The 209,534-nt window shown below is 67.8% G+C and carries 209 protein-coding genes, 2 tRNA genes, 3 rRNA genes and 1 pseudogene; 63 read left to right on the top strand and 152 right to left on the bottom strand.

All coding sequences use genetic code 11. The annotated features are described in order from the left end of the window. Window positions 1–72: 72 nt before the first annotated feature. Window positions 73–1,269 (top strand): IS481 family transposase, encoded by a 1,197-nt coding sequence (locus tag KL788_RS00605; protein WP_293172456.1) that lies wholly within the window; start codon window positions 73–75, stop codon window positions 1,267–1,269. Window positions 1,270–1,460: 191 nt separating this feature from the next. On the opposite strand, the gene KL788_RS00610 is transcribed toward KL788_RS00605, so the two are convergent. From KL788_RS00610 to KL788_RS00630, 5 genes are all read right to left on the bottom strand, one after another. Beyond that, window positions 1,461–1,537 (bottom strand) — tRNA-Pro (locus tag KL788_RS00610). A 61-nt stretch (window positions 1,538–1,598) separates the two neighbouring features. Continuing rightward, window positions 1,599–2,444 carry an N-acyl homoserine lactonase family protein gene (locus tag KL788_RS00615; protein ID WP_293167552.1) on the bottom strand — a complete coding sequence of 282 codons (846 nt, stop codon included), beginning with the start codon at window positions 2,442–2,444 and terminating at the stop codon, window positions 1,599–1,601. 24 nt (window positions 2,445–2,468) lie between these two features. Further along, window positions 2,469–2,930 (bottom strand): HEPN domain-containing protein, encoded by a 462-nt coding sequence (locus KL788_RS00620; RefSeq protein ID WP_293167554.1) that lies wholly within the window; start codon window positions 2,928–2,930, stop codon window positions 2,469–2,471. Then, a complete protein-coding gene (locus KL788_RS00625) occupies window positions 2,878–3,567 on the bottom strand; it encodes a hypothetical protein (protein ID WP_293167556.1) in 690 nt (229 codons plus the stop codon). The genes KL788_RS00620 and KL788_RS00625 overlap by 53 nt, the downstream gene beginning before the upstream one ends. Then, window positions 3,548–5,083 (bottom strand): MFS transporter, encoded by a 1,536-nt coding sequence (locus KL788_RS00630; RefSeq protein WP_293167558.1) that lies wholly within the window; start codon window positions 5,081–5,083, stop codon window positions 3,548–3,550. The genes KL788_RS00625 and KL788_RS00630 overlap by 20 nt, the downstream gene beginning before the upstream one ends. Window positions 5,084–5,133: 50 nt before the next feature. Here KL788_RS00630 and KL788_RS00635 point away from each other — a divergent pair, with 50 nt between their 5' ends. The 7 genes and pseudogenes from KL788_RS00635 (at window position 5,134) to KL788_RS00660 (ending at window position 11,284) form a co-directional block, all read left to right on the top strand. Continuing rightward, window positions 5,134–5,481 (top strand): hypothetical protein, encoded by a 348-nt coding sequence (locus KL788_RS00635; protein WP_293167560.1) that lies wholly within the window; start codon window positions 5,134–5,136, stop codon window positions 5,479–5,481. Between the two features lie 186 nt (window positions 5,482–5,667). Further along, window positions 5,668–6,885, top strand: a pseudogene (locus KL788_RS00640) (DUF222 domain-containing protein); the annotation flags it as partial. 124 nt (window positions 6,886–7,009) lie between these two features. Continuing rightward, window positions 7,010–7,291 (top strand): transposase, encoded by a 282-nt coding sequence (locus KL788_RS14085; RefSeq protein ID WP_293171584.1) that lies wholly within the window; start codon window positions 7,010–7,012, stop codon window positions 7,289–7,291. 2 nt (window positions 7,292–7,293) lie between these two features. After that, window positions 7,294–8,145 (top strand): IS3 family transposase, encoded by an 852-nt coding sequence (locus KL788_RS00645; RefSeq protein WP_293167911.1) that lies wholly within the window; start codon window positions 7,294–7,296, stop codon window positions 8,143–8,145. Window positions 8,146–8,520: 375 nt separating this feature from the next. Further along, the gene (gene pcp / locus KL788_RS00650) at window positions 8,521–9,153 is read left to right on the top strand and encodes a pyroglutamyl-peptidase I (protein ID WP_293167564.1); all 633 of its coding nucleotides are present in this window, start codon (window positions 8,521–8,523) and stop codon (window positions 9,151–9,153) included. After that, entirely contained in the window at window positions 9,150–9,608 is a 459-nt protein-coding gene (locus KL788_RS00655) for an NUDIX hydrolase (protein WP_293167566.1), read from the top strand. The genes pcp and KL788_RS00655 overlap by 4 nt, the downstream gene beginning before the upstream one ends. A gap of 5 nt (window positions 9,609–9,613) precedes the next feature. Continuing rightward, window positions 9,614–11,284, top strand: coding sequence for a cation:proton antiporter (locus tag KL788_RS00660; RefSeq protein ID WP_293167568.1), 1,671 nt, complete (start codon window positions 9,614–9,616; stop codon window positions 11,282–11,284). 9 nt (window positions 11,285–11,293) lie between these two features. Here KL788_RS00660 and KL788_RS00665 read toward each other — a convergent pair whose 3' ends face one another. After that, window positions 11,294–12,310, bottom strand: a complete 1,017-nt coding sequence (locus KL788_RS00665; RefSeq protein WP_293167570.1) for a sodium:calcium antiporter — start codon at window positions 12,308–12,310, stop codon at window positions 11,294–11,296. Window positions 12,311–12,314: 4 nt separating this feature from the next. Further along, complete coding sequence (locus KL788_RS00670; protein WP_293167572.1) at window positions 12,315–12,821, bottom strand: NUDIX domain-containing protein; 507 nt, start codon at window positions 12,819–12,821, stop codon at window positions 12,315–12,317. A gap of 33 nt (window positions 12,822–12,854) precedes the next feature. Here KL788_RS00670 and KL788_RS00675 point away from each other — a divergent pair, with 33 nt between their 5' ends. Beyond that, entirely contained in the window at window positions 12,855–13,604 is a 750-nt protein-coding gene (locus tag KL788_RS00675) for a YqjF family protein (RefSeq protein ID WP_293167574.1), read from the top strand. Here the strand turns inward: KL788_RS00675 and der are convergent. From der to KL788_RS00710, 7 genes are all read right to left on the bottom strand, one after another. Continuing rightward, window positions 13,601–15,154 carry a ribosome biogenesis GTPase Der gene (gene der, locus KL788_RS00680; protein ID WP_293167576.1) on the bottom strand — a complete coding sequence of 518 codons (1,554 nt, stop codon included), beginning with the start codon at window positions 15,152–15,154 and terminating at the stop codon, window positions 13,601–13,603. The genes KL788_RS00675 and der overlap by 4 nt on opposite strands. A gap of 59 nt (window positions 15,155–15,213) precedes the next feature. Continuing rightward, a complete protein-coding gene (cmk, locus tag KL788_RS00685; protein WP_293167578.1) occupies window positions 15,214–15,876 on the bottom strand; it encodes a (d)CMP kinase in 663 nt (220 codons plus the stop codon). Window positions 15,877–15,891: 15 nt separating this feature from the next. Next, window positions 15,892–16,980 carry a prephenate dehydrogenase gene (locus KL788_RS00690; RefSeq protein ID WP_293167580.1) on the bottom strand — a complete coding sequence of 363 codons (1,089 nt, stop codon included), beginning with the start codon at window positions 16,978–16,980 and terminating at the stop codon, window positions 15,892–15,894. Then, entirely contained in the window at window positions 16,977–17,798 is an 822-nt protein-coding gene (locus KL788_RS00695; protein WP_293167913.1) for a pseudouridine synthase, read from the bottom strand. The genes KL788_RS00690 and KL788_RS00695 overlap by 4 nt, the downstream gene beginning before the upstream one ends. A 91-nt stretch (window positions 17,799–17,889) precedes the next feature. Then, complete coding sequence (scpB, locus tag KL788_RS00700) at window positions 17,890–18,522, bottom strand: SMC-Scp complex subunit ScpB (RefSeq protein WP_293167581.1); 633 nt, start codon at window positions 18,520–18,522, stop codon at window positions 17,890–17,892. Next, window positions 18,512–19,363, bottom strand: a complete 852-nt coding sequence (locus KL788_RS00705) for a segregation and condensation protein A (protein ID WP_428846099.1) — start codon at window positions 19,361–19,363, stop codon at window positions 18,512–18,514. The genes scpB and KL788_RS00705 overlap by 11 nt, the downstream gene beginning before the upstream one ends. A gap of 25 nt (window positions 19,364–19,388) precedes the next feature. After that, window positions 19,389–20,276: a ParA family protein gene (locus KL788_RS00710; RefSeq protein WP_293167583.1), complete on the bottom strand. Its 888-nt coding sequence runs from the start codon at window positions 20,274–20,276 to the stop codon at window positions 19,389–19,391. An 86-nt stretch (window positions 20,277–20,362) separates the two neighbouring features. On the opposite strand from KL788_RS00710, the gene KL788_RS00715 reads away from it, so the two are divergent. From KL788_RS00715 to KL788_RS00735, 5 genes are all read left to right on the top strand, one after another. After that, on the top strand, window positions 20,363–21,004 hold the full coding sequence (locus tag KL788_RS00715; RefSeq protein ID WP_293167585.1) for a hypothetical protein: 642 nt from the start codon (window positions 20,363–20,365) through the stop codon (window positions 21,002–21,004). A 27-nt stretch (window positions 21,005–21,031) separates the two neighbouring features. Next, window positions 21,032–22,144: a hypothetical protein gene (locus KL788_RS00720; RefSeq protein ID WP_293167587.1), complete on the top strand. Its 1,113-nt coding sequence runs from the start codon at window positions 21,032–21,034 to the stop codon at window positions 22,142–22,144. A 38-nt stretch (window positions 22,145–22,182) separates the two neighbouring features. Beyond that, complete coding sequence (locus tag KL788_RS00725) at window positions 22,183–23,355, top strand: hypothetical protein (RefSeq protein WP_293167589.1); 1,173 nt, start codon at window positions 22,183–22,185, stop codon at window positions 23,353–23,355. Window positions 23,356–23,418: 63 nt separating this feature from the next. Beyond that, window positions 23,419–24,570: a hypothetical protein gene (locus tag KL788_RS00730; protein ID WP_293167591.1), complete on the top strand. Its 1,152-nt coding sequence runs from the start codon at window positions 23,419–23,421 to the stop codon at window positions 24,568–24,570. Window positions 24,571–24,604: 34 nt separating this feature from the next. Then, window positions 24,605–25,750 (top strand): hypothetical protein, encoded by a 1,146-nt coding sequence (locus KL788_RS00735; RefSeq protein ID WP_293167593.1) that lies wholly within the window; start codon window positions 24,605–24,607, stop codon window positions 25,748–25,750. Here KL788_RS00735 and xerD read toward each other — a convergent pair. The 3 genes from xerD to KL788_RS00750 are packed head-to-tail and all read right to left on the bottom strand — an operon-like array spanning window position 25,747 to window position 29,144. Continuing rightward, window positions 25,747–26,742: a site-specific tyrosine recombinase XerD gene (xerD, locus tag KL788_RS00740; RefSeq protein ID WP_428846100.1), complete on the bottom strand. Its 996-nt coding sequence runs from the start codon at window positions 26,740–26,742 to the stop codon at window positions 25,747–25,749. The two genes, KL788_RS00735 and xerD, sit on opposite strands and share 4 nt — an antisense overlap. A gap of 60 nt (window positions 26,743–26,802) precedes the next feature. Continuing rightward, window positions 26,803–27,441, bottom strand: a complete 639-nt coding sequence (locus KL788_RS00745) for an NUDIX domain-containing protein (RefSeq protein WP_293167597.1) — start codon at window positions 27,439–27,441, stop codon at window positions 26,803–26,805. Next, window positions 27,438–29,144 (bottom strand): CTP synthase, encoded by a 1,707-nt coding sequence (locus KL788_RS00750; RefSeq protein WP_293167917.1) that lies wholly within the window; start codon window positions 29,142–29,144, stop codon window positions 27,438–27,440. The genes KL788_RS00745 and KL788_RS00750 overlap by 4 nt, the downstream gene beginning before the upstream one ends. A gap of 145 nt (window positions 29,145–29,289) precedes the next feature. On the opposite strand from KL788_RS00750, the gene KL788_RS00755 reads away from it, so the two are divergent. Together KL788_RS00755 and KL788_RS00760 are read left to right on the top strand one after the other, a co-directional pair. Then, window positions 29,290–29,772 (top strand): hypothetical protein, encoded by a 483-nt coding sequence (locus tag KL788_RS00755; RefSeq protein WP_293167599.1) that lies wholly within the window; start codon window positions 29,290–29,292, stop codon window positions 29,770–29,772. A 118-nt stretch (window positions 29,773–29,890) separates the two neighbouring features. Beyond that, the gene (locus KL788_RS00760) at window positions 29,891–30,313 is read left to right on the top strand and encodes a hypothetical protein (protein ID WP_293167601.1); all 423 of its coding nucleotides are present in this window, start codon (window positions 29,891–29,893) and stop codon (window positions 30,311–30,313) included. Between the two features lie 39 nt (window positions 30,314–30,352). On the opposite strand, the gene recN is transcribed toward KL788_RS00760, so the two are convergent. The 10 genes from recN to tyrS form a co-directional block, all read right to left on the bottom strand. After that, window positions 30,353–32,050: a DNA repair protein RecN gene (gene recN, locus KL788_RS00765; protein WP_293167602.1), complete on the bottom strand. Its 1,698-nt coding sequence runs from the start codon at window positions 32,048–32,050 to the stop codon at window positions 30,353–30,355. After that, window positions 32,047–32,970 (bottom strand): NAD kinase, encoded by a 924-nt coding sequence (locus tag KL788_RS00770; RefSeq protein ID WP_293167919.1) that lies wholly within the window; start codon window positions 32,968–32,970, stop codon window positions 32,047–32,049. The genes recN and KL788_RS00770 overlap by 4 nt, the downstream gene beginning before the upstream one ends. Next, window positions 32,964–33,842 (bottom strand): TlyA family RNA methyltransferase, encoded by an 879-nt coding sequence (locus KL788_RS00775; RefSeq protein WP_428846101.1) that lies wholly within the window; start codon window positions 33,840–33,842, stop codon window positions 32,964–32,966. The genes KL788_RS00770 and KL788_RS00775 overlap by 7 nt, the downstream gene beginning before the upstream one ends. Window positions 33,843–33,887: 45 nt before the next feature. After that, on the bottom strand, window positions 33,888–34,064 hold the full coding sequence (locus KL788_RS00780; protein WP_293167605.1) for a hypothetical protein: 177 nt from the start codon (window positions 34,062–34,064) through the stop codon (window positions 33,888–33,890). 2 nt (window positions 34,065–34,066) lie between these two features. Continuing rightward, window positions 34,067–35,089, bottom strand: coding sequence for an HAD-IIA family hydrolase (locus tag KL788_RS00785; protein WP_293167607.1), 1,023 nt, complete (start codon window positions 35,087–35,089; stop codon window positions 34,067–34,069). Then, complete coding sequence (locus tag KL788_RS00790; RefSeq protein WP_293167610.1) at window positions 35,079–36,077, bottom strand: hypothetical protein; 999 nt, start codon at window positions 36,075–36,077, stop codon at window positions 35,079–35,081. Before KL788_RS00790 ends, KL788_RS00785 begins: the two co-directional genes overlap by 11 nt. A gap of 77 nt (window positions 36,078–36,154) precedes the next feature. Further along, window positions 36,155–36,271: ribosomal RNA gene (rrf, locus tag KL788_RS00795) — 5S ribosomal RNA — on the bottom strand. 147 nt (window positions 36,272–36,418) lie between these two features. Further along, window positions 36,419–39,532 (bottom strand): 23S ribosomal RNA (locus KL788_RS00800). 461 nt (window positions 39,533–39,993) lie between these two features. Then, a 16S ribosomal RNA gene (locus KL788_RS00805) occupies window positions 39,994–41,516 on the bottom strand. The 16S, 23S and 5S rRNA genes sit together here, the layout of an rRNA operon. 551 nt (window positions 41,517–42,067) lie before the next feature. Next, window positions 42,068–43,315, bottom strand: a complete 1,248-nt coding sequence (gene tyrS, locus KL788_RS00810; RefSeq protein WP_293167921.1) for a tyrosine--tRNA ligase — start codon at window positions 43,313–43,315, stop codon at window positions 42,068–42,070. Window positions 43,316–43,470: 155 nt separating this feature from the next. Between tyrS and KL788_RS00815 the strand changes: the two genes are divergently transcribed. Both KL788_RS00815 and KL788_RS00820 read left to right on the top strand, forming a co-directional pair. Further along, entirely contained in the window at window positions 43,471–44,154 is a 684-nt protein-coding gene (locus KL788_RS00815; protein WP_293167612.1) for a DNA-binding protein, read from the top strand. After that, the gene (locus tag KL788_RS00820; RefSeq protein WP_293167614.1) at window positions 44,151–44,753 is read left to right on the top strand and encodes a hypothetical protein; all 603 of its coding nucleotides are present in this window, start codon (window positions 44,151–44,153) and stop codon (window positions 44,751–44,753) included. The genes KL788_RS00815 and KL788_RS00820 overlap by 4 nt, the downstream gene beginning before the upstream one ends. A 16-nt stretch (window positions 44,754–44,769) precedes the next feature. Here KL788_RS00820 and KL788_RS00825 read toward each other — a convergent pair whose 3' ends face one another. The 7 genes from KL788_RS00825 to argC are packed head-to-tail and all read right to left on the bottom strand — an operon-like array spanning window position 44,770 to window position 52,093. Continuing rightward, window positions 44,770–45,408, bottom strand: a complete 639-nt coding sequence (locus KL788_RS00825; protein ID WP_293167616.1) for a DNA-3-methyladenine glycosylase — start codon at window positions 45,406–45,408, stop codon at window positions 44,770–44,772. After that, on the bottom strand, window positions 45,405–46,808 hold the full coding sequence (gene argH, locus KL788_RS00830) for an argininosuccinate lyase (RefSeq protein ID WP_293167618.1): 1,404 nt from the start codon (window positions 46,806–46,808) through the stop codon (window positions 45,405–45,407). Before argH ends, KL788_RS00825 begins: the two co-directional genes overlap by 4 nt. Further along, window positions 46,805–47,752, bottom strand: coding sequence for an ornithine carbamoyltransferase (argF, locus tag KL788_RS00835; protein WP_293167620.1), 948 nt, complete (start codon window positions 47,750–47,752; stop codon window positions 46,805–46,807). The genes argH and argF overlap by 4 nt, the downstream gene beginning before the upstream one ends. Then, the gene (locus KL788_RS00840; protein WP_293167622.1) at window positions 47,749–48,981 is read right to left on the bottom strand and encodes an acetylornithine transaminase; all 1,233 of its coding nucleotides are present in this window, start codon (window positions 48,979–48,981) and stop codon (window positions 47,749–47,751) included. The genes argF and KL788_RS00840 overlap by 4 nt, the downstream gene beginning before the upstream one ends. Then, entirely contained in the window at window positions 48,978–49,880 is a 903-nt protein-coding gene (argB, locus tag KL788_RS00845) for an acetylglutamate kinase (RefSeq protein ID WP_293167923.1), read from the bottom strand. Before argB ends, KL788_RS00840 begins: the two co-directional genes overlap by 4 nt. A 15-nt stretch (window positions 49,881–49,895) precedes the next feature. After that, the gene (argJ, locus tag KL788_RS00850; protein WP_293167624.1) at window positions 49,896–51,050 is read right to left on the bottom strand and encodes a bifunctional glutamate N-acetyltransferase/amino-acid acetyltransferase ArgJ; all 1,155 of its coding nucleotides are present in this window, start codon (window positions 51,048–51,050) and stop codon (window positions 49,896–49,898) included. Continuing rightward, window positions 51,047–52,093 (bottom strand): N-acetyl-gamma-glutamyl-phosphate reductase, encoded by a 1,047-nt coding sequence (gene argC / locus KL788_RS00855; RefSeq protein ID WP_293167626.1) that lies wholly within the window; start codon window positions 52,091–52,093, stop codon window positions 51,047–51,049. Before argC ends, argJ begins: the two co-directional genes overlap by 4 nt. 84 nt (window positions 52,094–52,177) lie before the next feature. Here argC and KL788_RS00860 point away from each other — a divergent pair, with 84 nt between their 5' ends. Continuing rightward, on the top strand, window positions 52,178–52,747 hold the full coding sequence (locus KL788_RS00860) for a DUF937 domain-containing protein (protein WP_293167627.1): 570 nt from the start codon (window positions 52,178–52,180) through the stop codon (window positions 52,745–52,747). 113 nt (window positions 52,748–52,860) lie between these two features. Here the strand turns inward: KL788_RS00860 and pheT are convergent, their stop codons facing one another. The 13 genes from pheT to infC all read right to left on the bottom strand — a co-directional run bounded on the left by pheT (window position 52,861) and on the right by infC (window position 65,494). After that, window positions 52,861–55,356, bottom strand: a complete 2,496-nt coding sequence (pheT, locus tag KL788_RS00865; RefSeq protein ID WP_293167629.1) for a phenylalanine--tRNA ligase subunit beta — start codon at window positions 55,354–55,356, stop codon at window positions 52,861–52,863. Further along, complete coding sequence (pheS, locus tag KL788_RS00870) at window positions 55,356–56,396, bottom strand: phenylalanine--tRNA ligase subunit alpha (protein ID WP_293167631.1); 1,041 nt, start codon at window positions 56,394–56,396, stop codon at window positions 55,356–55,358. The genes pheT and pheS overlap by 1 nt, the downstream gene beginning before the upstream one ends. A gap of 11 nt (window positions 56,397–56,407) precedes the next feature. Further along, window positions 56,408–57,334 carry an amino acid ABC transporter permease gene (locus KL788_RS00875; protein ID WP_293167632.1) on the bottom strand — a complete coding sequence of 309 codons (927 nt, stop codon included), beginning with the start codon at window positions 57,332–57,334 and terminating at the stop codon, window positions 56,408–56,410. Beyond that, a complete protein-coding gene (locus tag KL788_RS00880; RefSeq protein ID WP_293167925.1) occupies window positions 57,331–57,996 on the bottom strand; it encodes an amino acid ABC transporter permease in 666 nt (221 codons plus the stop codon). Before KL788_RS00880 ends, KL788_RS00875 begins: the two co-directional genes overlap by 4 nt. 86 nt (window positions 57,997–58,082) lie before the next feature. Next, window positions 58,083–58,949, bottom strand: coding sequence for a glutamate ABC transporter substrate-binding protein (locus tag KL788_RS00885; RefSeq protein WP_293167634.1), 867 nt, complete (start codon window positions 58,947–58,949; stop codon window positions 58,083–58,085). Between the two features lie 36 nt (window positions 58,950–58,985). Continuing rightward, the gene (locus KL788_RS00890) at window positions 58,986–59,726 is read right to left on the bottom strand and encodes an amino acid ABC transporter ATP-binding protein (RefSeq protein WP_428846095.1); all 741 of its coding nucleotides are present in this window, start codon (window positions 59,724–59,726) and stop codon (window positions 58,986–58,988) included. 197 nt (window positions 59,727–59,923) lie between these two features. Continuing rightward, window positions 59,924–60,880, bottom strand: a complete 957-nt coding sequence (locus KL788_RS00895; RefSeq protein WP_293167636.1) for a TAXI family TRAP transporter solute-binding subunit — start codon at window positions 60,878–60,880, stop codon at window positions 59,924–59,926. Continuing rightward, window positions 60,877–62,253, bottom strand: a complete 1,377-nt coding sequence (locus KL788_RS00900; protein WP_293167637.1) for a sensor histidine kinase — start codon at window positions 62,251–62,253, stop codon at window positions 60,877–60,879. Before KL788_RS00900 ends, KL788_RS00895 begins: the two co-directional genes overlap by 4 nt. Window positions 62,254–62,255: 2 nt before the next feature. Then, a complete protein-coding gene (locus KL788_RS00905) occupies window positions 62,256–62,927 on the bottom strand; it encodes a response regulator transcription factor (protein ID WP_293167638.1) in 672 nt (223 codons plus the stop codon). Between the two features lie 184 nt (window positions 62,928–63,111). Beyond that, a complete protein-coding gene (locus KL788_RS00910) occupies window positions 63,112–63,912 on the bottom strand; it encodes a TrmH family RNA methyltransferase (protein ID WP_293167639.1) in 801 nt (266 codons plus the stop codon). A 132-nt stretch (window positions 63,913–64,044) separates the two neighbouring features. Continuing rightward, complete coding sequence (gene rplT / locus KL788_RS00915; RefSeq protein WP_293167641.1) at window positions 64,045–64,434, bottom strand: 50S ribosomal protein L20; 390 nt, start codon at window positions 64,432–64,434, stop codon at window positions 64,045–64,047. Between the two features lie 32 nt (window positions 64,435–64,466). Then, window positions 64,467–64,664, bottom strand: a complete 198-nt coding sequence (gene rpmI / locus KL788_RS00920) for a 50S ribosomal protein L35 (RefSeq protein WP_293167643.1) — start codon at window positions 64,662–64,664, stop codon at window positions 64,467–64,469. 23 nt (window positions 64,665–64,687) lie between these two features. Beyond that, window positions 64,688–65,494, bottom strand: a complete 807-nt coding sequence (gene infC / locus KL788_RS00925; protein WP_428846096.1) for a translation initiation factor IF-3 — start codon at window positions 65,492–65,494, stop codon at window positions 64,688–64,690. Between the two features lie 313 nt (window positions 65,495–65,807). Between infC and KL788_RS00930 the strand changes: the two genes are divergently transcribed. Further along, complete coding sequence (locus KL788_RS00930) at window positions 65,808–66,149, top strand: DUF1844 domain-containing protein (RefSeq protein WP_293167645.1); 342 nt, start codon at window positions 65,808–65,810, stop codon at window positions 66,147–66,149. On the opposite strand, the gene KL788_RS00935 is transcribed toward KL788_RS00930, so the two are convergent. The 6 genes from KL788_RS00935 to KL788_RS00960 all read right to left on the bottom strand — a co-directional run bounded on the left by KL788_RS00935 (window position 66,146) and on the right by KL788_RS00960 (window position 70,513). Continuing rightward, a complete protein-coding gene (locus KL788_RS00935) occupies window positions 66,146–66,913 on the bottom strand; it encodes an SseB family protein (RefSeq protein WP_293167647.1) in 768 nt (255 codons plus the stop codon). The two genes, KL788_RS00930 and KL788_RS00935, sit on opposite strands and share 4 nt — an antisense overlap. Beyond that, entirely contained in the window at window positions 66,897–67,646 is a 750-nt protein-coding gene (priA, locus tag KL788_RS00940) for a bifunctional 1-(5-phosphoribosyl)-5-((5-phosphoribosylamino)methylideneamino)imidazole-4-carboxamide isomerase/phosphoribosylanthranilate isomerase PriA (RefSeq protein ID WP_293167649.1), read from the bottom strand. The genes KL788_RS00935 and priA overlap by 17 nt, the downstream gene beginning before the upstream one ends. A 100-nt stretch (window positions 67,647–67,746) precedes the next feature. Then, a complete protein-coding gene (hisH, locus tag KL788_RS00945; protein ID WP_293167651.1) occupies window positions 67,747–68,379 on the bottom strand; it encodes an imidazole glycerol phosphate synthase subunit HisH in 633 nt (210 codons plus the stop codon). A gap of 2 nt (window positions 68,380–68,381) precedes the next feature. Then, a complete protein-coding gene (gene hisB, locus KL788_RS00950) occupies window positions 68,382–68,987 on the bottom strand; it encodes an imidazoleglycerol-phosphate dehydratase HisB (RefSeq protein WP_293167653.1) in 606 nt (201 codons plus the stop codon). Beyond that, window positions 68,984–70,060 (bottom strand): histidinol-phosphate transaminase, encoded by a 1,077-nt coding sequence (locus KL788_RS00955; protein ID WP_293167654.1) that lies wholly within the window; start codon window positions 70,058–70,060, stop codon window positions 68,984–68,986. Before KL788_RS00955 ends, hisB begins: the two co-directional genes overlap by 4 nt. A gap of 75 nt (window positions 70,061–70,135) precedes the next feature. After that, complete coding sequence (locus KL788_RS00960; protein WP_293167656.1) at window positions 70,136–70,513, bottom strand: LysM peptidoglycan-binding domain-containing protein; 378 nt, start codon at window positions 70,511–70,513, stop codon at window positions 70,136–70,138. 333 nt (window positions 70,514–70,846) lie between these two features. Here KL788_RS00960 and lexA point away from each other — a divergent pair, with 333 nt between their 5' ends. Continuing rightward, window positions 70,847–71,569, top strand: coding sequence for a transcriptional repressor LexA (gene lexA, locus KL788_RS00965; RefSeq protein WP_293167658.1), 723 nt, complete (start codon window positions 70,847–70,849; stop codon window positions 71,567–71,569). Between the two features lie 27 nt (window positions 71,570–71,596). Here lexA and hflX read toward each other — a convergent pair whose 3' ends face one another. After that, the gene (hflX, locus tag KL788_RS00970; protein WP_293167659.1) at window positions 71,597–73,150 is read right to left on the bottom strand and encodes a GTPase HflX; all 1,554 of its coding nucleotides are present in this window, start codon (window positions 73,148–73,150) and stop codon (window positions 71,597–71,599) included. 41 nt (window positions 73,151–73,191) lie between these two features. Between hflX and KL788_RS00975 the strand changes: the two genes are divergently transcribed. Then, complete coding sequence (locus KL788_RS00975) at window positions 73,192–73,848, top strand: class I SAM-dependent methyltransferase (RefSeq protein ID WP_293167661.1); 657 nt, start codon at window positions 73,192–73,194, stop codon at window positions 73,846–73,848. Here the strand turns inward: KL788_RS00975 and dapF are convergent. The 15 genes from dapF to thyX form a co-directional block, all read right to left on the bottom strand. Next, complete coding sequence (gene dapF / locus KL788_RS00980) at window positions 73,845–74,720, bottom strand: diaminopimelate epimerase (protein ID WP_293167663.1); 876 nt, start codon at window positions 74,718–74,720, stop codon at window positions 73,845–73,847. The genes KL788_RS00975 and dapF overlap by 4 nt on opposite strands. After that, window positions 74,717–75,652, bottom strand: coding sequence for a tRNA (adenosine(37)-N6)-dimethylallyltransferase MiaA (gene miaA, locus KL788_RS00985; protein WP_293167664.1), 936 nt, complete (start codon window positions 75,650–75,652; stop codon window positions 74,717–74,719). Before miaA ends, dapF begins: the two co-directional genes overlap by 4 nt. Before the next feature lie 33 nt (window positions 75,653–75,685). Next, complete coding sequence (gene miaB / locus KL788_RS00990) at window positions 75,686–77,197, bottom strand: tRNA (N6-isopentenyl adenosine(37)-C2)-methylthiotransferase MiaB (protein WP_293167666.1); 1,512 nt, start codon at window positions 77,195–77,197, stop codon at window positions 75,686–75,688. A gap of 25 nt (window positions 77,198–77,222) precedes the next feature. After that, the gene (locus KL788_RS00995; RefSeq protein WP_293167668.1) at window positions 77,223–77,918 is read right to left on the bottom strand and encodes a regulatory protein RecX; all 696 of its coding nucleotides are present in this window, start codon (window positions 77,916–77,918) and stop codon (window positions 77,223–77,225) included. Then, window positions 77,918–79,072 (bottom strand): recombinase RecA, encoded by a 1,155-nt coding sequence (gene recA, locus KL788_RS01000; protein ID WP_293167670.1) that lies wholly within the window; start codon window positions 79,070–79,072, stop codon window positions 77,918–77,920. Before recA ends, KL788_RS00995 begins: the two co-directional genes overlap by 1 nt. A gap of 264 nt (window positions 79,073–79,336) precedes the next feature. After that, window positions 79,337–79,564 (bottom strand): DUF3046 domain-containing protein, encoded by a 228-nt coding sequence (locus tag KL788_RS01005; RefSeq protein WP_293167931.1) that lies wholly within the window; start codon window positions 79,562–79,564, stop codon window positions 79,337–79,339. Window positions 79,565–79,590: 26 nt separating this feature from the next. Continuing rightward, window positions 79,591–79,899, bottom strand: coding sequence for a helix-turn-helix domain-containing protein (locus KL788_RS01010; RefSeq protein ID WP_293167672.1), 309 nt, complete (start codon window positions 79,897–79,899; stop codon window positions 79,591–79,593). Window positions 79,900–80,067: 168 nt separating this feature from the next. Then, window positions 80,068–80,565: a CinA family protein gene (locus KL788_RS01015; protein WP_428846097.1), complete on the bottom strand. Its 498-nt coding sequence runs from the start codon at window positions 80,563–80,565 to the stop codon at window positions 80,068–80,070. Beyond that, the gene (gene pgsA / locus KL788_RS01020; protein ID WP_293167933.1) at window positions 80,562–81,161 is read right to left on the bottom strand and encodes a CDP-diacylglycerol--glycerol-3-phosphate 3-phosphatidyltransferase; all 600 of its coding nucleotides are present in this window, start codon (window positions 81,159–81,161) and stop codon (window positions 80,562–80,564) included. The genes KL788_RS01015 and pgsA overlap by 4 nt, the downstream gene beginning before the upstream one ends. A 70-nt stretch (window positions 81,162–81,231) precedes the next feature. Continuing rightward, complete coding sequence (locus KL788_RS01025; protein WP_293167676.1) at window positions 81,232–83,901, bottom strand: FtsK/SpoIIIE family DNA translocase; 2,670 nt, start codon at window positions 83,899–83,901, stop codon at window positions 81,232–81,234. A 65-nt stretch (window positions 83,902–83,966) separates the two neighbouring features. Next, on the bottom strand, window positions 83,967–84,719 hold the full coding sequence (locus KL788_RS01030; RefSeq protein ID WP_293167678.1) for a hypothetical protein: 753 nt from the start codon (window positions 84,717–84,719) through the stop codon (window positions 83,967–83,969). Between the two features lie 127 nt (window positions 84,720–84,846). Beyond that, complete coding sequence (locus KL788_RS01035; RefSeq protein ID WP_293167680.1) at window positions 84,847–86,523, bottom strand: ribonuclease J; 1,677 nt, start codon at window positions 86,521–86,523, stop codon at window positions 84,847–84,849. A gap of 54 nt (window positions 86,524–86,577) precedes the next feature. Further along, window positions 86,578–87,552 (bottom strand): 4-hydroxy-tetrahydrodipicolinate synthase, encoded by a 975-nt coding sequence (gene dapA, locus KL788_RS01040; protein ID WP_293167682.1) that lies wholly within the window; start codon window positions 87,550–87,552, stop codon window positions 86,578–86,580. Window positions 87,553–87,690: 138 nt separating this feature from the next. Then, complete coding sequence (locus KL788_RS01045; RefSeq protein ID WP_293167684.1) at window positions 87,691–88,416, bottom strand: endonuclease domain-containing protein; 726 nt, start codon at window positions 88,414–88,416, stop codon at window positions 87,691–87,693. Between the two features lie 437 nt (window positions 88,417–88,853). Further along, window positions 88,854–89,588, bottom strand: a complete 735-nt coding sequence (thyX, locus tag KL788_RS01050; protein ID WP_428846098.1) for an FAD-dependent thymidylate synthase — start codon at window positions 89,586–89,588, stop codon at window positions 88,854–88,856. 84 nt (window positions 89,589–89,672) lie between these two features. On the opposite strand from thyX, the gene KL788_RS01055 reads away from it, so the two are divergent. From KL788_RS01055 to KL788_RS01070, 4 genes are read left to right on the top strand one after another with little or no spacing between them, the layout of a single operon-like run. After that, window positions 89,673–90,095, top strand: a complete 423-nt coding sequence (locus KL788_RS01055) for a thioredoxin family protein (RefSeq protein WP_293167688.1) — start codon at window positions 89,673–89,675, stop codon at window positions 90,093–90,095. Then, complete coding sequence (locus KL788_RS01060; protein ID WP_293167690.1) at window positions 90,092–90,604, top strand: DUF4395 domain-containing protein; 513 nt, start codon at window positions 90,092–90,094, stop codon at window positions 90,602–90,604. The genes KL788_RS01055 and KL788_RS01060 overlap by 4 nt, the downstream gene beginning before the upstream one ends. A 42-nt stretch (window positions 90,605–90,646) precedes the next feature. Next, window positions 90,647–91,072, top strand: a complete 426-nt coding sequence (locus KL788_RS01065) for an OsmC family peroxiredoxin (RefSeq protein WP_293167692.1) — start codon at window positions 90,647–90,649, stop codon at window positions 91,070–91,072. Beyond that, window positions 91,072–92,022, top strand: coding sequence for a TIGR01777 family oxidoreductase (locus tag KL788_RS01070; protein WP_293167694.1), 951 nt, complete (start codon window positions 91,072–91,074; stop codon window positions 92,020–92,022). The genes KL788_RS01065 and KL788_RS01070 overlap by 1 nt, the downstream gene beginning before the upstream one ends. On the opposite strand, the gene KL788_RS01075 is transcribed toward KL788_RS01070, so the two are convergent. Next, window positions 91,967–92,440: a hypothetical protein gene (locus KL788_RS01075; protein WP_293167696.1), complete on the bottom strand. Its 474-nt coding sequence runs from the start codon at window positions 92,438–92,440 to the stop codon at window positions 91,967–91,969. The genes KL788_RS01070 and KL788_RS01075 overlap by 56 nt on opposite strands. Next, window positions 92,437–93,198, bottom strand: coding sequence for a 4-hydroxy-tetrahydrodipicolinate reductase (gene dapB / locus KL788_RS01080; protein ID WP_293167698.1), 762 nt, complete (start codon window positions 93,196–93,198; stop codon window positions 92,437–92,439). Before dapB ends, KL788_RS01075 begins: the two co-directional genes overlap by 4 nt. A 42-nt stretch (window positions 93,199–93,240) precedes the next feature. Between dapB and KL788_RS01085 the strand changes: the two genes are divergently transcribed. Beyond that, window positions 93,241–93,726: a GNAT family N-acetyltransferase gene (locus KL788_RS01085; RefSeq protein ID WP_293167699.1), complete on the top strand. Its 486-nt coding sequence runs from the start codon at window positions 93,241–93,243 to the stop codon at window positions 93,724–93,726. A gap of 46 nt (window positions 93,727–93,772) precedes the next feature. On the opposite strand, the gene KL788_RS01090 is transcribed toward KL788_RS01085, so the two are convergent. Genes KL788_RS01090 through KL788_RS01100 form a run of 3 tightly spaced genes read right to left on the bottom strand, consistent with a single transcriptional unit; the run spans window position 93,773 to window position 96,037 of the window. After that, window positions 93,773–94,036: a metal-sensitive transcriptional regulator gene (locus KL788_RS01090; protein ID WP_293167701.1), complete on the bottom strand. Its 264-nt coding sequence runs from the start codon at window positions 94,034–94,036 to the stop codon at window positions 93,773–93,775. Beyond that, complete coding sequence (locus KL788_RS01095; RefSeq protein WP_293167703.1) at window positions 94,033–94,350, bottom strand: rhodanese-like domain-containing protein; 318 nt, start codon at window positions 94,348–94,350, stop codon at window positions 94,033–94,035. Before KL788_RS01095 ends, KL788_RS01090 begins: the two co-directional genes overlap by 4 nt. Before the next feature lie 37 nt (window positions 94,351–94,387). Further along, a complete protein-coding gene (locus tag KL788_RS01100; protein WP_293167705.1) occupies window positions 94,388–96,037 on the bottom strand; it encodes an FAD-dependent oxidoreductase in 1,650 nt (549 codons plus the stop codon). A 125-nt stretch (window positions 96,038–96,162) separates the two neighbouring features. Here KL788_RS01100 and KL788_RS01105 point away from each other — a divergent pair, with 125 nt between their 5' ends. Next, complete coding sequence (locus tag KL788_RS01105; protein WP_293167706.1) at window positions 96,163–97,092, top strand: oxygenase MpaB family protein; 930 nt, start codon at window positions 96,163–96,165, stop codon at window positions 97,090–97,092. On the opposite strand, the gene KL788_RS01110 is transcribed toward KL788_RS01105, so the two are convergent. Continuing rightward, complete coding sequence (locus KL788_RS01110) at window positions 97,080–97,682, bottom strand: histidine phosphatase family protein (protein ID WP_293167708.1); 603 nt, start codon at window positions 97,680–97,682, stop codon at window positions 97,080–97,082. The two genes, KL788_RS01105 and KL788_RS01110, sit on opposite strands and share 13 nt — an antisense overlap. 185 nt (window positions 97,683–97,867) lie before the next feature. Between KL788_RS01110 and KL788_RS01115 the strand changes: the two genes are divergently transcribed. Next, entirely contained in the window at window positions 97,868–98,473 is a 606-nt protein-coding gene (locus tag KL788_RS01115) for a TetR/AcrR family transcriptional regulator (RefSeq protein WP_293167710.1), read from the top strand. Window positions 98,474–98,500: 27 nt separating this feature from the next. On the opposite strand, the gene KL788_RS01120 is transcribed toward KL788_RS01115, so the two are convergent. Both KL788_RS01120 and KL788_RS01125 read right to left on the bottom strand, forming a co-directional pair. Beyond that, window positions 98,501–99,481 carry an aldo/keto reductase gene (locus KL788_RS01120; RefSeq protein ID WP_367120401.1) on the bottom strand — a complete coding sequence of 327 codons (981 nt, stop codon included), beginning with the start codon at window positions 99,479–99,481 and terminating at the stop codon, window positions 98,501–98,503. Between the two features lie 204 nt (window positions 99,482–99,685). Further along, on the bottom strand, window positions 99,686–100,468 hold the full coding sequence (locus KL788_RS01125; RefSeq protein ID WP_367120403.1) for a bacteriorhodopsin: 783 nt from the start codon (window positions 100,466–100,468) through the stop codon (window positions 99,686–99,688). Between the two features lie 212 nt (window positions 100,469–100,680). Here KL788_RS01125 and KL788_RS01130 point away from each other — a divergent pair, with 212 nt between their 5' ends. From KL788_RS01130 to KL788_RS01140, 3 genes are read left to right on the top strand one after another with little or no spacing between them, the layout of a single operon-like run. After that, window positions 100,681–101,403 (top strand): TetR/AcrR family transcriptional regulator, encoded by a 723-nt coding sequence (locus KL788_RS01130; RefSeq protein ID WP_293167714.1) that lies wholly within the window; start codon window positions 100,681–100,683, stop codon window positions 101,401–101,403. Window positions 101,404–101,445: 42 nt separating this feature from the next. Continuing rightward, the gene (locus KL788_RS01135) at window positions 101,446–102,375 is read left to right on the top strand and encodes an ABC transporter ATP-binding protein (RefSeq protein WP_293167716.1); all 930 of its coding nucleotides are present in this window, start codon (window positions 101,446–101,448) and stop codon (window positions 102,373–102,375) included. Continuing rightward, the gene (locus KL788_RS01140; protein WP_293167718.1) at window positions 102,372–103,205 is read left to right on the top strand and encodes an ABC transporter permease subunit; all 834 of its coding nucleotides are present in this window, start codon (window positions 102,372–102,374) and stop codon (window positions 103,203–103,205) included. Before KL788_RS01135 ends, KL788_RS01140 begins: the two co-directional genes overlap by 4 nt. Window positions 103,206–103,294: 89 nt before the next feature. Here the strand turns inward: KL788_RS01140 and KL788_RS01145 are convergent, their stop codons facing one another. The 6 genes from KL788_RS01145 to KL788_RS01170 form a co-directional block, all read right to left on the bottom strand. Beyond that, entirely contained in the window at window positions 103,295–105,562 is a 2,268-nt protein-coding gene (locus KL788_RS01145; RefSeq protein WP_293167720.1) for a polyribonucleotide nucleotidyltransferase, read from the bottom strand. Between the two features lie 270 nt (window positions 105,563–105,832). Further along, on the bottom strand, window positions 105,833–106,351 hold the full coding sequence (locus KL788_RS01150) for a hypothetical protein (RefSeq protein WP_293167722.1): 519 nt from the start codon (window positions 106,349–106,351) through the stop codon (window positions 105,833–105,835). Next, on the bottom strand, window positions 106,348–106,947 hold the full coding sequence (locus tag KL788_RS01155; RefSeq protein ID WP_293167723.1) for a hypothetical protein: 600 nt from the start codon (window positions 106,945–106,947) through the stop codon (window positions 106,348–106,350). Before KL788_RS01155 ends, KL788_RS01150 begins: the two co-directional genes overlap by 4 nt. Next, window positions 106,944–107,630: a hypothetical protein gene (locus KL788_RS01160; protein WP_293167725.1), complete on the bottom strand. Its 687-nt coding sequence runs from the start codon at window positions 107,628–107,630 to the stop codon at window positions 106,944–106,946. The genes KL788_RS01155 and KL788_RS01160 overlap by 4 nt, the downstream gene beginning before the upstream one ends. Continuing rightward, the gene (locus KL788_RS01165) at window positions 107,627–108,295 is read right to left on the bottom strand and encodes a hypothetical protein (protein WP_293167726.1); all 669 of its coding nucleotides are present in this window, start codon (window positions 108,293–108,295) and stop codon (window positions 107,627–107,629) included. Before KL788_RS01165 ends, KL788_RS01160 begins: the two co-directional genes overlap by 4 nt. After that, the gene (locus tag KL788_RS01170; protein ID WP_293167728.1) at window positions 108,292–108,990 is read right to left on the bottom strand and encodes a hypothetical protein; all 699 of its coding nucleotides are present in this window, start codon (window positions 108,988–108,990) and stop codon (window positions 108,292–108,294) included. The genes KL788_RS01165 and KL788_RS01170 overlap by 4 nt, the downstream gene beginning before the upstream one ends. Window positions 108,991–109,123: 133 nt before the next feature. On the opposite strand from KL788_RS01170, the gene KL788_RS01175 reads away from it, so the two are divergent. Beyond that, the gene (locus KL788_RS01175; RefSeq protein WP_293167729.1) at window positions 109,124–110,836 is read left to right on the top strand and encodes a hypothetical protein; all 1,713 of its coding nucleotides are present in this window, start codon (window positions 109,124–109,126) and stop codon (window positions 110,834–110,836) included. Window positions 110,837–110,929: 93 nt separating this feature from the next. Here KL788_RS01175 and KL788_RS01180 read toward each other — a convergent pair whose 3' ends face one another. Beyond that, window positions 110,930–112,522, bottom strand: coding sequence for a cell wall-binding repeat-containing protein (locus KL788_RS01180; RefSeq protein ID WP_293167731.1), 1,593 nt, complete (start codon window positions 112,520–112,522; stop codon window positions 110,930–110,932). A gap of 284 nt (window positions 112,523–112,806) precedes the next feature. Continuing rightward, complete coding sequence (rpsO, locus tag KL788_RS01185; RefSeq protein WP_293167733.1) at window positions 112,807–113,076, bottom strand: 30S ribosomal protein S15; 270 nt, start codon at window positions 113,074–113,076, stop codon at window positions 112,807–112,809. Between the two features lie 189 nt (window positions 113,077–113,265). On the opposite strand from rpsO, the gene KL788_RS01190 reads away from it, so the two are divergent. Continuing rightward, the gene (locus KL788_RS01190) at window positions 113,266–113,658 is read left to right on the top strand and encodes an HsmA family protein (RefSeq protein WP_293167735.1); all 393 of its coding nucleotides are present in this window, start codon (window positions 113,266–113,268) and stop codon (window positions 113,656–113,658) included. Between the two features lie 5 nt (window positions 113,659–113,663). Continuing rightward, complete coding sequence (locus KL788_RS01195) at window positions 113,664–114,092, top strand: OsmC family protein (RefSeq protein ID WP_293167737.1); 429 nt, start codon at window positions 113,664–113,666, stop codon at window positions 114,090–114,092. Here the strand turns inward: KL788_RS01195 and KL788_RS01200 are convergent, their stop codons facing one another. Beyond that, window positions 114,093–115,016, bottom strand: a complete 924-nt coding sequence (locus KL788_RS01200; RefSeq protein ID WP_293167738.1) for an NADP-dependent oxidoreductase — start codon at window positions 115,014–115,016, stop codon at window positions 114,093–114,095. An 80-nt stretch (window positions 115,017–115,096) separates the two neighbouring features. On the opposite strand from KL788_RS01200, the gene KL788_RS01205 reads away from it, so the two are divergent. Then, window positions 115,097–115,561 (top strand): pyridoxamine 5'-phosphate oxidase family protein, encoded by a 465-nt coding sequence (locus KL788_RS01205; RefSeq protein ID WP_293167739.1) that lies wholly within the window; start codon window positions 115,097–115,099, stop codon window positions 115,559–115,561. A gap of 58 nt (window positions 115,562–115,619) precedes the next feature. Beyond that, window positions 115,620–116,201 carry an HdeD family acid-resistance protein gene (locus KL788_RS01210; protein ID WP_293167740.1) on the top strand — a complete coding sequence of 194 codons (582 nt, stop codon included), beginning with the start codon at window positions 115,620–115,622 and terminating at the stop codon, window positions 116,199–116,201. Between the two features lie 15 nt (window positions 116,202–116,216). Here the strand turns inward: KL788_RS01210 and KL788_RS01215 are convergent, their stop codons facing one another. From KL788_RS01215 to KL788_RS01235, 5 genes are all read right to left on the bottom strand, one after another. Further along, the gene (locus tag KL788_RS01215; RefSeq protein ID WP_293167741.1) at window positions 116,217–117,005 is read right to left on the bottom strand and encodes an anti-sigma factor; all 789 of its coding nucleotides are present in this window, start codon (window positions 117,003–117,005) and stop codon (window positions 116,217–116,219) included. Then, the gene (locus KL788_RS01220) at window positions 116,989–117,549 is read right to left on the bottom strand and encodes an RNA polymerase sigma factor (protein WP_293167743.1); all 561 of its coding nucleotides are present in this window, start codon (window positions 117,547–117,549) and stop codon (window positions 116,989–116,991) included. Before KL788_RS01220 ends, KL788_RS01215 begins: the two co-directional genes overlap by 17 nt. A 77-nt stretch (window positions 117,550–117,626) precedes the next feature. After that, entirely contained in the window at window positions 117,627–118,253 is a 627-nt protein-coding gene (locus tag KL788_RS01225) for a class F sortase (RefSeq protein ID WP_293167745.1), read from the bottom strand. A gap of 25 nt (window positions 118,254–118,278) precedes the next feature. Then, complete coding sequence (locus tag KL788_RS01230) at window positions 118,279–119,115, bottom strand: DUF4397 domain-containing protein (protein WP_293167747.1); 837 nt, start codon at window positions 119,113–119,115, stop codon at window positions 118,279–118,281. Between the two features lie 152 nt (window positions 119,116–119,267). Beyond that, window positions 119,268–119,765 (bottom strand): hypothetical protein, encoded by a 498-nt coding sequence (locus KL788_RS01235; protein ID WP_293167749.1) that lies wholly within the window; start codon window positions 119,763–119,765, stop codon window positions 119,268–119,270. 363 nt (window positions 119,766–120,128) lie between these two features. Here KL788_RS01235 and KL788_RS01240 point away from each other — a divergent pair, with 363 nt between their 5' ends. After that, window positions 120,129–121,193 (top strand): hypothetical protein, encoded by a 1,065-nt coding sequence (locus KL788_RS01240; protein ID WP_293167751.1) that lies wholly within the window; start codon window positions 120,129–120,131, stop codon window positions 121,191–121,193. 19 nt (window positions 121,194–121,212) lie between these two features. Here KL788_RS01240 and KL788_RS01245 read toward each other — a convergent pair whose 3' ends face one another. Continuing rightward, a complete protein-coding gene (locus tag KL788_RS01245) occupies window positions 121,213–122,460 on the bottom strand; it encodes a PrsW family intramembrane metalloprotease (protein WP_293167753.1) in 1,248 nt (415 codons plus the stop codon). Between the two features lie 95 nt (window positions 122,461–122,555). On the opposite strand from KL788_RS01245, the gene KL788_RS01250 reads away from it, so the two are divergent. Then, window positions 122,556–124,100 (top strand): AlkA N-terminal domain-containing protein, encoded by a 1,545-nt coding sequence (locus KL788_RS01250; protein ID WP_293167755.1) that lies wholly within the window; start codon window positions 122,556–122,558, stop codon window positions 124,098–124,100. Here the strand turns inward: KL788_RS01250 and KL788_RS01255 are convergent. The 5 genes from KL788_RS01255 to KL788_RS01275 form a co-directional block, all read right to left on the bottom strand. After that, a complete protein-coding gene (locus tag KL788_RS01255) occupies window positions 124,039–125,472 on the bottom strand; it encodes an aspartate ammonia-lyase (RefSeq protein WP_428846102.1) in 1,434 nt (477 codons plus the stop codon). The genes KL788_RS01250 and KL788_RS01255 overlap by 62 nt on opposite strands. A gap of 180 nt (window positions 125,473–125,652) precedes the next feature. Beyond that, on the bottom strand, window positions 125,653–127,353 hold the full coding sequence (gene cydC, locus KL788_RS01260) for a thiol reductant ABC exporter subunit CydC (protein WP_293167757.1): 1,701 nt from the start codon (window positions 127,351–127,353) through the stop codon (window positions 125,653–125,655). Continuing rightward, window positions 127,350–129,044 (bottom strand): thiol reductant ABC exporter subunit CydD, encoded by a 1,695-nt coding sequence (gene cydD, locus KL788_RS01265; RefSeq protein ID WP_293167759.1) that lies wholly within the window; start codon window positions 129,042–129,044, stop codon window positions 127,350–127,352. The genes cydC and cydD overlap by 4 nt, the downstream gene beginning before the upstream one ends. 17 nt (window positions 129,045–129,061) lie before the next feature. Beyond that, on the bottom strand, window positions 129,062–130,081 hold the full coding sequence (cydB, locus tag KL788_RS01270; RefSeq protein WP_293167761.1) for a cytochrome d ubiquinol oxidase subunit II: 1,020 nt from the start codon (window positions 130,079–130,081) through the stop codon (window positions 129,062–129,064). A gap of 22 nt (window positions 130,082–130,103) precedes the next feature. Beyond that, window positions 130,104–131,531, bottom strand: a complete 1,428-nt coding sequence (locus KL788_RS01275; protein WP_293167763.1) for a cytochrome ubiquinol oxidase subunit I — start codon at window positions 131,529–131,531, stop codon at window positions 130,104–130,106. Between the two features lie 167 nt (window positions 131,532–131,698). On the opposite strand from KL788_RS01275, the gene KL788_RS01280 reads away from it, so the two are divergent. After that, on the top strand, window positions 131,699–132,370 hold the full coding sequence (locus tag KL788_RS01280; protein ID WP_293167765.1) for a DedA family protein: 672 nt from the start codon (window positions 131,699–131,701) through the stop codon (window positions 132,368–132,370). 70 nt (window positions 132,371–132,440) lie between these two features. Here the strand turns inward: KL788_RS01280 and KL788_RS01285 are convergent, their stop codons facing one another. The 5 genes from KL788_RS01285 to KL788_RS01305 all read right to left on the bottom strand — a co-directional run bounded on the left by KL788_RS01285 (window position 132,441) and on the right by KL788_RS01305 (window position 136,450). After that, window positions 132,441–133,352: an ABC transporter substrate-binding protein gene (locus tag KL788_RS01285; protein WP_293167767.1), complete on the bottom strand. Its 912-nt coding sequence runs from the start codon at window positions 133,350–133,352 to the stop codon at window positions 132,441–132,443. Window positions 133,353–133,369: 17 nt separating this feature from the next. Beyond that, entirely contained in the window at window positions 133,370–134,107 is a 738-nt protein-coding gene (locus KL788_RS01290; RefSeq protein WP_293167769.1) for an ABC transporter permease, read from the bottom strand. Continuing rightward, window positions 134,104–134,829 (bottom strand): ABC transporter permease, encoded by a 726-nt coding sequence (locus KL788_RS01295; protein WP_293167771.1) that lies wholly within the window; start codon window positions 134,827–134,829, stop codon window positions 134,104–134,106. Before KL788_RS01295 ends, KL788_RS01290 begins: the two co-directional genes overlap by 4 nt. Next, on the bottom strand, window positions 134,826–135,650 hold the full coding sequence (locus KL788_RS01300) for an ABC transporter ATP-binding protein (RefSeq protein WP_293167773.1): 825 nt from the start codon (window positions 135,648–135,650) through the stop codon (window positions 134,826–134,828). Before KL788_RS01300 ends, KL788_RS01295 begins: the two co-directional genes overlap by 4 nt. A 158-nt stretch (window positions 135,651–135,808) precedes the next feature. Next, the gene (locus tag KL788_RS01305; RefSeq protein ID WP_293167775.1) at window positions 135,809–136,450 is read right to left on the bottom strand and encodes a TetR family transcriptional regulator; all 642 of its coding nucleotides are present in this window, start codon (window positions 136,448–136,450) and stop codon (window positions 135,809–135,811) included. A gap of 101 nt (window positions 136,451–136,551) precedes the next feature. Between KL788_RS01305 and KL788_RS01310 the strand changes: the two genes are divergently transcribed. The 4 genes from KL788_RS01310 (at window position 136,552) to KL788_RS01325 (ending at window position 140,366) form a co-directional block, all read left to right on the top strand. Further along, window positions 136,552–137,616, top strand: coding sequence for an App1 family protein (locus tag KL788_RS01310; RefSeq protein WP_293167777.1), 1,065 nt, complete (start codon window positions 136,552–136,554; stop codon window positions 137,614–137,616). Between the two features lie 72 nt (window positions 137,617–137,688). After that, window positions 137,689–138,129 carry a hypothetical protein gene (locus tag KL788_RS01315; protein WP_293167779.1) on the top strand — a complete coding sequence of 147 codons (441 nt, stop codon included), beginning with the start codon at window positions 137,689–137,691 and terminating at the stop codon, window positions 138,127–138,129. Between the two features lie 51 nt (window positions 138,130–138,180). Then, complete coding sequence (locus KL788_RS01320) at window positions 138,181–139,707, top strand: sensor histidine kinase (RefSeq protein ID WP_293167781.1); 1,527 nt, start codon at window positions 138,181–138,183, stop codon at window positions 139,705–139,707. Then, the gene (locus KL788_RS01325) at window positions 139,704–140,366 is read left to right on the top strand and encodes a response regulator transcription factor (RefSeq protein ID WP_293167783.1); all 663 of its coding nucleotides are present in this window, start codon (window positions 139,704–139,706) and stop codon (window positions 140,364–140,366) included. Before KL788_RS01320 ends, KL788_RS01325 begins: the two co-directional genes overlap by 4 nt. Before the next feature lie 36 nt (window positions 140,367–140,402). Here KL788_RS01325 and KL788_RS01330 read toward each other — a convergent pair whose 3' ends face one another. The 3 genes from KL788_RS01330 to KL788_RS01340 all read right to left on the bottom strand — a co-directional run bounded on the left by KL788_RS01330 (window position 140,403) and on the right by KL788_RS01340 (window position 142,583). After that, the gene (locus tag KL788_RS01330) at window positions 140,403–140,762 is read right to left on the bottom strand and encodes a hypothetical protein (protein ID WP_293167785.1); all 360 of its coding nucleotides are present in this window, start codon (window positions 140,760–140,762) and stop codon (window positions 140,403–140,405) included. Between the two features lie 101 nt (window positions 140,763–140,863). Then, window positions 140,864–141,283: a hypothetical protein gene (locus tag KL788_RS01335; protein WP_293167786.1), complete on the bottom strand. Its 420-nt coding sequence runs from the start codon at window positions 141,281–141,283 to the stop codon at window positions 140,864–140,866. Window positions 141,284–141,350: 67 nt separating this feature from the next. Continuing rightward, window positions 141,351–142,583, bottom strand: a complete 1,233-nt coding sequence (locus KL788_RS01340; RefSeq protein ID WP_293167788.1) for a phosphotransferase family protein — start codon at window positions 142,581–142,583, stop codon at window positions 141,351–141,353. 138 nt (window positions 142,584–142,721) lie between these two features. Between KL788_RS01340 and KL788_RS01345 the strand changes: the two genes are divergently transcribed. Both KL788_RS01345 and KL788_RS01350 read left to right on the top strand, forming a co-directional pair. Next, complete coding sequence (locus tag KL788_RS01345) at window positions 142,722–142,886, top strand: hypothetical protein (protein ID WP_293167789.1); 165 nt, start codon at window positions 142,722–142,724, stop codon at window positions 142,884–142,886. 160 nt (window positions 142,887–143,046) lie between these two features. Continuing rightward, entirely contained in the window at window positions 143,047–143,298 is a 252-nt protein-coding gene (locus tag KL788_RS01350) for a hypothetical protein (RefSeq protein ID WP_293167791.1), read from the top strand. Here the strand turns inward: KL788_RS01350 and KL788_RS01355 are convergent. Further along, entirely contained in the window at window positions 143,295–144,566 is a 1,272-nt protein-coding gene (locus tag KL788_RS01355) for a glycoside hydrolase family 3 N-terminal domain-containing protein (RefSeq protein WP_293167793.1), read from the bottom strand. The two genes, KL788_RS01350 and KL788_RS01355, sit on opposite strands and share 4 nt — an antisense overlap. Window positions 144,567–144,603: 37 nt before the next feature. Between KL788_RS01355 and KL788_RS01360 the strand changes: the two genes are divergently transcribed. Beyond that, window positions 144,604–145,440 (top strand): UbiA family prenyltransferase, encoded by an 837-nt coding sequence (locus tag KL788_RS01360; RefSeq protein WP_293167795.1) that lies wholly within the window; start codon window positions 144,604–144,606, stop codon window positions 145,438–145,440. A 3-nt stretch (window positions 145,441–145,443) separates the two neighbouring features. Here KL788_RS01360 and KL788_RS01365 read toward each other — a convergent pair whose 3' ends face one another. Then, a complete protein-coding gene (locus KL788_RS01365) occupies window positions 145,444–146,820 on the bottom strand; it encodes an MFS transporter (protein ID WP_293167797.1) in 1,377 nt (458 codons plus the stop codon). Between the two features lie 56 nt (window positions 146,821–146,876). Between KL788_RS01365 and KL788_RS01370 the strand changes: the two genes are divergently transcribed. Both KL788_RS01370 and KL788_RS01375 read left to right on the top strand, forming a co-directional pair. Further along, complete coding sequence (locus KL788_RS01370) at window positions 146,877–149,543, top strand: cation-translocating P-type ATPase (RefSeq protein WP_293167799.1); 2,667 nt, start codon at window positions 146,877–146,879, stop codon at window positions 149,541–149,543. A 35-nt stretch (window positions 149,544–149,578) separates the two neighbouring features. Beyond that, a complete protein-coding gene (locus KL788_RS01375) occupies window positions 149,579–149,947 on the top strand; it encodes a rhodanese-like domain-containing protein (RefSeq protein WP_293167801.1) in 369 nt (122 codons plus the stop codon). A 25-nt stretch (window positions 149,948–149,972) separates the two neighbouring features. Here KL788_RS01375 and KL788_RS01380 read toward each other — a convergent pair whose 3' ends face one another. The 15 genes from KL788_RS01380 to rplU all read right to left on the bottom strand — a co-directional run bounded on the left by KL788_RS01380 (window position 149,973) and on the right by rplU (window position 164,061). Then, a complete protein-coding gene (locus KL788_RS01380) occupies window positions 149,973–151,040 on the bottom strand; it encodes an LLM class flavin-dependent oxidoreductase (protein WP_293167803.1) in 1,068 nt (355 codons plus the stop codon). Between the two features lie 89 nt (window positions 151,041–151,129). Then, window positions 151,130–151,801: a pyridoxamine 5'-phosphate oxidase gene (gene pdxH, locus KL788_RS01385; protein ID WP_293167805.1), complete on the bottom strand. Its 672-nt coding sequence runs from the start codon at window positions 151,799–151,801 to the stop codon at window positions 151,130–151,132. After that, complete coding sequence (locus KL788_RS01390) at window positions 151,798–153,480, bottom strand: hypothetical protein (protein ID WP_293167807.1); 1,683 nt, start codon at window positions 153,478–153,480, stop codon at window positions 151,798–151,800. Before KL788_RS01390 ends, pdxH begins: the two co-directional genes overlap by 4 nt. A gap of 116 nt (window positions 153,481–153,596) precedes the next feature. Then, on the bottom strand, window positions 153,597–155,462 hold the full coding sequence (locus KL788_RS01395; protein WP_293167809.1) for a PQQ-binding-like beta-propeller repeat protein: 1,866 nt from the start codon (window positions 155,460–155,462) through the stop codon (window positions 153,597–153,599). A 33-nt stretch (window positions 155,463–155,495) separates the two neighbouring features. After that, a complete protein-coding gene (locus tag KL788_RS01400; protein ID WP_293167811.1) occupies window positions 155,496–156,899 on the bottom strand; it encodes a pyridoxal phosphate-dependent decarboxylase family protein in 1,404 nt (467 codons plus the stop codon). Window positions 156,900–157,020: 121 nt separating this feature from the next. Then, window positions 157,021–157,096: transfer RNA gene (locus KL788_RS01405), tRNA-Ala, on the bottom strand. An 85-nt stretch (window positions 157,097–157,181) separates the two neighbouring features. Beyond that, window positions 157,182–157,571, bottom strand: a complete 390-nt coding sequence (gene rsfS, locus KL788_RS01410) for a ribosome silencing factor (RefSeq protein ID WP_293167813.1) — start codon at window positions 157,569–157,571, stop codon at window positions 157,182–157,184. Between the two features lie 34 nt (window positions 157,572–157,605). Further along, window positions 157,606–158,847 (bottom strand): hypothetical protein, encoded by a 1,242-nt coding sequence (locus KL788_RS01415; protein ID WP_293167815.1) that lies wholly within the window; start codon window positions 158,845–158,847, stop codon window positions 157,606–157,608. Beyond that, window positions 158,844–159,479 (bottom strand): nicotinate-nucleotide adenylyltransferase, encoded by a 636-nt coding sequence (gene nadD, locus KL788_RS01420; RefSeq protein WP_293167817.1) that lies wholly within the window; start codon window positions 159,477–159,479, stop codon window positions 158,844–158,846. Before nadD ends, KL788_RS01415 begins: the two co-directional genes overlap by 4 nt. Before the next feature lie 17 nt (window positions 159,480–159,496). Then, entirely contained in the window at window positions 159,497–159,694 is a 198-nt protein-coding gene (locus tag KL788_RS01425) for a hypothetical protein (RefSeq protein ID WP_293167819.1), read from the bottom strand. Between the two features lie 49 nt (window positions 159,695–159,743). After that, window positions 159,744–161,045, bottom strand: a complete 1,302-nt coding sequence (locus tag KL788_RS01430; RefSeq protein ID WP_293167821.1) for a glutamate-5-semialdehyde dehydrogenase — start codon at window positions 161,043–161,045, stop codon at window positions 159,744–159,746. Between the two features lie 4 nt (window positions 161,046–161,049). Next, a complete protein-coding gene (gene proB, locus KL788_RS01435) occupies window positions 161,050–161,856 on the bottom strand; it encodes a glutamate 5-kinase (protein ID WP_293167823.1) in 807 nt (268 codons plus the stop codon). Beyond that, window positions 161,846–163,357, bottom strand: a complete 1,512-nt coding sequence (gene obgE / locus KL788_RS01440) for a GTPase ObgE (protein ID WP_293167825.1) — start codon at window positions 163,355–163,357, stop codon at window positions 161,846–161,848. Before obgE ends, proB begins: the two co-directional genes overlap by 11 nt. A gap of 125 nt (window positions 163,358–163,482) precedes the next feature. Beyond that, the gene (gene rpmA / locus KL788_RS01445) at window positions 163,483–163,734 is read right to left on the bottom strand and encodes a 50S ribosomal protein L27 (protein ID WP_293167827.1); all 252 of its coding nucleotides are present in this window, start codon (window positions 163,732–163,734) and stop codon (window positions 163,483–163,485) included. Between the two features lie 18 nt (window positions 163,735–163,752). Then, a complete protein-coding gene (rplU, locus tag KL788_RS01450) occupies window positions 163,753–164,061 on the bottom strand; it encodes a 50S ribosomal protein L21 (protein WP_293167829.1) in 309 nt (102 codons plus the stop codon). 210 nt (window positions 164,062–164,271) lie between these two features. Between rplU and KL788_RS01455 the strand changes: the two genes are divergently transcribed. Then, window positions 164,272–164,544 carry a DUF4031 domain-containing protein gene (locus KL788_RS01455; RefSeq protein WP_293167831.1) on the top strand — a complete coding sequence of 91 codons (273 nt, stop codon included), beginning with the start codon at window positions 164,272–164,274 and terminating at the stop codon, window positions 164,542–164,544. A 62-nt stretch (window positions 164,545–164,606) separates the two neighbouring features. Here the strand turns inward: KL788_RS01455 and KL788_RS01460 are convergent, their stop codons facing one another. The 5 genes from KL788_RS01460 to KL788_RS01480 all read right to left on the bottom strand — a co-directional run bounded on the left by KL788_RS01460 (window position 164,607) and on the right by KL788_RS01480 (window position 168,688). Then, the gene (locus KL788_RS01460; RefSeq protein ID WP_293167832.1) at window positions 164,607–166,094 is read right to left on the bottom strand and encodes a hypothetical protein; all 1,488 of its coding nucleotides are present in this window, start codon (window positions 166,092–166,094) and stop codon (window positions 164,607–164,609) included. Next, window positions 166,075–166,815, bottom strand: a complete 741-nt coding sequence (locus tag KL788_RS01465; RefSeq protein WP_293167834.1) for a TIGR03943 family putative permease subunit — start codon at window positions 166,813–166,815, stop codon at window positions 166,075–166,077. The genes KL788_RS01460 and KL788_RS01465 overlap by 20 nt, the downstream gene beginning before the upstream one ends. Window positions 166,816–166,831: 16 nt before the next feature. Further along, window positions 166,832–167,902, bottom strand: a complete 1,071-nt coding sequence (locus KL788_RS01470) for a permease (RefSeq protein ID WP_293167836.1) — start codon at window positions 167,900–167,902, stop codon at window positions 166,832–166,834. A 10-nt stretch (window positions 167,903–167,912) separates the two neighbouring features. Then, complete coding sequence (locus KL788_RS01475) at window positions 167,913–168,278, bottom strand: hypothetical protein (protein WP_293167838.1); 366 nt, start codon at window positions 168,276–168,278, stop codon at window positions 167,913–167,915. An 80-nt stretch (window positions 168,279–168,358) separates the two neighbouring features. Further along, on the bottom strand, window positions 168,359–168,688 hold the full coding sequence (locus KL788_RS01480) for a nucleotidyltransferase family protein (protein WP_293167840.1): 330 nt from the start codon (window positions 168,686–168,688) through the stop codon (window positions 168,359–168,361). 122 nt (window positions 168,689–168,810) lie between these two features. On the opposite strand from KL788_RS01480, the gene KL788_RS01485 reads away from it, so the two are divergent. Further along, window positions 168,811–169,032 carry an addiction module protein gene (locus tag KL788_RS01485; protein WP_293167841.1) on the top strand — a complete coding sequence of 74 codons (222 nt, stop codon included), beginning with the start codon at window positions 168,811–168,813 and terminating at the stop codon, window positions 169,030–169,032. Next, window positions 169,029–169,334, top strand: a complete 306-nt coding sequence (locus KL788_RS01490) for a type II toxin-antitoxin system RelE/ParE family toxin (protein WP_293167843.1) — start codon at window positions 169,029–169,031, stop codon at window positions 169,332–169,334. The genes KL788_RS01485 and KL788_RS01490 overlap by 4 nt, the downstream gene beginning before the upstream one ends. 35 nt (window positions 169,335–169,369) lie before the next feature. Here KL788_RS01490 and KL788_RS01495 read toward each other — a convergent pair whose 3' ends face one another. Continuing rightward, window positions 169,370–171,880: an Rne/Rng family ribonuclease gene (locus KL788_RS01495; RefSeq protein WP_293167845.1), complete on the bottom strand. Its 2,511-nt coding sequence runs from the start codon at window positions 171,878–171,880 to the stop codon at window positions 169,370–169,372. Between the two features lie 372 nt (window positions 171,881–172,252). Between KL788_RS01495 and KL788_RS01500 the strand changes: the two genes are divergently transcribed. Then, window positions 172,253–172,885, top strand: coding sequence for a vitamin K epoxide reductase family protein (locus KL788_RS01500; protein ID WP_293167846.1), 633 nt, complete (start codon window positions 172,253–172,255; stop codon window positions 172,883–172,885). Between the two features lie 22 nt (window positions 172,886–172,907). On the opposite strand, the gene ndk is transcribed toward KL788_RS01500, so the two are convergent. Genes ndk through ileS form a run of 4 tightly spaced genes read right to left on the bottom strand, consistent with a single transcriptional unit; the run spans window position 172,908 to window position 178,319 of the window. Further along, a complete protein-coding gene (gene ndk / locus KL788_RS01505; protein WP_293167847.1) occupies window positions 172,908–173,330 on the bottom strand; it encodes a nucleoside-diphosphate kinase in 423 nt (140 codons plus the stop codon). Then, on the bottom strand, window positions 173,327–173,749 hold the full coding sequence (locus KL788_RS01510; RefSeq protein WP_293167849.1) for a DUF4233 domain-containing protein: 423 nt from the start codon (window positions 173,747–173,749) through the stop codon (window positions 173,327–173,329). Before KL788_RS01510 ends, ndk begins: the two co-directional genes overlap by 4 nt. Then, window positions 173,746–175,107 carry a bifunctional folylpolyglutamate synthase/dihydrofolate synthase gene (locus tag KL788_RS01515; protein WP_293167851.1) on the bottom strand — a complete coding sequence of 454 codons (1,362 nt, stop codon included), beginning with the start codon at window positions 175,105–175,107 and terminating at the stop codon, window positions 173,746–173,748. The genes KL788_RS01510 and KL788_RS01515 overlap by 4 nt, the downstream gene beginning before the upstream one ends. Continuing rightward, complete coding sequence (gene ileS, locus KL788_RS01520; protein ID WP_293167853.1) at window positions 175,104–178,319, bottom strand: isoleucine--tRNA ligase; 3,216 nt, start codon at window positions 178,317–178,319, stop codon at window positions 175,104–175,106. The genes KL788_RS01515 and ileS overlap by 4 nt, the downstream gene beginning before the upstream one ends. A 298-nt stretch (window positions 178,320–178,617) precedes the next feature. Here ileS and KL788_RS01525 point away from each other — a divergent pair, with 298 nt between their 5' ends. Together KL788_RS01525 and KL788_RS01530 are read left to right on the top strand one after the other, a co-directional pair. Then, complete coding sequence (locus tag KL788_RS01525; RefSeq protein ID WP_293167855.1) at window positions 178,618–179,979, top strand: MFS transporter; 1,362 nt, start codon at window positions 178,618–178,620, stop codon at window positions 179,977–179,979. A 58-nt stretch (window positions 179,980–180,037) separates the two neighbouring features. Further along, window positions 180,038–180,670, top strand: a complete 633-nt coding sequence (locus KL788_RS01530; protein WP_293167857.1) for a hypothetical protein — start codon at window positions 180,038–180,040, stop codon at window positions 180,668–180,670. Here the strand turns inward: KL788_RS01530 and KL788_RS01535 are convergent. Next, window positions 180,667–181,398, bottom strand: a complete 732-nt coding sequence (locus tag KL788_RS01535) for a flavodoxin family protein (RefSeq protein WP_293167859.1) — start codon at window positions 181,396–181,398, stop codon at window positions 180,667–180,669. The genes KL788_RS01530 and KL788_RS01535 overlap by 4 nt on opposite strands. 108 nt (window positions 181,399–181,506) lie before the next feature. Here KL788_RS01535 and valS point away from each other — a divergent pair, with 108 nt between their 5' ends. From valS to KL788_RS01550, 3 genes are all read left to right on the top strand, one after another. After that, the gene (gene valS, locus KL788_RS01540) at window positions 181,507–184,095 is read left to right on the top strand and encodes a valine--tRNA ligase (RefSeq protein ID WP_293167861.1); all 2,589 of its coding nucleotides are present in this window, start codon (window positions 181,507–181,509) and stop codon (window positions 184,093–184,095) included. 212 nt (window positions 184,096–184,307) lie between these two features. Next, window positions 184,308–184,760 (top strand): GNAT family N-acetyltransferase, encoded by a 453-nt coding sequence (locus tag KL788_RS01545; RefSeq protein WP_293167863.1) that lies wholly within the window; start codon window positions 184,308–184,310, stop codon window positions 184,758–184,760. Window positions 184,761–184,763: 3 nt separating this feature from the next. Continuing rightward, window positions 184,764–184,997 carry a hypothetical protein gene (locus tag KL788_RS01550; protein ID WP_293167865.1) on the top strand — a complete coding sequence of 78 codons (234 nt, stop codon included), beginning with the start codon at window positions 184,764–184,766 and terminating at the stop codon, window positions 184,995–184,997. 155 nt (window positions 184,998–185,152) lie between these two features. Here KL788_RS01550 and KL788_RS01555 read toward each other — a convergent pair whose 3' ends face one another. Both KL788_RS01555 and KL788_RS01560 read right to left on the bottom strand, forming a co-directional pair. Beyond that, window positions 185,153–185,374, bottom strand: coding sequence for a hypothetical protein (locus KL788_RS01555; protein WP_293167867.1), 222 nt, complete (start codon window positions 185,372–185,374; stop codon window positions 185,153–185,155). A 5-nt stretch (window positions 185,375–185,379) separates the two neighbouring features. Next, window positions 185,380–186,045 (bottom strand): ArsR/SmtB family transcription factor, encoded by a 666-nt coding sequence (locus KL788_RS01560; protein WP_293167869.1) that lies wholly within the window; start codon window positions 186,043–186,045, stop codon window positions 185,380–185,382. A gap of 113 nt (window positions 186,046–186,158) precedes the next feature. Between KL788_RS01560 and KL788_RS01565 the strand changes: the two genes are divergently transcribed. Continuing rightward, window positions 186,159–188,189, top strand: a complete 2,031-nt coding sequence (locus KL788_RS01565) for a M3 family metallopeptidase (RefSeq protein WP_293167871.1) — start codon at window positions 186,159–186,161, stop codon at window positions 188,187–188,189. 6 nt (window positions 188,190–188,195) lie between these two features. On the opposite strand, the gene KL788_RS01570 is transcribed toward KL788_RS01565, so the two are convergent. After that, window positions 188,196–188,780, bottom strand: a complete 585-nt coding sequence (locus KL788_RS01570; RefSeq protein WP_293167873.1) for a dihydrofolate reductase family protein — start codon at window positions 188,778–188,780, stop codon at window positions 188,196–188,198. Between the two features lie 71 nt (window positions 188,781–188,851). Between KL788_RS01570 and KL788_RS01575 the strand changes: the two genes are divergently transcribed. Next, entirely contained in the window at window positions 188,852–189,442 is a 591-nt protein-coding gene (locus KL788_RS01575) for a TetR/AcrR family transcriptional regulator (protein ID WP_293167875.1), read from the top strand. 10 nt (window positions 189,443–189,452) lie between these two features. Here the strand turns inward: KL788_RS01575 and KL788_RS01580 are convergent, their stop codons facing one another. From KL788_RS01580 to KL788_RS01620, 9 genes are all read right to left on the bottom strand, one after another. Further along, window positions 189,453–190,775 (bottom strand): GNAT family N-acetyltransferase, encoded by a 1,323-nt coding sequence (locus KL788_RS01580; RefSeq protein WP_293167877.1) that lies wholly within the window; start codon window positions 190,773–190,775, stop codon window positions 189,453–189,455. Between the two features lie 22 nt (window positions 190,776–190,797). Continuing rightward, window positions 190,798–191,619, bottom strand: coding sequence for a hypothetical protein (locus tag KL788_RS01585; protein WP_293167879.1), 822 nt, complete (start codon window positions 191,617–191,619; stop codon window positions 190,798–190,800). Then, complete coding sequence (locus tag KL788_RS01590) at window positions 191,616–192,806, bottom strand: benzoate/H(+) symporter BenE family transporter (protein WP_293167881.1); 1,191 nt, start codon at window positions 192,804–192,806, stop codon at window positions 191,616–191,618. Before KL788_RS01590 ends, KL788_RS01585 begins: the two co-directional genes overlap by 4 nt. Window positions 192,807–192,897: 91 nt before the next feature. After that, window positions 192,898–195,132, bottom strand: coding sequence for a TIM-barrel domain-containing protein (locus KL788_RS01595; RefSeq protein ID WP_293167883.1), 2,235 nt, complete (start codon window positions 195,130–195,132; stop codon window positions 192,898–192,900). Continuing rightward, window positions 195,129–196,277 (bottom strand): glycoside hydrolase family 15 protein, encoded by a 1,149-nt coding sequence (locus tag KL788_RS01600; RefSeq protein WP_293167885.1) that lies wholly within the window; start codon window positions 196,275–196,277, stop codon window positions 195,129–195,131. The genes KL788_RS01595 and KL788_RS01600 overlap by 4 nt, the downstream gene beginning before the upstream one ends. Before the next feature lie 86 nt (window positions 196,278–196,363). Beyond that, the gene (locus KL788_RS01605) at window positions 196,364–197,608 is read right to left on the bottom strand and encodes an ABC transporter substrate-binding protein (RefSeq protein ID WP_293167887.1); all 1,245 of its coding nucleotides are present in this window, start codon (window positions 197,606–197,608) and stop codon (window positions 196,364–196,366) included. 69 nt (window positions 197,609–197,677) lie between these two features. Further along, window positions 197,678–198,505, bottom strand: coding sequence for a carbohydrate ABC transporter permease (locus KL788_RS01610; protein ID WP_293167889.1), 828 nt, complete (start codon window positions 198,503–198,505; stop codon window positions 197,678–197,680). After that, window positions 198,498–199,451, bottom strand: coding sequence for a carbohydrate ABC transporter permease (locus KL788_RS01615; protein WP_293167891.1), 954 nt, complete (start codon window positions 199,449–199,451; stop codon window positions 198,498–198,500). The genes KL788_RS01610 and KL788_RS01615 overlap by 8 nt, the downstream gene beginning before the upstream one ends. Then, a complete protein-coding gene (locus KL788_RS01620) occupies window positions 199,448–200,653 on the bottom strand; it encodes an ROK family transcriptional regulator (RefSeq protein WP_293167893.1) in 1,206 nt (401 codons plus the stop codon). The genes KL788_RS01615 and KL788_RS01620 overlap by 4 nt, the downstream gene beginning before the upstream one ends. Window positions 200,654–200,751: 98 nt before the next feature. Here KL788_RS01620 and KL788_RS01625 point away from each other — a divergent pair, with 98 nt between their 5' ends. Next, window positions 200,752–201,531, top strand: a complete 780-nt coding sequence (locus tag KL788_RS01625; protein WP_293167895.1) for a hypothetical protein — start codon at window positions 200,752–200,754, stop codon at window positions 201,529–201,531. A 2-nt stretch (window positions 201,532–201,533) separates the two neighbouring features. Here KL788_RS01625 and KL788_RS01630 read toward each other — a convergent pair whose 3' ends face one another. Genes KL788_RS01630 through clpX form a run of 3 tightly spaced genes read right to left on the bottom strand, consistent with a single transcriptional unit; the run spans window position 201,534 to window position 204,469 of the window. Continuing rightward, a complete protein-coding gene (locus KL788_RS01630) occupies window positions 201,534–202,058 on the bottom strand; it encodes a pyridoxamine 5'-phosphate oxidase family protein (protein ID WP_293167897.1) in 525 nt (174 codons plus the stop codon). A gap of 9 nt (window positions 202,059–202,067) precedes the next feature. Beyond that, entirely contained in the window at window positions 202,068–203,165 is a 1,098-nt protein-coding gene (locus tag KL788_RS01635) for an ATP-binding protein (RefSeq protein WP_293167899.1), read from the bottom strand. Between the two features lie 23 nt (window positions 203,166–203,188). Continuing rightward, window positions 203,189–204,469: an ATP-dependent Clp protease ATP-binding subunit ClpX gene (gene clpX, locus KL788_RS01640; RefSeq protein WP_293167901.1), complete on the bottom strand. Its 1,281-nt coding sequence runs from the start codon at window positions 204,467–204,469 to the stop codon at window positions 203,189–203,191. 185 nt (window positions 204,470–204,654) lie between these two features. On the opposite strand from clpX, the gene KL788_RS01645 reads away from it, so the two are divergent. After that, window positions 204,655–205,347, top strand: coding sequence for a copper resistance CopC family protein (locus KL788_RS01645; protein ID WP_293167902.1), 693 nt, complete (start codon window positions 204,655–204,657; stop codon window positions 205,345–205,347). A 67-nt stretch (window positions 205,348–205,414) separates the two neighbouring features. On the opposite strand, the gene KL788_RS01650 is transcribed toward KL788_RS01645, so the two are convergent. The 3 genes from KL788_RS01650 to KL788_RS01660 all read right to left on the bottom strand — a co-directional run bounded on the left by KL788_RS01650 (window position 205,415) and on the right by KL788_RS01660 (window position 207,386). Then, window positions 205,415–206,077 (bottom strand): ATP-dependent Clp protease proteolytic subunit, encoded by a 663-nt coding sequence (locus tag KL788_RS01650; RefSeq protein WP_293167903.1) that lies wholly within the window; start codon window positions 206,075–206,077, stop codon window positions 205,415–205,417. A gap of 27 nt (window positions 206,078–206,104) precedes the next feature. After that, window positions 206,105–206,695, bottom strand: coding sequence for an ATP-dependent Clp protease proteolytic subunit (locus tag KL788_RS01655; RefSeq protein ID WP_293167905.1), 591 nt, complete (start codon window positions 206,693–206,695; stop codon window positions 206,105–206,107). Between the two features lie 124 nt (window positions 206,696–206,819). Beyond that, window positions 206,820–207,386 carry a hypothetical protein gene (locus KL788_RS01660; RefSeq protein WP_293167907.1) on the bottom strand — a complete coding sequence of 189 codons (567 nt, stop codon included), beginning with the start codon at window positions 207,384–207,386 and terminating at the stop codon, window positions 206,820–206,822. A 69-nt stretch (window positions 207,387–207,455) separates the two neighbouring features. Here KL788_RS01660 and KL788_RS01665 point away from each other — a divergent pair, with 69 nt between their 5' ends. Then, complete coding sequence (locus KL788_RS01665; RefSeq protein WP_293167909.1) at window positions 207,456–208,055, top strand: GNAT family N-acetyltransferase; 600 nt, start codon at window positions 207,456–207,458, stop codon at window positions 208,053–208,055. Between the two features lie 57 nt (window positions 208,056–208,112). Here KL788_RS01665 and tig read toward each other — a convergent pair whose 3' ends face one another. Continuing rightward, a complete protein-coding gene (tig, locus tag KL788_RS01670; RefSeq protein WP_367120402.1) occupies window positions 208,113–209,486 on the bottom strand; it encodes a trigger factor in 1,374 nt (457 codons plus the stop codon). Window positions 209,487–209,534: the final 48 nt, after the last annotated feature.

The raw sequence follows: 209,534 nt of genomic DNA on the forward strand, positions 1-209,534 counted from the left end.
GTGTTGAGTCTCATGACTTAAGCAACGGATGTCTCACGACATAGGCAACACTCTTCTGCGGCAGGCTCGCGAGTGTCTCGAGCCCACCTCATCGTCACCGCGATCACCGTCCAAGGCCTCACTCAAGCCCAAGCAGCCCGCACCTACGGCTTGTCTCCGAGCCGCGTCAGCCGCATCATGGCCCGCTGGCGCCGAGAGGGCGAGGCCGGACTCGAACAACGATCGCGACGGCCGAAGACCTCTCCCAACGCCACCCCTGCCGCCACGGTCGAGGTGATCGTGAACCTACGAGCGAACCTACAAACTCGAGGCCTGGATCACGGCCCCGCGACGATCGCCTGGCACCTTCAGCACCACCACGGCATCACCGTTTCCCGGGCCACCATCGCGCGCATCCTCAGCCGCGAAGGTCTCGTGACTCCCGAACCAAAGAAACGACCGAAGTCCTCCTACATTCGCTTCCAAGCCGACCTGCCCAACGAGTGCTGGCAATCCGACTTCACCCACTTTTCTCTCGCCGACGGCACCGGCACGGAGATCCTCACCTTCCTCGACGACTGCACACGACTGGCCATCTCAGTCACCGCCCACACTCGCGTGACCACACCCCACGTGCTGGCTGCCTTCCGGGCCGCGATCACCGAGCACGGCCCTCCGCAGGCAACCTTGACCGATAACGGCATGGTCTTCACCGTCCGCCTGGCCGGCTGGGGGCGCCAGGGAGGCCGCAACGCTTTCGAAGCAGAACTCCACAGTCGCGGCATCGAGCAGCGCAACGGCTCCCCCTCGCACCCGCAAACGCAAGGCAAAGTCGAGCGGTTTCAGCAGACGCTGAAGAAATGGCTTCGAGCTCAACCGCCAGCCGAAACGCTGCAGCAGCTGCAAGAGCAACTCGATGAGTTCGTCAGCTACTACAACCAGCACCGCCCTCACCGATCGCTCCCGCACCACTCAACCCCAGCAGCCCGCTACCGGGCACTACCGAAGGCGACACCCCGAGGAGCACAGCACCGGGTAGCTGACTCGCACGACCGCATCCGACATGACCGCGTCGACAAGAACGGCACCGTTTGCTTACGCGTACACAGCGGCATGCGACACATCAGCCTGGGCCGACCGCACGTCGGCACCCGCGTGCTGATCCTCGCCCAAGACCTCAACGTCACCGTCATCAACGCCACCACAGGAGAAGTGATCCGCGAGCTCGTGATCGACCTCGAACGGAACTATCAGCCCCTAGAAAAGGCCAACGGCCGAACCCAAAAATAGGTTCGGCCGTTGCAGATGTCTTGAGACATCACAGCGAGTGGCAAGTTGGGATTTGTCCCTGGTGCTCCCCCAGACGCGGCGGAGCCGCGACTGGGGCCCCTCGCGCCGGGGGCCCACCTGCTCGCAGGTGCAACCTTGATTAGCCCGAGGAAATGTGAAAAGGCCGTCCTATTGGACGGCCTTTTCACATTTGGTCGGGCTGACAGGATTTGAACCTGCGACCCCTTGACCCCCAGTCAAGTGCGCTACCAAGCTGCGCCACAGCCCGTGGCTGGCCCGGTCGTGCGTGGGCCGTAGGAGAGTCTAGTGCAGGTAGAGGGGAGCAGCGGTCAAGGCTGGGTGAGCAGGGTGAGAGCGCTGGGGTCATGGGCCGCGAGTACGCGCAGCGTCGGCTCGCTTGACGTCAGCTCGGTGATGCGGCGCGCCGTCTCGAGCTGGTCGGCACGGTCTCCGACGTCGGGCACGATGCCGCGCGACAGCAGCTCGGGGTCGTAGGTGACGTCGCCGACGAGCAGCAGGGGCGCAGCATCCGCTCGGCGAATCAGCAGACTCATCGAACCGGGGCTGTGCCCGGGGGTCGGCATAAGCACGAGGCTGCCGTCGTCGAAGAGGTCGAACTCGTCAGCGTCGGTGAAGGGCACCGGCGTGAGGGTGACGCCGGGGGGCGGGATGCGCGCGGCGAGCACCCCGTGCAGCTCGGGCGTCTTCTGCTCGAGCAGGGCGAGCTCGGCGGGGGCCACGTAGACGGGCACGTTGGTGAACGGCGCGAGGTTGCCGGCGTGGTCTTGGTGCAGGTGCGAAAGAGCCACGTGGGTGATGTCGCCGGCGGTGAAGCCGAGCGCGGCCAGCTGGGCGGTCAAGGTCTGCTCGGCGGGCACGCGAAAGCGGGCTTGGCGGCGGTAGACCCAGCCGAGCATCCCGCCCGGATAGTAGCCAGGGTCGGTGAGCGAGTCGGGGCTCTGCCCGGTGTCGAAGAGCACCGTGCCGCGCTCGTGCTCGATGACGAAGGCGAGCACGGGCAGCCAGGGGCTCCAGGTGCGGGCGGTGAGGGTCCACCACAGCATCGGAGTGCCCGTGCCCTCAATGTTCTTCGGGCGCACCTGCACCTCGCCGAGGGTGATGGCGTGCACGGCGCGCACGGGGCCGTGCGTCGTGGTCGAGGTGGCGCGGGTCATCGGGCCAGTCTGCCCGAATGCGATTCAGAAAGGAGAGAGGTGCGGCAGCACGAGCTGCGCTGCTTGCACGGCGTCTCGTGCTACTGCGATCGCGTCGGCGGCGTTCTCCATCGACGCTTGTGGGGCGCCAGCATCGGGGTACTCGTTGTCGTTGCGCAAGCGCCGAATGCGATCGACCTGGCGGCCGATTCGGTTTGGCGGGTCAAGTTGGGCACTCGCTGCGTCCGTGACCGCGATGTGACCGCCTCGATGGGTGGGTCTCAGCCCCTGCGCGAGCAAGAGGGCCACGAGGGCTTTGCGAGCCGCGTCGTAAGCGACGGCCACCGCCGCCACAGGGTCGCTCGACAGCGACGACTGCGCCGTCGCGATGTGGGTGTCGCACAGGTCGAGCGAGGCGAGCGCGAATTCGGGGTTCGGGGTGACCCTCTCGAGTTCACCTCGGTTCAGAAGCTGGTCTATGACTGCCGTGCCTTGCTGCCACGTCATGTGCGCCCCTCGTGTCGACGGCCAAGTCGACCCATGGTCGCGCACGCACCGTCTCGACGAAGGGGTCATCCACAGCAGCCCAACGGTCCGGCGTCATCGTGGTGACGTTAACCTCGCGACGAAGGGCCTGCTCGACGCGGCGCGCAGCGTCGTATACCTCATCGAGGTCGGGTTCACCGACAACGAGCACGTCGATGTCTCGAGGGGGCGGCCCGGGTTCGCCGCTGCGTCGCGCAGCCCATGAACCGAAGATCGCGGCATAATCGATGCCCGGCACAGTCGCTAGCTCGCGAGCGATGACCGGTTGCGGCCCGTAGGTAAAAAGCGCAATCTCACGAAGGGCATCGCTCAACGGATGCGCGGGGTTCGGTCGATAGACAGCTCGCCGGCCCACCGACTCCGCGACGAGAAGCTCGGCGTCGGCCAATCGTGAGAGTTCGCGCGTCACCGTCGGCAGGCTTGTGCCGACCAACCGCGCGAGGTCACTGGCCGTTTCGCCGCGCTCGCTCAGTTCAAGCGCGGCAAGGATCTGCCCCTGTGTGTCGGAGCGCAGGAGCGGAAACAGCGCAGACGGCTTTACTTTCATAAAATGCATGCTAGCAAACGTTTTATGAAAGCTACTTGTTGGCCACCCCACGTGAGCGCCTCGGCCCGAACGTCGCCGTGATCGCCGCGGTCAGCGCGAGCACGACTGCCGCCACGAGTAGGGCCGTCGTCACACCGTCGAGGAAGGCCTGCTTGGCGGCGGCGATGACGGGCTCGGCGGCGGCTCCGAACTCGGCGACCCGGTCTGATTGAGCGAAAGCGATCGACGATTCGACGGCGGCGCCGATCGCGGGCGGCAGGCCCGCGATCGCATCCTGAACCCCCGATTTGTACGTGGCCGTCAAGATGCTGCCGAGCACCGCGATGCCAAGCGCGCTGCCGAATTCGCGGGCCGTGTCGTTGACGGCCGACGCCACGCCCTGCTTGCCCGGCGGCAGCGACTGGGTGATCGCCGTCGTCGACGGAGCCCCCGAGAGTGCCATGCCGATCGCGAAGAGCACGATTCCAGACCCGAAGACCGCGTAGTTCAGCTCGACCTCGAGCTGTGCGAAGACGACGAACGCGGCCGCGATGAGGATGAGGCCGACGGGGGCGACGCGACGATAGCCGAAGCGTTCGGCCAGGCGCGGCGAGAAGCGCGCGAGCGGAATCAGGATGAACGGCATCGGCAGCAGGCACGCCGCCGCCCACAGCGGGCTCAGCCCGGCCACGAACTGCAGGTACTGCAGCGCCGCGAAGAAGAAGCCAAAGGCGGCGAAGAACTGCACGGCGAGCGAGAGGCTGCCCATGCCGAAGCCGCGCACGGCGAACAGACGCGGGTCGAGCAGCGGGGCTGGGCTGCGCCACTCCCAGGCGACGAAGGCGGCAAGGGCGGCGAGCCCCGCTGCGAGCACGCCGAGGGCGAGCGGGTCGTCTCCCCCGCGCTCCGGAATCTCGATGATGCCGAACACGATTCCCCCGACGGCGAGCAGGCTCAGCACCGCGCCGAACCCGTCGAAGCGGGGTGGATGCTCGTCTCGCCCTCGGGGAACCACCAGTACGGTGCCCACGAAGCCTGTCGCCGCGAGCGCGACGTTGAGCCAGAAGAACGACGGCCACTCGAACCACTGCAGCAGCAGCGCGGCCACGAACACGCCGATCGCGGCTCCACCGCCCGCGACGCCCACCCAGACGCCGACGGCCTTGCCGCGCTGCTCGAGCGGAAACGTCGTCGTGATGACCGAGAGGGTCGTCGGCATGATCGCGGCCGCGCCGATGCCCATGACGGCGCGCAGGACGATGAGTGTGCTGGGGGTCTCAGCGAACGCCGCCGCGCCGGCCGCGACGCCGAAGATCGCGAGGCCCACGAGCAGAATGCCCTTGCGGCCCAGCCTGTCGCCGATCGCGCCCGAAGCGAGCAGCAGGCCGGCGAAGATGACGGTGTAGGCGTCGACGATCCAGGTGAGCTCGGTCTGGCTCGCGCCCGTCGCGCGGGCGAGGCTCGGCAGGGCGACGTTGAGTCCGCTGACCGCGGAGACGACCGTCATGAGCGAGATGCTCACGACGAGCAGTACGAGGCGCGTGCGGTGGGGGCTCAGCAGTGCGGGCTCGGGTGAGGTGGAGGTCACGGTCGTGATGCTACGCCCGCAGCGGCGGCGCGGCGCATATCGTAGAGGGCATGAGCGAGCATCCCTCTGACGAATCGCCTCGTGACCGCAGCGGGTCGGCCGGCGCGCGCGGAGCCTGGATGGCGAGTGGGCTCACGTTCTTCGTCGTCGGCGTCGCCTTCAGCCTGACGATGCCCGACAATTTCGCCATCGGCATCACCTTCTTAGCGCTCGGCGTCGTGTTCTTCTCGCTGTCGGCGACGCAGCGCGCGCCGGGTGAGGGGGCTGGCGGCGAGGGTGCTGAGGATGCTCCGCCTGAGGCGCCGGGGTCGGCAGGGTCGGCGGGGTCAGCGGGGTCGGCGGGGTCGGCGGGGTCACCGGAGTCGCCCGAGCCGCCGTCGGAGCCTTCGCCGCGCTAGCGACTCCTCCACACTCGACCGGCTCTTCTTCTTCTCCGCCTTCTGGGCTGCTCGCGCCCGAATGTCGGTGGTCGAACGTATGTTCTATGCATCAGAACCGGCTCGCGAGACTCAGGAGGGGTGGCGACCATGACGTTGCTCAACGCTGCCCCAGCGGCGACGCCGACTACCGCCCTGCCATCGTCCATGGCGCGGGTGGCGCTGTCGATCGCACTGCCCGCCGCGCCGGCCGCCACGCCGGCTGCGGTGCTGTCTGCGGCTCTCTCTGCGGCGGTGGATGCTCTCGCCCTCGTTCCCCGCGAGCCCGACTCTTTCCGTCCCCTCGGTGACGACGTCTTGCTCGAGCTCACCCGTCTGGCCGCTGACGAAGTGCGCCTCGCGCAACTGCATGTGTCGCTTCTGGCGGGCGAGATCGCGCGGCGCTCGGCTCCTGAACTGGGGTCGCTCGGGTTGGCCCAGCGCACTGGGCACCGCACGCCCGATGAACTCGTGCGCGTCACGACCGGCACCCGCGTCGCGGATGCTCGCACCGCCGTGCGGGTCGGCTCAGCGCTCAGCGCACCAGTGGGCGGGTCTGGCGACGAAGCGAGTGACTCGCCCTCGCCGGTTGCAGTCGCGGTGCTTGAGGGGCGTGTGAGCGTCGCCGTCGCTGACGCCATCACGACCGGGCTCGGTTCGCCCTCACCCGCAGTGTCTGACGCCGTGCTCCACGAGGCCGCAGCGCGACTGCTCCCCCGCATCGACGGTCTCGACGCCGATCGGGCAGCTCGCGAAGCCCGGGCCGAGCGCGACCAGCTCGATGTCGACGGCATCGCCGAGCGCGAAAAGACGCGGCGCGAGCAGCGGTCGTTCCGCATCGGGCGGCGCGCCGACGGCATGGGCTACGCGCACTGGGTGCTCGACCCCGAGACGTTCGCGATCGTGAGCGAGGTCTATGACCGCGTCACGTCGCCGAAGCGCGCTGTGCCGAGTTTCGACGGCGACGACAGTGACGATGGCACGCGAGCTGACTCTCATGCTGACGATCGACGTTCTGGGTCGACGTCTGCCGACCAGCGCGCGACCGATGCACGAGCGACAGATCAGCGATCGACCGAGCAACGCGCGAGCGACACGTTCGCCGAGTTACTGCGCCAGGGCGTCGCCGCCGACACCTCGCAGCTGCTGGGTGACGGGCCGGTCGGCGTGCGCGTCATCGTGGCTGGCCGCGCGCTCGACGAGCGAGGCGGGCGGGGCTACCTCGAAGGGCAGCCCGACGCCGTGTCGATTGAGACCGTCGAACGGCACGCCTGCAGCACCGGAACCGTGATCCTGACGGTCGACGGCGACCCCGAGAACGCGGGCCAGCCGCTCAATCTTGGTCGTGAGCGTCGACTCTTCAGTCGGAGCCAACGACTGGCCCTCGCCGCCCGCGACGGCGGATGCCGACGGCCCGGGTGCGAGAGACCACCCTCCTGGTGTGAGGTGGGCTTGCCCGGGTTTGACGGACATCGTGACAGCGACCTATTGGTCGCGGGAAGGTGTTCTCATGGCTCGGGAGTTTTCGCAGGAGTTCAAGGATCAAGTCGTCGAGCTCTACCGGCGCGGTCGAACGTTCAAGGACCTCGCGAGGGAGTTCGACCTGTCGGCCACGACCATCTCGAACTGGGTGAGAGTGGCCGACAAGAAATCTGCGCAGCCGCCACCCGGGGAGCCGCCGGAATCGGATAAGGCCAAAGTTGCCCGGCTCGAGCGGGAGCTCGCAGAACGCAATGAGGAGTTAGAGGTTCTGGGAAAAGCATTGGCCTTCTTCGCCAGGCGACACCGATAGAGATCTATCGGTGGATCGCGGCGGAGAAGGCAAGAGCTCCTTCTCGACGCGTCACGATGCTGTGTCGCGTGCTCGGGGTCTCCCGTTCGGGCTACTACGACTGGATCTCTCGCGGCCCGAGTCGGCATGATCTCGAGGATGCCGCCGCGCTGGAGAAGATCGAGGCGATTCACGCCGACTTTCCCTATTACGGAGCTCCGCGCATGCATCAAGCTTTGCTGTTGCAGGGGATGCGGATCGGCCGGCATCGGGTGGCGAGATTGCTCCGTGAGAACGGCCTGCACGCGCGTCGCGGGCGCATCGGAACCCGCAAACGCTCTGTTCCAACGGTGAGACGGGTCGAGATCATCGACGTCGTGCAACGCCACTTCGTTGCCGCAGCAGCGAACCGGTTGTGGTTCACCGACCTCACGATGATTCGCACCGGGGAAGGGTGGCTGCACGCCGCCGTCGTGCTCGATGCGTTCAATCGGGAAGTGATCTCTTGGGCCACGGATTCGAAGGAGGCTCCCGGGACGGTCATGACCGCCTTGCGAGAGGCAATCAAGATCCGCCAACCATCGCCGGGATGCGTCATCCACTCGGACCGCGGATACCAGTTCACATCCCACGACTGGATCAACCTCGCTGCTGAACACTCGATGACAGTCTCGATCGGGGAGCGAAAGGATCCACGCGACAACGCCGTGATGGAATCCTGGTTCGCTTCAATGAAGAACGAAGAGCTCTATCCCGTCGGGCAGCCCGCTACGCGGGCCAATGCGAGGGCGAGGCTATTCGGCTATATCTGGTCCTACAACAACCACAGGTTGCATTCCAGCCTTGGTTACAAGTCGCCGATCCACTACAACTGAAGCTGCAAACGGCAACCGTCCGTCAAACCCGGGCAAGCCCAAGGCGCACCACATCGAGCATTGGCAGCGAGATCGCGGCCGTACCGACATTGCTGAAGGAATCTTGTTGTGCCGACATCACCACTTGCTCGCGCACCACAACGGGTGGGAGATCACGCGGGCGGGGCCGCGCTACCTGCTGGTGCCGCCCGAAGCCGGGCTCGACGAGGCCCTCGACATGCCCAGCGCGAGTCGAGCACTCCACGACGCGCTGAGTGCGTGAGCCGGTGCGCGTGGCAAGGTGAGTGCGCGAGTAGGTGCGTGCGTGAGCGTGAGCGTCAGCGTGACCGTGCGAGTTCTCCCGCGAGGGCCGAGGTCTCGTGACAGGCTGAGCGTATGACCCCCGCCGCGCTTTCCACCGTGCTCGTCACCGGATTCGAGCCCTTCGACGGCGCAGCCCACAACCCCAGCGGCGACATCGCACGACGGCTGGCTGAGCTTGGGCATCCCGACTGCCAGCTCGTCGGCGAAGTGCTGCCCGTCTCGTTCGCGCACGCACCGGGCCTTCTCGCCGCGGCCATCGACGCCCACCGCCCCGACGTCGTCATCATGCTCGGGCTCGCCGAGAACCGCCGCGCCATCACGCCCGAACGCGTCGCGATCAACCTGGCCGACGCCCGCATCCCCGACAACGACGGCGACCAGCCCACGGATGCTCCCCTCGAGCCCCACGGACCCGCCGCCCGCTTCGCCCTCCTGCCCATCAAGCACATCGCCCTCGCGATCGCCGACGCGGGTATTCCGGCCGAGGTCTCGCTGTCGGCCGGCAGCTACGTGTGCAACGCCGTCATGTACGCCGCACTCGGCATCGCCGAGCAGCGCGAGGGCTCAGGTGGAACACCGATGCGGGCCGGGTTCATCCACGTGCCAGCGACCCCGCAACTGGGCGGCGACCCGCACTTCACACTCGACGAGCTCGAGCGGGGAATCCGCATCGCCATCACGACGATCCTCGACCACCGCGCGTGAGCGGCGACGGCGGCGCGAGTGTTGGGGGCGAACAGCCGGTGATCAGGGTGTCGGCGGTGCTGGCCGTCGACGACGCCGGGCGACTGCTCGTCGTGCGCAAGCGCGGCACCCAGGTGTGGATGCAGCCCGGCGGCAAACCCGAACCCGGCGAGACGCCCGCCGAGACTCTCGCGCGCGAACTGCACGAAGAGCTCGGCGTGCACCTCGACTCCGTAGATCTCGAGTCCCTCGGCACCTTCACGACCGCCGCCGCCAACGAGGCGCGCACGACGCTCGTGGCCGATGTCTTCCGCGCCACGATCGAACATCCGGTCGTCGCCGATGCCGAAATTGACGCCGTCATGTGGATGCACCCCGACGAGTTCGCGCACCACCAGATGGCCCCGCTCATCACGCAGCACATGCGCGCCCTGATGCCCGGGGGCGAAGACGACGCACAGCCCTTGCTACCGTGAATGCTGTGGAAATCGAGCTCGACACGTTCGGCCTGACGGCTGCCATTCTCGCGATCGCGGGGGTCGTCGCCTTCCTCGCCCACCGAGCCAAGCAACCGCTCATCATCGCTTTCATCCTCGTCGGCATCATCGTCGGGCCGAATGTGCTCGGCATCATCGACGAAGCCGAACCACTCGAGCTACTCGCCGAGATCGGTATCGCGATTCTGCTGTTTCTCGTCGGCCTGAAGCTCGACATCACCCTCGTGCGGTCGATCGGCAAGGTGGCTCTACTGACCGGACTCGGGCAGGTCGTGTTCACCGCCCTCATCGGCTGGGTCATCGCCCTCGCCTTCGGCATCGACCTCGTGCCTGCAATCTACGTCGCCGTGGCACTGACCTTCTCGTCGACGATCATCATCGTCAAGCTGCTCACCGATAAGCGCGAGCTCGACGAGCTGCACGGCCGCATCGCTCTCGGCTTCTTGATCGTGCAAGACGTCGTCGTCATCGTCGCCATGATCGCGCTCACGAGCTTCGGCGGCGGTCGCGAAGGATCGATCGGCGAGCAAGTGCTGTTCCTCGTCGTCAGCGCCGTCGGCCTGCTCGGCGGCGTGTACGTCGTCGCTCGCTGGGTGCTGCCGCCGCTGCTCAAGCTGCTCGCCAGCAATCAAGAGCTGCTCATCGTCTGGAGCGTCGCCTGGGCCGTCGCCCTCGCCGCACTCACCGATGTGCTCGGCTTCTCGATCGAAGTCGGGGCGTTCCTCGCCGGGTTCGCGCTCGCGTCCACTCGCTATCGCGAGACCATCGCGGCCAGCTTGAGCGGTCTGCGCGACTTCTTGCTGCTGTTTTTCTTCATCACACTCGGCGCTCAGCTCGACTTCAGCGCCATCGGTGAGCAGATTCCGGCCGCGATCGTGTTCTCGATCTTCGTGCTCATCGGCAACCCGCTCATCGTGCTCATCATCATGGGGCTCATGGGCTACCCGAGCCGGGTCGGGTTTCTCGCCGGACTCGCCGTGGCGCAGATCAGCGAGTTCAGCCTGATTCTCATCGCACTCGGTCGCGACCTCGACCAAGTCGGAGACGACATGGTCGGCTTGGTGACTCTCGTCGGGCTCATCACGATCACCGGTTCGACCTACCTGATTCTCTACTCGAAGCAGATCTACTCGTGGCTCGAGCCCGCCCTGCGCGTCTTCGAGCGCAAGAAGACCATCGTCGACGACGACTACGAGCCCGAGAAGCACGACGCGATCGTGTTCGGGTACGGCCGGTTCGGCAAGCAGCTCGTGACCGAACTCGTCGAAGAGGGATGCTCGGTGCTCGTCGTCGAATGGGACCCGTTCGCGCAAGTGCAGGTCGACAACGACGACCTCGCCGAACAGGTGACCGTGGTGTTCGGCGACGCGAGCAGCCCCGAGTTTCCCGATGCGCTGCCCATTCGTCACGCGCGCTGGATCATCAGCACCGTGCCTGACGCCGACACGAGCGTGGTGCTTGCCACCGCCCTGCGCCAGCACGGTGCGACGTGCCCGATCGCGGTCACCGCACACACCGATGCGGCCGGCGCCCGCTACGCCGATGCTGTCGCCGACGGCACCATCTCGGTCGTGCTGCACCCGTTCCGCGATGCGGCCGACGATGCGCTCGATGCACTCAAACGCCTCGAAGCACACGAACGCGACGACAACTAGTCGTCGAGCTCAACTGACGAGCACCGCGCCGGCGACGGTCGCGAGGTAGGTGACAGGCAGGGCGAAACCTTCGAAGCCTATGCCCCGTGTCTCGCGCACGAGAAGACCGGCGGCGAGCACCGCTGTGATGAACAGCGTGCCGCCCAGTAGCACGAGGCTCGCAGGCCCGACCTGGCTGTAAAGCGTGCCCTCGAGGGTGAAGGCGTCGGCGACGGCGATCATGAGCGTGTCGAAGACGTTGCCCCCGATGATGCCGCCGACACCGAGCGTCAGCGCGCCGATGCGAATCGCGGCGAGCAGGGTGATCAACTCAGGCAACGACGAGATCGCCGTCGTGATGGTGAAGCCCGTAACAGCGCTCGGCCATCCGGTCGCCGCAATGAGGCCGAGCCCCGACTGGCCGATGACCCACCCGGTCACGCCGACGATGATGGCGAGCACGGCGAGCGTGGTCCACAGCCGCAGCGTCGATTCGGTGCTGGTGTCTTCACCGTCGTCGGTGCGCGTCTCGCGCGTACGGCGCGGCTGCCACATGGGAGCATCGCGCACGCCGCGCAGAAGTCGCAGCCCGTAGAGGTAGAGCACCGGAATCAGCAGCGTGACGGGGTGAACCCACCCGATAGCGAGCTGCGGTGTCGCATAGGCGATGACGGGCAGTGACAGCAGTGCCATGAGCAGCACCGCCTGCAGCATGTTGTCGAGCGAGGCCGCCGCGTGCTCGAGATTCGCGCGACGGTAGACGAGGTCGGCGATCGCGAGCCACACCGTCTGGATCGCGACCCCGCCGATCGGGTTGGCGAGGGCGAACTCCGCGTCGCCTTCCAACGCGCCGGTGATGGTGGTGAGGATGCCCGGCAGCGAGGTCACCGCTCCCAGGAGCAGAGCTCCGGCCAGTGCTTCGCCCAGCCCCGTGCGGTCGGCGAGGGCGTCGGCGGTGCGGGCGAGGCGGGTGCCGAAGATCACCAGCACGGCGATCGATGCGGCGAGCCCCAGCAGGCTCGGAACGAGGGGCCAGGTGGCATCCATCGATCTAGCCTGTCACGAGCCTCGCCTTCAGCGCAGGCCACGAGTTCGAGAATCCGGGGTGCAGGGGCAGAGCATCCACTTCGTCGATCGGCACCCAGCGCAGCGCGACGCTTTCGGCATCGGCAACGATCGGGGCGAACAGCCGCTCGACCTTCACGGCGACGGTCGTGTACGACCAGAAGCCCAGATCGAGCTCGCTCTCGAACAGCGGCGTGACGTCGTCAGCGGGCACGCCAGCCTCTTCGTAGGCCTCACGCAGGGCGGCATCGTGCGCCGACTCGTGCTGCTTGCGGGCACCGCCGGGCAGCCCCCACGTGCCGCCGTGGTGCGACCAGACGGCGCGATGCTGCAGCAGGATGCCCGCCTCGGGGTGCCACGCCAGCAGGCCCGCCGCGCCGAAGCGGCCCCAGTAGCGCTGCCCGTTCGGGCCCTCGACCCACGCGTCGCCCGGGTCGCGCGCGGCGCCGGTAGGCAGCGGCGGCGGGGTGCTCGAGAGCGGATCGTGCGTCATGGTGAGTTCAGGCTAAGCGAGGATGATGGGAGCATGCCCGCAGCGCCCGACCGACCCGCGCTTGACCCGTACGCTCCCCCGCTGCCGGGCCGCGCGGTGATTCGCCAGCGCTGGAGCGACTTCGTGTTTCTGCACTGGCGCGTCGCCCCCGAGGTCGTCGCACCGTTCCTGCCGGCCGGCACTCGCCCCGACGTCTTCGACGGCAGCGCGTGGGTCGGGCTCATTCCGTTCGTGTTGAGCGACCACGCCTTTCTGCCGCTGCCACCCGTGCCAGGCCTCGGCACGTTCATCGAGATCAACGTGCGCACGTACTCGATCGACGAGGCCGGGCGCCGCGGCGTGGTCTTTCGCTCTCTCGACGCGGAACAACTGCCGTCGGTGCTCGCGGCCCGCGCACTCTTCGGGCTTCCGTATGAGTGGATGCACGCCGGCAAGCGAATCTCCGACGACACTGTCGAGTACCGCTCGCGCCGCCGCACGGGCTCTCGTCCGACCACGCGCATCCACGCCAGGGTCGGCACCGAGCCCGTCGATTCCAAGATCAGCCGCTTTCTCACCGCCCGCTGGGGGTTTCACGAACGGCACCTCGGGCGCACGATCTACGCGCGCAACACGCACGAGCCGTGGAGTCTTGTCGGCGCCGAGCTGCAGCACCTCGACGACCAGCTGCTCGCGGCCGCCGGATTTCCCGACCTCGCTGCGCGCGCACCCGACTCAGTACTGGCGACGCCGGCCGGGCATCCCGGAGTGATGACCGAGTTTGCGGCGGCGCGACGGGTCTAGCGCTGGCGCTTCTCTCGCACTCGCATGTTCACCTGAATCGGGGTGCCCTCAAAGCCCCAGACCTCGCGCAGTCGCCGCGTGATGAAGCGGCGGTACTGGGGGTCGAGGAACCCGGTCGTGAAGAGCACGAACGTCGGCGGACGCGTCGAGGCCTGCGTCGCGAACAGAATGCGCGGCTGCTTGCCGCTGCGCACCGGGTGCGGATGCGCGGCCGTCAGCTCGGCGACGAACGCGTTGAGCTTGCCGGTCGCGATGCGGGTATCCCACGACTCGAGCGCGACCTCGAGGGCCGGCACGAGCTTCTCGAGGTGACGACCCGTGCGCGCCGAGATGTTGACCCGCGGCGCCCACGCCACGTGGTGCAGGTCTTGCTCGATCTCGCGCTCGAGGTAGCGGCGGCGCTCGTCATCGAGCAGATCCCACTTATTGAACGCCAAGACCAGCGCTCGACCCGACTCGAGCACCAGATCAATGATGCGCACATCCTGCTCGCTGAGCGGCTCGGTCACGTCGATGAGCACGACCGCGACCTCCGCCTTCTCGAGAGCGGCCGCCGTGCGCAGCGAGGCGTAGAAGTCGGCGCCCTGCTGCAGGTGCACGCGGCGACGAATACCGGCCGTGTCGACGAAGCGCCACACCTTGCCGCCAAGCTCGATCTGCTCGTCGATGGGGTCGCGCGTGGTGCCGGCGAGCTCGTTGACGACAACGCGCTCTTCGCGCGCCGCCTTGTTGAGCAGGCTCGACTTGCCGACGTTCGGGCGGCCGAGCAAGGCCACACGGCGCGGGCCGCCGAACTCCTGCTTCGCCACGGCCGAGACCTCGGGCAGCACGGTGAGCACGTGGTCGAGCAGGTCGGCGACGCCGCGGCCGTGCAGGGCCGACACGGGCCACGGTTGACCTAGCCCGAGCGCCCACAGTGATGCGGCCTCGGCCTCTTGCCGCGCGTCGTCGACCTTGTTGCCAGCGACGATGACCGGCTTGTTCGAGCGCCGCAGCATCGACACGACGAACTCGTCGGTCGCCGTGACACCCGTGATGGCGTCGACGACGAACAGCACGGCGTCGGCAAGCTCGACCGCGACCTCGGCCTGTGCGGCGACTGAGGCGTTGATGCCCTTCGCGTCGGGCTCCCAGCCGCCGGTGTCGACGAGGGTGAAGCGGCGGGTGTTCCACTCGGCCTTGTAGGTCACGCGGTCGCGGGTCACACCCGGAGTGTCTTCGACGACAGCCTCACGACGGCCGATGATGCGGTTGACGAGCGCGCTCTTGCCGACGTTGGGGCGGCCGACGATCGCGAGCACCGGCAGGGCCGGCATCGTGATGATGCCGTCGACGCCGAGCTCGGCGCCTTCGAGCAGCTCAAGGTCGTCGTCGTCGAGGTCGTAGTCGACGAGGCCGGCGCGCAGAGCATCCGCCCGCTTCGATGCCAGGTCGTCGTCGAGCTCGGCGAGTCGCGCGGCGACGGCCTCGGCCGCCTCGGCGCCTTCGAACTCGGGCTCGACGAACTCGGCGTCGCCAGTGGTCTCAGGGTGAACAGGGTTCTCAGTCATGGGATCCTCCCATTTGTTCCACCGCCCGCAGACGGCGTGTGTTTCGCACGAGAACCCGGTCAGGCCCCCGCACGCACGATGGTGATGAGCGCATCCACCGTCTGCTCGAAGTCGAGGTCGGTGGAATCGAGAGTGGTGACTCCCTCAGCGGCGTTCATGAAGTCGACCACGCGAGAGTCTTGGGCATCCCGCGAGGCCAGCTGCTGCGCGGTCGCCTCGGTCGACACGGCGCTCAGCTCGGCCGACCTTCTCGCTATTCTAGCCTCTGGCGAGGCCGTCAGCAGTACACGCACGGCAGCCTCGGGCGCGACGACCGTCGTGATGTCGCGGCCCTCGATGATGACGCCCGCCGACGGATGCTCTGCCGCCAGCTCGCGGAACATCGCCGTCAGCGCGCTCCGCACCTCCGGCACCCGCGCGACCGCGCTCACGGCAGCGCTCACTCGGGGCTCACGAATGTCGGTCGTGATGTCTTCGCCTCCGACGCGCACGAAGTAGCGGTCGGGGTTCAGGCCCGTCGCGTAGTCGAAGTCGGCGACCTGCGCGGCGACGGCCACCGAGTCGTCGAGGTCGACGCCTTCGTCGAGGCAGTGCCAGGCGAGCGCCCGATAGGCCGCCCCCGTGTCGAGGTAGCCGAAGTCGAGGCGTCGGGCGGCCTCGCGGCTCACGCTCGACTTGCCGCTGCCGGCGGGGCCGTCGACGGCCACGATGATGTCGCTCATGAGGTGGTTCTCCTTCTAGCTCGCGCCGGCGATGCGCCAGCCGCGTGATTGCAGTGCCTCGATGAGCGAGGCTTCAGCTTCGGGCACGACCGACACCTCGGCAAAGCCGATGGGCGCGCCCGGCGAGTGCTCGAGCCGCAGGTCTTCCATGTTGACGCCGAGCTCGCCGATCTCGGTGAGCAGCCGCGCCAACTGGCCCGGAGCGTCGTCAATCATGACGACGAGCTGCGCGAACCGGCGGTCGTCGCCGTGCTTACCCGGAATGCGCGCAACCCCCGCGTTGCCCGCGCCGATGAGGTCGGCGATGGCGCGACGCGCGCCCAGTGCTTCGGGGTCGGCGAGGGCGGCGAGCATCGCATCGAGATCGTCACGCATCGCGCTCAGGATGCTCGCGACCGGCGCGGCGTTCGCACTGAGAATCTGCACCCACAGCCCGGGGTCGCTCGACGCGATGCGGGTGAGGTCGCGCACGCCCTGCCCGGCGAGACCGATGGCCTTGTTCGAGCCGTCGGTGAGCCGCGCCGCCATGGCGCTCGCGACCAGCTGCGGAACATGGCTGATGAGCGCGACCGAGCGATCGTGCTCGTCGACGGTCATCTCGATCGGCACGCCGCCGACATCGAGAATCAGATCTTCGATCGCGCCAGCACGGCGGTAGTTGATGGCGTCGTGGCCCGCGAGCACCCAGGGGCGTCCGACGAAGAGATCGGCGCGCGCCGAGATGGGCCCGCCGCGCTCGCGCCCGGCCATGGGGTGCGTGCCGAGGTAGCGGCTCACGTCGGCGCCGAGTTCGTGCAGCTCGGCGAGCACGCTGCCTTTGACGCTCGCGACGTCGGTGACGAGGGCATCCGGATGCTCTCCGAGCGCCCGCACGACCGACTCCGCCGTGACGTCCGGTGGTACCGCGACCACGATCAGCCCGGGTTCATCGCCGGGCTTCAGCGGGCGACCCGCGCCGTAGTCGACGGCGAGGCGCACGGCAGTCGGCGAGACATCGGCGAGCGTGGCCTCGGCACCCTTCTCGGCGAGGGCGAGGCCGATACTCGTGCCGAGGAGCCCGGCGCCGATGATGTGCACGTGCTCGGTGAGGCGGCGGTCGCTCATGCGCGGGGCTTCCGGGGCGGGGCGGCAGACCGGACAGTGGGCGCAGGCCCATCAGTGTCGGGTGCTTCGCTGTGCTGCCGGGCGATCGTGAGCAGAGCGCCGCGTTCGGCATCCGTCAGTTCACGGGTCTGGCCGAGCGCGAGGCCGCCCAGATGCAGCGGACCGAACTGTCGGCGCACGAGCTCGACGACCGGGTGACCCACCTCGGCGAGCATGCGGCGCACGATTCGGTTGCGGCCCGAGTGCAGGGTCAGCTCGACCATCGAGTGGCCCTGGCTCGGCGCGCCGAGCAGCCGCGCCGCATCGGCGTTGATGGGGCCGTCGTCGAGCTCGATGCCCTCTTTCAGCTTGCGCAGCGTCTGCTGGTTCACCGAGCCGCGCACCTTCGCGATGTAGGTCTTCTCGACCCCGTAGCGCGGGTGCGAGAGCACGTTCGCGAGCGGGCCGTCGTTGGTGAGCAGCAGCAGTCCGCTCGTCTCGGCGTCGAGGCGGCCGACGTTGAACAGGCGCTCGTCGAACTGCGCGGCGACGGTGCTGAGGTCGGGCTTGCCGCCCTCGTCGGCCATCGAGCTGACGACTCCGGTCGGCTTGTTGAACATGATGTAGCGCTTCGTCGGGTCGAGCTGAATCGCGACGCCGTCGACGGCCACGAGATCGCTTTCGGGCTCGACGCGACTGCCCAGCTCGCTGACGACTTCGCCGTTGACGGTCACGCGCCCGGCGGCGATCAACTGCTCGCTGACGCGCCGGCTCGCGACGCCCGCTGCCGCGAGCACCTTCTGCAGCCGCTCGCTCGTCGGCGAGTCGCCCGCGCGCATGTATTTTGAAGACTCAGCGCTGGCGGGGTCAGACCAGTCGATGACCACGTCGGGCACGAGGTCATGATCTTTGCGCCTATCTGATCTACCGCTACCGGACATCGTCGAACCCTTCGCTGCCGTCGTCGAGCAGCGGCGAGATCTTCGGCAGCTCGTCGAGCGTGTTGATGCCGAGCTGCACGAGCAGCAGGTCGGTCGTCTCGTAGTGGATCGCTCCGGTCTCGCTGTCGGTGAACGCTTCAGTGATGAGTCCGCGGCCGAGCAACGTGCGCACGACCGAGTCGACGTTGACGGCGCGAATCGACGCGATCGCTCCCCTGCTGATCGGCTGCTTGTACGCGATGACGGCGAGCGTCTCGAGCGCCGCCTGCGAGAGCTTTGACGGATTCTGCGTGTGCACGAAGTCGCGCACCACCTCGTCGAGGTCGCTGCGCACGTAGATTCGCCAGCCTCCGCCGACCTCGCGCAGCTCGAAGCCGCGCTGGGGTCCACCGTTCTCACCGTCGAAGTCGGCGACGAGCTCGGCGATCGCTGCCCGCACCTCTTTGACGGGACGCCCGACGGCGCTCGCGAGCCCGACGACACTCTGGGGCTCGTCAACGACCATGAAGATCGCTTCGAGCGCGCGCGTCACCTCGACGTGGTCGGGGATGCCCCGCGCCTCTCTATCAGCAGTCACTGCGCTTACGGCCGCCGACTCTTCGGTCGGCGTGCTACTGGCCATAGTCGGCTCCCAGGTTCACGAGGTTCTCGTCGTTCCAATTCTCGGCGGTCCAGCGCACGGTGAGCTCGCCGAGCGGCTCGAGCTGCTCGAAGCCCACGGCCGCGTTGCGATACAGCTCGAGCAGCGCGAGAAAGCGCGCGACGATGACGCCCTTGATCTCGGCTCCGGCGATGAGCTGGCGAAAGGTGAGCGGTTCGCCCTGCCGCAGCAGGGCGACGACGTGCGCGGCCTGTTCGCGGATCGAGACGAGCGGAGCGTGCAAGTGATCGAGGCCGACTGTCGGAATCTCGCGCGGCGTGAGAGCGAGCAGCGCCAGAGCCGCGAAGTCGTCGAGGCTCAGCGTCCACTTCAGTTCAGGTGTCGTCTCGCGGAACTGATCTTCGAGCCGCACCGAGCGCACGTGCCGCCGCCCCTCGGCCTCAATGCCGCTCGCGAACCAGGCCGAGACCTCTTTGAACGCCCGGTACTGCAGCAGTCGAGCGAACAGTAGGTCGCGCGCTTCGAGCAGTGCGACGTCTTCGGCATCGACGAGCTCGCCCTGCGGCAGCAGACTCGCGATCTTGAGATCGAGCAGCGTCACAGCGACGACGAGAAACTCACTCGCCTGATCGAGGCCGTCGCTGTCGTACCCGTCACCCGTGTCGAGAGCGCGCAGGTAGGAGAGGAACTCGTCGGTGACGGCGCTCAAGCTCACTTCGGTGATGTCGAGCTCACGCTTGGTGATGAGGCTGAGCAGCAGGTCGAACGGGCCGTCGAAGTCGTCGAGGGTGACGCGGAACCCTGCGGGAGCATCCGTCGGCACGTCGCTCGGCACGCTCGCGGGCGACAGCGTCGACGTCACGCCCGCTGCCCCACCCGCCGACCGCTCAGGCGACCTGGCCACGGGCGATCAGTTCTCGGGCGAGCTGGCGATAGGCGGCGGCCGCGGGGTGGTCGGGCGCAAACGTCGTGATGGGTGCGCCCGCGACCGTCGCGTCGGGAAACTTCACGGTGCGGCCGATGACCGTCTCGAGCACCTGCTCGCCAAAGGTCTCGACGACGCGCTCGAGCACCTCGCGCGAGTGCAGCGTGCGCGCGTCGTACATCGTGGCGAGAATGCCGTCGAGCTGAATGGCCGGGTTCAGGCGGTCGCGCACCTTGTCGATCGTCTCGACGAGCAGGGCGACTCCGCGCAGGGCGAAGTACTCGCACTCGAGCGGAATGAGCACGCCGTGCGCCGCCGTGAGCGCGTTGACCGTGAGCAGGCCGAGGCTCGGCTGGCAGTCAATGAGAATGACGTCGTAGTCGGGCACGACCGGCGCAAGCACGCGGGCCAGAATCTGCTCACGCGCGACCTCGTTGACGAGGTGCACCTCAGCCGCGCTCAGGTCGATGTTGGCGGGAATGAGGTGCAGGTTCTTCGTCGCCGTCTGCTGCACCGCGCGGCGCGCATCTTTCTCGCGGCCGAGCAGCAGATCGTAGATCGTGATGACGTCGTGGCTCGGCATGCCGAGACCCGCCGACAGCGCGCCCTGCGGGTCGAAGTCGATGACCAGCACCTTGCGGCCGTACTCGGCGAGCGCCGCACCCAGACTGATGGTGGTCGTCGTCTTGCCGACGCCGCCCTTCTGGTTGCACAGGGCGATGATGCGGGCCGGGCCGTGGCCTTTCAGCGGGGCCGGTTCGGGAAAGTCGCGCAAGGGGCGACCGGTCGGGCCGGGCATGAGCGCGTCGAAACCCGCGAGCTCTGCTCCGTCACCCCGATCGCCTGCCATAGCGCCTCAGTCTAGTGACCGTCGTGGCCTGCGCCGGGGCGCCTCGCGGGGCCCGGTGATGACTGCTGCCGTGGTTGACTGCTGACATGCGCGACCCCCTGTCGATGGCCGACGAGCGGCAGCTCGCCGAGTGGGCGTTCGGCCGCGCTCGCGATGCCGCAGATCGCGAGCGGGCCGAGGCCGCCCTGCGCGAACTCGCCCGACGGGCCGAGCCGGATCGCGCCGAGGGTCACGACGCCTCCCCCGAGCCCGACTCTGCCCCCCGCCACCGGGTGCTGCGCCTGGTGGTCGCCGTTGCCGGAGTCATGACGCTTGCCGCCATCGGCGTGATTTCCCTCGTGCTCTCGACCTCGAGCCCCGATGATTCACTCTCGATCTTCGCCCGCGATCCGAGCCCGCTGGAGCTCGACATGAGTGAGTTGGTGAGGCAGGGCGGACTCGGCGACGACGCGGAGGCGCGGATTCTCACGGACGGCGAGTTCGGCACCGTGATTGCCGTGCGGTACAGCGCCCTCTCGTCGCACTCTTCGGGCACGGTGTGCGTGGCCATCGTCGAGTTCGCGGCCGTGAGCGACGCATCGTGCAAGCCGGTGCACCAGTTCACGCTCAGCGGACTCACCGCGACTCTAGACGGCGTCACTGGGCTGATCTCCGTCGACTGGGGTCCGCAAGGCGACGCGCAGATCAGGGGGCCGGGCGACTTCGACGTGGGGCCTTCCGGCGGCTGATCGACGCGCTCGTGGTTGACTGCCCTGGTGAGTGACGATCTCTCGGCAGTCGACGACGCGCAACTCGAGCGCTGGGCGTATGGTCGCGCGGGTGGAGACGACAACCGCGCGCAGGCCGCCCAGCTCGAACTCGCGCGACGCGCGGAGGCCACCCGCGCCGCGCAGGCCGAGGCTGAGCGCATCGAGGCTGAACGTGCGGAGGCTGCCCGACGCGCGGCAGAGCTGTCGGGCGACGACAAGACAGCGTCCGCGCATCCGCCCCTCACCGACAACGAACGTCGACACCGCAGACGGATGCTCGCCACCGGCTGGGCCGGAGTCGCCGCCGCCGCGCTCGCGCTCGTCGGAGGCGTTGCCGTGCTGAGCCAGCCCGATCCTGACCCCCTCGCGATCTTCGAGCGGCCCGCAACCGAGCGCGACCTCCTGTGGGCGGAGCGGCTGCCAGCGAACGGTCTCGCGGGCGTCACGCTCGGCCCGCGTGTCGTCGACCTCGAGAACGGCATGATCGCGATCGCCTTCCGCGCGGCAGCCGTGGCCGACGGCACGAGCACCGAGTGGGACCCGTACTGCCTGGTTGTCAGTGATCCAAAGAGACCGGACGAACTCTGGACAGTGGGAGGAGCATGCGTCTCTCCCGAGCAGTTCGCACGCCAAGGCCTCATCGCACCGTTGTCGGCGTCGGCGTCGGACGGCACGATCGGTCCCGACTCCGCTCGCTGGGGTCCGATCGGGGCGCCTCGACTCGAGCAGGGAGTCGCGGTCGACTTCGCTGACCTCGTAGGCACCAGCGTCATCGATCGCATGGTCTACACGGATCCGGAACCCGACACGAGCATCGTTGACGACCCGTCGCGCCTGCTGCTCGGGCCGACCACTCTGCTCGCAGGCGAAACTGCCGACTCGAACAGCTACGTCTTGGCATCGACCTACCTGCTGCGCAGCGAGACCGAGGGCGGCCAGCCCACATTCTGCGTGCGCGTCGGTGCCGACGACGGCACCTCGTCGACCGCGTGCGCCCTGCTCAGCGCGGTGCGACAGGCTGGCATCGACGTGCCGATCAGCGCCGGGGGCAATACCTGGAACATTCGCATCGACCCCGACGGCCCGAACCGGCAAGACACGCTCGAACTGCTCAATTGACCGTGCACTCCTCTGCGGGGAGTGCTTGACTGTGCGTCATGAGCGAGGATCCCTCGACCGCTGACCTTGCGGTGGTCGACGACGCGCAGCTCGCGGCGTGGGCCTACGGGCGCGCTTCGTCGGCCGACGAGATCGATCGCGCGCACCGCGCAGCGCTCGAGCTCGCTCGACGGGCTGAGCTCGCGGTTTCCAGCGCCGCCGCGCAGACCGCAGGCGCCCCGCGCGCCGCCGCTCGTGCTGCGGCCCCTCACGAAACCGGCACACGCACCAACGCAGAGCCGATCGAGCATGAGGACGAGCCCGAAGCCGGCATCAGCATCCGCGGGCGCATCGCGATCGGCGCGGGAGTCGCGGTGCTGCTGATCGGCGCCGTCATCGCCAGTCAGGCGCTGCTCGCCCCGCGCCCGTCGACGGCGACCTCGCTCGAGATCTTCGACCGAGCGGAGACCGCCGACGAGCGCGCACTCATTGGACTCTTCGAACGTGCGGGCGAACGGGTCAGCCTCGGGCCGCGCGAACTGGGTGACGTCGGCTTCGGCACGATCGTCGCGTACCGCTCGCTCGTCAACTCTTCGGGCGTGCAAGAGCCGACGCTCGATCTCGTCTGCGTCGCCGCCGCCGAGTTCACGCAGCGCACGCAGAACACGACGATCTCGAACCCGACGTGCGTAGCGCGCGCGGTGTTCGAGCAGCGGGGCATCACGACGACCCTCTATGGCATCGGCGGACAGTATGACGTCGAGTGGGGGCCGCAAGGCAGCGCCGAGCTCGACGTACTCATCTCTGAGTCGCAGCGACTCGTCATGGAGCCGGGCTACGAGGCGATCTTCATCGATCGGCCGGCGTCCGAGCTCGATGAGCAGTACGTCGCCGAGCAGCTGCTGCTCGAGAGCGCCGGAGTGAACATCACACAGTTCAGAACGCTCAATCCCGTCGAAGCCTTCCTCGTCGACAACCCCGATTCGCGCAACGAGGTGCCACCCGACGCCGAATGGCTCGCCGCGTACACGGGCGAAGCACTCGACGGCTCGAACAAGCGTGCATGCCTGGCGATCGTCGCCGCCGGCGAGCAACTCGAGAACAGCTGCCGTCCGATCGAGGAGATGGCCTCGGGAACGATCACGCTGCAGTTTGAGCGCGGTGATTGGCGCATGCTCACCTCGTGGGATCCCAGCGGCGACATCTCTACGTTTGCCTCAAATTCGGAGTGAGTCGAGCCTGGTGGAGTGGGTGACCCCTGGCCCTTTCGGGTCGGTGAGGGTTGACTGGCGGCTATGACATCGCCGTCCGAACCGGATGCTGAGCTCGACCATGTCGTCAGAAACCTGTTCGACGTCGAGCTCGAGCGCCTGGCGTTCGGCCGCGCTGAGACCGACGACGAGCAGCGGTGGGCGACCGCGGCGGCCGCCGAACTCGCGCGGCGCGAGGCCGATGGGCCCGCTCGCCGTGGCGACGCGGTCGAGATTGAGCCCCCTCGACCGGCACGAGTGCGCGACCAGCGTGCTTCGCGGGCGCGCGCGACGCCAACGGCCGCGGCTCGGTCGAGCAGCGAGCGCTCCCGCATCGACCGCGAGCGTGACGCCCGACCCTGGTGGCGGCAGTCGTGGGCGGTGATCGCCGCGAGCGTGCTAGCCATCATCGCCGCCACGAGCATCGCGCCCGCGCTGACGGAGACCCCGGTCGGAGCATCCTCTCTCGAGGTCTTCGCCCGCGAGGCGACCGCGCAGGAGCGCAACCTCGCCGCCCAGCTGCAGCGCGAGGGCCTGCGCCTGAGCGTGACGCCGCGCATCATCGCCGAGCGCGACGGCGACCAGGTGCTGGCCTACCGGTTCATCGTGACTTCGCCCGGCGAGCGCGCGCGCAACGAGGTCTGCGTGCTGCTGCTCGACGAGCGCGCGCTGGGGCTGCCGACCTGCGTCGACCGCCTGAGTTTCGTGAGCGACGGGATGCTCGCGACGCTCTCAGGGCAGCAAAGGCTGTTCGTCGTGCAGTGGGGGCCGACCGGCGGGCCCAGCGTCTCGGTGCTACCGCCCGACGACCCGGCGCCGCGCTACCCCGAGTCGGATGCGGCCGAGGCCTTCTTCGCGGGCGAGCAGAGCGAGGCCGATCTCGCGTACTCCGAGGCGCTGCGGGCGCTGCACCCCGACGACCGGCTCATCGTGCGCGTGCTCGCGACCACTCCGACGTGGGATGCCGTCGGCGCCCTCGTCGCCTGGGCCGACACGGGGCTCTGGTCGTACTGCGTGCACCTTTTTCAGCCTGATCTCGAGCTCGCGCCGCAGGTCGGCGCGAGCGTCACGTGCGCCGGTCTCGACGCCTTCGAGCGCGATGGCCTCGTCGCGCAAGCGCGCACGTCTGACGGCAGCCTGCTCATCGAGTGGCAACCCGACGACACCGTCATGGTGCAAGAGCTCGGCGGGCCCTGAGCACGCGCACGCGCGCCCGTGATTGACTGACCGCGTGAGCGAGCATCTCTCGGGGGTCGATGACGCGCAGCTCGAGCGCTGGGCCTACGGGCGCGCAACGACTCCCGACGAGCAGTCGCGCGCCGCGTTCGCCGCCGCCGAGCTGCAGCGCAGAACTGGTGCCGAACGAGAGCGGGCGAAACTCGCCGAGGCCGAGCACGCCGCCGCCGACGCCCACGCCCGCGCCGTCGCGAACGGTGACGTGGACGACACCGCGAGCGAGCATCCAGAATTCCCGCTGACCGACGACGAACGCCGCCACCGGCGACGGATGCTCGCCACGGGTTGGGCCGGTGTCACCGCAGCCGCGCTCGCGCTCGTCGGAGGAGTCGCCGTGCTCAGCCAGGCCGACCCCGACCCGATGGCCATCTTCGAGCGCTCGGAGACGCAGCTCGACCGAAACTGGACGCAGAGGCTCGAGAGCTGGGGTTACGGGCCCCTCACGGCGGGCCCGCGCACGATCGAGGTAGGCGACGAGTACGTCGTCATCGCGACGCGCATCTCGACCGTTCCCGATGGTCGCAGCACAGCGTGGGACTCGTACTGTCTCCACGTCGCATCACCTGCATCGACCAACGACGGCTCATGGGGGCTCAGCACGGTGTGCTCCTACCCAGAGAAGTTCGAACGCGAAGGCCTCACACTGCCCGACCGCCCCTCCCGCACTGGGGGCGGCTTCGACACCGCTTTCTGGGGCCCCGGCGGCGAACCGCGCTTCTCTCGGAATGAGCCACTCTACGAAGAGACCGGCCTCGTCAGCAGCGTGCTCGATTGGATGTCGCTGCCCATGAGCGTCGACCCCGAGTCGCCCGGTGAGAACTTCATCGACGATCCAGAGCGACTACTGATGGGGCCCGCGGTCGTGCCCGTCATGTTCGAGGGTGACGCCGCCAGAGTGTTTCGCGACGTCGAGCTCGTGACGTCGGTTTTGCTGATCAGTGGTGAGCGGCCGGCCGACGGCCCCCTGCTGTGCGTGCATGTGGCGGTGGGCGACAGCGATCCGCGCATGCCCTGCACTGATCTCACCACTGCTCGCCGCGAGGGAGTCGAGGTTCCTTTCACGGTCGATGGCCGCACCCTGGTCGTCGCCATTGCGCCAGACGGGCGCGACCGCAGTGACGCCGTGCGCCTGATCGGCTAGAGCGCGCGCGGGTGGGCGGTCGCCCAGGCCTCGCGCACGGCATCGGCCGTCACGAGCGTGTAGAGCTGGGTCGTCGCGACCGACGCGTGGCCGAGAAGCTCTTGCACGACGCGCACGTCGGCTCCGCCCTCGAGCAGGTGAGTGGCGAACGAGTGGCGCAGCGTGTGAGGCGAGAGCTCGGTGGTCAGGGATGCTCGGTGCGCAGCATCCCGAATCACCAACCACACGCTCTGCCGCGACAGGCGGGCGCCGCGCGCGCCTAAGAACAGTGCGGGAGTCGCCCGGCCCCGCGGTGAGAGCAGCGGACGCGAGCGCACGAGGTAGGCGTCGAGCGCCTCGCGGGCGTAGCGGCCGAGCGGCACGATGCGCTGCTTGCGGCCCTTACCGAAGAGCCGCACGGCATCGGCTGTCGCGCCGCCCTCGCCCATGATGTCGTCGACGTTGAGGTCGACCGCCTCGCTCACCCGCGCGCCCGTCGCGTAGAGCAGTTCGAGCAGGGCCCGGTCGCGCAGGGCGATCGGGTCGTCGCCGCTGCAGGCGTCGAGCAGGCGCTCGACCTGGTCGATCGTGATGGCCTTCGGCAGGCGCTTCGGCTGCTTCGGCGGGCGCTGCTCGGCCGAGACGTCGCGCGGCGCCAGGCCCTCCTCGGCGAGAAACCGGTGCCAGCCGCGCACGCTCGACAGCATGCGCGCGGCGCTCGACGCACTGACACCGGCGCGGCCGTCGTCGGGCTCGCGCACCGCTGCGACGAAGGCCGAGACATCTGCCTCAGTGATGCTCGCCGGGTCATCGATGTCGCGCGCGGCCAGGTGCGCGAGGTAGCGCGCGAGGTCGCGGCGGTAGGCCGAGACGGTGTGCGGCGAGCGTCCGCGCTCGAGCTGCACGTGCCGGAGGTACCGTTCGGCGGCCCCCGAGAGCGCGACAGGTACCTCGCGCTCGACCTCGTCGTTCGTTCTCGATGTCGCAACGCCCCGGTCGACGAGCCTGCCCACCGGCGTGTCGCGGCTCACCACCGGCGTGTCGCCGTCATCACCGGGGTGGGGCGACACGGCTCAGCCCCGCGAGCGCCGGGCGTGCTCGGCCAGCACCGCGGCCATGAAGATGCCATTGTGCACGCGGCCGGCGAGCACAGCATCCACCGCCTCGTCGAGCGCGACCCAGAGCAGCACGATGTCAGCTTCTTCGCCGTAGCGGTCGAAGACTGCGGGCGCGGCCGACAGCCCCGTCGCGCGAAAGACCTGAATGACCTCGTCAGACCCACCGGGCGAGGTGTGCATGGTGATGAGCGGCTGCCAGTCGGCCGCAACGAGGTCGGCCTCTTCGGCCAGCTCACGCTGCGCTGCCTCGAGCGGCGGCTCGTTGTCGACGTCGAGCAGGCCCGCGGGCAGCTCCCAGTTGCGCATCTGGATCGGGTGCCGATACTGCTGGATGCTCAACACGCGATCGTCGTCATCCACGGCCAGCACGGCCACGGCGCCCGGGTGCTCGAGAAACTCGCGGGTCAGCGTGCCGTCGCCGTAGGCGAAGTTCTCGCGGCGGATATCCCAGACAACGCCCGCGAAGGCGACGTCGCTCTGCAGCACCTCGACACCGTGGGCTTCGTCGCGCAGCGACGACTGAGCAGCCTTATCGCGCAGCGACGGCCTGTCACCATAGTCGGCGAGAGTCTCGCCGGCAGGCGTCTCGCTCACGCGCTCGCGTTCTGCACGGCGTCAGTCACCGAGACAGCCACCGTTTCGACCTCGCCAGTCTCGTCGTCGAATAGCTTCGAGGCCTGCTGGCGATCGATGGCCGCATCGATGAGCCCGCGGAACAGCGGGTGAGCGTTGGTCGGCCTCGACCGCAGCTCGGGGTGGGCCTGGGTCGCGACGTAGAACGGGTGCACGTCGCGCGGCAGTTCGACGTATTCGACGAGCGTGCCGTCGGGGCTCGTGCCCGAGAACACCAGGCCGGCCTCCGCGATCTGCTCGCGATAGGCATTGTTCACCTCGTAGCGGTGGCGGTGCCGCTCGTGCGAGACGGGCGCACCGTAGAGCTCTTCGACGATCGAACCGGGCGCGAGCGCGGCCTCATACAGCCCGAGGCGCATCGTGCCGCCCAGGTCTCCCCCGGCGATGATGTCGACCTGCTCAGCCATCGTCGCGATGACCGGAAACTCGGTCTCAGGGTCGAATTCAGTGCTGGATGCACCCGGCAGGTCGGCGACCGACCGCGCGTACTCGATCACCATGCACTGCAGCCCGAGGCAGAGCCCGAGCACGGGGATGCGGTTCTCGCGCGCGAAGCGCAGGGCACCGAGCTTGCCCTCGATGCCGCGCACGCCGAAGCCGCCGGGTACGCAGATGCCGTCGAGATCGGCCAGGTTCTTGGCGGCGCCTTCAGGGGTCTCGCACTCGTCACTGGCGATCCAGCGGATGCTCACCTTGGCCTGGTGCGCGAAGCCTCCGGCGCGCAGCGCCTCTGTGACGCTCAAGTACGCGTCCGGCAGGTCGATGTACTTGCCGACCAGGCCGATCGTGACCTCGCGCTTGGGCTCGTGCACGGCCGTGAGCAGGTCTTTCCAGCGATCCCATTGCACCTCGCCGGCGCGCAGATCGAGCTGGTCCATGATGTACGCGTCGAGGCCCTGGCTGTGCAGCATCGAGGGGATGTCGTAGATCGAGAGAACATCCACGGCATTGACGACGGCCGGCTCGTCGACGTCGCACATCAGAGCGATCTTGCGGCGGTTGGCGCTCGAGACGGGCCGGTCGCTGCGCAGCACGAGTGCATCGGGCTGGATGCCGATCGAGCGCAACATCGCGACGGAGTGCTGCGTCGGCTTGGTCTTCTGCTCGCCGCTCGCGCCCATGAACGGCACGAGCGACACGTGCACGAAGAAGACGTTGCGGCGGCCGAGCTCGTGACGCACCTGCCGTGCCGACTCGATGAACGGCTGCGACTCGATGTCGCCGACCGTGCCGCCGATCTCGGTGATGATGACATCGGGCTGAGGCTCGTCGTGCGACTGCAGACGCATGCGCCGCTTGATCTCGTCGGTGATGTGCGGAATCACCTGCACCGTGTCGCCGAGGTACTCGCCGCGACGCTCGCGTGCGATCACCGTCGAGTAGATCTGGCCGGTGGTGACGTTCGCGGCCTCGCTCAGGTTGATGTCGAGAAAGCGCTCGTAGTGGCCGATGTCGAGGTCGGTCTCGGTGCCGTCGTCGGTCACGAAGACCTCGCCGTGCTGGAACGGGTTCATCGTGCCCGGGTCGACGTTCAGATAGGGGTCGAGCTTCTGCATGACGACGCGCAGGCCGCGCGCGGTGAGCAGATTGCCGAGGCTCGCTGCCGTCAGCCCCTTGCCCAGTGACGAGACGACGCCTCCGGTGACGAAGATGTGTTTGGTGATGCGGCCGTTGCCACTGCTGCGATCATCAAGAACGCTGCGCCCGTCAGAACCTGTCTCAGAAGAGTCCGCCACGGGGTTCAAGAGTATCTCACTGCGCCGCGGCTGCCTCTCGACGCGCTGATCAGGCGGGCGTACGCTGACCGCCATGCCGACCCTGCGCAGGCCTTTTGTCGCTCGAGCAGCCTGTATCGCCCTCGTCGTGGCCACTCTCGCGACCGTGTCGGGATGCGTGAGCGGCCCACCTGTGTCGGTCGCCCTCTCGGAAGAGCAAGGAATACCCCTCGACGCGCCGGTCACCGAGCCGTGGAACGACCCCGAGTGGAGCGGCGAGCCGCTCGGCTGGGTCTCTGACGGCGGCGACACTCTGACCGTCATCACGTTCGGCAGCTCGTCGTGCCCCTACATCGCCGTCCGTATCGAGGTGCTCACCGTGAGGCAACTCGCCATCGACTTCGAGAAGGCGCCGGCCGAGGCCTGCACCGACGACCTTGCCCCTCGCACGCACGTGTTCGCGGTGCCGGAGGGGCTCGATTCGTCGTCGAACGGACTCGAAGCCGAGGTGTCTCTCGTCGACACCGCCTTCGGCCCCGCCGAGCCGAAGGTCGTGAGCATGCCGTTTGTGCAGTGAGTGACCGCATGTGCGGTGCACTCCGCCCGAGACGATGCTCTCGACGCGACGAACGAGCAGGCGTACGCTGACCGGCATGAGCAGTCTTCGCGGTTCATTCCCTCGTCGGCGCGGTGTGATGAGCGCCCTTCTCGCGGGCGCTGCTGCGCTCGTTCTGGTCGGATGCTCGTCCGCCGCCTCCATCGCCACCGAGACCGTGCGCGGCGTGCCCTCGGGCGTCACCCTGACGGACGATGAGCAGGGGGGCGAGCAGCCCGTCGCCGTCTGGACCGACAACCGCGAGACCCTCACGGTCGTCACCTGGGGTTCGTCCGGATGCCCGCCTGTACCGACCGAGCTCGAACTCGAGTCGGCCATGCTGCTGAACCTGCGCTTCGCTCCGCCGACGGCGGAGGTGTGCACCGCCGACTTCGCGCCGACGAGCCACGTCTTCGCGACGCCCGACGGCATCAGCTTCAGCGCCGTGCAGCTCGCGATGGTGTTCGAGCAGCGCGAGGGCGACCCCGTCGAGGTGACGGTGCCGATTCGCGACAACGAGTAGGCGATCGGGCGACAACGCGGCGCGTGCCGGGTTGACGCTCTAGCCGACGAGCTCGCGCGCCGTCTCGATCAGTTCACGCGCGTGCGTGAGACCGGTCTCGCTGTCGGGCAGACCGCTCAGCAGACGGGCCATCTCGGCGACGCGGTCGTCGCCGTCGAGCTGCCGAACGCTCGACGCCGTGACGGCACCGTCGCTGTCTTTCACGACGCTCAAGTGGTTGGTGGCGAACGCCGCGACCTGCGCGAGATGCGTGACGACGATGACCTGCGCCGTCTGGGCGAGCCGTGCGAGTCGACGACCGATCTCGATCGCGCTCGCCCCGCCGACTCCGGCATCCACCTCGTCGAAGACGAACGTCGGCACAGGGTCTGTCGCCGCGATGACGACCTCGAGCGCGAGCATGACGCGCGACAGCTCACCGCCCGAGGCACCGCGGCCGAGCGGGCGCGGCTCGGCGCCCGCGTGCGGCTGCAGCAGAATCGACACAACATCGCGGCCGCTCGCGGTGTACTCGTCGCGCTGCGCGACCTCGACCGTGATGCGCGCCGCCCCCATCGCCAACGCGGCCAGCTCGCCCGTGACTCGCTCAGAGAGACGGATGCCCGCCACGCGCCGCAGATCGCTCAGCCGCTCGGCGAGGGCCATGACTCGGCCGCGGTCGGCGTCGACCTCGGCGCGTAGCGCGTCGATGCGGTCGCTGTCGTGGTCGAGCTCGAGCAGCCGCGTGCTGCCCGAGTCGAGATAGTCGATGACCTCGTCGAGCGTCGGGCCGTACTTGCGCATGAGCACGCTCAGCTCTGCTCGGCGCTGCTGCACGGTCTCGAGCTCGCGACCGCCGTCGCTGTCGAGCGAGGCCAGGTACGACGACAGCTGCGTGGCGACCTCGCCCACGACGAAGCCAGCGTTGGCGAGGGCGTCGACAACCGGCTGCAGTTCGGCGTCGTGCGACGCAACCCTGTCGACGGCCCGGCGAGCGCTTTCGATGAGCGCGAGGGCGTCGCGGGCCTCGTCGAGGCTCTCGCTCGAGATCAGCTCGTGGGCCTGAGCCGCCGCGAGTCGCAGATCTTCGATGTTGGTCAGCCGATCGGCGCGCTCGGTGAGCTCGACGTCTTCGCCCGGACGCGGCGCCGCCGCCTCGATCTCGGTCATGGCGAGCCGCAGTTCGTCGGCCTCGCGGGCACGACGGTCGCGGTCGGCGACGAGCACGTCGAGCTCGCTCTGCGCGTCGTTGTAGCGCTGGAAGATCTCGCGGTAGTCGCCGAGCACCTGCTGCAGCTCGGGCCCGGCGAAGCGGTCGAGCGCCTCGCGCTGGGCCGTGGCCGATTTGAGCCGCACTTGGTCGCTCTGACCGTGCACCACGACGAGCTGCTGCCCGATCTCGTTGAGCACGCCGATGGGCGTCGAGCGGCCGCCGACGACCGCGCGTGAGCGACCCTCTTGAGAGATCGACCGGCTGAGGATGAGGGCTCCGCCGTCGAGGTCTCCCCCGGCGTCGCGCACGCGGTCGGCGACGGGGCCACTCTCATCGACGTGCCAGTGACCCTCGACGAGCGCCTGGCCCGAGCCGGAGCGGATCGCCCCGGTGTCGGCGCGGTCGCCGAGCAGCAGACCGAGGGCCGTGACGACCATGGTCTTTCCGGCGCCGGTCTCACCCGTGAGCGCCGTGAAGCCCGGGCCGAGCGGCAGACGCGCTTCGCCGATGACGCCGAGATTGCGAATGGAGATCTCTTCGATCACGTGCCGCGAGCCTCCTCGTCGATCGGACCCCGCCAGCCGTGCACGGGCAGCGCGAACTTGTTCACCAGACGGTCGGTGAAGGGGCCGGGGTGCAGTCGCGCGAGGCGAACGGGGGTTGACGAACGCCGCGCGACGACACGTGCACCCGTCGGCAGATCGAAGGCCCGACGACCGTCGCACCACAGCACGCCGACGCCCTGCGTGCGGTCAAGCACCTCGACGGCGAGCGAACTGCCCGGACCGACGACGATCGGGCGGGCGAAGAGTGCGTGAGCACTGAGCGGAACCAGCAGCAGAGCATCCAGACTCGGCCACACGACCGGCCCGCCCGCCGAGAAGGCGTACGCGGTCGATCCAGTCGGCGTCGACATCACGACACCGTCGCAGCCGAAGCTCGACAGTGGCCGGCCATCGACCTCGATGACGACCTCGAGCATGCGCTCGCGGCTGGCCTTCTCGACCGTGGCCTCGTTGAGCGCCCAGGTCTCATAGATCACCTCGGTGCCGAGCTTGACCCGCACCGAGAGCGTCATGCGCTCTTCGACCAGATAGTCGCGATCGAGGGCGCGGGCGACGGCCGAAGACAGGTCGTCGCGCTCACTCTCGGCGAGAAAGCCCACGTGGCCGAGGTTGACGCCGAGCAAGGGCGCCGAGCACCCGCGCGCGAGTTCGGCGGCACGCAGAATCGTGCCGTCTCCGCCGAGCACGATGACAAGCTCGAGATCGCCGACCCCGATGTCGCGGCCGAGCACGAGCAGTGCGCCATCACCCGCGGCAGCGCGCAAGTCGTCGAGCGACTCGGCATCGACGACCGGCACGACACCCGCTGCCCGCAGCAGGTTGACGACCTCGACGGCGGCCGCGAGCGACTCGTCGCGGCCCGTATGGGCGACGACGAGAAAGTGCCGTTCGGTCACGATGGATCCTCCTGGCTGCGGTCGATCGGGCGGGTGTCGTCGGCGGGTGCACCGGGCAGCGCGCTCGCAAGCGCGGTCGCACGGCCCCTCCATTCTGTCGGATGCACCCCGGCACCTGGCCGGAAGACGGCCAGATACTCATGATTGCCCGCACCGCCGACGATCGGGGAGGAGAGGAGCTCGCTCGCGTGCATCCCCAGATCAGAGGCTGCCCACAGCACCGCCATGATCGCATCGTCGCGCAGGGCCGCGTCGCGCACGATTCCTTCGCGGATGCCCTTCCGGCCGGCCTCGAACTGCGGCTTGATCAGCACGACGAGCGGCACCTCGGTGCCGACAGTGGCGACGATGGCCGGCAGAACGAGCGTGAGCGAGATGAAGCTCAGGTCGGCGACCACGAGGTCGATCGGCTCGGCGGCCGATACTGCTCCCCCGCTCACCTCGGCAAGCCTTTCTGCCGTCAGCGCTCGAGCGTTCTCGCCCTCGACGACGATCACGCGCGGGTCGGCCCGCAGCGCAGGATCGAGTTGCCCGTGCCCGACATCGAGCGCGATCACGCGCCGCGCGCCGCGCTCGAGCAGCACTTGCGTGAAGCCGCCCGTCGAAGCGCCGAGGTCGAGTGCGTGAGCGCCAGCGACATCGAGCCCGGCCGCATCAAGTGCAGCCGCGAGCTTGAGGGCCGCCCGGCTGACGTAGCGGTCATCTCCGTCGACCTCTAGGCGAGCATCCGGTCGCACCGCATGCGAGGGCTTCACGACCGCTCGCCCGTCGACCGACACGCGCCCTTGCTCGATGGCCGTACGTGCTGCAGTGCGCGAACGGGCGAGGCCGCGCTCGACCAGGGCGAGATCGAGCCGCTGCGTGCCGCTCACCAGACCGTCGCCGTCATCAGCGCATCGCCGCGAGCGTCGTCGCGTCGATCACGCTGAGCGGGCGGCGTCGGCGTCGGTCGCCTCGAGGCGCGTACGCAGCTCGTCGTGCAGCTGCCGGTAGGCCTCGCTGCGCTCGGTGAGCGGACGCTCGTCGATGAGAGCCAGGCGCGAGAGCAGAGCCTCGTCGACCTCGGCGTGCACCGCCTCAGGGGCGTCATCGGTCATGGTCACGACACTACCGCGAGGTGCATGAGCTGCTCATCGACGTCGAGCCCGTAGATCTGCAGCCCCGAGGCGTAGATCGCGGCGGCACCCGCGCGCAGCAGATCGAGCTCGTCTGAGCCGGCGCGGGCCACGCGCACGACGTGCTGCTTCATGCGCACGACCGCCTTGCCGACCTCGACCGTGCGAACCCCATCGGCATCCACGGTGCTCGTGACGGCCGGGTAGGGGGTGAAGAGCTCGCGCAGGTCGCCGAGAATGTAGTCGGGCTGCATCGTGGCCGGCGCCGCGAGCACCTGCTTCGCGCGGTCGATGCCCGTGAGTACCAGTGCCGTCTCGAGCCCTGCGCGCTTGCCGCCCATGATGTCAGTGTCGAGGCGATCGCCCACCACGAGGGGGTTCGTCGCTCCGAAGCGCTCAGTCGCGACCTCGAAGATCGCAGCCTCGGGCTTGCCCGCGAAGACAGGTAGTCGGCCGACGGCGAGGTGCACGGCCGACACGAGCGTGCCGTTGCCCGGCGCGATGCCGCGGGCCACGGGAATAGTCCAGTCGGTATTCGTCGCGACCCACGGAATGCCCGTGTGCAGCGCGAACGACGCCTCGGCCAGGTGCTCCCACCCGACATGCGGGGCGAAACCCTGAATCACGGCCGCGGGGTGGTCGTCGGCCGAGCGCGTGATGGCGAAACCTGCATTCTCGAGCTCGTCGACGAGCCCGTCTCCGCCGACGACCAGGATGCGCGCTCCGGGCTCGACGAGCGTGGCGAGCACGCGCACTGCGGCCTGGGGGCTCGTGACGACATCGGCCGCATCGACCGTCAGGCCGAGCTCGCGCAAGTGCTGCGCAACCTGCTCGTCGGTGCGCGAGGCGTTGTTGGTGATGTAGCCGACGCGCAGGTCGTTCGCCGCGCGCGTGATGCTCTCGACCGCGTGGTCGATCGCGCCCGGTCCGGTGTAGACGACACCGTCGAGGTCGAGCAGCAGAGCGTCTCGGCCGGTCAACGGCGTCGGGCGCGACCTACCGAGCATCGGCGTTTCCCGAGTCGCCGCCCTCAGAGTCACTCGACTCCGCGCGATCGAGCACCTCGTCGTCGTCGAGCTCGACGATCTCGATTGTCTCGTCGCCGTCGACCGCGTCAACTGCGGCCAGTGCATCCGCGGCGAGATCGGCGCGGCGGCCCCACTCGGCTGCCTCGTCGGCGCGTCCGAGCTCGTCGAGCACGACGGCATAGGCATCGAACAGGGCGGGGCTGTAGCTGAAGGCCTTCGACGGGTCGAGCTGCGGAATCTCGAGCTCGTCGAGTGCCGCCTGCGTCTGACCGAGGTCGAGGCGCGCGCCCGACATCGCGATCGCGAGTTCAACTCTCGTGGGAACGGTGAGCTCGCGTCGATCGACCGACCGACCCAGCTCGAGTGCCTTTTCGGGGCGCCCGAGGCCGCGTTCGCAGTCGACCATCATGGGCAGCTGCTCGTTCGAGCCGGAGATGCGTCGGTAGGTGCGAAGCTCGCGCAGAGCGAGCGCGAAATCGCCGACGGCATACGCGGTGATGGCCAACGACTCGCGGGTCACCGCAATGCGGCCGGCCCGTCGCGCGGCAGCCTGAGCGTGACGATGCGCGAGCGGCGTGTCGGTGTCGATGAGTGATGCCGCCATCACGAGGTGCTGCGCCACCCGATCGGCGTTCTCCTTCGCCAGCGTGCGCAGCTCGTTGCGCGCGATGCGGTCGAGCTCTTTGCCGGTGATCTCTTCGGGAATCGGCGGGTCGTCGTGACGAGGACGATCGTTGTCACCCTCGGGCCGGTTCGGACGATCGGGTCGGGATGCGCCCGCCGGCCGTGCACCGCGGTACCCCGCGCCGGCACCCTGGGGCTTACCGGATCGCTGGGGCTGCCCGTCGCGCCGCGGCGCGCCATCACGCTTCGGGGCACCGTCGCGCTTCGGCGCACCATCACGTCTCGGGGCACCCTCACGGCGCGGGCGATCGTCGCCGGTCGAGCGATGCGGGCGATCAGCCATGGTGTGCTCCTCGAGCTCAAGAATCGTTCGTTAACGCGAAATGGCCACCCATTGCTGGGTGGCCATCTCACAAAGAAGTCCGGCGGTGTCCTACTCTCCCACGAGGTCACCCTCGCAGTACCATCGGCGCAGAAGGTCTTAGCTTCCGGGTTCGGAATGTAACCGGGCGTTTCCCCTTCGCTATGGCCGCCGAAACACTATTGATTTATCAGTAGTTTACGGACAGTCATGCATAAGCACTGTGGATACAGTGATGCAGTTCTGTGCGTAGTTCTCGACCGTAAATCGAGAACCACAAAGTGGACGCGAGCAACAAACTCAGTTCTCTCAAAGAGAGGGGTGTTGTCAAGTTATCGGCTTATTAGTACAGGTCAGCTGCAAGGGTCTTTAGTCCCCTCTTCCACATCCTGCCTATCAACCCAGTAATCTGGCTGGGAGCCTCTCACCCGAAGGTATGGAAGTCTCATCTTGAGGCCGGCTTCCCGCTTAGATGCTTTCAGCGGTTATCCATCCCGAACGTAGCTAATCAGCGGTGCTCCTGGCGGAACAACTGACACACCAGAGGTTCGTCCAACCCGGTCCTCTCGTACTAGGGTCAGATCCTCTCAAACTTCCTACGCGCGCAGCGGATAGGGACCGAACTGTCTCACGACGTTCTAAACCCAGCTCGCGTACCGCTTTAATGGGCGAACAGCCCAACCCTTGGGACCTACTCCAGCCCCAGGATGCGACGAGCCGACATCGAGGTGCCAAACCATGCCGTCGATATGGACTCTTGGGCAAGATCAGCCTGTTATCCCCGAGGTACCTTTTATCCGTTGAGCGACAGCGCTTCCACAAGCCACTGCCGGATCACTAGTCCCGACTTTCGTCCCTGCTCGACCTGTCAGTCTCACAGTCAAGCTCCCTTGTGCACTTACACTCGACACCTGATTGCCAACCAGGTTGAGGGAACCTTTGGGCGCCTCCGTTACTTTTTGGGAGGCAACCGCCCCAGTTAAACTACCCACCAGGCACTGTCCCTGAACCGGATTACGGTTCGAAGTTAGATATCCAGAGTGACCAGAGTGGTATTTCAACAACGACTCCACCGACACTAGCGTGCCAGCTTCACAGTCTCCCACCTATCCTACACAAGCCACACCGAACACCAATACCAAGCTGTAGTAAAGGTCACGGGGTCTTTCCGTCCTGCTGCGCGTAACGAGCATCTTTACTCGTAGTGCAATTTCGCCGAGTTCGCGGTTGAGACAGCTGGGAAGTCGTTACGCCATTCGTGCAGGTCGGAACTTACCCGACAAGGAATTTCGCTACCTTAGGATGGTTATAGTTACCACCGCCGTTTACTGGGGCTTAAATTCGCAGCTTCGCTTACGCTAACCGCTCCTCTTAACCTTCCAGCACCGGGCAGGCGTCAGTCCGTATACATCGTCTTGCGACTTAGCACGGACCTGTGTTTTTAGTAAACAGTCGCTTCCCACTGGTCTCTGCGGCCTTCATCGCTCCAGGAGTAAATCCCTTCACGAGTCCGGCCCCCCTTCTCCCGAAGTTACGGGGGCATTTTGCCGAGTTCCTTAACCACGATTCTCTCGATCTCCTTGGTATTCTCTACCTGACCACCTGAGTCGGTTTGGGGTACGGGTGACTAAAACCTCGCGTCGATGCTTTTCTTGGCAGCATAGGATCACTGATTTCCCCCGTGAGGGGTACGCATCGGATCTCAGGCTTTGTGAGAGACGGATTTGCCTATCTCTCGCCCTACATCCTTACACCGGGACAACCATCGCCCGGCTCAGCTACCTTCCTGCGTCACACCTGTTAATACGCTAACCGCACCAGCATAGGGTCGAGTGCTAGCCCCGGAGCTCCTCCCCGAAGGGATCGGTCACCGGTATTCGGACTCTTAGCATTACTGGATTAGCTTGGGCGGTTTTTCGTCAGTACGGGAATATCAACCCGTTGTCCATCGACTACGCCTGTCGGCCTCGCCTTAGGTCCCGACTTACCCAGGGCGGATTAACCTGGCCCTGGAACCCTTGGTCTTTCGGAGGACGGGTTTCTCACCCGTCTTTCGCTACTCATGCCTGCATTCTCACTCGTGTGGCCTCCACGGCTGGTTCACACCGCCGCTTCGCTGGCCACACGACGCTCTCCTACCGATCCGTACGGCTGGACCACGAAGGCCTACCAAATATACGAATCCTACGACTTCGGTGGCGTGCTTGAGCCCCGTTACATTGTCGGCGCGGAATCACTTGACCAGTGAGCTATTACGCACTCTTTCAAGGGTGGCTGCTTCTAAGCCAACCTCCTGGTTGTCTGTGCAACTCCACATCCTTTCCCACTTAGCACGCGCTTAGGGACCTTAGTCGGTAGTCTGGGTTGTTTCCCTCTCGACGATGAAGCTTATCCCCCACCGTCTCACTGCTGCGCTCTCACTTACCGGCATTCGGAGTTTGGCTGACGTCAGTAACCTTTTGGGGCCCATCGGCCATCCAGTAGCTCTACCTCCGGCAAGAAACACGCAACGCTGCACCTAAATGCATTTCGGAGAGAACCAGCTATCACGAAGTTTGATTGGCCTTTCACCCCTATCCACAGCTCATCCCCTCAGTTTTCAACCTAAGTGGGTTCGGTCCTCCACGACGTCTTACCGTCGCTTCAACCTGGCCATGGATAGATCACTTCGCTTCGGGTCTAGGACATGCGACTGAATCGCCCTATTCAGACTCGCTTTCGCTACGGCTACCCCTCTCGGGTTAACCTCGCCACATATCGCTAACTCGCAGGCTCATTCTTCAAAAGGCACGCCGTCACAGCTGCTAGGGCTGCTCCGACGGTTTGTAAGCAAACGGTTTCAGGTACTATTTCACTCCCCTCCCGGGGTACTTTTCACCTTTCCCTCACGGTACTTGTCCGCTATCGGTCATCTGGGAGTATTTAGGCTTATCAGGTGGTCCTGACAGATTCACACGGGATTTCTCGGGCCCCGTGCTACTTGGGATACTCTCCGGGCCATTACGACATTTCGACTACGGGGTTGGCACCCTCTGTGACTGGCCTTTCAAGACCATTCGTCTATATCGCGCTGTAACCCTTGTAGATCGGCAGATCTACGGGAAAGTCCCGCAACCCCGACCATGCAACGCCTGCCGGCTATCACACATGATCGGTTTAGCCTCTTCCGGGTTCGCTCGCCACTACTACCGGAATCACGGTTGTTTTCTCTTCCTGTGGGTACTGAGATGTTTCACTTCCCCACGTTCCCTCTACCCGCCCTATATATTCAGGCGGGAGTCACTAGGTCGCACAAGTACGCCCAGCGGGGTTTCCCCATTCGGAAATCCTCGGCTCAAAGCTCGCTTATCAGCTCCCCGAGGCTTATCGCAGATTGCTACGTCCTTCTTCGGCTCCAGATGCCAAGGCATCCACCGTTTGCTCTTAGAAACTTGACTACATGAGTTTGAATCGATCGTGCGCCTGCAGCCCGAAAGCTGCCGACGCGTGACCAATGATCTATATCTCTTTCGAGATGTTTGATCGTAGAAATGAGATCTTGCGATCTCAGTTCTAAGATGCTCGCGTCCACTGTGTAGTTCTCAACATACGGTCGGTACCGCTCCTGACGACGACCCCGAAGGGTGCTTTCTAGTCGATCAGACCGCGGTCCGAGGAATCGATACCCGCACCCTCTCCCAGTGGAGAGCTGTGCGAGGCCCGGTCCCTCAGGACCCAACAGCGTGCATGTGGTCAGTTCGAAGTCAGCAGCCGTTCCATCCCCGAAGGGAGTACTGAGCTGCCGGCTCTCGCCGACCACCAAAGTCAATGTTCCACCCATGAGCTACCAGCTGAAGACAGAGCTTCAGATCTGGCTTCTGGCTGCACTCACCGAAGTGAGGCAGCAGATGCTCCTTAGAAAGGAGGTGATCCAGCCGCACCTTCCGGTACGGCTACCTTGTTACGACTTAGTCCTAATCACCGATCCCACCTTCGACAGCTCCCTCCTTGCGGTTGGGCCACTGGCTTCGGGTGTTACCGACTTTCATGACTTGACGGGCGGTGTGTACAAGGCCCGGGAACGTATTCACCGTGGCGTTGCTGATCCACGATTACTAGCGACTCCAACTTCATGAGGTCGAGTTGCAGACCTCAATCCGAACTGAGACCGGCTTTTTGGGATTCGCTCCACCTTACGGTATTGCAGCCCTTTGTACCGGCCATTGTAGCATGCGTGAAGCCCAAGACATAAGGGGCATGATGATTTGACGTCATCCCCACCTTCCTCCGAGTTGACCCCGGCAGTCTCCCATGAGTTCCCACCATTACGTGCTGGCAACATAGGACGAGGGTTGCGCTCGTTGCGGGACTTAACCCAACATCTCACGACACGAGCTGACGACAACCATGCACCACCTGTTTACGAGTGTCCAAAGAGTTGACTATTTCTAGCCCGTTCTCGTATATGTCAAGCCTTGGTAAGGTTCTTCGCGTTGCATCGAATTAATCCGCATGCTCCGCCGCTTGTGCGGGCCCCCGTCAATTCCTTTGAGTTTTAGTCTTGCGACCGTACTCCCCAGGCGGGGAACTTAATGCGTTAGCTGCGACACGGAGACCGTGGAATGGTCCCCACATCTAGTTCCCAACGTTTACGGCATGGACTACCAGGGTATCTAATCCTGTTCGCTCCCCATGCTTTCGCTCCTCAGCGTCAGTTACGGCCCAGAGATCTGCCTTCGCCATTGGTGTTCCTCCTGATATCTGCGCATTCCACCGCTACACCAGGAATTCCAATCTCCCCTACCGCACTCTAGTTTGCCCGTACCCACTGCAGGCGCGAGGTTGAGCCTCGCGTTTTCACAGCAGACGCGACAAACCGCCTACGAGCTCTTTACGCCCAATAATTCCGGACAACGCTTGCACCCTACGTATTACCGCGGCTGCTGGCACGTAGTTAGCCGGTGCTTTTTCTGCAGGTACCGTCACTTTCGCTTCTTCCCTGCTAAAAGAGGTTTACAACCCGAAGGCCGTCGTCCCTCACGCGGCGTTGCTGCATCAGGCTTGCGCCCATTGTGCAATATTCCCCACTGCTGCCTCCCGTAGGAGTCTGGGCCGTGTCTCAGTCCCAGTGTGGCCGGTCACCCTCTCAGGCCGGCTACCCGTCGTCGTCTTGGTGAGCCGTTACCTCACCAACTAACTGATAGGCCGCGAGTCCATCCTTGACCGAAATTCTTTCCAGCTGATGACCATGCGGTCTCAGCTCGTATCCGGTATTAGACGTCGTTTCCAACGCTTATCCCAGAGTCAAGGGCAGGTTACTCACGTGTTACTCACCCGTTCGCCACTAATCCACCAGAGCAAGCTCCGGCTTCATCGTTCGACTTGCATGTGTTAAGCACGCCGCCAGCGTTCGTCCTGAGCCAGGATCAAACTCTCCGTAAATGTTTGATTGCACGACGGCCCGAAGGCTGCCGGCACATCTAGTGTCACCACCGGACCGAGGTCTGAGTGGCGACGAGTTTGTCTGACTGAAGTTCGAATATCTACTGACATTCTTGTTTCAATCCAAAGGAATCTCATACGGTTGGTCGAAACCAACCGTCGAGGTTGTTTGGCATTGACTTAGTGCACGCTGTTGAGTTCTCAAGGATCGGGCGCTCCAGACCTTCGGCTTCTCAGCCGTCGCAACTGGGCAACTTCGCTAAACTATCTGCCCGCAGGTGCCGATGCAAATCGGTGACCTCAGAGAACTGAGCCCGATCTGGGTGATCGACACTGGAGGGCAGAGTGTCATCCTACTTGGCGATGAGCGCACCAGCAAGTGGCTGCTCTGTCTTGGAGGATGTGTCCCGCTTGAGGTTGCGCCCCGCCTCTCGGCTGGCGGCACCTTTGGGGTGACGAGTTAGAACATTACGGTTCGTTCGGGTGCAGGGCAACTTTGACCGAATCCCGGGCGTGTCGCGCTGAAAACCGCGCCTCCGATCACGCTCGACTCACCGCAGAATCAGGCCGGCGAGGGTCTTCTTTCCGCGGCGCAGCACGGCCGCACGGCCCGCGAGCGCCGCGCCCTCGAGGGTCTGGTCGTCGGTCGACACCGCGACGTTGTTGAGCGAGACCCCGCCCTGCGCGATCGCGCGCCGCGCTTCGCCTGCGCTCGCGCAGAGCCCTGTGGCGACGAGAGCATGCACGACGGTGTCAGACTCGCCCAGTTCGGCCCGGGGCAGCTCGGCGATGACCGCGGCGAGGGTCTCAGCATCCAGTGCCGTGAGATCTCCCTGCCCGAAAAGGGCCTGCGATGCCGCGATCGCGGCGTCGACCGAAGCCGCGCCGTGCACGAAGCCCGTGACCTCGAGCGCCAGGCGCTTCTGCGCCGCGCGACGGAAGGGTTCGTCGCGCACGAGTTCGGCGTAGCGCTCGATCTCGGTCCGTGGCAGGAACGTGAAGACCTTGAGCCGGTCGATCACGTCGGCATCGTCGGTGTTGAGCCAGAACTGGTACATCGCGTAGGGGCTCGTCATCGCAGGGTCGAGCCAGATGGCATTGCCCTCGCTCTTGCCGAACTTGCGCCCATCGGCGTTCGTGACGAGCGGGGTGCCGATCGCGTGCACGGTCGCCCCCTCGGCTTTGCGCACGAGGTCGACGCCGCTCGTGAGATTGCCCCATTGGTCGCTGCCGCCGGTCTGCAGCACGCAGCCGTAGTCGAGGTGCAGGCGCCGAAAGTCGAGGCCCTGCAAGATCTGGTAGCTGAACTCGGTGTAGCTGATGCCCTCGTCGCTGTTGAGGCGCGCGCTCACGGCGTCTTTCTTGAGCATCGTGCCGACGCGGTAGTGCTTGCCGATGTCGCGCAAGAACTCGATCGCGCTCATCGGCGCCGTCCAGTCGAGGTTGTTGACGAGCTGCGCGGCATTCGACCCCTCGAAGGAGAGGAAGCGCGACACTTGGCGCTGCAGGTAGCCCACCCATTCCGCGACCACGGCCTCGTCGTTCAGGGTGCGCTCTGAGGTGGGCTTGGGGTCGCCGATGAGCCCGGTCGATCCGCCGACGAGCCCGAGGGGCCGATGCCCTGCGAGCTGCAGGCGGCGCATGAGCAGCAGCTGCACCAGGTTTCCGAGGTGCAGGCTCGGGGCGGTCGGGTCGAAACCGCAGTAGTAGGTGATCGGCGGGCCGTCGAGCAGCTCACGCAGAGCATCCGCGTCGGTCGAGACGTGCACGAGTCCGCGCCAGACGATCTCGTCCCACATGCTCGCGAACGACGGGTCGTTCTGCGGGGGCGTGAGAGTCGCGGTGGCAGGGGTCTCGGTGTCAGAAGCGGGGCCGGCGGTCACCGCGCCAGCGTATCAGCGGCGCGACTGCCGCTTCGCCGAATCAGCCTTGTATGCTTGATGAGGTAGGAATCATGCTGAGGGGGTTGATGGTGCAGACGATGTACGTGCTCATTGCCGACCAGGTCGGCAGCCGAGGCGACGTCGACCGGGTCGCCGGTGCACTCGACGAGTTGACCGAGAGATTCGGCACCACCTACGCTCTCGCGCCCGAGCGCACCGCCGGCGACGAGCTGCAAGCGCTCACCAATGATGCGGCGTGCGCCCTCGAATCTGCCCTGCACCTGCTGCGTTCGCCGCACTGGCGAGTGGGCATCGGAGCGGGGCTTGTGCGGCTGCCCCTGCCGACGAGCGTGCGCGAGGCGAGCGGACCCGCGTTCACCTCGGCTCGAGCGGCGGTCGAACGCGCAACGACGCGCTCGACACGGTTCGCCGCCGTCGGCGCCGAACGCCTCGCGGACCCCGTGCACGACTGGGCGTCGCTCGTCGACCTGCTGCTCGCCCAGCGGACGCGTTGGAGCGCGCAGGGGTGGGAGCTGCATGACCTGCTCGAGCAGGGTCTGACGCAAGCCGAAGCGGCGACCCGACTCGGCATCACTCCGCAGGCCGCCAGCAAACGAGCGCGCGCGGCCGGACTTCGCATCGACGCGGATGCTCGCCGCGCGCTCCCCCGCCTCGTGACCGTGGTCGGCGGTACGGTGGAAGGCCCGGCGGCGACCGCTGCCACCGGGACCACGATCGACGAAGGAGCGTCATGAGCCTGCTGCCACCGCTGCTGAACGACCTCATCGCGATGGCGTCGTGGAGCGCCGTGGCCGCGTTGCTGCTGCTCGTCGCGGTGCTCGCCCTGCTCGCCACGGCCACCGAGCGATCGTCGCTCGTTCTTCCGGCGATCGTCGTCGTCGGTATCGGCGCCTACGCCCTGCTGCTCGGGTTCGAGCCGACACCGCCCGGCGCTCTCGGGCCGCTCATCGCGCTCGGCCTCGCCCTCATCGGCATCGTCGCGGGCGGCCCGCTCGCGACCCTCGTGCTCGCGGCCGCCACTCGTGGTGGTGCCCCCGACGGCGACCACGGCGGCATCATCGTGCCCGTGGCCACCGGAGGCACCGCCCGCACCAAGCCCTCGACGCGCGAGGTGCTGCGCGGCGGCCTCACGATCGGCTATCTCGAGCGCGTCATCGTCGTCGCGGCCGTGCTCGTCGGCCGGTGGGAGCTGCTCGCCGGCCTCATCGCGATCAAGGGTCTCGGGCGGTTTCGCGACCTCGACGCCGGCGCAGCCACCGAGCGCTTTATCATCGGCACGCTCGTGAGCCTCACGTGGGCGGGGCTCTGCGGTGCACTCATCGTGTTGGCGTGACCCGCGGGCGCATGACCTAGCGCTTTGAGATCGCAGCGCGGTAGGTCGAGACCGTGGGCTCCCCGACGAGCCAGTAGCGCCAGGGGTACTCAGCACTGCCGCCGAGGCCACTGACGCCCACGCGCGGGCCCGAGGCGATGCGCTCGGGCCGCACGAGCGGCCCCGGCTCGAGGGCGATGCCCTCGACAGACAGCGGGCCTGCGGCGAGCATCCCGCCGCTGTCGGTCAGGTCGATGCCGAGAGCCGTCGCGAGGCGGGCAGGGCCCCGAGCGAGATCGCGCGGGGCGATGAGGCGGGATGCGCACTCCCCGGCGCGACGCGGTGCCGCGGCCGCCCGGCGCTTCGCCGCGAGCTCGGCGCCCTCGACCACCTCGCCCGCACGCAGCAGCACTGCTCCGGCCTCACCGGCGGCACCGCAGACCAGGTTGAGGCACCGGTGCATGCCGTAACTCAGGTAGACGTAGAGAGTGCCCGCCGGCCCGAACATGGGCTCTGTGCGGGGCGTACGGCCGCGGAAGGCGTGCGAACCGGGGTCGGCACCCTCGCCGCGGTAGGCCTCGACCTCGGTGAGCCGCACGCTCACGCCGCGCCCGTGCAGCACTGCGTCGAGCAGGCGCGGCGCGACCTCGACAGGGTCGCCCTCGAGCAGTCTCACTGCAGCGCGGCGAGCCGCTCGGTGAGGTGAGCGCGTTGAGCGGCGACCGCCGAGGGGGCCGTGCCGCCCGCGCCCGACCGCGAGGCGATGGAGCCGTCGACCGAGAGCACCTCGCGCACGGCGGGCAGCAGCCGCGGGTCAATTGAGGCGTACTCGTCGTCGCTCGGCTCGTGCAGCTCGAGGTCATGGCGCTCGCAGTGCGCCACGAGGGCGCCGGAGATCTCGTGCGCCTCGCGGAACGGCACACCCTGCCGCACGAGCCAGTCGGCGACGTCTGTCGCCAACGAGAAGCCCTGGGGGGCGAGAGCGGCCATGCGCTCAGTGTCGAAGCGCAGGGTCGCCACCATGCCGGTGAAGGCCGGCAGCAGCACTTCGAGCGTCTCGACGGCGTCGAACACGGGCTCTTTGTCTTCTTGCAGGTCGCGGTTGTACGCGAGGGGCAGTCCCTTGAGTGTCGTCAGCAGGCCCGTGAGGTCGCCAATGAGTCGCCCCGCCTTGCCGCGCGCGAGCTCGGCGATGTCGGGGTTCTTCTTCTGCGGCATGATCGACGAGCCCGTCGAGAAGCCGTCGTGCAGGGTCACGTAGCCGAACTCGCGGGTGTTCCAGAGGATGATCTCTTCTGCCAGCCGCGACAGGTCAATGCCGAGCTGCGCCGCGATGTAGGCGAACTCGGCGACGAGGTCGCGTGCGGCCGTCGCGTCGATCGAGTTCTCGGTCGGGCCGCTGAATCCGAGCTCGGTCGCGACGAGGGCCGGATCGAGGCCCAGGCTCGAGCCAGCCAGAGCCCCAGCGCCGTAGGGCGAGCGGTCGCTTCGCGCCGCCCAGTCGCGCAGGCGCTCGAGGTCGCGCACGAGCGGCCACGCGTGGGCGAGCAGGTGGTGGGCCAGCAGCACCGGCTGTGCGTGCTGCAGGTGGGTGCGGCCGGGCATGACGGCATCGGGATGCGCGTCGGCCTGCGCCGCGAGGGCCTCAATGAGCGAGCGCACCTCGCGCGCGATCACGGCCCCGTGGTCGCGCAGGTAGAGCCGCACGAGGGTGGCGATCTGGTCGTTGCGGCTGCGTCCCGCGCGCAAGCGACCGCCGAGCTCGGCGCCCACCGCCTCGACCAGCGCCGCCTCGAGGGCACCATGCACGTCTTCATCGTCGGGCCGGGGTTGCAGGCTGCCGTCTGCCCAGCGGGATTCGACTCGCAAGAGCCCCTCGAGCATCCGCACCAGTTCGTCGTCGGTGAGGTAGCCCGCCGCAGCGAGGGCGCGAGCGTGGGCCCGCGAGCCTCGGATGTCGTAGCCGCCGAGCTGCCAGTCAAAGTGCGTCGAGCGGCTGAGCCGCTGCAGTTCAGGCGAGGGGCCGTCGCTGAAGCGCCCGCCCCACAGCGAGCCCTCGTTCGTAGCACCGCTCATTGCGCACCGCCCGACTGCGCCAAAAGCCACACCAGGAGCGCCTTCTGCGCGTGCAGACGGTTCTCGGCCTCGTCCCAGATGACCGACTGCGGGCCGTCGATGACGTCAGCGGTGACCTCGTAGCCGCGGTCGGCGGGCAAGCAGTGCAGGAAGAGCGCGTCGGCCTTCGCGTGCGCCATCATGGCCGGGTCGACGCGGTAGGCGCCGAAGGTCGCGACGCGATGCGCCTTCTCGTCTTCTTTGCCCATCGAGACCCAGGTATCGGTGACGACGACGTCGGCCCCCGTGACGGCCGCGACCGGGTCGGTCGTGACCGTGATCGAGCCGCCCGTCTCGGCCGCGCGGCGCTCGGCATCGGCGACCACCGCGGCACTCGGCGCGAACGACGCGGGGGCAGCGACGCGCACGTGCATGCCCGCCGTGGCCCCGGCAAGCAGGTACGACTGCGCCATGTTGCTCGCTCCGTCGCCGAGGAACGCGACCGTGAGCCCCTCGAGATCACCGCGATGCTCGCGGATAGTCAACAGGTCGGCGAGCAGCTGGCACGGGTGGAAGTCGTCACTCAGAGCGTTGACGACGGGCACGGTCGTACCGGCCGCCATTTCTTCGAGCCCCGATTGTGCATAGGTGCGCCACACGATCGCGGCCACCATGCGCTCGAGCACGCGCGCGGTGTCGCTCGGCGTCTCTTTGCCGCCGAGCTGGCTGCTGGCGGTCGAGATGATGAGCGGCACCCCGCCGAGGTCGGCGATGCCGACCGCGAAGCTCACGCGCGTGCGGGTCGACGACTTGTCGAAGATGACCGCGACGGTCTGCGGGCCGGCGAGCGGCGTGCGGGCCCAGCGGTCGGCCTTGATGGCGACGGCCAGGTCGAGAATCTCGGCCTGCTCGGCGGGCGTGAGGTCGTCGTCGCGCAAGAAGTGGCGGGCAGCGGGTGCGGTCATGGCGTGGTGGCCTCCGGTCGAGCGGCGGACAGTGCTGTGGCGAAGAGTCCGAGAAAGCGGTCGATCTCAGCATCGCCGATGATGAGCGGCGGCGCGAGGCGGATGCTCTCGTCGTTCGCCGCGTTGATGATGAGGCCGCGGTGCAGCGCCTCGGCGACGACTCGCGGCGCGACGGCGGCGGTGAGCCCCACGCCGAGCAGCAGGCCGCGACCTCGCACCTCGGCGACGAGGGGCGAACCGAGAGCCAGGATGCCCTGCCGCAGCTGGTCGCCGCGTCGAGCCGCGTTGCTCACGAGGTCGGCCCTTTCGATCTCAGTGAGCACAGCATCGGCGACTCCGGTCGCAAGCGGATTGCCCCCGAAGGTCGAGCCGTGCTGGCCGAGCGTGAAGAGGTCGCTCGCAGCGCCCCGGGTGACGAGCGCGCCGATCGGCACTCCCCCGCCGATGCCCTTGGCGAGAACGACCGCGTCTGGCAGGTCGTCGGCGTCTGTCAGGTCGTGCTGGAAGGCAAACCAGTCGCCCGTGCGGCCCGCGCCGGTCTGGATCTCGTCGACGATGAGCAGGGCGCCGTGCCCGCGCGTCAGCCGACGCGCCTCGAGCAGAAACTCGGGCGGCAGCGGCACGACGCCGGCTTCGCCCTTGATGGGCTCGAGCACGACGGCCGCGACATCGTCACCGAGGGCCGCCTCGAGCGCGGCGAGGTCGGTCGGCAGGTGCTCGACGCCCGGCAGCCCCGGCTCGAAGGGCTCGCGCAGGGCCGCCTTGCCGGTCAGCGCGAGGGCGCCCATGGTGCGGCCGTGAAACCCTCCCTCGAAGGCGAGGATGCGCGGCCTGCCCGTGCGACGAGCGAGCTTGACCGCCGCCTCGATGGCCTCAGCACCCGAGTTGGCCGGGTACACCCGACCGGTCTCGCCGAACCCGGTCAGCCGCACGAGGCGTTCGGCGAACGCGACCGCCTGAGGGGTCGTGAAGTAGTTGCTGACGTGCATCGCGCGAGCGGCCTGCGCCGCGATCGCCTCGACGACGACCGGATGCGCGTGACCCAGGGCGTTGACGGCGATGCCGGCGAGGAAGTCGAGGTACTCAGTGCCGTCGACATCCCACACGAGAGCGCCGCGGCCATGATCGAGCACGGCCATCGGGCTCGGCGCCGAGCGCATCGCGACACGGGCGAATCGCTCGCGCAGAGCATCCGTCTGCTCGCCCGCGACCAGCGGCGCGGTAGTCACGCGACGACCTCGGTACCGATGCCGGCCTGCGTGAAGATCTCGAGCAAAATCGAGTGTGGAATGCGGCCGTCAATGATCGCCGCCTTGCCGACACCGCCCTCGACCGCGTCGAGGCAGGCTGTCATTTTCGGGATCATGCCCGACTCGAGGCTCGGCAGCAGGGCTCGCAGCTCGTCGGCCTCGATGCTCGACACGAGTGACGCGGTATCGGGCCAGTCGCGGTAGAGCCCGGCGACATCGGTGAGAATCACGAGCTTCTCGGCGCCGAGCGCCACGGCGAGCGCCGCGGCGGCCGAGTCGGCGTTCACGTTGAGGCTCTGGCCCGGGCTGTCGCCGTCGGGCGCGATCGACGAGACGACGGGGATGCGCCCCGCGTCGAGCTGCGCGAGCACGGCGGCGGGGTCGACCCCCACGACATCACCCACGAGCCCCAGGTCGACCTCGACCCCGTCGATCACGACTCCCCGGCGGCGACCGCGGAAGAGCCCCGCGTCCTCCCCCGAGATCGCCGCGGCGAACGGCCCGTGCTCATTGATGAGACTCACGAGCGAGCGGCTGATCTGGCCCGTGAGCACCATGCGCACGACATCCATCGCTTCGGGGCTCGTGACACGGTAGCCGCCGCGAAACTCGCTCTCGATACCAAACTTCTCGAGCATCGCCGAGATCTGCGGGCCCCCGCCGTGCACGACCACGGGGCGCAGACCGACCGTTCGCAGGTAGACCATGTCTTCGGCGAAGGCCCGCTGCAACTCATCGCTGACCATCGCGTTGCCACCGAACTTGATGACAACGACGCGGTCACGAAAGCGTTGCAGCCAGGGCAACGACTCGATGAGCGTTGCTGCCTTGACGGCCGCCTGTGCGTGGTCAGCCGTGATGGTCTCGGGGTCTCTCAGCTCGCTCACGGTGCCTCAACTCGAGTAGGCGCTGTTCTCGTGCACGTAGTCGTGCGTGAGGTCATTGGTGTAGATCTCGGCCTCGGCTTCACCGGCGTGCAACTCGATGAGCACGCGAATGCCGCGGCCGCTCAGGTCGACCTCGGTGCGCGGGCGATCGGGCGCCCCGGCGTGGCACAGCCGCACCTCGTTGAACGAGACGTCGACCGCGTAGGGATCGAACGCGGCCTGCGTCGTGCCGATCGCGGCGAGCACCCGGCCCCAGTTGGGGTCGTTGCCGAACATCGCGGCCTTGAAGAGGTTGCTGCGGGCGACCGAGCGCGCGACCTCGACGGCGTCATCCTCCGTCACTGCGCCGGTCACCTGAATACGGATGTCGTGGCTCGCGCCCTCAGCATCGGTGATGAGCTTCTCTGAAAGGCTGTAGCAGACCGCGCGCAGCGACATCGTGAACCTGTCGAGGTCGGGGCGAATTCCGGATGCTCCGCTCGACAGCAGCGCCACCGTGTCGTTGGTCGACATGCAGCCGTCGGAGTCGATGCGGTCGAACGTCTTGGCGCTCACCTCGCGCAGTGCGGCGTCGAGCTCGGCCGAGGTGAGGTCGGCGTCGGTGGTGAGCACCACGAGCATGGTCGCGAGACCGGGCGCGAGCATCCCGGCGCCCTTCGCCATGCCGCCGATCGTCCAGCCGTCTGACGACAACCATGACTCTTTCGGCACCGAGTCAGTCGTCATGATCGCGAGGGCCGCGTCGGGTCCGCCCTCGGCGCTCAGCACCTGGCTGGCCACCGCGACTCCGTCGAGCAGTTTCTTCGTGTCAAGCGGCTCACCGATGAGCCCCGTCGAACACACGAGTACATCCCCCGCCGACACGTCGTCGAGCATGCCCGCGACAAACTCTGCCGTCTGATGCGTCACGAGAAAACCCTCGGGGCCCGTGAAGCAGTTGGCTCCACCCGAGTTGAGCACGATCGCGCTCACCTCGCCGTCGGCGATGACCTGCTGCGACCAGATGACGGGATGAGCCTTGGCGCGATTGCTCGTGAAGACGGCAGCCGCGGCCTTCGACGGGCCCTGATTGACGACGAGGGCGAGGTCGCGATCGCCGCTCGACTTCAGGCCGCACGGCACGCCGGCGGCGACGAAGCCGAGGGGTCGAGTGACGCTCACGGGGCGACCCCGTTCACGGGCAGGCCGAGCGCTTCGGGCAGGCCGAGCGCGAGGTTGAGCGACTGCACGGCGGCGCCGGCGGTGCCCTTCACGAGGTTGTCGAGCGCGACCACGATCACCACGCGCTGCACCTCGACGTCGACCGCGAGACCGATGAGCGCGGTGTTCGCGCCCACGACCGATGACGTCGACGGAAACTGCCCCTCGGGCAGCACGTGCACGAAGGGCTCGGCGTCGTAGGTCGACACCCAGGCGTCGCGCACGATCGCCGCATCGACGCCCGGTGCCAGGCGCGCCGTGACCGTCGCGAGAATGCCGCGCGACATTGGCACGAGCACGGGAGTGAACGAGATGCTCGGGCGCTCGGCACCCGCCCACCGCACGTTCTGCAGAATCTCGGGAATGTGCCGGTGCACTCCCCCGACGGCGTAGGGCGTCGCCGCGCCCAGCACCTCGCTGGCGAGCAGGTCGGTGCGCAACGAGCGCCCGGCCCCGCTCGGGCCGACGGCAAGCGCGGCGGTGAGGTCTTGACCCTCGATGATGCCGCTCTGGATGCCCGGGGCGAGCCCCAGCGTCACCGCGGTGACATTGCACCCCGGCACCGCAATGCGGCGCGTGCCCGAGAGGTGCGAGCGCTGGCGACTGCCGTCGGCGTGCACGAGCTCGGGCAGGCCGTACGTCCACGCGCCGTGGTGCTCGCCTCCGTAGAAACGCGCCCAGTCGTCGGCGCTCTCGAGTCGGTGGTCTGCGCCGCAGTCGAGCACGAGGGTCTCGGGCGATAGCTGGGCCGCGATCTCGCCCGAGGCGCCGTGCGGTAGCGCGAGCACGACGATGTCGTGGCCCGCGAGCGCCTCGACCGTGGTCTCGACGAAGGTCAGATGGTCGAGCGACCGCAGATGCGGGTGCACGTCAATGAGCGTCGAGCCAGCGTTCGAGTGGGCGGTGACCGTGCGAATCTCGAGCTGCGGGTGGTGCGCCATGAGGCGCAGCACCTCGCCCCCCGCGTAGCCGCTCGCGCCCGCCACCGCCACGGAATAGGTCATGTGCTTAACCTTTGCAGAGAATACGATGAGGTTTCGACACGGGCACGCCCACGGCGGCCCATCCCCGACACAAGGAGCACCGGCATGGACGACCTCAGCGGCCTCATCAACCTGATTCCGATCGGCGACATCGCGAAGAAGATCGGCGTCGACGAGAACGTCGCCCGCGCCGCCGTCGCCGTCGCCGTGCCCGCCATCGTCGGCGGTCTCGCCGCGAACGCGAAAGACGACAAGGGTGCGCAGTCGCTCGAGAAGGCCCTCGGCCACCACAAAGGTCGCGCCCCGAAGAAGCTCGACGACATCGACGAGAAAGACGGCGAGAAGATCGTCTCGAACGTCTTCGGCGCCAAGAAGAACGACGTCGTGAAAGCCGCCGCGTCGAAGGCCGAGGTCAAGGCGGGTTCGAAGGCAGACGGGCCCGACATTGGCGCGATCGTTGCGCAGGTCTTGCCGATTGTCGCGCCGATCGTGCTCGCCTTCGTCGCCAACCAGTTCATGGGCAACAAGGCCGAGGCAGCCCCGGAGCCCGCCGCGGCACCCGCCTCGAGCGGCAACCCGCTCGCCGACATGCTCGGCGGGCTCATCTCGAGCCCTCAGGGTCAAGAGATGATCACGGGCGCCCTCGGCGGCCTGCTCGGCGCCGGCCGTAAGTAGGCGGCGCCTCGTACTGGTTGCGACAGCTCGCAGGTTTTCGGACGTGCGAGCTGTCGCACCTAGTGAGAGAGGACGACGGAGTGGGCAGCGCTTGCCGCGCAGACCCCCACGTCTCAGGCGCGAAGCGTCGCGCCGAGCCTCTCGCTCGCGAGTGCGAGACCCGCGAGCTTGGCCTCTGTTGCTTCTGCGGCCGTGAGCGTGCGGTCGTCGGCCCTGAACCGCAGCGCCAGCGTGATCGACTTCGTGCCGGACTCGAGACCTGTGCCCCGGTAGTCGTCGACGATCGTCGCTGACTCGAGCAGCTCACCGGCGCCCTCGACGACCGTATCGCGCACCGCTCCCGCGGGCACCGACTCGTCGACGACAACCGAGAGATCTTGCGTCGCGGCAGGGTACCCCGCGATGCGGCCCGCGATGATCTCGCTCGTTCCGGCTGCGGTGAGCGCGTCGAGGTCGAGCTCGAGCACGGCGACCCGTCGCGGAAGATCACGCTCAACGGCAATGGCGGGCAGCAGCTCGCCGGCCACGCCCACGGGCGTCTCGCCGACCCAGAGCGCGGCGGTACGGCCGGGGTGCAGTGCCGGGTGCTCGCCCCGCTCGACACGCAGCGTTACTCCGGCGACGGAGGCGACGGCATGCGCAGCCTCGAGTGCATCCGCGATGCCCCGCGGTTCGGCGGACTGACCGATGCCCTTGGGCCGACGATCGCCGATCATGATCGCCGCGAGATAGCGCGGCTGATCGGGGATGCTCGCCGCGAGCTCGGCGAGCACCTGGTCGCTCGGGCGCGCGCCTCCGGGCGGCACTTCCGCGGTGCCGTACTGCCGACCCGCCTCGGGGTGGAAGACGGCACCCAGCTCGAACAGCGCGACATCGGTGAGGCCGCGCGACACGTTGCGGTGAGCGATGCGCGTGAGGCCGGGAAGCAGGCTGCGGCGCAGGCGAGCCGACTCGGAGTCGATGGCGTTCGCGAGCACCATGCTGGCCGCATCCGCACCATCGATGAGGGCGTTCTCGGCGGCCGAGACGAAGGGGTACGCGAGAACCTCGGTGAGTCCTGCGGCGGCGAGGGCATCAGCGACGGCTCGACGCACGCGCTGGGGCCGGGTCAGACCCCGCCCGGGCGGCGCGATCGGCAGCACGGCCGGAATGCGGTCATAACCGACGATGCGCGCGACCTCCTCGGCGAGCGAGGGCGCATCGACAAGGTCGGGGCGCCAGCTCGGCGGCGTGATGAGCCAGCCGTCGGTCTCGACGGCGAGTGTGCACCCGATCACCTCGAGCGACTCGGTGATCTCGTCGAGCGAGTAGTCGACGCCGACCAGTGCGTCGACGTAGCCCTCGGCGAGGTGGATCGGTGCGGGCTTCGGAGCGTCGATCCAGAGCGAGCCGAGTGGATCAGCCGTGCCGCGCGCGAGCTCGACGAGCAGGTCGACGACGCGCTGCGCCGCAGGCTCGGCCACGAGCGGGTCGACGCCGCGCACGAACCGCCGCGAAGCCTCGCTCGGCAGCTTGTGCCTGCGCGAGGTGCGCGCGATCGAGACGGCCTCGAAGTGCGCCGCCTCGATCAGCACGTCGACCGAGGTCGACGAGATCTCTGTGCTCGCCCCGCCCATGACGCCCGCGAGCCCGATGGGGCCCGAGTCGTCGGTGATGAGCAGGTCTTCGGGGTGCAGCGTGCGGGTCTGACCGTCAAGCGTCACGACCTTCTCGCCCTTGCTCGCCCGGCGCACCGTGATGCCGCCGCTGAGCGTCGAAAGGTCGTAGGCGTGAATCGGCTGGCCGAGTTCGAGCATCACGTAGTTGGTGATGTCGACGACGAGCGAGATCGAGCGGATGCCGGCGAGCGACAGGCGGGAGATCATCCACGACGGTGTCGGTCGTTCGGTATCGATGCCGCGCACGACGCGCGTCACGAAGGCATCGCACCCCGGAACGCCGTGAATCGGCGCGTCATCGCGCACCGCGACGTCGAAACCCGAGCCCTGCCCAGGGCTGACCGCGAGCGCGGGGTCGCGGAAAGGCACGCCCGTCGCGTGCGAGTACTCGCGAGCGACACCGCGGATCGATAGCGCATAGCCGCGGTCGGGCGTCACGTTGATCTCGACGGCGAGGTCGTCAAGACCCAGCAACGCGATCGCATCAGTGCCGACCTCGGGGTCGAGGCCCAAGGTCGCGAGCCTCAGAATGCCGTCGTGCTCGTCGCCGAGACCGAGCTCTCGCGCGCTCGCGATCATGCCGTCGGAGACGTGGCCGTAGGTCTTTCGGGCGGAGATCGGAAAGGGCCCGGGCAGCACGGCCCCGGGCAGCGAGACGACGACCTTATCGCCGACCGCGAAATTGCTCGCGCCGCACACGATGCCGCGCGACTCGTTCGGCCCCGTGAGCACCTGGCACCACCGGATGGTCTTGCCGTTCGACTGCGGCTCGTCAACGAACTCAAGTACCTGGCCCACGACGATCGGTCCGGTGAGCGCGACGCCGTGAATCTCTTCTTCTTCGAGCCCGACGCGCACGAGTGCGGCGTGCACCGCCTCGGCATCGGCAGCGGGGTCGCCGCTCGACGGCACGTCGACAAACTCGCGAAGCCATGACAGAGGAATACGCATCAGACCACCAACCCGAACTGCTGCGAGAAGCGCACGTCACCCTCGACCATGTCACGCATGTCGCTCACCCCGTTGCGGAACATGAGCGTGCGCTCGATGCCCATGCCGAAGGCGAAGCCCTGGTAGACCTCGGGGTCGATGCCCGCCGAGCGCAGCACGTTGGGGTTGACCATGCCGCAGCCGCCCCACTCGATCCAGCGCGGCCCGTCGCGGAAGGTCGGGTGCCATACATCGAGCTCGGCGCTGGGCTCGGTGAAGGGAAAGTACGAGGGTCGCAGGCGAATGCGAGCGCCCTCGCCGAACAGCGCGCGGGCAAGATGCTCGAGCACGCCGCGCAAGTGGGCCATCGTCAGGCCCTTATCGATCGCGATGCCCTCCATCTGGTGGAAGACGGGGGTGTGCGTCGCGTCGAGCTCGTCGGTGCGGTAGACGCGCCCCGGGGCCACGATGTAGAGCGGCACCCCGCGCGAGAGCATCGAGCGCGACTGCACGGGGCTCGTGTGCGTGCGCAGAATCAGGTGACGGTCGTCAGGCTCGATGAAGAAGGTGTCTTGCATCGCGCGCGCCGGGTGGTCGGGCGCGAAGTTGAGCGCGTCGAAGTTGAACCAGTCGTTCTCGAGCTCGGGCCCTTCGTCGACCTCCCAGCCCATCGCGACGAAGATGTCGCTCATGTCTTCCATGAGCGTCGTGAGCGGATGGCGCGCACCGGCGATGCGCAGGGGCGGGATGCCCGTGACATCGATCGCCTCGGCCGCGAGCCGCGCCTGCTCTTCTGCTTCAGCCAGCTCGGCCTCGCGTGCGGCGATGGCCTGCGCGACGCGTCCGCGTGCCTGACCGACGAGCTTGCCGAGAGCCGCCTTCTGGTCGGCCGGCACATCGCGCAGCGTCGCGTTGAGACTCGCCAGCGGAGACGACTCGCCCGCGTGGGCCGACTTGGCGGCTTTCAGCGCGGCGACATCGGCGGCGGCGGCGATCGCCGCGAGTGCGGCATCGACGGCCGAGTCGACGACGGATTCGGAGATCTCGAGAGGGTCAGGCACAGCGGTAAAGCTTAGTCTGGCCGCCGTGGGGGTCTGTCGCGCTCGAGCACGGGAAGAGTGATGGCGCGGGTGCCTTCCGCTCCGAGCGCGGCCGCAGGACCCGTCGGAGTCAGCTTGCCCGCCTTCGGCCCGCTCCGCTTGGCGACCGCCCGGGCGATCCATGACAAGGTCAGGTTCAGGGCGAGGTAGATCGCAAGTCCGATGATGAAGAGTGTGAAGACGTACCTGTTGCCGAGAGCCTTCTGCATGTTCTGAATCGTGCGCGACAGCTCGTCATACGCCACGACGTAGGCGAGCGACGTATCTTTCAGCAGCACGACCATCTGCGCGAGAATGATGGGGAGCATCTGCCGGAATGCCTGAGGGAACTCGATGATCATGCGAGTTCTCGTCGCCGTGAGTCCGATGACGAAACCCGCTTCACGTTGCCCCTTGGGCAGCGACAGGATTCCGGCCCTGAGCGCTTCACCGATGATCGCGCCGTTGTAGACGCCGAGACCGATGACGCCGGCCCAGTAGGCACCGGTGGAGAACACCAGGAACACGAAGAAGATCATGAGCAGCACAGGCATGCCGCGGAAGAACTCGAGCAGGATCGCTGCAGGAACCCGAATCCACCTGCTCGTCGCCGTGCGCGCGAACGAGAAGCCGATGCCGACCGCGATCGCCAGGATCGCCGCAGCGCCCGCCATCAGAAGAGTCGCACCGACTCCGGCAGCGAAGCGTTCCCAGACCAGGGGGTTGGCCAGTACATCCCATCGAGAAGGGTCGAACAATCCGGGCGTCACGGCATCGTTGGCAGAGATGCGGGGAGCGGCGAGAGTCGCGATCACCCACCAGAACAGCGCCGCGATCAGGATGATGCCGACGATCGATCCGATCAGCGACCTGCGGCGGGCCTTCGGGCCGGGCGCGTCGTAGAGAACACCGAGGCTCATCGCAGCACCCGCACCTTCTTCTCGATGTATCCGGCGATCTGCCCGAGCGGAATGGTGATCAGCAAGTAGAGCGCTGCGGCGAACAGCAGCATCAGCAGAACCTTGTCGCCGTGATCCCGCGTCGCTCGCTGCACTCCGGAGAAGAGCTCATTGACGAAAAAGATGCCCGCGACCGAGGTGTTCTTGGTCAGCGCGATGAAGACATTGATGAGCGGCGGCACCACCATGCGGCCCGCTTGGGGAAGGATGACGAGCGTGAGCGTCGCGCCGAACCCCATGCCGATGCTGCGAGCCGCTTCGGCTTGACCGATCGGCACGCCGTTGATGCCCGAGCGCACAGCCTCGGCGACGAACGGAGACGTGTAGAGCGTGAGGCCGAGAATGGCCAGCAGCAGATAGCCGACCTTGGGATCCGGCCCCACCGATACTCCCAGGATGGGCAGGACGAACGCGCAGAAGAACAGGACCAGCAGCAGGGGCACATTGCGCAACGCCTCGGTGTAGACGACGGCGAAGACTCGCAGCGACGGCAACGGCGAGATGCGCATCGCCGCGATGATGACACCGAGAATGAAGGCGCCGAGGCCCGACACCACGAGCAGCAGGATCGTCAACCCGAAGCCCTCGAGATACAACGGCATGACGTCGATCAGCGAATCGATGACGCTCACGGCTCTCCTCTCTTGCTGATCACAGAAGGTGGGGCGTCGGCCCACCCAGGACGGGCGGGCCGACGCCGATACGACGCTTAGTAGCGGTCGACCGCCGGGGGCTCCGGCAGGTCGAGCACCACGCCCGCGGTCGAGGTCCACGCATCGGCCCATCGGCCGTCGGCGTACGCCTCTTCGAGGACGTCGTTGATCCAGCTGCGGAACACGTCATCGTCGCGGGTGAGGCCGATGCCGTAGGGCTCAGAGGTGAACGCGTTGTTCACGACCTCGAACTCGCCCGGGTTCTGGTCGGCGAGTCCGGCAAGAATCACGTTGTCAGTCGTCACGGCAACGACCGCTCCGTTGCGCAGCGGCTCGAGGCAGTTCGAGTACGTGTCGGTCGTGATGAGGTTGGGGCCGTACTCTGCGATGTTCTGCTCTGAGGTGGAACCCGCGACCGAGCAGACGTTCTTGCCTGCGACGTCTTCCGGGCCGGTGATGCCCTCCGGGTTTCCTTCGAGCACCAGGATGTCCTGGCCCGCGAGGTAGTACGGACCGGCAAACGAAATGACTTCCTTGCGCGTGTCGTTGATCGTGTAAGTCGCGATCACGATGTCGACGGTGCCGTTCTCGATGAACGGCTCGCGGTTGGCAGACACGGTCTCGACCCACTCGATGTTGTCTGCAGCGATGCCGAGCTCGCTCGCGATGATCTTGCCAATCTCCACATCGAAGCCGACGGGCTCACCGTCAAGGCCCTGCAGGCCGAAGAGCGGCTGGTCGAACTTCGTGCCGATGGTGATCGTGCCAGCCTCGGCGAGGGCAGCCATGGTCGAACCGGCCTCGAACTCAGGTGCTTCGGCGACCGGCTCAGCCGGCTCGGTGGCGCCGCCGGCGCACGCGCTCAGGCCCAGTAGTCCGACGGCCGCCAGAGCGGCAGCGGCGATTCCTCTGTTGAGTCCCATATCTGTCTACTCCTTGCTGTGGTGCTCCCCCGCCGGTCAGCGGGAGAGGATTTTCGAGAGGAAGTCCTTCGCTCTCGGGGTCTGCGGGTTGTCGAAGAAGGCATCCGGCTCGGCCTCTTCGACGATCTCGCCCTCGGCCATGAAGAGAATCCGCTCTCCTGCACTGCGGGCGAAGCCCATCTCGTGCGTGACGACGACCATGGTCATGCCGTCGCGGGCGAGCGACGTCATGACGTCGAGCACCTCGTTGATCATCTCCGGGTCGAGCGCCGAGGTCGGCTCGTCGAAAAGCATGACTTTGGGGTTCATCGCGAGTGCCCGGGCGATCGCTACCCGCTGCTGCTGGCCACCCGACAACTGAGCGGGCAGTTTCTGAGCCTGGTTGGCCACGCCCACGCGATCGAGCAGCTCCATGGCCTTGGTGTTCGCCTCTGCCTTCGGAACACCGCGCACACGGCGCGGACCGAGCGTGACGTTCTCGAGCACGGTCTTGTGCGCGAAGAGATTGAACGACTGGAACACCATGCCGACATCGGCACGCAAGGCTGCAAGGTCTTTGCCCTCTTCCGGCAATCTCTTGCCGTCGATCGTGATGCTGCCGCTGTCGATCGTCTCCAGTCGGTTGATCGCGCGGCACAGGGTCGACTTGCCCGACCCGCTCGGTCCGATCACAACGACGACTTCACCTCGGTGAATCGTCGCGGTGATGTCTTTAAGCACATGGAGTTCTCCGAAGTGCTTGTTGACGTGGTCGATCACGACCAGCGGTTCAGACATGGTCGCCATCCCTTCGAGCTCGGCCGCTCACCGGTGCCGGTCTCCGGAGGCCTGACCGGCGGCTGCGTTCGCGCGGACAGCACGAATCGCGCATGACGGTCATGGAGCACATCGACATCGGTGGCACGCCATCACGCTAAGTCGCGGGGTAGTCCCCCACGCGCGCCTTGAGGGTTTCTTGAGCGTGCAGCTCGCGCTCAGCGCCTCGACTCGCTGTAGTACTCCACGGCACCGGCGTGCAACGACACCGGGTCGGTGAAGATGGCTTCCCGGCGGTCGAGCAAGGCTGCGGCCGGAACCTCTGCCGCGATGACGGAACGCGACTCGAACAGCGCTGTGAGCACCTCGCGCACGAGCTCGTCCGAAGCGCTTTGCGCGACCATGAGGTAATTGGGCACGGTCATCGTCGCCGTGGCCTGGGTTCGCCCGTACGCCCCGATGGGGAACTCGGCGAGCCGGTAGACGCCGCCGTGCGCTGCATTCGCCCGCTCGACCGTGGCCGCGTCGATCGAGAGCAGGCGGGTGGGAGCCTCCCCGAACAGCTCTGCGAGGCCCGGAGTCGGAAGCCCTCCGACCCAGAAGAACCCCTCGATGTCACCGTCGCGCAGAGCGTCGATCGACTCGGCGAGCCCCATCGCCCGGTCATCGATCGCTGCCGGGTCGACTCCGGCCGCGATGATCACCCGCTCGGCGACGATGCTCACGCCCGAGCTGGGAGCCCCCAGCGAGACAGCACGACCCGCGAAGTCCCCGATCTGCATGATGTCTGAGTCTGATCGCACCACGACGTGCACATACTCGTCGTAGAGCCGAGCCACAGCTTGCACGGCGAGGGGTTCGGCAAACCCCCCGTTGCCGGCGACCGCATCAGCGGCCACATCGCTCTGCGCGAACCCGAAAAGCGCACGCCCGTCGCTCACGCGCTGCAGGTTGTCGACCGAACCGTTCGTCTCATCGACAGTGACCACCGTGTCGAGCCTGCTGGAGAGCACATCGGCCAGCTGCTCGCCGAAGGCGTAGTAGACCCCCGTGACCCCGCCGCCCGCGATGGAGAACCGCTCTGCCGGGGCCGCCGGCCCGCATGCCACCAGGGTCAGCCCCGCCATGATCAGGCCGAGGGCCGCAGTGACGCTGCGTCGCGAACGCGGCGTCATGAGGGCCCCGCATTCGCCAGGCGCAGGTGGACCGCGAGCCCTCCGCCGTCGGGCGACTCGACGCGGAGCCCTCCGCCGATCGACTGCAGCAGGTCGGTGGCGATCGCCAACCCCAGGCCCGAGCCCGGGGTGCTGCGATTGCGCGGACTTCGCCAGAACCGTTCGGTGAGGTGAGCGAGTTCATCGGCCCCGACTCCGGGGCCGTGATCGCGCACCACGATCTCCGCGCCATCGGTCGAGTCGGTCACCGCGAGCATGACACGCGTGCCCGACGGGGAGAATTTCACAGCGTTGTCGATCACCGCATCCAGTGCGCTCTCGAGAATCGTGCGGTCGGTCTGGGTCAGCACTCCCCCCTCGCCGTCGACGACGAGCGAGATGCCCGCTGTCGACGCGGACTGACGCCATGCCTCAGCCCTGTCGCTCACGACCTCCGCGACATTGACGATCTCTTCGGCCGCGCCGCGCTCACCACTCCTGGCGAGATTGAGAAGAGTGTCAAGAATGCGGGTCATCCGGCGACCCTCCTCGCGCGTCTCTTCGACGTCTCGGTTCCACTCGTCATCAAGCCCTGTCGCGAGGTACTCCACCCGCACGAGCAAGGCGTTGAGCGGGTTGCGCAGCTCGTGCGATGCGTTGAGTGCGAACTCCTGCTGACGCGTCATCATCCTCTCGATGTGCTCGGCCATGCTGTTGAAGATCACGATCATGCTGCGCAGCTCAGGGGGTCCGGTCTCGTCGGCGATGCGCGCTTCCACGTCACCGCGTTCGATCGCTTCCATGGCAGCATCGACGCGTCGGATAGGCCGCAAGACCCAGGTGGCGAGGCGGAACACCACGATCAGCCCGATGGATGTGGCCAGCACCGCACCACCCAGCAGGAGGGCCCACTGCTCGAGGATCGTCTCTCGCGCGACGTCGATGCTCGCCGTGACGACGACTGCCCCGATGGGGTCGCCGTTCTCGAGCACCGGCTCGACCATGACCGAGTCGGTGAGCGCCCACGGCAGCGCCGGCTCGGGCAGCTCGCTCCTGCGCCCGGCGAGAGCGAGCTGAATCTGCGCTGTCGTATTCTCATCGAGCACGACTGTTTCGTCGCCGCCAGAGGCCCATAGTGAGCCGGACCGGTCGATGACCAGCACCCGCGTGCCGTAGAGCTCGTAGTAGCGCTCGGCTTCACTAGCGACGAGATCGGGGCTTCCCGATCGCAAGGCCTGCCGTGCGCTCGTGACGAAGTAGGCAACATCGCCCAGCAGCTCAGAGAAGTGCTCCTGCTGGATGCTGCGCGCGGCACTCCACGCGTACGCACCGCCCAGAACCAGCAGCACCGCGACGAGCGGAACGAGGAACACGGTGACCAGTCGGCGGCGCACGGCTACCTCCCCGCGAATCGATAGCCGATGCCGCGCACCGTCTCGATCAAGTCGCCTCGCCCGGTCTTGCGCCGAATGGAGCCGACGTGCACCTCGAGCGAACGACTGAAGGCGTGCCAGTCGGTCTGCCAGACCTCGCGGATGATGCGCTCACGCGGCACGACAACCCCGGGATACCGAGCGAGTACGGCAAGGATGTCGAACTCGGTGCGCGTCAGCTCAACCGGGTGTCCGTCGACGATCAACTGGCGAGCCGACAGATCGATCCGCGTTCCCGACACGTCGATGACCTGCTCCTGAACCGGTTCCGCCACGAGCGACCGCGACCGCCGCGTGACCGCCTCGATGCGTGCCACCAGCTCGAGCACGTTGTAGGGCTTGACGACGAAGTCGTCCGCGCCGGCTCGCAGGCCCCGGATGCGCTCCTGAACATGACTGCGGGCGGTGGCGATGATGATCGGCACTCCTGACCGCTCGCGGATTCGACGACAGAGCTCGATGCCGTCCATGTCGGGCAGACCGAGATCGAGAAGCACAACCTCGGTGTCAGTGCCGAGGGCCTCGAGCGCCTGAGCGGCATCCGCGGCGCTGACCGTGTCGTAGCCGGCCTTGCGCAGAAACGCGCGCAGCGCATCCATGAGTCGATCGTCGTCCTCGACGATCAGAACGGCCATGCGACCGCCCACGGGATGACCCGGTCGCAGAGCGCACCGTGAAGACCGGTGTCGGCACTGACGTCGGCGGACACCCCCTGCTTTCTGGCGCGGTGCACATCGCCGAGGCTAGCAGTCGCACCGCGGCCGCTCTCGTGCGCGCCAAAATGCCCGAGCAGCTGTCGAGCGCTGCCTCTCAGTGCGCCTACGCCCGCTGGGCGAAGGCGCTCTCGTAGAGGCACACCGCGGCGGCGGTAGCGAGGTTGAGCGACTCGGCCTTGCCGTAAATCGGCACGATCACCGCTCGGTCGGCGAGGTCGAGCTGCTCGCGAGTGAGCCCACGAGCCTCGTTGCCGAACAGCCACGCCGTGGGCCCATCGAGGTGGCCGTCTGACCGCACTGCGAGCAGGTCGTCGCCCGAGATGTCGGCCGCAAGAATACGGCTGCCTGCCTCGCGCAGCTTCTGCAGGGTCGGCTCGAGAGCCACACCCACGACGACGGGCACGTGGAAAAGCGACCCGGTCGTCGCCCGCACGACCTTCGGGTTGAAGACGTCGACGCTCGTGCCGCTGAGGATGACGGCGTCAGCACCTGCCGCATCCGCGACGCGGATGATCGTGCCCGCGTTGCCCGGGTCGCGCACTTCTTCGAGCACGGCGACGAGGCGCGGGCGACGGCTTAGCAGCTCGTCGAGGGAAAGGGGAAACTGGCGGCAGACCGCGACGACACCCTGCGGCGTCACGGTGTCGGCGATGGTCTCGAGCACGGCATCCGTCACCTGCTCGACACGGCATCCGGCGTCGGCCGCCGCGCGCCCGATACCGACGTAGCGGTCGAGAGCGGCTTGCGTGGCGAAGATCTCGACAATGAGCTCCGGGCGGTACTGCAGTGCTTCGGCGACGGCCTGCGGGCCTTCGAGCAAGAACAGGCCGGTCTCGGCGCGCTGGTTCTTCTTGGCCAGCTTCGCGGCGGCGCGCACGCGCGGCGAGCGCGGGTTGTCGATCACAGCGTCATGCTAGCGAGACGAGTGTGAACGCCAGGTGAACCCGTCTCGGCGCGCCCGCGCCGCATGCGCGTGAACGTCGACGCGGCGCGCCCCCGAGTCGGGGACGCGCCGCGATGACGGTCAGCGGGTGAACTACGCCGCGTCGGTCTTCGGTGCCGAGGTGTCGGCCGGAAGGGCCTCCTTGGCGACCTTGACGAGCGCCGTGAAGGCCGCGGGCTCGTTGACCGCGAGCTCGGCGAGCATACGACGGTCGACCTCGACGCCAGCCAGGCCGAGGCCCTGGATGAGGCGGTTGTACGTCAGGCCGTTCGCGCGCGAAGCGGCGTTGATGCGCTGGATCCAGAGACGGCGGAACTCGCCCTTCTTCGCACGGCGGTCGCGGTACGAGTAGACCAGCGAGTGCGTGACCTGCTCTTTGGCCTTGCGGTAGAGGCGCGACCGCTGACCGCGGTAGCCCTCGGCCCGCTCGAGGATGACCCGACGCTTCTTGTGGGCATTGACCGCCCGCTTGACTCTAGCCATTTCTTCTTATCCTTAGGGTTCTGTCTCGGGTCTTACTTCTTGCCGATGAGCTTCTTGATGACCTTGGCGTCTTGCGGAGCAAGAACGACCTCACGGTTCAGGCGGCGCGTGACCTTGCTGCTCTTCTTCTCAAGGTTGTGGCGCATGCCGGCGCCCTGCTTCATGACCTTGCCGGAGCCGGTCAACTTGAAGCGCTTCTTGGCACCGGAGTGCGTCTTCTGCTTGGGCATCGTTTCCTCGTTTCGTCGTGGTTCTACTCCGCCGTCGCCGAAGCGCCGTCGGTGGTGGTCGTGGGGGTCTTGCTCGCAGCCTTCGCTGTGGGCTTCGCGGCCGCAGGCTTGGCTGCAGCGGACTTGGCTGCCGTCGGCTTGGCTGCCGCCGGCTTCGCAGTGGCCGGCTTCTTCGCTGCAGCTGGCTTCTCGTCAGGCTGATCGGCGACCGCGGTCTCCTGCGGCTCGGCGACGACTGCCTTCTTCGCAGCAGGAGCCTTCGCAGGAGCCTCAGCTGCCGGAGCAGCCTCATTCTCTTTGCGCGCCGCCTTGGTGGCTGCACGAGCCGCCATCTGCTCGGCCTTGGCGTCAGCCTTGTTGCGCAGCGGGCCGATGATCATGACCATATTGCGGCCGTCGATCATGGGGGTCGACTCGACGGTGCCGTACTCGGCGACGTCTTCGGCGAAGCGCTGCAGCAGGCGCACACCCTGCTCGGGGCGCGACTGCTCGCGGCCGCGGAACAGGATCATGGCCTTGACCTTGTCGCCCGCCTGCAAGAAGCCTTCGGCGCGCTTGCGCTTGGTCTCGTAGTCGTGCTTGTCGATCTTCAGGCGGAAGCGCACCTCTTTGAGGATCGTGTTCGCCTGGTTGCGACGCGCCTCTTTCGCCTTCTGCGCCGCCTCGTACTTGAACTTGCCGTAATCCATGATCTTGACCACGGGCGGCTTCGAGTTGGGGGCGACCTCGACCAGATCGAGGTCGGCTTCTTGGGCCAGGCGCAGTGCCACCTCGATCTTGACGACTCCGACCTGCTCTCCGGCGGGGCCGACGAGGCGTACCTCAGGCACTCGGATGCGATCGTTCGTTCTCGGTTCGCTGATGCGATTCTCCTCTGTTGGTTCACCACGGTTGTTCGGTGAAAGAGGAGAGCACCCCTGGCGCACGGCCAGCACCACCCACGGTCTTCGCGCGGCTCTCGGAAGAGCCGACGAACGGGGTGATTCGACCCGGTAACCTAAAGGCGGTCAAGCGCGGGTGGGAGGATTCTCCACTTTCGTACCGGGGATCTGGCCCCGGAGCCCGCATAACCCTACCAGCACCGCACCGTTTTCGAAACGCGGGCGGCGATCCTTCCCGCAGTCACCGCAACCGAGAGGCACCATGAGCGAGCTAGACGCCGACATCGACCCCGCCCGCGACATCGCCGATGTGCCGGCCGTCGAGATCATCAACACGGTCGCCGTGCACCTGCTCAGCGCCGCCGCGGTGAAGTGCGGGCTCTCGGAACACGGCGACGACGAGATCGACCTGGCCGAGGCGCGCAAGCTCATCGTCGCACTCGCCGGCCTCATCACTGCCGCGTCGCCCGAGCTCGGCGACCACCACGCGCGCGTACTGCGCGACGGTCTGCGGTCGGTACAGCTCGCGTTCCGCGAAGCCTCGCCTTTTCCCGATGCACCCGGCATGGGTCCGGGCGAGAAGCTCACGGGTCCGGTGAACTAGAGCGGCTCGGCGGCAACCGGCTGCACCGACATCGAGTCGATGCGCTCGGCAACGGTCGCATCCTGAGCCCAGGCGGCGCTCAACGACTGCACAATCGTTCGCAAGCCCTCGGCGTCGAGGCCAGGCTCGACCGCGAGTCGCACGATCACTTCAGGCGCGACTCCCCGCGCCTGCTCGTCTCCGGCAATAAGCGAGACCGCCCAGATCTGTGGATGCTGTGCCGCGGGCCGCGCAATCGCCTCGAGCACTTCGGCATCATCGACGGCCGGCACCCAGGGCGCGCCCTGCGCGATCGCCCACACGGCCGGCCGGGGCAGAACGACCTCGTCACCGCCCGACCGAGGGTCGATCACGATGCGATCGGTGTGCTCGCTCGCCGCCGCGAGGGCGACGCGCACAGCGTCGGCCGGCACGGGCCGAGCATCCGGCCGCCACCGCGACATCGCGGCGACCGACGAGAACACCGGCAGGATCGGGCGCCCGTCGGGGCCAGCGACCGTGATGATCGACAGTTCTTGACTCTTGTCGACGACGAGACCGTGATCGGTGACGCTCGTCTCGCCCGCGACCGCGACGAGGGGGATCAAGAAGCGACAGGTGCGCAGACTGTCAACGAAGCTTGCGAGGGTCAGCTCGCCAGCCCGGAAGGCCGACCGCGCGCGAAGGAAGGCCTCGGGCGCTGAGCCGTCGTCGTCGGCGTTCGTGTTGGGCTCGAAATGCCGACCTTGCCAGGGTTGGCCAGCCGAGTCAGCGGCCGGCGACATCCAGCGCTTCGGGCAGGGTGAAGGCACCGGCGTAGAGCGCCTTGCCGACGATCGCGCCCTCGAGACCGAGCGGCACGAGCTCACGCAGCGCGGCGATGTCGTCGAGGCTCGCCACGCCGCCCGACGCGATCACCGGGCGGTGGGTGCGCTCCATGACCGAGCGCAGCAGGTCGAGGTTCGGGCCCTTGAGCGTGCCGTCTTTCGTGACGTCGGTGACGACATAACGGGCGCAGCCTGCCGACTCGAGCCGCTCGAGCACCGACCATAGATCGCCGCCCTCTTCTGTCCAGCCACGAGCTGCAAGAGTCGTGCCGCGCACGTCGAGCCCGACCGCGATCGCCTCGCCGTACTCGGCGATGACGTGCGCCGCCCACTCGGGGTTCTCGAGCGCGGCGGTGCCGAGGTTGATGCGCTTCGCGCCCGTCGCGAGCGCCGCCTCGAGCGTCGCGTCGTCGCGAATGCCGCCCGAGAGCTCGATGTTGACGTTGCGAGGGGTCGTCTTGACCACCTTCTTGATGATCGAGCGGTTGCTGCCGCGACCGAATGCCGCGTCGAGGTCGACGAGGTGAATCCACTCTGCGCCCTGGTCTGCCCACTCGTGAGCGGCATCGATGGGGTCGCCGTAGCTCGTCTCGGTGCCGGCTTCACCTTGCGTGAGGCGCACGGCCTTGCCCCCTGCGACATCCACCGCCGGAAGGAGCGTAAGGGCGGGGATCGTCGAGAACTCGCTCATCGATGGCTTTCTGATCGTCGTGTCATGGTGGTGCATCGTGGTGGTCGGCTGGTCGCGACCAAACACAGCATCGTACCCCGTCGATGGGCACGGGCCGAGTTCAGAAAGTGCCCAGCCAATTGCTCAGCAGCCGCAGGCCTGCCGCGCCCGACTTTTCGGGGTGGAACTGCGTGCTCGTCAGCGGACCGTTCTCGACCGCCGCGATGAACCTCTCGCCGTGCTCGGCCCACGTGACGATCGGCGCTGGAATCGCCGGGTGCGGGTCGAGCGTCCACTCGTGGGCGGCGTAGGAGTGCACGAAATAGAACCGCTCGTCGTGCAGGCCCGCGAAGAGCCTCGAGTCGTCGTCGGCCTCGACAGTGTTCCAGCCCATGTGGGGCACGGTCGGGGCGCGCAGGGCTGTCACCGTGCCGGGCCACTGCCCGAGCCCGGCAGTCACGACGCCCCGCTCCTCTCCGCTCTCGAACATCACCTGCTGACCCACGCAGATGCCGAGCACGGGCCGACCGCCCGCGAGCCGCCGATCGATGAGCTCGTCGCCGCGCACCGCGCGGAGAGCATCCATCACCGCGCTGAATGCCCCCACGCCGGGAACCAGTAGTCCGTCGGCGGCCAGCACGCGATCACGGTCGGCCGTCAGCTCGACTCGGGCCCCGGCGGCCTCGAGGGCTTTCGCCGCCGAATGCACGTTGCCAGAGCCGTAGTCGAGCACGACCACGTCAGGAGCGCTCACGATCAGAGCGCGCCTTTCGTCGACGGAATGCCGTGCACGCGCGCGTCGAGCTGCACGGCCTGGCGGAACGCTCGCGCGAAAGCCTTGAACTCGGCTTCGGCAATGTGGTGCGGGTCGCGGCCGGCGAGCACAGTGAGGTGCACCGTGAGGCCCGCGTGCATCGTGATCGCCTCGAAGACGTGGCGCACCATCGAGCCCGTGAAGTGGCCGCCGATGAGGTGGTGCTCGAACCCCGCCGGCTCGCCCGTGTGCACGAGATAGGGCCTGCCGCTGATGTCGACCACGGCCTGCGCGAGCGCCTCGTCGAGCGGCACGAGCGCATCGCCGAACCGGGCAATGCCCGCCTTGTCACCGAGCGCGCGAGCAATCGCGGTGCCGAGCACAATGCCGGTGTCTTCGACCGTGTGGTGCACGTCGATGTCGGTGTCACCGCTCGCCGAGATGTCGAGGTCGACGAGCGCGTGCTTGGCAAACGCCGTCAGCATGTGGTCAAAGAACGGCACGGTGGTCGAGATCGACGAACGACCGGTGCCGTCGAGGTCGATGCGCAACTCGATCGACGATTCGCTCGTCTCACGGCTCAACTCGGCAATGCGGGGGGTACTCACCGGCTCATCTTAGCGAGCACATCCAGGAACTCTGTGGTCTCGTCCTCGGTGCCCGCCGTGACCCTCAGGTGGTGCGCGAGACCGATGTCGCGGATGAGGATGTCGTGGTTGAGCAGGTAGCGGAAGGTCGCCTGCGGATCGTCGACGCCGCCGAAGAGTACGAAGTTGGCCCCGCTCTCGTGGGGGCTATACCCCAGTGCGGAGAGCTCGACCACGAGGCGATCACGCTGGCGGCGGATGTCGTCGACGGTGCGCAGCATGGTCGGGGCGTGCTCGAGCGCGGCGGTGGCCGCCGCCTGGGTGAGGGCCGAGAGGTGGTACGGCAGGCGCACGAGCCGCAGAGCGTCGATCACCGCGGGGTCGGCGGCCAGGTACCCGAGCCGAGCGCCGGCGAAGGCGAACGCCTTGCTCATCGTGCGCGAGACGACCAGCCGCTCTCGGCCGGGCAGCAGACTGAGGGCATCGGGCTGCCCAGCCGGCATGAATTCGGCATAGGCCTCATCGACCATGACGATGCCACGGCTGGCCTCGTAGACCGCGGCGATCGTGTCGAGACCGAGCGGTGTGCCCGTGGGGTTGTTGGGCGCGCACAGAAAGACGAGGTCGGGATCGAATCGCTTGACGGCGGAGACTGCTGTGGCGGGCGTGAGTGCGAAGTCGTCGTCGCGGTCGCCGGCGAGCCACCTCGTGCCCGTGCCCGCCGCGATGATCGAGTGCATCGAGTAGGTCGGCGGGAAGCCGAGCACCGAGCGTCCGGGGCCGCCGAACGCCTGCAGAATGTGCTGAATTACTTCGTTCGAGCCGTTCGCAGCCCAGATCTGCTCGGGGGTCACACCATCGCCGAGATACTGAGCAAGATGCTCGCGCAACCGCGTGAACTCGCGATCGGGATAGCGGTTGACCGACTGCAGCTCGCGTGCGACCGCTGCCAAGACATGCGCGATGACCTCGTCAGGAACAGGATGCGTGTTCTCGTTGACGTTGAGCGCGATGCGCACCGTCTTCTGGGGTGCGCCGTACGGGGTCAAGCCCCGCAGATCGTCACGGATCGGCAGATCGTCGAGGGTCGTCACCCGCTCATCGTAGCCGCGGGCATCGGGCACCTCTCACGAGGCAGTCCCGCGTGCGCAGGGAGTCAGAGGAGGCGCTCAGTCGACGTAGCGTTCAGGAACGACGAGCTGCTGGCCGGGCACGACCGACGCGCTCTCGAGCGCGTTGATCGACATGAGGTCGGCGACGACATCGGCCGTGGAGGAGTCGGGAGCGATCGTCGCTGCGAGCGACCACAGTGATTGGCCGGCTTCGACCGTCACGGTCGTGACCGCCGCGCTGTCACCGCTGGTCGAGGTGGCCGTCGCTCCCCCGCCGTTGAGTGACATGCTCACCAGCGCGATCACGAGCGGCAGCGAGACGAGCACCGCGATCACGGCCCGGCCGCGACGCGTCAGACGCAGACGCGTGCGAGGCACGAGACCGACCGAGGGCATCGTCGATGCGAAGCGGTGGTCGTAGATGACTGCGCTCATGGTGTCGCCCTTCGGTCGATGCTGCTGCGGTGTTTCGATGGTGCTGTGCTGCGTGGTACAGGTCCCCCGGCAGGGGGCTGCCGGGGGATGCACCGCTTCTCGGCCGGGAGAGGCGATGCGAACCTGTGTTCCGAACATACCTTCGATCGAACACAGTTTCAAGCCCTCGCCCCACTTTCGTGACCAATCGTGCGACACACTCGAACAGATGTTTGATATGAGCCGTTCGACTGGATAGAGTTTCGAGGGTTCGAGAGCATTCCACTCGACACCACCGACATTCGCGAGGACCACCGACAGTCGACAGAACGCATCTGTCAGGACGGAGCCGACATGGCCGACGAGCTGCACGACGACCTTCGTGATCTCGACACCGGCGCCTCGCCGAGCGCTCCGTCGACCCGCCGTCGTACGACGCTGAGCGACAAGCAGCGCGAGATTCTCTCGGTCATTCAGGCCTCTGTCGCTCGACGCGGCTACCCGCCGAGCATGCGGGAGATCGCCGAGGCGGTCGGTCTCGCCTCGCTTTCGAGCGTCTCGCACCAGCTGGGGCAGCTCGAACTGAGCGGCTACCTGAGGCGCGACCCCAACCGGCCTCGCGCCCTCGAGGTGCTCATCGACCTCGAACCCGACCCCTCGCACGCGGTCGACTCTGACGCCCTTCCTGGCCCGTCAGTGGGCGATGCTGCGATGGTGCCGCTCGTGGGGCGCATCGCCGCAGGTATTCCGATCACTGCCGACCAGATGGTCGAAGAAGTGGTTCCGCTGCCGCGGCAGCTCGTCGGCAAGGGCGAGCTCTTCATGCTCACCGTCGTCGGCGACTCGATGATCGACGCAGCGATCTGCGACGGCGACTGGGTCGTCGTGCGTCAGCAGAGCACTGCCGAGAATGGCGAGATCGTCGCGGCCATGCTCGACAACGAGGCGACCGTCAAGGTGTTCAAGCAGCGCGACGGGCACACCTGGCTGCTGCCGCAGAACTCGGCCTACGAGCCGATCCTCGGTGACCATGCGACGGTGCTGGGCAAGGTCGTCGCGGTACTGCGCTCGGTCTAGTCCGACGAGCGCTCCGCGAGCATCCGGCTAGCCCGCCGGCTGCACCGTGTACTGCTCGACCAGCGTGGCGATCTCGGGGGTCGCGAACGCGTGCACGCGCGTGCCCGACTCCACGTAGTCGGTCGCGATGATGCGCCCGCGCTCGTGCAGCAGCGAGACGAGATCGCCTCGCTCGTAGGGCACGACCACGGTCAGCTCGATCTCGGGATTCGGCAGCAGGGCAGCGATGCGCGCCTGCAGCTCGTCGATGCCCTCGCCGGTCTTGGCCGAGACGAACACCGCATCAGGCACGAGGCCACGCAGAAGCAGCCGGGCGTCGTCGTCGAGCAGGTCGCTCTTGTTGATGGCGACCAGCTCGGGCAGTTCGCGTGCACCGACCTCGCCGATGACGTCGCGCACGGTCGCGAGCTGAGAGGCAGGGTCGGGGTGGGCTCCGTCGATGACGTGCAGCACGACGTCGGCCTCGGCAACCTCTTCGAGTGTCGACCGGAAGGCCTCGACGAGCTGATGCGGCAGGTTGCGCACGAATCCGACCGTGTCGGCGATCGTGTACGGACGGCCGTCGGGCGTCGTCGACTTGCGCACTGTCGGGTCGAGCGTCGCGAACAACGCGTTCTCGACGAGCACACCCGCACGCGTGATGCGGTTCAGCAGACTCGACTTGCCTGCGTTGGTGTAGCCAGCGATCGCGACGCTCGGCACCGAGTAGCGGTCGCGGTTCGCCCGCTTCGCGGCGCGCGCCGGAGCGAAGCCCTTGATCTGGCGGCGCAGCTTGGCCATGCGCGTGTTGATGCGTCGACGATCAAGCTCGATCTTCGTCTCACCCGGGCCACGGCTGCCCATGCCGGCTCCCGCCGCACCGACCTGGCCACCGGCCTGGCGCGACATCGACTCGCCCCAGCCGCGCAGTCGCGGCAGCAGGTACTCGAGCTGGGCCAGTTCGACCTGAGCCTTACCCTCTCGGCTCTTCGCGTGCTGGCTGAAGATGTCGAGAATCACGGCCGTGCGGTCGATGACCTTGACCTTGACGACGTCTTCGAGTGCACGCCGCTGGCTCGGGGCGAGCTCGGTGTCGGCGATGACGGTGTCGGCTCCGAGTTCTTTGACGACGAGCGCGAGTTCTTGTGCCTTGCCCTTGCCGAGGAAAGTGCTCGGATCAGGGTGCGGGCGTCGCTGCAGCAACCCATCGAGCACGACGGCACCCGCGGTTTCAGCCAGGGCGGCGAGCTCGCGCAAAGAGTTCTCGGCGTCGTCAAGTGCTCCCTGAGGGTAGATGCCGATGAGCACGACGTTCTCGAGCCGCAGCTGCCGGTACTCGACCTCGGTGACGTCGTCGAGCTCTGTCGACAGGCCTCCGACCCTGCGCAGTGCGGCTCGGTCTTCTCGGTCGAACTGATCGCCGTCGCGGTCGGCCGAGTAGCTCGCGTCAGCGTTGAGGGCCGCCGCGCCGTGCAACGTCACCGAGCGCGCCCGCGCGTCGCCATGCGCCAGCACGCGCGCCACAGCATCCGCCCCGGCGTCGTGGGTCTGGGCGGCAGAATCTGCAGCGTTCGCAGCGTCGGTGTCGTCGTGGTCAATCATCGCGTTCACTGTACTCCGCCGCAGTTCGATAGATTCTGGGCATGGCTCACGAGCACTACTTCAGCGCTCACCCGAGCGGCGAGTTCATCGCCAAGCCTCTGACGGTTGCGATCGCCGGTCGCGAGGTTCAACTGCAGACGGCCGGCGGCGTCTTCAGCCCCAACGCTCTCGACGCGGGCACGCAGGTGCTTCTCAGCCACGTGCCCCCTCCCCCGCCCAGCGGAGACCTTCTTGACCTCGGCTGCGGCTGGGGGGCGATCGCGCTCACGCTCGCCACCGAGTCTCCGCATGCGACCGTCTGGGCCGTCGACGTCAACGAGCGCGCGCTTGAGCTGACCCGTCGCAATGCCGAGCTGCTGGGCCTCAACAACATTCGCACCGCCCTGCCGCACGAGGTGCCCGACGACGTGCGCTTCATGTGCATCTGGTCGAACCCGCCGATTCGCATCGGCAAGAACGAGCTGCACGGTCTGCTCGACGCCTGGCTGCCGCGGCTGCGCGAATCGGCCGACGGATGGCTGGTCGTCGCCCGCAATCTGGGTGCCGACTCGCTGCAGCGGTGGATGGATGCCCGCTACGACGGCGAGCTCACCATCTCGCGGCACGCCACCCACAAGGGCTACCGCGTGTTGCGCGTGCGCAACCGGTCGGGCCGGACCGGTGCTATCCCGGTCATGCCCGACATTCCTGAGGTCTAGGCGCGCAACTCGCCGTCGTAGACCAGCACCGCGGGCCCCGAGAGTGCCACGTGCTCGCCGTCTTCGGCCGCGAACATGCGCACGCCGAGCACGCCGCCCGGCACGGTCACCCGCCACTCGTTCGGCGCGCCCGCACCCGCCCAGTGCCGCACCGCGAGGGCAGCAGCAGCGGCGCCGGTGCCGCACGAGAGCGTCTCGCCGCTGCCGCGCTCGTGCACCCGCAGCCGGATGCGCCCGACGCCATCGACCACGAGCGGGTCGGCGGGGACGACGAATTCGACATTCGCTCCGGCTGGCGGCGCAGGCTCGAGTGCGGGCGGGGCGCTCAAGTCAAGGCTGTCGAGCTCGTCGTCGCTTGCCAGCGCGACGACGACGTGCGGATTGCCGACATCGATGCCGAGTCCGGGGCGTGCGACGGGAAGCTCGCGGGCCTTCACGAGCGGCTCTGAGCCGTCGAGGCGCCAGCGGCCGAGGTCGGCGGCGTAGCCGTCGGCGAGGCGGTGCACGTCGCGCACCCCCGCGCGCGTGCCGATCGCGATCGAGTGGCCCGGCGCGATCTCGGCGAGTCTGCGATCGAGCAAGTAGTGCACGAACACGCGGATGCCGTTGCCGCACATCTCGGCCGTGCTGCCGTCGCTGTTCGAGTAGTCCATGAACCACTCGGCGTCCGGAGCCTGCTCGAGAAGAGCACGCCCCTCTGCGAGATGCTCAGATCGCACGACCCTGATGACGCCGTCGCCGCCGACCCCGCGGTGCCGGTCGGCCAGCGCCGCGAGCTGCTCGGTCGAGAGCTCGAGCTCGCCGTCGGCATCGGCGATGAGCACGAAGTCATTGGCAGTGCCGTGGCCCTTGGTGAATCGCAGCGTCGTCACCGACCCATGCTATCGACGAGCCCATCGACGACGCTGCGGTCGACTTGCGACGCGAGGTCGTCGGCAGCGGCATCCAGCCACTCGACCGCGGAATCTCGACGCAACCAGCTGACCTGCCGTCTCGCGTAGCGGCGCGTGAGCGACTGCGTCTGCTCGATCGCCTGCGATTCGTCGAGCTCGCCGCGAAGTTGCGCGATCGCCTGCGCGTAGCCGATGGCCCTGCTCGCCGTCACTCCGCGCTCAAGGCCAAGCGGCAGAAGCCCTCGCACCTCGTCGAGAAGTCCGGTTCGCCACATGCGCAGCACGCGCTCATCGAGACGGCCGACGAGTGCGTGGCGCTCGAGGCCGAGAGCGAACTGCCGGTAGGGCCGCCACTCGCTGCTGCGCGCGCCCAATCCGGCGACGAAAGGCGCGCCCGTCAGGTCTCCGACCTCGAGGGCGCGCACGAGTCTGCGGCCGTTGTGCGGGCCGATGGCGGCGGCCGCGGCGGGATCGCGCGCCTCGAGCACGGTGTGCAGCCCGCCGGGGCCGAGTCTCTCGAGCTCGGCCTCCCAGTGCGCCCGACGATCGGGGTCGGTGCCCGGAAAACGGAAATCGGTGAGCACCGCCGCGAGGTACAACCCCGAGCCCCCGACAAGCAGCGGCACCGCTCCGCGCGCCTGAATGCCGTCGATGGCCGCTCGTGCGTTGACCTGGTACTGCGCGACGCTCGCCTCGTCGGTGACGTCGAGCACGTCGATAAGGTGATGCGGCACGCCCCGTCGTTCGGCGAGCGAGAGCTTCGCCGTGCCGATGTCCATGCCCCGATACAGCTGCATCGCGTCGGCGTTCACGACCTCGGCGGCGATGTCGCGAGCCTGCCAGAGATCGGCGAGCCGCAGCGCGAGTTCGCTCTTGCCGGTGCCGGTCGCGCCGGTGATGGCGATGATCATGACGGATGCCCTCCGGCGGTCAGCGCGGGGCGCTCAGCCTCGCGCGCCACCCGGCACGCGCACCGTCGGCAGGCCGAGGCCCACCCGGGCGGTCGTAGCACCCGTGCCGCTCGTCGGGGCGGGCACGCCGCAGCTCTCGGCCTGAGCGCGATCCCAGGCGTCGCCCGCGCGCGTGCGTCGGATCGAGAGCGGTGCATCGTGATCGGCCACGAGGTGAAAGGCCGCGGCGCCCGTGATCGTCGTCGTCACGAGGTCACCCGGCCGCGGCTCGTCGCTGCCTGCGGGCACGGTGAGGTGCACGAGACGGTTGTCGTCAGCGCGACCCGAGATGCGGTTGTGGAGAGCGTCTTTCTTGCCGTCGTGGCTCGAGATGAGCACGGTGACCTCGCGGCCGATCTGTCGCTGGTTCTCTTCGGCGCTGATGCGGTCTTGTAGGGCGGCGAGACGCTCGTAGCGCTCTTGCACGACGGCCTTGGGTACCTGATCGGGCATCGTAGCCGCCGGGGTGCCGGGCCGGATCGAGTACTGGAACGTGAACGCGCTCGCGAACCGAGACTGCTCGACGACCCGCAGGGTCTCGGCGAAATCTTCTTCGGTCTCGCCGGGGAAACCGACGATGATGTCGGTCGTGATGGCGGCGTGAGGGATGCGCTCGCGCACGCGGTCGAGGATGCCGAGAAACTTGTCGCTGCGATACGAGCGCCGCATCGCCTTGAGCACGCGGTCAGAGCCGGACTGCAGAGGCATGTGCAGCTGCGGCATGACGGCGGGCGTCTCGGCCATCGCGTCGATGACGTCGTCGGTGAACGCGGCGGGGTGCGGACTCGTGAAGCGGATGCGCTCGAGACCTTCAATGGTGCCTGCGGCCCTCAGCAGCTTGCCGAAGGCGAGCCGGTCGCCGAACTCGACGCCATACGAGTTGACGTTCTGGCCGAGCAGCGTGACCTCGATGGCCCCGTCGTCGACGAGCGCCCGCACTTCGGCGAGGATATCGCCGGGGCGACGGTCTTTCTCTTTGCCGCGCAGGGCGGGCACGATGCAGAAGGTGCAGGTGTTGTTGCAGCCGACCGAGATGCTGACCCACCCGCTCGACGTCGACTCGCGTCGCGTCGGCAGCGTGGAGGGGAAGGTCTCGAGCGATTCGAGAATCTCGAGTTGCGCTTCACCATTGTGACGGGCGCGGTCGAGCAGAGCCGGCAGCGAGCCCATGTTGTGGGTGCCGAACACGACATCGACCCAGGGTGCCTTCTCGAGGATGACCGAACGGTCTTTCTGGGCGAGGCACCCGCCGACGGCGATCTGCATGCCCTCTCGTTCGCGCTTGACGCTCGCGAGGTAGCCGAGGTTGCCATAGAGCTTGTTGTCGGCGTTCTCGCGCACCGCGCACGTGTTGATGACGACGACGTCAGGTGCCCCGTCGGCCGCCTTCACGTAGCCGGCAGCCTCGAGCGAGCCGCTCAACCGCTCGGAGTCGTGCACGTTCATCTGGCACCCGTAGGTGCGCACCTCGTAGGTGCGCGGGGCGGACAGAAGCGTGGTCGACATGCCCCCCAGTTTACGGTCGGCGGTGCTAGCGGAACTGCACGCGGTGCACGGTGGCACGGTGACCGGGTTCATCGGCATCATCGAACGAGGAGTCGTCGCCATCGAGGGCCTGCCGCGCAGCGTCGCGCGCAGCGCTGCCCGTGTGGCCCTTGCGGGCGAGAAAGTCGACCAGTCGCCGTTCGGCCGTGGTGCGGTCGAGGCCACCCAGTCGACGTGCCCGGTCGCGCGCGAGGTCGAGCAGCAGGTCATCATCGTCGTCGTGCGCCGATTCGGCCAGGGCCTCGTCGATCGCGGCTCGATCGAGCTTGCGCTGCATCAGCTCGTTGCGCAGAGCCGAGGGGCCGAGCTTCTTGCGGCTGCGCAGTCGGTCGACGAGATCGAGCGCGAGCGCCCGGTCGTCGATGAGGCCCACCGACTCGAGCCGCGTCAGCTCGGTCTCGGCCGTGACCGAGTCGATCTCGCGCCGACGCAGCAGGTCGGCGACCTCGGCCCGCGACTGCCCTCGGCGGGTGAGCGCGTGCATCGTGATGTTCTCGGCACGGCGTGCGTCAGCCGCGCGTGTCTTTTCGACTTCGAGAACAGCGAGCGCCTCACGCTCTGCCGCGGCTTCGCGCACCCCGGGCAGGTAGGTCACGGGGGCGATCACGTCGTTCTCAGCACCGTCGTCGCCAGTGCTGTCGTGATCAGTGCCACCCTGCCCGGTGGTGCGCGAGCCCGTCATCAGGCGCCGGACGCCGCGCGCAGTGCGGGCTGCTCGCCGTCAGACGCCGCCGCAGCCTTTGCCGCCGCCGTGCCCTTCGCAGGCGCCTTGTCTGCAGCGGTCTTCACAGGGGAAGCCTTGTCAGCGGCCGAGGCCAGCGGCTCGACCGCGGCGAGCTTCGCACCGATGCCGAGTTTTGCGAGGATCTTGCTCTCGATCTCGGCCGCCATCGTCGGGTTCTCGAGCAGGAAGTTGCGGGCGTTCTCTTTGCCCTGGCCGAGCTGGTCGCCCTCGTAGGTGTACCAAGCACCCGACTTGCGCACGATCTCGTGGTCGACGCCGAAGTCGATGAGGCTGCCCTCGCGCGAGATGCCGACGCCGTAGAGAATGTCGAACTCGGCCTGCTTGAACGGCGGAGCCATCTTGTTCTTGACGACCTTGACGCGCGTGCGGTTGCCCACAGCGTCGGTACCGTCTTTGAGCGTCTCGATGCGGCGGATGTCGAGGCGCACCGAGGCGTAGAACTTGAGCGCCTTGCCGCCCGAGGTGGTCTCAGGGCTGCCGAAGAACACGCCGATCTTCTCGCGCAGCTGGTTGATGAAGATCATCGACGTGCCGGTCGAGTTGAGCCCACCGGTGAGCTTGCGCAGGGCCTGCGACATGAGACGCGCCTGCAGGCCGACGTGGCTGTCGCCCATCTCGCCCTCGATCTCAGCGCGCGGCACGAGCGCCGCCACCGAGTCGATGACGACGAGGTCGATCGAGCCCGAGCGCACGAGCATGTCGGCGATCTCGAGCGCCTGCTCACCCGTGTCGGGCTGCGAGACGAGAAGCTGGTCGATGTCGACGCCGAGTTTCTGCGCGTAGTCGGGGTCGAGCGCGTGCTCAGCGTCGATGAAGGCCGCGATGCCGCCTGCCTTCTGCACGTTGGCGATGGCGTGGAGCGTGAGCGTGGTCTTGCCCGACGATTCGGGGCCGTAGATCTCGATGATGCGGCCGCGCGGCAGCCCGCCGATGCCGAGGGCGACATCGAGAGCGATCGAGCCGGTGGGGATCACCGCCACGGGAGCGCGCTCGTCAGAGCCGAGGCGCATGACGCTGCCTTTGCCGAACTGACGGTCGATCTGGGCGAGTGCCGTCTCGAGGGCTTTCTCGCGGTCTGCTGCTGAAGGCATGGCGTTCTCCGTTTCATCTCGTGCGCGGTGTGCCTGTCTGCTGTCGCTCCTCGTCCGGCCGATGGAGCAAGGCCGGACGGTTCACGACAAGGCGTGACGGCGTTCGCCGACGAGACCGACGGTACGCTCCTGACCCGACATTCTCGGGTTCGGCGCGCAGCACGTGCAGTGACTCGTGTTCGAGTGCCGCTGGGGAGGAGTCTACGCGACAGGCGAACACATGTTCGAAGAAGCTGGCGTGCGGCGTGTCGCGAGCGCGAGCACCTAGTCGCGCTTCGGCTCAGGGCGACCCGCGCCGTACCAGCGCTCGCGCGGAACATCCATCGCAGCGCACAGCGCCAGCCAGACCTCACGAGGCGCGAGACCGGCCGCGAGCGCTTCGTCGGCCGTGCGCTCACCGAGCGCCGAGATCACGAGGTCGCGCACCAGACTGCGGCCGTAGGCGTCGCCGAACTCGTCGACGATCGCGCGCGCGAACTCGCTGCGAGTCAGAGTGGAAACCGTTCGTCGAGCGCGGGTCAGCGCATCGCGAGATCGGCGTCGAACTCGGCCACGAGCTCGTCGGGAAGCGTGTCGGGCACGACACTCACACCCTCGATGACCGCGAGGCGATCACCGACTTCGCGCATGATGACCGAGATCGGGGTATCGAGCGCGTCGGCGACGGAGGCGAGAATCTCGCTCGAGGCCTCCTTTTGGCCGCGCTCCACTTCACTCAAGTAGCCGAGCGCCACACTGGCACGGCTCGCCACCTGTCGCAGCGTGCGGCCCTTCTGCAGGCGCACGTCGCGGAGGACCTCACCGATTTCTTGTCGAACCAGAACCATGGGGACCCCCTTTCACTGAACTCTCGTTCATCGTCGCGCCGGGAGCGTCACACTACCCGATGCGAATACCTTCACTGTAATCGCCGACACCTGTGGAACGGTTGTCAGCTTGCTGTCTGTAACACGACTGTCACCCACGGCATTCCCCAGAATCGACGACGGCTTTTGTCACTCTTTCGGAGTTGAGCGGGCGAGCCGATCGGTCACGAGCTCGATCGCAGCATCCACCGCCTGCGCGCGGATCTCGGCGCGATCGCCCGTGAGCCGCAACTCGCGCACCTGGGTGCCCGCGGCATCCGCCACGGCCACGAAGACCAGACCGACCGGAGCGTCGCCCTGCGCGTCGGGGCCGGCAACTCCGGTGGTCGCGACGCCGATATCTGCGGGATGCCCTCCGGCGGCCGCGGCAACACGCACTCCCTCGGCCATGAGCGCTGCCACCTGCTCATGCACGGGCCCGCGGTCAGCGAGCAGCTCGGCGGGCACACCCAGCAGGCTGGTCTTGAGCGCCGTGTCATAGGCGACGACGGCCCCGCGCAGCACGGCTGAGGCACCCGGCACGCGAACGAGCTCTGCCGACACGGCTCCCCCGGTGAGCGACTCGGCCACGGCGAGAGTCAGACCGCGCTGGGTGAGTGCGGCGATGATCGCGTCGGCCCGAGTCACGCCTTCTGAGCCCGGTTGAGCCGCCATGCCTGCACGAGATAGTCGATGCCCGTGATGACCGTGAGCACGACCGCCGCCGACATGAGCACGGTGTTGACGATGTGCACCCACTCGCCGAACCACTGCCAGAACGGCACGAGCGCGAACGAGATGGCGACGGCCTGCACGACGGTCTTGAGCTTGCCCCCGCGCGAAGCGGGCACGACGCGGTCGCGCAGCACCATGAAGCGGTAGAGCGTGATGCCCCACTCGCGCACGAGGATCACGATGACGACCCACCACGGCAGCTCGGCGAGCACCGCGAGCATCACGAGCGCGGCCCCGGTGAGCAGCTTGTCGGCGATCGGATCGAGCAGAATGCCGAGGTCGGTGACGAGGTTGCGGCGGCGGGCGAGCATGCCGTCGACACCGTCGGTCGCGATCGCGACGATGAACAGGGCCGCAGCAGCGATGCGCAGGGGCCCGTCGGCTCCACCGTCGAGCACGAGCAGCACGACGAAGAGGGGCGCGAGCAGAATGCGCACGACCGTGATGATGTTGGCGAGGTTGCCGCTGCTGGCGGGCGTCTCGCCCGCCTTCACGACGCGGCCGCGCATGGAGTACGACCGATCGGTGCTCTCAGCCACTGAACTCTCCGGCTCATCGGCGGCCCTGCCCGGGTGGGCGTCAGTCGCGGTCGGTCAGCTTCCAGGCGTCCTCGTCGGAGTCGCCCTCAACCTCAGGATACCCCTCCGTCATGCGCTGCACGGGGTCGGAGGAGGCGGGCGACGCCGCGGGAGCATCCTCGCCGCGAAGCCGCGCGAGCACGTCGGCCAGCTGGTCAGGGCTGACGAGAACATCGCGCGCTTTCGAGCCCTCGGAGGGGCCGACGATCTCGCGCGATTCGAGCAGGTCCATGAGGCGTCCGGCCTTGGCGAAGCCGACGCGCAGCTTGCGCTGCAGCATCGACGTCGAGCCGAACTGCGTGCTGATGACGAGCTCGGCGGCCGCGAGCAGCACCTCGAGATCATCCCCGATGTCGGCATCGATCTCGCGCTTGGTGGTCTCGGCGGCGACATCGTCGCGGTATTCCGGCTGCGCCTGCTTCTTGACGTGATCAACGACTGCAGCGATCTCGGCTTCGGTGACCCACGCGCCCTGCACGCGGATCGCTTTGGAGGCACCCATCGGCAGGAAGAGCGCGTCGCCCTGGCCGATGAGCTTGTCGGCGCCCGGCTGGTCGAGAATCACGCGGCTGTCGGTCATGCTCGACACCGCGAACGCGAGGCGGCTGGGCACGTTGGCCTTGATGAGGCCCGTCACGACATCCACGCTCGGGCGCTGCGTGGCGAGAACAAGGTGGATGCCCGAGGCGCGAGCCAGCTGGGTGATGCGCACGATCGAGTCTTCGACGTCGCGCGGGGCGACCATCATGAGGTCGGCGAGCTCATCGACGACGACGAGCAGGTACGGGTACGGCTGCAGCTGCCGCTTGCTGCCCTCGGGCAGCTGGATCTCGTCGGCAAGCACGGCTCGGTTGAAGTCATCGATGTGCCGGAAGCCGAACGAGGCGAGGTCGTCGTAGCGCATGTCCATCTCTTTCACGACCCACTGCAGCGCCTCGGCGGCTTTCTTGGGGTTCGTGATGATGGGCGTGATGAGGTGCGGAACACCCTGGTACGCGGCGAGCTCGACGCGTTTGGGGTCGACGAGCACCATGCGCACCTCGGCAGGCTTCGCCCGCATGAGCACGCTCGTGATCATCGAGTTGACGAAGCTCGACTTGCCCGAGCCGGTCGAGCCCGCGACGAGCAAGTGGGGCATCTTGGCGAGGTTGGCGACGAGGTAGCCGCCCTCGACGTCTTTGCCGACGCCGATCGTCATGGGGTGCAAGGCCTTCGCCGCGGCGCTCGAGCGCAGCACGTCGCCGAGGCTCACGATCTCGCGGTCGATGTTCGGAATCTCGACGCCAATCGCGCTCTTGCCCGGAATCGGCGACAGGATGTTCACCTCGTTGCTCGCGACGGCGTACGAGATGTTCTTGGTCAGAGCCGTGAATCGCTCGACCTTGACGCCGGGGCCGAGCTCGACCTCGTAGCGCGTGACGCTCGGGCCGCGGCTGAAACCGGTGACCCGAGCATCCACCTGAAACTGCTCGAGCACTTCGGTGATCGAGGCGACGACAGCATCGTTCGCCGCCGATTTCGACTTGGGCGGGTCGCCCGGCGCGAGGATCGACGCCGCCGGAAGGCGGTAGGGGCGGCTCGACCGCGACGTCGCCGGTGAGGCAGGCGGCTCGTCGAACTCGCCGGCCGCGCCCTTCTCGCTCGCGCGCGTCGTGAAACCCGGCAGCACGGCCGGCGCGATGCCCGCGCCCGGCGCGACGTCACCCGTGAAGCGCTGCACGGCCTGCTCGGCCTTCTCGAGCTCGCGCTCGAGATCGCCCGTGACGCTCTGGCGCACAGCGGGGTCGATGACGTCGGTCTGCTGATCGCGCTCGACGGGGCTGTCGAACGCCGCCGACTCGCGCCCCGCCTTGCCCTTGCGCCACCAGGGCATTGAGGTCGAGTCGTCCATGTCGAGGCCGAGGTCGGTGAGCGAGCCGAACTCGACGGTCTCGGGCTCAGCCTTCTGCTTCGGCTCGCGCGGAGTGAGTTCAGCGCCGAAGAGGTAGGCGTAGAGCTCGCGCAACCGGTCGCCGATGCGGTTCGGCGGCGTCTTCGTCATGATGAGCACCGACAGCGCGGCGAGCAGCACGAGCGCGGGAACCGCCACGTACACGGTGGCAAGCAGGAGCACGCCGCCGAGAATCCAGCCGACGATGCCGCCCGCCTGGGCGAGCGCGAGCGGCGGCAAGGCCGGCTGAGGGGCGCCGAGAGCGACGTGGCACAGCGCGCTGACGCTCGCGATGAGCAGGCCGAGCCCGATGCCGATGCGGGTGTTGTCGTGCACGCTGGCCGGGTGCCGGAACAGCCAGGCGGCGAACACGATCATGATGACCGGTAGCGCAAACGAGACTCGACCGACCAGACCCCCGAACGTGTAGGCGTTGAGGGCGACCGCGACCGGGTCGGCCATGAAGAACCACTCGACGAAGGCCCCCGCGATGGCCAGCACAACGATGAAGAACGGCACCCCGTCGCGTCGCTCGTCTTTCGCGAGCGTCTCACGGCCGAGTACGCGGAAGGCGGCGCCCGTCGCGTGGGCAAGGCCCATCCACGCTTTCGTGAGGATGCCCTGCTCGGGCTCAGGGGGCGGCAGCTTCTTCGTCGCCTGAGTGCGCGAGCGACTCGAGCCCGAGTTCGAGCGCGACGACGAGGCGCGCGAGCGCGACGACGATCGAGTGCTCGAGGCCATTCACTCACGGTACTCGCGCGGTGCGACGGGTGCCGGGGCGACACGCGCGCGAGCATCCGCCCTGGTCAACCGAAGTTGCAGCCGCCGACCGCGTTGCCGCTCGCTGCGACCGTGAAGACTCCCAGCGCCGGGGTCACCGCGTGGATGTACAGCACCTGACCGTCGGGGATGCTCACCGAGTCCCAGTACGCGTCTTGATCTGGGGTGGCTCGGGAAGCGACCTCGATCTGAAGAATGCCGCTCGGCGAGCTGATCACGTAGATGTCAGTCAGGAACTGGCTGGAGACGACCGCGCTCGGGTGCGCCGCGATCACATCGGCCCGATCGTCGCCGATTCTCACCCCGCCGTCGGTCGGAATGTCGTCGGTGTACAGGTCGATGCGCGTGACGACGCCGCTCGAGTCGACTCCGACCCCGAAAGGTCGGCCACTGTCGGTCGGCGACGGAGGCACTTCGTACGAGGGGTCGATGAACCAGCCCCCCGCGAGCGGGTCGCCGGCGAGAATGCCGAAACCGTATCCGGTGACGTCGTCGGTGCAGCCGATGGGATCGAAGGCGACCATGCTCAGAGTGGGATCCGTCTCGGGTGCTTGACCGAGCGCGAGCGGGAGGAGCCCTTCGGTGCTGAGCTCCAGATCAGCGAGCGCCGGTCGGGTAGGCGGGGTGGTCGGCTCAGCAGACGCTTCCGACGCCTCCGGTGAGCTGGTCGGCTCGACAGCGGGGTCAGCACCGGGCGGATTCGTGCACCCTGCGAGTACGACGAGCGTTGCGACGCCCAACGCCACGAGAACTCCAGAGGTGCGCAGAGAAGTCGACATGAGGCACACGCTAGTGCGAGCGCACCGCTGCCGATATAGGCAGTTTCTGCTCAGTGCCGAGGCCAACGCCTCGGCCCGCGCGGCCGCGCGGCGCAGCAATCCGGCGCGGCCTGGGTGATCGAGGCATTCAGGCCTCGATCACCACCGGCACGATCATGGGGCGACGACGGTGTTGGGTGTTGACCCAGCGGCCGACGACACGACGCACGACCTGACTGAAGGCGTGGCTGTCGCGCGTGCCGTTCGCCGCCGCTTCGGCGAGCGCCTTGACGATCTGGGGTTTGACGTCGTCGAAGATCGCCTCGTCGGGCGCGAACCCGCGAGCGTGAATCTCGGGGCCGACGACGACCTTGCCGGTCTGAGCATCCATCGCCACGAAGATCGAGATGAAGCCCTCCTCGGCGAGGATGCGGCGATCTTTCAGATCGGCGTCAGTGATCTCGCCGACCGTCGAGCCGTCGACGTACACGAAGCCGATGTCGAGCTGGCCGACCACGGTGGCGACGCCGTCGCGCAAGTCGACGACCGTGCCGTTCTCGCCCACAATGACGTTCTTCTCGGGCACGCCCGTCGCGATCGCGAGCTCGGCGTTGGCGACAAGATGGCGTTGCTCGCCGTGCACGGGCATGACGTTCGTCGGGTGCAGCACGTTGTAGAAGTAGAGCAGCTCGCCTGCCGATGCGTGACCCGAGACGTGCACGCGCGAGGTGCCCTTGTGCACGACCTTCGCGCCGAGCTTCATGAGCCCGTTGATGACGCGGTAGACGGCGTTCTCGTTGCCGGGGATCAGGCTCGACGCAAGAATCACGGTGTCGCCGTGGCCGATCTCGATCTGGTGCTCGAGGTTCGCCATGCGCGCGAGCACGGCCATGGGCTCACCCTGGCTGCCCGTCGACATGTAGACGATCTTGTCGTCGGGCAGGTTCGCTGCCTTCTTGTGATCGATGAGCAGGTCATCGGGCACGTTGAGAAAGCCGAGGTCAGCGGCGATCGTCATGTTGCGCACCATGCTGCGGCCCATGAGCGCGACCTTGCGGCCGTTCGCGTGAGCGGCGTCGAGAACCTGCTGCACGCGGTGCACGTGGCTCGAGAAGCTCGCGACGATGACGCGGCGCGGGGCGCGCGCGATGACGTTCTCGAGCACAGGGCCGATGTCGCGCTCGAGGGCGGTGAACCCCGGAACGTCGGCGTTCGTCGAGTCGCTCAGCACGAGGTCGACGCCCTGCTCGCCCCAGCGCGCGATCGCGCGCAGGTCGGTGATGCGGTCGTCGAGCGGCAACTGGTCCATCTTGAAGTCACCGGTGTGGAGCACCGTGCCACCCGCGGTCTGCACGACGACGGCCAGAGCATCCGGAATCGAATGGTTCACGGCGATGAATTCGAGCGTGAACGGTCCGAGCTTCTCTACCTGTCCTTCCCTGACCATGTGGGTGTACGGCTGAATGCGGTGCTCTTTGAGCTTCGCCTCGATGAAGGCGAGCGTGAGCTTCGAGCCGAGAATCGGGATGTCTTGCCGCATGCGCAGCAGGTAGGGCACCGCGCCGATGTGGTCTTCGTGACCGTGCGTGAGCACCACCGCGATGATGTCGTCGAGACGATCGCGAATGGGTTCGAAGTCGGGAAGGATCAGGTCGACGCCGGGCTGGGTCTCTTCGGGGAAGAGCACGCCGCAGTCGATGATGAGCAGCTTGCCGTCGATCTCGAAGACGGTCATGTTGCGACCGATCTCACCGATGCCGCCGAGCGGGATGATGCGCAGGGTTCCGGAGCCGAGAGCGGGAGGGGTGAAGAGTTCTGTGGTCATGAAGCGCCTGACTGGTTGTCGTGCTCGGTGGGGCTCGCAGCCCCCTTGTGTGGTCTAGCGGGTGGTGCCGGCCACCTTGGGCAGGGCACCGCCGGCCGCAGCATTGCGGTCGGGCCGGAAGTTGTGGAAGTCGACGCCCTCGACGTTCGTGACGAGATCAAGCTCGTCTTCGATGATCGCGGCCTCGTGCTCTTCGGGGCCGACCAGCGGCAGTCTCACGCGCGGGGTGCCGATGCGGCCGAGTCCGTGCAGCACGTACTTGGTCGCCACCGTGCCGGGCACGTGCGTCATGACGGCGCGCACGAGGGGCTCGAGATGCTGGTGCTCGGCCGTCGCCGTCGCGAGGTCGTTGTTGTTCACGGCGTCAACGATCGTGCGGTACGGCCCCGGGGCGATGTTGGCCGTGACGCCGATGAGCCCGGTGCCCCCGATCGCGAGTGTCGGCAGCACGTTGGCGTCGTCGCCCGCGAAGTACATCAGGTCGGTCTGGTTGAGCACGCGGCTCACCTCGCTGAGGTCGCCCTTGGCGTCTTTGACCGCGAGGATGTTCGGGTGCTTCGCCGCGCGAAGGATCGTCTCGTACATGATCGGGATACCCGCGCGGCCCGGGATGTCGTACAGGATCACCGGCAGATCGGTCGCGTCGGCCACCATGCGGAAGTGCGTGAGCACCCCGGCCTGAGTGGGCTTGTTGTAGTAGGGCGTGACAATCATGACGCCGTCGGCGCCGGCCTTGGCGCTGGCCTTGTAGAGCTCGATGGCGTGCGCCGTCTCGTTCGAGCCGCCGCCCGTGATGACTGATGCCCGCCCCGCGCTCACCGACTTGCCGACCTCGACCAGCCGGATCTTCTCGGCATCGGTCAGGGTGCTCGTCTCCCCCGTCGTGCCCGTGACGACGATGCCGTCGGCGCCCGCGGTGATGACGTCGTCGATGTGCTTCTCGACCCCGGCCCAGTCGACTTCGCCGTCAGCCAGCATAGGCGTGACGAGCGCGACGAGCACTTGGCCGAAGGGGTTGGAGGCAGACACGTGCTTCAGGGTATCGCGCCAGCCCCCGGCCGCGCGCGGGCGCCTGAGTGCTGCAGTCGTCGGCCCTGGTGTCGCAACGCCCCGGCGAACGCGCCGACGTGCCGCACACGAACACGAACCCGCCGAAGTGTCACACACTCAGCCGGGGCGATGCGACAGATGATCTGCCCGAGCAACAATGGCCGCGACGGTCGCGACGACCCCGGCCGGGTCACCGAACACCTGGCGATAGTCGGGCCGATAGACGATGAAGCCGAGGGCTATGAGCGACTCGTCTCGCCGAAGATCTGCTCGTCGGTTGGCCGGCTCGGCGTGGTGAGCCTCGCTGTCGCACTCGATGATCAGCCGGTCGCCGACAAGCAGATCGGCACGCGCGAGATTACCGATCGGAAGCGGCGCCTGCGGCGTTGCGTGGATGCCCGCCTCGCGCAACAGCACCCTCAGTACGCTCTCGGTGCCCGACTCTGAGCGCTCATCGGCGAGTGACGCCGCAGCCTTTGCCCGTGGCCGCCAGCTCGCTGCCAGAAACTGCAGGTCGACCGGAGTCAGTGGGGTGGCTCGAAGCGCCGAGTCGAGCACCGCCACGGCGTACGACAGTGGTAGTTGTTGTGCTGCTCGGGCGAGCGTTGCCTCGAGCGGTGCAACTCCGAAGCGGGGGCGAGAACCGGCCGCGAGCCAGTGTACGAGCACAGGTCTGCCCTGAGCTTCTGCTGGTCGTTCTTGCAGTTCGTCGGCGACCTCGACCTGCAGCACTGACCTCGCCCCGGGAGGCACCCACAGACCGTGGTGCCGAAGTGCCGACACCCCAGCGACTCGCCCACCGACGCGAGCCGCCGCGGCAACGTCTGCATCGAGTTCGGGCACGCCATAGACGCCACGTCTCAAGCGCACGAGGTGACCCCGAGCCGTGGCCCTCTCGAGCGCGCGCCGCTCCGCTCGTGTGGAGGCGAGATGTGAGGCCCGGGCGACCCCGCCCGCAATCCTCGCTGCATGCACGAAGTCGATCATGCGGGACAGCATCCAGTCCTCTTTGGGAGCGCGGCTTGCGTGACCAGCTCTTGGGGAGCCACTCGCGATCGGGCTCGAGAGGGAGGAGTGCCACGGCGCACGAAGTCGAGTCGACGTGTCGCATCGCCCCGGTGCCTCGAGCAACACGCCGGGCTCCACATGCGACACGCCGGGAAGCGCGGCGGGCACCGGGTCGATGCGACACCGGACCGGGCGTGAGGTGCCCGGGCGGAGCCACGGGGCGGGCGCGCGGGACGCGTGCGCCCGGGTGCGCGGGTGCGAGGACCGCGCGGCTAGGGGGCGACGCGGCCGTTGCCGTTGAAGGTCTCGTAGGTGAGGGGCATGAGCTCGGCGAAGTGGTGCTCCATGAGCTCGGCGACCATCTCGATCTCGCGCTGCGGGAACGACGGGAAGTGCGTGCCCTCACGCTTGGTGCGCAGGCTCAAGAAGTTCATGAGCGAGCGGGCGTTCATCGTGACGTACATCGAGCTGTAGATCGTCACGGGGAGGACAGCGCGGGCCACTTCGCGCGCGATGCCCGCGGCAAGCATCCGCTGATAGGAGGCGTAGGCCGCCTCGCACACGCCGCGCACTTCAGTGTCGACGAGGGCCGTCTGCTCGGGGGTGCCGGGCAAGAAGTCGTAGGCACCGGGCTTGCCGACCTGCACCAGATTACGCTCGGGGCCAGGCACGAAGAACACGGGGCGCAACTCGCGGTAGCGTCCGCTTTCTTCGTTGTACGACGCGATGCGGTGCCGCATGAACTCACGAAACACGAAGATCGGCGCCTGCACGTAAAAGGTCATCGAGTTGTGCTCAAAGGGCGAGCCGTGGCGGTCGCGCATGAGGTAGTTGATGAGTCCGCGGTCGCGATCAGTGGCGTCGGCGCCGGCCGTAGCGGCCTCGAGCGTCTGCTCGCCCTGCGTCGACACGCGCGCGGCGAACAGCACGTCGCTGTCGTGGGCACTGGCCCGCACGAGCTCGACGGTCACGTCAGAACGGAACTGGATCTCGGTCGCCTCGGTCACGCTCGTCACCCTACCGGGGGCGGCACGCGGTCACAGAACGTCACACACGGGAATAGATGCAGGTTGTTTCGTATTTTCATGAGCATGGATGCTCTCACCGCCCTCATCGTGATCGTGGCGCTCGTCGCCCTCGCGACCGTGCTCGGCCTGACGCTGCGCGCCCGCGGCACGCGCGTCGCGAAGGGATGCGGCGGAGACGAGCACCAGCTGACCGTCGAGGGTGCCGAGGTGACCCTCGTGCAGCTCTCGAGCCCCGTGTGCTCGGCCTGCGTTGCGATGCGGCGCGTGGCCACCGAGCTCACCGTCGCCGATGAGACCGTGGCGCACCGCGAGATCGACGTGGTCGACGAGCCCGAGGTGGCCCGTCGGCACTCGGTCTACTCGACCCCCACGACGCTCGTGCTCGATCGCGAGGGCCACGTTCGTGCGCGCTTGATCGGGGCCGTCAAGGCCGCCGACGTGCGCGCGGCTGTCGACGCCGCCCGCTCTGAGCTGGTGCGCGCATGACCGCCGCTGAGCGCGAGACTGCGCAGCCGTTCGGCATCGACCCGCGCGGCCCCCGGTTCGGCGCGACGATCACCTCGGTACTGCTGCTGGTCGTCGTGCTGCTCGGGCTCACCGAGCCGCTGGGTGCTGACGTCGTCGAGCGCGCCCTGCAGCCGTCGGCACTGCTGCTCACGGTGCTCGTGGCACTGTTCGCGTGGGGAGCGTTCGCGGGCATCCAGAAGCACCCGTACGGCGCTGTCTACCGACGCCTCATCGCCCCGCGTCTCGCGCCGCCGACCGAGCGCGAGCACCCGGCGCCGCCAACGTTCGCTCAGCTCGTCGGGCTGCTGGTCACCGCCACGGGTCTCGTGCTGCACCTGATCGGTCTGCCGGGTGCCCTCGTCGTCGCGGCGGGCGCCGCGTTCATCGCCGCCTTCCTCAACGCCGCGTTCGCCTACTGCCTCGGCTGCCAGCTGTATGTGCTGCTGGTTCGGGCAGGAATCATTCGCCGCTCAGCCGCTCGCGCGTAGGCTGAAGGCCCGCAGCCCCCGCGAACCGTCAGGAGAACTGCCATGGCCGTCACCAGCGAAGCAACCACTCTGTGGATCGGAAGCCTGCTCGAAGGGTCGGGCACCACGTCGCTTGACTCGTCCGATGCGGGCGAGTTTCCCGTCACCTGGGCTGCACGGTCGGAAGGTGTCACGGGCATGACCAACCCCGAAGAGTTGCTCGGCGCCGCGCACTCAGCCTGCTACTCGATGGCGCTCTCGAACGCGCTGAGCAAGGCCGGCCACACCCCGTCGAGCCTGCAGGTCACCGCCGCCGTGACCTTCGTGCCCGGTGAGGGCATTACGGGCAGCCACCTGCTGGTGAGCGCGTCGGTGCCGGGTTTGAGCGCCGACGAGTTTCAGACCTTCGCCGAGAACGCGAAGACCGGATGCCCGGTCTCGGCCGCGCTGACCGGCACGTCGATCACGCTCGAAGCGACGCTCGCCTAGTGGCCGCGGTGACGCCGCTGCGCGTGCTCATCGGCGGCGCATCCGGCCTCGTCGGCACCGAGCTGCAGCGTCAACTGCGCGCCGAGGGCCACGAGGTACGCACCCTCGTGCGTCGTGCTCCGCGCACCGAGACCGAGTTCTCGTGGTCGCCCGATGCCCGCGTCATCGACGCCGGCGTCTTCGACACGGTCGATGTCGTCGTGAACCTCTCGGGCGCCTCGATCGCCCGCATTCCGTGGACGCGCGGCTACCAGAAGAAGATCGTCGACTCGCGAGTGAACGCGACGCGCACTCTCGCCGAGGGTATGGCTCGCGCGAGCACTCCCCCGCGCGTTTTTCTCAGTGGTTCGGCCGTGGGCTTCTACGGTGACCGCCCTGCTGTGCGCCTCACCGAGAGCGCCGACAAAGGCGAGGGCTTTCTCAGCGACGTCGTCGCGGCGTGGGAGGCGGCGGCCGGCCTCGCTCCCGAGTCGACCCGAACGGTGCTGCTGCGCACGGGTCTCGTCGTGGGCGACGGCGGGGCGATGACGCCGTTGCGCCTGCTCACCTCCCTGGGTGTCGCGGCCCGCATCGGTAGCGGTGGCCAGCACTGGCCGTGGATCAGCCTCTACGACGAGGCTGGCGCCATCCGCCACCTGATGACCTCGACGCTGCGAGGCCCCGTCAATCTGGCCGGCCCGACTCCCGCGACCGCCGACCGCTTCACCCGAGCACTCGCCGAGGCGATGCACCGCTGGCACCTGCTCGCGATTCCCGAGCCGGTCATCGGCACGCTTATGGGCGACGCGGGCCGCGAACTGCTGCTGGCGAGTCAGAAGCAGATTCCCGCCGCCTTGCTCGCCGACGGATTCCGCTTCCGTCATGAGACGGTCGAAGCCGCGATTGCGGCGCTCGTCAGCCCGCCGGCTGATCAGGAGCCGTCGACCGATCGGCCCGCTCCCACCGAATAGCCTCGCGCAGCGCCCACCGGGCGCGACGACGATCGCGTGCGGCGTCGTAGGCGAGCGCGAGCCTGAACCAGTGGGCCCACGATTCGGGATGCTGCTGCAGGGCATCCGCATGGCGCGAGAACGCCGCATCGGCCGCATCGCGCTCCACCCGCCCGCTTGCCCGCACGGGAACCGGGTCGTCGGGCAGACCGCCCTCGGCCTCGAGGCGACGCGTGAGCCGCTCGGCCGCGAAGCCGAAGCGCACTTCGGCGACGAGCGCCCACGCCCCGATGAGGGGCAGCACGACGAGCGCCCAGCCGATCGCCTGCGCGACCGGCAGGGGGTCGCCGATGAGACGCACGGCGTACGTGATGACGACGCCAATGTAGAGGGCGAGCAGAGCGGCCATGCCGAGGGCGCCCCAGCGGGCACGCGTCATGCGTCGTCGTCCACGTCGATCGCACCCTCGGCCAGACCGATGAGGGCATCGAGGCCGACGATGAGCCCGGTCGCCTCGGCCGCGGCGCGCAGCCCGATGAGGATTCCCGCCTCATACGAACTCGCTGACAGCGTCTCGTGGCTGATCGACAGCACTTCGCCCGTGCCACCGAAGTGCACGTCTTGGCGTGCCTGCGCACCCTGAAGCCGCAGGGAGTGAATGGGCACGCTCGCGACCTGCTGGCCGCGTGCGCGCTGATCGGTGTGCGGCGCCACCACGGGCCCGAGCTCAGCGCGCGCGTGCCCGATCAGCTCGGCCGTGCGTACGGCCGTGCCCGAGGGCGAGTCAACCTTCGCGGCGTGATGGGTCTCGACGATCTCGATCGACTCGAAGTAACGCGCGGCGATGGTCGAGAGGTGCGTGGCGACCACACTGCCAATCGAGAAGTTCGGCACCACGACGACCCCGGCATCCGTCTGCGAGTCGATCAGGGTGCGCAGGCTTCGCAGGCGGTCTTCGCTCCAGCCGCTCGTGCCCACGAGCACTTTGAGACCGTTGCGCACGGCGTGGTCGACCACCGTCGCCGAGACGCCGGGAGCCGTCACGTCGAGCACGACGTCAGCGCCGAGCATCTCACCCAGATCGCTGCGCGAGTCGAGGCGGGCGACGAGCGTGAGGTCACTCTGGCGCTCGATGAGATCGCAGGCGATCGACCCGAGTCGCCCGGTTGCTCCGACGACAGCGACGCGAATGACCATGGCGCCATCCTACGGCGGGGCCATGGCGCTTAGGCTGTGCCCATGGTGACCTGGCGCGAGGCGATGCCGAGCAGCGATGCGGCGGGCGTGCTGCTCGATCAGTACTTCACGGCGCGCGCCCTCGATTTTCCGGCGGGCGCCGAGCACTACCAGCGCACGGTCGTCAGCGACGAGCAGTTCACTCCCCCGCGCGGAGTCTTTCTCATCGTCGAGGGCGAGAATCTCTCGGGCGAGCCCGCCGATGTCGGATGCGGGGGAATTCGCCGCATCGACGACGGGCCGGCCGGCGCGCGCTTCGAGATCAAGCACCTCTGGGTGCAGCCGCACACGCGGCGCCTCGGCTACGGACGCGCGCTCATGAGCGAGCTTGAGCGGCGCTCTCGCGAGTTCGGCGGCCGCGAGCTCGTGCTCGACACGCACGAGAGCTTGGAGCAGGCGGCGGGGCTCTATCGCGCCCTGGGTTTCACGCCGATCGAGCCCTATAACGAGAACCCCAACGCGACGACCTGGCTGGGTCGGGTGCTCTAGGCGAGGCTCGGAGGGTTGCCGTCAGGCGAGGCTCGGAGGGTCGCCGCTAGGCGAGGCTCATGAAGAGCTTCTCGAGGTCGGCGACCTCGACGGGGTCACCCTCGCCGTCGCGCAGGCACTCCTTCATGGCCGAGGCGATGATGGCAAAGCCGGCGCGGTCGATGGCGCTGGATGCTGCGCTCAACTGCGTGATGATCTCACGACAATCGCGGCCCTCTTCGACCATGCCGAGCACGGCGCCAAGCTGCCCTTGAGCGCGACGAAGACGGTTGGCGATCTTCTTGGCCTCGTCGGCCGGAATGCTGGTCATCGGTCATCTCCTGTTTCGTAGTCGAGCCCGCGCTGAACCCAGGCCATGGTGCCGCCCGCGACCGAGATCGCGTCGAAGCCGTTTGCGATGAGAAAGTCGGCCGCGCGCAGGCTGCGGGCACCCGAGCGGCAGATCACGTAGAGGGTCTCGTCTCTCGGCAGAGCATCCAGCTCATCGGGAATCGTGCCGAGCGGTACGAGCCGCACCCCGGGAACATGCGCATCGATGTACTCGTCGACCTCGCGCACGTCGATCACGGTCGCTCCGCGCTCGCGCTCGATCACAAGCTGGTCGACGGAGATCTCGTCAGCCATGGGGCTCCTTCTGGTCGGGTGGTGCAGTGCAGTCGGGTCAGACGGCGACGGGCACCGGGGCGACAGCCGAGGTGCCGGCGAGCCAGGTCGTGTAGCCGCCGTCGAGATTGGCCACGGTCACACCGTACTGCCGCAGCAGCGACGCGGCGGTGTGGCCGCGCTGGCCGACCTTGCACGTCACGATGACACGCTCGCCGCGCAGCCGCTCGGCGTGGTCGCGCAGCTCGTCGAGCGTGATGAGCTCGCTGCCCGGAATCGCGCCGAGCGCGTTCTCACCCTCGGTGCGCACGTCGATGAGCCGCCACCCGTCGGCCTGCTTCTCGGCGAGCTCGTGCCACTGCACGCTCAGCTCGCCGTCGATGAGGTTGTCGTCGACGTAGCCGAGCATGTTGACGGGGTCTTTCGCCGAGCCGAACTGCGGCGCGTAGGCGAGCTCGAGGTCGGCGAGCCCGCGCGCGGGAATGCCGCCGGCCATCGCTGTCGCGATGACGTCGATGCGCTTCTCCGCGCCACCGCCGATGGCCTGCGCGCCGAGGATGGCGTCGGTCTCGGCATCGACGATGAGCTTGAGCGAGAGCTGCTCGGCGCCCGGGTAGTACCCGGCGTGATGGGTCGGGTGGGTGTGGATGACGCGGATCGTGCGGCCCTCGTCGCGCAGCTCGCGCTCGGTGCGGCCGACTGCGGCGGCAGTGAGGCCGAACAGCCCAATGACAGCAGTGCCGAGGGCCGGGACGGCTGCGTGCGGGCGGCCGGCGATAACGTCGGCGGCGAGGCGACCGTGCCGGTTGGCCAGGCCCGCCAGCCACACGGGCGAGGGGTCTCCGTCGAAGCGCTGCTTCACGACGGCGTCACCCACCGCGAAGATCGCCGGGTCGGAGGTGCGCTGCTCGGAGTCGACGACGATGTAGCCGCGGGGGTCGAGGTCGAGTCCCGCGTCGCGGGCGAGGCCGCTCTCGGGCCGCACCCCGACCGACAGCACGACGAGGTCTGCCGGCAGGGTCGATGCACCGCCGTCGAGCACGACGTGGTCGTCTTCGATGCCGCTGAGCGCCGTGCCGAGGTGCAGCTCGATTCCGTTCGCCCGCAGGCGCTGGGCGACAATGTGTGCCATCTCGACGTCGAAGGGCCGCAGCACCTGGGGCAGCATCTCGACGACGGACACCTCGAGACCGCGGTGGCGCAGGTTCTCGGCGAGTTCGAGGCCGATGAAGCCCGCACCGGCGACGACGACTCGGCGAGCATCCTGCGCCGCGGCGATGATGCGGTCCATGTCGGCGATGTCGCGCAGCACCAGGCCGCGCTCGACGCCGGGGATGGGGATGCGCATCGGCGAGGCGCCGGGGCTGAGTACGAGAGCGTCGTACGCAAGCACATCGTCGGCGCCCGTCGCGAGGTCGCGCACAGTGACGGTGCGGGCCTCGCGGTCGATCGCGATCGCCTCGGTGCGCACGCGCACGTCAAGGGCGAAGCGTGCGCCGAGCGACGCGGGGGTCTGCAGAATCAGCGCATCACGATCGGTGATGACGCCGCCCACGTGGTACGGCAGGCCGCAGTTGGCGAACGAGACGTGCTCGCCACGCTCGAGAACGATGATGCGAGCGGTCTCGTCGAGACGGCGCAGGCGGGTCGCGGTCGACATGCCGCCGGCCACGCCGCCGATGATGACGTAGGTTCGAGGGGAGGTCATGCCCTCACTATATACCCCCTGGGGTATTTTTGCACGCCGGTTCGCTGGGGGCGATGCGCGCCCAGCGAGAGCGTTCACAGCCGTCGCGCGAGAGTCGCCCAGTTCACTGTGCCAGAGTCTGTAGCATGGCCCGGTCAGCACTGGCGACGCGCGCTCGAGGGCGCATCCTCACGATGTTCTCGGGCGACCCGAACGGCACTCCCGACTGGGTCACGGCCCTCGGGACCGGTGACGATGCGGGCTACTTCGGTCCGGGCTCGGCCGTCTGGGAGGTGCACAGCGGGCTGCCCACAGTCGTCGCCGGCATTCGCGCTCTGCTCATGCAAACGTTGCACCCGGGCGCCATGGCCGGCGTTCACGACCACTCTCGATACCGCGAAGACCCACTCGGTCGACTGGCGGGCACCGTGCGCTGGGTGCTCACGACGACGTTCGCCGACCGTCGACAGGCCGAGGCCGCCTGCGCGTGGGTCTCGCAGCTGCACCACCGCGTGACCGGTGAGTACCTCGGTGCGGACGGAACGACGATCGCGTACTCGGCGGGCGACTCTGACCTCGTCGCCTGGGTGCACTGCGTGTTCGCCGATGCGTTCATCGGCAGTCACGAGACCTGGGGCGGCGACATTCCAGGGGGGTCAGATCAGTACGTGCGCGAGTGGGCTCTTGCCGGCGAATTGATGGGGATGCCCGCACCGCCCCGCAGCCGCGCCGAACTCGATGCGGCCATCGCCGCCTACCTGCCCGTGCTGCGACGCGACGAGCGCGTCGACGAGGCTGTGCGATGGTTGCGCAAACCCCCGCTCGGTGCCGGTGTGGGGCCCGCCTATCGCGTGCTCTTCGCCGGCGCGGTGGCATCGCTGCCAGACCGCTACCGCGAACTGCTCGGGCTGAAGCGCCCCCGCTGGCCCGCGATCGCGCTCACCGGCATCGCCCTCTCAGTGATGGGTCGTCTACTCGGCTCAGAGTCGTCGAGCCTCGCCTACACGCGCCGCCGGCTCGATCGGCTTGCCACCGAGCAAGCTGCCGCCCCGTCGCACGGGGATCAGAATGGCTGATCGACCGGAAGGCCCGTGCGCAGCTCGGCCGGAAGGTGCCCGAGGTCGTTGTGGGTCACGAGCACCGGAGGTTTCGCCGATCGCACGCGGATGATCGTCAATCCGCAGTTCGCCTGATTGATGCCCATCCAGCGCCATGACGCCGCACCGAACACCTCCCGCACGAACCACGCGATGACGAAGTTGTGAGTGATGAGCAGCTCGTGACGGTCATCGCGCGACGGCGACAGCCACTCGGCCGTCGCGTCGGCCATTTGCGCCTCTCCTGCGGCGATCTCCTCCGGCGTGACGCCGCCGAAGAATGGCTCGAAGGCGTGCGGCATGTCGGGCGAGGGTCCGGCCGGAATGCAGTCCATGAGCAGTGCAGAAGGCTGTGGCTCGATCGATGGCATGAGCTCGGTCATCGACAAGGCGGTCTCGACCGCCCTCTGCAGCGGCGACGTGTGCACGCTCGCGAACGGCACTCCGCTCAAGCGCTCGGCGATCGCGCGAGCCTGCCGCTGGCCACGACCGCTGAGGGGTCCGTCCGGAAGCCCGTGCTCCGCATCCTGCTGCTCACCATGACGCACCAGATACACATACCGAGACACGACCCACGCTCCTCACCGAACCCCGTCGAGCATAGGCCATGCCTTCGAACGCTTCGGAGACACGACGATTCATCACGGGGACAGACAACTCTGTCTGTCCCCTCTATGATCACTAGTGCGGCGAACCTGCACACTCTGCTCACTTCGACGCGCATACCCCCGTCACCCTGTCTGGAGCTTGACCCGTGCTGACCGCTCACCCCGCCGCCGACGGCAACCGCCCCGACCCTCCCGCGAAGTTGCGCATTCTGCAGGCCGCGACCGCGCTCTTCGCCGCCGAGGGCATCCGTGCCGTAGGGGTCGACAAGCTGATCCAGCAGTCGTCGGTCACGAAAGCGACTTTCTACAAGCACTTCGGCTCGAAGAACAAGTTGATCAGCGCCTATCTGACGTCAGCATCCGCCGCAGCTCTGACTGCTCTGGACGCGCGCATCGCGGCGGGCGCCGACGGACGCGACTCGCTGGCCGCGGTCGCTGACACGGTGCGCGACGCCCTGCACGCTGACGACTTCAGAGGCTCGCTCTTCGTGAACGCCGCGGCCGAGTTTCCTGACCCGCGAGACCCGGCGCGGCACATCATCGCCGATCATCACGAGGCGGTCTCAGAACGCTTCACGAGGCTGCTCAAGGCGATCGAGCACCCGCTGCCCGGCGAGGCGGCCGACGAACTCATGCTCGCGTACGTGGGCGCCTTCGCGTGGGGTCACGTCGGCGACCCGATCGGCGCCTCGGTCGCCTTCCGACGCAGCGTCGAGCGCGTCATCGGCGACGCCCCGGCGATCAGACGCTGAAGGGTCGGTCACTCGGGCGAGAGGCGATCACTCGCTCACGCGGTCGAGCTCGGTCAACTGATGACGCGAGAGCGGCGTGAACGGCGCCGCCATGATCGCCTCCAACTGCAGGGGGTCGCTGACCGAGACGACGGGCGCGACGACGCGCGGCCGGCTCAGTAGCCACGACAGCGCGACGGTCGGCACCGAGCTCGAGGTCTCGTTAGCGAGGCGATCGAGAGCGGCGAGCACCCGCAGCCCCCGTCGGGTCAGATACTCGGCCACCTCGTCTCCGCGACGATAGCGGTCGAGGTCGGCGCGCGACCGGTACTTGCCGCTGAGAAAGCCCGCGGCGAGGGCAAACCGCGGCAGCACTCCGAGATCGAGTTGTGCGGCGATGCGGGCCAGTCCGTTCTCGTACTCGGAGCGGTGCATGAGGTTGTAGTGCTTCTGCACCGCCACCATGTGGGCCACCCCCAGCTGCCCCGATGCGATGCGCGCTTCGAAGAGGCGGTTGGCCGTGTGGTCGCTACCGCCGAAGTAACGCACGTGGCCTGCGCGAATCAATTCGTCGACCGCGAGCAACGTCTCGTCGAACGACACAGACGGGTCGTCGACGTGCAAGAACAGCAGGTCGATGCGGTCGATGCGCAGTCGGCGCAACGAGGCCTCGACCGCTGCCCGAATGGCAGGGGCCGAGAGGCCAGGGTGGTCAGGACCCTTGCCGACCTTGGTGGCGATCGTGAGAGCGTCGCGGTTGCCCCGCTCGCGCATCCAGTTGCCGATCATGATCTCGCTACGCCCGCCCGCGTAGGCATCTGCGGTGTCGATGAAGGTGCCCTGCAGCTCGACGAAGCGGTCGAGAATCGCCGTGGTCGTCGGCCCGTCGGCTGTCCAGCCGAACACGGTGCCGCTCAGAGCGATCGGGAAGACGTCGAGATCGCTCGGCCCGACGCGCCGCGTCACGGGAATCGGGCCGGTCTGCACCGCAGACGCGGCCGACTCTGCGTGGCCTTCGGGGTCGATCACGGTGCGAACATCTCTCTCGAGACCCCGGCACGGGGTCGGGCTGTGGTTGGCGCGACAATACCGCTCAGCTGAGCAGTTTTCTGCGATCGGCGCGCGATCGTTACGGTGCTGTGCTGCGGGGCATGCACCGCCTTCACGACAACGGCGTGGCCGTGCCCAGAGGCACGACCACGCCGAGGTGTCGATCAGGTGCAGTGATGCGGTCTAGACGCCCTGAACCTTCTTGATCTGAGCCGACTCGTCGACGCTGCTCTGCTTTGCAGCGCGCACCGCGATAAGGCCGAAGCCCACCTTGTTGAGCACGTCGGCGATGACGTAGATGATCGCCGCCACGCCGATGGCGAGGGCCGCATCGCTGCCGCTGAGCTCGAGGAACTCTTGGGTCGCGGTGCCGATCGGGTAGATGGCCCAGCCGGCGATGACAAACCACTTCATGATGCCCACCGCGCGCTTGACGTGCGCAGGCGCACCGTCGCCGATCTTCAGCGTGAAGACCACGTAGACGATGTAGAGCCACGCGAGCGACGACACGACGAAGAACACGATGTTGCCGATCGAGCCCGGCTCGCCGATCTCACCGAGGTAGCCGGTGACGATCATGATGATGTCGGCGATGATGAGCTTCGTCAGCAGGCCCTTTTTGAGCGCACCTGCGATTGCCACGATGAGCGCGAACTCCACCAGCAGCAGCGGCGTGGTCAGCAGCCAGTCGATGTACCGCAGAGGCAGAGTGGCGTCGACGTCGGCCGCCGTGATCTCGCCGCCCGGAAACTTGACGACGTCTTTCATGACGTAGTACATGATCGCGGCGATGAACGTGATGACCGCGGCGTAGGTCGCCACCGAGCGCAGCTCGGGCTTCAGGTCATTGCGCTCGAGATAGAACCACAGGGTGCCGGCCGCCATGGCGACGAAGCCGAGCATGAAAAACGCTTGGACGATGTGGAAGTCCACAATTCTCCTTCGAATCGTGCCAGCAGAGCGCACGACGCGCAGAGCCGACAAGGGGGGTGATGTCGATGAACGAGTGTTCTTCGGCAGCCACAGGGATCGGGACCAGCGGTGTCGGATTAACCATGACTGTACGTCGGTGCGACCCCTCCCACCCGGAAATTCGCTGGAAGTGGCTGGAGACTCGCTGAGTGTTTCGTCAGCGGGTGACTTGCGCCTGGGTTGAACGCTCGTTTAGTATACTGAACATGCGTTCACCCTCTCCCGATCTGACGACGCGTGCCCGCATTCGGGATGCTGCGCTCGGGCTCTTCGGGGCGAATGGGTACAGCGCGACCTCGGTGCGCGCCATCGCTGAGCACGCCGGGGTGAGCGCGGCCCTCGTCATGCACCACTTCGGCTCGAAAGAGGCCCTGCGCGCCGAGTGTGACGCCCACATCGTCGACGAGGTCATCGGGCGCAAAGAACAGCTCGCGACCGACAGCGATCTGTCGTCGACGATGCGTCGCTGGCTCGCTGACGTCGATGCTCATCGGGCGAGCCTCGACTACCTCGCGCGCATGATCTCCGACGGCACCGAGGCCGGCGCCCGACTGTTCGACGACCTCGTCGACCGCACGGCGGCGATGATCGATGCCGAGGTTGCGGCGGGCCGCATGCGCACGTCGAGCGACCCGCGCATGACCGCGGTTATCGTGGCTGCACACGGGCTGGTGCCTCTACTGCTCGAGAGCCAGCTGGGTCGAGCGCTCGGCGAGCCGGGTCTGACGCCAGCGCTCATCGCCCGCATGACGCTGCCGACACTCGAGCTCTACACCCACGGCCTCTACCAGTCGACCGATGTGCTCGACGCGGCCACCGCCGCGCTCGCGGGTACCCCTGACACGACGCGCGGCCCCCGATCTGACAAGGGCGCTGGCGATCCGAATCAAGATCCTGATCCGCCTCGACGCGCGGGAACCGATCTCTGACCCGTGCCGACCGGCACGACACTTCGACGAAAGGAACCGGGGATGACCCCCGTCATTGAGACACGTGCGCTGACGAAGCGCTATGGACGCCGCACGGCGCTGCACGGCATCGATCTCACGATCGAGCCTGGCCGCGTCTTCGGCGTCATCGGCCCCAACGGGGCCGGCAAGACCACGACCATGCGGGTACTGCTTGACATCATCCGTGCGACGAGCGGTGACGTTCGAGTGCTGGGCCACGACCCACGCACGGGCGGGCCGGCCCTGCGGCGACGTATCGGCTACTTGCCGGGCGAACTGTCGCTCGCCGGTCGAGCAACAGCGCGCAGCCTGCTGAACCACTACGCCGAACTCAACGGCGGCATCGAGCACGGTCGCATCGATGAGCTGGCCGACCGGCTCGGACTCGAGCTCGGGCGCCCGGTGCGTTCGCTGAGCAAGGGCAACAAGCAGAAGGTCGGCCTCGTGCAAGCCTTCGCGCACCGCCCCGACCTGCTGGTGCTCGACGAACCGACGAGCGGTCTCGACCCGCTCGTGCAGCAGGAGTTCTTGACGATGGTGCGCGAAGCGCGCGAAGCGGGCCAGACGGTCTTCCTCAGTTCGCACGTCATCAGCGAGATCCAGCAGGCCGCCGACGATGTCGCGGTGCTGAGGTCGGGTCGCATCGTCGACGTCAGCACTGTCGAGCGCTTGCGCGCGGCAGCGCGGCGATCGGTGCGCATCACGGTGCGCGCCGCCGACCGCGAGGCCCTGCTCGGCAGGCTCAGCTCGGTTGCTCGGCTCGATGACGTCACGGTGACCGAGGTCGACGGCACGGCCGTCGTGCACGGCATGCTCGGCGACGGCGTTGCACCCTTCGTCTCGGCAGTCGCCGCGAGCGATCTGCTCGATCTGGTCGTGCAAGAGCCCGACCTCGAGAGCGCCGTGCTCGGCTTCTACGGGCCGGGCGCCGAGCAGGAGGAGCAGTCATGAGTGCCACGATGCAGAGTTCGCGCGCCGCTGTGCGCGCCCGTCCGCTTCCGCTACTGCGGCGGCAGCTCGCTGAGACCTGGCGAGGCCTCATCGGCTGGAGCCTGGGTCTTGCCGGCGTCGTCGGCATGTACCTGCCGCTCTACTCGACGATCGGCGGCAACCCGGAGTTTCTCGCCATCATCGAGAGCCTGCCGCCCGAGCTCGTGGCGGCACTGAGCTACGACCAGATCACGACCGGTGCCGGTTACACGCAAGGCACCGTGCACGGCCTCATCGGCTTCGTGCTCGTGACGATCGCGGCCGTGGCGTGGGGCTCGTCGATCATCGCCGGCGACGAAGAACGCGGCACCCTCGAGCTCGTGCTCGCACACGGCGTCGGGCGCACGCAGGTCGTTCTCGAGCGGTTCGCGGCGATCGCGCTCAAGCTCACCGCGCTGGCGGTGCTGCTGGGCCTCATGGTGCTCGGACTCAATGAGCCGGCCGCGCTCGAGCTCTCGCTCGAGGGCATCGTCGCCGGCTCGGTGGCGTTGCTCGGCCTGGGTTTGCTGACCGCTGCCGTGGGCACGATGACGGGAGCCATCATTGGTCGCCGAACCATTGCGGTCGGCGCCGCTTCCGGTGTCGCCGTGCTCGGCTACGCACTGAACGCGCTCGGCAACCAAAACCCCGACCTCGAGTGGATGCACGTGCTCTCGCCCTACTTCTGGGCGTACGGCGCTGCACCACTGGCCGACGGGTTCGACCCACTCATGGGGCTGCTTTACGCGGTGTCGGCGGCGGCGTTGACCGTCGCGGTCATCGCGTTCCGGCGCCGAGACGTGGCGGTCTAGCGACAGGTCACGCACCAGCGGCACGACACACGGATGCCCGCCCTCAGATCGAGGGCGGGCATCCGGTCGTTCAGAACGCAGTCGGGCTGTTAGCCGTCTTCGCCCTCGGCGGGGGCGTCGCCGCCTTCGCCCTCAGCCAGCACCGGTGCGAGCGAGAGCTTGCCGCGGTCGTCGGTCTTCGTGATCTCGACGAGGATCTTCTGGCCCACGGCGAGCACGTCTTCGACGTTCTCGACGCGCTTGCCGCCGGCGAGCTTGCGCACCTCGCTGATGTGCAGCAGACCGTCTTTACCCGGCATGAGCGAGACGAACGCACCGAAGGCGGCGATCTTGACGACCGTTCCCAGGTACTGCTCGCCCACCTCGGGGTTGATGGGGTTGGCGATCGCGTTGACCTGCAGGCGAGCCGCCTCGGCCGAAGCGCCGTCGACCGCGCCGATGTAGACGGTGCCGTCTTCCTCGATCGAGATCTGCGCGCCGGTCTCGTCTTGGATCGAGTTGATCGTCTTGCCCTTCGGGCCGATCAGCTCGCCGATCTTGTCGACCGGAATCTGCACGCTGATGACGCGAGGCGCGGTGGGCGCCATCTCGTCAGGCGCGTCGATCGCCTGGTTCATGACGGCGAGGATCGCCATGCGGGCGTCTTTCGCCTGACCCAGCGCCTGCTGCAGCACCGACGACGGAATGCCGTCGAGCTTGGTGTCGAGCTGAATCGCAGTGACGAAATCGCTCGTGCCGGCGACCTTGAAGTCCATGTCGCCGAGGGCATCTTCGGCACCGAGAATGTCGGTGAGGGCCGCGTAGCGGGTCTCACCATCCACAACATCGCTGATGAGGCCCATCGCGATACCCGCAACCGGCGCGCGCAGCGGCACACCGGCGTTGAGCAGCGAGAGCGTCGAGGCGCACACCGAGCCCATCGAGGTCGAGCCGTTCGAGCTCATGGCCTCGCTGACCTGACGGATCGCGTAGGGGAACTCTTCGCGGCTCGGCAGCACCGGCACGAGAGCGCGCTCGGCCAGGAAGCCGTGCCCGATCTCGCGACGCTTGGGGCTGCCGACTCGGCCGGTCTCACCGGTCGAGTAGGGCGGGAAGTTGTAGTGGTGCATGTAGCGCTTGCTCGTCACCGGGTTCAGCGAGTCGATCTGCTGCTCGAGCTTGAGCATGTTGAGCGTCGTGACGCCGAGAATCTGCGTCTCGCCGCGCTGGAAGATCGCCGAGCCGTGCACGCGAGGAATGACCTGCACCTCAGCGTCGAGCGCACGGATGTCGGCGAGGCCGCGACCGTCGATGCGCACGCCTTCGGTGAGCACGCGCGCACGCATGATTTTCTTCGAGACCGACTTGTAGGCGGCGCCGAAGTCTTTCAGCGACTCCTCGGGCAGCGAGCCGTCGGCGACCTTCGCCTCGATAGCCTGCTTGGTGCGGGCCTTGAGCGCGTCGTCAGCCGTCTGCCGCTCGACCTTGTCGGCGATCTGGTAGACCGACGCGAGCTCGGCCTGGGCAGCCTCTTCGACGGCGCTGTAGAGCTCCGGGCTGTACGACAGAAAGACCGGGTAGTCCTGAATCTCCTTGGCCGACTGCGCAGCGAGCTCGGCCTGAGCCTTCGCGAGCTGCATGATGAACGGCTTTGAGGCTTCGAGGCCCTGGGCCACGATCTCTTCGCTCGGCTTGACGGCGCCGCCCTGAATCAGGTTCCAGCTGCCCTCGGTGGCCTCAGCCTCGACCATGGTGATCGCGACGTCTTCAGAGCCGTCGGCGTTGGTGACGACGCGGCCCGCGACGATGATGTCGAAGACGGCCTCAGCCAGCTGGCTGTGCTTCGGGAAGGCGATCCACTGGCCGCCGCCGTTGTTGTCGGGCATGAGTGCCAGTCGCACCGAGGCGATCGGGCCGCTGAACGGCAGGCCCGAGATCTGCGTCGAGGCGCTCGCCGCGTTGATCGCGAGGGCGTCGTAGAACTCGTCGGGCGCGATGCTCAGCACCGTGATGACGATCTGCACCTCGTTGCGCAGGCCTTCGATGAAGGTCGGGCGCAGCGGGCGGTCGATGAGTCGGCAGACGAGGATCGCCTCGGTCGACGGGCGGCCCTCACGGCGGAAGAACGAACCGGGAATCTTGCCGGCGGCGTACGAGCGCTCTTCGACATCGACCGTCAGCGGGAAGAAGTCGAACCCTTCACGGGGGTGCTTGCCAGCGCTCGTCGCGCTCAGAATCATGGTCTCGTCGTCGAGGTAGGCGGCGACGGCGCCTTGGGCCTGCTGCGCGAGGCGGCCCGTTTCGAATCGAACAGTGCGCTTGCCGTACGTGCCGTTGTCGAGCACGGTTTCGGCGAACTTGATTTCAGGACCTTCCACGAGGTCTCTCTCCTTTGCGTCTGTGCGCGAGCCCTCCGTATGAGGGCACGCGCGTGCACGCGGAGCAGGAGCGGGCAGGAAGGGACGGTGTCATCATGTGACGCCGGTCTGCTCTGGCCAACAGTAGAGATGCACCGACGCGCAGCTCTGTGCGCTTCGGGAGACCACCACCGGTGACCAGCTTCGAGCCGGCCTGCTCCGTGCGGTATTCACTTGAATGGCGCGAGGAATCGCGCCACCTGCCAGACTATCAGCCCGGCGTGTCGCGGCCTAGTGAACGCTGGGCGTCGGCGGGTCGGCGGTGCCTCTGCGTGTCGGCGGGCCGTCGATGTCGGTCACCGGTATCCCCAGCGCCAAGGCGAAGCCCTCGAGCTGCAGTGGGCTCAGCAGAGGGCTCAGGGGTGCGACGAGCGACCCGCGTTCGACGAGCCAGAGCACGGGCCGATGGGTGCGGCCGTCGAGCCAGCGCACGAAGCCGAGCTCGGCGCTCAACGGCACCACCCGGGCGCCGAGCGGGTCACGCAGCACCAGGCTCTCTCCGTCACTGCGCACTGAGGTGCGCCAGCGCACAGTGATCGCGGCGAGACAGACGACGACCCCCGCGAAGGCCACGAGCACGAGAGCCCCCGCGATCGACGTCGGGATGCCCGAGGCGACCATATCGGTGAGCAACGCCGCCGTGCCGAGACTCACGACGGTGCCCAGCACGACGAGCCACCGCACCCACCTGCGTGCCGGAGCGCGCACGACGACGTGCGGCCACGGCTGCTGGTCACGCTCGCTCGTCACTGCTCCCCCGCGACGAGCTCGAGCTGCCGCCGCAGTTCGTCGTCGCTCGGCGGGCAGAGTGCCGCTGCACGCACCGCTTCGGCGGTGGGCGCTGGTGGCGTCGAGACCCCGAGACCGCGCAGGCACGGCAGCAACCGTTGCACGACGTCGTGTTCGAGCCAGGCGACCTCGACGGGCCCGGGCGGCGGCAGCTCGGCGAGCAGCCCGTACTGCACCATGCAGCTCTCGATCGTCCAGCGAATGCGGTCATAGGCGCCGTCAGGCAGGCCGAAGTAGTTGACCCCGAACCCGCCCTCCTGCCGTGAGACCCGCACGTCGGTGTCGAGCGACTCGACGCACCCGATCACGGCTTCGCCCCAGCGCTCGGGCTCGACGACGCCCTGAAACTCGGGCCGGGGCAGTTGCAACTCATTGAGCCGATCGGCGTTCTCGTCGAGGAACGAGTCGAACACCGCGCGGCTCTGCGCCTCAGCCGCGAGCTCGCGCTCGAGCAGCACGTCGTGCGCCGTCACGGCGGGGGCTGCCGCGGAAGCGCAACCCGCGGTGAGGGCGACCGCGAGCGAGCATCCCGCAACGGCGACGAGGCGGACCCTCACGAGCGGATCTCTGCAGGGCCGAGCTGAATCAAGGTGCGACCCGGGTCGGGGCACGTCGCGCGAATCTGCCGCGCCGTCGCCTCGTCGGCGTTGCGCAGCTGCGCGGCGAGCCAGACGCTCTGCAGCGGCTCAACCGAGCGACCGCTCGACGTCGGATAGATCGACGCGTCGATGGCCGCGTCAAGATCGACGATCTCGAGATCGGCGCCCCACCGGCGCACGCAGGCCGGCAGTGCCACAGTGACCTGGTGGCGCACCCAGGCCTGCTCGACCGGCCCGCCGAACGGGTACAGGCCCGTCCAGGCGATGACCTGCAGCGAGCAGCGCACCTGCGCGACCGGCAGCTCCCACGCGGGCTCTCCCGTCGGGCGCGGGTTCAGCACTAGCAGGCCTGTCTCACCGATGCTTCCCGCAGTGCGGTCGACGACCCGGTTCATGCACTGCAACAGGTCGGCCAACTGCCTCTCGGGCTCGACCCAGCGCTCGAACCTCAGGGGCGGATACACCGCCTCGGGCCATTCGGCCTCGAGGTACTCGGTGGCCGCGTTGGCGGCGAGCCGCCACTGCTCGGTGACCGTATGCGACCGCTCTTCTGCGACCTCATCAAGCGTGGGTGCAGTCGGCGTCGCGGCGCAGCCCGTCAGCGCGATCACGAGCGCGCCGAGAAGCAGCCCCCGCATCATTGAGGCTCTCCGACGGCAGAGATAGTGTTGAGCACCGTCGACGGATGCGGGCACAGGGCCGAGACACGTCGCAGTTCGCCGGCATCGCCACGCACCGTCGCATACGGATCCCAGCGCGGGGTCGAGCCCCCGGAGAGAATCGCGAACGGCTCGTCGGCGAGAGGAGGCGCGACGACGCCATGCCGCCGCAGGCAGGCGGGCAGATCGGTGCGGGCGTAGGCGGTCACCCAGGCGACTTCGACCGGGCCGGGCTCGTTGCGCCCGAGGTTCGGCGGCGGAAAGCGACCCTGGCAGAGATAGATCGACACCTCGAAATCGCGCATCTGGCCGGCCGTCTGCGGCGGCGGATTCGCGAAAACGCCCGCTGTCGCGTCAGTGCGCACCGTGAGCCCGGACAAGTCGCTCGCGCATGCCTCGAACACCGCCGGCCACTCCCCCAGACTCAGCCACTGCTCAATGCTCGTCGGCGGCAGCACAACGCCAGGCCACCGGCTCGTGAGGTAGTCGGCGTAGGTGTCGAGCAGAGTCTCGACCCGCGCTTGGGCGCGCAACGAGCGCTCCGCCGCGACGTCGTCGATCGTCGGCGCAACGCTCGGCGGCGACGCGCACGCCGCGAGCATGCCCAGCGCGACCACGGCGCTGGTGATGCTGAACGCGACCCTCACGGAACCGAGTCCAGCACGTCATCGGCGGCCGGGCACGTCGTCTCGGCCCGCACCCGCATCTCGGGCGCCCGACCGATGAGCGCATAGGGGTCGAACTGCTGCTCAGTGCGCCACGTCTGGCCGAACGCCTGCTGATCGGGCACGGGCGGCACCTGGAATCCCGCGGCCAGCAGACAGGGCACGACCACATCGAGCGTGTAATCGTGCGCCCAAGGCACCTCGACATCGCGCACGGCGCTCGCGAACCACGCCCGCACTGGGAAGCGTGACTGGCAGTCGAAAGTCGCGATATCGATCTGGAACAGCTCTCGCACGTCGTCGACGCGCAGCGCACTGAAATCGAGGCGCTCGCCGTCGTCGGCCGACAGCACCCCGGGGTAGCCCGCGTCAGCGAGGCATCGTGCCATGGTCGGAGCCCACTCGTTCGCGGCGACCCACCGCTCGATCGGCGACTCGGGCAGCGGCACGGGGCCCCACTTATCGCGCACGAAGGTGGCGACACGAGCGGTGCTTTCGACGTGGGCGGCGACCGCGATGCGGTCGCGCTCGAGCAGCGTGCGCTCGAGCTGCTGAGAGGTGGTCGCGGCCGACACCGAGCATCCGGCCACCGCCACCAGCGCGAACGAGGCGACGGATGCGGCCACGACCACGCGCATGCGGTCGCGCCGCCGGCCCGCGCCCCTGCTCCCTCGCATGGCGACAGCGTGCCACGGGCCGCGGCGAAACGGCTGACAGAATGCTCATCGTCGTACCACCGCACCCCGCGGAGTCTGCCTATGCTGGCCTCGTGACGGAGATTCTGGGGCGCGGCGCGGTCTGGCGCCTCGCATGAGCGACGGTCGTTGGCTGCCCCCGGAGCCGATCGAGCCGCTGCAGCCCACCCCGTCGGCCGTTGACCAGCGCCGAGTCGCGGCGCCCTGGTCCGAGCCCGGGCAGGCGCCTGCTCTGCATGCACGCACGGGATCTGCGTGGACCGCTCGGCGCAAGTGGGCGCTCGGCATCGGGATCGCTTCAGCGGTGCTCGGCGTCTTCGCTGCGATCGGAGCCGCGGGCGCCGGGATCTACACCGCGTTCATCGCCCCGCTCACGTCATACGTCGAGCCGCTACCTCTGCTCGAGGGCGAGCCGGGCAGCCCTCGACCACTGGAGGCCACCGACTGCCCAGACCCTTGCTACACCGAAGACCATCAGTGGGAGGCCAAGCTCGACGCAGCCGACTTCGAAGCGCTGGGCACCCCTGTTGTGCGTGATCCCTCGGGCACCTTCTTCGACTCGACGCCGAGAGAGCAGTACGACAACACGGTGGAGTATTGGCGAGCGAATGGCTACTCGCCCGATCAGTGTGCCTTCACCGGCACCGAGAGCCCTGTCGCCACCGTGATCGGATCGCCTCCGTCGAGCGGCGATCCGATCTACTGGCTCACGAGCTTCGAGAGTGACGACGGCATCTCGATAGCCACCCGCGCCATGCGGCTGTTCCCCACCGCCGCGGCCGCGCAAGAGCATCTTGAACTGCAGCACCGACTTCTCGCGATGTGCGACGGCTACGGGTATTCCGACGACGAACGGGGCTGGGTCAGCATCGTCACTCCGATGCCCGCGCTGGAGATTCCGCCCGTCGTCGCCGCTGTCGGCTGGACAGAATCGCTCGACGGTTTCGGGCGCTACTACGTGGTCGACGTGCTGCGCTCGAATGTCGTGGTGCGCCTTCTCGTCTGGACCAACAACTCGATCACGGAGGAGTCGTTTCGAACGCTGGCCACCACGATGGCCGTCGACATGTCGGAATGGCCGGAAGTGGCGGGTGGACTGGGGTTCATCGATGGGCCGGGCCAGCCTGAGACAGGTTTCCAGCCCGAGACTGGCGGCACGCAGGAACCGCGCTTGGCGTGCACCGGCGACTGCTTCACGGCCGAGCAGGCGCTGTCGCTGGCTCCCAGCACGGCCGACCTCGCGGCACTAGGCCTCACTGCCGTCGGCCCCGCGGGCCCTGTGGCGACGGAGGCCGGACCAGCGCTCGATGCCAGACAGCTCATCGAGACCTCGAACGCGCAGTGCCGCTTCGCGCTCGGGGTGGAGCCGGTCGTGCGGGGAAATCCACGAGTCGACTCGGGCTCGCGCATCGACGAGCTCGTCGATCTCGGCAGGTACGAGCGCTCGGGAACGAGCATGCGCGTCGTCGCGCGTGTGTTCGAGAACCCAGGCAGGGCAGAGGCCTACGCGGCCGCGGCTCAGTATGCGCTGAGTCTCTGCTCGCGTCAGCTGATCGTCACCCCGCAAGGCGACGTCGAGGTGACGATGCTTCCGGCTCAGATCACGGGCTATGACTCGATCGACGACCCCATCGTGCCGAACAGGCCGACGACGCACTTCGGCTGGCAGCATGACGGCGGTCGCACCGACCGGGGGCACGACCTACAGCACGGCAACCTTGTCGTGCGGGTCGTCATCGAGTCGAACGGGTCAGACTCTCTCGATGAGCAAGAGATCGCTGGCCTGCTGCTGCCCCTGATCAAGCGGCTCGAAGCTCTCGAACCTTAGGCAGAGCATCCCGGAAAACCACGAAGGCGACCATCCGACTTCTCGGCTACGGCTTTCGGAGAAGACGCTCGCACTGTCTCTCGAACGACGCGATCAGCAGCTCGTCAAGGCAGCCACTCGGCTCGACAGCACGCCGGTGCCGCCGAGGAGCGTGACCTGGGCGGGATCGAGCCCCGAGGGCCCGAGTTCGCTCAGCACCTCCGCAGGCACGCACGTCGGGGGTACCAGGAACAACGCCGCGTTTCGCGCTCCTGCAAGGGCAGCCCCTGCGAGTGCGTCGGCGAATCCTGTTCCTGTCGCGAAATATGCCGTACCGGAGGTCTTGGATCCGGTTCCGTTGATCAAGAGGGATGTCGCGTAGCGATCGGCCCCGCCCAACCGCGTCACCGAAGTCGGCCCAAATGCAGTCTGCAACTGGGTGGCGATACCTGCCGAGACTGATCCCGTGCCACCAGCGATGATGAACTCGGTCGCGCCGCTCGAGGTCAACCATGAGAGTTGAGTGGTCGAGAGACTGGAGGCGTTGCCGTCAACGAGCACGACAGGCCAGTCCAGTCCGCCTGCCGATGCTGCCGCTGCCAGGGCATCGGCATAGTTGCGGCCCGTCGCAATGAACGCGCCATCGAAACCCGTCGGGAACGCATCATCGACGAGCAGTCTGGCGGTCGCGTAGCGATCAGCACCACCCATGCGGCGCACTACGGGCGCGAGCGCCTCGAGCTGAGTCTGCACGGTAGCGGAGACGACGCCTGTTCCGCCAGCAATCACGATCTGGCCGGGTTGGAACCGCTGAATCTCTGCGATCACCGCAGGCGGGAGGGAGTTCGAAGGGGTCAAGAGCAACGGACTATTGAACTTCGCCGCGAGCGCGGCGGCGGCCAGGGCATCCGGATAATTGGTCCCGCCGGCGATGTACAAGATGGCTCCCGGGTCACCGTTCGCTGTGGTGAACTCGCCCGATATCGCCACTGCGGTCGCGTATCGATCGTCGCCCGACAGGCGACCAACCGTGATCGGACCGAGCACCGACATCTCTGCGGCAACCGACTCCGACTGGTTGTTGGAGAGCACGATGTTCTGCGCGCCCGGCTCATTCTTGGCCTGCGAGTGATACATCGTGCGGTAATCCGTTGCGCCGATGTCGAAGTAGCGGAGCCGGTACTGACCGGGCTGAAGGTTCTCGATGCTCCACTCACCTGTCGCGTCCAGCGCCACGAACACGCTGCTGCTGTACAGCCAAGTGCCGAAGCCGTTGTTCGCGAGGATGTCGACGAGGAGGTACCAGTTGTCGCTGGGACCGTTCTCGCCGGTGACGGTGCCGCTGATCGTCACTCCCGTTACGACTTCGATGTCGTCTAACGTCTCGGTTGCGCTCTCCGCGACAGGAAAGGTTTCGGACGATTGGCGTGTGGGCTTGTAGTCCCAGCAGACGTCGGCGTGGACGGGGCTCGCCACATCGCCATCGACGCAGACCTTGTAGTCACCCGCCGCAAGGCCGACGAACTCGTAGGCGCCGAATTCGTTGGTCACCGCCGTGTCGACCGACTCATTGGTCGAATCGAACAGCGTGACAGTCGAATTCAGCACCGGGGCACCACCGGGAAAGAAGGTCACAACGCCCTGGACGACGGCGTCATCGACGGCCTGCGCAGGTGCTGCCGGAATCAGCAGTGCTGCTCCGGCCACGACGCTCGTCGCAAACCCGGCCCAGCGGGATCGCCTCTTCCTCGATGTCGCGTGCACGGCGGGCGTCGTCAGTCTCGTCATCGTCAGCTTCTCTCATCGGGATGTGAGGCCGACTCTAGGTCTGGCCCACCATCGAGCACCATCGCCAAATTTGCCTAGAGGGATCGCCGCAGTTCTGGCTCGATGAGCGGCCACAGACCACGAAGGCCGCCACCCGATTGTTCGGAGGCGGCCTTCGCAGAAGAAGTTCGCGGTGTCGATCGACGACGCGCTAACGCACAGGGTTAGCGGCGCAGTCCCAGTCGCTCGATCAGCGAGCGGTAGCGCTCGATGTCGATATCGGCCAGGTAGCCCAGCAGACGGCGACGCTGCCCGACGAGCAGCAGCAGGCCACGACGTGAGTGGTGGTCGTGCTTGTGCTCTTTCAGGTGCTCGGTGAGGTCTTTGATGCGACGCGTGAGCATCGCCACCTGAACCTCAGGGGAGCCCGTGTCACCGGGGTGGGTTGCGTATTCGTCGATGATCGCCTTCTTGACGTCTGATTCCAGTGCCATAGAGGGACCCCCTTCTGTGCTCGTTGCGCGGTGCCCGCAGCAGGATGCTCGAGCTCTCTTTATCCGCGGCCGTTAGACGGCAACCTTCAAATGCTACCAGGGGCTCGAACTGGCTGGAGCCGCGGGACCTTCGTCCTGACTGTGCTCCCGGCGCTCGCGAGATCGACGAACCCCCCGCAGACTGGCCTCATGCTGCTGCCCGCGATCATCCTCATCACTCTGGCCCTCGTCTTCTACACGATCGGCGTCTGGGCCGAGCGCGCCCAGAAAGTGCTCAAGCCCTGGCACACCGTCTTCTTCGGGCTGGGGCTCGCGGCCGACGCGAGCGGCACCTACCTCATGAGCCTCATCGCCGACGCGAACAGGGCGGCGGGGGTCGAGCCCAGCATCCTGAACCAGGTCATGGCCGTCAGCGGACTCGTGGCACTCATTCTCATGGCGGTGCACTTCGCGTGGGCGGTCGTCGTTCTCGTGCGCGGTCGTGAGGCCGAGCTGCACCGCTTTCACCGCTTCTCGGTGATCGTGTGGGCGATCTGGCTCGTGCCCTACATCACCGGTGCACTCGGTTCGAGTCTGGGCTGAACGCGATGACCACCCCGCCCCTCACCTATTCGGTCACGGCCCGCGCAGATGCTGACGGCGGCATGCTGCGCGCGGTGGGCGACGACCTCGCCCTTGAGACTCGATGGCAGCCGGATGCTCCCTCGACGCATCCCGGCCCCGCCGAGTTGCTCGCCGCAGCCTTCGCCGCCTGCCTGCTCAAGAACGTCGCGCGCTCGAGCGTGATGCTGCCGTTCGCCTACGAGAGTGCCAACGTGACGGTGACGATGCATCGACAGGATGCTCCCCCGCGGTTCACCGCGATCGAGTACTCGCTGCACCTCGTCTCGGCCGAGCCCGCGCACCGCGTCGAGCTGCTGCACCGCAACCTGCAGAAGTTCGGGACGGTCTACAACACGCTCGCCGCCGTGTGCGACGTCTCGGGTGATGTGACGACGAGCCCGCCCTCCTTGTGATCAGTCGGCTGTGAGCACGACCTTGCCGCGCAGGTGGCCCGCTTCGAGAAACTCGAAGGCTGCGCGCACCTCGCTGAGGGGGAAGGTCGCCGCGATCGGAACGTCGAGAGCGCCGTCGGCGACGAGGGCTGCGAGGGCATCCAGCGTGGGCGGATGCACAGCGCCACGCCCCACATTGCGCACCCCGTAGACGGTCGCATCAGTCGCGATGGTGTTGATGCGCTCCGACGGCACGTCGAGGGCGAGTGCTGCCTCGATCGTCTCGGGTCCGTGCTGGTCGAACACCGCGGTGATGCCCTCGGGTGCCGCGGCGGCGAGGCGATCGGCGAGTCCGTTGCCGTAGAGCACCGGCTCGACGCCGCGCGACTGCAGCCACTCGTGGTTCGCGGCGCTCGCCGTGCCGATCACGCGGATGCCGCGCAGGGCGGCGAGCTGTGCCAGCATGCCGCCGACGCCGCCCGCCGCGGCACTGACGACGATCACGTCGCCGGCCCGCAGCTGCTGCGACTCGAGGGCATCCCACGCGGTCTGGCCCGCGAGGGCGAGCCCGGCGGCGACCTCGAGCGGCACCGCCTCGGGCACGCGCGCGATCACCGTCGCCGGAGCGACCACGTAGTCGGCAAACGCACCCTGCGGAATCGAACCGAAGACGGCATCGCCCACCGAGAAGTCGCCGATGTCGCTGCCGAGCTGCTCGATCACGCCCGAGAATTCTCGACCCACCCAGACCGGCAACGGAAGCTGCATGCGCGATCGACCGGCTCGCAGCTTGGCGTCGACGGGGTTCAGGCCCGCGGCGACGAAGCGCACCACAACCTCACCGTTACCGGGTGCGCCTACCGGGCGTTCGGCGAACTGCAGCACCTCGGTGCCGCCGTGCTCGTGGTAGACGATGGCCCGGCCTTGCAGTGGTGCGGAGATCATGGCGTCAGCGTATCGAGACGACGGTGATCGACGTGTTCAGGACCTTCGGCCCTACTCTGCCCCGCCCTCTTGCCACTGAGATGGAGGACATCATCGGCGGCGTTGACGAGAAGGGCGGAATCATGGTCATGGGATTCGGAGGCATCGTCGAACTGAGCCCGTCGGCCTGCTGGCAACTGCTGCGCGAGAACACGCTCGGACGCATAGCGGTGACGGCCGCGGGCACGGTCGACATCTTTCCGATCAACTACGCGGTCGACGACGAGACCATCGTGTTTCGCACCGCGCCGGGTACGAAGCTGCTCGAACTCGCCATCAACGACCGCGTCGCGTTCGAGATCGATCACCACGACGAGCACGAGGCATGGAGCATTGTGGTCAAGGGCATCGCCGAGCGCATGGAGCGGCAGAGCGAGATGGATGCGGCAGAAGAACTGGGCCTCGCACCGTGGATTCCGACCCTCAAGTACCGCTGGGTGCGCATTCACCCCACCGAGGTCACCGGCCGCCGATTCGCTCTAGGGCCCGAGCCCGCGCGCGTCTAGGCTGACCTCGAGGCAGGGCGGCAGGCTCTGCCCACCACACTCGAAAGCAGGAAGAACCATGGCGTCATCCACTTCTGCCCCCTCGCCGCTCGCGCTCGAGCGCGGTTTCGTCATCGCCTCGGCGATCACGGCCATCGTGCTCGGCATCGTTGCACTCATCTGGCCCGGGGCTACTCTGCTCACCGTCGCGCTGCTGTTCGGCGCGTTCCTCGTCGTGAGCGGCATCTTCCGGCTCGTCATCGCCTTCACGAGCGACAACCTCGGCACGGGGCTGCGCTGGCTCGTCGGCATTCTCGGCGCCCTCGTCGTGGTCGCGGGCGTGTTCGCTCTCGCGAATCCGCTGCTCTCGCTCGAGATTCTCGCTTACGTCATCGCCTTCGGCTGGATCTTCGACGGTGTCGCCGCGATCGCCGCCGGCGTGCGCGGCGAGTCGGCGACGCCGCGCTGGCTCGCCATCGTCTCGGGTGTCATCTCGATCATCGCCGGTGGCGTCATGCTCTTCCTGCCCGCTCTCGGAATCGCCACGCTCGTACTCGTCGGCGGCTGGATCCTCATCGCGATCGGCATTGCGACGTTCTTCTCGCTGCCGTCGAAGAAAGCTCCTGCCGCGACGACTCCGGTCGAGACGTCGAACGCCTAGCTCGAACTCGAGTCGCTAGACGTCGAGGGCCCCGCGCACGATGGAGTCTCCTGAGTGCGTGGGGTCTCCATCCACCGGCTCGGCGCTGATGTCGACCACCGAGTAGCGATCGAGATCGACCGACGCGGGAATCAAGAATTCTCCGGTCGGGCCCGACAGCAGACCAAGGCTGATGAGGCCGTCGACGTTCTCCGTCAGCAGCCAGACCTCGCGCACGAGCGTGTCGTCGACCTCGGCATCGAGCGCGACTCTCATCACGCGCTGGCCGTCGACGAGCTCAGCCACCGTCGCCTGGCCGCTCGACCCCGACCACGCCGGAAGCGCGTCGAGCTGCGCGGCAGCGAGCGTGACGCCCATGTCTCGCGGGGCTCCCGCGCTCCACGTCACCACGAGTGCGGCGACGAGAGCGGCCGCGGCAGCTGAGGCAAGAACCGGGGCGATGAAGCGCCGGATGCCCGCACGGCGCTCGCGCACCGCATCAAGCCGTACGGGCTCGGCGAGAGCGGGTGCCGCACCGTCGGTCTGCGCCGTCATCACTGCGGCCGTCGTCACTGTGCCGCGGGGCGGCACGAGGTCGGGCGAGAGGGCGAGCTCTGCGCGAATCGACCGCCAGACATGCGCTGGCGCGGCGTGCAGTTCGTTCTCACCGACAGTCGATCGGGCCACCGAGACCGTCGAGCGCAGGGCGTCGATCTCGCGTCGGCACGACTCGCACGAGGCGAGGTGGCCCGCGCGACGATCGTCGGGCATCGGTTCGCCGAGCGCGGCGAGTGCCGCCGTATCAGCATCAAGATGCGGGTCCATGGCTCACCTCCAGTCTGTTTCTCAGTCTGCTCAGACTTCGTCTGATGTGCGATTTCACGGTGCCGACCGGCATGTCGAGCCGTTCGGCAATCTGCGTGTGGGTCAAGTCGTCATAGAACGCGAGGTGCACGACCGTGCGCGGCACCGGGTCGAGCTGAGCGATCTCGTCAGCGATGAGCAACCGGTCGGCCAGGTCGACCTCGGCGCTCGGTGCGACCTCGTCAGGGGCGACTGCCGCAGCCTGCGCGGTCAACTGCCGTTCGCGCGTGCGCGCCTGGTGAGCATCCGCCACCATGTTGCGAGTGATGCCGACCAGCCACGCAGAGATCGACGCGCGTTCGGGATCGAAGCGCTCGCGACCGCGCCATGCCGCCACGAAGACCTTCTGCGTCACGTCTTCAGCGTCGGTGGCGTGACCCAGTGACCGCAGCGCCAAGGAGTACACCAGCGACGACCACTCACCGTAGATCGCCGCGAGGGCGGTCTCGTCGCCGTCGGCGAACCGACGACCTAGCTCGGTCGCGTCGTCGATAGTCGTAGACACCGGTGATGACCGCCCTCGGCTCGATGACCCCCGGATGCTCCCTGCATCCGTCGGCGCCATCGTAGCTGTCGAGGCTGTCATGTCACCTTCTCGGCCGTCACGATGTAGTTGTCGTCATAGCTGCCCACCCGCGGGTCGTACTCTCCCCCGCAGGTGATGAGAATGAGTCGCGGATCGCCTGCTGTGGAGAAGTAGGTCGCCCACGGCACCACGCCCTTGTCGAGACGTTCCACCGACACGACGCGGTACACGTGCACCTCACCCGATGCGTCGATGATTGACGCCTCGGTTCCGACGTCGAGCGACCTCAGGCGGGAGAAGGGACCGAGCCCCTCGCCGATGGCGTCGACGTGCGCGGCCAGCACCGTGGCTCCGGCCGGGCTGTTCGGGGCTGCAGCGTACTCGTACCAGCCGGCCCGGAAAGGGCTGACCGGCAGGCTCATGTCGCCGTTGGGCTCCAGCCCTTTGGTGTCGACCCGCATGTCGAGATCGATAGCCCCGACGATCAATCTCGTCGGAGCAGACTTGACCGTGGTCAGTAGCTCAGAGCTCGACACGAACTCGTCGGTGCGAGAGGTGCGGAAGGGATCGAATTCGGCCGACCCGCGTTCGCGCTCGAGAGGCTCTGCGGGGGCACTGCACCCGGTAACGAGCAGCAGGCCGACGAAGGCCAGAACTACCGCCTTCGTCGACCTGCTGCTCATGATGATTCGCGTCACGCTTTCGCGATCAGCGCTGCTCTGCCGTCATGCGGCGGGCGACGATGACGCCACCCGCGATCAGCAGGGCGAGAAGAGCCGCACCGCCAGCGATCAGGCCGGTCGAGCCAGCACCGTTCTCAGCAGCCAGACCCGCGGAGCCCGCGGGAACGCCGGCCGGCGAGTCAGCGATGGTGAACAGCACGACGCCGAAGCTGTCGTCGCTCTGCGGGCCGAAGGCGTGGATGAAGTAGTGCGTGCCCGCCGCCAGAGCCGTGTCGGGCAGGTCGATGGCGACCGAGTCATCCGCGGCCACCTGCACCTGGATGTCGTAGGTGCCAGCAGGAACCGACGTGGTGCCGGCCTGCGTGTTGGTGACACCAGCGAACAGGACCGTGTCGGGCAGGGCGACGACGTTCACAGCCGGCGCGTTGGCGGTGTGGCGAACCGTGACGCTCGCGTTGCCCGCACCGACCGAGCTCAGGTCGTTCACGAACGGCGTGAGGATGGGGTCACCCGAGGTGTTGGGGTGAGCCACGAGGCTGTACGAGGTGGCCGCGGCCACATCGACACCGCCGGCACCCGTGCCGAAGAGTCCGTCACCGGGAGTGATGGTGGTGTCGGCCGAGTCGGCGGCGATGTCGATCACGTAGTTGCCAGCCGGCACGTCGACCAGCGGCTCGACGTCACCGGGCGCGAACGCGTCGATGGCGAGGTCGCCGTTGATGAAGACGTCGACGGTCACGCCGGGGAAAGCGTGCACGACCCAGACATCGGCCGTGGTGCTGCTGAGGGCGTTCGCCGGAGCGGCGACGCCGACGGTGGCGAGGGCGGCGACGCCCAGCCCCGCGAGAATACGGTTGCGCATGGTTCCTCCTTGGTAGGTCTCCCGAGGGAGTGATCCCCTCTCGGGGCGTCAGGCGGAAGTGCCTTCACTCACTACTTCTGGCCGGGAGGCCGATTCGGATGCGCTGCAACCTGGCAGAAGCCTGGCAGCTTGCCGAGTCGAAGCTGGTGACGTCAGACGAGCACGAGGTTGAGGCCGCCGACCGTGACGACGAGACCCGCGACCCAGAGCACGAGATTGACACCGCCGGCGGCGAGCCCCGCCACGGCGAGCGGACGACCGTGGGTGATGCCGTTGGCGGTCTCGCGGATGCCGCGAACGCCCATGATCGCGCACACCGTCAGCAGGGCCGCGTTGCCGACGAAGACGAGCGCGAGCACGGTGAGCACCGGCGCCCACGCACCTTGCACATCACCTGCCTCGATGCGCGCGAGTGCGGCGACGCCGAGTTGCGACGACACCAGGTTGCCCACTATCGAGACCGCAAGCGGCGCAACGCCGACCACGAGCGCCCAGGTCGCCGCTGTACTGCGGGTCAGCACCCGCGCGCTGCGGCGCTGCGGTTCGATGCGGGCGGGCACCACAGACTGCGCAGGCTCGGGCTCAACGGTCGGCAGCGCAACAGGCTCGACCGGCATCGTCGCTCGAGCATCCACGCTCTCGAACTGCACGGCGGCGCCGCACCGAGTGCAGAATCGTGCCCCCTCGCGCAACGGAGCAGTGCAGGCAGCGCAAGTCGGCATCGTGTGCGTCACCCTTCGCGGTTCGCGTCACGCCGCGGCGATCAGTGGTGGGCCGCCCGTCGGTATGCAGGTCGGTCGCTGGCCAGGGTAGCAAGGGCGCGCACCGCGCGGTCTCCCCCCATCGGGGGCTGTGTCTTCGACGAGTTGCTGCCGGGTCTTGCCAAACCGAAACCGCGAGGCGCACACTGGTGTCAGGTCAACTCGCCGCCCAGGTGCGCCGGAGGCATCGCCCCGCCACTGGGCGGCGAGTCTGTTCTGGGGCGGCGCTCGCTGCCATGGCAGGCTGAGCGGGTGGACCGCACGATCGACTACACGCCGCTCTTCGTGCCCGTCGCGCGCGACGAGGTCGTGCAGTTTCGTACTGATGCGACGCGCGTGTCGGCGGTGGGATCAGCCGAGCAAGTGAGGGCCATCATCACCTGGATTCTCGGTGTGGTCATCGCCTTCACGATGGTCATCACCGTGCTCGTCCCGATGCTGGTCGCGCTCGGAACGCTTGCTACAGGATCCGGCGACCTCGTCGACGTCGTGCTGCTGATTCCCGGCATCGCGATCTTCGCCATCGGCGCAGTACTGGGCGTGCGAGCGTTACGGCGCTCACGCGGTGTCTGGGAGCAGCGCCTGCGCATGACCCGGTTCGCCCTCGCGAACGGTCTCGTCTATGAACCGCGAAGCCCCGCGCCCTCCTACCCCGGGGCGATCTTCGGGCTCGGATCGTCGCGTGCCGTCACCGACCACTTCCGCACCGCAGAAGGGCGGTTCATCGACTTCGGCACCTATAGCTATGTCACGGGCAGCGGTAAGAACCGAACGACCCACCGCTGGGGGTTCTTGGCGATGCAGCTCGACCGGGCCCTGCCGCACATGGTGCTCGATTCGCGCGCGAACAACGGCCTCTTCGGCAGCACCACCCTTCCCACGACCTTCCGCCGTGATCAGGTGCTCTCGCTCGAGGGCGACTTCGACCGCTACTTCACCCTCTATTGCCCGCGCGAGTACGAGCGCGATGCACTCTATGTCTTCACCCCTGACCTGATGGCACTCGCCATCGACGAAGCGGCGCCCTTCGACCTCGAAATCGTCGACGAATGGCTCTTCGTCTACTCGACGGCGCCCTTTCCGCTCGCCGATGCCGCGACGTATCAGCGGTTGCTGCGCATCGTGTCGACGGTCGGCGCGAAAGCTCTGTCGCAGACCGACCGCTACGTCGACGAGCGCATCGGTGAGTTCTCGGCGAACCTCGTCGCCCCGCGCGGGCGTCGTCTCGAGCGCGGTTTTCCGTGGGGCGTCGTCGCCGTGGGTGCTGTGGTCGTGGTCTTCTGGGTGGGGCAGTTCGCCCTGCGTTCCGTTTTCTGATGACGGAGCACGCCGGTGCTTACGCCGTCGGCGCCGGACCCCGGAGCGTATGCCGCGATGCAGCGACTCTCTGCAGAAGCACTGCCTCGTCTGACTGGGAACCGATCGAGTCGCGGTCGCCGAGAATGCGCTGGCGTGCGTAGGCGAGACTCGTCGCATCACGAATGAAGTCGCGCATGACGGGCGCCACACCGTGAGCCTTCGCCCAGCGCTTCGCATCGCGACGGCCTGTCGGGCTCGAGAGCATGGCCACTTCTTGCTCGTGGAACCAACCGACCGCGGCATACTCGCCCAGTCGTTCGCGGATGATGCGCTGCTCTTGGCGCCTCAACTGAGACACGAGCCAGACAGCGACCACGAACAGCGGCACCTGCACGAGCAGGTAGTACCCGTAGAAGTCACTGATGAAGAAGAGCACGCCGTTCCAGAAGGCGTGCAGTAGCACCGCCGGAATCAGGCCGATGCCGAACGCGACCACCCCGCGCCACCGACCGGGCCTCTGCGCCGCGAACCCGATGGCGGCACCGATGAAGGCCGTGAACATGACGTGCGCGAAGGGTGACATGAGGCCGCGGATGAAGAAGACCTCGACCGTGCTCGCTCCGCCGGCAGCGAGCTCGCTGCCGAAGTAGAGAATGTTTTCGGTGAAGGCGAACCCGCCCGCCACCCAGGCGCTGTAGACGATGCCGTCGACGGGGCCGTCGAAGTGCCGTCGCACGGCGAAGAAGAGCAGCAGCACGCCGAGGCCCTTACCCACCTCTTCGACGATGGGGGCCTGAATCGCGGCGCCAAAGAACTCGGCACCGAAGTCGCCGAGGCCCGCTGCTGCGATGACGTTCTGAATCTCAGCATCCACCGCAAGTGCGATGAATACGCTCATGCCCGCGCCCCACAGAAAAGCGAAAACAAGGGCACCGCGCGGTTCGGGCTCCCATCGGTCGATCCAGCGGATGCCCCAGAACACGATGCCGAGCGGCACGAGAGCGAGCACGCCACCGATGATGACGCCGGCTGCCCCCAGGCCGACGAACAGATAGGCGAGTACGAAAAGCAGCGATAGCGCCACGATGATGTAGCCGATGACGGATGCGACCACGAGACCAGGGCTCGCGCGTCGCGTCGTCGGCAGGCCCGCCTGCGCGGTCTGGGTCTCGAGCCGCACCTCGTTCGGGGCGGCATGCAGGGCGGGCGCGCTCGATACCCCGGTTGCCGTGGCGCTGTAGTCGGGAGTAGCGCTCGACGGCGTAGCGCCTGAAGGGTCGGTCATGGGTGAAACTGTAGTGCTCGGGCTGCCGTTCGGGTCAGCGCAGCAATGTCTGATTTCCGCTGGCGTGTCGGCTCGGCGCCTGACACGCTGGCCGCATGGGCCTCGATCACGACCGCTGCTACCGCGCGCTGTCGGCGCGTGACGCCCGCTTCGACGGCCAGTTCATCGCCGGTGTGCACTCCACGGGCATCTACTGTCGCCCGAGCTGCCCCGCCGCGACACCGCGACCCCACAATGTGCGGTTCTACCCGACCGCGGCTGCGGCGCATGAAGCAGGCTTGCGGGCCTGCAAGCGGTGTCAGCCCGATGCGCTGCCCGGGAATCCTGATTGGAACCTCCGCGACGACCTGGCCGGGCGCGCCATGCGCCTCATTCTCGACGGAGTAGTGGAGCGCGAGGGTGTGGCTGGCCTGGCTTCACAGCTCGGCTACAGCAGCCGACACCTGGCACGAGTTCTCGCTGACGAGCTCGGCGCTGGCCCACTGGCTCTCGCCCGAGCGCATCGCGCCGAGTCGGCACGAGCACTGCTCGCCGCGACCGACCTGCCGGTGTCGCACGTCGCGTTCGCTGCCGGGTTCGCGAGCATAAGACAGTTCAACGACACGATGCGCGAGGTCTACGACCTGACGCCCAGCGAGCTGCGCACTCTGGCGCGCCGAAGTCGACAGGGCCGTCGAACGGGGCCGAGCATCGAGGGCACGACGGTGTCGGTGCGCCTGGCAGCACGGCCTCCGTTCGATGGCGAGGGAGTGCTGCGCTACTTCGCCGATCACGCGATCACCGGCGTCGAGCGCATCAACCTCGACGAGGGCAGCATCGAGCGGCTGCTGCCCTTGCCCGGGGGCGAGGCGTTCGTGCGCGTCGTGCTCGATCGTTCACGACCCGGCGTGCGAGTGAGTGCCCGGCTCGCGACGCTCAGCGACCTGCAGCCACTCACCGCCCGCGTGCGACGGTGGTTCGACCTCGATGCAGACTCGCCCGCGATCGATGAGCAGTTGCGCGAGCATGCGCTGTTGGCACCCCTCGTGCATGCCGCGCCGGGCATCCGGATTCCTGGCTCAGTCGATGCCTCAGAGACCCTGCTGCGCACGATGGTCGGTCAGCAGATCTCGCTTGCCGCCGCGCGCACGGTGCTCGGTCGGCTGGCTGCCGAGTTGGATGCCGCGTCGCGGGCGGTGCGCCCCCCGGAAGGCTTGACGAGTTTCCCCTCCCCCGCCGTCGTGGCCGAGCACGGACTCTCGGTGCTGCGAGGGCCGCGCACCCGGGTGCTGGCGATTCACCGTGCAGCCAGCGCTCTTGCCTCGGGCGAGCTGCGCCTCGACGTAGGACTGACGTCAGGCGAACTGCGATCGAGGCTCGTCGACCTCGACGGGGTGGGACCGTGGACGGCCGACTACGTCACGATGCGCGTGCTCGGATCACCCGACCTGCTACTCAGCACCGACCTCGTGCTCTTGCGCACGCTGCGGGCGCGCCGAGCGGCACAGAGCGCGCGCGAGGCGGCTCGACTGGGCGAGCAGTGGGCACCGTGGCGGTCGTACGCAACGCTGCATCTCTGGCGCGCGGCACCCCCAGCACTCAGTTCTCGGGCGCGACCATCGGCAACGGAATCGCCCCTGTTGCCGGCACGACACCGCTGAGGCGCTCAGGCGAGAGCAGTTTGGCGATCTCTGCCTCGGTCATGAGGCCTCGCTCGATCACGAGCTGGCGCACGGGCACCTTCGTCGACAGCGCCTCGTAGGCGAGAGCAGCCGACTCTTGATAGCCGAGATAGGGGGTCAACGCGGTCACGACGCCGACACTAGCTTCGACCATCTCGGCCAGCCGCTCTTCGTTGGCGGTGATGCCGTCGATGCAGTTGATGCGCAGGGTTCGGCAGGCATTCGACATCCATGCCAACGACTGCATGATGCTCGTCGCGATGACGGGCTCGAAGGCGTTGAGCTGCAACTGACCGCCCTCGACCGCGGCCGTGACCGTCGCGTCGGCGCCGATGATCGAGAACGCGACCTGGTTGACCACTTCAGGAATCACTGGGTTGACCTTGCCGGGCATGATCGAGCTGCCCGCTTGCCGCGGCGGCAGATTGATCTCGCCGAAGCCTGCCTGCGGCCCGCTCGAGAGCAACCGCAGATCGTTGCAGATCTTCGAGAGCTTCACGGCCGCCCGCTTGAGCGTGCCCGACACCGTCATGAAGATGCCGGTGTCGCTCGTCGCCTCGATGAGGTCGGGCGAGGTGACCATCGCGTGACCCGAGATCTCACTGAGGTGGCGCCGCACCGCCTCGGCGTAGCGCGGGTCGGCGGTGATGCCCGTGCCGATCGCCGTCGCCCCCATGTTGATCTCGTTGAGCCACGGAATGATCTCGCTCAGCCGCTCTTGGTCTTCGCCGAGTGTCGTCGCGAACCCACGAAACTCTTGCCCCAGAGTCATCGGCACGGCGTCTTGCATTTGCGTGCGCCCGACCTTCAGAATCTGCGCGAACTCTTGCCCCTTCGCTGCGAACGAGTCGATGAGAAGGCGGTGCTCGGCGAGCAGGCTCTCGAGGCTGAACACCATAGCGAGCTTGATGGCGGTCGGGTACACGTCGTTCGTCGACTGGCTGCGGTTGACGTGGTCGTTCGGATGGAAGTTCGCGTAGTCGCCCTTCTGCTCGCCCATGAGCTCGAGGCAGCGGTTGGCAATGATCTCGTTTGTGCACATGTTCGTGCTCGTGCCCGCGCCGCCCTGCAGCACGCCGAGTACGAACTGGTCGTGCAAGTGCCCGTCGATGATCTCGCTGCAGACCTGATCGATGAGGTCGGCGCGCTCGGCGCGCAACACTCCGATCTCTTTGTTGGCCCGCGCTGCCGCCTGCTTGACCATCGCGAGGGCGACGATCAAGTTCGGGTGGTTCGAGAGAGCGCGTCGCGTGATCGGAAAGTTCTCGAGAGCGCGCGCGGTGTGGATGCCCCAATAGGCGTCGGCAGGAATGGGCATCTCACCGAGACTGTCGCGCTCGATGCGCATCATTCGAGGCGCCTCGGGGTCTTCGTCGAGACCCGGTCGGTAGACCGGAACGCCGTCGTCGCTGGTCATGAAGCTCGGGCCCGGGCCGGTGGTGCGCACCATGCTGAATGTCCTCTTCCTTGAGGGTCGATGTCGTGGCGGTGGCGCGCCCAGCCTAGCGGCGTCGGTCGAAGCTCGGCGCGCTCACGCGCGGGGCGCGGCCAGATGCAGGCGCGACGTCGCGAGTCGGTCGGCGACGGGGGTGTGCGAGATCACGATGATCGCGCGATCCGGAGCGGCGGCGGCGCCGAGCAGCTCGTCGAGCAGCGATTCGGCGCGATCAGGATCGACGTTCGCGGTCGGCTCATCGAGCACGAGCACGGGCGCATCGGTCAGCAGAGCGCGAGCCAGGGCAATGCGCTGCGCCTCGCCGCCACTCACGAGCCGGCCCCGTTCGCCGACCAGCGCATCCAAACCCCCTCGGGCGTGGCACCACTCACCCAGCCCCACGCGCTCGAGCACACCGAGCAGTTCGTCGTCGGTGGCGGTATCGCGCGCGAACAGCAGATTCTGGCGAATGCCGTCATCGAACAAGTGCGGGCTCTGCTCGCACAGCACGACGTGCCGACGCACGTCGTCCGGGTGCATCGTGCGCGCATCGATCCCGCCGAGCAGGTATTCGCCCTCGTGGTCGAGAAAGCGCACGAGCACGTGCGCGAGGGTCGTCTTGCCCACTCCGCTCGATCCTTCGACGACAAGCCGGTCACCCGGCCTGAGGTCGAGATCGACCTCAGAGAGCGCGGGGTGCGGCTCTCCCGGCCAGCGCGCCGTGACTCCGCGCAGTCGAACACTGAGCGGCCCCTCGGGAACGGCCGCCGGGTTCGTGGGCGCCGTCGGCAGTTCGGAGGGAGTGGTCGCCGGCACGACGGACGCGATGCGGTCGGCGCTCGCCCGCACTCGCCACCATGCAGAGAGGGCTGCGGGCAGCCCTGCCACCAGTTCGAACACCGCGAGCGGCACGAGCACGAGCAGCACGAACACGGGCGCCGTGATCGACCCGCTCGCGAACGCCGGCTCGGTGGCCACGAGCACCGCGAGAAGGGTCGCCCCGGCACCGAGGGTGAAGAGTGCCGCAACACTGCCTGCTGCGGCCGACTGACGCGTCTGCGCGCTACGAAGCTGGGCATCGAGTGCTGCGACACGCTCGCGGCGTTCGACATCGGCTCCGAATGCGCGCAAGGTTTCCCAGCGGGTCAGGTACTCGAGCACGGCGTCGGCGAGCTGACCGCGCAGCGGAGCGATGCGGGCGTCGGCGTCACGACTCAGCGCTGCCATCACCGCAGCCGCCGCGGCGGTCGTGATGGCAAGGCCCGCGAGCACGGCGAAACCCGCCGCCGGCGAGACCCACCAGATTCCGACGACGGCGAGTGAGCTGACCACGAGGGCGGTGACCATCGGCTGCAGCACTCGCAAGGGCAGATCTTGCAGGGCGTCGACGTCGCGCACGAGCGCGGTGAGCAGGTCGCCGCGACGCACCCCCTTCAGCCCATCAGGCGCGACGGGCAGAAGCCTGCGAAAGACGCTGACGCGCAAGGTGCCGAGCGCACGAAACGCTGCGTCGTGAGCGACGAGCCGCTCGAGGTACCGAAACACGGCGCGGCCGAGAGCGAAGGCGCGCACGCCGACGATCGCGAACCCGAGGAAGAGAATGGGCGGCTGCTCGGCCGCACGCGCGATGAGCCACGAACTCGTGGCAAGCAGGGCGACGGCCGAGCCGCTCGCGAGCACGCCCAGCGCAAGAGCCGGCCAGAAGGCGCGGATCGGCGGCAGGGATGCTCGCAGAACGGGCCGCCGCGTGGCGCGGTCGACCGTGCCCGCGCCGTCGCGCTCGACGCTCGCGCTCATCGTCGACCCCCGGCTGTGTCGAGTGGCTGCGGCACGGCGCCGACACTGCGGGCGTCGGCAACGGGCGGGTCGGAGGGTGCGCCGAAGGCGAGCACAGCATCCGCCGCCGCCATCACGGCACGGCGATGCGTGACCACCACGACGAGGCGGCCGTCGTCGGCGAGAGATCGCAGACCGGCGATGATGCGGGCCTCGGTCTCGGCGTCGAGAGCGGAGGTCGGCTCATCGAGCAGCACGACACGACTCGATCGGGCGACGGCGCGGTAGTGAGCCCGCGCGAGCGCGACGCGCTGCGCCTGACCGCCCGAAAGCCCCTCACCGGCCGCGCCGAGAACGGTATCGCGGGGCACATCGTCGGCGGCAGCCCACTGGAGCGACCGGTTCACGAGCTCAGCATCGACCGCCGGGGCACCCAGCGCGACGACACCGTCGAGTGACCCACTCGTGAGGTCGGGGCGCTGCCCGGCCCAGGCGATGCGCGATGCGCGATCGGCGGCCGCGACGAGCGCACCGTCGAACTCGATCTCACCCTCGGCATCGACGAGACCGAGTACAGCGCCGATCAGAGAGGTCTTGCCCGCACCGCTCGGCCCGGTGATCGCGAGTACCGTGCCGGGCATCCACTCGCCCGACAGCCGGTCGACGACCACCCGGTCGCCGCGACGAACAGTCAGGTCGCGAACCCGCAGTGCGGGGACCGTCGCATCAGCCGGCGGTCGCACCGTGACCAGCGTTTCCCCCGACGAGGAGGTCGACCCCTGAGCGGTGTCGAGAAGCGTGAGCACGTCGTCAGCCGCCGCGATCCCTTCGCTCGCCGCATGGAACTGAGCGCCGACCTGCCGCAGGGGCAGGTACGCCTCGGGAACGAGGATGAGCACGAAGAGGCCGAGGGCGAGCCCGATGTCGCCGTCGATGAGGCGGATACCCACCGACACGGCGACGAGCGCGACCGAGAGGCTCGCAGCAAGCTCGAGCGTGAAGCCCGAGAGAAACGACAGCCGCAGCACCGACATCGTGCGCCGCCGGTACCCTTCGGTGACCTCGGCGATGCGATCTGTCTGCCGGTGGTGACGGCCGAACACCATGAGCGTCGACAGACCCTGCACGACCTCGAGAAAGCCCTGCGCCAGGGCGCCGAGCTGCTGCCACTGGCGACGCTGCACCGCTTGCGTGGCCATGCCGATGAGCGCCATGAAGACCGGGATGATCGGCAGCGTCACGATCACCGTGATGCCGGTGACGAGATCGGCGAAAAGCAGTGCGAGCACGACGAGCGGAGTCGCGACGGCCGTGAGAATGAGCTGCGGCAGGTACTTGCCGATGTAGCCGTCCATCGCGTCGAGGCCCTGCCCGAGCAGAGTGGCAACTCGCGCGCTCGAGGTAGCGCCCAGCAAAGACTGACCTCCCGCATCCACCGCATTGATCACACGGCTGCGCAGCTGGCTCTTGACGATCGCCGCACCGCGCACGGCGAGCGCGTCGAGCAGCGCCTGCGTGGAGGCACGCACCACGATGCTGATGGCCGTCGCGATGATCGGCTGGCCCAGCTGCGCGACGGGTACGCCGTCGATGACGCCGACGATCGACTGCGCCGCGAACCAGCAGAACGCGATGATGCTGATCGTGTGCACCGCGGCAACGGCCGCGCCGGCCGCCAGCAGAGTGCGGGCGGCCGACGCGGTGCGCAGCAAGCGCGGGTCGAGCGGCTTCAGTGCGCTGCCGCCACGGGAATCGACGAGCGGGTGATCCGTCGACGGAATACCCAGTACGTGAAGCCTTGGTAGGCGAGCACGAGCGGCAGCATGATGACGGCCACCCAGGTCATCACCTCGAGAGTGTATTGCGAGCTCGAGGCGTTGGCGATCGTCAGGCTGTAGGCCGGATCGATCGTCGAGGGCATCACGTTCGGATACAGCGCGGCAAGGATGCTGCCGACCGCGAACGTGATCGTCGCGGCCATGAGGCCGAATGCCCACTTCTCAGCCCCGGCCCGATTGGCGATCCACGAGCCGATGAGGGCGACCGCGGCGGCGGCGGCGAGCGACACGAGCACCGGGAGGTGCGCCACGTCGAGATGCTGGATGACCGTCCAGACCAGGAACGACGCGGCGACCACGATCGTCACGAGGCCGGAGCGGACGGCAAGCGAGCGTGCTCGCTCCCGTAGCTCGCCGTCGGTCTTGAGAGCGACGAACTGCACCCCGTGCGTGAAGAAGAGCAGCAGGGTCGTGAGGCCGCCGAGCAACCCGTAGGGATTGAGCAGATCGAAGAGGGTTCCGACGTAGGTGCCGGTCTCGTCGATCGCGACGCCCTGGATGATGTTCGCGAACGCCACACCCCAGAGCAGGGCCGGAACCGCTGAACCGACGATGATCATCCAGTCGAACCAGCTCTTCCACTGCTCTGAGCGGCCGAGCCTGCGGTACTCGAACGAGACACCGCGTGCGATGAGCGCGAGCAGAATGAGCAGCAGGGCCAGGTAGAAGCCGTCGAACAAGGTCGCGTACCAGTACGGGAAGGCCGCGAACAACGACGCGCCGGCCACGATGAGCCACGTCTCGTTGAGATCCCACACCGGCCCGATCGTGTTGATCATGACGCGCTTGTCGGTGTCGTCCTTCGCGAGGAACGGCAAGGCCATTCCCACTCCGAAGTCGAAGCCGTCGAGCACGAAATAGCCGATGAAAAAGAACCCGACGATGAGGAACCAGAGCACTGCGAGATCCATGATGTGTGCTTCCTTGACTTGGTTAGTAGACGGTCGCGAGCTTGGCCGGATCGACGGTCGCGTCGCCGCTGCCGTCGTGCTCAGCGTCGTACTTGGCCCACTCGAGCGGGCCGTCGACGGCTGCGCGCACGATGAGCTTGAATTCGACGACCGCGAGCGCACCGTAGATGAGGGTGAAGGCGATCAACGAGATCAGCACTTCGAGCCCGGAGACTCCCGGCGACACTCCGTCCTCCGTGAGCATGAGGCCGAAGACGATCCAGGGCTGACGGCCCATCTCGGTGAAGATCCAGCCCATGAGGCTTGCGACGAGAGGCAGCGGTGCCGACCAGATCGCAACCTTCCACACCCAGTTGCGGGTGGGGGTGCGTCCGCCACGGGTTACCCACAGGCCGACGACCGAGATCAGGGCCGCGATGGCGCCAAGGCCGATCATCCAGCGGAAGCTCCAGTACGTCACCCAGATGATGGGCGTGTAGTTTCCGGGGCCGAACTCGGCTTCGTACTGTGCCTGCAGGTCGTTGATGCCCTCGACCGTGCCCATGAAGTCGTGGGTCGACAGGAACGAGAGCATGTAAGGAATGCGGATCGAGAAGAGTTCGCTCGAGCCATCCGGGGTTCCCCAGGTGAAGATCGAGAAGGATGCACCAGCGGTGGTCTGGTACAGCGCTTCCGCAGCGGCCATCTTCATCGGCTGGGTCTCGACCATGATCAGGCTCAGCTGGTCGCCGGTCAGCGCCACGCCGACAAAGGCGACGATGTTGACGATGAGGCCGAACCGCAGCGCGGTGCGCATCTCATCGAGGTATTGACCACGCGAGAGGTGGTAGGCGGCGACCGCCACCATGACGACCGCGGCGAACATCACCGAGGCGAAGATCGTGTGCGGAAACTGCGCGAGCGCGACAGGGTTGGTGAGCACCGCGCCGATGTCGGTCAATTCTGCGCGCCCGAGCTCTTCGTTGATCTCGAAGCCCACGGGGTTCTGCATGAAGGCGTTGGCCGCGAGGATGAAGTACGCCGACAGCGTCGTCGAGAGTGCCAGCAGCCAAATCACGGCGAGGTGGAGCTTTGCCGGAAGCTTGTCCCAGCCGAAGATCCACAACCCGATCATGCTCGCTTCGAGGAAAAACGCGAGCAGGCCCTCCATGGCGAGCGGGGCGCCGAACACGTCGCCGACAAAGCGCGAGTAGTCGCTCCAGTTCATGCCGAACTGGAACTCCTGCACGATGCCCGTCACGACACCCATGGCGAAGTTGATCAGAAAGATCTTGCCGAACAAGCGCGTGAGGTGCAGGTACTTCAAGTTCGCGGTGCGTACCCACGCGGTCTGGAACATGGCGACGAGGATCACCATGCCGATCGTGAGCGGCACGAACAGGAAGTGGTAGAGGGTCGTCAGACCGAACTGCCAACGGGCCAACAGGAGCGGATCGAGCCATTCGACCACGAGGGGGTCACCTGCCTTGCAGAAGAGGAGTGGAAGGCGGCAACTCGCCGCCGAATCGAGCCTAGAAAAGGCAGCGGTGCCGCACAGGGGCCGAAGGTCCCGACCTTGACAGAGTCGAGAGCAGACGCGAGCCTCTAGCGCACAGTGAGCCCGGCTAGGCTCGCGACGTGAACGAGTTGCTCGACGCGATCCTCGACCTCGTGCAGGGCGTCGACCCGGTGCTGCGCACGGCACTGGCAGGTCTCTTCATCATGCTCGAGACCACCATTTTGCTCGGCCTCATCGTGCCCGGCGACACCGTCGTGCTCGTCGCGAGTACCGCGGTCGACTCCCCCGCCGAGTACTGGGCGCTCGCCATCGTCGTCATCGTGGGCGCGCTCACCGGTGCCTCGCTCGGCTTCGCGATCGGGCGCTTTTTCGGGCCGCGGCTGCGTGCTTCTCGTCTCGGCGCCCGTATCGGCGAGAAGAATTGGCGCCGCGCCGAGAACTTCCTCGACCACCGGGGCGGCATCGCGGTATTCGTCTCACGGTTTCTGCCTGTGCTGCACTCCCTCACACCTCTCGTCGTCGGAATGAGCACGCTGCGCTACCGCACCTTCATGCTGTGGCTCACCCCCGCGTGCATCATCTGGTCGTTCGCCTACGTGTCGGTGGGCTCAGCAGCAGCCGAGGGCTATCGCAGCATCGCCGAGACCCTCGACTCTGCGGCGCTCATCTTCGTGGGCGTCATCGTCGGATTCTGGCTGCTTGTATTTGCGGTGAAGAAGCTGCTCGACCGTTATGTCTCACGCTTCGCCGATCACCCCGGCGACGGCGATGCGACGACGACCGAAGACTGAACGTCGCACACGACAGAGGGGCGGGCACTGAACAGTGCCCGCCCCTGTAGCGAAAGGATGCTGCGGCTGGCTAGCCGAGGAACCCGTTCTCGGTCAGCCACTGAGTGGCGATCTCGGTGAAGCCGAGCTGGTCGACCGTGCTCTGTACGTTGAGGGCGACAAGGCCTTCAGGCGTGAGAGCGGCGCTCACCTCGTTGATGATGTCGATCGCCTCTTGCGGCAGATCGGCCGAGGCGACGGGCACGACGTTCGAGGCTAGGAAGAGACCTTCGGGGTCGGCCAGCGTCACGAGTCCGTTCGAGCCGATGCGCGGGTCGGCACTGTAGACGTTCGCGACATTCACGATGCCTTCAAGCAGCGACTCGACCGTGGTGTCTCCGGTCGCCTGGAAGCCGACGGTCACGCCGTAGACGTCGAGCAGGCCCGTGGGGCCATAGGGGCGCTCTTCGAGCTCGGGGAAGCCGCCGAGGATGAGTCCGTCGACGCCGGCGAGGTCTCCGATCGAGTTAAGGCCGTTTGCTTCGGCGAACTCGGCGGTGACGTTGTAGCTGTCTTGGTCGGTGGCCGACGACTGGTCGAGCACCTGGAGGCCCTCCGGCACGACCTCCTGCAGCTCGGCGAAGACCTCATCTGCCTGCGTCGCGGTGGTATCGGGGTTCCAGAACTGCAGCAGGTTTCCGGTGTACTCGGGGAACAGGTCGACCTCACCGGCCTCGAGTGCCGGAATGTAGGCGTCGCGCTGCCCGATCTGGAAGTTGCGCTCGACGGTGAAGCCGCCCTCTTCGAGCGCCTGAGCGTAGAGCTCGGCGATGATCTCGTTCGAGTAGTAGGCCTGCGAGCCGATGACGATCGTCTCGGCGGGAGCATCCGTATCCGGCTCGGGCGCCAGCGGGTCGCCCGATGCACACCCTGCCAGGGCCAATGATGCCCCGACCGCGGCTGCCGTCATGGCGAGCCGGCCCTTGTTCCTTGCTGTGAACATGCGTTTGTCTCTTTTCTTCAGGTGGTGGCGGAGTCTGCCACCGCCGCGCGGCGTCCGGTTGACGTCGTGCGGGGTTCTGGGGCGCGGGCCGCGCGCACACCACGCGGCACTGCGTAGGTCTCGAGCAGCGCGAAGACCGCATCGAGGGTGAGGGCAATGACGATGATGAGGATGGCCGCCCCGAGCATGCGGTCGTAGTCGCGTAGCGCGATGCCCTGGATGATGGGCAGGCCGAGTCCGCCGAGGTTAACGTAGGCGGCGAGCGTCACCGTCGCCACCACCTGCAGCGTGGCGCTGCGAAGACCGCCGAGCAGCAGGGGCAGACCCAGTGGCACCTCGACCTTCCAGAGAATCTGCCATTCGGTCATGCCCATCGCGCGCGCGGCGTCGATCGTGCGGCGGTCGATGACTTCGAGCCCGGCGTAGGCGCCAGCGAGAATCGGGGGAATCGCCAGCAGCACGAGCACCACGACCGTCGCCGGCCCGCGCAGCGTGACGCCGACGAGCATGACGAACAGGAAGAGCAGGCCGAAGGTCGGCAGGGCTCGCGCGGCACCTGAGATTCCTACGGCGAGCTCGCGGCCCCGGCCGGTGTGCCCGATCAGCCAGCCGAGCGGGACTGCGATGAGCGCTGCGAAGAAGACGGCGAGTGCCGTGAACCACAGATGCTGCCCGGTGAGCTCGAGGAGCCCGCCTGGTCCCTGCCAGTTCTCGGGATCGAGCAGCCACGCGAACGCGTCGGTGAAGAGGTTCATCGCGCACCTGCCTGCTGCACCCCACGGCCGAACGCCTGGGCGGGAGACTCCACGCCCTGCTGGCTCTCGACCGATCGGCGCGGCGATCGGTCGAGTCGGGTCCACGGCATGAGCCACCGGCCCAGCAGCACGAGCAGCCCGTCGAACAGCAGCGCGATGACCACGACCATCACGACGCCGGCCAGCACCTGCTCGACGATGCCGCGCTGAAAGCCGTTGGTGAAGAGGTAGCCGAGGCTCTGCACCCCGACGACGATGCCCACCGTCAACAAGCTCACGGTGCTGACCGCGACCACGCGCAGGCCGGCGAGGAGCACCGGGCCGGCGAGCGGAAAGTCAACGGTCCAGAACCGGCCCCAACCCGAGTAGCCCATGGCCGTCGCCGCCTGCTTCACCCCTTGATCGACGCTCGCGAGCGCTTCGGCGACCGAGCGAGCCATGATCGCGACGGCGTAGATCGTCAAGGCGATGATCACGTTCGCTTCGCTCAAGAACCCGATGCCGAGCAGGGGCGGCAGCACGACGAAGAGGGCCAGCGACGGAATCGTGTACAGCAGACCGACGAGCGTCAGCACGAGACCGCGCGTGAGCCGGTAGCGGTAGGCCACCCAGCCGAGCGGCAGGGCGATGATGAACCCCAGCACGATCGGCACGATGCTCAGCCTGATGTGCTGCAGCGTGAGCTGCAGAATCAAGTCGAGGTTGTTGAAGACCCAGGTCACGCCGGGCTCGACTCCACGAGGCGACCAGCGACGTTGCCGTCGCCGTCGACGAGCACGTCGGCGCCGTCGATGCTCTGGATGCTCAGCGCGCGCTTGCCGCGATCAGCGCCGATGAAGCTCGCGACGAACTCGCTCGCCGGGTTCGCGAGAATCTCGTGCGGGGCGCCCTGCTGAGCGATCTTGGCACCCTTCTCGAGAATGACGACCTGGTCGCCGAGCAGAAAGGCCTCGTCGATGTCATGGGTGACGAAGACGACCGTCTTGCCGAGCTCGCGCTGCAAACGCAGCAGTTCTTGCTGCAGGTCGGCTCGCACGATCGGGTCGACGGCGCCGAACGGCTCGTCCATGAGCAGAATGTTCGGGTCGACGGCGAGGCCGCGCGCGACACCGACGCGCTGCTGTTGCCCGCCCGAGAGCTGGGCCGGATAGCGGTCGGCCATGGCCCGGTCGAGTCCGACCGTGTCCATGAGCTCGAGAGCGCGAGCGTGCGCCTCTTTCTTGGGCACACCGTTCAGTCGCGGCACCGTCGCGATGTTGTCGATCACGCGACGGTGCGGCAGAAGCCCTGAATTCTGCATCACGTAGCCGATGCGTCGGCGAAGCTTGACGGGCTCGATGTCGGCGACGTTCTCGCCGTCGATCTCGAGCTCTCCGCTCGACGCGTCGACCATGCGGTTGATCATGCGCAGCAGCGTCGTCTTGCCGCAGCCGCTCGAGCCCACCAGCACCGTGGTCTGGTGCGACGGGATCACGAGACTGAAGTCGTCGACGGCGAGGGTTCCGTCGTCGAAGACCTTGGAGATGGAGCGGAACTCGATCACGTGGCCCTCTTCCGGTCGCCTGCTGACAGGTCAGCGCACTGGGGTGACGTTCAGCGCGTGTTCAGTCAAACAGCATTCGGTGCAGAGGTCATGCCCGTTCGCATGGATTCTGGGCACTTCTCCAGACGGCCGTAACGTCGGCCGAGGCAACCTCGATGCTAGAGACGGCCGGCGAGCACGGCCCGCAGGGCGCGCTCGGTCTCGGCGAGCAGTTCGGCATCGCCGCTCTCGCTGCGCGCGAAGGCACGAGCGGTCAGCGCGTCGATGAGTTCGACGGCAGTACCGATCGCCAGCCGCACGTCAGACGAGTCGTTCACGCCGTAGTGCGCGACGAGCGCGTCGCTGACGGCGGTCGCCAGCATGGCGTTGGCCGTCGCGTCGGTCGACGACGGGCGCAGATCGATGACGTCGCCCGCGCGCAACGAGCGGTAGCCCGGCTCAGTGCGGAAGAGGTCGACGGTGACGGCGTGCAACGCCAGCACAGCATCCGTCGCCGAGGCGTGACGACCGGCCGCGAGCTCGTCGGCGGTACGCACCATGAGCCGCTCGACGTTGCGCGCCGCAAGGCTCTGCAGAACCGCGATGCGGTCGGGAAAGTAGCGGTAGACCGTGCCGATCGAAGCGCCTGCGCGCTCGGCAACCATCGCCGTGGTGAGGCGCTCGTAGCCGATCTCGTCGATCACGGAGGCCGCGGAGTCGAGCAGCGTGGCAAGCCGCGCTGTACTGCGAGCCTGAACAGGCTCGTTGCGAATCGGAGCTGCAGACGAGAGCAGCGCTGCGCTGGAATCAATGGTAAGCACGGTGTAACCCTTTCGACGTGCGCCACTGTACTCCTCAGATCTCGGTGACATGAGGATTCGTGGGAAGAACGTTCGTTCTGCGATTCTGCAAGACTGAACACGTGCCGGATGAGAGGGATACCCCCGAGACCGCGTCTCCGGCCAGGTGGGCCCTTCGCGCGGTCGCCCTCGAAGACCGCTTTCATCGCTTTCGTGCGCGGTGGGGTCGGCGCCGGGGGCTCGAGCCCGTCGTGATTCCCTACAGCGGCTATGGGGGCGACGGCTGGATCAGGGTGCTCTGCCGCGTGCTGCTCGCCCGACCGTCGAAGACCGCCAAGACGCGCGCGACGATTCGGGGGTGGCGCAGTTTCGTCAGCATTCCCGTTGCCGACAGCACCGTCACCGTGCGCATCGGCGACCAGGAGTTCGAGGTCACCTCCGACCGCGGAGGTGTCGTCGACGTCGATCTCGCGGTCGACCTCGAGCCAGGGCTGCGCACGATCAGTCTGGAGGCGCCGGGCTCAGAACGGGTCGAGGCGCGCATCTACGTCGTGCGACCCGAAGCGCGACTGGGCGTCGTGTGCGATATCGATGACACCGTCATGGTCACCGCCCTGCCACGGCCGTTCTTGGCGGCGTGGAACACGTTCGTGCTCGACGAGCATGCTCGCCGACCGGTGCCGGGCATGGCGGTCATGCTCGAGAGACTGGTGCGTGAGAACCCCGGCTCGCCCGTGATTTACCTGTCAACGGGCGCGTGGAACGTGGCGCCGACCCTCGACCGGTTCATGAGCAGGCACCTGTACCCCGATGGCACGATGCTGCTGACCGACTGGGGGCCGACGCACGACCGTCTGTTCCGCAGCGGACGCGATCACAAGCGCACGAGCCTTGAGAGATTGGCACGAGAGTTTCCGGATGTTCGCTGGGTGCTCATCGGCGATGACGGGCAGCACGACGAAGAGCTCTACCGCGACTTCAGCGAGGCGTTTCCGCAGAACGTGGCGGCGATCGCCATCCGCCAGCTGTCGACTCCCGAAGCCGTGCTCGCGGGCGGGCGCAGCCGAGGAGACGATTCACCGCTGGACGGAGGAGACGGACCGCCGTGGGTGTGGGCGCCCGACGGGGCCGGGCTCGCCGAGCAGCTCGCGACCCTGGGACTCATCGCCGCCGACGATCCTTCCTGATCCAAACGAGACAATCGAACATGTGTTCGATACGATGGTGCCGTTCGGTCAACCGGTTCTCGGGAGGTGCGCGTGCCGCGTCGCCTGTCGCGCAGACCGGGGCCGGAGCATCCGGTGCTCTTCACCGACGCCAGCGACATTCCGGTGCGGATCGAGCCGACGCGGCCGCGCGCGGCCGCGCGCATGGCTGAGTACCGTTTGCTGCTCGCCGCCGCCGAGGCCACCGACCTCGCTTCGATCACCGACCGCTCGATCGGGCGGTCGGTCACGATCGCCGGCGAGCGGCGCCCGCGAGACACCCTGACGACGGCCGAGCTGCTGCTCGACGACGGCACCGCGGTCGTCGGGCTCACCACGAGTGCCGACGCACCGCGCTCGATGCGCGAGTCGCTGTCAGCGCGCTTCCTGCTCGTCACCGGCACGGTGCGCGAGCGCGAGGGCGAGTTGCAGGTGCAGGTAGAGCAAGCTGGAGACCTGCGCACCATCGCCCGAGAGTGGCCGCCTCGCCGGTGAGAGTGTTCTCATCTGCCCGACCTGCGCGCATCGCACGACGATAATGAGGCCATGGCCAGTGCTGCGCTCCCCCGCGTCTCGGTGCGGTCGCGCATTCTCGCCGTGATTCTCATCGTCACGAGCCTCGGCATGGCTGTCTCGGGTTTCGCCGCGTACATCGTGCAGCGCGACCGCGTGCTGAGCACGATCGACGACGAGCTGCTCGCCACCGTCGAGGCCGCACGCGGCATCGTGACCGGTGAGTCTTCCGCGCAGGGCGGCAGCACGGCGACGGTGCCCGAGAGCACCGCGACGACCTTCGCCACCGTCGACGAGGCTCTGAGCGCTGTCATGTCGCGCCTCGTGCCGGGCCGGCATGAGAGCAGCGTGGCGATCATCGATGGCGCCGCGCGCTTCATTCCCGGTACGGCGATCGCTTTCCACCTGGAAGACGACCCGGCGTTCATCGAGCGCGTCTGGAACGAAGCGAGCTCCGGAAGCGTCACTCTCGGCACGGCGGTCACGACCGTCGGCACCCTGCGGTACGTGTCTGTGCCGGTCGAGATCGCGGGAAGCGAGCAGTCGGGGGCGTATGTCACGGCGGTGGATGCTCAACGCGCCGTCGACGAAGTCGCAGGTGCCTTTCTCACCTACGCGGGGCTCGCCCTGCTCTCGCTCGCGGCGATCGGTGTCGTCGGCTGGTTCGTCGCGGGTCGGCTGCTCGCGCCTCTGCGCACGCTCGCCGAGACTGCCTCGCGCATCACGGCGGAAGATCTGTCGGAGCGCATCCCCGTCAACGGCAACGACGACGTCTCGGCGCTCACCGAGACAGTCAACGCGATGCTCGACCGCATCGACGAGGCTCTCACCAGCCAGCGTCAACTGCTCGATGACGTGCGTCACGAGCTCAAGACGCCGATCACGATCGTGCGCGGGCACCTCGAACTGCTCGACGCGTCCAAGCCCGCCGATGTGCTGGCAGCCCGCGAGATCGCCATCGACGAGCTCGACCGCATGGCGGGCCTCGTCGACGACATCGATGCCCTGGCTCGTGCCGAGCATCTGGCCGCTCTCGCGGAGCCGACCGACGTCGCCGACTTCACGGCGCTCGTCTTCAGCAAGATGCAGGCGATTCCCGACCGGCGCTGGCAGCTCGAGGCGTCCGCCGATGTCGTGGCTCCGCTCTCGCCTGCCCGCATCACTCAAGGCTGGCTGCAGCTCGCCGACAATGCCGCGAAGTACTCGGCAGTCGACTCGCTGATCCGCGTCGGGAGCACGGCCTACGCGGGCTCGGTCGAGTTCTGGGTCGCCGATGAGGGTCCGGGCATTCCCGAAGGAGCCGAGCGCCGCATCTTCGAGCGATTCGGCCGCGCAGACACGGGCCGCGGCATCGGAGGGTCGGGGCTCGGCCTGCCCATCGTGGCAGCGATCGCCCGCGCTCACGGCGGCTACGTGAGCCTCGAGACCTCGCCCGATGGCTCTCGATTCGGCATCGTGATTCCGACCGTCGACGCAGGCGCCGCGCCCCCGCCGCCGGCGGAGGGCTTCGCCGAACCCTCAGAATCCGCGCCGACCGCGGCAGCAGGGAGAGGTTCGTGACCAGCATTCTGATCGTCGAAGACGAGAGGCGCATCTCGTCGTTCATCGAAAAAGGCCTCTCGGCAGCGGGCTACTCGCCGACCGTCGTCGACGACGGGCTCGCCGCGCTCGACTACGTGGCCACAGGCTCGTTCGAGCTCGTGCTTCTCGACGTGGGCCTGCCCGGTATCGACGGATTCGAGGTGCTCACGCGCCTGCGCGCCCGCGGGGAGACGATGCCGATCATCATGCTCACCGCCCGCACCAGCGTCGACGACACCGTGACGGGTCTCGACGGCGGCGCCAACGACTACCTGCCGAAGCCCTTTAAGTTCGACGAGCTCATGGCGCGCATCCGTCTTCGGTTGCGAGAGTCTGGCCAGCAGTCGGTCGCCGAGACAGTGCTTCGGCACGGTGACATCGCCCTCGACCTCACCACCCGGCGCGTGACAGTCGGCAGTCTGACCAATGATCTCTCGGCGCGCGAGTTCGCGCTCGCCGAGCAGTTCGTGCGGCACCCCGAACAGGTGCTCTCACGTGAGCAGCTGCTCAGCCGCGTCTGGGGTTTCGACTTCGACCCCGGCTCGAACGTCGTCGACGTGTACGTGCGCTATCTGAGAGGCAAGATCGGGGCCGACCGCATCGAGACGGTGCGCGGCATGGGCTACCGCCTGATCTGACGGGCGGCGCGCCTTACCGCCGCTGCCGGGTCTGCGTCAGTCTGCCGAATCGACGCTTGCCGGCGACGCGGGCGACACACTGTCGGGGGCGACGGGTCGCGGCGCTGGCGCGGGTGCCTGCTGCACGGGCGCGGCCGGCTCGGCGGTCGGGGCAACCGTGCTCGACACGGCCGGGGTCGACGACGGTACGGGGAAGGTCACGTCGCCCGTGCCCGCTGAGCCCTTGACGTCGCTGAGCGAGTCGCCGGGCACCGTGGAGATCGGCGGCACCTGCGCCTGGGTGGTGGAGTCGACGAGCGGCAGCGCGTTGGCGACCCCGACGGCGCCCGCGGCCACGATGCCCAGCCCGAGTGCCGAGGCGGCCGAGATCGAGATCCAGCGAGGTGCGGGGGGCATGGTGTTCCTTTCGTGTCGATTCCAGTGTGGCGTGCGGCGATGAGAACGGCGATGGCCTTCGATGAGAGTGTTCTCATCGAAGGCCATTGCCGCGACTGCAGTCAGTCGACCGAGTCGACGCTCGCAGGGCTGTCAACCGAGGCCGGCGAAGCCGGCGAGGCGGGGCTGTCGACCGAGGCGGGCGACACCGGGCTGTCGACCGACACAGGGCTCGCCGGGCTGTCGGCTGAGGCGGGCGACACCGGGCTGTCGACTGAGGCGGGCGACGTCGGCGTGTTGGTCGAGGTGGGGCTCGAGGGCGAGTCGCTCGACGTGGGCGAGACGATGCTGTCGCTCGTCACGCTAAAGCCGACGTCAGCCGAGCCGTTGCCCGGCTGCAGCGAGTCGATGCCGGGAACACTGAGCCCCGTCGTGTTCTCCATGAGCGGCATCGCGTTCGCGACGGTGGCGGCACCGCTCGCGAGCACGCCGATGCTGAGTGCCGAGGCCGCCCCGATGGCGATCCAGTTCTTGTTGTCCATGATGTCCTCCCTCTCGCGCGCCGAGCGGCCCGCGTCGATGGAGCAACTCTCTCCAGCGCGAATGAGATCACCAGGAGGAGCCGGTGAGAGGCCTCTCATCTGCATTGACCACCCGATGCGCTCGCTCGATGAGTTCGGTCGCCCCCGCCGTGCCCGCCGCCGATCGCGAGAGCGCGTGCCCGAGAAGCTGCGTGGCGGCGATCGCGTGCGCCCGATCGACGAACCCCGCTTCAGACGCGCCGAACCAGCGGCGTCGCCAGCCGTCGGCGAGCACCGAGCATCGGCGAGCCCGCACCGTGGCACGACTACCGCCGTCATGCACCACGGTCGCGATGAGGTGTGCGTAGAGCGCGGCCGCGTCGTCTGCCGGGTCTCCCCAGCCCGAGGTGTCGATGTCGAGAAGACCGGTGACGGTCGATGGCGCGGCCGGATCCGCGAGCAGTTGTGCGAGGTGCAGGTCACCGTGCACCGTGCGAGACGGCGGAGGTGCCCCGCCCGCGCGGAATCGCCGCGAGATCGTGCGTGCCGTGCGCTCGATGAGACCGTCGTGCTCGGGCAGCTGCTCGATCAAGCGCTCTTCGTACCAGTCGATACGACGCACGAGCGACGCGCGAGCGGCAGCCGTCGAGGGCACCGTCGCGATGGCCGACACGATGCGCTCGAGCTCGTCGAGCAGCGCTGCCGGATGCTGAATGCGATCGAGCAGCGATATGACCTCCGCACCGTGCAGAGCCTCTAGCGCCACCAGGCCTTCTTCGCTCCAGCCGAGCACCGCCGGCACCGGAATCGATGCCTCTCTCCACAGCGTGTGCTTGGCCTGCAGCGGCTCGGCGGCGGGCGGGCGCACAACCTTCAAGAAGTACGCGGTCTCGGTGGTGTCGACGCGCACGACCGCCCGCTTGCCGGGCCGGTACGCCGCGAGGCTCACTCTCAGACCGTCGACCGGCAGCCCGAGTCGAGCGAGCACGACGCCAGCCGCCTCGGCATAGACCGCTGTGCGCAGAGCGGGTAGCGCCGGGTCTGCCGGGTAGACCCAGACATCGACCTTCTCACCCGTCGCCGGATTGCGCAGAGTCAGCACTCCGGGTCGTGTCGCCTCGGGGGGCGAGGTCTCGACGAACACCGTGTGGTCGGTGAGTTCGCCCGCGCCGGCGCGCAAGGTCACGCGATATCCGTGCGTGAAGCCGTTTCCGGTTGGCTCGACCTGCAGAGCGTGCGCCTCGACGAGTACCGACTCGAGTGAGGCCGCCACGGCGTCAAGCACGTCACGATGCCGCAGTGGTTCCCCCGATGCACTCACTTGGCCATTCTGCCGTGTTGTCACGGTCGCGTGCGGCACCTGCCCGAACGAGAGTACGATTCACAGTGCACCGTACCCGACGGTGCCGGATCAGCTCTCCCGAAAGACTGAATCCGCGCTCTTCCCTGGAGCACCCACATGAGCCGCGCCCAGCTGCTGCGCATCGCCGCAGCGACCCTCGTCGCGGTCGTTCTGCTGGTGCTCGCTTCAGTGGCGATCGTGGGCGGGCCAGAGCGCGCACGGCCTCCACTCGGCGACGTGCGCATCGAGAAGATCCTCGACTTCCAGCTTCCTGAGGTCTAGCCTCGCCTGCGCAGCCCTGCCGTACGACACCCCCGGTTCGGGGGCTCCCGCTGTCTGCGAAGACCGATAGCCTAGAGTGAGGCTCGTTCAAAAAACCAGCCCCCGGCGTCCCCCCAACCGCCTGCTCGACCCGAACCCGAACCCGACGGGAGCACAGCGCATGATCGCACTCGCCATCACTGGCGCGACGTTGCTGCTGGTCGGCGCGATCGTGATCTCGCTCGAGCGCCACCGCAAGCTGACCCCGGTCACCGCGATCATCACCGGTCTGGGCACGCTTGCCGTCGTGTTCGGCGCTATCACGACGACGGTCGTGACAAGTCTGCCGGCCACCGCGGGCGGCACGCAGCGCGCCGTTGTCAATGCCCCACTCGTTGAGCGGGTGGCCGACGTGACCCTGCCGACGCTCTAGCCGGCAATCAATTCGTCGTCGTCCTCTGAGATTCTGTCGACCGCCCGGGGCGATTCACCCCAGCACTTCGCGCCGCAATCAATGAATGGTCCTGTGTCGCCGCTCGCATCGCGCCGAAGATCGAGCACGCGATGCAGCGATTCGTCGAGGGCCACTTCGTCGAGGCGTCCGTCTGACACAGCCGCGGCGAGCTCGGCGACCAGCGTGCCGGGGTCGATGCCGACGGTGCGCGGGTCTGCGGGCAGCACGTAGAGCAGCAGGTCGTTGCCCGCGGCAAGTGCGCGCACCGCATTCTGCACCGGGTCGGCGTAGGCAGCTACCCTCGACCGCTGGAGCATGAGCATGTCGTCGGTGACGATGACGCCGTCAAAGCCCAGTTCGCTGCGCAGCAGGTCGATCCACACGGGCGAGAGCGATGCCGGGAGGTCGCTGATCTGCGAGAACTCGAGGTGCCCCATCATGACGAGTGGAGCGCCCGCCTCGATTCCAGCACGAAAGGGAACGGCGTGCGTCGACCGCCACTCGTCGATCGAGATCGATGACTGCGGAATACTGACGTGTGAGTCATCCGGACTCGCGCCGTGGCCCGGAAAGTGCTTGAGCGTCGACAGCGCATTGCCCGCCTCCCCGCGCACGGCTGCCGCTACCCTCTCAGCGGCCGCCGCCGGCGTCTCGCCGAGCGTGCGGCTGCGGATGAACGACGAGCGATCGGGCGTGACATCGGCGACGATGCCAAAGTTGATGAGCACCCCGGCTTCAGCGACGAGAGCCGACCGTTCGCGGAAAGCCTGCTCCGCCGCCGACGGCGGGGCACCCCGCAGCGTGCGAGCTGACGCCGCATTGTCCTCGCGCAGCCGGCGCACGTCGCCGCCCTCTTGATCGATCGCGGTGAGTACCGGCAGCCCCGGCTCACTGCTGAGCGCTCGCGTAAGGGTGGCGACCGTCGATGCCGGACCCCCGACGTTGTCGCCCATGACGATCACCCCGGCGAAGCCGTGGGCGTCGATGAGCGCGCGGATGCGGCCCGGGTCGGTGCCCGGAACGTGCACCATGATGAGGGCCGCGACCTTTTGCTCAGTCGACATCGCCGCGATGCGCTGCTCGAGGTACACCTCGCGCGCGTCAAGCGCGACAGGGGCGCCCACCAGTCGCGCTGGCTCAACTGGCACAGGAATACCGGGCTGCGCCGCAGCGCAGCCCGTCGTCGCGAGTGCGAGGGCGAGAGTCAGGGCGGTCGCCCTCTTGAGGCCTCTCGTGCCGCGTCGCATCTGCTGATGGTAACCGGCCCGCGCCTACGATGGGCGGATGATGCAACGCCTGGGCGTCGTCGTCGGCGCTGCGCACATCGGTCCGACGCTCGTCGTGGCCTCGGTCACCACGGCCCTCGCGGCGCTGAGCGGACTCGATCCGATGCGCGTGGCGATTCTCGGCGCGATGATGCTGGCCAACCAGTTGTCGATCGGATGGTCGAACGATGCCATCGACGCGCAGCGCGACCTCGATGCCCGTCGGCGCGACAAGCCGGTCGTGCGGGGCGAGGTGAGCGCGCGCACCATTATGGTGCTCGCGGTGATCGCCGCCGTGGCGTCAGTGGGGCTGTCGCTGCTGCTGGGTCTCGCCCTCGCCACCGTGCACGGCATCGCCCTCGCCTCGGGCTGGGCGTACAACCTCGGCCTCAAGCGCACTGTCGCCGCGACGGCCTGCTACGTCATCAGCTTCGGGCTGATACCACTCATCGTCACGCTCGCTCGCGAAATTCCGGCTACCGCAGCCTGGTGGGCGATCGCCATGGGGGCATTCCTCGGGCTGGCCGCCCACTTCGCCAACGTGCTGCCCGATCTCGACGACGATCGTCGGCACGGCATCCGCTCGCTCCCCCATCGGATCGGCACGCGCCCGGCGGGCGTGGTCGCCCTTGCGTCGCTCTCGGGCGCCGGCCTGCTGGGAGCGCTCGGCCCGCCCGAGATTTCTCCCCTCTCGGCAGTCGGAGCCATCGCCACCACGGCCCTGCTCATCGCCGGAGTGGTCGTCGTGGTGCGAGCTCCAGCTTCGCGGGCGTTGTTTCGCATCATCATGGTCGCTGCCATCGCCGCGGTCGTCACGCTCGCGGGCGCGGCCGGCTCGTTCGTCGCCCAGGTTTAGCTTCTAGCGCGCTGCGGCCTCGACCTCTTCAGGCTCGGCCACCCGCCGAATGCCGATCGCCGATACGACTGCCCCGATCGAAAGAAGCGCGGCGCAGAGCTGCAGCGCACGGTCGAGCCATGCCGCGTCGACGACCGTGCCCACGACAGCGCCGAGCAACGCGATCGCCACGAGCCCTGAGATGCGAGAGATGGCGTTGTTCACAGCCGATGCGATGCCCGACCGAGCGGGCTCGATCGCGCCGAGCACGGCCGAGGTCAGCGGGGCGACCGTGACGGCGAGCCCGAGCCCGAGCAGCACGACGCCGAGCAGCGCTTGCGGCACGAAGTCGAAGGGCACGTCGATCGCCAGCATCGACACCAGGCCCGCCGCAGCGATGAGCGGCCCCGCCGTCATGAACCACCGCGAACCGAACCGGCCGGCGAGCGTGCCGAACAGTGACGAGAACGCGATGAGCATGATCGTGATCGGCAGCATGACGAGACCCGATGCGGTCGCACTGAGACCTGCGGCCTGCTGCAAGAAGAGCACAAGCACGAGCGTCGAGAGCGACAGCGCCGCATAGATCGCGACTGTCGCGAGGTTGCCGACGGCGAAATTGCGGTTGCGGAACAGTGAGAGGGGCATCATCGGATGCTGCGCCGTCGCCTGGCGCACGATGAAGCCGATCAGGCTCAGGACGCCGACGATGATCGGCACAATGACGACCGGAGACTGCCAGCCGTAGTTCGCCTGCTCGATGAGACCGAAGACGACACCCCCGAGCCCGAATGCGCCGAGCACGGCACCCCACACGTCGATAGGTGTGCGCACGGCAGCGGGCTCGTTGCGCATCGGCGCCATGAGGAGCATCGTCAGGGCGATCGGCACGACGTTGATGAAGAACACCCAGCGCCAGCTGAGCAGGTCGGTGAGCACACCACCGAGCAGGGGGCCGACGATGAACGCGGCCGACGTCCATGCCGTCCAGAGACCGATTGCTCGCGACTGCGCAGGGCCACGGTGCGTGCCCATGATGAGGGCGAGCGAACTGGGTACGAGCAACGCGCCAGCGACGCCCTGGGCGGCTCGTGCTGCGATGAGCAGTTCGGCCGTGGGTGCGAGCCCGCACGCGATCGACGCGATGCCGAAGCCAATGAGCCCGATGCGGAGCACGGCGATGCGGCCGAGCAGGTCGGAGAGCGAGCCAGCGAGCAGGATCAGCGCCCCGAGTGTGATCAGATACGCGTCGACAACCCACTGCTGCACCGGAAGGCCACCGCCGAGCTCGTCGGTGATCGCGGGTAGCGCCACCGTGATGATCGAGCCATCGAGAAACGCGACGAACGCGGCGAGAATGGCGACGAGCAGAGCCCGCCGATCCAGAGCTATCTTCGGCATGCGGTCAGTCAAACACGCAAGCGTCGCGCATCGAAAGGCCGAGTACCCTCACCATCATGAGCGCTGACGCTGACATCGCCTGGCACGAGGAGTCGATTGACGAGGTGCTGGAGGCACTCGACACCTCGACATTCGGGCTGAGCGAGACAGAGGTGCTCGCTCGGCGCGCCGAAGTCGGAGTCAACGAGCTCGTCAGCGCTCCTGCTACGCCATGGTGGCGAACGCTGCTGCGGCAGTTCTGGAGCCCGCTGATTGCCATCCTGCTGGGCGCTGCGATCATCACTGCACTGCTGCAGAAGTGGGTCGACGCGACGGCGATCATGGTGGTGCTCGTGCTCAACGCCTCGATCGGGTTCTGGCAGGAACGCAGAGCCGCATCTGAAGTACGAGCGCTCGCGCGGCTCTCGAGCCCGCACTGCCGCGTCGTGCGCGACGGGCGCGAGGTCGAGTTGGATGCTCGCGATGTGGTTCCCGGAGACATCGTGCTGCTCTCGAGCGGCGAACGAGTCGCCGCCGATCTGCGCCTGCTCGATGCCATCACCCTGCAGATCGACGAGTCGATGCTCACGGGCGAAGTCATGCCAGCATCCAAGGAGATCGCACCGGTCGCGCGCTCGTCAGGAGTCGGCGATCGCAGCTGCATGGCGTACAGCGGTACGTTCGTGGTCTCGGGCCGCGGCGCCGGCGTCGCCGTCGCCACCGGGGCGCACACAGAGATCGGGCTCATCAACGAACTCGTGCAACGTGCCTCGCCTCTGACACCGCTACAGCGCCTCACGCGTCAACTAGAACGCCGCATCGGTGTGCTGATCGGCGCCGTCTGCGCTGTTGTCTTCATTGCAGGGGCGGTGAGCGGGGGTGACCTGGCGGAGGTCTTTCTGTCTGCGGTGGCGCTCGCGGTCGCGTCGATTCCCGAGGCACTGCCGATCGTGCTCACGATTGCCATGAGTATCGGAGTCGCACGCATGGCGAAGCGGCGAGCCGTCTTGCGCACGCTGCCCGCCGTCGAGACGCTCGGATCGACGACGATCATCGGCTCCGACAAGACGGGCACTCTCACCCAGAACGTTCTGACGGTGGAGGAGGTCTGGACCCCTGACGGCCGCACTGTGCTGGCCTCCCCCTCGACGGGAGCACGACCTGACCCGCTCTTGCCGGAGACGCTGCGAGCGGGAGCGCTGACGAATGAGGCGCGAGCCTCGGCCGAATCGCGCACCGGATTCGTTGGCGACGCCGTCGATGTCGCCATGGCGATCGTGGCGATCAAGAGCGGTGCACTCGCTCTCGAGGATCTCGAGGCGCCCGCCCTGCTGCATGTTCCCTACGAACCAGAACTGGGGTACTGCCAGACTGTGCGACAGCTGCCCGACGGTCGCCGGATGCTCTACGTGAAGGGCTCTCCCGACAAGCTGCTCAACATGGCGACGACCATGCGCACAGTGGTGGCTGACGAACCCATCGACGTCGAGGAGGTCTCCGACGCGAACCACGAGATGGCGTCACGCGGGTTGCGCGTCATCGCCACTGCAGAGCGGGTGCTCGACGATGACGAGGGGCACGACGGGTTTCTTGCGATACCTGCGCGACTCACCCTTCTCGGTCTCGAGGGCATGACCGACCCCCCGCGCCCGGGCGTGGCCGCTGCGATCGCCGCGTGCCAGGACGCCGGCATCGCCGTGAAGATGATCACCGGCGACCACCCTTCCACTGCAGAGGCGATCGCCGACCGCCTCGGTATTCCTCGGCGCGGTCCAGCGATCACCGGAGATGAGATGTCGCGTCTCGACGACGACCTGCTCGTCGCCCGGCTGCGCGAGACGAGCGTGGCCGCTCGCGTGTCGCCGCAGGACAAGCTGCGCATCGTGACGGTATTGCAGGCGGCGGGCGAGGTGGTCGCGGTCACCGGCGACGGCGTCAACGACGCTCCTGCCCTCAAAGCCGCATCGATCGGAGTGGCCATGGGCGAGTCAGGTACCGAGGTCGCCCGTGAAGCCGCTGACCTCGTGCTCGCCGACGACAACTTCGCCACCATCGTGGGCGCGGTCCACCAAGGCCGCGTCACCTTCGCCGCGATCCGCAAAGCGACGTTCTTCTTGCTGTCGACAGCACTCGGCATCATCATCGCGGTCTTGATCAATGTGTTCAGTGACCAACCGCTCCTGTTCTTGCCGGTGCAGATCCTGTGGATCAATCTGGTGACCAACGGACTACAAGATGTCGCCCTCGCGTTTGAGCCAGCCGAAGGAGGTGAACTGAGCAGACCGCCGCGGTCACGCAACGAGGGGCTGCTCTCACGCGTGCTGTGGATTCGTCTCATCGTGACGGGCGCGTGGATCGGCATGGTCATTCTCGTGACGTTCTCGTGGGCGACCGCCGCCGGCTACGACGACGACCACGCGCGCACACTGGCCCTGACGATGCTCGTGTGCATGAACTTCTTCCACGCCGGCAGCTCACGGGCCGAGCATCGGTCGCTGTTCGCCTTGAGCCCGGTGAGCAATCCCTTCTTGCTCATCACGGCGGCAGGGTCGCTGTTGCTGCAGGCCGGCGCGATGTCGTGGGCGCCGAGCGCGGCGGTTCTCGGGCTGTCGCCGTTGTCACTCAGCGAGTGGGTGGTCTGCTTCGCGGTCGGATCGACGGTGCTCGTCATCGTCGAGATCGAAAAGCTGGTGCGTCAGGGTGTAGAGACGCGATCCCGAAAGAATACCCCCGGGGGTATCTGATAGACTGGATTTCTCCCTACCGCAAAGGAACCGCTATGCGCCGCATTCTGCTCTCGATCACCCTGGCCCTCGGCCTTGCTCTCGGTGCCACCGCCTGCGCGCCGACCGCCGAGCCGGTCGCGCTCGACGCCGGCACCGTCGTGATCGACGTGCGCACCCCCGCCGAGTTCGCCTCAGGTCACCTCGAGGGCGCCGTCAACATCGACGTGCAGTCGGCCGACTTCGAGTCACGTATCAGCGAGCTCGACCCGGCGGGCACCTACTTCGTCTACTGCCGCAGCGGCAACCGTTCCGGCCAAGCGATCGCCCGCATGGAGGCGCTCGGCTTCAGCGACCTGACCAACGGGGGCAGCGTCGAGAGTGCTTCGGCTGCGACGGGTATCGCCGTCGTCACCGGTCAGTAGCGCGCTCGGCGCGGAACGAGCGCGCTCAGGCCCCGCTGGGCACGAGGCGCTCGGCGAGCAGTTCGCGCACGCGCGGGATCACCTGCGTGCCGTAGAGCTCGATCGCGTGCATGAGCTTCTCGTGCTGCAGCGGCCCCGTGCTGTACTTCAGATCGAAGCGCTGGATGCCGAGAGTCGACACCGTGTCGGCGATCTTGCGGGCGACCGTCTCGGGCGAGCCCACGTAGAGAGCGCCCTGCTCGACCTCGGCACGGAAGTGCTCGTAGGTCGTCGGGCCCCAGCCGCGCTCGCGGCCGATGCGACCGAACATCTGCTCGTAGGCGGGCCACAGCTCTTCCATCGCCTGCTCATCGGAGTCGGCGATGTACCCCGGTGAATGCACACCGACGGGCTGCCACGGCTTCTCGAGCTGCGTGAGCGCACGGTGGTAGAGCTCGACGAAGGGCGCGAACCGCTCGGCCTGACCACCGATGATCGCGAGCATGAGCGGAAAGCCGTAGTGCGCTGCCCGCACGACCGACTCGGGGCTGCCCCCGACGCCGACCCACGTGCGCAGAGATCCATTCTCTGTGGTGGGGTAGACCATCTGGTCGACGAGCGGCGCCCGAGTGCTGCCCTGCCAGGTCACGGGCTGCTCTTTGTGCACCTCGGCGAACAGGTTGAGCTTCTCTTCGAAGAGCGTCTGGTAATCCTGCAGCTGGTAGCCGAAGAGCGGGAAGGACTCGGTGAACGAACCGCGCCCCATGATGATGTCGGCGCGACCGTTCGAGATGGCCTCGATCGTCGCGAACCGTTGGAAGACACGAATCGGGTCGTCAGAACTGAGCACAGTGACGCCGCTGCCGATACGGATGCGCTCGGTACGGGCGGCGATCGCAGCCAGAACGATGTCGGGTGCCGACACCGCGAAGTCGTCGCGGTGGTGCTCGCCAATCGTGATCGCGTCGATGCCGACCTGGTCGGCCAGGACGCCCTCTTCGACCACGTTGCGGATCACCTGACCGTACGGCAGCGGTCGCCCGTCAGCATCGGCCGTCACATCGCCGAAGGTGTCGATGCCGAGCTCGAGGTCGTGCGCGTCGGTGATGGCCATGAGGGTCTCCTGCTCTCCTAGATCGCGATTCTATGCGTTCGCATCGACAGGGCCAACACGAGGGCGCCGAGTTGTATTCCGCGATCGCGCTACGGCTGCAGACGCTCGACGGTCCAGCCCCCATGGCCCTGCCGGCTGAAGACCAGCCGGTCGTGCAAGCGTGACGTTCGACCCTGCCAGAACTCGATACGGCGCGGCACGATGCGGAACCCGCCCCAGCGCTCGGGACGCGGAATCTGCGGCTCGTCGGCGAACCGGGAGTCAGCATCCCGCACCTTCTGCTCGAGCGCGTCACGCGAGGCGATCGTCTGCGACTGGTCGCTCGACCACGCCGCGACCTGCGCGCCGCGGGGTCGCGCCGCGAAGTAGGCGTCGGAGTCTTCCGTCTCGACCGGGTGCGCCTCGCCGAACACGATGACCTGACGATGCAGGGTGTACCACGGGAAGACGGCTGAGACCGCGGGGTTCGCCAGCAAAGCGCGCCCCTTGCGGGAGGTGTAGTCGGTGTAGAACGAGAAGCCTCGGTCATCGACGCCTCGCAGCAGCACAGTGCGGATCGACGGCGACCCTTCCGGGTCGATCGTGCCCAGCACCATCGCGTTGGGCTCGTACACCTCGCGCTCGGCGGCCTCGGCGAGCCACGCGGCGAACTGCGCGAACGGGTCATCGGCGAGATCGGCTTCTTCGAGCTTCTCGACGCCGTAGTCGGTGTGCGTGCGCAGTGCGCTCTCGAGGGCAGGGTCGGGCGAGAGTTCGGTCATGCGCCCACGTTAGGCCGCGGCGCCGGTGAATCGGCCGAATTCTTCTCAGCGGCACTCGCCCAGACCGCCATCACCGAGGCGAGAATAAGAGCGGTGCCGAGCAGTTCGTCTCCGAACTGCGCGAAGGAGTCGAGGTCGATCGCCGCACCCAGATCGCGTGCGAGTGCACCGAACGCGAGCACGGTCACCCCGAACACGGCATTGGCGAGAAAGAGCATGACCCGCGCAGAAGCGGGATAGGCGTGGCTGTCGCGATGGGTGATGTCGGCATCGGTCACGAAGCCCCAGATGAAGCCGAACAGAACGAGCGCGATTCCGCTCGCGCCGATGAGCACGCTGAGCGGGTCTGCGAGCACATCGCGCCATGCCGCCGCGGCCGACAGCAGCAGTGCGACGGTTAGCAACGCGAGCCGACGGCCGTCGAGCAGGCGACGAACGGCAAGACCGGCCGCCAGCAGCAGAGTGCAGAGCGCGATGATCGCCGCGATGCTCTCGTACGACCAGCTGATCGTCAACGGTGAGACGAACGGCAGCACGCTGACGATGGCGATCACGGCGATCGCTGCGAGCAGCTCGGGTATTCCACGGCTGCCGCGTCGAGCGGACATCGCAGCCGAGACCAGCAGGCCGACGCCCACCAGTAGCCGAACGACCGACTGTGTGTCAGAACTGCGCAGCAGGTCAGCGACTGCGAACATTCCTCCGACGGTGTCAGTGCCGACACCCCACGACGTGAGCACCTGAGCGGTCAGCAGCAGTACGACGACGGGCGCCAGAGTGATTGTCAGAGCGGCCGCGACCGGGAAACCGACGTCGTCGAGTCGCAGCATGACGTCGTCGATCGTCGTGGCAGCGGTGTTCCGCAGGCGCCCGATGATCCACCACGCCCCTGCGATCGCCGCCACGATGCCGATCGAGAGCGGCAGGTCGACGGGGTCGATCACCGCACCGACTCCCGCGGCGGAGCCGACGACCAGTTCGCCGATGCGCCAGACCGCGACGAGGGCGAACGCCGCGATCAGGATGACCGGCACCGTGCGCGCGACGACCTCAGCACGGTCCCGGGTTCGGGGCCTCTCGAGGGCTGCGACGGCCGATGTGGCGGCCGTGACAGCGAACTCGGCGACAGCGACTCCGGCCGCGAGCGCCGCAGGAACCGCCAGCAGACCTATTGACGTCATGACCAGCGAGGCCGCTGTGGGCGCGAAGTCGATGCCGAACGGAGCACTCTCCGCCGCCGATCGTGCGAGGGCGACGACCGCCGCAAAACCCATGATGCCGAGCACGAGCGGAAACTCCCACCACGCGAATCGCGCACGCCGACGTGCCACCACGAGCACGATGATCGACATCACCGCGAGCGCTGAGATCAGCTTGCCGGCGGTCAGGGCGAACCCTCCCGAGCCATCCACGCCGAAATCGAGCGAGCCGATGAACAGCAGAGCGAGCGAGGCCATAGTCGTCAAGGCGACGGTCGTGCGCCCTCGCGTGTGGATCGCCGCCGTCTGCATGAGCGCCACCGAGAGGATCACGAGCCAGAAGATGGTCGTGAGCATCAGGCGAGGCAGCGACAGCACCGTCGACGCGACGCTGACCGTGAGCGGCGCGAATTCGCGAATAAGCGGGGCTGTCACGATGAGCAGCACGGCAAGCCAGAAGGCGACGACGCCGACGAGCACGACGGGAGCCAGCCCGCGGGGCCACCCAGTATCACGGAGCCTGCCGCGCGTGATCGGCTCGCTGATGAGCCCCCGCCAGAACCGTGCGATCCCAGCCCCGATCCTGCGTACGGCGTTCACTCGAGCACCCAGCGCTGCACGGAGCCATCGCTCTCCACCAGCACGATCGCAGTGCCGACCACGACGGCGGCGGTACTCGAGCTGACCGGCTCAGATTCGCGGGCACGCTCATCGATCACCGCTCCGTCACTCACCGTGCGCAGCACGACCGACCCCCGCTGAACGACCCCGATCACCTCGCCCGAGCCGAGCAGGCTGACTCCCCCGGGCGATCGCCAGCGCACGGAGCCATCGATCGCCCCGAAGGCGACGGTGCGCTCATCAGACAGCACGACGACGATGCCGGCTCCGAAAGCGACGTCGACCGCGATGCCGGTGAAGACGGTCGAGAACCGCTCTGCGCCGTCGTCGACCTCGAGCCCGATCAGGTCTCCCGACTCTGTCATCGCAACGACGAGCCCGCTTCCGGGGTCGACCGCCAGCACATCGACGAGACCAGCATCAGTGCGCCAGACCTGCTCGCCCGTCGTGACGTCGAGCGCGGTGAGTCGTTCGCGCTCGTCGGCCACGACGACGATGCCACCCGGGATCGCAGTGGCCGCGCGCGCGTCGGCACCGATCGACCTCGACCACTGCACCGAGCCGGTCGCCGTGTCGAGCACCGTGACCGTGCCGCTGCGCGCGACCACGGCGACCTCGGCGGCACGCACGTCTGCTGTGTGCGGCGCGATGAGCACGAGCTCGTCGGCAGGCCAGCTCCACAGTCGTCGGCCCGTGCTGTCGTAGGCGACGACCTGACGCTGCGAGGTGGTCGCGAGCACGAGATCGCCAACAGCAGCCACGGCGACGATCGTTCCTCCAGGATGCCCCGCCCAGTCGAGCGTCGCGACGCCGTCACCGAGGCTCCACACCTGCACATCGTCACCGCGGTCGTTCGCCGTGACGAGCCTGCCGTCGACCGTTGAGGTGGGAGCGACCCAGAATTGACCGCTCGCCTCTGACGGGCCGAAGAAGGGGTCGACGATCGCGAGCTCGAGCGGTTGACCGTCGCCGAGCCTTGAGGTCGAGGTCACGACATCTGGCCACGCTGCGACCGTCGCAGACACCGCATCAGCGGCCTGCAGCGCTGCGGGCCGCACTTCAGCCTGCCCCACCGCCTGTCCGTCAAGGGTGCCGCTGCTCCACACCGGGCCTCGACCGGGGCACCAGACGACGGCTTCGACCAGTTCGGTGGAGAAGCCGTCTGCCGGGCTCTCGAGTCGCAGAGTCGTCTCGACCCCGATGCATCCGCCGGTCAAGGGAATCTCCCGACCCTCGACATCGGTGAACGGGCCCTTAGCGGCGCGCGCAGTCGACGTCGCGGTGTACGTCAGCACTTCCCCGGCGAGGGCGGTGCCACTGTCGCTCCAGGTATCGCCGGGCTGCACCGAGGCCGGCAGCACGAGCAGCTCGGGTTCGAAGACGAAACCGACCGGCCCACCCCACGATGCGACCTGCCCGATGCCCGCATCCGACAGGCGGTACAGATCGGTGAAGCGCTCCCCCATGCTGCTGACCCGCGATGCCTTCCACCACTGGGCCCGGCGCAGCGTCTCGTCGCCGAGCCTCTCGAGCAGCGCGCTGGTGACCGTCAGCGGAGCAGCGAAGGCGCCTTCGACCCCGAGCGAGCGGGTGTGCTCTGTGACCGTCTCGACCCCGTCAGCGGCGACCATCACGGTGCGCTGACCTTCAGATGGCACAAACCGGGCTGATGCTCCGCCGAGCGCGTCGGGAGCGACGAGATCGACCGCATCGAGCGACGCGCTGAGCAGCAGCGCGACCAGCGGGGTCACGACCCACGGTACCCACGCAGGCGCACCTCGGCGTGGAGGCGCAGCGTCGGCCGCGGAGGCGAACGGCGCCACGGGCGTGCCGGAGGTCACGATCGTCAGTGTAGGGCCGCCGCACCCCGGCGGTCACTGCATCGAGTCGAGGATTCCCGTCAGGTCTTCGAGGGTCGTGCGGGGATTCACGATCGCGAAACGAGCGTTCGTGCGGCCCGCGTGCGAGCTGGGCACGACGAAAGCGTGCTGATCGTCGAGCAGCCGGTTCGACCAGTGCGCATAGTCACCGGGGTGCCAGCCGACGCGCTCGAACACCACAACCGAGAGCTGCGGCTCGCGCACGAGGGCGACATGGTCGCGTTGCTCGATCTCGGCCGCGACCGCATGCGCGAGGTCGATCGACGCGGTGATCGCATCGCGGTAGGCCTGCGCCCCGAAGGTCGCGAGTGAGAACCACAGCGGCAGGCCGCGCGCGCGACGAGTCAGCTGCACCGAGTAGTCAGACGGGTTCCATTCGGTCGACTCGGTGAGGGCATCCAAGTACTCGGCATGCTGCGTGTGCGCGACGCGGGCGATCTCGGAATCACGGTAGAGCAGCGCGCACGAGTCGAAGGGGGTGAAGAGCCACTTGTGGGGGTCGACGATGAGCGAGTCAGCTCGTTCGATGCCGGCGAACCGCCACCGCGCGGCATCACTGAGCGCGGCAGCGAGCCCGTACGCGCCGTCGATGTGCAGCCAGAAGTCGTGCTCGTCTTTCAGAGCGGCGATCGACGCGATGTCGTCGACGATGCCGAAGTTGGTCGACCCGCCCGTCGCGACCACCGCGATGACGGCCGTACCGTGCTCGATAAGCGCCTCGCGCACCTGCTCGCCGTGCATGACCCCGCTGGCGCCGACGGGGATCGCGACAACGTCGACATCCATGACCTTCGCGGCGCTCTTGATCGACGAGTGCGCCTCGGCGCTGCCGATGATCACCCAACGCTCAGGACGCGGCCGACCAGCCGCGCGGCGCTCTCGGTCGGCATGATCGCGCGCGGCCACCAGTGCCGAGAGGTTGCCGATGGTGCCGCCCTGCACGAAGACCCCGCCCGCGCCGCCCGGTAGCCCGAACTCGGCGGCGAGCCAGGCGAGCACCTCGTTCTCGGCGAAGACAGCACCCGAACCCTCGAGCCACGAACCTCCGTAGACGGCCGTCGCCGACACAATGAGATCGAACGCTGTCGCGGCCTTCGAGGGCGCGGAGGGAATGAACGACAGATAGCGAGGATGCTCGGTCGTGATGCACGACGGAGCGAGCACGTTCTCGAACAGCGAGAGCGCGCGCCGAGCACCCATACCCTCGGCGCTGATACTGCCCCCGGCGAGCCGACGAAGCTCGGCGGGCGTGAAGGGTTTGTCGAGGGGTGTGTCTTCGCTGAGGATGCGGCGACGCGCGTATTCGAGCACCATGTCGACAATCTGGGTGGTCTCGTCGGTGATGGCGTGCATGCGCACGGCGGGGTCGACCCCCGGGACGGCTGGAGTGGTGCTCACCAGTAGGTCCTCTCGAACCGGGTCGTCGCCCAGGGCGGCGACCCTCCCGCGCGCCGCCCCGCCACTCGGGTCAGCAGGCGCTGGATACGACGAATCCCGGCCGAAACCGGGATTCTGATCGTGGTGGACCTGAGGGGACTCGAACCCCTGACCCCCTGCATGCCATGCAGGTGCGCTACCAGCTGCGCCACAGGCCCGTGCGCGACGGCTCAAGAGCCGGTTACAACTCACTCAGAGTAGTACACGCCGCCGCCCCCGACCAATTCGGCACCGTGCCGCGGTTCAGTCGACGTCTGCGGGTTCTGTCTGCTGCTCGGTGAGCTGCAGGGGCACGACGGGGCAGTCTTTCCAGAGCCGCTCGAGCGAGTAGAACAGGCGCTCTTCTTCGTGGAACACGTGCACAATGACATCTCCGAAGTCGAGCAGGATCCATCGCCCCTCAGCACGCCCCTCGCGACGCAACGGCTTGGCGCCGGCCTCGATCATGCGGTCTTCGACCTCAGACGCGATCGCCTGCACGTTGCGCTCGTTGCGCCCCGTGACGATCAGGAAGACATCGGTCAGCGGCAGAGGGCCGGAGACATCGAGCGCGACCAGGTCGTCGCCCTGCTTGGAGTCTGCCGCCTGCGCGGCGACCTGGGTGAGAGCGAGAGCACGATCAGAGGCGGTCACAGTGTCCTTTGGCGAATACGGGCGGCGGAAGCACTCAGAATAGCCCGTTCGCCGCAGCCACGACGAAGAGACCGATGGCGATGACCGCCATACCGACCGTCGAGGCGACAAGCACAGTCGTCACGGTGTTGCTCGTCGAGGGCTTGCCGGTCATGACCGTGTGCGTGGCGGTATGACTGCTGATGGCTTTGAGTGCACTCACGGGCGCCGAATCGGGGGCCGACACCTCGCGGTCGTCCGCATCGAACAGGTCATCGAGATCGGGGCTGTCATGCAGGGTGGGCACGGTGCCCGTCGACGCGTGCATCGGAGAGACCGTGATCATGCCCGTGATGATGATCTCGCCGGTGCCGGCGACCGGCCCCGCGATGCTGCCGGTCGGCATCTCGGGTAGCACGAGAGCGTTGGTATTGAGGCTCGTCGCTGACCCGACCTCGCGGCTGAACGTGTTCTCGAAAGGATCTTCGTCATCGTGAATGCCGGTCGACCAGTGCGAACCCGTCGACGTCGGCACCACGGGAGTCGGTCGCACGACGGGCGGCTGCACAAGCTCAGGCTCAACGTGCAGCGGCTCGTTGAGCACGGGAGCGTGATGCACGGGGGCCGGGTCGACAGGGGCCTGCCGCACCGGTTCGACCAGAGTGGGCGTCTCGGCGGCGGGCGGCGGCGACTCGGCCGGCGCGGGCACGACGGCGGGCGCCTGCGCCGCGCGCAGCTCGCGCAGTTCTCGACGCGAGAGCGTGACCTCTACCGGACGGTCTGCCGTGGCCGGCTGCTCTGTCTCGGGAACAGTGATCACATGGGCCGGCGGCACAGGCGGGTCGACGACTGCGGGTGGCACGACCGGGCGGTGCGACAACTGCGTGTGGTACTCGAGCGGAGTGTCGAAGGTGGGACTCTCGACAGAGGCCGGCGCTTCGTCAGAAACCGCGGGCGGCCTGAAGTCGCGCCGCCGCACGCGCTCGGCGCCGTGTTCGGATAGAGCGGGTGGAGCGACGGGCGGCGGGGCCTGGTGAATCGGAGCAGGCGTCTCGATCGTCGGCATCGCCGGCACTGTGCGCTCGTCGTAGTGCGGCACACGCGGGCGCACCTGCGTGCGGTAGGTCATGTCGGTCGGCGCCGACGACGGCACCGATGCCGGTGTCGCCCCGCTGCGACCCGAAGCCGTACGCCCGTCGCCAGGCGGCTGTGCGAAGGTCTCGACGCCAGCCCGCTCGGCCTCGAGTGCGCGTCGCGCGGCGCGGCGGCTCAGTGGCTGGTCGTGCGGGCTGGTCATGATGGAAGGCTCCGGTACAGCTGGTGCTTGGCGATGTACTGCACCACTCCGTCGGGCACCAGGTACCAGACCGGGGAGCCCTGCTCGACGCGGTGGCGGCAATCGGTAGACGAGATGGCGAGCGCGGGAATCTCGAGCAAGCTTACGTCGCGGTGCGGCAATGCGCTAATGCTGAGCGAGTGGCCCGGCCTGCTCACTGCGACGAAGTTCGCGAGCTTCCAGAGCTCGTCGGCGTTCTTCCAGTCGAGTATCTGCGCGATCGCATCGGCACCTGAGATGAAGAACAAATCGGCATCAGGATGCTCGGCGCGCAGATCGCGCAGCGTGTCGATCGTGTAGGTGGGCCCGTCTCGATCGATGTCGACGCGGCTCACGCGGAACCGTGGGTTCGACGCGGTCGCGATCACCGTCATGAGGTACCGGTGCTCGCTGTGGGTAACGCCTTGCTTCTGGTACGGCTCGCCCGTCGGCACGAACACGACCTCATCGAGACCGAACGCCTGACCGACTTCGCTACCGGCCACGAGGTGACCGTGGTGGATCGGGTCGAACGTGCCGCCCATGATGCCGATGCGCTTGCGCGGCACCGTCGCCGTGTCGGCGTCGGCGGGTGTCGCAGACAGGGCGGACATCGGGGCGATCGCTGGGGTCAGTGACCCGCGTCGTGTCCGCTCTGGTTGGTCGTCTTGTTGCTGTGCCGGTTCGCGACATCGCGGTAGGCGAACGTGACGAGAGCGAGCATCAGAAAGAAGAGTGCCGCGACCCCGGCGATGACGATGGGCGGCGCGATCAGCGGCGCGAGCTCTTCTTCAGAAGCGAGAATGGCGCTGGCCAGCGTCGTCAGCATGCGGTACTCCTGTGGTCGAGGATGACGTGAGACACCAATCTACCGCGGATCACCCGCGCACCTGCCCAGCGCCGCGCACGATCCACTTCGTGCTCGTCAGCTCGGGCAGGCCCATGGGGCCGCGGGCGTGCAGCTTCTGCGTCGAGATGCCGACCTCGGCACCGAATCCGAACTCGCCGCCGTCGCTGAACCGCGTCGAGGCATTGACCATGACGACAGCCGAATCGACCTCGGCGAGAAAGCGCTCGGCGTTGACCATGTCGCTCGTGATGATCGACTCGGTGTGCTGCGTCGAATAGCGGCGGATGTGCTCGAGCGCAGCATCCAGATCGTCGACGACGGCGACCGACAGTTCGAGGCTCATGTGCTCGGTGGCGAAGTCGACCTCGGTGGCGGGCTCGAGTGCGGCATCGATGGCCCGCGCGCGGTCGTCTCCACGAACGACGACTCCGGATGCTCGCAGAGCGTCGATCACGGGTGGCAGCAGTCGCGGCGCGGCATCGCGGTGCACGAGCACCGTTTCGACAGCGTTGCAGACGCTCGGCCGCTGCACCTTGGCGTTGTGCACGATGTCGACGGCGATGGTCTCGTCGGCACTCGCATCGAGGTAGACGTGCACCACCCCGGCCCCGGTCTCGATGACGGGCACGGTCGACTCGCGCACGACCGTCTGGATGAGGTCGGCGCTGCCGCGGGGAATGAGCACGTCGACGAGTCCGCGCGCGCGCATGAGCGCCGCGGCACCGGCGCGACCGTGGGGGTCGATCGTCTGCACGGCGTCGCGCGGCAGCCCGCTCTGCTCGAGCGCGCCTTGCAGCGTCTGCACGAGCACCCGGTTCGAACTCTCGGCCGCGCTGCCGCCGCGCAGCACGACCGCATTGCCGCTCTTGAGCGAGAGCGCCGCGATGTCGACGGTCACGTTGGGACGCGCCTCGTAAATGGCGCCGACGACCCCGAACGGCACGCGCACTTGGCTGAGCTGGATGCCGTTGGGCAGACGGGAGCCGCGCACGACCGAGCCGATGGGGTCGGGCAGCGAGATGACGTCGCGCACCGCGGCAGCGAGGGCGCGCACGCGCGCCTCGTCGAGCCGCAGCCGGTCGATCAGGCCCGCCGAGAGACCGGTCGACCTGCCGCGCTCGAGGTCGTCGGCGTTCGCCGCGACGATCGCGTCGATCGAGGCCTCGAGGGCGGTCGCGATGGCCTCGAGGGCCGCGTTCTTGCGATCGGTCGTGAGGGTCGCGAGCGCGCGCGACGCGACCTTGGCGGCGTGCAGCTGTTCGTCGGTCAGACCCGGCCCGGGGCTCAGGTTCTCAGCGAGGTGCGCAGGCGTTTCGACGAGCGACGACATGCCCTCATTCTACGGGCGCGGCCTCGAACCAGGTTCCGACCTCATCGCCGCGCAGCGCCTCGGCGACCTGCGCTGCCGAGGTCAGCACCACGGGAACGCCCTGGGCGACGGCAAGCTTGGCAGCGGCGATCTTCGTGCCAGCTCCCCCGGTGCCGACGCCGGCAGCACCGATCGAGCCGAGTTCGACGCCGCTCAGGTCGTCGTCGTGCGCGACGACGGCGATGCGCTCGGCACCGGGCTCATGCGGAGGCTTCGTGTAGAGCGCGTCGACATCGCTCAGCAGCACGAGCAGGTCAGCGCCGACGAGCTCGCTCACCATGCCAGCGAGTCGGTCGTTGTCGCCGAACCGGATCTCTTGCGTCGCCACGGTGTCGTTCTCATTGACGATGACGAGAATGCGCAGACCGAGCAAGCGCTCCATGGCGCGCTGCGCATTGCTGCGCGGGGTCGGATGCTCGAGGTCGGTCGCGGTGAGCAGCACCTGCCCGGCCACGATGCCGTAGCGGTCGAGGCTCTCTTGGTACCGGAAGATGAGCACGTTCTGACCTACTGCAGCCGCGGCCTGCTGCGTCGCGAGGTCGTGAGGCCGAGCATCCAGTCGCAGATACGGCATGCCCGTCGCGATGGCACCCGACGAGACCAGCACGACCTCGGTGCCGCGAGCGTGCGCGCTGGCCAGGGCATCGACGAGCGGGCCGATCTGAGCGGCGTTCTCGCCGCTGATCGACGACGAGCCCACCTTGACGACGACGCGTCGCGCACGCGTGACGGCATCGCGCCGGCTGCGCGCGGGGTCACGCTCAGTCGTCATCGTCGCCGCTCCAGATGCCCGCCTCTCGCTCGGCGTCGAGCTCGGCTCGTGCAGCAGCCTTGGCGTCCATGCGCTCGTGATAGGTCTGACGGCGCTGGCTCGTCGAGGGGCGGTTCGCCGCGTCGAGCCGGGGGTCGGTGCCGCGCGGAGCCGTCAGCAGCTCGGCCGCGCTCGTGAGCGTGGGCTCCCAATCGAAGATGACGCCGTCGCCCGGGCCGATCACGACGGTCGCGCCTGCGACCGCACCGGCCGTGAAGAGCGCGTCTTCGATGCCAATCTTCGCGAGCCGGTCGGCGAGGTAGCCGACGGCCTCATCGTTGCGGAAGTCGGTCTGCTGCACCCAGCGCTCGGGTTTGGCGCCGATGATGCGATAGATCGGGCCGTCGCTGCCGCCTTCGACCACAATGCGGAACTCTTCGCGGTCGACGGGCTTCGGCCGCAGAACGATGCGCTCGCGCACGACGGCCTCGGCCGCGCGAGCGGCGCGCTCGGTCTCGACGAGCTCGGCCATGGCGAAGGTCAGCGATCGCAAACCCTCGCGGCTCACAGCGCTGATCTCGAAGACGCGGTAGCCGCGCGCTTCGAGCTCAGGGCGCACGAACTCGGCAAGCTCGCGGCCCTCGGGCACGTCGATCTTGTTGAGGGCGACGAGCTGCGGGCGATCGAGCAGCGGAACCTGACCCTCGGGCACGGGGTAGGCAGCGAGCTCGGTCAGGATGATGTCGAGATCGCTGATCGGGTCGCGACCGGGCTCAAGCGTGGCGCAGTCGAGCACGTGCAACAGAGCGCTGCAGCGTTCGACGTGCCGCAAGAACTCGAGGCCGAGCCCCTTGCCCTCGCTCGCGCCCTCGATGAGGCCCGGCACATCGGCGACCGTGAAGCGCGACTCACCCGACTCGACGACACCCAGGTTGGGGTGCAGCGTCGTGAAGGGGTAGTCGGCGATCTTCGGCCGCGCGGCAGAGAGTGCGGCGATGAGGCTCGACTTGCCCGCGCTCGGGTAGCCGACGAGCGCCACATCGGCGACCGTCTTGAGCTCGAGAATGACATCGCCCTCCCAGCCCTCGGTGCCGAGCAGCGCGAAGCCGGGCGCCTTGCGCTTCGTGGTCGCGAGAGCCGCGTTGCCGAGTCCGCCTTGGCCACCGGGCGCGACGACGATGCGCATACCAGGCTCGTTGAGGTCGACGAGCTCGGTGCCGTCGGCGTCGCGCACGACCGTGCCGATCGGCACGGGCAGCACGAGGGGGCCGCCGGTGAAGCCCGAGCGGTTGTCGCCCATGCCGGGGCCGCCGTTCTCGCTCACCCGGTGCGGTCGGCGGTGGTAACCCAGCAGAGTGGTCTCGTGAGCATCCGCGACCAGCACGATGTCGCCGCCATCGCCGCCATTACCGCCATCGGGGCCGGCGAGCGGCTTGAACTTTTCACGGCGCACTGAGACGCAGCCGTGGCCGCCGTTCCCTGCGCGCAGGTGAAGGGTCACACGGTCGACGAATGTCGCCATGATGGGGCCTCCTTCTGCTCTGCCGCGCCTGTGAATGTCGACAGCGGTGGTGCTGGTGATGCGATGGGGCTAACGGCGAAGGGGCGGGCCGAAGCCCGCCCCTCGCGTAAACTAAAGCAGCGCTGTTAGGCGTTGACGATATTGACGACCTTGCGGCCGCCCTTCTGGCCGAACTCGACCGAGCCCGCCGCGAGGGCGAACAGCGTGTCGTCGCCGCCACGGCCGACGTTGGCGCCGGGGTGGAAGTGCGTGCCGCGCTGACGGACGAGGATCTCGCCGGCCTTGACGACCTGGCCGCCGAACCGCTTCACACCCAGGTACTGGGGGTTCGAGTCGCGACCGTTGCGGGTAGAGGAAGCGCCCTTTTTGTGTGCCATGTCTTCTTAGCGCCCTTCTTACTTGATGCCGGTGATCTTGACGCGGGTGAGGTCGGCGCGGAAACCCTGGCGCTTCTTGTACCCGGTCTTGTTCTTGAACTTCTGGATGACGATCTTCGGGCCGCGCAGGTCGCCCAGCACCTCGGCCGTGACCGTGATCTTCGCGAGCTTCTTGGCGTCGGTCGTGACCGTGTCACCGTCGACGTGCAGCACGGGGGTCAGCTGAATCGTGCCGTCTTCGCCCGCCTTGACGCGATCGAGCACGACGATCGTGCCGACCTCGACCTTCTCCTGCCGCCCACCGGCGCGCACCACTGCGTAGACCACGTTTCACCTTTGCTCTGTTAGTTCTCTCGAGGACAACTCCTCGCCTCTCACGGGACGCCAGGGGCGCACCGCCATGAGGGAGAAATCTTGGGGGTATCGTCGCGGGCACAGCCCAGCGCACACCAACAGTCAAGAATAGCCGACGGCAGGATGCCCGGTCAAACGCGCCCGAATCGGGCACTCGCGACACCTCAGCCTACAATCACCAGCATGGCCGTGCTGATCGACGAACCCGCGTGGCCCGCGCACGGGCGCCTCTGGGGGCACCTGGTGAGCGATGTCTCTCTCGACGAGCTGCACGCCTTCGCGCGCGCGGCGGGTATTCCCGAGCGCGGCTTCGATCACGACCACTACGACTACCCCGAAGAACGCCGCGGCGCGCTCATTGCACAGGGTGCTGAGCCGGTCTCGGGCCGCGAGCTCGTCGAGCGATTGCAGGCTTCCGGCCTACGGGTCAGTCAGCGCGAGAAGCGCGGGCTCTAAGCAGCGCAGCCCACAGCGCCAGCAGCGCGGACTCTAGCCGATCGCAGCACGCATCGACGAGCTCACCAGACGGGGCTGAAGCCCTCGAGCGTGCGCACGACGGCTCCGGTCTCGATGTCAACGATGACCGTCGTGATCGAGGTCGGGCGACCGTTCACGCGGCGCCCGTCTGGCTCAGCATCCACGACCGAAGGTGTCACCTCGACGGCGACGAACTGGTCGTTGGGCGAGACGGCGAGACTGCCGATGCTGCCCCGGTCGTCGATGGTGCGCAGCAGCAGGCGCGAGGCTCCCGAGCCGTCGTCGGCGACCAGCAGTGTGCGAAAGGCGCCGCCCGTCGCATCAGGAATCGCGACCTTCTGCACCCAGACCTCGCCGGAGGTGAAGATCGACTCGCCGCCGAACGCGAGCTCGCCCTCGAAGAGCGAGGGGTTCAGCCGCACCTCCTCACCCGACTCGAGGTCGAGGTAGAGGCCTCCGAACGAGTCAGAACCCGTGAGCTTGCTCGCATCGGTCGACAACCCGTAGACCGTCGGCACCTGGTCGATCGGCAGCACGAGGCCCGACCCGGCAAGGTCGACCTGCACGACCGTCTGGTCGAGCGCGTGCACGATGAGCGTCGAGCCATCGGGAAGGAATTCGCCCGTGATGATCGAGAGCGGCGTGCCGTCGAGGCCGACGACGGGGTTCACGGCGCGATCGCCGGCGAGGTCGATGACGGCGAGCGTGTTCGAGTAGGGCGGAATGCCCTGCGCCTCACCCTCGACGGGCGTGCTCGTCAGCACGACCCCGAGCAGTGTGCCGATCGGCGGCGCGATGAGCTGCTGCACGCGCACGCCCTCGGGCAGTCGGATCTGCTCGAGCGCCCCGCCCGCTACGGGCTGCACCGACTCGAGCACGCTGCCGCCCTCGCCATCGTCGCGCGCGAGCACGATGACCCCCTCGACGGGCGCGAAGTGCTGGATGCCCTCTGCCGCCACGACCACCTCGCCGCGGCCCGAGCCGAGAAGCGGCGCGCTCAGCACCTCATCGCCCGCCTCGTCGCGGTCGAGGTAGAGCACGCTGCCGGGCGCCGTCGTGAAGCGATGCGTGAAGTCAGAGGTGGCGTCGCGCGCGGTCGCTCCGACATCGCGCACCTCGACCGTGTACTCGGTCGAGTAGCGCAGCCGCTGCTCGAACTGCACGACGAGCAGATCGTCTTGTACCGAGATGGTGAAGGGCGCGGCAGGCGTGATGATGACCTGCTCGGCGGTCACCTCGGCGAGCGGCTGGTTGGCGAACAGGCGCAACTGGGTGCCCGCCTGCTCGGTGACCCGCTGGGGGTCGACGACGGCCGAGCTGAGCTTGGGGCCCTGCAGGGTTCCGAGCAGGAGGAAAACCGCCGAGACGACCGCGAGAACGCCGGCGAGCATCCAGAACGTGCGATCGAAGCGGCGCAGGGCGCGCTGAACGCGCAGTCGATGCGAGTGCGCCGCGACACGCGACGCCGCCGAGCCCTGTTGAGCCGACGACGGCGACGCGTGATCGGGCTCAGAAGAGGTAGGGCTCACGCGGCTGCTCCACCGCCTCGACGGTGTCGGGCTCGATGACGATGGCCTGGGTGCTCGACCGCGAGGGGTTGCTCACGAACGGCCCCGAGACCTCGACCCACGCACCCTCGTCGACCGTCGACTGCCAGCCCGGCAGGTAGACGGGCACACCGAGCGGCTGCGCGTCGACGGCGCAGCACGTGACCACGAAGCGCGAGACGTAGAACATGTTGTCGGGGTCGTCGCTGTCGGGGGTCACGAAGCCGAGCAAGGCCGTGGCGGGCTTGCCGTCGAAGAACGAGAGGTCGCTTGTCTGCCGCAGCACCGACGACCACTCGCGCACCGTGAAGCGCGCGATCGCCTCTGCGTCGGCCGTCGAGGCCTGCTCGAGGTCGGCGGTGTTCGTGCTCGCGGTCGCGTTCACCTCGCGCTGCTCGGCGGTCGCGGTGCTGAGCGTCGCGGGTGGGATGACCAGCATGCCGAGCGTGAACACCCCTGCGATGGCGGCTGCCGTGAGGCCGAGCATCCGTTCGCGACGAGGCAGTGGCGCCTCATGATCGTCATCGTGGTCGCGGCGCGTCGTGACGGCGAGCACCGAGAGTACGACCGCGATGACCGACATGATCACCGTGAACAGGATGTAGCGGGGGTGGATGTAGAGCACGAGCTGCCCGCTGTAGGCAAGCCAGAGCGTGATGGCGGCCATCGTGCCGATGATGACGACACCGCGCCAGCGTTGCACGGCACGCGAGAGACGGTTAGGCAAGGTAGTTCACCACCAGTCCGAGGGTGAGGCTCAGCAGACCCACGACCGTCGTCAGCTGCACGAGCGTTCGGGTCGTGTAGGTCGTGCGCATGAGCGCGAGCATCTTGATGTCGACGATCGGACCGAAGACGAGGAAGGCGACGATCGATCCGGGCAGGAAGGTCGAGGCGAAGGGCAGGATGAAGAACGAGTCGACGTTCGCGCAGATCGAGATGATGAAGGCGAGTGCCATCATGGCGAGCACGCTGAACAGCGGGTCGCTGCCGAGCGCGACGAGCACGTCGCGCGGCACGATCACTTGAATGCCGCCGGCGACGAGCGCGCCGATGACCAGAGCGGGCAGCAGAATGCTCGACTCGCGCACGAACAGGTCGAGCGTCTGTTCGCGCTTGTTGCGCGAGTGCGAGTGTCCGTCGTCGAGCCGGCACTGGTCAGCGAAGCGGCCGCTCAGCAGGCTCATCGGCTCGGGGTGCTTGCTGAACAGCCAGCCGAGAATGTTCGCGATCGCGAAGCCGCCGAGCAGGCGCGCAATGAGAATGCCGTCGTCAAAGCCGAACGCCTGGTGCGTCGTGATGATCGTGATCGGGTTGAGAATCGGCGCAGCGACGAGGAACACCATCGATTCAGGAATCGTGAACCCGCGCCGCACGAGCCCGCGCGCGAGCGGCACGTTGCCGCACTCGCACACCGGCAAAAACATGCCGAACAGGGAAATCACGGCCCGCCGCCCCCACTGATTGCGGGGCAGGATGCGCAATAGCCAGGCTTCCGGAATCCACACCTGCACGAGAATCGACAGCACGATGCCGAGCACGATGAACGGCAACGATTCGACGAGCACGCTCGTCGAGAGGGTGAGCAGGTCTTGCACCGGGTTCGGGATGCCCGCATCGAGATTCTCGGCCGTGAACGCCCGCACGGCCACGAGGCCGATGAGCACCGCGGTCGCACTTGCCGCCCACGCGATGTGCACCGGGCGCATGCGCCGAGTGCCCTCGTGCTCGGCGTGGTCGTGACCCGCGTGCGGGTCGACCCGCTCGAGGTCGGGCTGGCTCTGCGTCACGGATTCCAGTCTAGGCAGGCTTCATGGTGGCAGCCGTGAGCGAAACCTTCCGGGTCTCCAGCACGACCCGGCTAGACAATCCCACAACACCAGGCAGCGGAACGGTCTTGCCTAACGTCGTCACGACTGCAACCTCCGAGAAGAAGGCCGTCCGAGCGCCTTTGCTCATGAAACCTGCATAGGGCTCGGCCAGCAGTCGAGCGAACACGTCCCAGGTGTACGTGCGCTTTCGCAACCAGCTGACGCACACGATGCCATCTTCTGTGAGCCACACTCCGAGCATGTGAGCGCGAACGGTGACCAACAAGAACCAGGCCCATACGAACGCAACCACCACGAAGACAGGGTCAGGTCGAGTCACCTCGAAGTTGCTCACCACGGCGAGAGTTGCCACCACGAGTACGAACCAAGAGAAGCTCAGAGTCACCGTCGTGAGCCCGCGAACTCTTTGAGTGCTCACAGCGGCACGGCTTCGGCCCGGATTCGATCCATCATGGGTCCCGTCCCCCGGTCAGACACGATGTCGACGTTGCGTCCGAGCAATTCTTCAACGTCGGCCATGAAACCCGCGAGGTCGAAGAGTGATGCGTCGTGGGCGGGGTGCACGAGCAAATCGAGGTCGGAGTCGGGCCTGGCATCACCGCGAGCGACCGAGCCGAAGACCCGCACATGAGCGAGCTTTCGCTGCTCTGCCGCACGGAGGATCAGTTCACGCGACGCCCTCAACCGCTCTGCAGTCAAAACTCGGAGCGACTGCTCGAGGCTCGCGACCGTCGAGCTTCTCATGGTCGCGATGATAACGCGGACGTATCAGGGCCGAGCAGTTACGACGTCCCGCGGGTGCATTGTGGACTCGCTCTGGCCCGCGCCGCCCGCAGGGTGTCAGAGGTCGCGAGTACCATGCCCTTATGGTCGATCCACTACTCATGGAGCAGGTGAAGCGCCTCGATGTCGCAGGACGCCTCGAGCTGATCGGCGAACTCTGGCAATCACTCGACCACGACGAGCTCGAGGTCACTCACGCAGACAATGCCCTTATCGACGAACGACTTGACGACATGAAGCGTCACCCAGATGCGAGTGCGTCGTGGGACGACGTGGCGGCTCGGTTGCGCGCACGTCTGCCGTGACGGCAACCGTCGTCCTTCGCGAAGCCGCCCAGCGCGATATCGAGCTCGCACTCGACTGGTACCTTGCTGTCGCCCCTGAGTACGCAGATCGATTTCTGTCAGATCTCGATGCCACTCTCCGCGGCGTTGCTGACGCTCCGCGCGCATATCGTTCTGTCTACGGCCACGTTCGGCGCGCGGCACTGCGCCGATTTCCGTACCTCGTGTGGTTCATCTACCTCGACGACACCGACTCGGTCGTCGTGCTCGCCGTGACTCACCAGAGACAAGATCCGAAGGTCGTGAAAACCGCCGCGCTCTAGCAAGCGCGCGCACTTGACCGACGGGTGACTCAGTTCTACTCGGTCTGCCCCTGCGTCGTGATCGTGCCGCTCGTCACGCGGCGCGAGCCGCGCTTGCGCGTGCCGGGTGCCGGAGGCTCGGGCAGCGACTCGAGCACCGAGCCGAGCAGCTCGTCGGCCGACTTCGGGTCGAGCGTCGCCCGCACGCGAGCAGGCTTGCTCGCGACGGGCAGGTCGAGCAGATCGGCCGTGTCGACCTCGGGTGCCGGGGTCGGCTCGCTCGCGGGCTCGGCAGCAGCATCCGTCGCCGTCGGCAGCGTGATAGCGCCCGTCGCCGTCGACGTGACCGTCTTCGCCGCGATGGCCGCGAGGGCGCGGCTCACGTCGTCGGTGATGGCGTGCGTGCCCGCCGAGGGGCCCGACTTCGGGGCCGCGCCACCACGTTGGTTGCCGTTGCCTCCCGAAGCGCCGCCACCGCGACGACGATTGTTGACGCCGCCGCCGTTGGACCCTGAGTCGTTCGACGAGCGGTGCTTCGTGATGGGCTCGTGGTGCACGATGAGCCCGCGGCCGGCGCAGACCTCGCACGCCTCGCTGAACGTCTCGAGCAAACCGAGGCCCAGGCGCTTGCGCGTCATCTGCACGAGGCCCAGGCTCGTGACTTCAGCCACCTGATGCTTGGTGCGGTCGCGGCTCAAGCACTCCATGAGGCGGCGCAGCACGAGATCACGGTTCGACTCGAGCACCATGTCGATGAAGTCGACGACGATGATGCCGCCGATGTCGCGCAGGCGCAGCTGGCGCACGAGCTCTTCGGCCGCTTCGAGGTTGTTCTTCGTGACGGTCTCTTCGAGGTTGCCGCCCGAACCGACGAACTTGCCGGTGTTGACGTCGACGACCGTCATGGCCTCAGTGCGGTCGATGATGAGCGAGCCGCCCGAGGGCAGCCAAACCTTGCGGTCGAGCGCCTTCTCGATCTGCTCGCTGATGCGGTACTCGTCGAAGGGGTCGTGGTCGCCCTCGTGCTTCTGCACGCGGTCGAGCAAATCGGGGGCGACGCCGCGCAAGTACGACTCGATGGTCTGCTGCGCGTCGCTGCCGCTGATGACGAGCGAGCGGAAGTCTTCGTTGAAGACGTCGCGAATGATCTTGATGAGCAGGTCGGGCTCACTGTGCAGCAGGGCCGGTGCGGGCGTGTTCTCGAGCTGCTGGCTGATGTCAGCCCACTGGCTCGTGAGGCGCTGCACGTCGAGAGTGAGCTGCTCTTCGGTCGCACCCTCAGCCGCGGTGCGCACAATGACGCCGACGTTCTCGGGCAGCACGTCTTTCAGAATCTTCTTGAGGCGTGCGCGCTCGGTGTCGGGCAGCTTGCGGCTGATGCCACTCATCGAGCCGTTGGGCACGTAGACGAGGTAGCGGCCCGGGAGGCTCACCTGGCTCGTGAGGCGAGCACCCTTGTGGCCGATGGGGTCTTTCGTGACCTGCACGAGCACCTTGTCGCCGGGCTTGAGCGCAAGCTCGATGCGGCGCGGCTGGGTCTTGCCGTCGCTGTCGAGCGCGGCGGAATCCCAGTCGACCTCGCCCGAGTAGAGCACGGCGTTGCGGCCGCGGCCGATGTCGACGAAGGCGGCCTCCATGCTCGGCAGCACGTTCTGCACCTTGCCGAGGTAGACGTTGCCGATGAGGCTCGACTCTTGCGAGCGGGCCACATAGTGCTCGACGAGCACGCCGTCTTCGAGCACGCCGATCTGGATGCGGCCGTCTTTCGACCGCACGATCATCTGGCGGTCGACGCTCTCGCGGCGGGCGAGAAACTCGGCTTCGGTGACGACGGGGCGACGACGACCGGCATCGCGACCATCGCGGCGACGCTGCTTCTTGGCCTCAAGACGGGTCGAGCCCTTGATGCGCTGCGGCTCGGTGATCGGCTCGGGGGTGCGGCGGCCGCGCTGGTTGCCGCCCTGCTGGCTGTCGCGCTGAGTGTCGGGGCGCGAACCGTCACCGTCGGTGGATGCTCCGCCTCGCGTACGGCGAGAGCGCGAGCGACGACGGCTCGTGCCCTCCGAGTCGTCGAACTCGTCGTCGCGCTCGACCGCGCGGGCGGGCAGCGCGGCGACCGGCGGCGCGAAGAACAGCAACGACGTCGTCGACTCGGGCTTGAGCTCGGGGAACGCGGGCTCGGTCGGCACCGCGGGCTGCTCGGCCGACGCGGGCTGCTCGGTCGACGCGGGCTGCTCGGCCGACGCGGGCTGCTCGGCCGAAGCGGCCGGCTCCTGCGTCGACTCGGCGTCGAGCTCGGGCGACTCTGCGGCCTTCTTCGACGTTGATCGCTGTGCCGGGGTCTTCGCGGCGGGGCTGGCGGGCGCCTCCGGCTCGGCGGGCGCCGCGGCCTCGGCAGCAGCATCCGTCATCGGCTCGGCGACCGGCTCGGCGAGCGGGCGATCATCGAAGCCGGGCTCGCCTTGGCCGGCGTGCTCGCTGGCCTTCTTCGGGGTGGCTTTGCCGAAGAGTCGCGTGCGCTTCTTGGGTGCCGTCGTGTCGTCGTTCGTGTTGTCGTCACTCACCATCGCTGGTGCACTCCTCAACCGCTCGAGCCGCGCCCGTACGGTGACATTGGGGGCGAGAGAGATTCTCTCTCGCCGAAATCTTTGGTTGTCGCAGCGTGCGCCCCCGACTCGGGTCCGGCGCTCAAGCGCCCTCTCACGACGCGGTCACTGCCGCCGCATTCGCCCTGTCACCACGGTGCGGCTGAGGAAACTGGCTATCCCTCGCGGTCGCGGCAATCGGTGCCGCAATACTGGTCCGGTTATGCCCGGAAAGCTTTGTTGGTGGTCGTCGCGAGCGCGGCTGGCGACGACTGCCCCTCATTATCGCACGGACTCGGCGACTCAGGACGTTCGACCCGGGTGCGACTCACCTGGCGCCGCCATAATCGGGAGGTGACTGTCTCGACTGCGCCCGCCCTTCACCCTGCTGCGGATGCTCGCCGCCCGTTCGGCCTCGCCTTCACGCTCATCGTGACCGGCGCGGTGGGGTGGTACGGCGCAATGTCGCTCATCATCGAGCGCGTGCGGTCGCTGCTCGATCCGGAGTACGTGCTCAACTGCGACGTGAACCCGCTCGTCTCGTGCGGCGAGATCATGAGCACGTGGCAGGCATCGCTACTCGGTTTTCCGAACCCGCTGCTCGGCGTCGCCGGGCTCGTCGCGCCCATTGCCGTGGGGGTCGCCCTGCTTGCTGGCGCGCGCTTCGCCCGCTGGTTCTGGTGGAGCTTCATGGTCGGCGTGACGGGCGCCTTCGTCTTCGTGCTGTGGCTCGTCGATCAGGCGCTGTTCCAGATCGGCGTGCTGTGCCCGTGGTGCATGCTCGTCTGGGTCATGGTGATTCCGATGTTCTGGGTGCTGCTGACCTGGTCGCTCGCCGCCGGAGTGCTCGTCGACAGCCCGCGCGCACGCGCGTTCGGCTCCACGGTGCTGCCGTTCGTCTGGGTGCCGATTCTGGCGACAATCGTTGCCATCGCCGTCATGATAGTCGTGCAGTTTCCGACGCTCATCTCTCTGCTGCTGGGCTGACGACGCCCCGCCGGTCAGCGGTCTAGTCGAACCAGAGCGCGAGCTCGCGCGCGGCCGACTCGGGCGAGTCAGAGCCGTGCACGAGGTTCTGCTGCACCTTCAGGCCCCAGTCGCGGCCGAGGTCGCCGCGAATCGTGCCGGGGGCAGCCGTCGTGGGGTCGGTCGTGCCGGCGAGCGAGCGGAAGCCCTCGATGACGCGGTTGCCGGCGACGCGAGCGGCGACGACGGGGCCCGACTCCATGAACTCGACGAGCGGCTCGTAGAAGGGCTTGCCCTCGTGCTCGGCGTAGTGCGCGGCGAGCAGATCGCGGTCGGGCTGCACGAGCTTGAGGTCGACGAGCTGGTAGCCCTTCGCCTCGATGCGGCGCAGAATCTCTCCCGTCAGATTGCGGGCGACGCCGTCGGGCTTGATCAGTACGAGGGTCTCTTCAACGGTGGTAGTCATGTGGTCTCCTGATCGGTCGAGTCGGATGATGAGAGGTAGGCGGCCTTCGCGTCGTCGAGCTGGCGCCCCTTCACGACACCGTAAATCCAGAACGCGACGAACACGGCGGCGGTGACGGCGGCGAGCACCTCGATGAACCCCGTGGCGAGCAGCAGCACCTGCAGCGCAGAGCCGAACCACACGCCCCAGCGGTAACGCGCGACGCGCATCGCCACGATGAGCAGCAGCACGAGCACACCGCCGCCGAGAAAGACGGTTGACGAGGGCAGCACGCCGAGTCCGTTGATGGCGAGCGTGCCGAAGGCGACCGCAAGAATCTCCATGCCGAGCGTGATGCTCAGCAGCGACTCGGTCGCGCTTCGGTCGCGGCGCGGGCGCCGGGGCTCTGGCGTATCGAGGGTCGAGGGTGCGTCGCTCACAGTGCCCAATTCTGCTCTGCCGCGATGAGCATCGCCTGACCGGCCATCGTCACCGACCCCGTGATGAGCACGGCATCGTTGGGGCCGGCCTCCTGCCGCGCGAGGTCAATCGCGGTGGCGAGGCTCGGCTCGACCTGCACGCGGTCGGCGCCCGCGATCGACGCGACGGTCTCGGCGAGCTCGTCCGCCTGCAGCGAGCGCGCAGTGCCGCTGCTGCTCACGATGAAGCGGTCGACGACGGGGTCAAGAGCCTCGATGATGCCGCGCACGTCTTTGTCGTCGAGCACACCGACGATCGCCGTGACCGACTCGAACGCGAAAGAACCGAGCATGGCCTTGGCGAGCGCCTCAGCGCCGTGCGGGTTGTGCGCGGCATCGATGAGCACGCTCGGCTCGATGCCGATGAGCTGCAGGCGCCCTGGGCTCGTGACGGTGCCCAGACCCTCGGCGAGCACCTCGTCGGTGAGCCGCTGAGTGCCATTGCCGAGAAACGACTCGACAGCCGCGATGGCGACGGCCGCGTTCTGCGCCTGATGGATGCCGAAGAGGGGCACGAAGAGCTCGGTGTACTCCCCCGCCCTGCCGCGCACATCGATGAGTTGTCCGCCGACCGCGAGGCGGGCATCCGTCAGCGCGAAGCCGACGCCCTCGCAGACCAGCTCGGCCTCGTCGCGCTCGGAGGCGGTGAGAATCTCGTCCATCGCCTCCGGCTGCTGCAGGGCCGAGACGACGGTGGCTGCGGGCTTGATGATGCCGGCCTTCGTGCGCGCGATCTCGCCGACCGTGCTGCCGAGAAACTTCTCGTGGTCGAGCGCGATGGGCGTGAGCACAGCGACGTCGCCATCGGCGATGTTCGTCGAATCCCACTCGCCGCCCATGCCGACCTCGAGAATCGCGACGTCGACGGGCGCATCGGCGAAGGCCGCGAACGACAGCAGGGTGAGCGCTTCGAAGTTGCTCAGGGGTGCCTCGCCGTTGGCGGCCTGCTCGGCGTCGACCATGAGCAGGTAGGGCGCGATGTCGCCCCAGGTGTCGGCGAGCATGCGGTCGCTGATGGGCTCGCCGTCGATGACGATGCGCTCGTTGAGCCGCATGAGGTGCGGGCTGGTGAGCAGGCCCGTGCGCAGCCCGTAGGCGCGCAGGATGCTCTCGATCATGCGAGCCGTCGACGTCTTGCCGTTCGTGCCCGTGACGTGCACGATCGCGAAACTGCGGTGCGGGTCGCCGAGCAACTCGGCGGCGCGACGGGTCGGCCCGAGGCGCGGCTGCGGCGTGGCCTCGCCGATGCGCGCCAGCAGTTCGGCGTGCACCGCCTCGGCGGCCGCGCGGTCGTCGGCGTTGCGGTCTGCGGGGGTCATGCGCGCACCACCTTCACCGTGACGGATGCTCCGTCGCCGACCGCCGTCGTCTCGCCCTCGCCAGCCGCACCGACGTCGATCGAGGTGGCGAGCGTCTCTGAGCCGATGAGCGCTTCGTGCGCTGCGATCGCGGCGCGAGTCGTCTCGTCGTCAGAGCCGAGGCTCAGCGCGATGCGGTCGCTCACGTCGAGCCCCGCGTCTTTGCGCGCCTGCTGAACGGCACGCACGACGTCGCGCGCGAGACCCTCGGCGGCGAGCTCGGGGGTGACGCGAGTGTCGAGTAGCACGAACCCCGTGCCGGGCAAGAAGGCCACGGCGGCGGCAGGGTCGTCGAGTTCAAGCTCGAGTGTGTACTCCCCCGGCTCGAGCGCGATGCCGCCTGCTGTCACGCTGTCGCCGTCGATCGACCAGTCGCCGGCCTTCGCCGCGGCGATGACCTGCTGCACCTGCTTGCCGATGCGCGGGCCGAGGCCGCGCGCGTTGACGGCGAGGCGGCGCGCGATGCCGTACTCGGCGACGAGCTGCTCGTCGAACTCGACGAGAGTCACCGTCTTGACGTTGAGCTCATCGCGCACGATGTCGCTGAACGCCTCGAGCGCGGCCGCGTCAGGCGTCACGATCGTGAGGGTCTGCAGCGGCAGGCGCACGCGCAGGCCCTGCGCCTTGCGCAACGCCAGGCCCGAGCTGGCGATCGCGCGCACGCGGTCCATCGCGGTGACGAGCGACGCGTCAGCCGGGAAGTCCTCGGCCTGCGGCCAGTCGGTGAGGTGCACGCTCTCGCCGCCCGTGAGGCCTCGCCAGACCTCTTCAGCAACGAGGGGCGCGAGCGGGGCCGACAGGCGGGCGAGGGTCTCGAGCACGGTGAAGAGGGTGTCGTGAGCATCCCGATCATCGCCCGCCCAGAAGCGATCACGCGACCGGCGCACGTACCAGTTGGTGAGCACATCGGCGAAGTCGCGCAGGGCGGCAGCGGCGAGCGGGGCGTCGAGGGCTTCGAGCTGGGTCGTCACCTCGACCACGAGATCGCGCGTCTTGGCGAGCAGGTAGCGGTCGAGCACGTTCGTCGAGTCGCTGCGGCGACGAGCCTCGCCGAGCGTGCCGGCATTGGCGTACAACGTGAAGAAGTAGTAGGTGCTCCACAGCGGCAGCAAGAATTCGCGCACCCCCGCGCGAATGCCCTCCTCGGTGACGACGAGGTTGCCGCCGCGAATGACCGAGCTCGACATGAGGAACCAGCGCATGGCGTCGGCGCCGTCACGCTCGAACACCTCGCCCACGTCGGGGTAGTTGCGCAGGCTCTTCGACATCTTCTGGCCGTCGTTGCCGAGCACGATGCCGTGGCTGATGACGCTCGAGAACGCCGGCCGGTCGAACAGCGCCGTGGCGAGCACGTGCATCGTGTAGAACCAGCCGCGGGTCTGCCCGATGTACTCGACGATGAAGTCGCTCGGGTTGTGGCTCTCGAACCAGTCGGCGTTCTCGAACGGGTAGTGCACCTGGGCGAAGGGCATCGAACCCGAGTCGAACCAGACGTCGAAGACATCCTCGATGCGGCGCATGGTCGACTGCCCCGTGGGGTCGTCGGGGTTCGGGCGCGTGAGCTCGTCGATGAAGGGGCGGTGCAGGTCGACCTCGCCCTCGGCGTTGCGCGGCAGGGCACCGAAGTCGACCTCGAGCTCGGCGAGCGAGCCGTAGACGTCGACCCGCGGGTGATTCGGGTCGTCGCTCTTCCAGACCGGGATCGGGCTGCCCCAGTAGCGGTTGCGGCTGATCGACCAGTCGCGCGCGCCCTCGAGCCACTTGCCGAACTGCCCGTGCTTGACGTTGCCGGGCACCCAGGTGATCTGCTCGTTCAGCTCGAGCGCGCGATCACGCAACTCGGTGACGCGCACGAACCAGCTCGAGACGGCCTTGTAGATGAGCGGGTTGCGGCACCGCCAGCAGTGCGGGTAGCTGTGCTCGTAGCTGCGCAGCTGCAGTAGGCGACCCTGCTCGCGCAGCATGCCGACCAGGGTCTTGTTGGCGTCGAAGACCTGCAGCCCGGCAACTTCTGAGACGACGGCCAAGAACTTGCCGCCGTCGTCGACCGAGATGATGGTCGGGATACCCGCGGCGGCGCAGGTGTTCTGGTCGTCTTCACCGTAGGCGGGCGCCTGGTGCACGATGCCCGTACCCTCGCCCGTGGCCACGTAGTCGGCGACGAGAATCTGGAAGGCCTGCGGCCCGTAGTCGTCGACGAAGTAGTCCCACAGGCGGTCGTACTGCACGCCGCCGAGCTCGGCGCCCGAGATCGTGCGCGAGATCGCGTCGCGCGCGGCCGCGGCGTCGGCGTAGCCGAGCTCTTTCGCGTAGGCCGCGACGGTGTCGGCGGCGAGCAGGAAGGTGCGGGCATCCGTCGGCTCGATCTCGGTGCCTCGCGGCACGATCGCGTACTCGATCGCCGGGCCCACGGCGAGCGCCGCGTTCGTCGGCAGGGTCCAGGGGGTCGTCGTCCAGGCGAGCGCCTCGACGCCGGTGAGCCCGAGCGCCTCGGCTTTCTCGCCCACGAGCGGGAAGGTCACGGTCACCGACTGGTCTTGCCGCATTTGGTAGACGTCGTCGTCCATGCGCAGCTCGTGGTTCGACAGCGGTGTCTCATCGCGCCAGCAGTACGGCAGCACGCGATAGCCCTCGTAGGCGAGGCCCTTCTCGTGCAGCGTCTTGAAGGCCCACAGCACGCTCTCCATGAACGTGATGTCGAGCGTCTTGTAGTCGTTCTCGAAGTCGACCCAGCGCGCCTGACGCGTCACATAGCTCTGCCACTCGTCGGTGTAGCGCAGCACGCTCTCGCGAGCCTTGGCGTTGAACGCCTGCACGCCCATCTCTTCGATCTGGGCCTTCTCGGTGATGCCGAGCTGCTTCATCGCCTCGAGCTCGGCGGGCAGCCCGTGGGTGTCCCACCCGAATCGGCGGTGCACCTGCTTGCCGCGCATCGTCTGGAAGCGCGGGAAGACGTCTTTCGCGTATCCCGTCAGCAGGTGGCCGTAGTGCGGCAGGCCGTTGGCGAACGGCGGGCCGTCGTAAAAGACCCACTCGTCGCAGCCTTCGCGCTGAGCGACCGAGCGTCGGAAGGTGTCGTGCGCGGCCCAGTAGCCCAGCACCTCGTGCTCGAGCGACGGAAAGCTCGGCGAGGCGACGACCGACGTGTCGTCGCGATGAAGGGGGTAAACCATGGTGACTCCGGTCGGTGGTTGCTGCGGTCAGTGGATGCTGCGATCACTTTCCGCGAGGACGACCTGCCGTGACCGGCCTGCCGCGGTACCACCCCGCTTGCGCGGCATCCTTTTGCTGAAGGGATGCTGCGCCTCTCTGCATCGGCTGTGACGGGCCTGCCCCGCTCGGGTCTAGTGGTCTACCTAGGTAGACGTTCTTCCGAGAACTCCCCGGTGATGGCCGGTTCACTGTCTCTGCGTCTATGGTAGCGGGCCGATGCCGGGGAATACTTCGTGCTGCGGGTACGCTCGACCTCTTGTGAGTACAGAGACCGCTGCCGCCCCCGTCGTCCCCTCCGACCCGCGCATCGCACGTCGAGCCCGCTGGGCCTCGCTCGTCGGCACCTCGCTCGAGTCGTACGACTTCTACCTGTTCGCCTACTTCTCGGCGTTCTTCGCGGGGCCGCTCTTCTTCGAACCGCTCGGCGAGGTGGGGGCGAACCTCGCCGCGCTCGCGACGATCGGCGTCGCGTTCGTGATCCGGCCGCTCGGCGCGATCATCTTCGGCCACCTGGGCGACCGCATCGGCCGACGCACGATCCTGATCGTCACGATCACGATGATGGGAGTCGCCACCGGCCTCATCGGCGTGCTGCCGACCTACGACCAGGCGGGGTGGTTCGGTGCCGTGCTGCTCGTGCTGCTGCGCGTGCTGCAGGGCGTCTCGCTTGGCGGCGAGTGGGGTGGCGCCGTGCTCATCGCGACCGAGCACGAGACCCGGGCCAAGCGCGCGTTCGCCGCCGCGATGCCGCAGCTGGGCTCGCCCATCGGGTCGATTCTCTCGGCCATCGCCTTCATCTGGCTGACCCTCGCGCTCACGAGCGAAGAGATCGCCGAGTGGGCCTGGCGCGTGCCGTTCTTGACCGCGATTCCGCTGCTCGCCATCTCGCTCTACCTGCGGCTGGCGATCACCGAGACTCCTGTCTTCACAGCGGTGAAGGATGCTGGCCGCGCGCCGCGCATCCCCCTCGCCGCGCTGCTGCGCGCCCAGCCGGTCACGATCGTGGTCGCCGTGGGCGTCGCGCTGCTCGGCATCGGCTCGTACTCGCTCATGAACACGTACACGATCAACTACGGCGCCGCCGTGCTCGGCTTCGACTACTACGAGCTGCTCATTGCGACGACCGCTGGCGGACTGCTGCAGCTCGTCACCATTCCGCTCTTCGGCGCCTGGGCGACGCGCATCGGGTCGGGAATGGTCGTCGCTATCGGAGCGCTCGGCACTCTGCTCGTGGCGTTTCCGATCTACTTCTTCCTGCAAGAAGCGAGCTTCGGCTTCCTCGTCGGCATGATGATCATCGGCGGCATTCTTCCGACGATGAGCTGGGCGGCGCTCGGCGGAATCTTCACCGAGCTGTTCGACGAGCGCTACCGGTACTCGGCCCTCGGGTTCGCCTACGCGCTGGCCGCGGTCGTCGCCGGCTTCGTGCCCGCGCTCACGGGCACCCTCGGCGTGGCGACCGGCCAGGCCTGGTGGCACCCCGCCGTCGTGCTCGCCGGCATGTCGCTCATCACGCTCGTGTCGTCACTCGTCGCGATTCGCATCCGCGTCGACCGCGATGACGCCGAGCCAGTCGAAGAATCGGCTCTGGCCCCGCAACCGGCGAGCACTCTAGGCTGAGCGCCACCGGGGCCGACAGCGGCCTCGGCCGCACCGCCGAGCCGACGCAGGAGCCGTGATGAGTGACGACACCCCCACCGAGCGCTTCGACGCCCCGACCGAGCCGTTGCCCGAGGCCGGCACGCCGGAGGCACCCGCCACGAAGGCCGACGATGACGGCCAGAAGCGCGGCATGCTCATCGCTCTGCTCGCGATCGCCGGGGCCATTCTCGTCGCACTGATCGTGCTCATCGTCGTGTTGCTCAGCAGTGGGGGCACCAACGACGCCGGGCCGACGCCCGAGTTCACGACGACCGAGTCGCCGACGCCGACGCCCACCGAGGCTGAGAGCCCCGAGCCGTCAGACGAACCGAGTGAGGAGCCGAGCGAGGAGCCGAGTGCGACTGCGGCTCCGCCTCCGCCCCCGCAGAGCCCGAGCTTCGCGACCTTCAACGGCCCCAACAAGGCCACGTGCCCCGACACCTCAAGCTCGGTCGCGATCACGTGGAGTTGGAGCAGCAGCAATGCCACGGGCGCCTGGTTCGGCATCGGCACGAACAACGCGAAGGCCGAGCCGTTCGAGTCGGTGCCGACCACGGCGACGTACACCTTCAACTACCAGTGCTCTGAGGCGAGCCAGATCTACACGGTCACGCTCGAAGACTCGTCGGGTCGTCTGACCCACAAGACGGTGACCGTCACGCGCGACTAGCGATACTCGGGGTTCGCGTCGAAGCCCCAGCGCTCACCGTCGTTCCAGGCGCTGCGCACATTGCCGAAGGCCGGCACCCCGCCGGCGTCGCGCAGCATGCGCGCGAGGTGCAGCAGGTTCCAGGTCATGAACGTCGTGTTGCGGTTCGTGAAGTCGTTCTCGGGCCCGCCCGAATTCTCGTCGAGGTAGCTCGGGCCCGGCCCGACCTCGCCGATCCATCCCGCGTCGGCGGCCGGCGGAATCGTGAAACCGATGTGCTGCAGGCTGTACAGGGTCGACATGGCGCTGTGCTTGACCCCGTCTTCGTTGCCGGTGATGAGGGCACCGCCGACCTTGCCGTAGAAGACGTACTGCCCGCGATCGTTCGTCTCGCCGCTGTGGGCGTAGAGGCGCTCGATGAGCAGGCGCAACTGCGACGAGACCTCGCCGAGCCAGATGGGGGTGCCGACGACGACGATGTCGGCACGCTCGACGAGCGGCCACAGCGCTGGCCACTCGTCGGAATCCCAGCCGTGCTCGCGCATGTCGGGGTAGACGCCCGGCGCCACGTCGTGGTCGACGAGTCGAACGAGATCGACATCGACGCCTTGCGCCTCCATGAGCGCCACGCTGCGGCGCATGAGCCCCTCGGTGTGGCTCACCTCAGGGCTGCGCTTGAGCGTGCAGTTGATGAAGACCGCGCGAAGGTCGTCATATCGGGCAGGAGGAGCGGGAGCATCCGTCGTCATGCCTCTTCACGGTACGCCGATGCCGGGCCGGTACGATGAATTTACACTCCACACTCAGGCACCCTTAATCTCTGACACGGTGCCGCCTATAGCGAAGCGAGACCCGCGATGAGCCACGCCAGCCTGCCCGACAAGCCCGCCCTCGAAGGGCTCGAGCACAAGTGGGGCGAGGTGTGGGAGAGCCACGGCACCTACCGCTTCGACCGCGCGGCCGCGGTGCAAGCTGGCCCCGACTCGGTCTATGCCATCGACACTCCCCCGCCGACCGCCTCCGGCTCGCTGCACATCGGCCACGTCTTCAGCTACACACACATGGACCTCGCCGCCCGCTTTCAGCGCATGCGCGGCAAGAACCTCTTCTACCCGATGGGCTGGGACGACAACGGTCTGCCGACCGAGCGTCGCGTGCAGAACTACTACGGCGTGCGCTGCGACCCGACGCTGCCCTACGACCCCGACTTCACGCCGCCGTTCGAGGGCGGCGACAACGCGAGTTCGAAGGCCGCCGACCAGGTGCCCGTCTCGCGTCGCACCTTCATCGAGCTGTGCGAGAAGCTGACGGTCGAAGACGAGAAGCAGTTCGAAGATCTGTGGCGGATGCTCGGCCTCAGCGTCGACTGGAGCCAGACCTACCGCACCATCGGTGACGACGCGCAGCGCGCAGCGCAGCGCGCCTTCCTGCGCAACCTCGCCCGCGGTGAGGCCTACCGTGCTGACGCCCCGACGCTGTGGGATGTCACGTTCCGCACCGCGGTCGCGCAGGCCGAGCTCGAAGACAAAGAGATGCACGGGGCCTTCCATCGAGTGTCGTTCCACACGCCCGAGGGCGGCACGATCGACATCGAGACGACGCGCCCCGAGCTGATTCCCGCGTGCGTGGCCCTCGTCGCGCATCCTGATGACCCCCGCTATCAGGCGCTCTTCGGCACGACCGTGCGCACGCCGCTCTTTGACGTCGAGGTGCCGGTGGTCGCTCACCACTTGGCGCAGCAAGACAAGGGTTCGGGCATCGCCATGGTCTGCACCTTCGGCGACGTGACCGACGTGGTGTGGTGGCGCGAGCTCGACCTGGGCCTGCGCCCCATCCTGGGCAAAGACGGCCGCATTCTCGCCGAGGCCCCCGAGGGTATCGAGGGTGCTGCGCTCGACACCTACGCCGAGCTCGCCGGCAAGACGGTGTTCAGCGCGAAGGCGCGCATCGTCGAGCTTCTTCGCGAGTCGGGCGACCTCATCGGCGACCCGCGCCCCATCACGCACCCCGTGAAGTTCTTCGAGAAGGGCGACAAGCCGCTCGAGATCGTGACGACCCGACAGTGGTACATCGCCAACGGCGCGCGCGACGAAGACCTCAACGCGCGCCTGCTCGAGCGCGGCCGCGAGATCGCCTTCCACCCCGACTTCATGCGCGTGCGCTACGAAAACTGGGTCGGCGGCCTCTCGGGCGACTGGCTCATCTCGCGCCAGCGCTTCTTCGGCGTGCCGATTCCCGTCTGGTACCGCCTCGACGAGCACGGCGAGCAGATCGGTGAGCCGATCGTGCCGAGCGAAGACCTGCTGCCCGTCGACCCCGCCTCGATGCCCGCCCCCGGCTTCGACGAGGCCCAGCGCGGCCAGCCGAACGGCTTCATCGGCGAGGTCGACATCATGGACACCTGGGCGACCTCGTCGCTCACTCCGCAGATCGCCGGCAAGTGGGAAGACGACCCCGAGCTGTTCGATCTGGTCTTCCCCTACGACCTTCGCAGCCAGGGTCAAGACATCATTCGCACGTGGCTGTTCTCGACCGTGCTGCGCGCCGAGCTCGAGCACGGCACCCTGCCCTGGAAGCACGCCGGAATCTCGGGCTTCATCGTCGACCCCGACCGCAAGAAGATGTCGAAGTCGAAGGGCAACGTCGTGACTCCGGCCGCGATGCTCGACGAGCACGGCAGCGACGCGGTGCGCTACTGGGCCGCCTCGTCGCGCCTCGGCACCGATGCGGCGTTCGACCCGCAGAACCCGAAGCAGATGAAGATCGGCCGCCGCCTGGCGATCAAGGTGCTCAACGCCGCCAAGTTCGTCTACTCGTTCGAGGCGCCCGCGGGCACCGCGACGGGGCCGGATGCTGTCACCGAGCCCCTCGACATCGACATGCTCGCAACCCTGGGTGAGGTGGTCGCGACCGCGACCCGCGCCTACGAAGAGTATGAGCACGCGCGCGCCCTCGAAGCCGCCGAACAGTTCTTCTGGACCTTCACCGACGACTACCTCGAACTGGTGAAAGAGCGCGCCTACGGCTCGCAGGGCGAGGCCGGACAGGCCAGTGCCGTCACGGCGCTGCAACTCGCGATCGACGTGTTCGTGCGACTGTTCGCCCCGGTGATCCCCTTCGCCACCGAAGAGGTGTGGAGCTGGACGCACACTGACTCGGTGCATCGCGCCCCGTGGCCGACGGTCGACGAGTTGGGGGTGGACGCCCAACACGGCGGCCTGCTGCCCCTCGCGTCGCAGGCTCTCATCGGCATCCGCCGCGCGAAGACCGATGCAAAGGCCTCGCAGAAGACGCCCGTCACGAGTTGCGTGATCGCGGCGCCGAGCCTGCTCGAACTGGCGGCAGCCGATCTCGCCGCGGTCGGACGCATTGCGTCGCTCACGATTACCCCGGCCGACGAGGTCTCCGTGGTCGAGATCGAGCTCGGAGAGCTGCCGCAGGCCTGAGCGCAGCATCCTGCCCCCGATGGTGGGTTGTCTGCGCCTGTCAGCCCCCCCCTGTGCAGGGTGGACTGCCGGAAGGTGTCGCAACCACCCGGTACTCGGCGCGACACGCCGCGATCAGAGGAGCGACACGCCGCAGCGACAGCTCGAATGTCAGTGTCAGCGACACTCCGGGTCGATGAGCCTGACGGCGGCGCGTCGGCCAGACTGGAGTCATGAGCGAGATGACGACGACCGTGCGGCCGATCGAGGCGCGCGATGCGGCTCGATGGCGCGAACTGTTCACGGCCTACGGTGTGTTCTATGAGACCGCGTTCAGCGACGAGATTCTCGACGGCGTGTGGGCCTGGCTGATGGATGCTGAGCACCCGCTCGTCTGCCTCGTCGCCGAGGCCGAGGGCGAGCTCGTAGGCTTTGCGCACCTGCGCGAGCAGCCCGACACTTTCACGGCCGGCCCTGGCTGGTTTCTCGACGACCTCTACACCGTGCCCGAGGTGCGCGGCTCGGGTGCGGGCACCGCGCTGCTCGAGGCCGTCGCTGCGCACGCCCGCGCCCACGGCGGCGGAACGGTGCGCTGGATCACGGCCGCCGACAACGAGCGCGCGCAGCGCGTCTATGACCGGTTGGCGACCCGCGCGACCTGGGTCACCTATGAGTGGGAGGTCTGAAGCGTGCAACTGGGAACCCGCTGGTCGGTCGGCGACGAGCCGCCCGCACGCCTGAGCGCCGACGTGCGCGAGGCCATCACCGCGGTCGAGGGCGAGCTCGCGACGTTCGACACGAGCGCCTGGCGCTGGACCCTCACGTGGCTCGAGGGGCGACCCGTCGTCGAACTCGACGACGGCACGACGATTCGGGTGGCGCCCGATGGCACCGTGTCGATCGAGACGCCCTCGGCGCCCTAGCGGGCACAAAGGGGCACCCCGCCCTGAGCACCAGGAGGGCCGGGGCGTATCTCCCGGACCGACGCGGATGCTCGGATCATCCTGGTGCGTCGGGGCCCATGGTGCTCAGTGCGGGGTGCCGGTTCAGGGGCCGGGCGGCTGCCCGGCGCGTCGCGCTACTGGGCGATGCCGTAGCGCAGACTGTCGCGCTGCCGTGCCGCCGCGGCCTGCGCAGCGAGCCGCAGGGCCTGCTGCTCGTGCGTCGGTCGCTGCACGGGGCGACGCGCCCACGTCACGAGGGCAAGGCCTGTCGAGAGCACAAGTCGCCGGAAGAACGGCGTTCGGCGGTTCGAAACAGGGCGGTGCGGCACGGTGAGCGAGATCGATGCCGTGGTCATGGCGATCATCCCTTCGATTCAGAGGAGGAGTCGGTGACGAGGTCGGTGGTCTCGGCCGAAGCCGAGGTCTCGGCGGCGATCTCTTCGCCGTCGAGAACGGGAAAGGCGTAGTACTGCAGGTGCACCGGTCGCGAGCCCGGGACGCGCTGGCCGCGGTGCTCGCGGGCGAAGTCGACGATGAGATCGCTGACACGGTGGTTGAGGTCGTCGAGCTGCTCGGCGGTGACGTGCACGCTTGCTGACTGCAGTGCGAGCGCGTCGCGCCAGGCGGGACTCAAGACTTCGTGTCCGCGTTCGATGACGTCGCGCAGACCGAGTTCTCGGTGGTGCAGCCACTCGCGCATGATGACGCGCGACGCGGCTCGGCCGGCCTCGGTCTCGTCGAGTTCGGCGTTGCCGAGCTGGATGGGGCCGGGCACGCGCTCCCACCACCGCTCGCGACCGGTTCCGCGATCAGTGACCTCGCGCACGTAGCCGTGCTTCTCGAGCTGACGCAGGTGGTAGCTCGTGGCTCCGCTCGACTCGCCGAGGCGTTCTGCGAGCCGGCTCGCCGTCTGCTCACCGTAGGTCGACAGGGCCTCGATGATCTGCACACGCAACGGATGCGCAAGCGCTTTGAGGCCGTCGAGGTCGGCGATGCGGCCCTCGGTGTCGGTGCTGGCGTGTCCCATACGAGCAGAATAGCAATGCAAAGACTTCTTTGCAAGCACTTCTTTGCAATGCTTTATTTGCAAGGTGTTCTTTGCAAGCATCTCTTTGCATGTGCGGGCCTAGGCTAGATCTCATGTCGAACCCGTTCCTCGTGCCCAGCACCCTGCCCTACCAACTGCCGCCGTTCGCCGAGATCACCGATGACCACTACGCGCCCGCCATCGAGCAGGGCATGGCCGAGCAACTCGCCGAGATTCAGAACATCACCCGTCGCCGCGACATGCCGAGCTTCGAGAACACCATGGTGCCGCTCGAGTCGAGCGGGCAGCTGCTCATGCGTGTGCTGCGGGTCTTCTACAACAAGGCGTCAGCAGACTCGAACGACGCGACGAACGCCCTCGAAGAAGAGCTCGCGCCGAAGCTCGCCGCCCACGAAGACGCCATCAAGCTCGACTCGGCGCTCTACTGGCGCATCGCGCAGCTGCACGGGCGGCTCGACGAGCTGGCGCTGACTCCCGAGCAGCGTTACCTCGTCGAACGGCACTACACCGAGATGACCCTCGCGGGCGCGGGCCTCGACGACGAGCAGAAGACGCGTTTGAGCGAGCTCAACGCTCGCCTCTCGACACTCACGACCAAGTTCGAGAAGAACCTGCTCGCCGACACCAACGAGCTCGCTGTCGTGATCGACGACGCGGCCGACCTCGACGGCCTTTCCCCCGGCGAGATCAGCGCCGCCGCCCAGGCCGCCGCCGACCGCGGCCTCGAGGGCAAGTGTCTGATCACGCTCGTGCTGCCGACCGGCCACCCCTGGCTCGAGAGCCTCACGAACCGCGAGGTGCGCGACCGCATCATGGCGGCGTCGCGCGCCCGCGGCAGCCGCGGCGGTGAGCACGACAACCGCGAGGTGCTGCTCGAGATCGTGCAGCTACGGGCAGAGCGCGCCGCCCTGCTCGGCTTCGACAACCACGCCGCGTTCGTCACGGCCGATCAGACGGCGAAGACCCCCGCGCGCGTCGCCGAGATGCTCGATCGCCTCGCCCCGGCGGCAGCACGCAACGCCGCTGCCGAGCAGCAGAAGCTCGCGGCTCTCGCCGGCCACTCGATCGAAGCGCAAGACTGGGCGTTCTACAACGAGAAGGTGCGCAAGGCCGACTACGACGTCGACACGAGCGAGCTACGCCCCTATTTCGAGGCCGAGCGCGTGCTGCAGCAGGGCGTCTTCGCCGCCGCGACGAAGGTCTACGGCATCACCTTCACCGAGCGCACCGACCTCGTCGGGTACCACCCGGAGGTGCGGGTGTTCGAGGTGCGCAACGAGGATGGATCCGACCTCGGGCTCTACCTGCTCGACCTGTACACCCGCGACAGCAAGCGTGGCGGCGCGTGGATGAACGAGCTCATCGGGCAGAACACGCTGCTCGAGCATCCGACGATCGTCGTCAATAATCTCAACGTGCCCAAGCCCGCCGCGGGCGAGCCGACCCTGCTGACCTTCGACGAGGTCAACACGTTCTTCCACGAGTTCGGGCACGCGCTGCACGGGCTCTTCGCCCACGTCACCTACCCGCGGTTCACGGGCACGAACGTGTACCGCGACTTCGTCGAGTTCCCCAGCCAGGTCAACGAGATGTGGATGCTCTGGCCCGAGATCGTCAACGACTACGCGGTGCACCACGTCACGGGCGAGCCGATCCCGGCCGAGACCCTCGACCGCGTGCGCGCCGCGCAGCTGTGGGGCGAGGGATTCGCGACGAGCGAGTACCTCGCTGCGGCGCTGCTCGACCAGGCCTGGCATACGCTCAGCGCCGCCGAGGCCGCTGCCGTCACGGATGTCGCCGCGTTCGAAGCCGCTGCCCTGACACGCGTGGGTCTCGACAACCCCGCGGTGCCGACGCGCTACAGCTCGACGTACTTCGCCCACACCTTCTCCGGCGGCTACGACGCCGGCTACTACAGCTACATCTGGAGCGAGGTGCTCGACGCCGACACCGTGCAGTGGTTCGAGGAGAACGGGGGGCTCACGCGGGCCAACGGCGACCGGTTCCGGCACTATGTGCTCGGGCTCGGAGGCGCGGGCGACCCGCTCGACGCCTACCGAGAGTTCCGCGGGCGCGACGCCGTCATCGAGCCGCTGCTCGCGCGCCGCGGGCTCGTCGCGTAGTCGACATCACGCCGCCAGGGCCCGTTCGTACTCGAGCACGACAATGCCCGCGGGCATGTCGCGGCGACTCATCAGGCTCCAGTTCGAGCTCGGCAGGGGCGCACTGAACAGTGGTCGGCCCTGACCAGCGATGAAGGGATTCACCTTCACGATCAGACGATCGATCTCGTCGTGCAGGCTGGCGGCGAGTCGTCCGCCGCCGCACAACCAGATGTCTCCCGATGCCGTCGACTTGAGTCTTCGGATGAACTCGACGGGGTCACTGTCGACGAGCGTCACCTCAGGTTCGATGTCGCGGCTCAGCGTCGTCGACACCACGTACTGGTCGAGATGCGCGTAGGGCGAGCGCAGCCCGGCCCGCCGCGCGGGCTCGAAAGTCTCTCGACCCATGACGACGGTGCTCCATGCCGACGATGACGCGGCTTCAGCAATGCCGAGCTGCTGATGGAACGGTGTCGGAAACGACTGCGGATAGAGCTCGGCGAGCGCGCTCAGCGCGCTCGGATCGCTCGTGAAGCGGTCGGTCGACCCGTCGGCTTCAGCGATCATGCCGTCGATGCTCGTCGCGATGTAGTAGATCAAGTGGCGCATCGTGGTTCCTTTCACAACAGGTGTCGTGGTTGAAACTACTACGTCGATAGTGGTCTGTCTAGACTGTGCTCATGGTCGCTAACCCCTACCGACGCGCGCAGCTCAGCGATGCCGCGCTGCTGCTGCTCGCCCGCTCTGGCCTGCGTGGCGTCACCCACCGCGCCGTCGACACTGAAGCCGGGGTGCCCGCCGGCACCACATCGAATTACTTTGCCGACCGAGCCGCGTTGCTCAGTGCGCTCGCCGAGCGGGTGTACGAACGCCTTCAACCCGACCCCGACGTGCTGCACCGACTCGAGTCGCTGCCGCGCAACCGAGACACCTTCGCCGACTACATGCGCGATATCGTTCGCCGCGCAACAGACGAGCCGACCTTGATCTTGGCGCTCTGGGAGCTCCGCATCGAATCAACTCGCAATGCCGAGGTTGCCGAACTGGTGACCGCCACCGTGCAACGAGCATTTCAGTTCGATGTGGACTACCACCGGGCCTCGGGCCTGCCAGGCGGCGAGGTCGAGGTCTCACTGCTCCACTGGGCCATCGACGGACTGCTCATGGACCTGCTCGGCCCACCCATGGGGTCATCGATGACGCCTGATCGAGCAGTCGAGCTGCTAGTCGATCGCCTGGTGCCAGACGATAGTGCTCGGGTGGCACCGTAGAAGCGACGCGTCAGAACCAGGTGCTGAGCCACGGCGCGCGCGAGACGCGCAGCATCGCGTCGAGGCGAGCCGCCGAGCCGGGCGAGCCCTCAACCAGGCGGCCGGCAACACGCAGCGCGTCGACCGGGGTGCCGCCGAGCATGAGCGCACCGAGCGCCTCGGCGCCGAGGTCGATGACCGCCGCGCCGCCGGAGCCGCCGTCGTGCGCCGTGACCGTCGCAACGCCGTCGGAATCGGTGGCGAGCATCCACGCGCCCTCGGCGAAGCCGAGCGGATCGGTGACGCGCAGCAGCACCGCATCGGCCGCGGCATAGCGTCGAGCAGTCAGTGCCGCGGGCACATCGAGCACGCGCAGCCACAGGTGCTCGCGTCTCGCGATCGTCTGCACGGCGCGCGGGTTGGAGACGAGCCAGGGCAGCGGCTCGTCAACGGGCCGGAGATGGGCGAGCACTGTTGCCACCAGATCTTGATCGAGCACGTAGTGCCAGAGGGCCACGTAGGCGTCGTCGGTCGCTGCGCACAGGTACTCGACGGTGAGCGTGTGAGCGGCGAAGTCGGCCTCGTCCTCAGCGACCGAGTAGAGCACGAAGCCCTGCGGCTCGCCGTGCTCGTCGTCGTAGCGCGCGGCTCGCAGCTTCGGGGCATGAGAAGCCGTACGGGCCGACACTGCGAACATGCGGTCCCACAGCAGTTCTTTGCCCGGAACTTCGCCGGCGATGCGCTCGTGCGCCCGAGTTGCCAGCACGGGCGCGAGCCCCCGTAGCTCGGGTGCGCTGACGCGGTGAACGCGGCCGCTCGGCATCACAGCCGTCATCTGCAGCCCGCGCGTATCGATGCGGTAGTCGGCCGTGTAGGCGGCGGGGCCGAAACCCCATCGGCCGTAGATCGTCGCCTCAGACACCGTGAGCATCGCGAGCGGAAGGCCCGCCGCGTGCGCCGCGCGAAGCTCGCCCTCCAGCAGAGCGCGCGCGATGCCGCGACGGCGGTGGGTGGCCGCGACAGACACCGCACTGATGGCCCAGCCGTCGAGCGCGCGGCCGTCACCCAGGCTGACGGTCGACCGCCACGAACCGACCGTCGCGATCGGATGATCAGGCTCTGCCGTCGCCGTATCCCACACCCCGATCGAACGCGTGCCAGCGAGCGCGGTGCGGTACTCGGCGAGCTGCTCCACCGTCAAGGCGTCGAAGTGGAACCCGCGGTGATCGGCCTGCAGCCATCGGTCGTGCTCATCGGCATCGTCGGTATCGACGACGGCGTACCGCAGCTCCTCGGCTTCGAGCGCTACGCGCGAGGTCTCGTCGAGCGGAAGGTCATTGTGCGCGTGGGGCATGAGGCCAGGCTAGCGACCACGGCTACTGCAGGCCGCGGCGCAGGGCGGCGACGGCGGCCTCGGTCGCATCCACCCCATCGGCCGCGGCGCGCTGCTCGAGGGCTTCGGCGAGGTCGGTGGGCAGCGCGAGTGAGAGGTGCCCGGCGGGCGCGGGGGCACCGGCAGCAGCATCCGCACCCATCGCATCGGCCACCGCGACGGCCGGCGCATCTTTCACGAAAATGGCCAGCACGGGCACGACGACCGTGCCGAGCACGTCGAGAATGCCGACGACGCCGAACAGTCGCCAGTACCACTCCTCGTTCTCGTACCCGGGAATCTCGCCCTCGCTCACGATGGGCAGAATGATCATGATCGCCACCGCCGCGATCATCACGAGCGTGATCATGAGCCCGATGCGGATGACCGCACGCCGTCGCCCGGCGAGCAGCAGCAGCAGGTTCGCGTGCGCGAAGCTCACCGCGATGATGCCCGCGGTCGCGAACACCTTGAGCCACTCGTCGAAGCCCGGCGAATCCCAGTCGCGCCAGATCAGAACCAGGCCGGCCACGAGCGTCACCGTGCTGGCCGCGAGACCGACGAATCCGACGATACGCATGGCCCGGTCGGCGATGGCGAGGTGGCAGAGCGCCGTGATGCTCGTGGCGCCGAGCAGCAGGGTCGTGAGCACGATGCGGCCCTGCGTCTCGCCGAAGTCGCCGCTCAGCAGGGCGATGATGCCGACGACGGCGGCAAGTGAGAACGACACGATGATGCCGTAGATCGCTCCCTTGCGCGCGGCACCGATGGCGGCATCTCGGCGGTGGTCGGCGGCAGCGGTGCGGGTGGGCTGGGTGGTGGTCATTCCGGCTCCTTTGCTGGGGCGCCCTCGACCATACTCCTCGGCTGCCGCGGGCGGGTGACGAGCATGACGAGTGCGCCGACGAGTAGCCCCCAGAACGCGCTGCCGATACCGAGCACGACAACACCCGACGCGACGACGATGAGGGTCACCGCCGCGGTCAGCCGAGTCTCGGGCACCTCGAACGCGCTGACGAGACCTGTCGTGAAGGCCCCGAGCAGCGCCAGCCCGGCGACGGCGATGATGAGGATCGGCGGGGCCGCCGAGACAAGGGCCGTCGCGACTCCCGCCCCCAGACCGAGCAGCACGTAGGTGACGCCGCCCGCGATCGGGGCGATCCAGCGGCGCGCAGGGTCGGGGTGCGAGTCGGGCCCGGCCATCAGCGCGGCCGTGAGCGCCGCGAGGTTGAGCGCATAGCCGCCGAAGGGCGCCGTGAGCGCGGTGGCGGCACCGGTCGCGGCGAGCACGGTGCGCGCCGGCACACCACGGAAGCCCAGGGTCGTCAGCACAGCGAAGCCTGGGACGTTCTGCCCGGCCATCGTGACGATGTAGAGCGGCACGCCGAGCGACACGATGACGAGCGGGTCGAACGTCGGCAGAGTGACGGTGAAGCCCGGTGCCAAGGTAGCGCCGGTCATCCACTCGCTACCGGCACTGATGACGACGCCGATGATCGCCACGAGCATGGCGGCCGGCACCGCCCAGCGCGGTAACCACCTGATGAGCAGCAGCCACACGATGATCACCGGAGCCGCCAGCAGGGGCTCTTGCAGCACTGCGGTGACGGGCGCGATGCAGATCGGGAACAAGATACCCGCGAGCATCGCCCCGGCGAGCGGCATCGGGATGCGCGTCATCGCGCGGCCGAGTGGTGCCCACAGCCCGCTCACGAGAATGAGCAACCCGCACACGATGAAGGCGCCGATGGCCGCACTGTACGAACCGGTCGTGCCCTCGGCCGCGACGAGCAGCGCAGCGCCGGGTGTTGACCATGCGAAGCTCAGCGGCAGGCGAAACCGCCACGACAGCAGCGCGGCGAGCAGCGCCTGACCGATGCACAGCGCGAGCAGTCCGCTCGCGGCCTCCTCGGGGCTCGCCCCGACGGCGAGCAGCCCGGCAATGACGAGGGCGAACGAGCTCGCGAAGCCCGTGAGCGCGCCGATGACCCCGGCGATGATCGGCTGCAGCACCCGCTCAGCCTACGGCGCTGGATGTTCGTAACTCATGCTGACGTGAAGGATGTGACGGGTTGGCCCGTCAGATGTGGTCGATCAGCCTGAGTTACGAACGGAACACGTCGCGCAGCGCCGGCCAGTCGGCGGCGCGCACGTAGACCGGGGCCTCGTCGAGAGGCACCTCGGTCGTGTGGGTGGCGCCGCCCGTCACCTGTTCGCCACTGAACGCGTGCACCCACTCCCCCGCAGGCAGAGTCGCGGTGTGCGAAATCGCCCCCTCGGTGGCGACCGGCGAGACGAGGATGCTCCTGCCGAGCATCCACTGCAGGGGCGAGCCCCACAGCCGATCGTCGTCGGGCCAGTCGAAGAACAGCGGCCGCATGAGCGAGGTTCCCTGCTCGATCGCCCACGCGCTCTCGGCCGAGAGGTAGGGCACGAGCCGCTCACGTAGCTGCACGATGCGCTGCACGCCCGGCAGCACGCGGTCGTCGCCCGTGCGTTCGGCGATGTTCCACGGCGTGCGGTCGCGGCTGGGCGAGCGGTGGTGGTTGAACTCGGAGTGGTACTGCATGATCGGCACGAACGCCGCTGCGGCCATCGAGCGCAGGTAGAGCTCAGCCGTGGGGATCTCTCCGCTGAAGCCGGCGATATCCCACCCCCAGTAGAGCACCCCGCTCGCCGTGGCGTTGAGCCCCGCGAAGAGTGACCAGCGGAAGGCCTCCCAGGTCGAGTTCTCGTCGCCCGCCCAGAAGGCGCCGTGCGCCTGCGAGCCGGTGAACCCGGCGCGCGAGAAGGTCACCGGCGCTTTGCCTGCGCGGCGCAGCAGGTCGCCGTAGGCCTTCGCATACGCGACGGGGAAGGTGTTGTTCGCCTCGTCGCCGCGGCGACCATCGAGATACTGCAGCTCGCGACCCCAGGCGTGCTCGCCGCCGTCGGTCTTGAAGCCGTCGATGCCGAGCTCGTCGACCAGGTAGCGGCGCTTCTCGGTCCACCACTCGGCCGCGCGTTCGTCGGTGAGGTCGGGCATGAGCCCGAGCGGAAACCACCAGCCGCGGTTGCGGTAGGGCCGCAGCCGGCCATCGGGCCCGGGCTCACGGATGAGCGTGCCCTCGCGCACGGCGGCATCGGCGTCGTGCCGCGTCTGCCCGCGCGGATGCGGCCGCATCTTGATGAGCGGAATCTGCCAGAGCAGCAGCGCGATGTCGCGCGCGTGCAGCTCGTCGACCATGCCTTTCGGATCAGGCCAGGCGCCCTCGGCGGGGAAGGTGAAGTCGGAAAGGCGCATCGGGCCGCCGTCGGCGCGCGGCGCGTACTGCGCGTCGCGCCAGATGTGGAAGGTGCTCTCGTCGCTCCACGCCTCGATCACGATGCTGCCGATCGGGATGCCGTGCTCGCGGTGCAGGTCGGCCTGCCGCATCACCTCGGCCTGCGTGTTCCACTCGTTGCCGCTCGCCCACAGCCGCAGCACCCAGTCAGGCAGCTGCTCGGGGCGACCGACCTCGCCGAGGAAGGCGTCGAGCACGTCATGCGGGGTGCCGGTGTACGCAGCGACCTCGATGACGCTCGATGCTGCCCTGGGGCTGTCGACCTCGGCCTCGATCACGAGCCGGTCGGGTGCCGATGCACCGACGTCGAACCACACACGGCGCGAGGTGCGCACGTGGAAGCCCCAGCCGCGGCTTCCCACGACATGGGCGAACGGCATGGGCAGGTAGGTCTTGCGCTCGGCACCCTGAGACTTGTACTGCTCGAAGACGACCGAGTCGAGAGACTGGCCGCGGTGGTCGAGGGCGTCGAACCGCTCGCCGAATCCGCTCACGCGCTCGCCGTCGCTCAGCGCGAGCGCGAAGCGTGCCCGCAGCAGCCGCTCACCGTCGTCGAGCACCTCGACGCTGCCCGGCACGAGCCCGGCAGCGGCATCCACCGCCACGGTCTCGTCGGGGGCCGATCGCCAGGCGGCGACCCGCACGTCGAACCAGCGCGTGCGCTGCGAGGCGGGCGCGTCTGCGGGTCCGCCGACGAATCGATAACGATAGGCCCGGTGCGGCGCGAGGTCTCGCAGCGTCACCGAGTAGCTGCCCGCGGCGCGGGCAAGGCGGGCCTGCGCGCTCGCGAGGTGGCCGCCGTCGACGGTCTGCCCGCGCGAGCGACGAACGGCACGATCGAGGGGATGCTCGTTCACCGCTGTGCCGTCATGCCACTGCAGCGTCACGATGTCGACCTCGGCCGACACGCGCACGCCGAGCGTCAGCGGCTCGCCGGCGACCGGGTCGACCGGGTCGCGCTGCTCGGTGTCGACCGAGTAGGGGTGGCCCGAACCGAAGGGAACGTGCCGGATCATGCGCTCACCCCGGCAGAATACGTCGAGGGCTGCAGCACGTCGAGCTCGACCGCGAGCCGCACGAACATGGCGTGGCTCCACAGCAGGGGTGTGGCGACGGGGCCCCAGCGTTCGAGCCACTCGTTGCGCCGCTCGGGCGCCAACAGATGGTCGGGCACCTGCTCGGGCAGAAAGCCGTCGTCGGTCTCGGTGCCGGCGGCCCAGGTCAGCAGTCGCAAGGCCGCATCGCGATCGCCGGCGCGACTGTGAGCGAGTCCGAGAAAGCAGCTCAGCAGGGGCCACTGCCCGCCGCCGAAGAAGGTGTCGAGCAGGTAGCGGTGCACGCCGCCGTCGACGCTCAACTGCGTCTCGATCGCGCGGATGCTCGCGAGGCCCAGCGGGCTCGTCGCCTCGACAACGCCGAGGGGTGCGATCACGGCCGCGAGCGAGCCGTCGACCGCGGTCGAGCCGAGCCACTTGGCGAGGTGACCATCGTACGTGCCGCGGTCGGCGATGAGGCCGCGGGCGGATGCTGCTGCCGAGGTCGCCGCTGCGGCACCGTCGGCGGTCAGCAGGTCAGAGCGCGACGCGGCCTCGAGCCCGGCCACGACGCAGCCGAGCGTCGAGACGTGCTTCTCGGCCGCGTGCTCCTCCCACCAGTCGTAGCAGGGCCGCGACCATGTGGCGAGCAGGTAGTCGACACTCAAGCGGATGCCGTCGGCCCAGCGGTCGAGATCGAGGTCGTGGCGTTCGGCGTGAGCAATGCACGCCCACACCCACGTGCCGTAGCCGTCGGTCTGGAAGTCCCACCAGTCGTCGTCGCCCTCGTCTCCGTCGAAGGTGAAACGGGTGGCGAGCATGCGGTCATCGGGCAGCGGGGTGCCGGCGGCCTCCGCCGCGACGATCTGGGCGATGCGGTCGCTGCGCTGATCGAGCATCCGGTTGCACCAGTCGAAGAAGCGCGAGGCCGACTCGACGGCGCCCGCCGCCGACATGCCGTCGGCAATGAAGGCGCCGTCGCGAAACCAGCTGTAGCCCTGGTAGGCCGAGAAGGTGGGGCTCGCGGGGTAGGCGCCGCCCGCGTGCTGCAGGCTCTCGATGAGGGCCACGCTGCGCGCGGCGAGGTCGGCGAGCTGATCGAGATCGCTCGAGGTGGTGATGGTCATGAGCGTGGGCCCTCCAGGGCGTGGCCGGGGTGGGGTTCCGGCGACTCGCGCCGCCGGAACCCCACCGAGAGGTCGAGGGTTGCGGGTCAGCCGCCGATGACGGCGTTGATGCGCTCCTCAGCGCTCGCGAGTGCTTCGGCGACGGTCTTGCGACCGGCCTGGGCCTCGATGAGCTCCTCGTTCATGATGTCTTGCATCTCTTGCTGGCCGGTCGAGACGATCGGCTGGATCGCGATGCCGTCGAGCGAGTCGAAGACCGCCTGACGGTTGGCCGGGTTGTCTTTCGTCAGGTACAGCGCCAGCTGCGACTCGTCGCTGATCGGCGGCAGCTCCCAGCCCGACTCGAGCCGCACGTCGACCATCGTCTGCGACGAGGTCAAGAACTCGGCGAAGAGCGTGGCGGCCTCGATGTTCTCGGAGGTTGCCGAGACACCCACGGCGTTCGAGAACACGCCGCTGGCCTGCTGAGTCTTGCCCGGCTCGACCGCGATGTCCCAGTTGAAGGGCACATCGGCGACGGCGCCGAACACCCAGATGCCCGTGTGCAGCATGCCGAGCTTGCCGTCGACGAACAGGTTCGTGTCGAAGTCGGGGGTTCCCTGACCCTGCTCGATCGTCGGCATGACGGTGCCGCTCTTGTTCACGAGCCACTCTGCGGCCTCGATGCCGCCCGGGGTGTTGAAGGCCACCGCGGTGCGGTCGTCGTTCAAGAACGACTCGCCGTTCTGCGCGAGCACCTTGTAGTACTCGAAGAACGACACCGGCTGGTGGCTGCCCCAGATGTCGCCGCCGAGCGCGGTGATCGCTTCAGCAGCAGCCTGCTCGTCGGCCCACGTCCAGTCGGCCGTCGGGTAGTCGAGACCGGCCTGGTCGAAGAGGTCGGCGTTGTAGTACAGCACGACGGCCGAGAACGAGCTCGGCAGACCGTAGCTGACGCCGTCGCGCGAATAGGCCTCGATGAGCGACTCGCGGTAGGCCTCGGGGTTCGCGACCTCGAGGGGCGCCAGGGCGCCCGAGTCGGCGAGCGTCTGGAAGAACCCGAAGTCGGTGTCGACCACATCGGCGATCGAGCCGGCCGCGAGGTCGGTCTGCAGCGCCGTGAAGTAGTCGCCGTAGGGCAGCGTCGTCACCTCGACAGTGATGTTCGGGTTCTCGGCCTCGAAGGCGTCGATGATGGCGGCGAGGTTGTCTTCGTTGCCATCGTTCGAGATGAAGTTGCTGTAGGTGATGGTGACCGGGCCTTCGGGCTCGGCCGGCTCGGCGGCGCAACCGCCGAGCACGAGTGCGGAGACGCCGGCGAGGCCGACGGCTGCGATGAGTGAACGCTTCATGTGAGTGCTATCTCCTTTGATATTCGGTACCGGTGGTGCGGATCTTTTCGATGGGTGGGTTCCCGAGGACTACTTGATCCCCGAGCTGGCGACGCCCTGGATGATGTACTTCTGGGCGAAGATGTAGAGCGCGAGCATGGGCAGCACGCTGATGACCGAGCCGGCCATGACGACGTCCCACGCGGTCGTGTACTGGCCTTGCAGGCCGGCGAGCGCGATCGGCAGCGTCTGCAGCTCGGGTGATCGCAGCACGATGAGCGGCCACAAGAAGCTGTTCCAGCTGCCCATGAACGCGAAGATCGTCAGCGTCGCGAGCGCGGGCTTGATGTTCGGCAGGATGATCGAGAAGAACACACGGAAGTGGCCCGCGCCGTCGAGCGTTGCGGCCTCATCGAGCTCGCGGGGCACCTGGTTGACGGCCTGGCGCAGCAGGAAGATGCCGAAGGCGCTCGCGAAGGTCGGCAACAGGGCGCCGAGGTAGGTGTTGAGCAGCCCGAAGGTCTTCAGCTGGGCGAAGAGCGGCACGACCAGCACCTGCAGCGGAATCATCATCGTGGCGAGGTACACCGCGAAGACGACGCCGCGGCCCCGAAACGGCAGCCTGCTGAAGGCGTAGGCCGCAGTGGCGCTCGTGAAGAGCTGCACGATCGTCGTGATGACGGCGAGCATGAGGCTGTTGAGCACCACGCGCGCGAAGGGACGCTCGGTGAACAGCACCTCGTAGGCCTCGAACGACGGGTTCTCGGGCCACAGCTGCGGTGTGATCGAGAAGCCGGCCCCGGGGGTAATCGAGGTAATGAAGGTCCACAGGAACGGAAAGAACATCGCTGCTGCGCCGAGGATGACGGCGATGTGCAGCACGATCCAGCCCGCGCGGCTCGTGGTGCGCTCACGCATAGTGCACCCACCGCTTCTGACCGATGATCTGCACGACGGTCACGCCGAGAATGACGGCGAAGAGCATCCACGACAGGGCCGAGGCCTCACCCGCCGCGCCGTAGCGGAACGTGAGGTCGTAGATTTGTTGCACGACGACCTGGCTCGAGCCCGCAGGGCCGCCGCCCGTCATCGCGTAGACCTGATCGAAGACCTGGAAGCCGTTGATGAGCGAGATGACCACGACGAAGAACGTGCTGGGGCTCAGCATCGGAAGGGTCACGTTACGGAATCGCGCCCACGCGCCCGCGCCGTCAACCTTCGCCGCGTCGTAGAGATCGGGGTTGATCGCCTGGAGGCCGGCGAGCAAGATCACCATGACGAAACCGAGGTCTTTCCAGGCGCTCGCGAGAATGATCGAGGGCATCGACCACGCCGGCTCAGCCCACCAGCCGGGGCCGTCGATGCCGACCCAGCCGAGCACGGTGTTGACGACGCCGTTGCTCGGGTTGAGCAACCAGCGCCACACGACGGCGACGGCGATCCAGCTCGTCACGACGGGCAAGAAGTAGATGCCGCGCCAGAACGATCGACCCTTGAGAGCACGGTTCAGGGCGAGGGCGAGAATGAGACCGCCGACGTAGACGAGCGGCAGATAGCCGACGATGTAGTAGAGCGTGTTGCCGAAGACCGCGGCCGTGCCCGGGTCTGCGAGCAGCTCGGCGAAGTTGTCGAGACCGACGAACTGCATGGGCGTGATGAGGTTCCAGTCATGGAGACTGATCCATGCCGCCGACACCATCGGCACCAGCACGAACAACGCGAGCGGCACCGCGCTCGGCAACAAGAAGGCCGCGACCGTGAGGCCGTAGCGCCAGCCGCGCTTCTTCGGCGCGCGCACCGGAGCCGTGAGGCGCTCGACCGGCGCCCGATCGACGAGGCTCGTCTGCAGCGTCGAGACGCTCACGAGGGGTCTCCGGCCGGTGCCGCCTGCTCGACGAGCCGCTGACGCACAAGGTCACCCTGATCGCCCGCGACGCCGTCGGCGTCGAAGGGGGTCGCGAGCACGAGAGTCGCTGCGCCCTGCGCCCAGCTGTCGTCTTGCCAGCTCTCGACCGCGACGGCAACGCCGCGGCGCGACGGCATGAGCGCGGCGCGAAAGGCGGGCTCGAATCCGAATGACCAGTGCGCCCAGTCGGTGGTTCCTTCGCCGAGCACGATGATGATCTCGGGGTCGAGCGCGTGTACGAGCCCGGCGAGCGTGCGTCCGAGTAGGTGACCGGCCTCGCCGAAGATCGCGGCGGCAGCGGCGTCTCCCCCGGCGGCCGCGTCGCGCAGTGCGGCGAGAGGGGCGTCTGACCCGATGACCCCGCGCTCGCGGGCGATGCGCACGAGGGCGTCTTCACTGATGAAGGTCTCGAGACAGCCGCGGTTGCCGCAGCTGCAGAGAGGGCCCTCATCGCGCACGGGGATATGACCGATCTCACCGGCGCCCCCGCCCGTGCCGCGCACAATGACACCGTCGATGACGATCGCGGCTCCGACGCCGGTGCCGATCGTCACGACGAGAAAGTTGCGGTGCCGTCGACCCAGCCCGTAGAGCCGTTCGGCCATGGCCACGGCGTTGACGTTGTTCTCGACGAGCACGGGCAGCCCCAGCTCGCGTCGCAGGGTCGAACCGATCGGCACGTTGGTCCAGCCGAGCTGGGTCGAGTTGACGATGCCCGTGCCTTGAGCATCCACATCGCCCGGAACCCCCACGCCGACGCCCAGCAGCGGCGTGTCGGCTCCCCCGGCAATAAAGCGGCGCAGCCGGTCGGCGAGAACGGCGAGCATCGTGTTCGCCGCCGCATCGAAGGGTTCGCTCGCGGTGCGGCCGACCGAGCCGTCGATACCGACCTCGACGAAGGCGAGGTGATCAGCGGCGACCTTCACACCGACCGCGCGACCGGCGCTCGCGACGAGCCCCAGCATGCGCGCGGGGCGGCCGCCCTGGCTGGCCTGGTGGGCGAGCTCGCGGATCAGGCCGTCGGCGATGAGATCTTTCGACAACTGCGTCATGAGCGCCGGCGAGAGCGAGAGCGACCGGGCGAGATCGGCGCGCGAAGCCGGACCGTGCGCGCCCAGGTGCGCGAGAATCGCAGACCTGTTCACGTCGGTGCGTGCCATCGGACGAAGCGCCATTGGTGTCCCTTACTTCAGTAGTAAAGAAACCATAGAATGAAGTTCGGAAGCATGTCAAGCACCCGTCCGCGAAAGGCCATCAGATGAACGCCGATGTTCACGCCCGGTTCGAGCACTACCTCAACGCGGTCACCCGCCGCCTGCGCGATGACCCGCGGGTCGTCGGCCTCGTCGCTATGGGCTCGACGGCTGAGCGGCACAGGGTCGACGAGTGGAGCGACCACGACCTCGCGATCGTGACCCTGGCCGGGTACCAAGAAGAGCTGCGGCACGAGCGCGGCTGGTTACCCGATGCCGAGCATCTCGTGCTCGACGTCATCGAGTGGCACGGCGGCGGCAAGCTGATCTTCGACGACGGCCGCGTGGTCGAGTTCGGCGTCGCGACAGCAGAGGAGCTCTCCGGCTGGAGCGTGCACCACCACGACGTGTTGTTCGACCGGGGTGGCGTCGCCGAAGCGGTCGCGCTCGCCGTCGCGCGGTCGCCGCGCAATGCAGACGCCGACCTCGGCGAGACGCTCGCGATCGCTGTCGCGCACACCCACATCGGCGCCGGCAAGGCCGCCCGCGGCGAACTGCTCGCGGCCAGCACAGCGCTGCGGGGCGATGCCGTCACCGCGCTCGCGACGGCGGTTGCGATCATCTCTGACCCGGATGCTCGCGCCGACTACCTCGACCCCCGACGCCGCCTCGAGCAGACCCACCCCGAGGTCGCCCGAGCTCTCGCCGAAGCGATGCGACTCGATGAGCTGGCTCTCGCGCGTCGGTTGCTCGAGATCGCCGAGCAGCTCGCCGGCGATCGCGCGGAGTTCCCGCGCGCCGCGGTCGACGCCGTGCGCCGTCGGCACGGCTGGTCGACCGACTGAGGTCAGGGCGCCGCGCGGTACCAGTGGCGCACGTGCTGACGGTCGTGGCTCGCCTGCCAGAACTCGACCTCGGTGGGCGTCAGCGCCCACGCCGCCCAGTCGGGGTTGTGCGAGTCGGTCACGGCGGGTCGTGCAGCCCAGTCGGCCGCAGCCACCGTGCTCGGCAGCTCTTCGACCTCGCCGGTGAGGCGCACCTGGCGCCCGAGCTCGGGCCAGTAGAAGGTCATCGCCGCGCTCGGGTTCGCCGCGAGGTCGATGCCCTTGCGGGTCGAGCGCGCGCCGGCGAAGACCCACTGCCCGTCGACGAGGTCTTTCAAGATGAGCGTGCGCGCGGTCACGTGGCCCGTGGGCCCCGCCGTCGAGAGGGTGAAGACGTGCGGCTGCGCGACGCCGCGCGCGAGAGCGTCGTCGAGCCACTGCAGAAACAGCTCGGCGGCGTGCTCGGGCGCGGTCGAGGGGTCGAACGTCGGCAGCGTGGCCGGAAACGCCGGCAACGATCGCAGCCGGTCGCGCAGTGAGGTGCTCATGTCGTCAGGCTAGCCCGCCTGGCCGCGAAGAGGCACCCGCACATCGGCCCCGCCTTCGTGCGTGTAGCGCGCCCGCATACGCACGACGCCGTCGGTGGGCGCGAAACCGCCCGCGAGCAACGCCTGCCCCTGCTCGAACGTCGAGGCTCGGGCGAAGAGCTCGGAAGGCACGAACCCGAAGACGTCGCCGAGCTCAGCAAGATCAGCCGGTGAGCTCATCTTCATCAACCCGAGGTTGTCACACTGCGAGATCACGCCGGGGTGCACTTTCGAGGGCCGCTGGGTGGAGAGGAGCATCCAGATGCCGTATTTGCGCCCTTCCGCGGCAATCTGGATGATGCGTTCTCGCACCGCGACCCCGAGGGTTCCGCTGAGCTCGGGCGAGCTGACATTGTGCGCCTCATCGATGACGAGCAGCACCGGCCGCCGCTCTTCGCGCCGCAGCCACAGGTCATCGAGCACCGCGAGCACGACCGACAGAGACTCGTCGGGGTGCGCGAAGCCGCCGATGTCGAGCACGGTCGCGTCGGGGCGTTCGGCGATGATCTCACTGGCTGCCGGATGCTCGCCGGCCCAGATCTGCCACTCGAGCAGCCCGAGGTTCTCGATGCGCTGCGCGATCGCGAGCTGGCCCGGATCGTCTGACGACCGCAACCGGCCGATCAGGGTCGAGGCATCGAGGGTCTCTGCCGAGTCGGAGAGATGCAGAAAGGCGTTGTACTCGAGGCGGTCGACGATGGGGTCGAGGCGCATGATCGCGGCCTTCGACTGCGGCAGCATGGTCGAGAATCTCGCGCGCAGGGCGTCGGTGCCCTGATGCGCAGGCCGCAGCACGCGGATGTCGCGTGCGCGCAGGGCATCGCCGGCCGAGGAGTCGACGCCGTCGCGCACCTCGCCGAGCCGCACGAAGTCGGCGTTCGGGTCGATGATGACGAGGGGCAGGGCCGTGCGCAGCAGCAGCTCTTCGAGCACGACGCCGAGAGCGTAGGTCTTGCCCGAGCCGCTCTGGCCGCACCAGAACGTGTGGCGATTGAACTTCTCGGGCCGCAATCCGGCCGCGGTCGTTGTACCGTCGACGACCCCGACGTCGAGCAGCGACTCGGTCACGGTGTCACGCTCTCCGGGTCGACTCAGGCGGACTTCTCGCGGCGGGTGACCACCCGGCGGGGAACGATCGTCGGCGCAGCGTTCTCCATGACGGCGTCTTTCGTGACGACGATGCGCTCGACGTCATCGTGCGAAGGCACCTCGAACATGATCGGCCCGAGCACCTCTTCGAGAATCGCCCGTAGGCCTCGAGCGCCCGTCTGCCGCAGCACGGCCAGGTCGGCGATCGCGTCGAGAGCGTCTTGCTCGAACTCGAGCTCGACGCCGTCGATCTCGAACATGCGCTGGTACTGCCGCACGAGAGCGTTGCGCGGCGTCGTGAGAATCTCGATGAGCGCGGTGCGGTCGAGCGGAGTCACCGTCGTGACGACGGGCAGTCGGCCGATGAACTCGGGAATCAGACCGAACTTGTGCAGGTCTTCGGGCAACACCTCGCTGAAGAGGTTCTTCTCGAGCGACTTGTCATGCAGCGGGGCACCGAAGCCGATGCCGCGCTTGCCCGCCCGCTGACTGATGATGTCTTCGAGGCCAGCGAAGGCCCCCGCCACGATGAACAGCACGTTCGTCGTGTCGATTTGAATGAACTCTTGGTGAGGATGCTTGCGCCCGCCCTGCGGGGGAACGCTCGCAACGGTGCCCTCAAGAATCTTGAGCAGCGCCTGCTGCACGCCCTCGCCCGAGACATCGCGCGTGATCGACGGGTTCTCGGCCTTGCGGGCGATCTTGTCAACCTCGTCGATGTAGATGATGCCTGTCTCGGCACGCTTGACGTCGTAGTCGGCGGCCTGGATGAGTTTGAGCAGAATGTTCTCGACGTCTTCGCCGACGTAGCCAGCCTCGGTCAAGGCCGTGGCATCAGCGACCGCGAAGGGAACATTGAGGCGCTTCGCCAGAGTCTGGGCGAGGTAGGTCTTGCCGCAGCCGGTGGGCCCGATGAGCAAAATGTTGCTCTTCGCGATCTCGACATCGTCGGCGAGCTGATCTGCCGCGGTGATCGTGGCGCGGGCACGGATGCGCTTGTAGTGGTTGTACACGGCGACCGAGAGCGACTTCTTCGCCGCCTCCTGACCGATCACATACTCTTCGAGGAAGGCGTAGATCTCTTTGGGTTTGGGCAGTTCGAAGTCGACCGCTTCGCCCTCGTTCGACTCGGCGAGGCGCTCTTCGATGATCTCGTTGCAGAGCTCGACGCACTCGTCGCAGATGTAGACGCCGGGGCCGGCGATGAGCTGCTGAACCTGCTTCTGGCTCTTGCCGCAGAATGAGCACTTGAGCAGGTCGGCGCTTTCTCCGATGCGAGCCATGGCCTCACCCCTCCGTCGAGAGCCAGAACCCATAGCGGACCAGCCCTGAGTCGAGCCTAACGCGCACGAACGACGTTCGTCGTGCACCAGCGGCCCTCCGGGTGTCGCGGCATCGCCCCTCCCCCGCGGCGCTCGCTCCGAATGCTCGGCGAGCACCAACATCGCGCACCTACTCTGGAGTCACCATGTCATCACCACGCACCCGCTCCCTCGCCCCATTGCCGCTCGTCGGCGTGCTCGCGGTCGGCTTCGCCCTCGCGATCGCGGCGCCCGCAGCCGCCCACAACTTCATCGTCTCGTCGACGCCCGCCGACGGCGAGAACCTGACCGAGCTGCCCGAGCAGTGGCAGATCACCACGAACGAGACCCTGCTCGACCTGGGCGGTCAGGGGGCGGGCTTCGCTCTGCTCGTGAGCGACGAGCAGGGCCTGTTCTACGGCGACGGCTGCGTCACGATCGACGGCCCAGGTCTCTCGACGCCGGCTGCGCTCGGGGCCGACGGTGCCTACACGTTGACCTATCAGTTCGTCTCGGCCGACGGACACACGCTCTCGGGCGAGCTGCCGTTCACGTGGCAGGCTCCGGCCGACTTCGAGCCGCACGTCGGCCTGGCCGAGCCGCCGGTCTGCGGCGAGACCGCCAGTGCTCCGGCACCGGAGCCCACGGCGACAGCCGAGCCTCAGCCTGACGTGACCGACGAGCCCGTGGTCGACGCAGAACCGGTCGAGCCGGTCTCTGACGATGCGTCGCTGATCGTCATCGCGGTGTTCATCGCGGTGGTCGTCGCCATCGCGGGCGTCGTGACGGCCGCCCTCATGCGGGCACGAGGGCGACGCAAGGCCGAGCAGACCGATGGCCCGGAGGGCGCTGACCTCTAAGGACGAATGACGCGAGCCCCGCATCCGAAGAATGGATGCGGGGCTCGCGTCGTCGAGGCGAGGCGCGTTAGGAGGCGATCGCCGCCGGCAGCGTCTTGCGGCTCGTGAGCACCTGGTCGATGAGGCCGTACTCGAGGGCCTCGTCGGCGATGAGAATCTTGTCGCGGTCGATGTCTTTGTTGACCTGCTCGACACTGCGGTTCGAGTGCTTCGAGAGCGTGACCTCGAGCCACTCGCGCAGGCGCGCGATCTCTTTCGCCTGAATCTCGATGTCGCTCGCCTGACCGCGTCCGGCATCGCCCGTAGCTGGCTGGTGGATCAGCACGCGCGCGTTCGGCAGCGCGAGGCGCTTGCCGGGCGACCCAGCCGCGAGCAGCACGGCCGCCGCCGAGGCCGCCTGACCGAGCACGACCGTCTGAATCTGCGGACGGATGTACTGCATCGTGTCGTAGATCGCCGTCATGGCCGTGAACGAGCCACCGGGGCTGTTGATGTACATGACGATGTCGCGATCGGGGTCTTGGCTCTCGAGCACGAGCAGCTGGGCCATGACGTCATCGGCCGAGGCGTCATCGACCTGCACACCAAGAAAGATGATGCGGTCTTCAAACAGCTTGGCGTAGGGGTCTTGCCGCTTGTAGCCGTAGGCCGTGCGCTCTTCGAAGCTGGGCAGAATGTAGCGGCTGTCAGGCATGCCGGGAATCGCGGCGCCGTAGGAGGGGGTCTGCATGAGTCGTGTCCTTTTTCTCTCTCGCCGCTACTTCTTGTCGTTCGTTCCGCCGCCGCCGACGACATCACTGGCGGATGCGCGAATGTGGTCGACGAAGCCGTAGGCGAGCGCCTCTTCGGCCGTGAACCACCGGTCGCGGTCGCCGTCGGCGTGAATCTGCTCGACCGTCTTGCCGGTCTGCTCAGCCGTGATCTCGGCGAGCCGGTTCTTCATGTCGACGATGAGTTGCGCCTGCGTCTGAATGTCGCTCGAGGTGCCGCCAAAGCCGCCGTGCGGCTGGTGCAGCAGCACGCGGGCGTTAGGCGTGATGTAGCGCTTGCCCTTCGTACCTGCGGTGAGCAGCAGCTGGCCCATCGAGGCCGCCATGCCGATGCCGACGGTGACGATGTCGTTCGGCACGAACTGCATGGTGTCGTAGATAGCCATGCCGGCCGTGACCGAGCCACCGGGCGAGTTGACGTAGAGGAAGATGTCTTTCTCGGCATCTTCAGCGGCAAGCAGCAGCAGCTTCGCCGCGATCTCGTTCGCGTTCTCATCGCGCACCTCTGAGCCGAGCCAGATGATGCGGTCTTTCAGCAGCTTGTCGAAAACGCTGTTCGGCATTGCCGGTTCGGCCATGGGGAGTGCTCCTGTTCGTCGCGTGCTTCGAATCTACAGAAGCCGCGGCACGCGAACGGCCGTGTTCGCCCTGGGCAGAGCACGCCTGCGTGCCCGCCGAGAATGCTCGCCGTCGACGGCGCGCCTATTCGAGCAGCTCGGCCTCGATCTCGTAGGTCGAGCCGTCGAACGCGGTGACGCGCACGAGGGTCTCAGCGAAGCCGTCGGAGAGCACGACCGAGCAGATCAGCTCAGCCCCCACGAAGATCTCGACGTCGTCGGGCCCACAGTTGACGACCCCCCGCTCGCCGACGACCTGCTCGAGCGCACTCGCCACGACCTCTTGGAAGTCGGCGCTCGACACGAAGCCCGACTCGGTTTGAGGCTCGGGTGCGCCTTCGCTCGTGATGTCGATCTCGTAGTAGTCGCCGTCGATCAGCACGATCTCGACGCGCACGGGAATCTGCTGGTCGAGCCCCACTTCGGTGCCCGTGCAGTTCAGCACCGTGCCTACCTCGAAGGCCACCTCTTCGGTTCCGCAGTCGAGCTCGATCTCGGCTCCGACCTCGTCGCGAATGGTGCCCTCGGCGAGTGCGGCGACATCGCCAGCGGGAATGGTCGCGGGAGCCCCGATCGAGAAGCTGCACGCGGTGAGGGCGAGCACCACGGCTGACCCGAGGGTGGTGGCGCTCAGTACGCGAATCGTCGTCATGGCGAGACGCTACTCCTCAGCGACGGCGGGCGGCAATGAGCAAAAAGTCCCCCGCCCTACAGTGTTCCCGTGCCCCTTCTCCGCGCTGCCACGACCGACGATCTCGCGACCCTCGAATCGATCTGCGTGCTCACCGGCGACGACGGCGCCGATGCCTCCGGTACCTACGATCAGCCCGAACTGCTCGCGCACCACTGGGCCTCGCCGCACCTCGCCGCCGACCCGTCGCTGTGCACGATCGTGGTCGATGACGACGGCCCAGTCGGCTACCTCGTGGCGACCGCCGACACGGTCGCTTTCGAGGCCTGGTGCGAACGGATGTGGTGGCCGCCGCTGCGCGACCGGTACCCCCTGCAGGCTCCGCGCCGCGATCGCGACCAGCAGCTTGTCGACCTGATGCACGCGCCCGACCGCACCCCTGCATCCGTCACGGATGCGTACCCGGCGCACCTGCACATCAACCTGCTGCCGCGCGCGCAAGGGCTCGGGCTGGGGCGCGCGCTCATCGAGCGCCTCGTCGACCAGTTACGCGACCGCGGTGTCGCCGGCGTGCACCTCGGGGTCTCGGGCACCAACCCTCGAGCGATCGCGTTCTACGAGCACGTGGGCTTCGTGCGGGTCACCACCGAAGACGACGGCGGCATCGTCATGGGGATGCGCCTGCGCTAGCGGGAACGACGAGGGGCCCGGCGCCGCGGCGCCGAGCCCCTCGTAGCGATTCGCGACCTAGTGGTCGTGACCGCTGTGCTCGTCAGAACCGTGATCGTCGTGGTCGTGACCGCTGTGGTCGTCGCCATCCATCGCGTCGGCGACCGGCGCCACGGCAGCGGCCGTGAAGGCCGTGAGGTCGACGGCCTTGCCCTTGCTGTCGACGACCTTCGCCTTGCTGAGGGCGACCGAGAGCGCCTTCGAGCGGGCGACTTCGCCGACCATGCCCGGAATCTGGCCGTTCTGGTCGAGGATCTTGATGAACTCGCCCGGCTCCATGCCGTACTGCGAGGCACCCTGAATCAGGTACTGGGTCAGCTCGTCTTGGCTTACCTTGACCTCTTCTTTCTCGGCGAGAGCGTCGAGGAAGATCTGGGTGCGGAAGGTGTTGGTGCTCGACTCAGTCACTTCGGCACGGTGCGCGTCGTCGTCGAGACGGTTCTCGTTCTCGAGGTGGCGGTGCACTTCGCCTTCGACGAGCGACTCGGGCACCGGAATCTCGACCTTCTCGAGCAGCGCGGCGAGCAGCTTGTCGCGCGCCTCGGCACCCTGACCGAACGACTTCTGCTTGAGCAGCTGCTCGCGCAGGTCGGAGCGCAGTTCTCCGATGGTGTCGAACTGGCTGGCGATCTGAGCGAAGTCGTCGTCGGCTTCGGGCAGCTCGCGCTCTTTCACCGAGAGCACCGTGACCTCGATCTGCGCCATCTCGCCCTCGTGGTCGCCGCCGAGAAGCTTCGACTCAAACGTCGTGGTCTCGCCGGCGGTCAGGGTGTCGACGGCGTCGTCGATGCCCTCGATGAGCTCGCCCGAGCCGAGCTCGTACGAGATCGAGTTGGCGGTGTCGACCGTGGTGCCGCCGACGGTGGCGATGAGGTCGAGCTGCACGAAGTCGCCCTTCGTCGCAGGACGGTCGACCGTGACGAGCGTGCCGAAGCGGCTGCGCAGGTTCTCGAGCTCGGTCTCAACCTCGTCGGGGGTGACATCGGTCGCCTCGACCTCGATCTTGAGGCCGTCGTACTTGGGCAGGTCGAACTCGGGGCGAACATCCACCTCGATGGTGACGAGCAGGTCGCCCGAGAAGTCTTTGTCGCTCGGCCACTCGGTGACGTCGGCCGACGGGCGGCCGAGGGCGCGCAGGCCCTGGTCGGCGATCGCGGTGCGGTAGAACCCGTCGAGACCTTCGCTCACGGCGTGGTTGAGCACCTCGCCGCGACCGACGCGCTGGTCGATGATGGGCGGCGGCACCTTGCCCTTGCGGAAGCCGGGAATGTTCACCGTCTCGGCGATGTGCTTGTAGGCGTGCTGGATGCTCGGCTTCAGCTCATCGGGCGTGACGGTGATGGCGATCTTCACGCGCGTCGGGCTGAGCTTCTCGACCGTGGACTGGACCAAAGGGAATTCTCCTGAATGTGTGTGCGAGGGGCGATGGTCGGGGCGACA

Origin of the sequence: Microcella sp., assembly GCF_019739195.1 — a bacterium.
Taxonomy (GTDB): Bacteria; Actinomycetota; Actinomycetes; order Actinomycetales; family Microbacteriaceae; genus Microcella.

Bases quoted from the DNA above. Each gene is read 5' to 3' on its own strand.
- KL788_RS01170 (WP_293167728.1), bottom strand. From the start codon at position 108,990: ATGCGAGGGAGCAGGGGCGCGGGCCGGCGGCGCGACCGCATGCGCGTG.
- KL788_RS14085 (WP_293171584.1), top strand. From the start codon at position 7,010: ATGGCTCGGGAGTTTTCGCAGGAGTTCAAGGATCAAGTCGTCGAGCTC.
- pgsA (WP_293167933.1), bottom strand. From the start codon at position 81,161: ATGCGCGGCCGCGTCGTGAAGGCGGGCGAGACGCCCGCCAGCAGCGGC.
- KL788_RS01190 (WP_293167735.1), top strand. From the start codon at position 113,266: ATGCTGCTGCCCGCGATCATCCTCATCACTCTGGCCCTCGTCTTCTAC.
- proB (WP_293167823.1), bottom strand. From the start codon at position 161,856: ATGACGACTGAGCGTGACCCCGCGCGCAGCCGGCGCGATGCCGTCACG.
- KL788_RS01100 (WP_293167705.1), bottom strand. From the start codon at position 96,037: ATGACCTCCCCTCGAACCTACGTCATCATCGGCGGCGTGGCCGGCGGC.
- valS (WP_293167861.1), top strand. From the start codon at position 181,507: ATGAGCCACGCCAGCCTGCCCGACAAGCCCGCCCTCGAAGGGCTCGAG.
- KL788_RS00670 (WP_293167572.1), bottom strand. From the start codon at position 12,821: ATGACGCACGATCCGCTCTCGAGCACCCCGCCGCCGCTGCCTACCGGC.
- KL788_RS01560 (WP_293167869.1), bottom strand. From the start codon at position 186,045: ATGGGACACGCCAGCACCGACACCGAGGGCCGCATCGCCGACCTCGAC.
- KL788_RS01595 (WP_293167883.1), bottom strand. From the start codon at position 195,132: ATGATCCGGCACGTTCCCTTCGGTTCGGGCCACCCCTACTCGGTCGAC.
- KL788_RS01575 (WP_293167875.1), top strand. From the start codon at position 188,852: ATGGTCGCTAACCCCTACCGACGCGCGCAGCTCAGCGATGCCGCGCTG.
- KL788_RS01330 (WP_293167785.1), bottom strand. From the start codon at position 140,762: ATGCCCCCCGCACCTCGCTGGATCTCGATCTCGGCCGCCTCGGCACTC.
- KL788_RS01370 (WP_293167799.1), top strand. From the start codon at position 146,877: ATGAGCGCTGACGCTGACATCGCCTGGCACGAGGAGTCGATTGACGAG.
- KL788_RS01010 (WP_293167672.1), bottom strand. From the start codon at position 79,899: ATGGTTCTGGTTCGACAAGAAATCGGTGAGGTCCTCCGCGACGTGCGC.
- KL788_RS01320 (WP_293167781.1), top strand. From the start codon at position 138,181: ATGGCCAGTGCTGCGCTCCCCCGCGTCTCGGTGCGGTCGCGCATTCTC.
- KL788_RS01645 (WP_293167902.1), top strand. From the start codon at position 204,655: ATGTCATCACCACGCACCCGCTCCCTCGCCCCATTGCCGCTCGTCGGC.
- KL788_RS01035 (WP_293167680.1), bottom strand. From the start codon at position 86,523: ATGACCACAGAACTCTTCACCCCTCCCGCTCTCGGCTCCGGAACCCTG.
- KL788_RS01195 (WP_293167737.1), top strand. From the start codon at position 113,664: ATGACCACCCCGCCCCTCACCTATTCGGTCACGGCCCGCGCAGATGCT.
- KL788_RS00730 (WP_293167591.1), top strand. From the start codon at position 23,419: ATGACATCGCCGTCCGAACCGGATGCTGAGCTCGACCATGTCGTCAGA.
- der (WP_293167576.1), bottom strand. From the start codon at position 15,154: ATGACTGAGAACCCTGTTCACCCTGAGACCACTGGCGACGCCGAGTTC.
- KL788_RS01430 (WP_293167821.1), bottom strand. From the start codon at position 161,045: ATGTCGTCGCTCGTCGAAACGCCTGCGCACCTCGCTGAGAACCTGAGC.
- hflX (WP_293167659.1), bottom strand. From the start codon at position 73,150: ATGATTGACCACGACGACACCGACGCTGCGAACGCTGCAGATTCTGCC.
- rplT (WP_293167641.1), bottom strand. From the start codon at position 64,434: ATGGCTAGAGTCAAGCGGGCGGTCAATGCCCACAAGAAGCGTCGGGTC.
- KL788_RS01415 (WP_293167815.1), bottom strand. From the start codon at position 158,847: ATGACCAGCCCGCACGACCAGCCACTGAGCCGCCGCGCCGCGCGACGC.
- KL788_RS01355 (WP_293167793.1), bottom strand. From the start codon at position 144,566: ATGCGACGCGGCACGAGAGGCCTCAAGAGGGCGACCGCCCTGACTCTC.
- KL788_RS00890 (WP_428846095.1), bottom strand. From the start codon at position 59,726: ATGTCTGAACCGCTGGTCGTGATCGACCACGTCAACAAGCACTTCGGA.
- KL788_RS01210 (WP_293167740.1), top strand. From the start codon at position 115,620: ATGGCGTCATCCACTTCTGCCCCCTCGCCGCTCGCGCTCGAGCGCGGT.
- KL788_RS01375 (WP_293167801.1), top strand. From the start codon at position 149,579: ATGCGCCGCATTCTGCTCTCGATCACCCTGGCCCTCGGCCTTGCTCTC.
- KL788_RS01025 (WP_293167676.1), bottom strand. From the start codon at position 83,901: ATGGCCTCGAGCACTCGATCGTCGTCGCGCTCGCGCGCCTCGTCGTCG.
- KL788_RS01130 (WP_293167714.1), top strand. From the start codon at position 100,681: ATGCGTTCACCCTCTCCCGATCTGACGACGCGTGCCCGCATTCGGGAT.
- KL788_RS01290 (WP_293167769.1), bottom strand. From the start codon at position 134,107: ATGAACCTCTTCACCGACGCGTTCGCGTGGCTGCTCGATCCCGAGAAC.
- KL788_RS00715 (WP_293167585.1), top strand. From the start codon at position 20,363: ATGCGCGACCCCCTGTCGATGGCCGACGAGCGGCAGCTCGCCGAGTGG.
- rpmA (WP_293167827.1), bottom strand. From the start codon at position 163,734: ATGGCACACAAAAAGGGCGCTTCCTCTACCCGCAACGGTCGCGACTCG.
- KL788_RS00905 (WP_293167638.1), bottom strand. From the start codon at position 62,927: ATGGCCGTTCTGATCGTCGAGGACGACGATCGACTCATGGATGCGCTG.
- KL788_RS00815 (WP_293167612.1), top strand. From the start codon at position 43,471: ATGCTGAGGGGGTTGATGGTGCAGACGATGTACGTGCTCATTGCCGAC.
- KL788_RS01605 (WP_293167887.1), bottom strand. From the start codon at position 197,608: ATGAAGCGTTCACTCATCGCAGCCGTCGGCCTCGCCGGCGTCTCCGCA.
- KL788_RS01380 (WP_293167803.1), bottom strand. From the start codon at position 151,040: ATGGCCATCACCGACGCGCACGACCTCGAGCTCGGCATCGACACCTTC.
- pheT (WP_293167629.1), bottom strand. From the start codon at position 55,356: ATGCGTATTCCTCTGTCATGGCTTCGCGAGTTTGTCGACGTGCCGTCG.
- miaA (WP_293167664.1), bottom strand. From the start codon at position 75,652: ATGATCATCGCCATCACCGGCGCGACCGGCACCGGCAAGAGCGAACTC.
- cydB (WP_293167761.1), bottom strand. From the start codon at position 130,081: ATGGATCTCGCAGTGCTCTGGTTCCTCATCGTCGGGTTCTTTTTCATC.
- KL788_RS00895 (WP_293167636.1), bottom strand. From the start codon at position 60,880: ATGACGCCGCGTTCGCGACGCAGCGTCACTGCGGCCCTCGGCCTGATC.
- KL788_RS01055 (WP_293167688.1), top strand. From the start codon at position 89,673: ATGGATGCTCTCACCGCCCTCATCGTGATCGTGGCGCTCGTCGCCCTC.
- KL788_RS00665 (WP_293167570.1), bottom strand. From the start codon at position 12,310: ATGGATGCCACCTGGCCCCTCGTTCCGAGCCTGCTGGGGCTCGCCGCA.
- KL788_RS01610 (WP_293167889.1), bottom strand. From the start codon at position 198,505: ATGCGTGAGCGCACCACGAGCCGCGCGGGCTGGATCGTGCTGCACATC.
- KL788_RS01530 (WP_293167857.1), top strand. From the start codon at position 180,038: ATGAGTGACGACACCCCCACCGAGCGCTTCGACGCCCCGACCGAGCCG.
- KL788_RS01425 (WP_293167819.1), bottom strand. From the start codon at position 159,694: ATGCTGACGACGCTGGCCAGCGCCATTCTCGCTTCTGAAGAAGAGCTC.
- KL788_RS01200 (WP_293167738.1), bottom strand. From the start codon at position 115,016: ATGATCTCCGCACCACTGCAAGGCCGGGCCATCGTCTACCACGAGCAC.
- KL788_RS00995 (WP_293167668.1), bottom strand. From the start codon at position 77,918: ATGACGGGCTCGCGCACCACCGGGCAGGGTGGCACTGATCACGACAGC.
- KL788_RS00755 (WP_293167599.1), top strand. From the start codon at position 29,290: ATGCCGACCCTGCGCAGGCCTTTTGTCGCTCGAGCAGCCTGTATCGCC.
- KL788_RS00860 (WP_293167627.1), top strand. From the start codon at position 52,178: ATGGACGACCTCAGCGGCCTCATCAACCTGATTCCGATCGGCGACATC.
- KL788_RS00675 (WP_293167574.1), top strand. From the start codon at position 12,855: ATGCCCGCAGCGCCCGACCGACCCGCGCTTGACCCGTACGCTCCCCCG.
- KL788_RS00695 (WP_293167913.1), bottom strand. From the start codon at position 17,798: ATGCGCGCGGGCGACTCGCCGACGAGCGAGCGGCTGCAGAAGGTGCTC.
- KL788_RS01095 (WP_293167703.1), bottom strand. From the start codon at position 94,350: ATGGCTGACGAGATCTCCGTCGACCAGCTTGTGATCGAGCGCGAGCGC.
- KL788_RS01580 (WP_293167877.1), bottom strand. From the start codon at position 190,775: ATGCCCCACGCGCACAATGACCTTCCGCTCGACGAGACCTCGCGCGTA.
- KL788_RS01545 (WP_293167863.1), top strand. From the start codon at position 184,308: ATGAGCGAGATGACGACGACCGTGCGGCCGATCGAGGCGCGCGATGCG.
- KL788_RS00780 (WP_293167605.1), bottom strand. From the start codon at position 34,064: ATGACCGATGACGCCCCTGAGGCGGTGCACGCCGAGGTCGACGAGGCT.
- KL788_RS01345 (WP_293167789.1), top strand. From the start codon at position 142,722: ATGAGCCGCGCCCAGCTGCTGCGCATCGCCGCAGCGACCCTCGTCGCG.
- KL788_RS01030 (WP_293167678.1), bottom strand. From the start codon at position 84,719: ATGTCGACTTCTCTGCGCACCTCTGGAGTTCTCGTGGCGTTGGGCGTC.
- KL788_RS00615 (WP_293167552.1), bottom strand. From the start codon at position 2,444: ATGACCCGCGCCACCTCGACCACGACGCACGGCCCCGTGCGCGCCGTG.
- KL788_RS00690 (WP_293167580.1), bottom strand. From the start codon at position 16,980: ATGAGCGACCGCCGCCTCACCGAGCACGTGCACATCATCGGCGCCGGG.
- KL788_RS01075 (WP_293167696.1), bottom strand. From the start codon at position 92,440: ATGACGCGTGCCCGCTGGGGCGCCCTCGGCATGGCCGCTCTGCTCGCC.
- KL788_RS01495 (WP_293167845.1), bottom strand. From the start codon at position 171,880: ATGGTGAGTGACGACAACACGAACGACGACACGACGGCACCCAAGAAG.
- KL788_RS01360 (WP_293167795.1), top strand. From the start codon at position 144,604: ATGATGCAACGCCTGGGCGTCGTCGTCGGCGCTGCGCACATCGGTCCG.
- KL788_RS00620 (WP_293167554.1), bottom strand. From the start codon at position 2,930: ATGACGTGGCAGCAAGGCACGGCAGTCATAGACCAGCTTCTGAACCGA.
- KL788_RS01535 (WP_293167859.1), bottom strand. From the start codon at position 181,398: ATGACGACGGATGCTCCCGCTCCTCCTGCCCGATATGACGACCTTCGC.
- argF (WP_293167620.1), bottom strand. From the start codon at position 47,752: ATGACCGCACCCGCTGCCCGCCACTTCTTGCGCGACGACGACCTCACG.
- KL788_RS00760 (WP_293167601.1), top strand. From the start codon at position 29,891: ATGAGCGCCCTTCTCGCGGGCGCTGCTGCGCTCGTTCTGGTCGGATGC.
- KL788_RS00710 (WP_293167583.1), bottom strand. From the start codon at position 20,276: ATGGCAGGCGATCGGGGTGACGGAGCAGAGCTCGCGGGTTTCGACGCG.
- scpB (WP_293167581.1), bottom strand. From the start codon at position 18,522: ATGGCCAGTAGCACGCCGACCGAAGAGTCGGCGGCCGTAAGCGCAGTG.
- KL788_RS01570 (WP_293167873.1), bottom strand. From the start codon at position 188,780: ATGCGCCACTTGATCTACTACATCGCGACGAGCATCGACGGCATGATC.
- KL788_RS01655 (WP_293167905.1), bottom strand. From the start codon at position 206,695: ATGGCCGAACCGGCAATGCCGAACAGCGTTTTCGACAAGCTGCTGAAA.
- KL788_RS01135 (WP_293167716.1), top strand. From the start codon at position 101,446: ATGACCCCCGTCATTGAGACACGTGCGCTGACGAAGCGCTATGGACGC.
- KL788_RS01060 (WP_293167690.1), top strand. From the start codon at position 90,092: ATGACCGCCGCTGAGCGCGAGACTGCGCAGCCGTTCGGCATCGACCCG.
- KL788_RS01255 (WP_428846102.1), bottom strand. From the start codon at position 125,472: ATGATGCGCATCGAGCGCGACAGTCTCGGTGAGATGCCCATTCCTGCC.
- KL788_RS01365 (WP_293167797.1), bottom strand. From the start codon at position 146,820: ATGCCGAAGATAGCTCTGGATCGGCGGGCTCTGCTCGTCGCCATTCTC.
- ndk (WP_293167847.1), bottom strand. From the start codon at position 173,330: ATGACTACCACCGTTGAAGAGACCCTCGTACTGATCAAGCCCGACGGC.
- KL788_RS01630 (WP_293167897.1), bottom strand. From the start codon at position 202,058: ATGAGCACCTCACTGCGCGACCGGCTGCGATCGTTGCCGGCGTTTCCG.
- priA (WP_293167649.1), bottom strand. From the start codon at position 67,646: ATGAGCGAGTTCTCGACGATCCCCGCCCTTACGCTCCTTCCGGCGGTG.
- ileS (WP_293167853.1), bottom strand. From the start codon at position 178,319: ATGGTTTACCCCCTTCATCGCGACGACACGTCGGTCGTCGCCTCGCCG.
- KL788_RS00820 (WP_293167614.1), top strand. From the start codon at position 44,151: ATGAGCCTGCTGCCACCGCTGCTGAACGACCTCATCGCGATGGCGTCG.
- KL788_RS01585 (WP_293167879.1), bottom strand. From the start codon at position 191,619: ATGACCACCACCCAGCCCACCCGCACCGCTGCCGCCGACCACCGCCGA.
- KL788_RS01555 (WP_293167867.1), bottom strand. From the start codon at position 185,374: ATGACCACGGCATCGATCTCGCTCACCGTGCCGCACCGCCCTGTTTCG.
- KL788_RS00975 (WP_293167661.1), top strand. From the start codon at position 73,192: ATGGCTCACGAGCACTACTTCAGCGCTCACCCGAGCGGCGAGTTCATC.
- rpsO (WP_293167733.1), bottom strand. From the start codon at position 113,076: ATGGCACTGGAATCAGACGTCAAGAAGGCGATCATCGACGAATACGCA.
- KL788_RS01485 (WP_293167841.1), top strand. From the start codon at position 168,811: ATGGTCGATCCACTACTCATGGAGCAGGTGAAGCGCCTCGATGTCGCA.
- KL788_RS01245 (WP_293167753.1), bottom strand. From the start codon at position 122,460: ATGACCGACCCTTCAGGCGCTACGCCGTCGAGCGCTACTCCCGACTAC.
- KL788_RS01175 (WP_293167729.1), top strand. From the start codon at position 109,124: ATGAGCGACGGTCGTTGGCTGCCCCCGGAGCCGATCGAGCCGCTGCAG.
- KL788_RS01650 (WP_293167903.1), bottom strand. From the start codon at position 206,077: ATGCAGACCCCCTCCTACGGCGCCGCGATTCCCGGCATGCCTGACAGC.
- cydC (WP_293167757.1), bottom strand. From the start codon at position 127,353: ATGAGCGCGAGCGTCGAGCGCGACGGCGCGGGCACGGTCGACCGCGCC.
- KL788_RS00960 (WP_293167656.1), bottom strand. From the start codon at position 70,513: ATGAGCGCAGTCATCTACGACCACCGCTTCGCATCGACGATGCCCTCG.
- lexA (WP_293167658.1), top strand. From the start codon at position 70,847: ATGGCCGACGAGCTGCACGACGACCTTCGTGATCTCGACACCGGCGCC.
- argC (WP_293167626.1), bottom strand. From the start codon at position 52,093: ATGACCTATTCCGTGGCGGTGGCGGGCGCGAGCGGCTACGCGGGGGGC.
- KL788_RS01515 (WP_293167851.1), bottom strand. From the start codon at position 175,107: ATGACCCCCGCAGACCGCAACGCCGACGACCGCGCGGCCGCCGAGGCG.
- obgE (WP_293167825.1), bottom strand. From the start codon at position 163,357: ATGGCGACATTCGTCGACCGTGTGACCCTTCACCTGCGCGCAGGGAAC.
- KL788_RS00930 (WP_293167645.1), top strand. From the start codon at position 65,808: ATGAGCGAGCTAGACGCCGACATCGACCCCGCCCGCGACATCGCCGAT.
- nadD (WP_293167817.1), bottom strand. From the start codon at position 159,479: ATGTCCGCCCTGTCTGCGACACCCGCCGACGCCGACACGGCGACGGTG.
- KL788_RS01335 (WP_293167786.1), bottom strand. From the start codon at position 141,283: ATGGACAACAAGAACTGGATCGCCATCGGGGCGGCCTCGGCACTCAGC.
- dapB (WP_293167698.1), bottom strand. From the start codon at position 93,198: ATGGTCATTCGCGTCGCTGTCGTCGGAGCAACCGGGCGACTCGGGTCG.
- clpX (WP_293167901.1), bottom strand. From the start codon at position 204,469: ATGGCTCGCATCGGAGAAAGCGCCGACCTGCTCAAGTGCTCATTCTGC.
- KL788_RS01625 (WP_293167895.1), top strand. From the start codon at position 200,752: ATGAACGCCGATGTTCACGCCCGGTTCGAGCACTACCTCAACGCGGTC.
- cmk (WP_293167578.1), bottom strand. From the start codon at position 15,876: ATGAGCGACATCATCGTGGCCGTCGACGGCCCCGCCGGCAGCGGCAAG.
- KL788_RS01085 (WP_293167699.1), top strand. From the start codon at position 93,241: ATGGTGACCTGGCGCGAGGCGATGCCGAGCAGCGATGCGGCGGGCGTG.
- miaB (WP_293167666.1), bottom strand. From the start codon at position 77,197: ATGTCGACCACGCTTCTGTCCGCCCCGCGCACCTACGAGGTGCGCACC.
- KL788_RS01600 (WP_293167885.1), bottom strand. From the start codon at position 196,277: ATGACCATCACCACCTCGAGCGATCTCGATCAGCTCGCCGACCTCGCC.
- KL788_RS00635 (WP_293167560.1), top strand. From the start codon at position 5,134: ATGAGCGAGCATCCCTCTGACGAATCGCCTCGTGACCGCAGCGGGTCG.
- KL788_RS01160 (WP_293167725.1), bottom strand. From the start codon at position 107,630: ATGATGCGGGGGCTGCTTCTCGGCGCGCTCGTGATCGCGCTGACGGGC.
- tyrS (WP_293167921.1), bottom strand. From the start codon at position 43,315: ATGTGGGACGAGATCGTCTGGCGCGGACTCGTGCACGTCTCGACCGAC.
- pdxH (WP_293167805.1), bottom strand. From the start codon at position 151,801: ATGACCGAACTCTCGCCCGACCCTGCCCTCGAGAGCGCACTGCGCACG.
- KL788_RS01350 (WP_293167791.1), top strand. From the start codon at position 143,047: ATGATCGCACTCGCCATCACTGGCGCGACGTTGCTGCTGGTCGGCGCG.
- KL788_RS01205 (WP_293167739.1), top strand. From the start codon at position 115,097: ATGGAGGACATCATCGGCGGCGTTGACGAGAAGGGCGGAATCATGGTC.
- KL788_RS01455 (WP_293167831.1), top strand. From the start codon at position 164,272: ATGGCCGTGCTGATCGACGAACCCGCGTGGCCCGCGCACGGGCGCCTC.
- KL788_RS00725 (WP_293167589.1), top strand. From the start codon at position 22,183: ATGAGCGAGGATCCCTCGACCGCTGACCTTGCGGTGGTCGACGACGCG.
- rpmI (WP_293167643.1), bottom strand. From the start codon at position 64,664: ATGCCCAAGCAGAAGACGCACTCCGGTGCCAAGAAGCGCTTCAAGTTG.
- KL788_RS01215 (WP_293167741.1), bottom strand. From the start codon at position 117,005: ATGGACCCGCATCTTGATGCTGATACGGCGGCACTCGCCGCGCTCGGC.
- KL788_RS00790 (WP_293167610.1), bottom strand. From the start codon at position 36,077: ATGGCTGATCGCCCGCATCGCTCGACCGGCGACGATCGCCCGCGCCGT.
- KL788_RS01285 (WP_293167767.1), bottom strand. From the start codon at position 133,352: ATGTTCACAGCAAGGAACAAGGGCCGGCTCGCCATGACGGCAGCCGCG.
- argH (WP_293167618.1), bottom strand. From the start codon at position 46,808: ATGAGCGGTGCTACGAACGAGGGCTCGCTGTGGGGCGGGCGCTTCAGC.
- KL788_RS01230 (WP_293167747.1), bottom strand. From the start codon at position 119,115: ATGCGCAACCGTATTCTCGCGGGGCTGGGCGTCGCCGCCCTCGCCACC.
- KL788_RS00885 (WP_293167634.1), bottom strand. From the start codon at position 58,949: ATGGGACTCAACAGAGGAATCGCCGCTGCCGCTCTGGCGGCCGTCGGA.
- KL788_RS01565 (WP_293167871.1), top strand. From the start codon at position 186,159: ATGTCGAACCCGTTCCTCGTGCCCAGCACCCTGCCCTACCAACTGCCG.
- KL788_RS01620 (WP_293167893.1), bottom strand. From the start codon at position 200,653: ATGGCACGCACCGACGTGAACAGGTCTGCGATTCTCGCGCACCTGGGC.
- KL788_RS01090 (WP_293167701.1), bottom strand. From the start codon at position 94,036: ATGACCAGCATTCCGGCCGACGAGGCCAAGAAGATCGCCAACCGTCTT.
- KL788_RS01065 (WP_293167692.1), top strand. From the start codon at position 90,647: ATGGCCGTCACCAGCGAAGCAACCACTCTGTGGATCGGAAGCCTGCTC.
- pcp (WP_293167564.1), top strand. From the start codon at position 8,521: ATGACCCCCGCCGCGCTTTCCACCGTGCTCGTCACCGGATTCGAGCCC.
- KL788_RS01105 (WP_293167706.1), top strand. From the start codon at position 96,163: ATGGCCCGGTCAGCACTGGCGACGCGCGCTCGAGGGCGCATCCTCACG.
- KL788_RS01660 (WP_293167907.1), bottom strand. From the start codon at position 207,386: ATGACGACGATTCGCGTACTGAGCGCCACCACCCTCGGGTCAGCCGTG.
- KL788_RS00785 (WP_293167607.1), bottom strand. From the start codon at position 35,089: ATGCTCGGTAGGTCGCGCCCGACGCCGTTGACCGGCCGAGACGCTCTG.
- KL788_RS01480 (WP_293167840.1), bottom strand. From the start codon at position 168,688: ATGAGAAGCTCGACGGTCGCGAGCCTCGAGCAGTCGCTCCGAGTTTTG.
- KL788_RS00935 (WP_293167647.1), bottom strand. From the start codon at position 66,913: ATGTCGCCGGCCGCTGACTCGGCTGGCCAACCCTGGCAAGGTCGGCAT.
- KL788_RS01250 (WP_293167755.1), top strand. From the start codon at position 122,556: ATGGGCCTCGATCACGACCGCTGCTACCGCGCGCTGTCGGCGCGTGAC.
- KL788_RS01140 (WP_293167718.1), top strand. From the start codon at position 102,372: ATGAGTGCCACGATGCAGAGTTCGCGCGCCGCTGTGCGCGCCCGTCCG.
- KL788_RS00875 (WP_293167632.1), bottom strand. From the start codon at position 57,334: ATGAGCCTCGGTGTTCTCTACGACGCGCCCGGCCCGAAGGCCCGCCGC.
- KL788_RS01225 (WP_293167745.1), bottom strand. From the start codon at position 118,253: ATGAGCAGCAGGTCGACGAAGGCGGTAGTTCTGGCCTTCGTCGGCCTG.
- recA (WP_293167670.1), bottom strand. From the start codon at position 79,072: ATGCCTTCAGCAGCAGACCGCGAGAAAGCCCTCGAGACGGCACTCGCC.